Here is a 230,686-nt window from a genome sequence, read left to right on the forward strand (position 1 = left end):
ATTGCAAGCAGGATGGCGATGATGAGGCCTACGGTGGTGCGGGTAACCGGCGTTTCCGTCAGGCTCTTCATCTGATCGGCAACGATCTTTGCAGCGTCGGTCGGCAAGATCTGCATCAGAGTCTGCATATGGGTCGTGACGTCGCTAGGATCAGCGACGATGCCGTAGATCAGAACGATAGCGGCAAGCATCGGCACGAACGCCAGGAAGCTGTAAAAGGCGACGCCGGCTGCGAGCAGGCTGATATTGTCCTCGCCAGTCTCGGACCAGGTCCGCTTGGCAATGTCCCACCAGCCCGCACGCGGAATTTGCCAGAATTCCCGAGCCGAACGGCCATGAGCGCCTCCGGCAGCTGGTGCCGCTTTGCGATTTTCGGACCCGGTCTGTGCAGAGGTCATGCGACGTTACTGCCTGACAGCCTTGGCGCGCTGGTCAAAGACAGACGCTCGCTTGTCCGCTTCATCACGCAGTTGCTTTGCCTGTGCCTCGAGCTTGTCCGCCTTCTGGTCGGCTTCCTCTCGAATAGCGTCACCCTGCTGTTTGATCGCGTCGGCCTGCGCGTCGCGCGCTTTGTTGGCCGCGCTGGTCGCCCGATCTTGCGCTTCGCCGGCCTTCTCGTTTGGACCGTCGCTGGAATACGGCCGCCCGGCAGCAGCGGCGTCCGCCTTGTCTTTGGCTTCTCCAGCCTTCTCGCCCGGTCCCTGACATGCCGCCAAGGCCAAACATGCGGCAAGCGTGATGATCGACGCCCTCATCATTTCATCCTTACTAAGGTGGGAAACGGCGATGCCGCTCCTCACTGGTATCAGTTGGAGCCGTGAAGGCTGTGCTTAAGATCGCGCATCTGGTCATGACCGGCACGGACCGAGCCATAAGCTTCGTCGATGGCTGAGCGCACCTGCGGGGACAGCGCATTGTCCTTCATCGCATCTTCAAACTTGGCTTTGATGTGGTCCTCGCCACGCTCGACCTCATCGACGATATTCGTATCACCGCCGCTGATGCTGTTACGCAGGTTGGTGAACATGCGGTGCGCCTTGCCGAGAATAGTACCGTCATCCTCCGGTTCACCACCGAGGCCCACGACGTGAGCCTGCAGCGTCTTGGCGACTTGCTGGCGCTCGGTAGCGCGAGCGGTAAACATCGCGCCGTAACGGCTGTTGCCGATATCCTTGGCGGCTTCGGCGTATCCGTCTGCACTATCGAGCGTTGTCTCGATCAAGCCATTGAGGACGCTGACATCATGGTCATGGTCGGCCATTTGAATTCTCCTGTCGGGCTACGCCTGCGGCACCATTATGGTTGGCAGCCGTAGCTGCTGCCTTCTCGGCGCCACCCTCGGCTGCCGTGGCATCGTCACCCATCAGTTTCGCGATGGCCTCTTTGATAGAGGCACGAGACTGGCGAGCTTCATTCGCGGGACGGTCGGTCATGGGCGACTCCTTTTAGGGAAGCGTCTGACAAGCGGACACCTCAACGGATGACAGTTAGCCGCGCCTCAATCTGCTCGAAAGAGACGCCTGCGTCAGCGCCACAGGCGTAATTGTATCAACACTGCAAAAAAGGTGTCAGCCCACCTTCGGCGGTTTCACAGGCGTCTTCGCCAGCCCGCGTTCACGCGCCCAGACAATCGCGGCACCGCGCTTGTTGACGCCGATTTTACCGTAAATGCGGCCGATATGATTGCGAACCGTAGTCCGCGACATGCCCAGCGCCAATGCGATTGCGGCATCGTCCTCGCCCTGGCATGCCAGCCCCAGAACCTCCTTTTCCCGGGACGTCAGCTCGGTAATGTCTTTGGTCGGCTCTCCCGACTGCTGCGCACGCAGATTGGCGAGCTTCTCGACGACGTTGCGGCTGAACCAGCTCGCGTCGCTCATGACGGTTTCGATAGCCGTCACCAGTTCCATCTCGGAGTGACGCCGTTCGGTGATGTCCTGAATGACCCACAGCACACACGGATCACCCGCCATGTCGATCGTTGCAGCAGACACGAAACAGTCGAGCATGCCACCCTTGCGGGTTCGTACTTTGGCATCTGCACCCTGTAACCCGCCGGTCCGTTCTACTGCGTCCTCCAACCGCCTCCGCGTAACTGAATTGTCCCACAAAGTTAGCTCTCCGGGACTGCGGCCGAGCGTGCCGCCCGCCTCATGTCCTGTCATTGCGTAAAAGGCGCGGTTCGCATTTAACAGGCTATGATTCCTAAGTGACGCGATGACCATCGCGACGGGTGCCAGATCGAACGCTTTTTGAAACCGTTCCTCGCTTGATCGCAGTGCTGTCTCTGCTTTTCGCCGCGGTTCTAGATCGGCGAAGGTAAAGAGCATGCAGCACTCATCGCCAATGTCGATCGGCTGGCCCGCGACGAGGACCAGCTTGTCGGTGCCGTCAGGCAGTGCAAGCTCGGTTTCCATCTGGGGCACGGATTTACCGTCGGCGAGTCTTGCGTGCGCGGTTTCACGATCCGCAGCACGGGTAAAAAGATCGAGCTCGTAGACGGTCCGCCCAACGATCGCGTCGGACTTGAACCCCGTCATGTCGAGAAAGCCCTGGTTCACTTTGATAAGGCGAAGATCCGACAGACGTCCGATCATTGCAGGTGCGGGATTTGCGTTGAACGCCTGGCTAAAGCGCTCCTCGGCCTGCGCACGTTCGGTAATATCGAGCAGGACCAGGACCAGGCAATCCGGATCGCCCTTTTTGTCGACGAGCACGAGACTTCGGATCTGGTGTACCCAGCGCGGGTCTTCGTCTCCGGCAGGGGTCACCTCTACCGTGACTTCAGTGAAGGCCTCTCCCGACAAAACACGGTCAATCGGGTATTCGCCGATTTCGAGCCGATGATTGTTGCGATAGCGTAACGCAAAGCGCTGCCGATATTCGTCAACGGTTTCACCTAACGCGTCGAGCGTTCCGACGCCGTGCATGCGAAGCGCGGCATCGTTGGCCCATAGGATTGTCTGGTCGGGATGGATCAGCATGACGCCTTCGGTTAGTCCGGCGACGATCAGTCGGAGATTACCGAGATCAGCTGTATCCTTGATGCCCACGAGCCCTCGGACTTCCGCTTTGTCCCCCATAATCACTTCCCACCCTTCAAAGCTACAGCCAGACCCTATGATCGCTCGTCACAGGTAGCACCAGAATGGCTTGTATCAGAACGCCTGATGCAACCGCATCTTTTACGACATCGTGGCTAGTCGTATCTCGTTATTGGCGTCGCGAACGGCGATCGGGAGATTGGGCATGAACGAAGACAGGATCGTCGGAGCGGGCCGGGAACTGCTGGGAAAAGGTGAGCGCAAGCTCGGCGACGTGACCGGCAGCGAGAGCCTACAAGGCGACGGGGTTGTCGATCAGGTCGCCGGTGCCGTCCAGCATGGCTATGGTAAGGTCAGGGATGTGATTTCGGAGGTTGTCGATGACGCGCCGGGCACTGTTGCCGGCGTCATCGACCGTGGTCGCGAACTTGGCCGCAAAGGGGACGAGGCGATCCGCGATCGCATGGGCGATAATGGGCCGCTCTACCTGATCGGGGGTGCGATCGCGTTGTTCGCGATCGGTGCGTTCGTATTGGCGCGATCTTCGGCCGCCACGGCGCCCGAGCCCAAAATGCGTCGCGTTGCCGCTAAACGTACCTCGACGACCGCCAGATCCGACGGCTGACATTAGAATCAACAGGAGAATGACATGATCGGTATCCTCATCTGGCTCGTTATCGGCGGTGTTGTCGGTTGGCTAGCGGGCCTCATCATGCGCGATAACAACGGCATCGTCCTCAATGTGATCGTTGGCATCGTCGGTGCGTTCATTGGCGGGCTGATCATCAACGGCGGTTCAATCAACGAGGCGCCGCTGAACATCACGTCGTTCCTCGTGTCGCTGCTAGGCGCAGTACTCCTGCTTGCGATAGTCAACCTCATTCGCCGCGGTTCTGCGCGCTGAAATTTCTGCTTAGATTTCTGCTTAGATACGCTTTCAACCAAGGAGAAGAACGATGGGTGAATTCACCGACAAGCTGGACGCGGCCGGCAACAAGATCGCTGGCAACGTCAAGGAAGGCATTGGCAAGATGACCGGAAACGAAAAGCTTGAAGCTGAAGGCAAGGCGCAGGAGCTGAAGGGCTCTGCGCAGAACGTCAAGGGCAACGTCAAGGGCGCGCTCGGCGACGACATCTAAGACGCTAGGTCAAACTGCAGAGGCCGGCCAACGCTCGCGTTGGCCGGCCTTGTTCTGTCCGGCGTGAAGTCGGTTGCGCGGAGATAACGACGATGGAATTCCTTGGCATCAAGTGGGTTGGGGTCACCCCTGAGAACGGGCAGAAGCTGCTACTCTCGCTTGCCTTTGTCACGATCGTCGTTGTCGTAAGCCGGACGCTGCGCTGGTTAGTTGGCCTGGCGCTTCGAAAGACCGATCACTCGTCGATCCAAACCAAGTTCTGGACACGGCAAGGTATCAGCCTGCTCAGTGCGATCATCCTTATACTCGGCTTGCTGTCGATCTGGTTCAGCGATCCTACCCGCCTCGCTACCGCACTTGGCCTAGTGAGCGCCGGCCTTGCCTTTGCGCTGCAACAACCTGTGACTTCGATCGCAGGATATTTCGTCATCTTGCGCGGTGCCACTTTCAATGTTGGCGACCGCATCTCGATGGGGGGCGTCCGGGGCGATGTCATCCGCCTCGGCTTTATCCAGACCACGATTATGGAAATGGGACAACCGCCCAGCGTTCAGGGCGCAGACCCCGCGATGTGGGTCAAGAGCCGGCAGTTCACCGGACGCATCGTGACGGTCAGCAACGCCAAGATCTTCGCAGAGCCGGTTTATAACTATACGCGCGACTTCCCGTTTATCTGGGAGGAGATGGCGATCCCGATCACATACGAAGCCGACCGCGCGAAGGTCGAGGCCGTAATGCTCGACGCGGCGAATCGTTTTGCCGGCCGGGCAGAGGAGATTGCAGCCGAAGCCAAGACAGAGCTTCAGGCGCGGTTCGGGGTCGATCCAATCGACCTAGATCCAAAGGTGTTCTACCGGATCACGGACAATTGGCTCGAACTGACCGTGCGCTTTATTGTCACCACCCACGGCATCCGCGGCATCAAGGACGCTATGAGCCGCCACATTTTGGCGGGTCTCGACGAGGCAGGTATCGGAATCGCATCGGCAACGTACGACATTGTTGGTTTTCCACCCGTTGAGGTAAAGAGGCAAGAAGATGAATGAGTGCGGTGATATAGGGGCCGTCGGTCAGCCACCTCCAACTCCGAGTTAAAAAGTGCCAAGCTGATGGAAACCCGCCGCGCATGTCCCAATTCTCAAGGTATCGACTTATCGCTAGCTCAGCTGAACGAGGCGGGCATTCGGGCTGCGCTATGATGGCGTAAGACATAATGAACGCGAAGACATCGTCGATACTGAACCGCCTGCTGGGTTGGTCGCTGACGCAACGCCTGTCCCCCGGCAGCCGGTATATGATCGCAACGCTGATGATCGTGACGGTCGGGTTGATCCGTGCGCTGCTCATCACTGCGCTGGTACCGTGGCTACTCTTTATGCCCGCAGTGCTGATGATCGGCCTGTTGCTGGGACGCAACCCCGGCATCTACGGTGCTACTCTGGCCGCGATCGTCGCAGGCCTGTCGATTGGCAGCCTGTCCAACCCTGTTTGGCTAAGCGGTGCGCAGTGGATCGGCAGCGTCCTGTTCCTTGTCATAGCCAGCGGCATAGCTGCCCTGGGTGCGGAGCTTCGCGCCGCATTTGCGGACCGGGAAACGGCCTACGCCTCATTGGCTGCAAGAGAGGGGTTTCTTGCCAGCGTGTTGGCCAGCTCGACCGACTGCATCAAGGTTCTTGATCTGGAAGGCAAGATGACCTTCATGTCCGAAGGCGGCCAGAAGATCATGGAGGTGAGCGACTTCAGCACGATCGTCGGGTGCCCGTGGCCTGACTTCTGGCATGCGCAGGGCAACGCACAAGCTGTAGCCGCGATTGAGGGAGCCCGTGCCGGAAAGGCTAGCAGCTTCACGGGCAATGCAGAGACGATGGCGGGTAACATGCGGTGGTGGAACGTCGCCGTGAGCCCGATCCGTGACGCGACCGGCAGGCCCGAGCGCATCTTGTCGGTCTCCCGCGACATCACCGCAGGGCGTGAACAGGAAATTGAACGGGCGCAGCTCGCGCGCATCGTCGAGAACAGCGGCGACTTCATCAGCATGGCGGATCTTGGTGGCGACGTTTTCTTCCTGAACGACGCCGCCTGCCGCTTAGTGGGCCTGGCTCCGGCGGACTTAGAAAAGATCAGCATCGCCGACTTCTTTCCACCAGAGGAGGCGGCAATCGTCCGCGACGAAGTGCTGCCGGCCGTTTCGCAGTATGGTAGCTGGTCGGGGGAGCGGATGTTCCGACACTTCGCCACCGGGGAGCTGATCCCCGTCTTTCAAACCGTCTTCCCGGTGGTCGATTTTGACGGGAAGCTCGTCGGCTACGGGACGGTCACGCGCGATCTGCGCGAGCGCAAGAAGGCGGAGGAACAGCAGCTTCTTCTCAACAACGAGTTGAGCCACCGTCTCAAGAACGTGCTCGCCGTCGTCCAGTCTGTCGCATCGCAATCCTTGCGTCAGGCGGACGATCTCGCCTCCGCAGGCGACGCGCTTTCGTCACGGCTTGCTGCCCTTGGGCAGGCGACAGACATTCTGACGGCGCGATCCTGGTCTTCCGCCAACCTCTGCGATCTGGTTGCAAAGGCACTCGCTCCGCATGGCGGTATCGGTGACCGGATTACGGTCGAAGGACCGCCCATCATTTTAGTACCCGAAGTCACGTTAGCGTTTGCGCTGGCGCTGCACGAACTTGCGACAAACGCTGTAAAATACGGTGCGTTGTCGAACGAAACGGGCCGCGTCGGTCTGTGCTGGTCGGTCATACGCGGATCTAACGAATCGGCGCAGCGCTTCAGGATGGTATGGCAAGAGTTTGGGGGGCCCGAGGTTACTGCACCCATCCGCCGCGGGTTCGGTTCAATGATGATCGAGCGGTCGCTGAAATCCTATTTTAAGGGAACGGCTTTGCTCGAATATCCGGCAGATGGCTTGGTGTTTACCCTCGACGCTCCGCTGACAAACGCAGGGCGGATCAGCGAGTGAAATTATTACCCAAGCCAAGATACCAGCCATAAAAAAATACTTGTTTGTCGTGGTAAATCATCATTCTTTGCGGCAAAAGGTTTTTCTGGAAAAGCGCATTTTTTTTTGGTTGTCATAATTTTTAATACGACAATTGTCCCGATTTTGCCGAAATATATAAATTATGTAATTCGGCGCGCCTTACCGCATGTAATACTGAATACGCGATCGGTTCGTGGCCTTCCTCACTTTACCTGCCGCGTCCATTGTGAAACTACTTACATTCCGGGTTCACTTATTGGTTGCGTCACGGCCTAAATCCCTGAGAGGTGACGTTTTGCGCTGAAGAACCGTGCCGATCAGCACCGATATCTATCGGTTCAACAAAGTATTTGCGAATTCGTCAAATGCGTGATCGGCGTTGTCTCCAAAATGGTTCTTCATGCGTTCGTGGTGATGGACATGCCAGCCAGCGACGCACTTTAAAAAAACTAGGATATTTCGGCACATGCAAGATCGAGCGCCGGATGAATCGAACGGAGATCAGGACCACGCAGGGTCGATCGCTGGCGAGCGGCAGATCGCACGAGAACTAGAAGCAACAAGGGCAAGCTTGGAGGTCGCACTTTCCGCGGCCGATATGGGCGGTTGGGATATCGACCTCGCAACCGGCAGTGCACGGCGGACACCCCGTCATGATAGGATTTTCGGCTACAGCGAGATGCTGCCCGATTGGACCATTGATATCTTTTTATCGCATGTCGAGCAAAGCCACAGGCACCTAACAGCCAAGGCCTTCGAGAAAGCTTCGCGCACAGGCCTGCTGGATATCGAATGTCCGATCGATGCGGCTGATGGCACATCAAAGTGGATCGTGGCCAAGGGGCGTCTCATGCACGATGAGGCAGGTGCACCAACCCGTATGGCCGGTGTGATCTTTGATATCACGGTACGCAAGGAAACCGAGGCGCAACTTGCCCAGGCGCAAAAGATGGAAGCCGTGGGCCAGTTGACCGGAGGCGTCGCGCACGACTTCAACAATCTACTGACGGTGATCCGGGGATCGGTCGATCTGCTGCGTCGCCCGGAAATCGAGGATAGCCGCAAGACCCGGTATATCGATGCAATAGGCGAGAGTGCCGATCGGGCAGCCAAGCTGACCGCGCAATTACTAGCCTTCGCGCGGCGTCAGGCGTTAGCACCGGAGGTTTTCGACTGCGGTCAGAGCGTCGAAGAGGTCGGTACGATCGTCCGCACCCTGGTGGGACCGCGAATTAAACTTGTCACTAACGTGCCGGAAGATACCAGCTTTGTGTTGGCGGATCGTGGTCAATTCGACACCGCCATCGTAAATATGTGTATTAACGGCCGCGATGCCATGGATGGCGAGGGAGATCTGTCGATCGCCATTGGGCCAGTTTCTGGTATTCCCGCCATTCGGTCCCATGAACCCGTTGTTGGCGATTTCATCGCCGTTACGATCAGCGATACAGGAAGTGGCATCGATGCGGATACAGCCACGCGCGTCTTCGAGCCGTTTTTCACAACGAAGAGCCTGGGTCATGGAACGGGCCTAGGGCTGTCACAGGTGTTCGGCTTTGCTAAGCAATCCGAAGGCGACGTTCGGGTCGACAGCGTGATCGGCGAAGGCACGACATTCACCCTCTACCTACCGCGGGCCGGCCACGGAGGCGAGACAGCAGACGATGCGGATACGGCTGCAAAAGTTGATGGCGACGGCGCAAGCGTGCTTGTCGTGGAGGACAACGAGCAGGTCGGAGAGTTTGCGATCGAGGCGCTAAGAGAACTCGGCTACAAAACCGTGTTGGCGAACGATGCATCGGAAGCGCTGGCTCAGCTTCGTGCCGATCGCGACGTATTCGACATTGTGTTTTCCGATGTTGTCATGCCTGGAATGAACGGCCTCGAGATGGCCCAGGAGGTGCGGCGGCTTTACCCTGACTTGCCAGTCATTTTGACCAGCGGGTACAGCCATGTCCTCGCTAAAAATGGCCAGCACGGGTTCGAACTTTTGCATAAACCATATTCTGTACAGCAGCTATCGCGTGTATTACAGAAAGGTTTAACTTGGCGACTATAGTTATTCTGAATCATAAACTAGGCCACGTGGACAAAGGGCAGCCACAGCGTAACTGATGCGAGCGCGACGAAGCCGAGATATGACTCTGCTGTCTTGTCATAACGCGTTGCGACACGGCGCCAGTTCTTGAGCTTGCTGAACAAACGCTCGACGAGATTGCGCCAACGGTATTTCTCGCGATCATGCGGTATCGGTATGCGGCGGTTACTTCTGGTTGGAATGACCGCCTCGACATCCGCCCTGGCGAGTTCCTGGCGGATGGCATCAGCGTCATAGCCCTTATCGGCAAGCAGGGCCTCGATCCGGTCAGCCAGCATCCCGAACAAGGGCCCGAAGCCCTTCACGTCGTGGGCCTGGCCCGGCGTCAGGACGAAACATAGCGGTCGCCCCTGACCATCACAGCGGGCGTGCAGCTTGGTTGTGAAGCCGCCTCGCGAACGGCCGAGCCCTTCGAATTCTTGATCCCTTTTTTTAGCCCGACGGCGCAGTGGTGCGCCCGGACTACGGTGCTGTCGATCATGTCGGCGCTGACATCCCGCTCGACGACAGCGGCCAGGGTCTCCAGCATGGCTTCGAACACGCCCGTCACGACCCAGCGACGATACCGCCGGAACACGCTGTTCCACTTGCCATATTCATCCGGCAAATGCCGCCATTGCGCGCCTGTCCGCGCCATCCACACCATGCCTTCGAAATAGGGCCGGTTGTCTCCCGCGGGTCGGCAGCCACGTCCTCGCTCCGACGGCAGCAGGGGCCCGATCAGAGCCCACTCATCATCCGAAACCCCAATCCGCTCGCCCAACGCCGCCTCCAAAAGACAGCCTTGAATCAACCGATCAGACGCGCGTCAACCTTTGTCCACGTGGCCTAGTAGTTGGATATTATAGTCCGTCATGTGGTGATATGTGGAATCTATGTTAGCATAGATGGCTTTGATGTATCGTAGTTTTGTATTGATAAAGAATAATCCACTCAAGACACCTCGCCCCGTAGAAGCCGATCATTGATGATCATCGGGGGGGTGGCGCACTCGGCGTTCTGGAAGAACAACAGCTCCTGCGACCGAACTACCCAACTGAGCACCGCGCGCTTGGCGGATGCCTGCCGGTCCAACGGCCTAGATCAACCGGGAGTTACCGGACCTCTGGATGCCGGTAACTGTTGGTACCCTTCAAAACAAGGAAGCTGACATGAACCTCAATGACCTTCTCCCAGATGGCGGCATCGATGCACTTGCCGTCCAGCTAGGCATACCGCGTGACTAAGCCCAGCGCGGTGCAGAGGCGCTACTGCCGTCGGTTCTGGGCGGCATGGGAAGAAACACGGCGCAGGTGGACGCCCATGTGAACACGGTTGGCGGTGCAGACCTGGCCTCTAACGTCTTGGGCAACGAGCCGACGCAAATCGATCGCGGTAATCAGGTCCTCGGCGGTATCTTCGGGTCGAAGGACGGCAGTCGGGAGGTCGCCGACAACGCGGCGCAGAGCAGTGGCCTGGCGCCCGAGCTTCTGAAGCAGATGCTGCCGATCCTGGTTATGCTGGTGGCCGGCCGTCTGACAGGGCGCTCGGCCGGTCAGCAAGGTGGTCTTGGTGGGATCCTTGGATCTGTACTCGGCAGCCTGGATGGTGCCGGAGTCGCGGGCGCTGCGCCCGGGGGCGGTCTTGGCGGCGGACTCGGGGGTATTCTTGGTTCGGTCTTCGGCGAGCGGCGATAGAGCCGTCCGGACTTAAGATCGTCCTGCTCGATCAAATCGGCAGATTTGAGGTCCACGAACATCTCGGCGCCACGGGGCTACGGCACGGCGATACCACCGACGGCACGACTGGGGAACGCATGTGATGCGGAGACGAGGAAACAAGCGAGCCGGCCCTGTGGCGATCGTCATCTTCGTGATGATCGTGGCGCTCGTCGTCACGATCTGTTGGCTCGCCGCACATGGCTTTCACAAAGAGCCGAACGGACCACCGCGTGGTAGTCAGACGCTGCCAGCACAAGCAGCTCAGAGGACCGTCGGTGCAACGCCTCCGAAGGCCAATCATCCCCGATGAAGGTGAGGACGGTTCACCCAGTAGTTTGAGGCCGGAGGGGACCGCGTAGGGTGCGGTCCCCTCCGGATCAGCTGCGTTAGTTGCGCAGGCTGTCTGGAACGATACCGCCGTTATCGGCAAGCTTTTGCATCACAGCCTTATGAAGGGCGATGTTCTGCTCGGCTGAGCCGTCGGCTGCAGCATGGACATTCAGTTCGGCAGCAAGTTCCTTGCGAGCTGTCAGGCTGGAGTCCAAGTCCAACAGCTTCAGAAGATCGACGATCGAGCTCTGGTAGTTGCCCCCGCCATCTTTCATTGATGCCATCTCGCTGAGGACCGCACCGACGTCGACGGACTGCTGCGGGGCTGCGGGGGCGGGCTGGCCGGTAGCGGTCGGCGCGGTCTGTGGCGCAGCCTGCGGCGCCGCGGCAGGAGCCTGAGCCGGTGCAGCGGCTGGTGCGGCTTTGTGGTGAAAAACCTTGTTCATGATCGTGCTGAAGATGCTCATAGCCGTGTCCCGATAAGGCCGGCAGCTGTGCCGGCAGACCGCTAGAACGAACGCACCTCAGGATCGGTCCGGAGCTCGTTACTCGTGCGGAACGGTCCTCAGGAGGCACGCGTTGAGCAGGCAGCGGTAATATGCGAGCAGATGGAGAGTATGATGAACTTCAAGACCCTGGCACTAGTATCGGCAGCGACCCTGTCATTAGCCGCATGCGGTAAGAAGGCCGACGATACGACCGCCGTTGATAACAGCACCTACGCCAACACGACCGCCACGGGCGTGAATGCAGCCGGTTCCAATAATGCCATGGCAGCACCGGCCTCAGGTGGGCAGGCTTTCATCAACATGGCAGCTGCGAGCGATGCGTTCGAGATCGAGACCTCGAAGCTGGCCGTAACTAACGGCGCATCTGCTGCGGTAAAGAAGTTCGCTGGCCAGATGATCACCGTGCATGAGGGTTCGACTGCAAAGCTGAAGGCACTGACGGCAACGCTGTCGCCAGCTCTGACGCCCAACCCGGCGCTGAGTGCTGAGCAGCAGCAGAAGCTTGCTGATCTGAAGACCAAGCAGGGCGCTGATTTCGATACCGCATACGCAGCAGTGCAGGTCGCCGGGCATCAGCAGACGCTCGATACGCTTAGGGGATATGCAGCAACCGGCGACGTGCCCCAGCTGAAGACGTTCGCGGCAGGCTTGACGCCGACGGTTGCCGCGCATCTCAACATGGCGAAATCGTTGAAGTCCTAACGTCTCGTACGAACCGGGGGGGGCTTGGCTCCGAGTGCCCCTCGGATACGCCGATGCGACAGAGACTAAGCTGACTTCCGGCTGAGCGCGAAAGTAACCTCCAGCGACACCTCTCCCGGCCACAATCCGAGCAGATAACCTTGGCGCAATCTAACGCGACCTCTTTCAACGTTTTGAATTCTTTTTGCGGTCAAGATTTCGGCCAAAAGCCCCCAATATGATAGCTGTATATCTCGAACGAAGAATGGAAATCGGCTTCGAACCGGGACCCGGCGCAAATGAAGCAAATATCTGTAACGTTTGAAAAATACAGGGTTGGAAAGGTCATGGCCAGCGCAGATCTGGCCCCCCAGTGATGTGGGTCTTCGAGACAAGTTCTATAGCTTGGTGGAAATCTAATGGAGTTGCGTTTTCGGCACCGATCCAAAGCTTTCATTGATCACGCAACCGTAACAAAAAGCCGATCGCCGACTAGCCGTATCTAATTTGGGTAGATCACTGAAGCGTTAAATGGGTTTTTACCCGTTTCTGCACGAAGCAGTTCCATTTCTCGCATCATTACAAGAAGATTGCGTCCCGCGGCTTCTGACATTGTTCTCATGCCTTTTCTGGTCCTGCACTGAGGCGCGCCCTCCATAATAACCGCTAACGCGGTAATTAATGCGTCGCACGCTTCTGCGGAACGGATGTAAGCAGTTTTAGCGCCATCAATATCGATCAAGGACGTATCGGCAATTGCCTTCAACACCGCGGACGCTACCTTCGCCTGATACTCGTCATTAGAGCCCATTTGCCCATTCCATAAAAAAGCCCGCTAGCGTGCGATCTGCCAAGCCTCAAACACTCGTGTAGCCTATTGGGCAAAAAACGACCAGAAACTCACCCGCGCACACACGCTGCCGATTACGGCGATCTGTAGTCAACGTGTCGTAAAACACATGATTTTCGTCGGGCGGCAGGTCAGGCGACGTGGGCTGCTCTAACCTATTTCCGGCACATGCGACAAACCCTGTCGCTTTGTCCGATTGTGCGGAAACCAAGATCTAGAGGTTTTCCGTCACCTACCACAAAAGGGGCGGGACGTCCTGCTTAGCGTCAATCCGGGTATACCCGGAATGACGCTTTCAAATTGGGCTGTACAATCAGGGTCAATTTCGCGACTGAACAGGTGTCGTTTGCATACCCTGGCAGGACAGCCGGAGGGGCAGACGGGCGTCATTCGAAGAGGGGCAGGGGAAGAGTGTCTTCCCTTGCTACCGTGGTTTGCGTCGAGCGGGTATCCCCGATGTTCAGATTCCTCGAACCGCCTCGGGGCGTAGCCACCGCGCCGCCCTTCCCAGTGATCTTCTAATCGTAATTCACGGGAAAGTTCGCCGAGCGCCGCATAGATACCAGCTTGGTCGAAATGCGTGCGTCGCTTGTCTAGCGAATGGATAGTAACTAACGTTACCATAGGTAGTCATGCGTACTGCAAGGCTGGGAAATTTATTAATCTAGCCAATGCATTATGCCGGGATGATCGGTTCCTTGTCATCCGTGTTTGCGTGCATTCTTCACGCGCACGACGCCCGCCTTATGGTTGTTGCCGGCGTGGTCTGCGCTATCGGCATCTACGCTTCGTTCGCGCTCGCCTATCACGCGGCGCGGCACCAGGGGCGGGTGCGGACCTATTGGGGCTTGGTCAGCGTCACCGCCAGCGGTTGTACCGCGTGGGCAACGCACTTTATCGTACTGCTGGCCTTCAAGCCCGGCATGCCAGCGGCATTCGACCCGGTATTGACGTTCATATCGCTGTCGTGTGCGATCATCGGCATCGGAACGGGCGTATCTATTGCGATACGGGCGCGCGGAACTGTTAGACAGTTCATTGCCGGCTTGGTCGTCGGCATCGGCGTCGCAACGCTCCACTATGTCGGGCAAGCCGCCTATCTCGTCCAAGGTGGCGTCTCCTGGGACCTCGGCCTGGTACTACCCTCCATCGTTGCCAGCTTGCCGATCTCGGGGTTGGCTATGGTGGCAGCTGCCAGTCGCAACCGCCGTATCCGCGCTTGCGCCGCGCCGCTGCTGATCTTTTCGATCGCGCTCCTCCACTTCTGCGGCATGGCAGCCATGACGCTGCATTTCGATCCTGCTGCACGCTTCCCTGCCGATGCGGTGTCACCCCAGGCGATCACACCGGTGGTGGCCGGCGTATCGTTTGCGCTCATACTGCTGGCCGTTCTCGGATGGCGCTTCGATATCGCGGCCAAAGTGCGTCTTCGCCGCGATCGTCGCCGACTGCGCGAACTCGCCGACGTTGCCTTGGAAGGGCTGCTGATCTGCCAGGGCGATAGGATCGTGACCGCCAATACCAGTGTCGAGCGTCTTTCCGGGTATGAGCCAGGACTGTTGTCGGGCAGCTTCGTCAGCTCGCTTCTACCCGGACTGGATATAGCGAGCCTGCCCGAACGTGAGGAACGCGAAGTCCAACTCATCGACGCCACCGGGCATGCGGTGCCGGTCCGGGTATTGCGTCAAGAGGTTGCGCTGGGACATAAGATTCAAACAGTCATCGCCGTTCGCGATCAACGCGAGCGCCTCAGAACCGAGGCGCAGATCCGAACCCTGGCGTTTAGCGATGCCTTGACAGGGCTTCCCAACCGAACACGCTTTTTCGATCTCCTTGCAGTCCACGCAGCATCACGGCGCGAACGCGATCAAGTATTTGCCGTGCTCATGCTCGATCTCGACCGGTTCAAATCGATCAATGATACCCTGGGTCATGGCGCTGGCGATCTGATATTAGCGATGGTGGCTGACCGACTAAGTACGACACTGCGCGAGGGCGACGTGGTTGCACGTCTTGGTGGCGACGAATTCGCTATCCTGCAACTCGGCGCTGGTGACCTCGAGGCAGCAGCGACGCTCGCGACCCGCATCATCAGGGCGATTGAAGCGTCTCCGTTCATGCTCGATGGTCAGTTCCTCTATCTCGGGGCCAGCGTCGGCATCGCCATCGCGCCAAGTGACGGTGACGATCCGGCGGAACTCATGCGCAATGCGGATCTCGCATTGTATGCCGCCAAAGCGGACGGCAAGGGGGTGTGGCGCCGGTATGACGTGTCGCTTGACGACAAGGTTCAAGAGCGGCGGACGCTTGAAGCTGGCCTGCGATGCGCGTTAATCGAGGGGCAGCTTGAGCTCCACTACCAGCCCCTGATGGACGCACGGACGGGCCAGATAACGTCAGCGGAGGCTTTGGTTCGCTGGAACCATCCCGAACGCGGCATGATTCCACCGGTCGAGTTTATCGGGCTGGCGGAGGAAACGGGCCTGATCTTACCGCTTGGCGATTGGGTATTGCGCACAGCCTGCCTCGAAGCGGCAACTTGGCCGAATGGCATCAGCGTTGCCGTCAATCTCTCACCGGTTCAGTTCCGCGAACGCTCGCTTGTGGCCAATGTCTCTGCTGCACTGGCGGCTGCCGGCCTGTCTCCCCAGAGACTCGAGCTTGAGATTACCGAAGGTGTTCTCCTCACCGACGAGGACCGGACGCTTGCAACATTGAACGAACTCAAGGCATCGGGCGTGCGTATATCGATGGACGATTTCGGGACTGGCTATTCGTCGTTGAGTTACCTGCGAAAGTTTCCGTTCGACAAGATCAAGATCGATCAGTCATTTGTTCGTCAGATACCCCAGGATCCCGAAAGTGCCGCCATTGTGCGTGCCATCATTACGATGGGGACATGCCTGGGTATGTCCACCACCGTAGAGGGCGTCGAGACGTTGGAGCAATTCGATTTCTCGGTCGCGGAAGGATGTGCCACAATTCAAGGGTATCATATCAGCCGTCCGCTCGAACCGACTGCCCTTGCAACGATGCTGGCAGCCGAGGCGGGCAACATCGGCTTGGTTTCGGTTATGAATGAACAGGTACCAAGCGGGTTTGCGGATCGCGCAAAGGCGCTGGATCACTTCGTCTGACGAGCTGGATCGCACTCGGCAACACCGTGGGCGCTCCTACATCGGCCACAATGACAGAGGCCTTCGCGTTACGCTTTGCGGTATAAAGCAGTCCGTCGGCGTGTAGCAGCAGTGCATCGTAATCGAGGCGGTGACCTGGCGGGGCTATAACAGCGCCCATGCTGATCGTTGACAGCGCAGGCAGACTGATCAGTGCCTCACTGATGGTGCGATGGAAGTCGATCGCGAACTGCTCACCGCTACCTGCATCCGGGAGTGCTGCGATAAACGCGAACTCATCGCCCCCCATACGACCGACGAACCCATAGCTCTCGAGCCCGCGTACGGCAGCGCGCGAAGCTGTTCGTATCGTATCGTCGCCCACGGCATGGCCATGATGGTCATTGATGGACTTGAAATTGTCGAGATCCATAACACCGACCACTACCGGCATCGTCGTAGACGACAGCATTGTGACCATCGCGGCTTCGAAACTTGATCTGTTCAGCAAGCCTGTCATGCCATCGAGCCGTGCAGACGCACGTTCACGCTCGTAAGCGCGTCGTAAAGCCCACATCGTTGCCACAACGAACGCCAGCACTGCGCAGCGAAGGCCTACCCGAAGCAACGTTATCGTGGTCGTCGTTGGGATACCCGTTTGAATGGTAGCGCGCGTATTCAACACGATAGCGATTACCGCTGAAAAGACCGCTGCACGGCGACTTAACCGCCACGAGACCAAGCCTAGCAATAAAACATAGACCGGCCCCATGCCGATCGCGGGATAGATGATGTCAATGATTTGCAGAATGAGAGCTATTAGTAGGACGGAGGCTGTGACCGTTGTCGTCGACGCGGCTTCAAGGCGATCTGCCATCGTCATGCTCTTTAGTCCTGACATTTACGTACGGCTTTTTTCGTATCCGACACGTAAAAGCGGACTCGCCGCGTATGCCCTGGAATGGTTTACAGATTGATAATCAAGGACTTATTCGAAGCATCGGGGGTGTTGCTCATCGCCGTTACTGCCTCTGCGAGAGGCGCCGTCCCGAAAGGGGGGGCGCCTTGCCCTGGTGATGACCGTTCAACGAACGGTCGCGTAGCAAAATTCCTAGATTTCGGACGTTTCGAATGTCGTCATTTTCGCGACACTGGAATGTCGGCTCCGAGCAGGAAGAGGACCGGCTAGAGGATGTTTGGAATCGTACGCTAAGCTCGCCGAGCGTCCCGATTGGGATCGTGAACCCGGAAATTGGGATTGTGAAGCGAGCGTTCGTACGGTCTATTGAAAGTTGGCGCAGGTGATGCCGTTCATTCGGCATCACCTGCGCCGCTTCCACCTAGATTTCTAAGCGGGCATTGAAAAGGCTTGATTCCAAGACAACGTTTGGCAATTAGCCTTCCACTGCGTCCACGTTCACGGCGGACTCGGCCAGTTCCGTCATCATCTCGTCACCGCTGTACATGTCCTTGACCGCAGCATCGAGCTTGGCGACATCGTCATCAAGCTTCAACGCCTTCGCAAATGCGGAGACCGTGCCGAAGCCAGTTATGCCGTAGTGGGTCATACGCTGATACTGAGCAATGATCGCTGCGTCGAGTACGGGACCGGTCTTTGGCGCTTCCTCAACGGTATGCTTGAGAGCCTCGGCGACCAAGCCCTCCATACCCTTGCAATGCTCCTTCTTGAGCTTTTCGTCCTGGCCCTCGATCAGCGCCTTCAGAATGTCGGTGTGCTTGGCGATGCCGTCCTGCGACGAATGCAGCATGTCCTTGAGCTTCTTGTTCGTCGCCTGACCGACGATCTTCGTTAACGCCTTGGCCATCTGATCGTTTGCCGACCAAAGATCCTTCAACTCGTCAACGTAAAGCTCCTGAAGCGTTTCGATCTCAGCCATGTTCGTCTCCTGCGGATATGTAACGACGGCTGAACGATCAGCTACGCTTAATCGGTCCGGTAAATTTTGCAGGAGAGCGAGAACGGTGCAGGGCAACGGCATCACCCCGCTGGTTATTTTAGACCAGCGGACAGCATAATTGTGGATTGTTACGGACCATCCGGGATCATGCATCGTTAAGGAGCGTCGGCATTATCCGGCACCTCAAGAGAGGATATCTAATGGCCGTCAAATTTGCCGGAACGATGAACGCGATCAATCGCGGGCTGGACGCGACCAAGCCAGCCAAGGGCGCCGATATGGTGGAAGACTGGGAAGCAGCGCTGGCCGACCTTGATGTAGTGGGCGCCAAGGGCATCCTTCGCGATCTCGGATCACTGCGGAAGCAGCTCGAAAAGGATGAGCCCGACGCCGACCGTGTACATGCTCTGCTTCACCGGCTTGGTGCTGCGACGACTAAGATCGCTGACAAGGCGGACAAGTCGCAGGACAAGCTAAAGGCATTGGGCGAGGCCCTGACCGAGGCGGGCGAGGATCAGCCCGACGAGGAAGAGGATACTGAGGCCGCTGCCGCACCGAAGCGCGCGCGCAAGAAGAGCTGATTGATGCAGGGGCGGGCGTTCGTCCGCCCTTGTTTTATTGTGAGGCTAGGCTCCAACAGCGGCTGGTTCATCCTTGTGGAGATCGCGCCCATGCTGGCGATCCAGCAGCCGCATGATAGGCGTCACCGGTAGGCCATGCAGGACCACAGAGAAGAGCACGACCAGTCCCCATAGGCGGTCGGCGTCGGCGACATCGATGTGGTTGAGACCGTAAGCTAAATAGTAGAGCGTTGCCGCTGGATAAGCCGCGGATCTCGCCATGCTTGCGATCGTACGTACATGACCGATCAGGCGGCCGTGCGCTCCTCCTCTACCGCCAGATCCCGCAGGATCGAATGCAACTTATCGCCGCTGAAGCGAGACGGATCAAAGCTGCTCGCCTTTGCCACATCGGCAAAACGCGCCGCATTGTCGTCTGACATACCGACAAACCCCATTGCCCAGTTCGGGAAACTTCGTGCCTTGATCGGCTCCATTGCGAGGAGAGAGACTTCGCTATGGCGGTCGTCCTGTTGGATGCGCTCGAAAGCTAGCTCAACCACGTCAAGAGGGCCTTCGAGCACCTGAGCGAAACAACCGGCGTTAAACATCAGCGCGCCAGTGATGCCGTCCCGTTCATTGTTCGCGCGGCTCGTCGCGAGGATATCGTTCACTTCTACCGCGAAAGTGTCCGCGTCGCAGGTCGTTAGATTACGGCTGTAATACACCAAACGATAGGTCTCAGTGGACATCGCCATCTCCTTCAAATTTGCTGCCAAGGAAGGACTGCACGCTCGCCTGCGCCATCGGCCGTCCAGTGAGGTACCCTTGAACGTGGGTACAATTTTGATCGCGTATGCGCTTGAGCTGATCAGCGGTCTCGACGCCCTCGGCGGTAATCGCCATACCGAGGCTGGTGCCGAGGCTCGATACGGCTTTTAGTATCGCTTCACTATCCGGATCGTCGCCCGCAACGAACGAGCGATCAATCTTGATCTTATTAAACGGAAATTTCTGCAAGTAACTCAGCGACGAGTACCCAGTGCCAAAATCATCCATTGATATTTTGACGCCTAAGGCGCGCAGGGCGTGTAGCGTCGCCAGCACGTTGTCCGTATCAGCGAGAAGAGCGCTTTCGGTGATTTCGACCTCGAGGCGTTCCGGATTGAGCCCCGATCGTTCAAGCGCCAACGACACAGACGCGAGCAGCGTGTCCGCCTTGAACTGCAGCGGCGAGACATTCACCGCCACAACGAGGTCTTCTGGCCACGCCGCCGCCTCCATACATGCGGTCAGCAGTACCCACTCGCCTATCTTGACGATCAGTCCGTTTTCCTCGGCGACAGCAATGAAGTCGAGCGGAGGCACATTGCCGCGGACAGGATGCTGCCAACGCAACAGGGCCTCAAAGCCCATCACCGTATCACTCGAGAGATCGAGAAAGGGCTGGTAGTGGAGTTCGAACTGTTTGAGCGCCAGTGCTCGGCGGAGGTCGATCTCCAACTCGCGGCGCTCGTGCAGCAGCGTGTCCATACCGTGCTCGAAAAAGCGATAGCGTCCGCGGCCCGCACGCTTTGCTTCGTAAAGCGCCAGATCTGCATTGCGCAGAACATCGCGAGGCTGCATCGAGCCTGACCCCAGCGCCACGCCGACGCTGATGCCAATGTTCACCGTGTGCCCGCCTAGCACATAGGTCCGCCCGATCAGGTCGACTAGGCGTTCGGCTAGAAGCTCCGCATCGCGAGGCGAACGAATGCCGCGCTGGAGGATAACAAATTCGTCGCCTCCAAGCCTGGCAACGAGATCATCCTTGCGTGAAGCCTTACGCAGCCTGTCCGCCACTTTCTTGAGCAGCTGATCGCCGATGCCGTGCCCCAGCGTGTCGTTGATCATTTTGAAGCGATCGAGATCGAGGCAGAGCAACGCGACTGGCTCGCCACCCTCGACGGTGCCGGGCAGGGCGCGTTCAAGTGTGGCCATGAAGGTGTTGCGCAAGGCAAGCCCCGTCAGATCATCTGCCTGAGCCTGCGTCTTTTCGATGGCAATGGCGACCGGCCAGAGGCTGATGCAAATGTTACCGCCGCCAATTGGATTTAACAGCGCTTCATATGCTTCGGATTGCCGCGTCATGAGCCTCATGCTCGACGGGCCATCGCCGATCGACACCGGCCGCAGATAATCGGCGAAAATGTCGGGTAACGTCAGTCCGACGATCCAGCCACCAAAGCTGGCTGCGGCGGTCGCGTTGGCATAGGTTATTTCACTGTTGGCGTCGACGACTAGGACAGGATGCTGAAGCGATTCCAGTATCCGCGCGGAGGAGGCCGATGCAATCTCGGAGTTCTGCATTAGGTTTTGAAACATGGATCGAAATGCTCCGGGAACTGCCCGCGGCAGTACCGGCTACAAGCGAACAAGACGTTAAAGCCCAAGCCCTTTCTGCTTGATGCAGCCGACTTAACTAGCATTCCACGTCCATTAACACGTGGCGGAAAAACAGCGATTCACGTGCCTCACAAACGGGGGATAGCTAGCGGGCAAGGGGAAAGCGGCTGCCTTAGGCGTCAGCCACCTCAAGACTCCCGTTCGCAGTCTAAAAATTGCCTCACCCACGCTAGATGAGTTAGGAAAGGTTGTCGCACATCTCCTGACTTGTTGACGTCACATTTCCCCTCTTCTGCGACAGGGATGTACCCGAGCACCGCAGCTAAAACAGGAGCGGCCGCTCACCTCAGTCAGACCACGTGCTGGTCAAGCCTTCCTGCGCAGAAAGTACGCCGAACTGCGGGCACCCAAATGAGCCGCTCTAGCAACATTTCGGGCCGCCATTGCTTCTGCATGTCAGTCGGCGGAGAGCGTCGATTTTCAAGGGGGACGCGACGTTGGAAGATACCATCCTATTGCTTGTCGTGGGTGTCGCCGTCGCCGGCGTGTTTGGTCAATGGCTCGGATGGAAGCTCCAACTCCCGTCGATCATCCCACTGCTAGTGATCGGCGCGCTGTTGGGGCCAATTGGCGGCGTCGTACGGCCATCGGCGGCACTCGGCGATGTCATGCGGCCGGCGATCGGCATGGCGGTGGCGATCATCGTTTTCGAAGGCGGCCTGAACCTCAATTTGCGAGAGCTTCGTTCGGCTGGATCGGGCATTATGCGACTGGTTGCAGTCGCGCTGCCGCTCAATTGGCTCCTGGGCACGCTGGCGGGCCACTGGGTAGCCGGGCTGTCTTGGCCGGTGGCGATCCTAGTCGGCGCAATCCTCGTCGTGACAGGGCCAACCGTCATCATGCCGCTGCTGCGGCAGGCAAAGCTCGAGCCGCGCGCCGCGGCGTTCCTGCGCTGGGAAGCCATCGTCAACGATCCGATCGGTGCCACACTGACGCTGCTCGTCCTGAGCTATCTGACGTTGTCAACCACGATGAGCGGGAGCGCGGCGATCATTCATCTCGCCTGGCATACGCTGCTGGGCGCTGGCCTTGCGGCCGCTTTGGGTCTGGTGGTGCCGTTCGGCATCCGGACGTTGTTCGCGCGCGATCTCGCGCCCGAGTACCTCAAGACTCCGATCCTGCTAGCGAGCGCGCTCGGCATCTATGCGGCAGGGGAGGCGATCCAGCCCGAGACCGGACTAGTGGGAGCGACTCTGTTCGGCGTCGTGCTTGCCAATATCGATGTCACCGGCCTTCAGGAACTCCGCCGTTTCAAGGAGTCGCTGACGGTCTTCCTGGTATCAGGGTTATTCATTCTCCTCACAGCCAACATCGACCGCGGCACGGTCGAGATGCTGAGCTGGCCGATCGCGATGACGACGCTGATGATCCTGTTCGTCGTTCGGCCGCTGGCGATCTGGCTCGCGACGATCGGCGCGAAGGCGAGCTGGCGGGAACGGCTACTGGTTGGGTGGATCGGCCCGCGCGGCGTGGTGGCTGCAGCAATCGCAGGGGTTGCCGGCGAGCGTCTCGCCCACGCCGGCTATCCCGATGCACGTCTCGTCCTACCCCTCGTGTTCGCCGTCATCGCGTCCACGGTGCTGCTGCACGGACTGTCGCTGGCACCCCTCGCACGTCGCTTGAAGCTCGCGTCGGGTGGGCGGGGCGGCCTGCTAATCGTCGGTGCCTCGCGCTGGACGGTGAGGCTTGGCGAAGCGCTTCACGGCGCCGGCATTCCGGTAGTCGTGGTCGATCGATCGGCATTGGCGCTCAAGGCTGCCCGTCTCGCTGGATTGAAGACGCTACGGGTTGAGGTGCTCTCGGTAATCGGTGAGGAGGTGGTCGACCTGCGCGATGTCGAGCAGGTACTCGCAGCGACGCCGGACGACGCCTACAACGCCCTGGTCTGCACGCGTTTCGCCCCCGAGCTTGGCCGCGAGCGTGTCCACCAGCTTGCGACAAACGAGGTCGCTACGCGGTATGAAGCGTCGCGGGAATGGCGCGGCAAGATCGTAATTGGAGAGAAAATGACCTTCGAGCACCTGGCGGACCTTATGCAGGCTGGTGCATCGTTAGTGGTCGAGCCCTACATGGATGGCGACAAACCGCCTCTTCTGGCCACTGACGACGGATGGCCTGTCGCAGTTGTACGGCACAGTGGCGAGCTGGCGTTTCTTGGCGCAGAGCATACGGCTGTGCCGGCAAAGGGCGACCTGATCTTGCGGCTCTATAAAGCTTCCCTCGCACCGGTAACGGAGGCGAAACGGGCGCGTTGGCGTCGGCTGTTGAAACGTGACGCGATCGCTGCATGAACGCTACGCCTACACATCCACCTGTCAGGTAAAGGCACCCGCCGCTCGCGCTGCATAAAGGACGTACATGTTCAACGGACTTAGCTTACCCATCTTGCTAACGATCTTTGCCGCATGCGGCAGCGTCATCTGGATCGCTGGCGTAAAGCTCGCCGACACGACAGACATTTTATCGTCACGCTTGCATCTCGGCAAGGCGCTGGGCGGGATTATCGTGCTTGCGATCGCGACCAATCTGCCCGAACTCGCGATCACGGTCAGCGCGGCTCTGGCAGGCAACCTGGACGTAGCGGTCGGGAACATCCTTGGCGGCATCGCTATCCAGACGCTGGTGCTCGTGGCGATGGACATCGCTATGAAGGAAAGGGTCCCCCTGACCTATCGCGCCGCAAGCCTCACGCTCGTGATCGAAGCGTTGCTTGTCGTTGCCGTACTGATCGTCTCGATTATGGCGACGCAGCTTCCCGGCAGTCTGATCGCCGCCAGGCTTACACCCGGCGCGGTGATGATCGCCGTCCTGTGGGTGATCGGCCTGTGGCTCTCTAGCCGGGCCAGCAAGGGCTTGCCTTGGCAGGATGCGAGCGGCACCGCGCCCAATGGACAGGAAGAGACTAAAGGTCATTCGCAGGGCAAGAAAGATGATGCGTCCAGCAACCGTGGCGAAAGCACGATCCGCGTCGCGCTGGTATTCTTCGCGTCCGCGCTGGCGACCCTAGCTGCCGGCGTGCTCCTTGAACGGAGCGGTGACGCCATTGCCGACCACATCGGCCTAAGTGGCGTGTTGTTCGGCGCGACGGTGCTGGCTGCGGCCACGTCTCTGCCTGAACTCTCGACTGGTATCACGTCGGTGCGAATGAAGGATTATCAGCTCGCTGTGAGCGATATCTTCGGGGGCAACGCCTTCCTGCCCGTGCTCTTCCTCCTCGCCGTTATCATCTCAGGGAAAGCCGTGCTGCCCGACGCAAAGGCGAGCGACATCTACCTTGCTGGGTTGGGCGTGTTGCTGACGTGCGTCTATGCTGCAGGGCTAATTTTCCGGCCTAAACGCCAGATATTCCGGATGGGCCTCGACTCCCTCACCGTTCTCGTCCTGTACGCCTTGGGTGTGGGTGGACTGTTCGCCATCTCTAGCACAAATCCAGGTTAACCGTGCCCTCGTCGCTAATATCCTAAGTTTCGGACGTATCGAATATCGCCACTTTTGCGACATTGGCATAGCGCTAAGCGTTGGACTGCGAGGATTCTCTCGGGGCCCGCCGCCCGCTAGACGCCGTCCCAAAAATGATACTGACGTGAGGATGACTGGTTTGGCTCAGTTGGCGCCATAGAGGCGGCCCGACTGGATCAGCCGCTGCCGCGAGGTGTTGCCGGGAACCGCGATGTGGGTAGCTGGATCATATTCCTTCCCGACGCCGGGCGAGCCTTCGGGCGCCCAGATTTCCACGACCGTGTTCGAGTAGCTGTTGGGCAGGTACCGAATCCAATAGCCATCGGGATGGTGGCTCCAACGCGCGGCCGGCACCCCAATGCTACCTGGCCCGGCCGGTGCCATGCCGGCGAGTACGGCCACCCGTTCCAACTCACCGAAGCTTGTTCCTGGCGTAGTCAGCATGCGGCGCAAGTCTGCCTCGGCCTGCATGACGGACCGAACCTCCCGCGGCAGATTGTCCGCGATTGGGCCTGACGAAAGCACGTCCAGGACATTGCGGTTCAAGGCGGCGAGCTGACGCGGGGTCAGCAGCTGCGACGCCGCCATTCGCTGCTCGCCAGATAAGTCTTCGATTTTAGCGCGCGATAGGATTGCCCAGAGCAGCGCCTGAATAACATGTTGATCAATCTCTGGATGCTGGACAGAGCCCCGAACGATGGTGGTCACGGCATCTTTTGCCGCACCAATTGGAGGCGCATAGAGGTAACCATCGCCATCCCCCGGGCCATGGGTGCCGGCGTGTAAGCAGTAGCTTTGATCGCTGAACCGATAGTAGCCAGCCTGGAGGAGGAACCCTCCATTAGTGGTTCGCTGTAGCTGGGTGAGCTCACGTTTGGGCAACGGCGGAACGAAATTATCCTGGCTCGGATCACCCCAGTGAGCGTCGGGCAGACTGGTCGAAATTGGCTCCTTGCGGAGACTGGGCATAGATATCCCAGCTCGCTTAGCAAGGTCTCCCAGCTTCAATCCGCCAAACTGCGCGCCAGCTGGCGCCCCGCACCAGGAGAGGGCGACGGCGAGTGCCGCTGCCCGAAACACGTACTGCCTCATTCTTGCCCCCGGCTCGAAAGTTTATCCGACCGTAACGGGAGCGAATCGAACTGTGAAGCTGGATTAGCGAAACAGTCTACCGTGACCAGTACGCTCTAACTACGCAGGCGTCTCATCGTCGCGGTGCCCGGGTGCCTGAGCCCGGTGTCATGCTCGTCATCGAAGCGACTGCGCCAGAATGACTGATCTGTTCGACACGCCCGAAGGTTTCCGTTGAACAATCGCTAGTCGCGAGCACGTCACCACCATTCTGCACCTGGGCTAGCGACGGGATGTACCCGTCAAGCCTGTAGCTGATCGACCAGCTTGCTACCGAAGTGGCCGTCGGCGCACCGAGCATACAGGTCAAAAACGTCGTCGGCATCAGCAGCAGGAGCGTACCCGGTGGCAAATAGCGCTGACAGGGACGTGCCATTTAGCTCTGAGATTAAGTTCTCATCAAAGCAGAGGCAATGTCGGCTTCGGTAGCAACATGCTCTTCAATCACGCACCTAAAATTAAGACCTCCGATTCCGTGATCCGATAGAACCCGAGCTTGGCCAATGTTGAGCCCGTCTGTAGATCGGACGCTTGCCACCATGGCAGGGGATGCATACGGATGCTTGGCATGGTATGCGTACTTGCCGGTTGTGGCGACAACCAAATCGGCAGCGTCTATGATAGATGCAACCGCATTCGCTGCAGTCTTATTAATGACGCTCATTATGGCATCAGCTTGGCCCTCAAAATCGAACTCGAGATAGCAAGCGCCAAGGGTAAGTCCATCGACCCGAATGGGGGCGACGTAGATCAACACATTACGATCTTGAGACCAAGGATTTTTCCAAACCTCGTCGGTCATCCATGTGACAGAGGCGGGAGCCGACATGGCTCTTTGAAATTGACCGTATCCTGCGAAGTTCACCGACCGCACAGCAGCGTTTGCATGTGCGCAAACGGCTACCCTACCTTCGGCGTCCACAACAAAAGCGTTCAAGAAATAAGGCGAGTAATTCAGTAAAGATCGCAATCTTTTGAGCGCTCGCTCCTCAGCTCGGGGCGAGGCGTGATCAAGCAACAATGCCTCTGTAACAGAGTCATCCGTTGCCAACATTCTAACATCGATTGACCTGTCGTATAGTGTTCTTGCAAGAGTATCTGTTATCGATTGCGCTAGGTCTGCAAGGCGGCCGCCTTCCATATCGTTCGCCAGCTCGCTGGCGATTACTGCGCCATCGTGTAAGTATCGCATAACTTCATTTCTGAAACTGGCAGCGGAGGTCCGCGCGCTACCGGCCAAGTTCTTCACCTCCTGAGCGACGACAGTGAAACCTCGGCCTGCGTCGCCGGCCCTGGCAGCCTCGATCGTGGCGTTCAGCGCCAAAAGGTTTGTTTGGCCAGCGATCGCTTCGGCTTGGTCCGCATGCGCGGTTACCTTATCACTAAGCGCGTTCAGCAAGGAGCGTATGCGTCGGGGCATCTGATGCTTTCTGAGGAGAACATGCGCGGTTTACCGCGCGTTAGTTAAAGCCTCGTGCAACCACGCCGGAGCAAAAACGCTTACAAGGGTCGGCTGTCTGGATCTACGTTGCCTGCCATCTCGGTAATTTGAGATTGATCAACGATGACACAGTGGATTGAGGTGACGATCTTCGACGCCGATCAGACAGTGATCGACAAACCGACTCAAGACCCCGTCGCTAATATCCTGAGTTTCGGACGCTGCAAATGTCGGATTTTTGCGACAGATTCTCTCAAAGGGCGGCAAATCAACGCGCGTAGGGCAGATAAGTCAATCGGGTTTAACTCGGGAATAGTCGAGCATGCTCCCGCTCGGCGATGCCATACCCGTCACCTGCCAACCGCTGGAGAGCCGCTGGATCTCTAATCGTTACCAATCCGCGGGCAGCGTTGATCAAGCCTGCACCTTCAAGATCGTGTAGCGCTTCAGTCACGCCTGTTCGCTGCACTCCAACCATCATAGCCATAAACTCGTGGGTAACCTCAAGCCGGTCAGAACGCTGACGATCACGGTACATGAGCAGCCATCGTGCGAGGCGGGCGTCAAGTCGCTGCCAAGCCGCACTGACCAAACCCTCGGCGATCTGAACCATTTGGCTGTACACAGCATTCATGAGCAGGCGCTCAAGCGACCGACTATGCTCCAGCGCGGAGCGGGCCTTATCGATCGATATCCGAATAGTCTGAAGCTGATCAACCTGAACGAACGTCCGATAAGGCCAGCGCCCATCCCCGACAATGACCGGTGCACCGACGAACGATTCTGGCCCTATCAGCACAATTTCCGTCTTCTCAGCGCCGGGCCGCGGCTTGATTACGGAGGCCACACCGTACTCGATGAAATATAGCGCATCGGCAGGCTCGCCAGCATCGGTCAACACGACTCCACGGCTAAGCCGTTGCCGGCTGCACCAAGGAGCAAGCAATTCGAGATCATCCTTGGACATTCCGGCGAGCAGAGCGTTGCCGCCGTTTGCCAATGATACGGTATTCAAAACCATGTCTAGGCTTTCGCTACTGATCGTCATTCTACGCTGTACCTCGCTTGGCAGGTGGCCACGCCAAGCGAGGTATAGATCGTCAAGATTCTGTCGGAAAACCGACAAAGACTGGTGCGTCTTACAAGGCGCCCATCACTCTCCCCGTATGTATGGGGGAATTAACAGTGACCAAGACGCTCGATATGCCGGGCGGGCGTCCCCGCATACTAACGTCGACCACCACCACCAAAATGGCGCAGCGAATGCTGCATTCCTCGCGTGTTATCGCGGACATTCTTCCGGCCGGCTTCTACAGTTCTCCCGGACTGGACATTCTTCTGGCACTGCATCTCGCCGAGGAAAGTGCACAATATCCAAGCGCCAGCGAGATGTGCCCTCCTGGCAGCGCCTCGCCGGCTGTCACGCTGCGTTGGGTGAATGCACTCGTCAGCTATGGCCTCGTTGAGCAGCATGATGATCTGCTAGCTCTGTCCACCGACGGTCATGCGACAGTGATCAGACTGATGGAAGCTGTCTTTGCGGCTCAGCGAGCGCTGGACTGATCAATCAGATTTGAACGTTCGTCGAGCATCGCCAAGGCGGTCTCAACGTAGATCGCCACGACGGGATCACACCTTTCGGCCTCAGCCAATGCGCTTACCAACTGGGATCGGAGCTGAATGCGGTCGCAATTCTGGGGCTGTTCCGCGCTCATTGCGGCAGAGTAGACGGGTTTGGCCCTTCAACCAACCTTTGATCTCACCTCCGTTATGCGCGGGCTGGATGTCCATAATAGCAAACAGCAATCGCGCCGAATTGCCCGTGTTGCGAAGGTGCTGATTTTCGAACGTCTCGAATGTTCCCCGTTTTGCGACAGCGGGACTGAAACGGTCTCTGCCTGATCGTCATCTCTGCATCGCAGCGTCCACGATCGAATGACCGCACCGCCGCTCTATAGCGTTATTGGACGATGCGCTGGGTCTGCGAGCTTGGCCGTTGGAAACCAAGGCTTTAAGCTTCCACGTGATGACCATTCCGCTACAGCCGAACAACGTCGGAGCCGACGTTTCTGAATGCGATCGCGAGCCGATCCACATACCAGGCAGCATCCAGCCACACGGCTTGCTGCTGATCGCCACACAAAGCGATCTGCGCATCGTCGGCGGAGCAGGGCGGCTTGACCAGCAGTTCGGGCAAGACTGGCTCGGAAAGGATGTCACAACGCTTTTAGGAGAAGCAGCAAGCGACGCCCTGGCGGCCGCTACAAAGTCTTCCTGCTCGCTTGGTGCGATTCCGAATCTGGAAGGGCGAGGCACCGCCCGCCAGACTGGCGATCTCTGGCTGATCGAGCTTGAACCGGCAGAGCAAAAGTCCGCTGACGACGTGCTGAGCTGGATCGACGAGGTAGGGATCAGCTTCGAACGGGCCAGTGGGTTGATCGAGCTATGCGAACGCGCGGTCGAGAGCTTCAGAAGCCTTACCGGCTTCGACCGCGTTATGATCTACCGGTTCCTGGATGACGATTCCGGCGTCGTCATTGCCGAGGACGTCGCCGACGGGCTCACGACCTATCACAACCACCATTTCCCTGCGTCTGACATTCCCCAGCAGGCGCGAGCGCTTTACCTCCGCAACCGGGTCCGCGTCATTCCCGATGTAGGCTATCAGCCTGAGCTGATCCGGCCGGCAACGCTCGCAGGCGTGGACCTCAGCGACGTCGAGCTTCGCAGCGTCTCACCGATCCACATCCAGTATCTCAAGAACATGGGAGTCGCAGCCTCGGCTTCGATCTCCATCGTCAAGGACGGTATGTTCTGGGGGCTGGTCGCATGCCACCACATGAGCCCACGCAACCTTGGGCCAGCAACGCGGCGTGCGGCATCGCTGGTTGCAGCGGGTCTGGCCAGGCAGATCAATGCCAAGGAACAGGCGGAGGACTATCGCGAGCGGTTGCGGGTCCGCGCCGATGAAGATGCCATCGCCGCACGTCTGGCGGAAGAGGTTGATCCAGAACAGTTGTTCAGGACGGCGTCGGGTGATCTGCGCCGAATGTTCGAAGCCGATGCCTTTGCCATCCTCCATGGCGGGGCGCTCTACGAAGATGGAGCTTGCCCCGATCGGGATGATATCCGCGAGATCGCTAAATGGGTTCGTCAGCAAGGGCCGGCTCCCTTCCACAGTGACAGCCTTGCGGAAGATTTCCCCGCCGCCTCATCCTACAGGGAGCGAGCAAGCGGCCTCCTGGCTATTACTCTGTCATCGAAAGTGCCAACCGTTCTCCTCTGGTTCCGTGCGGAAAAGCGCAAAGTCGTGGAATGGGCAGGCAATCCGCACAAGGCGGTTAACCTGAGCCCAGGCGAAAAGCTGACGCCGCGGGCTTCGTTCGAGGCGTGGAGCGAGGAGGTACGAGGGCGCGCGCGTCCTTGGTCACACGCAGAAACGGAAGCCGCGCGTCGTTTGATGGGGCGACTTTACGATGCTCGCCAGAACCGTCGCATTCGCGATCTCGCCGACGATCTCAACGTTGCTGTGGCAGACAAGGACCGGCTGATTGCCCAGCAGGAAACTCTGCTCAAAGAGGTGAACCACAGGGTCCAGAACAGCCTTCAACTCGTCATGGCGTTTCTGGCGCTTCAGGCCAGATCGAGCGAGGATCCCGCGCTAGGTGCTCACCTCGGCGAAGCGCAACGCCGTCTGTCAGCCGTCGCGCTGGTCCATCGCCGGTTATACAGCGACGACAACGTGCAGTCAGTCGACCTGTCGCGTTACCTTGCGGACCTAGTCGCGGACGTGAAGGCGTCGATGGGCCCCGAATGGGCCAACCAACTCACCCTCGATCTCGCTCCGATCACAATCGCGGCCGACGACGCCGTGCAGGTCGGTCTCGTTCTCGTGGAACTCGTCATCAATGCGCAGAAATATGCCTATGGCGGTCAATCTGGTCCAATCTTCATTAATCTTGAGCGCCATCGAACGCGCTTCCGGTTGATCGTCGCGGACAAGGGGCGTGGCAAGACCGGAACGCGCAAAGGATTTGGCACAAGAATGCTGGATGCGATGGTGAAGCGGCTGAACGGCGTTCTTGAGGAAGGCGACAACAATCCCGGCGTAAGGACTCTACTCACGGCACCGATCTCACTACCGCGTTCAGCCGTTAACGAGCAGGCCCGAGAAGATACGGCCTCATAGCAGCTGATTGAGCTACCTTGCGCTGGGTGAGTTGCACCACACCCTCGCTAAGGCGCTGACTTTCAAGTGTAAATGTAGCTGCTTTGCGTTTGCATACGGCCGGGTGTCCGATTCAACCAGGCAGAGCAAGATCGCTCGGGCCCGAACTGCCTCCCAGTACGTTAACTTAAATCACTGCGGAGTTAGACTGATCTGTCACGTGCTCATCATCGAAGACGACCCGTTCGTAGCTATGCACCTGTCGATGCTGGCCGAGGACGCGGGCGCCACGTCAATTGGCACTGCTGACACCGAGGCCGATGCTGTCCTGGCAGCCCAGGAACAGCGTCCTGATGTGATCCTGTCAGACGTTCGTCTGATTGAAGGAACCGGACCAAGGGCAGTCGCGCGCATCTACAGTGATTGCGGCCCCATACCAGTCATCTTCGTCACCGGAACACCCGAAGAATGCGAGCCATGCCACTATGCTGCGGCGGTACTGATCAAGCCTGTGAACGATCGGGCGCTGATTACGGCCTTCACGAAGATAGCTCCTTAGATCACAGCGCTAACAGGCACTGGCTACCAACGTTTGTCGACCGATACTGACAACGACTGAAAACAGGACTAGAGGTTTCCATGCGCATCGATCTCATACCAGTAGGTAAGACCCCGCCTGATGACCTCAACGTTGTTATTGAGGTGCCGACCGGTGGCGAACCGATAAAATATGAATTCGATAAAGCGTCCGGCGCGTTGTTCGTGGACCGCATCCTACACACGCCGATGCGTTACCCTGCTAATTACGGCTTCGTGCCGCACACGCTGTCGCCAGACGGTGATCCTCTCGACGCGCTCGTCATTGCTCGCTCGCCGTTTATCCCAGGCTGTGTCGTTCGCGCCAGGCCAATTGCGGTATTGAACTTAGAGGATGAAGCGGGCGGCGACGAGAAGCTCGTGTGCGTACCGGTGAATTCAGTGTTTCCTTATTATTCGAATGTTGCCAGTCGCGCTGACATGCCGGAAATCGTGTTTGAACAGATCGAGCATTTCTTTACCCACTATAAGGATCTCGAAAAGAAGAAGTGGGTTCGCGTCGGCAAGTGGGGCGACGCAGATGAGGCACGTCAAATTACGCTGGAAGCGATCGAACGTTATGAAAATGCCAAGCGCGCCGGCCTCGAACCAATGGACGCGGACGAGGTCGCTGGCCGAAAATGAGCAGACGATAAATCAGGTGCTGACATATTATTACAGTATTGCTTGCTTTTATGGCACGTGCCAAGATAGTTTCAGGTGCAAAGAAAACTATTAGATAGATACTCGATGACGAGAAATTCCGCCTTATAGTATTCCTTTCAGTGAACTAGCATTCTTAATAAATACGATTGCTAGCAATATTTAAGGCTTTGGTCAGAAGATATTACGGGTGATCGTTGCTACAGTGACGAAGGGCGACACGTGTTAAGCCTGTTCGATTCCGCGATATCCTGCTTGTCGTGCACTAGTGCTGGCAATCAAGATTTTCCACGTTCGCAGTGAGTTTCAGCAGATAGGCGAGGCGGGGCCAGTTTTCTGAAAAGGGATCGAGAAATAGACTTCCAGTTCGCCGGCAGAGAAAGGTAAGCTTTAATGCTTACGCCCCGTTGCGAAAGGGTCCTTTTTTTGCAAAGGTTCTAAGTGATCAATTTCGGCACGCCCAAAGCTTGTCATGGAACCGAGATCGGCCCCTGCACCGTGATGGGAAATTGCGAGATCACTGCATTCGCTAGTTTTACACTTATCGCCGCGATGGAGCCCGCCTCCGTCCCTGCGACTTGGGCGGTGAGAGCACTGCCTGACCAGACGAGTTGGTCGTCGCTACGGCGACGCACCTTGATGTCTAATCGTGTTATAATGAGGTTGTGAAGATTCATCTTTTTTGAAGGTAGCGTTAGCCGAACACCCCCGCCCCAGTTGCCGATGTTGCCAGCGGGCTTTGCCTCGACACCGTCGGCAGTAACAGACCCGCGTTGCTGCTGGCTAACCTCAACACTGGCAATGTAGCGACTGTGGGTGCCGCGGGGGAGAACAAGGAAGTTAGCATTCCCCAACGCATTTCCGGTCGCTCTGATAAACGGGTCATCATCAGCAGCCTCGCCGCGATCTTCCCAGGCGGGATCTTTACCGCTCAGGTCTACTGTGACTGTACCTGCTTTAGGTGGCTCAATGGCTCCGGGAGGCGCCTGCAAGATTGCGACGGCCGTCGCCAGTATCAACATATTCGTCCCTTTGTGGGTCCGTCATTGATTGCGGAACTTCGACGACAACAATTTAGCTAGCAAGAATATCCGCTATCAATGGACGCTGTCGATCTACAGTCCAAAAAATTTCGTGACCGATGAAAGAGTCATAATTTTTCATCAACAAAGAAGGGGCCGCTGACGGGCAGGAAGCGCGCCGCTTTTGCTAAACTCAGGTTAATGCCTGCCTGCCGTAATTTAGAGGGTTGGCCGACACCAAAAGCTATTCCGACGTCACACTGATATATTTGATGGGAACCCGACTCGGAGTCAAACACTTCCATCTTCAGAATATTTCTTAGGAGACGAGAAATGCGCATTCTGACTTCGATCGCTGCTATTTCCCTCATCATCCCAAGCGTAGCTATGGCTCAGACTGGCGGTACGTCCGGTGGCGCCGGGGGCACGACATCCGGCGGCACTATGGGAAGTTCTACTACCGGCGGCAGCATGGGCGGCGGCCAGATGGGGACGTCAGGTTCGATGGGCCAATCGGGAGCCTCGACAAGCGGTTCCAGCACAGCCAGCAAGAACACGACCCGTTCGTCACGCGGCAAGTCGTCGAAAAGCCGCACGCGCGGTACGTCGGGAGCCGGCAGCACAATGAGCGGCACCAGCACCATGGGTACCGATAGCACGGGCGGTAGCATGGGCGGCACGTCGACCACGGGTTCAATGGATGGTACCGGGACAGACACCTCCACAACTGGCGGCACAATGAGTGGATCCGGAACGACAGGCTCGCCCCCCAGCGGCGGTACGACGCCGAACTGACACAGCCTAACGACTGTCCAAGCAGGTCGGGCGAGCGATCGTCCGGCCTTTTTGTTTGCTCGACGCGTTGACGATATGTCAGGTTACGTGGCGTTGCATGTCATTGCCGAGCGGGGCGCAGCACGTCCCCATCTCGACAATGCAGAAATCACTAACTTTGTATCAGGTCCAAATGCCTGAAAACTATGCGTTTCGAGATGCACAATTCCGATACATTCATTATCGACAGTTTGGAGAACGGTTTGCTGCCAGTTTCGCGGTGCGTACTTGGGGTCTGCATTTCCGATTGTGATTTGGAACACAGCGCTGTTTTCTCGGTTCTATTCCTGCTTGCAGCGTCCCGTCCGTTCGGGGGGATTGGCGGTGAAAGCTCGCAATGCCCTGCCGGGCCGACGACCGGCAGGGCATTTAAACTCAAAGAGACCGGGAACCGAATTTTGCGTGCGAGGTTGTTACATTAGACCGGCGAGTTACCCCCCTACTTAGTCGGTCTTCAAAGCGCCCCGCTGCTTCCCGCAGCGGGGCATTTTGTTATTTAGCTGTTATGACGAGCCATTTCCTAAGTCTCGTTCTTATCCCACAATCAATCAAGCGTGGGGGGATAGCAGCAATATTGTCGTCTAATTAACCTCAATCAGGGCGGCAACGGTACGCTGCGTATCGCCAGCAGCAAACCGCCGCCTGCGAGTTGGAAACTCCCCTGAACAACAGACCGGCCGCTGGCTTCCAACTTTGAAGGCCAGCCCCGACATTATTCCGTTGCGTCGTCGGCTTTGCGCTTGCGCAACGCTGGCTTTGCAGCCTCTTGCGTAGCAGCGTCCGTCTGAGCAGGCTTACGGCCCAGGCCAATCTTTTTCGCCATAGCGCGTCGGCTTTCCGAATATGTCGCAGCGACCATCGGATAATCAGCCTTAAGGTTGTAGCGCTCGCGATATTCCGCGGGCGTCATGCCGTTGGTTGCAAGATGACGGCGCAGGGTCTTGTATGATTTGCCGTCGATCATGCTGATGATGTGATCTGGGCTCGCAAGGGACTTCCTGGCTGTAACCGCGCCGGCATATTCCTTCGCCTTTTCGGCAGGAGCTTCCGAAGCCTGCGAACCACCGACAAGCGACTGAACGCTGGCGTGCATCTGCGACAGGAATGCTGGAACGTTATCGGCAGACGTACGGGTGTTTGGGTTGCTGAGCCAAGCAATCGTCAACTCGGTGGCGAGTTCGACAGCGTTAGGCTGATAGGTATCGTCAATCATAAAAGGCTCCATGTGGCTGGCGAACCTGTATACTAAAGCCACCATGGCGGACGACGCAAAATTGTTCAGGGAGCGTGCGGAGGCGGAGCGCTTGGAGGCAAGCGCATCGGTATTACCTAATGTTCGAGATCGTGCGCTGCGCTCTGCTGAACGCTGGGACGAAATGGCTCGCCGTGCGGAGCGGACTCAAGCGTTGTCTGTGGGACGAAAGGGATGATCCGTAACCTCATGCAAATGTGAGCTCACAATCATACTGCTCAATCGACTTTCAACTTGGGTAGATCACCACGGCGTTAAATGCGGTCACACCTGTTTCGGCACGAAGCTTTTCCATCTCGCGCATCATCGTTAAAAGGTTACGGCCTGCAGCCTCCGACATTGCCCTCATGCCTTCTCCGGTTCGGCACTGGGGAGCGCCTTCCATTATAACCGCCAAAGCGGTGATTAGCGCGTCACATACTTCTGCCGAACGGATGTAAGCGGTTGTCGTACCGTCAATCTCGACCAGCGAGGTCTCGGCAATCGCCTTCAATACCGCCGACGCTACCCTGCCCTGATACTCGTCATTCGATTCCATTGGGCCATTCCGTAAAAGCTCGCCAACGTGCGATCTGCCGGCCTCCCATGCACAGGTAGCTGCGGTGATGATCTAGGGCCAAGTGCGCCAAGTCGAGCAAGTGCTATGCGCGCGCGTTGCCCCAGCCAGTAGGGCTTGTTGCATCAAACCAACGGCTCAAATCGGAATCTCAGTCCGGCGATGACTGACTCGTCTTTTCTGACCGGTCCTCCACAACAACGCCGACATGGAGGTCGTCGGCCCTTGGGGAGCCAACGGAGCTGGTAACCTCCTGCCCGTCCATCGAGACCTCAAGCTGGCCGGTCACGCCGATCTCATCGAGTGCTGACTGGATAACAGCCGCTACGTCTTTGGCATTTGCCATGGGATTGTCTCTTGTGATCGGCGGATCTGATGTTCACCCCACCATGTACGCCACGAGATAGCATGATCCATTAGGAATCGCGATCGCAGCTTGCGCTGAAAAATCGGCTTGCCGATGTCGGGGCTAGTTGGCCATGTTCTATCACCGGTAACGTCACAGCGCGGTGCGGCACAGAATCCCGCAAACGAAGCGTGGCCGGAAGGCCCGAATGGCTGCAACTGGCGCTAGCAGTCCAAGGGCCGGGCAAGCAGCGGCGCGTACAGCAGCTCGCCAGGCTGAGGGTACCCTAATTGCATGCTCGTGCGTTCCTGTAAGGCAGTAAAGGAAAGAAGCATGAGTCCAACACGCATTCCTGGCAACGAACCAGACCCCGGCGATATGTCCACGGAGCCAGGCTTCGGAACGCCGAGCGATAACCCGGCGGAACATGACCTGCCTGACGATGATGCCGACAAGCTTGGGGACTTCGCCTAGCGCACGCGTGACGGTTTGTGGGCGACTGCGAAAGGTTAGCTTGAGGAAGCCTCGCGGCGCTGCTGCCGTTTCCTCAAAGGAGCGCGGAGTAAGAAGTCAGGGAGGGCAGGGGCCTTGAACTAAACGAACAGGCCTTTCCCGGAAACTCGTAGCCTGACATGGAGAAATGGGACCGCACGGCAGCCCCATTCCCGCGCGACGATCGCGGCCTTCACACCGTAAATCGTTCGCTCGTTAGTCGGTTTCGCTTGTACCGCTACCGTCGTTGGTCGACTTCCATTTGCCCTCTGCGACCTCGTCATTATCGGTGTCGGTGTCGGTGTCGATCGCATTTTCGTAGGCAGAGCTCTCATCTGCAACGCCTGCATCAAGGCTCTTTTCAGCTGTTTCCTGGAAACCCTCCAGGCTTGGATCGGACGGTTTGTTGTCAGTCATGGCCTGCTCCCTGCGGTGGTTAGGTTTTTGATCAGCGGCTATTCGGCGCCTTCATCGGTATCCATGTCATTGCGACCCGCCTTCGCGAGATCCTCAACCTTATGGTCGCCGCTAGTCTTACCGGTCCGGTCTGGTCGCCGGTCGTCGTTCCAGTAGGGTTCTGCTTCTTCACGTCGTCGGCGGGGCTCGCGCCCTCGTCGGAGTTCGGTTCGCTGTCGCTCATGATCCGCTCCTTTGTGCAAGACCAATAACGCGCGGCGGGGGCGGGCAGGGCCCAATCCATTGTCCTATCCCACATCAACTTCTGGGCACTCCGCTGATGGTTGCCTTAGGGCAACTGGCTAAACGGCATGACCCGTGACGTGGCGCTCGCGTCAGCGGGCAAGCTTGTCGCTAATATTCTGGATTTCGCGACAGTTGAGGTAACCGCCGGCTTCCAGATGCTTGATCGTCGCATAACTCGGTTGCAGAACGAACCAGTTCCAAAACACATTTGCGACGCTTAGTTTGGGGTTAAATACCGCTGGGCACGGCGAGGCAGGATAGGCGGTTAGCGGATATGCTCCACCTTAAGCCCTTTGACCTTTACCTTTTTCCATTCCCGGTCGGCGGTAAGCGCGGGAACACCAAGCTGCATCGCGAGCGCTAGACAGGAACGATCGCCGAGGCCGCGCCCAAACTCCTTCGTCTGTGTGTGCAGGCCAGCGGCCACATACGCCGCCTCCACGTCGTGGGAACGTACATCGAGACGAAGCTCGTCCAAGATTTCGCGGACGGTAGCCGCGTCCAAACCACTAAGCAGGAGCTCCTTGATGACCTCCTGTATATTCACGGCCGAGATCGCTGCTCGCCCGATGTGCGGCGTGACCTTGTCAGCGCCTGGCTCATCCCGAACCAGCGCCAGCACCGCAGAAGCATCCGTTACAACAGATGTCATGCTAGATTTCCCTGCGGCTCCGGATGGGCGGCTCGCCTGCCTCCGCGATAGCCTCCGCCTTACGGTCAGACAGAAAGTCGTCGATTGTTCGGGTCTGCTTGGCATGCTCTCGATAAAGCGCTTGCGCCCGAGAAACCCCGTGACCGATCGGCGACAGGCGGACCTGATCGTCCTCAACCGTCAAGATGACCTTCGCATCTCCATGGATGCCCATCGCTTTGCGAACCGATGCAGGCAGAATCATACGACCATTACTGGCCACTTTAACGTCTATGGATTGCGTAGCCATGGCGGCGCCTCCCCCTTGCTGCTTAATTAGATCGTATGTCACTTCACCCAACATGACACAACGCCTGTTTTTGGCAGCAGGTCACACCTATCAGGTCGGCTACGTTATTCTGGGTATACCCTAAGTGGGCATGGGCTTTGGTACACAAAACCTGTTCAATCAGGGTCGGTAGCAGCTAAAATGGACACCTCATTATGAGGGTCTAGAGTCTGCCTGAACACATTAGCGATGCGCTACTGACTCAGCCGCCCGGATCGCTGCATCAGCCTCTGCCTGTAGACGGCGATCACGAGCAATCTTGGCGAGCAGCGTTCGACTGCACCCAGTCGCATCCATTATATCGCGCCAGCTTCGGCCATCGCGGAGAAGGCTCGAGATCGCCGCGTTGCGGGTCTTGTTCTCGGGGCGTCCCTTATAAAGGCCCGCTGCCTTGGCTTTCGCAGTGCCTTCGGCCTGTCGACGACGGCGATCCTCATAGTCCTTGCGGGCAACCGCGGCGAGTACGTCCAGCATCATGGCGTTGACCGCTGCGAACATTCGGCCGGTGAACTCATCGGTCGGTGCCGTCAGGATCCAGGACGTCGGCAGGTCGAGCGCGACGATCCGGACCTGCTTGGTGTCGAGCAGATTGCGCAGCTTGATCCAGTCCGGTGAGGTCAGGCGAGAAAGCCGATCAACCTGCTCGACCAGGAGCACGTCTCCCGGCTCGCAATCCGATAGCAGGCGGAACAGCTCGGGCCGATGAAGCTTGGCACCACTTTCGTTTTCGACATAGCGGGCCGCAATCCTAAGCCCGTGCTCCGTCGCAAACACGTCGAGGGCACTTTTGGCGCGCGACGCATCCTGTTCGGAGGTAGATGCGCGAAGATAGGCTCGGATGAACATGCCGCAGTCTGCTATATGTGGTACTTATTAGTCCAGTCCTTTTTACGCAGTCAGGACGGTAATAAAGTACCAGTGTTTGGGGGGTCTGCGAAAGGCATACCTAAACCGCACCATGCTAGTATCAGTGGAATAGCCCGTGAGAGGGCGAGACGGTCGAAACTGGAATATGCACTATATCAGACGACATGGTCACCGCGCCCACGCATCAATCCGGCAGGACAACGTCTGGGCCACATCACGCGACGATTGGCGGTTCGGTCGAACGGGTGACGTTTCATAACGCGGACACAGGGTTTTGCGTCCTGCGGGTAAAGGTGAGGGGGCAGCGCGATCTGGTGACACTGGTCGGCCACGCTGCGGCGATCGGTGCCGGCGAATATGTCGAAGCAACCGGGGTCTGGCTCAACGATCGCAATCATGGCTTGCAGTTCAAGGCAGACCAGGTCGAGGCAACGGTACCGACTACGCTGAAGGGGCTGGAGAAGTATCTCGGCTCGGGCATGATTAAGGGGATCGGTCCGGTCTATGCCGCCAAGCTCGTGGCGGCGTTCGAGCATGACGTGTTCGAGGTCATCGAGCATGCACCCGAACGGCTGCGGGAGGTGACCGGCATCGGGCCAGTGCGGGAAGCCAAGATCATTCGCGGCTGGAGCGACCAGCGAGTGATCCGGGAGATCATCGTCTGGCTCTACGGCCACGGGGTAAGCTCGGCACGCGCCGTCAGGATCTTCAAGACCTATGGCGATCAGGCGATCGCTGTCATCAAAGCCGACCCGTATCAGCTGGCACGCGACATCACTGGGATCGGCTTCAAAACCGCCGACGCGATCGCCTTCAGCATCGGCTACGGCAAGGAGGATCCCAGACGCGTCCGTGCTGGTGTCAGCCATGCGCTGACCAGCGCCATGGACGATGGCCATTGCGGGCTGCCGCGTGACGATCTGCTGCGGTCAGGCGCAAAGCTCCTTGAAGTTGCCGAACCATTGATCGCACGTGCCCTCGAGGGAGAGCTTGCAGCCGGTGAGGTCATCGCTGGCAAGACCGAGGGTCGTGAGGTTATGTTCCTGGCTGGGCTCTACCGCGCCGAACAGGTGATCGCCGATCGTCTGCTGCGATTGCGCCAAGGCCTGCTGCCCTGGCCTGCGATCGATGCCGAACGCTCCATCCCCTGGGTGGAGGGCAAGACCGGCCTGAACCTGTCCGCAAGCCAGCGCGATGCGGTACGTCTGGCCCTCCTGTCCAAGACCTGCGTGATCACCGGCGGGCCGGGTGTTGGCAAGACGACGCTGGTTAATTCGATCCTGAAGATCCTGGCGGCAAAGCAGGTGACGATGGCACTTGCCGCACCAACGGGTCGGGCAGCCAAGCGACTTGCCGAGTCCAGCGGCATGGAGGCTATGACCTTGCACCGCCTGCTCGAGACAGACCCCGCAGAGGGCGGTTTCAAGCGCAACGATGATAACCCCCTCGACTGCCAGCTGCTGGTCATCGACGAGGCCAGCATGGTCGATGTCATGCTTATGCATGCCACGCTAAAGGCGCTACCGGCAGGCGCAGCGCTGCTTTTGGTCGGTGACGTTGATCAATTGCCATCGGTCGGTGCCGGGCAGGTGCTTAAAGACGTCATCGGCAGTGCAGCCGTGCCCGTCGTACGGCTGACCGAGGTGTTTCGTCAGGCGGCAACCAGCCGCATCATTATCAATGCCCACCGCATCAATGCCGGCGAGATGCCGGACCTCACTGCGCGTCGGGAAGGCGACTTCTTCTTCATCGAGGCTGAGGAACCTGGTGACGTCGCCGACAAGGTGGTCGATCTCGTGTCCCGACATATTCCACGCCGTCTCGGGTTTGAACCTGCCCGCGACATCCAGGTGCTGGGACCGATGCAGCGGGGAGGGGCGGGGGCGCGGGCATTGAACACGCTACTTCAGCAGCGCATCAATCCGCCGACTGATCAGTTCGTCGAGCGGTTCGGCCACCGCTATGGGGTCGGCGATAAGGTCATGCATATCGTCAACGATCGCGAGCGTGACATCTATAACGGTGATCTCGGCGTGGTGACCGGTGTCGACCACTCCGAGGCTGAATTGACGGCGCTATTCGGCCACACAGAGGCGACCTTCGACTTTGGTGAACTCGATGCACTCCAGCTCGCCTATGCCACCACGATCCACAAGTCGCAGGGATCGGAATATCCTGTCGTCGTTCTGCCCCTGACCATGCAAGCGTACACCATGTTGGGGCGCGAGCTGATTTACACCGCCGTCACGCGTGCGAGAAAGCTGTTGGTGATCGTTGGCTCACGCAAGGCGCTTTCGATTGCCGTCAAACGACGCCAGCCGAGGCGATGGTCGCTGTTGAGAGAGCGGCTGGCGAAGCTTATCTGACAAGCATCGTTAGGCCACGCTGATCGGTCAACGTCAAAGCAGACCTTCTGCTTTCAAAAGTGATGGAGAGCGGCCTGTCCGCTATCGGACGAGCGTCGCAAGAAAGCGGACGTTCGTTCAGGCGACAAAGTTGGAGGCTTGGATGCCCGCCGGTGGTGGAAAGCGGGCCGTTCGCTTCAGGTCACCGGTCGCAAGAAGCAGACATTTGTTCAGTCGGCGGGGTAGGGATCTAAAACATCCGCGTACGGCAACATCTGCTTCTCGACTACCTTCCTAAAATAGTCGCCTTAGGCGGGATCGGTCGTGATCGGTATTGCGATCGCCTCGCCCACCTCAAGCTGTCCGATCGCTTCCATGGCGCGATCGAGTGCCGAAGCTTTCGAGTCGGAGGCGCGTGACGACTGGCGGTACGGCCCGACGATCTCGGCGTAGCGCTTGGATGCCGCTGATCGCAGACGTTCAGCCATCACGATCAGCCGCTTCAAGTCCGTCTCCTCGATCTTGTTGATCGGCTCGCCGATGACGGTGGTTTCGAAATCATCCACCTTCCACGGCTTCACGGTGAATCTGTCGAGCGAAGAATGAGCATAAACTGCATTGCGCATTTCGAGTAGCCGGTGATGCAGAGCCCATTCGCTGTCGTCATACTGTATCAGCTTTTCGGGAAACCTGCGGCCGTTCCTTCCAGAAGCGAACACGCGGCCATAGGCCATCACGATTGACGTGATGTAGGCCGATTGATGGCTGTAGGTCTGCCCGCGGCTCCACGGCCCCCTGTACCACTTCTTCTTCATGACGTGCTGTGCCCAAGTCACCGCCTTGCTCAGGTCGCTGATCGAAGCGTGAAGCTTGGTCATATCAAGGCGGTCGCGCTCGCTGATCTCTAGGAAGGCCATGCCGCGAACATGGGGTCTACCTCCATTTCTTAAAATACCGGATCGCCCTTGGCCGTGACGTGCCCCCAAAGCTGTACCAGTCATAACTGGAGTCCGAGGTTGGTATTGACGGTCCCCCGGTTTCTCATCCGGGCATGATGCGAGTTTCTGGCCTGCATCCGCCGGGATTAACCCCGGTGGACGCAGCATATTCGGCTGGCGTCAGCCAGCCAAGCGCCGTGTGAAGACGGCTCTCGTTATAGTCCCGCCGCCAGGCCTCGATCTTGGCGCGAGCATCCGCCAGCGACAGGAACCAGTAGCTGTTCACCGGCGGGCCCGTCTCCGCCTGCTTCAGCGCGAACGCGATATGCTCTTCCGTATACCTCGACTTCTTCATGTCTCAGCTCCTTGCTTATGGGCTCCAAAGGGCCGGAAAACTCTCACTCAGCCTGGATGAAAAAATAGGAAGGACGTCAAGGCGTGTCCGAAACCGATCGATTTCGCACACCGAAGGCCCAAGCGCCGACCCAGCATTCCAGCCAGAATGGCTGCTTGATGCCAATGACGATGCCGTCATATATCTTGAGTGTCCCAGCATATTTGATATGCTCTACAGATGGATATTGCAAAACCTCTCCGCGTCCTGACTATAGACGGAGGGGGCATGCGGGGAATCTACTCCGCGGCGTTCCTACATGAACTGTCGTCGCTCTTCGCAAAGAAGAGGGGCTGTAACGCGTTAGACGTTGGAAAGGGCTTCGACTTAATCGTTGGCACCAGCACCGGCGCTATCGTAGGCTGTGCACTTGCGGCTGGCGAGCCACTCTCGAAGGTGGTGAAACTATACCGGGAAAATGGACCAAAGATTTTCCCGGAGCGAGTGCCGTCGTCGACGGTGGGGGTATTGAAACAGATGCCGCGTCGTGGATCGATCAATCGACGCGGTGCGGAAGCTTTGAGAGATGCACTGACCGCGGTGTTAGGCGCCAAGACATTTAAAGAGGTTGAAACATCGCGCGGCATCGCCTTGGCGATACCGGCGGTCGAGATGAGTCAGCAACGATCATGGGTCTTCAAAACTGGCCACTGGGGCGGGACGCGCGACGATGATACGAAACTGGTCGACGCCTGCATGGCAACCAGCGCCGCGCCCATCTTTCGCTCCCTGGCTGCGGTCGATGCGGGCGGCGAATTGGGTGGTTACCGGGTTTTTGCAGACGGCGGCTTATGGGCCAACAATCCTGTACTGGTTGGTTTGCTCGACGCCATAAAGATGAACCGGACACGCCCAATCGAGATTTACACCCTCGGCAGTTATCCTAAGCCTGATGGGGAGCGCATTGCGAAGGACGACCTAGATCGCGGTTATGTCGACTGGCAGTTCGGAGCCAAAGCAGCCTCCCTCAGCATCGCAGCGCAAGAATTTGCCTTCGATAATATGGCAAGTATGTTCGCGCGGGAGTTTACCGATCTCGGCCGCTCTATAAGCGTCGTGCGATTCCCCAAAGGTGATCTCCGGCCTGATATAGTACCGCACTTGGAGTTAGACAATTCGTCTGACGAGGCGATGACGGCATTGATTGATCAGGCGCGCGCTGACGTCAACTTGGCAAAAAGCGCCTGCGACAACAGCGCAGATGCAAATGGCCGGCTCATCAAAGGCCTATTTGAGGCTATGCCGTGCAGGGGGGAAGACGCAACCAATGTTTAACACATCGAAGCAAGTTCGTGGATATCATGATGAAAAGGTTGCCATCGTCGGAGATGAGCGCACCAATATGCGCACTCGTCGGAATAGCAACCGGACCCGCCTGAAGGCCGGCCTAATCAGAGACGGGAAGCCAAAGCCACTCGGCTCGCATACGCAGGGATCGTATGCGATGCACACGATGGTTCGGGATGACAACCTCGACTACGATATCGATGACGGCCTCTATTTCAAGGCTGCCGATCTTGTCGGCGCTCAGGGGGCCGCCATGTCTGCACTTGAGGTGCGCAAGATGGTTTGCGCGGCGGTTCAAGACGATAAATTTAAAACCCCCCCTGACGTTAGGACTAATTGCGTCCGTGTTTATTATGATGCGGGCTATCATGTTGATATACCAACATATCGTCGCTTCGAGACGACCAACATCTGGACCAACAAAATTGAATATAGCTATGAACTGGCCGGAGCTAGTTGGCAGAAATCAGATGCTAAGAAGGTCACGACATGGTTTACCGAGACGAATAAGGATTTAAGCCCAGAGGTGGTCGGGGAGGGTCAATTTCGCCGCGTCGTCCGATATTTAAAGATGTTCAGCAAGAGCCGACCTTCGTGGAAGGGGAAAAATCCGAGTGGGTTCGCACTTACCAAGTTAGCGTCGGAGTGTTTTGTCAGCAGGCTCAACCGCGACGATGACGCGCTTCGCAGTACAATGAAGTCTATTGCAGACCGCCTTGTGTATAACAAGGCAGTGCAGCATCCGGTAGTTGATGAAGACCTCATTTCTGATGGGGATCCTCGGCCTACATACTTTATGGACCGCTTGAATGAAAATCTCGGTCACTTGGACGTCCTCGATCAGGTCGATTGTACGCATGAAAAGGCAATGAAGGCCTGGGACAAAGTTTTTTGTACGAGCTGGTTTTCCGAGCAGCCGCCGGAAGATGGTGATGATGATGGGGAACCGAAGTCCCCGGTAAACAAGAGCGGAGGCGGGACCTACGCTTCCAGTTAGGTGGCAGTCATGGTTACCCGTGCTGATGCCGTCAAGATCGTAGATGATTGGCTTCGGATCGCCTTCCCGGAGGCGGCCCGAGCTAATTCTTGGCAGCTTGCTAGGAGCGGCCTCAGCCCGACTTTCGCAGGCTGGCGCCTACGGCTGCGGAAGGACGTATCACTGCTCGTAGCAGTGGATCAGCTGTTCCCTTACACAAAGCCGATTGCTGCTTTCTTTGGGCCCGGTGCGCCCGAAGACGGGCCACATATCGAGGACGGTGGCCGCCTGTGTCTGGTTACATCCGAAACGACAACTGATAGTCTCGATCCAGCAGGGGTAGTGTCACACTTCATAACGCAAGCGTCTAATTTGTTAGAGGCGTTAGATCGTGGTGAGCTACGAGAGGACTATGTCGTTGATTTCGAGGCCTATTGGTCTCGTGGCAGCACGACTACTCGATCCGTCCAGATCCTTTTTGATATTGCACCGCCGACACGATCGCTGTTCCTCGGGATCTATGGCAGCCAGCGGATCGTCTCGGACGATGGAGAACGGCTGCGTCGCTGGATTCAGCACAGGGTAGGAGAGGACTACAAGGGGGACTTCGAACGTTCGCTTTTTTTGTGGATGGAGAGGCTTCCTGAGCCAACCGCTTATCCACGATCGTGTTCTGATCTGCGCACTTTGTTCGAGGAGACCGGCCAAACCTCGACCTTCGACGAGGCCCAACCGTTCAATGGTTCAGGCGGTGTCGTGGTGCTGGGTGGTCCTTCATCTCCAGGACAGACTGCTGGTGGGGCCATCATCCTGTCCTCTGGCCCAGGGCGCCGCGAGAACAAGGGTTTCCGGCCTGGGAAGACTCCTGCCGCGATGCTCCCATTTAAGCTGAAGTTTGATCGAGCATCGGTCAGGCGAGTGGACGCGGCCACTTCTAGAATTCCGGTGCCGCAACTAATCGACGCAGACACCATACATGTTGCGATAATCGGATGTGGCTCTTTAGGCGCAGGAGCAGCAAGGCTGTTGGCGCAGCAGGGTATCAAGAGGTTTAGCTTATTTGATCCTGATACCCTTGGTTGGGAGAATATCGGTCGGCACGAGCTTGGGGCAAGACTCGTCGGCGCCAACAAGGCCGATGCTCTCAAGGCTAAGCTACTCGCGGACTTACCCGACATCGCGGATATATTTAGCTACGGTACGGATTGGCGACACGCTATCGCGAACGATCGATCGATATTTGACGGTGTCTCGTTGATCATAAATGCAACCGGCGATTGGGGAGCCAGTGCTGCATTAAGCGACCTGCAGGTGGCTAGGGTCTTGGTAATTCCGGTAATTTACACTTGGCTCGAACGCAATGCGATTGCAGCCCACGTTGTCGCATTGCAAGGACCACAGGTATGCCTTCGCAACGGTTTCGATAACACCGGTAGGCCGCTGACAGCGGCCGCGTCGTGGTGGTCGGAGGATAAAGATCCTCGTTGCGGCGGATCTGCATCACCCTACGGCGCCATTGATCTTGCCGCGGGGCAAAATCTTGTTGCTCGGGCGGCACTGGATATCGCATCTGGCCGTGCTGTTGCGCCGGTATGGCGAATATGGGTGGGGCTTTCCTCTGACCTTGAACAAGCTGGCGGCTTCTGGTCAGCTGCTTTTAAGTCTGTCGTCGGCGATCCCGCTGAGGGTGGGAAGATGATGGCTGCTCAATGGCCAACGGAGTGAGACGGTGAAGGCCATCGCGCAGGTAGCTATCTACGAAGGTCCAAACGGCCTTATCCTGCATATTGAGCACGACGTGCTCGCGCATCTTTGTGGCAATGCGCAACGTAAATGCTGGTCTCGCGAAGCCGGCGGCCAGCTTTTCGCTTCCATCAAGAATAATCGCTGGATCGTCACGAAGGCGACTGGCCCTCGCGCTACTGACTCTCGCTCACGATTTTCTTTCCGTCCCGACCGGAAGGCAGAAAAGTCCGAGATTTTAGCGCTTTTTCGAGAAGGTCTACATTACGTCGGCGATTGGCATACCCACCCTCAAGACGTTCCATCGCCGTCTCATACGGATATCCGTAACATCACTGAGACCGTTCAGTCCTCTGAGCATTCACTACCAGGATTCTTGATGGCTATAGTTGGGCGCTTGCCGGCACCCGACGGCCTGTGGCTTTCTTTTCACGATATACGTGGCGGCTATGCCCAATGCCCCTTGCACCGTGACCGATCAATCAGAGGCTAAAGCGGTTGTCAGCGGACTGTATTAATAGATTGCAGAATAGATATCTTATTTCGCTGTCGCTCCGCCGCCGATGAATGAACATGGGGTAATCGCGGGAAGCAGCTACTTCGGCCAGCAATGGTTTCGAGGGTGGCTGTTCCCCGGTAGATGAAGGTGCGGGCTCACGACTTGCAGCCGGGCCCATACATCGGACGGAGAACAGCCATGTGTGAGTATATTGGACTCGACGTATCGTTGAAAGAGACAGCCGTTTCGATCCGACGCGGCGGTAAGCGCGTGTGGCGTGGCAAATGCCTGTCAGACCCAGCGGCTATTGCCGCTCTGATCCGCAAGCATGCCCCTGCGGCGGAGCGGGTTGTGTTCGAGACGGGACCGCTCTCAGTGTGGTTCTATCACGCCCTGAGCGCGGAAGGATTGCCGGCAATTTGCATCGATGCGCGGCACGCGAAGGCGGCACTCGACATGGCAGCCAACAAGACGGACGCCAATGATGCGGATGGCTTGGCGCACTTGGCAGAGGTCGGCTTCTTTCGCGAGGTGCGGGTGAAGGGCTTCGACAGCATGCTTTCGCGTACGCTGATCGCGGCGCGCACGAAGCTGGTTCGGGCAACACTCGATATAGCAGGCCAGATCCGTGGGTTGATGAAGACGTTCGGGCTCATCGTGCCGCGCGGTATAGGCGCCAAGTTCGAGGCGAACGTTCGCGCGCTTCTGGCCGATCATGCTGAACTCGCCCGGATCATCCTGTCGCTACTGGAGGCGTGGCGGAGCCTTCGCATCCAGGCGACCGAGCTGGGTCGCCAGCTTCTTGCCGAGGCACGTAAAAGTCAGCCGTGTCAGCTACTGATGTCGATCCCCGGCGTTGGTGCAATCACCGCTACAGCTTATCTGACCGCGGTGGAGGACCCCGCTAACTTCAGCCGATCGCGCTCTGTTGGTGCTTGGCTCGGGTTAACCACCAGGCGATATCAGTCGGGCGAAGTTGACTATGATGGCCACATCTCCCGACGTGGCGACACCCACGTTCGCTCTCTGCTGTACGAGGCAGCTGTCGTGATCCTGACCCGCAGCCACGCCGATAGTGATCTGCGCAGCTGGGGCATGAAGCTTCGCGAGAAGGTCGGCTTCAAGCGCGCCGCCGTCGCCGTCGCCCGCAAACTCGCGGTCATCATGCATGCGATGCTGCGTTCCGGCGAACTATTCACCAGGACGGCTGCTGCCGCCTGATCCACAAGCTCGACAGCGCCAGATGGCGTGACGAGGCGTCCCTGCCGGGACGTAGGCTGGTCCATTCCGCTTCGGCCGTTGCACCGCGAACCTGGTTCGAGGCGTGCGTAATGAACATTGGAAGGACCGACCCGCGAAGCCCCATGATGCGGCGGCACATGCCGACCGCGAAGACGACCGTGCCCCGGCAAACATCGTCCCGTTACGCAAAGCGCTTGCAAACACCGCTATTAGACGACGGCCGGAGTCGACGAGCCGGCCAGAGGCGGGGAATGACCGCAATTGGGTCCTGTTCGCAATTCTCTATGATCTGAGCAGGTTGACGTTCTCAAAGTAGCGGTCCGAAGAGATAGTGGACCAAAATGCCGGCCTGAGCCTTCCCCGGCTATTCTCGTTGCGGAACCTGCCTTGATGACCTCGCTGCCGACCCGACGTTAAGCGAGATAATCCGACCTCCAGTCGCTCATTTTGACTTGAATGCGCGCGTTAAGCCTCGTTCGCTTGCGGGAACCATGGCCGCATCCTAACCCTCGCACCGTCGCAACCAAGGAGCCGCATATTGTCCGTCAAACTGATGCTAGCGGCTCTACTGTCCACCACGCTGGCGACTGCCGCGACGAGGGGGCAGGCGGTACCCGCGCCGGTCGTGCAGCCGGGTGAGAGCGCAGACGACGCGCGTTTGAAGCAGCTGTTCTACAACAGCGATGAGTCGAGCTTGAAGCGTCATCCCATCGAGGCGGTTTTCCGTGGCGACCTGCGCTACGCCGACCAGTTTGGCGACTATCTGACCGATGCGTATCTCGCGGCCGAGCGCGCGGCAGTGGAGCATGACCTCGCGACCCTGAACACAATCGATCGTACCAAGCTGACCCCGACAGATCAGATCGCCTATGACGTCTTCAAGACGCGAAACGAGACTGATCTCGCCGGTTTTGCGCCCGCGCTCTTGAAGGTGCAGCGCGACCTGCCGATCGACCATATGAACGGGTTTCAGACCTTCTATCCTGATTTCGCGTCGGGCAACGGCGCCGCGCCGTTCAAGACGCTCGCCGACTATGAGAACAATCTGAAGCGCAACGCGAAATATGCCGTTGTCCTCGACCGCGCGATCGGACTGTTCCGGCAGGGGATGAAGGACAAGATCGTCCAGCCCAAGCTGGTCGTTACCAACATGATCCAGGAGTTCGACAACCTCATCGCGGAAGGGGTCGAGGGCTCGACCTTCTACGGCCCAGTGAAGACGTTTCCGGCAACGATCCCCGCAGCGGACCAGGCGCGTCTGAAGGCGGCCTATGGCGCGCAGATTCGCGACGTGATCATACCTGCGCATCGGCAGATGCGCGATTTCCTCGTTAACGTCTATCTGCCTGCCGCGCGCGACACGGTAGGTCTTTCCTCCCTGCCCGGCGGCGACGCCTATTACACTTTTCTGATCCGGCAAAACACGACGCTGCCAATGACCGCGGAGCAGGTTCATCAGCTCGGCCTAACCGAGGTCGCGCGAATCCTGAAGGGCATGGAAGCGCAGAAACAGGCGGTCGGGTTCAAGGGCGACCTGCCGACGTTCTTCGCCTTCCTGCGTACCGACAAGCAATTCCAGCCGAGCTCGGTGGACCAGTTGCGCGACGGTTACCGGGCAATCGAGGCGCGTATCTCCAAACTAATCCCCGAGCAATTCTCGCTGACGCCGAAGACGACACTGGATATCCGCCCGGTCCCGGCGTTCAAGGAAAAGACCGAGGCGGCCGGATCGTACAACGGGGGCACGCCCGACGGGTCGCGACCGGGCGTGTTCTACTACAACACCTACGACCTGCCCTCGCGGTACACGTGGGAAATGGAAACGCTGTTCCTCCACGAGGGCGTACCGGGGCATCATTTCCAGATCAGCCTTGCGCAGGAAAACACCGCGCTGCCCGCGTTCATGCGGTTCGGTGGCAACACCGCCTATGTCGAGGGTTGGGCGCTCTATGCCGAAAGCCTGTGGAAGGAGCTCGGCATGGAGACCGATCCGTATGAGCGGATGGGCGGGCTGAACGACGAAATGCTGCGCGCGATGCGGCTGGTGGTCGACAGCGGGATCCACGCCAAGGGTTGGACGCGCGACCAGGCGATCGACTACATGCTCGCCAACTCGCCGATGGCGCGCACCGATGCGACTGCTGAGGTCGAGCGCTACATCGCTATTCCGGGACAGGCGCTCGCCTACAAGATCGGCCAGCTGACGATCGCGGGGACCAAGGCAAAGGCGCGGGCGATGCTTGGCCCGAAGTTCGATCCGCGCGATTTTCATGCGCAGGTGCTTGATACCGGAGCGCTGCCGATGCCGGTGCTAGAGGCTAAGATCGACAAGTGGATCGCTGCTGGCGGCGGTGCGGCGAAGCGAGCGGCCGCCCGATAGCCAAGCGGGCTCGACGTGCCCTGACGGCTAAACAGGCTTGCCCGTATTGAATCCGCAGGGACGGCGGCACGGTCTCGAAGCGTAAGTTCTATGCAGTCAGCTCCTTGGTAAACCAGTCGACACCGTTGAGGTTTTGTCCCGTCCGAATCCGGAATTTGGATCAGGGCACAGTGACTGGTGGCCGTTGAGCTGAGCGGGACGAAGATGAATGAGCGATCGTCTGGGGGAGCGGCGGGCGCGGCTTGAATGTCGCTTCCATCCGACTGTTGGCCCCTAAAGCCACCCTTTGGATCTCTGAGAAGACGAAGTTAAGATCACGCGACGGGCGGACTTTCCTTTTTCGCGTTTTAGCCGCAAGTAACGGCTAGATGGCTCTCTCACCCGACTATTATTCTGTCCTAGGGGTGCCCTCGACGGCAAGTCGAGAAACTATCCACGCCGCGTGGAAAGCGCTGCTCCGTCAATATCACCCCGATGCCAATCATGGTGCGGATGTTTCTGCTCGTGCGAAAGCGATCAACGAGGCGTATTCCGTTTTGGGAAAGAAGGAATCACGCGCCGCCTACGATCGCTCGCAGATCAGGCCGTCTGCCCACCGAGCGACTGGGGACCGTCCGTTTCACCCCAGGAAAGCCGGCAGGCGCCCGATGCGACCTAGCCCGTCGATGCAGCCCAGCGGTAGCTTCTCGCAGCCGCTAGAGACCAACGAATGGCTGATGGGCCTTTTCCTGCTGATCCTCACCGCCGCACCCATCGCTACAATCCTAGTTCTGTGGAATGAGGAATCTGGATTGGCACCTACGGTCCGACGTAGCGTCGCCGCTCATCCCGTGCCTGAACCTCCTGCAAATGGCGTCCAAAGCTCATCGGGCACAAAACCCGGACTCGGACAGCCTGCACCCTAAACTATCGCCCAACCGCGACATTCGAATTCGCAGGGTTAGCCGCCAAAAGCAGTCGTAACGCGGAGATGAACGAGCGGCGGTAGTTGGGAAGCTGGGCAGGGGGCGGGGACGTCTGCTTCTGGGTCCTAGCATCCTGTAAACTCAGCCTCAGGTTTGGTCGGCAGACATCGCCACCTCGCGCTGCTGCTCTATCTTCTCAAGCCGATCCGCCAGGGCGGTGGTAATCGAAGCGTAGGCGGTGCTGCCCAGCGCAAGCCGGAGCGCTGGCCGTTCGGCATCGGCGGCGGCGATCATGGCGTCGGCGCATTTTGCAGCATCGCCCTTGATCGCGAAGCTACCGTTGGAAACGCCGCGCCGGACCGCGCCAGCGGGCGTATCGTCATAGATCTGCATCGGCACGGCATCATCCATGGTGCTGGCGAAGCTCGTAGCAGTGGGGCCAGGCTCGACCAAAATGAAGTCGATCCCGAACGGCGCCACCTCCTGGGCCACCGCTTCGACGAAGCCCTCGATACCCATTTGGTCGCGTGATAGACGCTGAAATTGGGATAGGCGATTTGTCCGCCTTCCGACGAAACCTGCATGATGCGGCCCCCGCCCTGTTCGCGCAGGTGAGGCAGGCTCGCGCGGATCACCTGGATCGATCCGGTAAGATTGGTGGCAATTTGCCGGTCGACCTGCGCGTCGCTGACCTCCTCCGCTGCTCCAAACAAGCCATAACCGGCATTGCTGACAATGATGTCGATCCGTCCCATCGTACGGAACGCATCTCCGATCGTGGCCCGCACCGCACTGGTGTCGGTCACGTCAAGTGTCACGATCTGCAAATGATCGCCGTAGCGCTCTGCGAGATCATCGAGTGCCCCGGCGCGGCGCAGCGTGCCGACCACAGTGTCGCCCCGCTCAAGCAATTTCTCCGTCATCAAACGACCGAGACCGGCCGAGGCGCCAGTAATGAACCATGTCTTCTGCATCTGCGTAACTCCTGAGCAACTGCGGACAGAGATAGGCCGGCGCAATTGATTGCAGTAGAGGGTCCAATCGGCATGACCTAGTGAAAGATCCGCACCAATGCCTAAGCCAAGCCTTGCCGATCTCACGGCCTTCGCCAGTATCGCCGAGCACCGCAGCTTTCGCCGCGCAGCCGATGCGCTGGGCGTGTCGCGATCATCGCTCAGCCACGTGATGCGCGCGCTCGAGGGGACCCTTGGTGTACGGCTGCTTCATCGCACGACCCGCAGCGTTTCGCCGACCGAAGCGGGGGAGCGTCTGTTGGAACGCCTGGCGCCGGTTCTTCGGGACCTCGACGAGGCGCTGGATGGCGTGTCTGACGACAGCGGTCAGCCGGGCGGAACGCTCCGCATCAATGGCAACGAGGCCGCAGCGCGTCTGCTGCTCGGAACGGTTGTTCCGCTCTTTCTCGCGCGATTTGGTAAGCGAAGGGCGCTTGATCGATATCGTCGAGCAAAAGTTCGATGCGGGCATACGGCTCGCGGAATCGGTGCCGCAGGACATGATCGCAGTGCGTATCGGTGGCGACATGCGCTTTGTCGCGGTGGCGTCGCCTGCCTATCTCGCGGCTAACTCGACGCCGGTCCATCCTGACGATCTTCGTCAGCACCGCTGCATCCGGCAGCGGTTACCTAGCGGCAAGCTCTATCGTTGGGAGTTCGCCAGACATGGCCAAGAGATCGCAATCGACGTGCCGGGGGTGCTGACGCTCGATCACAGCGGTCTGATGGTGGAGGCGGCGATCGACGGCCTCGGCATCGCGTTTGTCCCTGAGCACGTTGCGCGTGCGGGGCTGGACAGGAAAAAGTTGACGCTCGTGCTGGAGGACTGGTCCCCCGCGATCCCCGGTCTGTGCCTCTATTATCCGGGCAACCGGCATGTTCCGGCTGGTCTTCGCGCATTCATCGACATGTTAAAGACCTTCGTTTTTTGATCCAGGCGCCGCTGGTATGCGATCAAGCAGCGAGAGCTAGGCAGCTAGCGGCCAGTGATACTCGTTTGGCGGCGCGATGTGGACACGATCGAACGTCGGCTCTCATTATAAGCTGCCGTTCGACCCGTATGATGAAGGGCCGCAAAGTCCCACTTCTTGCCGTTTCCTGCTTCGCCGCCTGTCCTTCCGACCTCGATAAACCGACGTGAACGAACGTCCGCAGTTGGGCAGCGCCGGCGGAGCGCTGAATGGCGACTTGTGGGTCGCGGTAACCGTCCGAACTCCGATTGAGTTTCAATCCAAAACTGGTCGCTGGCTACATCAGCTTAATGACTCGACGGTCGCGCGGCCTTGTTGGGTCGCACCATCGAAGGCCGCAGCGTCCGCGCATTTAACTGAAGAGCAAAGCAGTAGGCGGCGACCAGTTCGCCACTTGAGCGTTTAGCGGTCGAGCAAGCTTTTTGTTAGGAACGAGACCAACCTTATGAAGACCGTCGTAGTAACGGGAGCGAGCGCCGGCATCGGCCTCGCGACTGCGGATCGCTTTGCACGTAGCGGATGGCAGGTTGCAATCATCGCAAGGGACCCGACACGTCTTGATGAGGCTCGGGCGATGCTCGAACAGCATGGTGGTCGAGTCCTGGCGATCCCGGCAGACGTTGCCGATGCGAAAGCCGTCGACGAGGCCGCCGATAAGGTGGTCGCCGAATTTGGCGCGATCGACGCCTGGATCAACAACGCCATGTCGACGGTGGTTGCTCGCGCGCACGACATTACGCCGGATGAATATGCCCGCGTCACCGCCACAACCTATCTGTCGCAGGTCTACGGAACGCTTGCCGCGCTGCGTCACATGCGTACGCGGGATCAGGGGGCAATCATCCAGGTGTCGTCCGGCCTCGCGATCCGGGCCGCTCCCTTGCAGGCCGCGTATTGTGGCGCGAAGGCTGCGGTGGGCGGGTTTACGGACTCGCTGCGCTCGGAGCTGATCTCGGACAAATCAAAGATCACGCTCAGCGTCGTGTATCTGCCCGGCTTCAACACGCCGCAGACGAGCTGGGCACGCACCCACACGGGACGTGAGCAAATCATTCCCGATCCACTTTTCGACCCGCGCCTCTGTGCCGAAGCGATTTGGACCGCAGCGCGCGATCCTCAACGTGAGTTCTGGGTTGGGCGTTCGACACTGATGATGGCGCTCGGGCAGTCGGTCGCACCAGGCTTCTCCGATCGTGAGGCAGCCGAAATGCTCGACAAGCAGCAGGGCGATCCGATGCCCGATCGCATTGGCAATCTCGACGAGGCGGTTCCAGGACCGGCGCAGATCGACGGCGACGGCAAGGACCGGGTAAAAGGAAGCCGCCGCGAGTTCTTTACGAGCCGTCAGCGCGATATGCTAAAGCTAGGCGTGGTAGGTGGTCTGCTGGGTGCGGGTGCTTTGATGGGTGTCGGTGCGTCACGCGCGCTGCCGCGTCAGCTTCGTTGACCGGGATGCTGGAGCGGCTGCTGCCACAGCATCATGAACGTATCGAACTCGGCGTTCGCAAGGACGGCTATCTGCCGCTTGAGCAATATGGCGCGCTTGGGGATGGCCGATCCGTCGCATTGTCCGGTGCCGATGGATCGATCGACTGGTGGTGCGTACCCAACATGGACTCGCCTCCACTGTTCGACCGATTACTCGATGGCGAGAATGGTGGGTGCTTTACGCTACAGCCCGATCACCCCTTCACGGTTGAGCGCCAGTATCGCCCGGGCAGTAATGTACTCGAGACGATCTTTACGACGCCGAGTGGGCGAGCAAAACTGACCGAGTCTCTCAACAGTGGCACGGCGGGGCGTCTGCCATGGGCCGAGCTGGCGCGGCGGGTCGATGGGCTGGATGGCACTGTTCGCTTTAGGCTGACGATGAAGCCTGGTCGGCGAGGCGATACGGTCAGTCCGTACCACTCGAAGATTGGGGGCCACACAGTTTTCCATGTCGAGCGCGTCCTTGGTCTATTCGTTCACAGCGACACGGTACATTGTGACTGGGCCGACGAAGGCATCACGGGCGAAGTGACGGTGGCTGCCGGCGAGCGTCAGACCGTCGCAGTCGTGGCTGGTCGTGACGAGCCGCTGGTGGCCCCAACGATTGAACAGATTGATGCACGCATCGACATATCGGACCGGGAATGGCGAGACTGGTGCGAGCATGTCTCCTACTTCGGTGAAGACCGCGAGGCATTCCTACGCAGTGCACTGGCGCTGAAGCTGCTACTCTACTCGCCGTCTGGCGCCATCGCGGCCGCAGCAACAACGTCGATCCCGGAAGGTATCGGCGGAGCAAAGAATTATGACTATCGCTACGCCTGGATCAGGGATGCCGGCTACACGATCAAGGCGTTCCTGACGGCAGGCCTTGAAGCCGAGGCGAAGGCTGCGTTCAGCTGGCTGCTCGACCAGCTTCGCAGCGTGGGCACGCGCGTGGTCTATACCCTCGACGGCAAGGTCGTGCCCGGCGTGTCCGAATGGGCAATGCCAGGGTATCGCGGTTCGACCCCGGTCCGTACCGGCAATCAGGCTACCGACCAAAGTCAGCACGGCGTCTACGGTGACATCTCGAGACGGCCGCCTGCTTCGTCGGCTGCGGCAACATCCTCGACCCCGCGAGCGCGGAGTTGCTTTCACACCTCGCCGACGAATGTGCTGACCGTTGGCGTATGCCCGATGCAGGTATGTGGGAGCTGGAGGAGGCGCAGCACTACACGATGTCCAAGGTCAGCTGCTGGCAGGCTCTGGCCCGCGCCGTGGAACTCGCGGACCAAGGTCAGCTGCCGACCACCTGCCGGGAACGCTGGTCACGCGAGCGTGACCGGATCAAGGACTGGATCGAGGCTGAGTGCTGGTCAGAGAAGATGCAGGCTTTCGTCATGTACCCGGGCACCGACAAACTCGATGCCTCATTGGCGCTCGCCGTCCGCTTCGGCTTTGATGGTCATGATCGCCTGCTGGCGACGATGGATGCGATCGATCGTGAGCTCGGTAGCGGTGCTTTTCACTACCGCTATACCGGCATGGACAAGGAAGAAGGGTGCTTCCTCGCCTGTTCCTTCTGGATGGTGGAGGCCCGGGCGGAACTTGGTCAACGGCCTGAAGCGCGCCAGCGGTTCGATAGGTTGAACGAAGCATTGTCTCACGGACACGGCATCCTCGCCGAGATGATCGATCCGGCGAGTGGCGCGTTTCTCGGCAACCTTCCTCAAGGTCTCAGCCATTTAGCGCACATCATGGCGCTGTCCGTCCTCGACGAGGCAGCGGCCTGCAACTGACTCTGATCCTATCGCAACGGAGATAAGCATGACCGACCGTCTGACTATGCAGGATCCTCGCTCGCAGTACCCGCAGCCGCCTTTCCCGCGACAGCCGCAGCCCGTCCCCGGCGAAGCGTCGAAGATGGATCCCGTGCCCGACCATGGCGAAACGAGCTACAAGGGCTCAGGCAAGCTTGCCGGGCGTAAGGCGCTGATCACAGGCGCCGACAGCGGCATCGGTCGCGCGGCCGCTATCGCGTTCGCACGTGAGGGCGCCGACGTTGCCCTGTCGTATCTCGAGTCCGAGAAGAACGACGCGGCCGAGGTCATCCAGCTGGTCGAGGCAGAGGGGCGCACCGCCGTCGACCTTGCCGGTGACATCACCGACGAGGAGTGGTGCAAGACACTCGTCGCGCAAGCTGTCGAGAAGCTTGGCGGGCTCGACATCCTCGTCATCAACGCCGGACGGCAGCAGAACCGTGAGGACGTCTCGAAGGTCACGTCGGAGGATTTCGACAAGACCATGAAGACCAACCTCTATGCTATGCACTGGATCGCGCAGGCGGCTGTGCCGCACCTGCCGGCAGGCGGCTCCGTCATCACCACCGCCTCGGTGCAGGCCTATGAGCCGTCCGCGATCTTGCTCGACTACGCCACGACCAAGGCTGGGATCGTCGCCTACACCAAGGCGCTCGCCAAGCAGCTACTGGAGAAGGGCATCCGCGCCAACGTCGTGGCACCTGGCCCCTTCTGGACGCCGCTCCAGGCATCCGGCGGTCAGCCGCCTGAGGCGGTGATGAAGTTCGGTTCGGAAAGCCAGTATGGCCGTCCGGGTCAGCCTGTCGAAATCGCCCCTGTCTATGTGCTGCTGGCGAGCCAGGAAGGCAGCTATATCAGCGGCGAGGTGTACGGCGTCACTGGTGGTGCTGGCGTCGCCTGACAGTACAGAGCCCCGGTCAGTCCATACTGATCGGGGCATATATGATATGGCATCTTTTACCTCAAAGAGGAGGGCTCGCTTAAGTCATCTGCAGCGTCCCGATCGTTGCGCCAACTCATTGCTTCATCGAAGATCATTTTGAACGCATGTCTGAAGAGGGGAAGCGGGCAGGGAGCTTGAAATAAACGCATCTGGATCACGCGACTTTAGCAGGGTTAATCGGAACGGCCCCAGATGTTCGTGGCGCATCGTAGGCAAGATCGCGGTGGTTCGGGCTGGGGTTGAGGACCTTAGATGGCCTTCCTTCCGTTCTCATCCGACGGTCCGCCTCCATCCAATCGGGCGCGATAGCATGAGCCTGTGTCCAATGAACGATACTGGCTTCGTCGCACCAGACAAGCAGCTTGGGCATGGCCTTCAAGTGCGCCCCGCTGGTGATGTATGCCCGCATGGCGGCTTGATCACGCCAGAGGCTGGCGGTCCAGAATGTGCGTTTACGATCAGCAAGTAGAAAGCCATCGATAAATCCATCCGCCCGCTTTATCTGCCTCCCGGTCCACATCGTATGAACGAGAAATTGCGGCATAAATCGAAGCGAGCGGATGCGTAGCCGGGTGATGCTGACAAAAGTCATCATTCTGGCATCGGCTAAAATCGCATTTCGCTCAAGTCAGAAGCTGAATGAACGGCCATTTGTCAGAAGCAGTCCTTAGGGGCTAGGCGTCGGCCGTTGGGTGGATGAGCTTTGAGACTATTGCGCAACAAGTGAACGCTTGACGTCGTTCACGGGCCGAACGGGGCGACTCATGCGCATGGCGCTGACACGCCAGGCGAGCGAACGTGGCGGACGATGCGCAACGAGGCGGTGTGCTTAGTGATGCAGTTGACCGACCAGCTGATCATACCGAATGGGGCGTGATTGGATTTTATGCGGCCCGTTGCCCCGCTCAAGGATAATGGTGTCGCGATGTTGATCTTCACAACTGGACGATCTTAAACCGGTACGTCGGCTGATGCCGTGGGTTCCAATAGCCGACTTCGGCTACGTGACCGACAATTGATCGACCCGCGCAATGAAGAAAATCAGCTTTTTTATTGCATCCGGATACATCACCGTGCGTTGGGACCTCGCATTACCAAGAGGGAAATCTGCATGTTTGAGAAGCTGCGCATCAAGGAGCATATGGAAATCGCCGGTTCGGACGGCGAACATGTCGGCACCGTCGACAAGGTCGAGGGCGAACAGATCAAACTGACGAAGACCGACGCCGCAGATCATCAGCATCATTACATCGCGCTCGATCAGATCGACCGGATTTAGGACAATCGTATCTATCTGAAGGTCACCAAGGCCGAGGCGAAGACCATCGTCGCCTGACCTTCAGCTACAGATCAGCGAAACGCCGCGGTGCCTTCGGTACCGCGGCGTTTTCGTTCATCCGGCGATGGTGAAGACCGAACCGGAATCGACGCGGATACCGGCGCCGTTTATGAAGCTCGCCCGTTCCGAACACAGGAAGGCGACGGCCGCGGCGACCTCCTCGGCACGGCCGCGCCGCTTGAGCACCATCCCCGGCCGCTCCTCCGCAAGGAAGCTCTCGATCGCCGCGTCGAAGCTCTCGCCGCGTTCCTCGGCGCGCTTGCGCATCATCTTGTCGGTCATCGGCGTGGCGATGAAGGCCGGCGACACGGTGTTCACCAGCACGTTGTCGCAGCCATAGGCCTTGGACAGACCCTTCGCGAGCGCGAGGATGCCCGCCTTCGACGCGCAATAGGCGAGTTCGTCGACATAGGGCTGCACCGCATCCTCCGACGCGAACAGCACGATCCGGCCCCAGCCGCTCTCGCGCATCGCGGGAATTGCCTCGCGGCACATCCGCACCGCGCCCATCAGGTTGATGTCGAGCGTCTGCTGCCAGCCGGCGTCGTCGACGTCGAGGAAGTCCCCCGTCGCCCCCGTCACGCCCGCGGCATTGACGTAGATGTCCGGGTTGCCGAACCGCTCGCGTACCTCCGCCCAGATCGACTTTACGTCGTCGGGGCGGGTCACGTCGCCGGTAACCGCGATGACTTCGCCCAGCGGCGCCAGGTCCGCGACCGCCTCGTCCAGCGTGCCGCCGGGCTGGTCGGTTATGGCGACGCGCACGCCCGCCTCGAGCAGCAGCCGCGCCGTCTCCTTGCCCATGCCCGAGTCCGCGCCGCTGATCAGCGCGATACGATTCCTGATGCCTAGATCCATGATGAACTCCTCAACGGTGGGATGTGAGAAAACGGTCGGCGGTACGCAGAGACAGCGCCATGATCGTCAGCGCGGGGTTCGCCGCCAGCGCGCTGGGAAAGATGGAATTGTCGCAGATCAGCAGATTGGGAACGTCGAAACTGCGGCCGTTGGGATCGACCACCGCGGCGTCGCCGTCTGTTCCCATCCGGCACGTACCGATCGTATGGGCGGAGCGGTCGACGGCAAAGATGTCACTGGCCCCCGCCGCGGCCCAGATCTCGGTGAGCGTGCGCCGGGCGTGGCGGTCGATCGCGCGTTCGTTGGCCCGATAGCTGAAGTCGATGCGCGCCTTGCGGTGGCCGAAGGCGTCGACCTCGTCAGCAAGCGTCAGGCGATTATCGGGATGCGGCAGGCATTCGCCGTTGATCCCGATCCCCGCCATCCGATTGTAGCCCCGCAGGACGCTCTGGAGCCGCTCGCCCCACATGCCAGCGCCGCGCGCCAGCCCGGTGGCGAGGGTGACGGGCAGTACGCCAAGACTCTGAATCAGATAGCCACCTGCGCAGTCCGCATCGCCGGGCCGCATCATGTCTTCGCTGATGAGTGACGAAGGATAGCCGCGGTTCATTCGCATGTCGGCATTAAATCGACCCCAGACCTGCGTCGCGACATGCGCCATGAAGTTGCGTCCGATCTGGCCGCTCGCATTGGCGATGCCAAGGTTGAGGAGCAGCCGCGGCGTCTCCACCCCGCCGGCGCACAGGAAGACGGCCGCGCAGCGCTGGCGATGATCCTCGTCACCCTGTCGATAGACGACCGCGCTGATCCGGCCGCTGCCGTCGAACTCGAACGACACCACGCGCGCCTCCGCGCGAATCTCGGCACCGTGCGCGACTGCAAGGGGCAGATAGGTGGTATCCATGCTGGTCTTGGCGGCGGTGCGACAGCCTTGGTGACAGGTACCGCAATTGATGCAGGCCTGCCGCTGTCCCCAATGCGGCTGATCGCGATCGCGCGAGACCAGTGCTGCCGGCGCGTCGGTGGCGGTGATGCCAACTGCCGCACAGCCCCGTGCCATCGCATCGGCCGCAGCGTTGCGGGCGACCGGCGGATAGGCGTAGCGGCGCGCGGCGTCCCACGGATAGTCGGCCGGGCCGGATACGCCTGTGAAATGCTCGACCTCGCCGATGTAGCGGATCAGTTCGGCGTGATCGATCGGCCAGTCCGCACCCTCGCCGGTCAGCGTCTTGAGTTGCAGGTCGCGCGGATCGGGGCGGGGGCAGAAGGCGCCCCAGTGCAGTGTCGATCCGCCGACGCCCATACCCGAATTGTTTGAGCCGAACGCGGTCGGCGTCGCTCCGCCGCTCAGCCGTTCCTCCATCCAGTATATGTCGGCCGCAACTTCGTCGGCGACGTGATCGTCGGGCCGGAAAGCGCGGCCCGCCTCCAGCGCCACGACTGACAAACCAGCCTGTGCGAGCCGCGCGGTGAGCGGCGCGCCGCCGGCGCCCGTCCCGATCACCACGGCACCGACGACGTCGGTTTGGGCGTAGTGTTTCGCCCTCACGACAGGCGCTCCCGCGCCTGCTGCCATGCTTCCGGATCGTCAGCGCCGGTGCGGATATAGCCTTGTTTGCGGCGGCCATCGCCACCCACGGCAAAGCCGTCATAGCCGATCGCCGCCATCGTGGCTGGCAGTGACATCCAGACGCGCACTGTCTCGGCACGCACGTCCTCGAACCACAAGACCATCTGCTCAGGCGAGAGCTGTGTGATGTCGCCGGTGCTGCCGACCTCGCCGCCGTTGAAGCGTTCGAGCAACCGGGTTTGCGCATCAGGATGGAGTGCGGCGAAACCACCCGCCGCCTTCGTCAATGTCGCGAGTCCGCGCCGCCATGCCTCGCGATCGGGTGGCAATGTCGCGAAGCGCCAGCCGTCGCCCGCGCCGTCGGCGATGCCAGCGAGGATACGATCCGCCAGGACGGCCTCGCCGTCGCAATCGGGCAGGATTTGCGCGACCAGCGCGGCGACGGTCGCCTGCTCCTCCGTCGTCCAGACCGAACCGGACGCCGGCGCGCGCATTCTGTCCAGCAGCGTTGCGCGCGTCCTGTGGCTGACGCGATCGGAGGCGAGCAGGGTCGCGAAATGCGCAGGGAGGGCGGCTAACGCGACGTTCGTCGCGTGACCGTTTATCAGCGCGGCGAGCGCCTGCGGCTGTTCGTACGGGATAAGGTGCGCCGCGCCGCGCACGACCTGCATATCCGCGGTGATGTAATGTGGCAGGTTGAGCCTGCGCTGAGCATCTTCGCCGAGATCGCCGTCCTCGGCGCCGGCGAGGATCAACGCCGGGATTGCGATGCGTCCAGCCTCGGCGCTCCAATCCTCGCGACTGCCACGTTCCAGCCAGCCGAGCCACGCCTCTCGGCTTGACCGTCGCACGTCGTCGATCGCGGTGTCCCGCAGTGGTTTGGCCAGTGTTGTGGCGGTACTGGCATCGACGAAGGTCGCGGCATCGACGCCTGCGATCTGGCCGTTGGCGAACCAGTCAATCATCTGGTTACGGCGCTCTTCGTCCATCGGTTCGGGCGACGGGGGCGATGCCGCGACCAGCACGACCCCAAGTACTCCTGACAGGCCGATTTCGCCGGCTGCGGCGCGGGCCGCGACGAGCGTGACGATCTTGCCGCCCATGCTGTGACCGACGAGTACGCATGAAATCAGCGCACGGGAGCGGATCTCGTCCGCCAGCCAGTCCGCCATCACTTCGACATCGCAATGCCCCGCCCCCGCCGCGGCGCCGAATCCGGGCAGGTCTAGCGCTACGCACGCTTGGTTTGGCAGGTGATCAAGAACTTGCTTCCACTCTCCCGCGCTGGCGCCGAGGGCATGAAGAAATACCAACGTCGGTCCGGTCATGCATCCTCGCTAAATCAACTGCATGCCCGACGTTGCAACGGTCAGTCCGTTCCGGTGTAATGCGTATTTCGTTGATTTATCTCACGATAAGGCGGCGACCATGATCGCTTCCCGGCGTCAAACCGACTGAAAGGGTTTTCCGTCAAGCCGCTAGAGCCCAACGAATAACTGATGGGCCTTTTCCTGCTGATCCTCACCGCCGCACCGATCGCTACAATCCAGGTGCTGTATAAGGAGGAACCCGGATTGGCATCTACAGTCCGCCGCAGCGTCCCCGCTAATCCCGTACCTAAGCTTCCTGCAAAAGCCGTCTGCAGCTCATAGGGTGTAAAACCTACACTTGGACAGCCTTCCTCCCAAACTATCGCCCAGCTGCGACATTCGAGTTCGCAGGTCAGGCGCCAAAGCGGGCGTTACGCGGAGATGAACCAATGTCTGGAGTTGGGGAGAGGGGAAGGGCGCGCGAATGACCGGATGTGGGTCGTTGCGACTAGCCCGCGCCCCAGAGGGGCTTATCGATCTCTTTTAGCTCTAAAGGGTGCTCTAGGGTTGCGGTGATAACAATCAAATGCTCAACGCCAACGTTAGCGGCCCAAGCGAGACCCGCGGCTTCAGCCTTCTCAGCACTATCGAATGTTGGTCCGCCGACGATTGACACTGACTCTCCGTCATCTGCGCCAACGCACAGTGCGGACCCACTTAAGTTAAATATCTTATCAGCGGATTGTTCGATCCGAATACAGTCGGTATCGACTGGTGATTGTTTGCCTACGGGCAACCTTACGACTTTCATCAAAGATCCTTTTCAACTTTGATGGTCAACGCGGAGGTTGGTCGTCGGGTTCATGCCAAACCACAGTATCGTGAACGACAGGGGGGACGCGACTGCAGTCCGGTTGCGCCACCAGCTCGGTGTACCCACCGCCCTTCAGTGGCGGACGCGGCTCTTTTCGTAGGCTACTTTGCCGGCATGTCGGCGGATCGCAATCGCTGCGACGGCACGCTTCGCAGCGAGCTCGTCAATGTCGTGCGGGTCGAAGGTGCCACCATGCCATTGGCGTAGCTGTTGATGTTCCTGGTGAGCCGGATCACTCATGGCCGCGAGAAAGAGCTCGAAGCCAGGGTGGCCGCCGACATCCTCGGGCGGGCAGCGTTGTTCGCCGGCAACGAAGCGCGGATATTTGGTCTCATGCTCACCTAGTCCGATCTCCTTGACAACGACGGTGTGCCGCCAGTCGTCGCCCATGTCGTAGGTATAAATAAGCTGGCGTACCTCGCGATCGATCAGCGCGCTAAGCTTTACGTTCCGGGCTGCGGCGAGGTTGTGGTCCGGCCATTTCGGGTCCGGCATGCCGTAGCGGCGGTCACCCGCCTCGAAGTGCCAGAGATGATAATCCTGCCACCCCATGGCGGCCTGTATCACGTCGTGAAGCATCTTGAGGCTTCCAGTGACCGGCATCTCGACTACGCGCCAGATCACGGGCTCGATGTCGTTGAGGCTGATGCGCACTCGCGCGATGGTCTCTTGCGTCATGTCGCAGTTTTGGATGTTAGAGCGCTTGTTGCCAAGAGGCCGTCTGTTATCGGCGTAGCGGCCGAACGGAAATCGCGTCGCGTAGCGTCTGAATGAGAGGCAGGCGTTGGGTAGCGCCGAACGGCATCGGAAAGGCGGGTAATGGGTCGTCTGGCGGGTAGTAGCAATGCAAAGGCTTGGCCCTTGCAGTTTAAGGCGGGCTACTGGCTGTCTCTCGCCTCGTCGAACGCCGACCGGTTGCTCTCAATTTCCGCAATGTTCGTGCCGGCCCAAAATCCGAGTTCGCGGATCGGATCGGCTAATGATCGGCCAAGGGCGGTGAGGGCGTACTCCACCTGAGGCGGCACGGTTGGGTGGACGGTGCGGGCCACCATGCCATCGCGTTCGAGCGCACGCAGCGTGCGGGCGAGCATCTGTTGGCTAATGCCGCCAATGGTGCGCTTAATGTCGTTAAAACGGCGCGGCCGCTCAGTGAGCGTAAGCACGATCATGACGGTCCACTTGTCGCCAATCAGGCTGAGAACACTGCTGAACCGTTTGCATTCGACGTGAATTGGTTCGGAGGTGGTCAGCTCCATGTGACTAGGTCCTGCAAAAATGCCTTCTTGGCGGGGCGCTTGAGGTCACATAGCTGGTCCAGGTCACTTTTCCAGACCGGAGCCACCCTATGAATATCCTGCACATTGATTCAAGTGCGAGCGACAGCGCTGTCTCTCATACGCGCCGCCTCTCCAGTGAACTCGTCGAGCGGCTCAAAACCGCCAATCCCCGCGCAACAATCGTGTACCGCGATCTCGTCGCCAACCAGCTTCCCCACGTGGACATGACGATCCGGCATGCCTGGACGGCCGAGAACACCGGCGACACCAAGCTGGCCGAAACGATGAGCCGATCAAAGGCGCTGGTTGACGAGCTCAAGGCGGCGGACGTGGTGGTGGTCGGCTCGCCGATGTACAACTTTACGGTGCCCTCGACGTTAAAGGCGTGGGTCGACCATGTAGCGATCGCCGGGCAAACCTTCAGCTATACGGCCAAGGGGCCACGCGGCTTGCTGAGCGGCAAGGTCTATCTCGTCCTCTCATCGGGCGGAATTTATTCCGAAGGACCGTTCGCCGCATACGATCATCTGTCGACTTACCTCGAGGCGATCTTTAACTTTTTTGGCATCCTGGACGTCGAGGTGATCCGAGCGGAAGGCATCGCGTACGGACCGGAGCAGGATCAAGCGGCGATGGCGAACGCCGCTCAGGGAATAGAAGCGATCGTCGCCTGAACAGGTCGGCAGGGAGGTCAGCCTCGGAAATCAAGCCGCGGCTGGCCACCTAATTAGAACTTGGAGTAGACTTGACAGAACGGTCGGGTTTGGAACGCGGCGGGTTCAGTCCGAACGATCGGTATTGGGTCATTCGATGTTTGCCAGTGCGTGAACGCCCTCTAAAGTCGACCTTCCTTTGATATTTCAGCAATGCGCTCACGGACCGTCTGAAGGCATTCGTCTGCTCTAATACCGATCATAGGCTCATTGCATCGATCAGCAATATCCATGGCTTGCTGAGCTGCTTGCTCTATCAAAGCAAGCTGTTGCAAACGTACTTTTACTTCTGGCATCCTTGTATCTCCGGCACTTTAGCGGATTTCAAAATGTCTTGTGGCATATGCGATCTTTGTCTTCGCGTTTGAGCCTGGTTTTCTAACCACATTCGGGTCTCTGCTCGAAACTCGCTAGGAACTCGTTTGGCGGCCTGATCAGCCATGTCACGAAGTGTTTTCGCTTTCAGAACATCTTTCATTCGCGCGTCGGCTTCCAACATCACGGCATGGATCCCGCATACGCCTGAGGTCGCCCAAGCGGGGGGCGATTGACCGTATAGGGGACAGGCATGTCTGACGTTGCGGCAGTCGAAAAGTGCCTTTTGACCATCGACTGCGACCACCACGTCGTAAAACGATATGTCTTCCGCCGGGCGGGCAAGGCGAATGCCGCCTCGCATGCCTTCGGTTGCAACGATAATCCCCGCCTTGTTCAGCTTGGTCATGACGCCTGCCATGAACTTCACCGGCAGCGCGCGCAGGGTAGCCAGATCCTTGGAGCTTGGCGCCGCTGCCTCTTCCGGCAAGTCTATGATGTAAAGCAGGGTATGAAGCGCATACTCAACCGCAGTACTTATATGGCTCAATTGAAACTCCGACTACCGCGGTGGCAGTTATAGCCGCTCGCTAGCTCACGACAACCGTTCAATTTTCCGCGCCTCGAGAAGTCGTCTGATGCTTCGCGCACGCTCGGCGCGAAGCGCTAGGAGATGGACGCGTCCGATCGTCACCGCTCCAAATCACAGAATTGCTGTGCATTTTGGATGGTTTTTAAAATGTGCTAGAAGGAGTGTGTGTCCGCGGCTAACAGAATTATACGAACTGATCGAGCTAGTTCGAGCTCGCGTAAGGGCGGCAGGACCACAGCATATTCATTTGGAAGGCGCTAAATGCCCGTCGCTCATTGTGTATCTAGTATGACAGGTATCATTTTGGACTTTGACGAGGGATTTTGTCAGCTAGTTCGACGGCGACCAGATCAGCTCGTTGGATTGTCGTACAAAGCCATCACTGCACCTGACGATCTGTTAAAGAGTAGTGAGATGCTTATAAGTTTGATTAAAAAGGCCTCGCCAACGCACATACGCAAGGGATATGTACGTCCGGATGGAAGCGTGATCAAAACGGATTTGCTGGTGTCAAAGTTCGGTAACGAGGGGCGCTTGATAGCGACACTGTCTTGGACAGAGGGACAGCAAGAATCGTCTCCGTCAAAGCTTTGGAAAGCCGCGTTGCGGGTCAAGCATATTTATGATGCGCGCATAATAGAGCTTGGAAAGGACCTGTTTAGCGATCATGTCGGACTGATCCTATTGCATATGTATTTGGCAGAAGCAGAAGGTCGAGTGGTCACGGCATCCCAGGTTGCCAAACTCATAAGCCTTCCCACCCAGTCCATGGACCGTTGGGTAAAGGCACTGACGCAGCGTGGATTGCTGGAGGTCATTGACGATGCTTCCGGGTATATTCAACTTAGCCAAGATGGTATTTTGAGGTTGGAACGCTTGTTCGCGGCGACATTAGCACCTGAAGCGCTTGCAGTCGGAGAGGCGTAAACAACGTTGGGATGTTCCTGAGCAACTAAGTTGTCGCGTTTCCCTTTTCTACCGTTAGATCCCCACGAGTAAAATATAAAGACGGCTTTGTCGCAATTCTGGCCTTCCATACGGCCCTGTCGGCGAAGATTTGCCTACATGAACAAACGGCTGGAGTTGAAGAGCGACAGATAGCGTGGTCGATGCGTCACGCCGCATGCGCGAGGTGATCGTCGACATCTTCAACCCAACGACACAGGCCCGCGCGTTCTCCCGTACGATCCAGGTCGGCTCCGGTTCGGCCGGGCCTATGCGCTTCGTTATGCCCGTGGATACCGCGGATACGTGGCAGTGGCGCATCCGTCCGGTTGGAGCGATTAGCGGCGCGGCGAACCAGATCATCGCCGGCCGCGTGTTCGTCTCGACTGGCGACGGCCCTGTTAACAGCCGTCACCTGCTGACTGCGGGTTCTCGCTGGAACGAGCCGCACATCGTCACCGGTCCGTATCAGGAATGGTACGACGCGCAGAACTTCAAACGGCGCAAGGGTGGCGTGCCGACCTCAGACACGGACGGCGATGCGTTTGCGCTGCGGGCTGCGGCACAGGCGGACAGCGCGGCTACCACGATCGCGGCGCTCAAGGACGACTTCAACGCGCTGCTGGCGAAGCTTCGTGCTTCGGGCTGGATCTCCGTTTGAGCCGTCTCGTGAAGCCGGCGGTCAAAGTCAGCCGCAGGCGAGCTGGAGCGACTTAGAGGCTACCCACCTTTCGAGAACGCATCGGCTTCCGCCTTGGTAGCTGGCCTGGAAACCTTTGGTTGTGGCGCCTCCTTGTGAACGGGCACCGGCTTAACGTAATCGGCCGTTGGTTTCGAAGGGGTCACCTTCTTGGGATCCGCAACATTCGCGTTTGTCCGATCAGTGCGGGGCTCATAAACCGCTAGTTCAACCGCTTCGAGCCGTTGCTTCAGCAATGAAATTTCGACGGTCTGCGGATTGACCTTTAGCGCTTCCACCTGGGCTTCCAGCTCGTCGATACGCTTGTTCGCAGCTGCCAAACGGACGCCGGCCTCGATCCCTGAAACGTCCTTCTCGATCGCTATGTCCTGCGTTGTCGTGCTGCCCGCCTTGGTTCGCGGGAGGACATCGCCATCGCACCCGGCGAGGCAGAGCAGCGTGGCGGATGCAAAACGAAGAGCGGACTTGGTCATCCCGATGTGGTGCCGCAAGTTGCGTCGCGCAGCAAGGCAGAGCCGCCTGTGGAGCCCGCGTGCCTTGGCCATGCGTAATCGGCGCTATTTCCTTGATCGAGTGCTGCGTCGGGCACAATCCTGCGGGCGAGACGTTCACTGGAGGAGGAGGCCGTTATACACAGACCAGGACACAAGCGAGTAGGTCCCGCTGCGAAGACCATCTTCGTCCTGATCGTGGTGATGGTGATCATCTTCGCATGGCTGAGCGTCCGCGGCTTGCAGAAGGAATCAAACGGGCCGCCTCGCGGCAGTCAGTCTTTACCGGCTCAGGCTGCGCAAGGGGCAGTGCAAGCGGCGCCTCCGGAAACGAAGCCAGCTAGCTAGGCCACGTGGACAAAGGTTGACGCGCGTCTGATCGGTTGATTCAAGGCTGTCTTTTGGAGGCGGCGTTGGGCGAGCGGATTGGGGTTTCGGATGATGAGTGGGCTCTGATCGGGCCCCTGCTGCCGTCGGAGCGAGGACGTGGCTGCCGACCCGCGGGAGACAACCGGCCCTATTTCGAAGGCATGGTGTGGATGGCGCGGACAGGCGCGCAATGGCGGCATTTGCCGGATGAATATGGCAAGTGGAACAGCGTGTTCCGGCGGTATCGTCGCTGGGTCGTGACGGGCGTGTTCGAAGCCATGCTGGAGACCCTGGCCGCTGTCGTCGAGCGGGATGTCAGCGCCGACATGATCGACAGCACCGTAGTCCGGGCGCACCACTGCGCCGTCGGGCTAAAAAAAGGGATCAAGAATTCGAAGGGCTCGGCCGTTCGCGAGGCGGCTTCACAACCAAGCTGCACGCCCGCTGTGATGGTCAGGGGCGACCGCTATGTTTCGTCCTGACGCCGGGCCAGGCCCACGACGTGAAGGGCTTCGGGCCCTTGTTCGGGATGCTGGCTGACCGGATCGAGGCCCTGCTTGCCGATAAGGGCTATGACGCTGATGCCATCCGCCAGGAACTCGCCAGGGCGGATGTCGAGGCGGTCATTCCAACCAGAAGTAACCGCCGCATACCGATACCGCATGATCGCGAGAAATACCGTTGGCGCAATCTCGTCGAGCGTTTGTTCAGCAAGCTCAAGAACTGGCGCCGTGTCGCAACGCGTTATGACAAGACAGCAGAGTCATATCTCGGCTTCGTCGCGCTCGCATCAGTTACGCTGTGGCTGCCCTTTGTCCACGTGGCCTAGTTAGCCAGGGTCATCTCCCTATATTAGAAGTGGGTTGCACCCGGAGCAGCGTTCAGGCGTTGTGTTTCTGGTCGCGGCGGGCTCCCTCTTTCGTGCTCGTCACACGCGCTCGTCGCGACATCGTCTCATAGTGAGACTGGTTAATTATTGATTACCGTAATCGTCAATGGCATTACGTCGCCATCGCAGCGGGTTGAGCATTCCCAAGACGCCTCCCCGCTGCGGTGCTTATCAAGCCATGACATTAGCGCGACTTTTAAGTCTTTCGCCAACTCGGCTCGAAACCAAAATCCGTTGTGCCGGCGATCCCTTTTTGAGACAAATGTAAGGAAGCGACGCTCGCTCGGTTTGTCCGGATATTATAGGTTCCAGCTTACTGCATTTTTTCGGAGCGCGATGTGGCCGACCTCTTTGTAATTCTTCCCGCGGCGGCCGCGGTGTCAATCGGCGCACGCTCAATTCTAAAATCTCGCGCACGTCGACGAAGGTTGGAACATCGCCAGCGGCGCCATAAGCGACAAGCGGGGATTTGGTGGGCAACGATGTGGCTGTCGAAGGACAACCGACAGAAAAAGCTTACGTACCGGCAGGACTAAAGACCGAGGCGCTAACGCACGGAGATACTGCGCTCGCTTATTGGGCGTCATCGGCGGAAGAGGAAGATCTGACACGATACAGCGGATTGGCGATCCGAGTGCCCAATTGCAGTCGAAAGTCGATCTCGACAATGGAGGTGGTGAGTTCGCCCATGCCTACTCGGCGCGCCTGCGAATTTCGTCGATGGTCGGGTAGTCCGCGATGCGGCGAATGAACGTGCCGTAGACGCGGTGCGGATCGGCCCCGTCCGGCAACTCGTATGTAGCATTCGCGGTCAGGTGATCGGGGTCGCCGTCGCGACCTGAGCTTTGCAACACGATCGTCACCCTGGATGGCCCCGCCCGCGCCCGAGCAGGGTTGCAGCAACATTTTCCTTTAATCGATGGATCCGCACCAATTGCCAGCCGTGGCACAGATTGGTCCAATTTGGTGAAGTTCGACTTGTATCAAATCGGACATCCCAATAGCCGAGCTGGAATGACCGAAGCGGGGCGCTTACCGGTCGATAAACGGGGATGACATGCATCGAATTTTACTAACTACTGCCGCACTTACGCTGGCCTCATGCGGCTCGGACGGTGATGGTTCCAGCACCACTCCGGTCCAAGTCGTGCCTGCTCCTACGCCCACTCCAGTCCCCACTCCTACGCCGGCACCGACACCGACACCTGAGCCCACCCCTACGCCAGCCGCAACGGCAGTAACGCCGTTTGATCAATTATCCGCTGCCGTGACTCTTCAAACGGTAACCGGAGGCTTCCTGACCGGCTACAATCCGCCGCAGGAGTTTGGGATCAGCGAGTTTGGGGAGGGCTGGCAGTATCAGTACGACCCACAGGCAAAATCGTTTTCTGTCGTCACCGGGCCGTCATCGTCTGCCATATCATTTACCGCCAACGAGATCGTTACGACTGCGCCTGCAGGGACTGTTCGGTACCTCAAGGCAACAGGACAACAGCTCAATATGACGCAACCGGCCGCGGGGGGAGTCGGCCTACGTTGGACGCGCTTCATTGATCACACGAACACCGTATCAGGAAACCCGAACCGCTTCATTGCGGTGACAGGCGTTCCGACGCCAGGCGCCCAAGTTCCTACGTCGGGTACAGTGACATTCTCACGTACCGTGGTGGCCGGTGATGCGTACATCAAAAGTAATGGTCAGGTAACCGCGTTGGATCTCAGCCCTAGCACGCTGACGGCGTCCATCGATTACGCAAAACAGTTGATCAGTTTCAAGCTGACCTTAATTGGTCGGTCCAGCGCTTCCAACACCACCCCTCTGGTAACCATTACGGGCACGACGGACTTCGCTGGGAAGGCGCTTAAGTTCGACAACTCGTCCGCGACGTACACCAATTTCTCGTCATTTGTGATCTCCGCAGCGCTGTTTGGCACTGCTGGAGCGGAAGCCGGTGGCGTCTTCCAATATCGCGGAACGAATGCAAACGGAGGCGATGTCCTTAACCTAGTTGGCCGTTTGGCGGCGGCTAACTGAATTACGTGCCGGGAGCGATTGTTACAGGGCAGCAATCGATCCGGACAGCGATCCCCGGCGGCCTCGGCTGCCGGGGTTTCAGTATGTTATTTAACCCTCACTGACAATGAGGTATGGTAAGTTCGTTTCTGCTTACTCCACGCGCCCGCGCAAGTCGTCAGCGCTCAAGAAGTCAGCAATGCGACGAACGAACGATCCGTGAACTTGGTGAGGATCCGCGCCATCTGGCATCGTATAAACCGTGTTGGCATTAAGCCAGTCACTATGGTCGACATCGTCCCCCTCTGAGCTTTGAAGCGTAATTGTGACGGTGAACGGGATTGTCCGCGCGAAAGTTACCACCGCGATACCATCCTCGATGACGTATCGACCAATAATCTCGCATGACGCGTTCCACCTAACGTCACCGCGGTGTAGGGCATAATATTTGGCGTTAATCCGATCGAGAGGTTCATCTCCCTCGAGGTAGAACCATTCGCCTTGCAGTAGGTCTTCGGTCATGGCTGGCATGGACATTCGTCTCCTAGCTTCAATCTACGATCTTGCCACCCGGAGCGGAAGACCTCGGTTGCAGGCACGGCGCTGTCGAAACAGCGGGCGACTCGCTGCAAAGAATTTGTTCGGAGACGCCAGCCTGTGCGCAGGTCGGACAGAAGTGGTTGCCGGCTTCTACGCCGTCGCCACATATATTCGTTCCGACGTGAGGCGATATTGCCGGCGAGCGGTTCTGCCCTCGCCGGGGTTTCCTCCAACGTGCTCCGGCCGGCTCGCCTCGCGTTCACACGGCGCTTGAGGCGAGCCGTTATTATGGTGAAACCTTAGTTACTGTGAGTTCGTATCTTGATCGCCGGAATGTATCCTCCCAAATGCGCGTTCCGGCCGGCTCGCCCTTTTTGACCTTTGGGCGGGCCGTTTTTTAACTGAACGACGGCGCGCACCGCGCGCGATCTGAGCGGTTGTCCTCTCAAGTCACTCTGTCTTGAAGGTACCATCATGAACCTGACTGCGAAGTTCGATACCCGGCGCGAAGCGGACATGACCGTCGAGAGGCTGGTTCAGCAATTCGAGATCGATCGCGCGAAGGTCGTTGTCACGGCAGACGGTGACGACAACACAGCGGGCATCGCGGAGGACGGTTCGGACAACAAGGCAGGCGAACCGAGCCCCGAAGCGCGCGACGACGCGGAACTGAATGGCAAGGTGGTCGTGACCGTCGAGGTGGCTGACGACGTTGCGGCAGGCGAAGTGAAAGAGGCGTTCGCTGAGTTTGATGCTTCCGATCAGGCGGTGAAATAGTGGCGTCCGACACCGCAACCCAGACCCGACAGCGCGAGATCGCCACCGAGCACCTGCTGTTCAAGCTCATGGAGTTTGTTGAGGCACGGCACGCGGGGCTTCTCGACTTCATGGAGCAAAGCCTCGACCATCTTGGCGATCCCGCGATGGATGAGACCAAAGATGACGAGGCAGTCCGAGCAATAGCGCGGGCATGATCGTCGGAGCGCGCAAGCAGCGGTTGGGCTAAACACGCCCGACAGCACTTGGGGAATGTCGGTCGTCCAGACTGGCGACCGAATCCTCCAATCTCGCTAAGCCGGCAATGTCGTACCGCGCTCTGGCTCTAAAACTTGCGGGCGGGAAAGCCTGTGAACGGAGCTGCCTCACACTTGCCCGTATTCATGACGATGAAGGTGCCGATCCCCCTGGTGCGATCGATGATCGAGCCGTCTTCCCGGTTCAGCGAGATGAAGCTCTCCGAGCCAATCTTTTCATCCTGCTCAAGCTTCAGCATGATCATAGTCGGACTGACGCGGTAAATGTGGGCGGTCGTCTCACACTTACCGTAGCACCAGCGTTCCGCATTCAGATCGATACGAAAGGTCTCGGCGTACGGGGTCTGGTTCTGCTTCTTGACGGCGTCCAGACCTACGCCAATGAACGTGGTGCCGGTGCAGACGAGGTTGAATACTGCAGCTGCGGCAGAGGCGAGGGGGATCATCGTGGGCTTTCCATCGGCTGCGGCGTGTCCCTTCAGTCGGATCGAGGAACGGGTTCTATACCGCCGCCCCGATACTGACCATTATTGTCGACCCTACCGGTTCGACGTCCCAAGCCGCCTCCTAGCTGCGGGCGTCGCACACCGGGCATAGGCTGAGGTCTGGGGTCACCATACCGTCACGCCCGACAAATGGGCTACTACAGTGCGAGCAGATCGCATCCGGCTTCTGGGGCGGTATCGGCGAGCCCCACGGCTGAAGCACAGGAAACGGCTTGGGGGCGGGTTTGCGGTCCATATGCTGAATATACAGACGACGCCCTAATGGTTTCCTAACCGCGGTGGAGCAGATCGCAGGAGAATTTTGACACCTACACGCGCGTCTAGACGACCTTGCCCATCAGCCTTTCTGTATCAACGCATGCCTGCCGCAGTTTCGCATCCGACTTTATATTTACTGATTTGGGCATCACTTTTTTACAAGACGATCGGATCACGATCAGGGCTGGTAGTTAAGTTCATAATGGATGTTCTAAATCATTGACGGCGGGCGTCTTTCTTCTCAGTCTTCCTAATCGACCTGGGGAGGTCGACTCAGGAGGGGTTTATTCTATGAAGTTGACACTTGGCGTGCTCGCATGCGCGCTTACTTTTGCCGTGCCCGCAGTTCAGGCGCAGACTGGTCCAGTCGCGACCGCCGCCACCACGTCGGGCACGCTGCGTGCTGGCACCTCGGTTCCGTTAAAGATGGCAGAGGGCCTTACGACGAAGGGCAAGAAGCTCAAGGTTGGGCAACGCTTCCAGATGGAGACGGCGGAGGCTGTCACGATTGACGGCAACGTCGTGATCCCGGCAGGCAGCCCCGCGACGGGCGAGATCACCGAGGTGCGCAATAAGGGCATGTGGGGCAAGTCCGGCCGTATCAACGGACGCGTCCTCTACGTGCGTGCGAATGGTCGGCAGATCCGCATGAGCGGGTCGATCGACGATAAGGGGAAGACCGGGACAGCCGGCGTCGTCGGTGCCGCGGTGCTGATCCCGGTTGCGGGATTCTTCATGACCGGGACGAGTGCTGACATCCCGCTTGGTTCTCCCGTGACCGCCTTCATCGACGAGGACGTCTCGGTTGCCGTCGTTCCGGCAAGTGCGCCGATGGTCGTCACCGCGCCGGCGAAAAACTGATGTAGCGAGCGCGGGTCTGATCGCCCGCCCTCGTCTCGCTTCAAACTGGCTTGGCGCCAGCCGTGCCGCATTTTGCGAACTTGCCATTCGCGCTCTTGCATCGAACCGTCTTAACGGGCGCCTTCGGGCATTTGGTGAAGCGCCCCTTGGCGTCCTTGCACGGCGCCGCCATCGAGGGCGCCCCAACCAGCAAGGACAGCGAAGCGGCAGCAAACAGAGACTTACGCATCTGACATTTCCCTGCCCGAGGACCGGGCCGCTTGAAACTGTGCCACGCTGCGCAGGGTGTTAATAACCCAACAGGGCCTAAGTCAGCGCCGACTTTCGCTTCGGCGCGTCCTGCCCCTCGGTGCTCGGCGTACCTTTGTTGAGCGTATCGCTCGGGCGACGTGCATCGCCTTCGTTCTGATGCTCGGTTATTCGGTGCGATCGCCGACGTGCCTGAATAAGGCAGCCAGCCTACCTTTTCCCAACGGACACCGGTCGATTACGCAATCTCTGCCCGCTCGAGTGGTTCGGGCAAAACGTGAGCAGGCAACGTTTTGAAACCCGGACGGGCCAGTAGATAGCCCTGCATGTATCGCACGCCCATCCCGCGTAAGACCTCGTACTCGCCGATTGTCTCGATACCTTCTGCGACTACGGTGATGTTCATGCGATTGAACATGGCGACCAAGCCCTCGACGATTACGCGTCGTGGTAGACTAGTGTCGATCCCCCGGACCAACTCCATGTCCAACTTGATGACATCGGTTTGAAGTCGGGCGAGTAGCGCTAGGCCGGCGTGTCCTGCACCGAAGTCATCGAGTGCTGTAGAAAAGCCCATTCGACGATAGGTTTCGATTATGTTCGCGACATGAGCCACGTCCGCCATCTCTTCATTCTCGGTAAACTCGAATACGAGACGGTCGGTCGGAAAATTAACAGCCGCGGCCGTCTTGAGCGTTAGTTGAATGCAGGCGAGTGGTGAGTAGACCGCATTTGGCAGGAAGTTTATCGACAATCGAGCGCCGGTTTCAATGATACCCGCAGCAACCGCTTGAGTGATCGCGGCGACGCGGCACTGCTGGTCGAAAGCGTAGCGGTTGTCATCGGTAATAGCGCCGAGCACCTCACTGGCGCTCTGACCGTCCGGCCCTCGCACAAGCGCCTCATACGCCCATGCACAACCGGTTTCCACGTCAACGATAGGCTGGAACGCCATCGCCAAGTCGAAACGCATGTTCTCGCTTCGGCAACCGTTGCACCCGCTCATACCATCTTGCTCATGTGAGTAGCATGGAGACAAAATGCTAATTTACAGTGTCTTCGCTACGCAAAAATTGGGCACATGAGCGGACGGGCCGCTCTCCTCGTCAAATCGGCCATCCGTTTACGCCCGGTTGCGGACTTTGGTAGGTACTTTAGGATGGCGCAGTGAGCATGTACCTCCGCCTGCGCCGGTTCGTCGATCGTGACCTTTGCCGCCGATCTTCGCATGGAAGATCGGCTAACCTTTCGATCTTGGCCGGCATGGTTCCGCTGGCTCCGTACGCATTTCTAAAATCGCCGTACGATGTTACGGGGTGGGCGATTGCAGCCCTGTCGGCATCTGCCGGCGTGTCGTGGGCGGCCTTCGTAATTTGGAGAGCTTCTCGTTTACTCCGCGCCTCGGGTGCGAGGGGCGATCGTGAGTTCGATCGTCATTCAAAGCGCCTGCTTGCTTCAGAGTATCAATCGACAGAAAGCGCGACGCTTGCGCGCATACGTCGAAGACGTGCAAGGTATCGCTAAGCGCCACGTTCAGCTTTCATTGCCGATCAGGCCGAATGTGCGGTCGTCGCCCGCATTGCCTCCCCGATGTAGTTACTCGTAGCTGTCGCTGTCATCTAGACAATCCTCGTTTGGGACAGATGTAAGGAAGCAACACTCGCCGGACGTGGTGCTGAGTTATAGGAGGCAGCGCTCCGCCAATTTCGGAGCGTGAAGTGGTCGAGCTAATTCTGGTCGTTCCGGCAGTTGCAGCCGGGTTTATGGGCACGCATTCGGTCGTGAAGGCTCGTGCGCATCGGCAGCGGCGCGAACGGCGACGTCAGCGCCACAGACGAGAAGCGGGCGTCTGGTGGGCATCGATGTGGTTGGGCCGCGATCGCCGTCAGAAGAAGCTCCCGCACCACAAGGACTGAAGTATGCTCTCGCGGGCATGATTCACCCATTCCCGAAACTTGCGCCGCGAAGTTGCTCTACCCCATAATTGAGACATTGGTTCGCAGATCATCGGTTGATAGAACCGAAGCGGCTGTTATTGGCTTGCCCTGCTTGAGGGGCGAACGTCATGGGACTGCTATGTTTTTTTATTGGCCATCGTAGGCGAGGCAATAAAATCTGGCATGATACCGTAGATTGGCGGTCAACCTGCAGCAGGTGCGCCCACCCATTAATTAGAGACCACGCTATCGACAGATGGCGACCGTTCACGATGTTTGACGAGTCTGACCATCGCAAGGAACGGGACCGCTCCTAGGAACGGCGATCAAACCTTTCGCGACCGTAGGCGTCGCGATGGTGCTGGTGATCGGCGATTTGGGCGGACAAGATTCTCCTGCCGTTTGAGGGGGCCGTTATGGCTTGCAACTCGCTGCTCGTTCCGGCGTAATGGCGCCACTGGCTAACCGGGGGGGTATGGCCGGTCGGCCCGCTCCATGAGGCTCCACATGAAGCTGGCCGTTACGGCGAAACCGGATCGAGTTTCCTGCTCTGACGCGACGCCAGATGCCCGAAAAGTGACTGGCCGGCTCGCCCTCTCTCCCTTGTCAGGGCGGAGCGTTACCGGCGGCCTGGCGAATGGCGGTTTCAAAGTACGTGACCGGAGACAATCGCCAATCTGGAGGCTACCCTTTGCCGAATGATCAAATCCGGCGGAGGTAGGAGCGATTCATGAAGCGGCAGGTGTCGGTCCATGGGCAACGCACAGAAGTGTATGTCGAGGAAATTGAACCGGGACGGTGGAAGGCGACGGGCGAGTATGCTGAAAAGATCTGGAGTGTGACCAGCACGTCGGCGAACCGGGCGGCATCGAACTGGGGCGTTGCCGTGAACAAAAGAGATTTTACCTGACTTTTGAGAGCGAGCGCCTGTTCCGGTGATTGAGGAACGCCCTTCGTATGGAGCCGTCATGAACCACCCCCGAGAATGGTTTCAGCCCAAGGTCGTGGGCATCGGCTGGTCTCCCCGAACCTGGGAGGGTTGGGCTATCATTATATCCCTGATCGCGATCGGCGCGCTTGTCGGTCGGGTGAACCTTTAATGTGCAATCGAGCAAGGTTCGACGGCGAACCGGAAACCATCACCGAACGCTTCGGTGCAGAATGGCTTGCCGACAAGCCGATGGACAACCGGTTCGACCCTAAGGAACTGCGCCCGTTCGGTCGGGCATACGTTGTGCGGAACGAAGCCGACCGTCGCGGGCTCGACGTGATGGAATGGGACGTCCTGGCGGGGCAGGCGAAGCAGGCCGGTCGCAAGGTTGCGCAAACCAACGTCCGCACCCTGCATCTTCCGCAATGGCGGTCGCTGGTCACTGATCCGGCCAACCGCTGCCTGATCCCGCTGACGGAGTTTTGCGAGTGGGCGCGCGAGCCTGCCAACCTTGGCGACGGCAAGAAGCCGATCAAGGGGGAGATGTGGTTCGGGGTGACCGACCAGCCCGTGTTTGCGATCGCCGGTTTCTGGCGGCAGGTCGGCGAACAGCGTTACTTCGCGATGGTCACTTGCGATGCGAACGAACTGGTGGCGCCGATCCACCCCAAGGCGATGATCACGATCCTGCGACCGGACGATCACGAGCGGTGGCTGACCGGTAGCTATGACGACGTACTAGCGTTGCAGCGGCCGTATCCGGCCGATCGGATGACGGTGCGTGGGCCCGTGTTTCCGACGCGTCGTGCTACACGCTAACCCGCATGTTACGCGATTCATGAAGGCATTTATGACCGAGTTGGCAGGGCTTCAGTATTCGGTAGAAGTGGAGGACCCGCACACCAACCGTGGCTGGCGATCACTCGCTTTCCGGCTCACGTTGGAAGGGGCGGAATACGAAGCTCGGATCAGGCGTCGTGACAATCCGTCGCAGACTTTCAGGATACTCCACTGCCCAACCGATACGGTACGCGGCTAAAGACGGGAGGCCTTAGTGCAAATATCAGTCTGGAATGATACTTTTGAGTGATCGACTCGCTCACGTAACAAGCGCAGGATCACTGGATGACTATCGCGCATCAAGAAGAGACGATCGAATACCTGAAGGCCCAGCTCGACGAACTGCTCGACCTTGCGGACCGGCTCGAGCTTCCCTTGGTTGCTGTGCGCCTGTCCTCTGCGATCGATGCGATAACCGAGGGGCGGTAAGCCACGGCAGGGTACGGTAGGCTCGGCGAGTATAGTCCGGGGTGGCCTCTTGGTCGTCTGACAGGCGCTCTAGGGCGCTCGCGGTATCCAACAAGGCTTGCCGCATGACTTCGTCGACAACGCTTTCTGCAAGAGCGGGGTATTTGTTAGTCTCGGACCGTTTTCAAGCCCGAACCGTCGGCACCTCGGAGATGTGGACTGCCTGAGCGCCGTAGCCGATGCGAGCCGGGCGAAGCACTGACGCCCGCGGCCGATACCCACAGGTATTTTACAGCGATTGTGGAGGCATGCGTTGCGCCGTGCGTTCAGCTGGCCCGAGCCGTGAGGACATACATTGCCTAAATTTCTAGTGTAAGCGTGGCCGGCAGGCCGCAGATTACGCGGCTTGCGCCACTCGCTCTGCGGTTTGCGCGGACCAGTTCCAGGGCATGAGTTCGTCCCATCGCGCGGCCGGCCAATCCGCTGCGATCTTCCCAGTGACGTCGGCGATGTAGGCCTGCGGGTCGACGCCGTTGGCCTTGCAGGTCTGTATAACGGTGTAGATCGCCGCGGCGCGCTCGCCGCCCGTTTTCGAATCAGCGAACAGCCAGTTTCGCCGTCCGACGGCAACGCCGCGCAACGCGCGTTCGGCGATGTTGTTGTCGATCTCCAGGCGCCCGTCATCGAGGAAGCGACACAGTGCGAGCCATCGCTTCGTGCCATAGGCGATAGCCTTGGCCATGTCGGACTTTGGCGACAGGCGGCGCAGTGCTGCGTCCAGTGCCTCGCGCAGCGCATCGACTAGCGGCTTCGTCCGGTTCTTCCGCGCCGCCAGCCGCACGTCAGGCGGCCTGCCGCGGACCTCGGCCTCTATGCTGTACAAGGCACCGATGCGTTCAAGAATCTCGGTGGTCAGCGGCGTGGCAACCCGCTCGTGCAGGTCGAACACCTTGCGCCTGAAATGGGCCCAGCACGCGACTTCTGTGACGCCGCTTCGATAGAGCCCGTCGTAACCGGCATAGGCGTCGGCCTGGAGGAAGCCTCGAAATCCGGCGAGATGGGCTTGCGGATGTGCACCGGTACGGTCGGTCGTGAAGCGATACCATGTCGCTGGCGGAGCCGTGTTACCGGAGGCGCGGTCATCGACTGCATAGACCCATAGTCGCCCGGTCGCGGTGCGTCCGCGGCCTGGGTCGAGCACCGGGACTGGCGTGTCGTCCGCGTGGATCTTGTCGCCTTTCAGCACTTCCTCGCGGATGCGACTGACGATGGGGTCAAGCAGCGCGGCTGCATGACCGACCCAGCCCGCCAGCGTCGAGCGGTCGATGTCCAAGCCTTGGGCCGCCATCATCTCGGACTGCCGATAAAGCGGCAGGTGATGTTCGAACTTCGAGACGACGACATGGGCCAGCGTTGCGAATGTCGCCTTTCCGCGTGCGACTGCCTTCACCGGGGCAGCTGCCTGGACGATCTTCTCACACGTCCGGCAGCTGTATTTCGGTCGGACGTTACGCACCACGCGCCAGTGCACCGGCAGGACGTCGAGCATCTCATGGGCGTCCTGCCCGAGACGGCGTAGCGCACCGCCACAGTCCGGGCATGTGCAGGCGCCGGAGGCGGGTTCGTGGACGACCTCCGCGCGTGGCAGGTGGTCGGGCAACGCACGGACTGGTGCCGGCCGCACGGGCGTGTCTGACAAGACCGCGCCGGTCTCCGGGACTGCGCTCTCGGTTTCCAGTTCCTCAAGTGCGAGTTCGAGCTGGGCGATCTCGCGCGTCAACTTCTCGGAGGATGCGCCAAACTGCATCCGCCGCAGCCGAGCGATCTGTCCACGCAGTGTCTCGATGAGCAGGTCGCGGGCGGCAAGTGCTGCATTGGCTCGGGCGAGCGAGGCCTCCAGCACGGCGATCCGCGCCTCGGCATCAGATGGGGCAAGAGATGCTTGCGACACCTCATTTTCATAGCAGTTCGCGCACTCTCACACGAGCAGAAATGGCGAAAAAGCTATGTTTTCAGCCGGCCAATGTTGGTGCCCATGTCCGCTCTGGGCGGCGCCAGTCGATACCCTCCAGAAGCATCGACACCTGCGCCGATGTCAGCGCCACTGTGCCGGTCGCGGTCACCGGCCAGACGAAACGCCCCCGGTCCATCCGCTTCGAAAACAGGCAGAGTCCCTGACCGTCGAACCACAGCAATTTGATCAGGTCGCCGCGCTTGCCACGGAACGCGAACAGCGCACCGGAATGAGGTTTCTCCCGGAGCACCTGCTGCACCAATACCGCCAGGCCATCGAAGCCCTTGCGCATGTCGGTGACGCCGCACGCCAGGAATATCCGCGTCGATGTCGGCTGCGGGATCATCGGGTCAGCACGCCGATCACGCGCGACAGCGCCTCGGCGTCGACCGTGCCGTCGACGGTCAGTCGCACACCCGAAGGCAGCTCGATGCCGATCTGCCCCGCGGTCCGGGCGTCCGCTGGCGCCTCGACGGGCGGCGCCGGCAGCATCATGGGCGGCTCGCTGATTTGGACTTCGGCAAATGCGGTCTGAGGCCGGACCGGCACTCCGCTCAGTGCACCCGACATCGCCTGGCGCCGCCAGGTGTAGATCGCGCCGCTGCCGACCTCGTGACGCTCGACCGCCGCCCGGACCGACCCATCCGGCCCAAACGCATCGCGCAGGATCGCCAGCTTCTCCTCGACCGTCCAGCGGCGCCGGCCCGACACCCGCCCGACAATCTCGATACGACCACTCATACGACCGGTCGTATGACTACTCGCTACATCTGCAGCTGGTTCGATAGTCTCGTCCGACATCACGGCCCCGTTCAAAGAGCTGCCATCAACCCGTTGAACGCTCCGCCTACAAGGCGGCCCTCAGACCGCGCTTACGAGCGACAAGCCGGCTGCGGGTGTCCGATTATGATGACGTGGACGGCTCTCCAACCCTCAAACAGGATGTCCTGCGGAGAGTCGAAGGAGAGTCACGATGGGAAACGTCACAACGATCGGTCTGGATATCGCGAAGAACGTGTTTCAGGTGCACGGAGTGGATGCTGATGGCGCAGCTGTTGTTCGCCAGCGTCTGACGCGTGGGCGGATGTTGAAGTTCTTCGCCAAGCTGCCCCGGTGTCTGATCGGCATTGAGGCGTGTGCGACATCGCACTTCTGGGCGCGCGAGCTGGTCGCGCTCGGGCATGACGTGAAGCTGATGCCAGCGCAGTACGTGAAGCCGTACGTCAAGCGAGGTAAGAACGACGCGGCTGATGCCGAGGCGATCTGCGAGGCAGTGACCCGGCCGACCATGCGCTTCGTCGGGATCAAGTCGCCCGAGCAGCAGAGCGCGATGATGCTTCATCGTGTCCGCCTGATCCTAAACCGCCAGCGCACGCAGCTGTCGAACGCGATGCGGGCGCACTTGGCCGAGTTCGGGATTGCGGCGCCGATTGGTAGAAACGGCATCGAGCAGCTCCTCGACGTGATCGCTGATCCTACCGATGAGCGCGTACCGGCCGATGCGCGGTTCTGCCTGGAGATGCTGGCAGCGCAGCTGCGCATCGTAAAGGAGCAGATTCTCGAGAACGATCGTCGCATCCTGGCGAGCGCACGCGAGACCGAGCTCGGTCGCCGGCTGATGGAGATACCCGGCGTGGGTCCACTGCTCGCCAGCGCCATCGTCGCCACGGTTCCTGACCCCGCGATCTTCCGCTCGGGCCGCAACCTTGCTGCCTGGATCGGCCTGGTGCCACGGCAGAACTCGAGCGGTGGAAAGGAGCGGCTTGGCAGCATCACGAAGGCGGGCCACCAATACCTGCGTCAGATGCTGATCGTCGGCGCCATGGCAGTCGTGCGCTATGCCGAGCGGAACGGGGCCAAGCGGCCCTGGCTCGTGCAACTGCTTGCCAGGCGGAAGGCCAAGGTCGCCGCGGTCGCGCTAGCCAACAAGAACGCCCGCATGATCTGGGCGATGATGGCCAGTGGCGAACGGTATCGCGAGCCGCAGATCGTGTAACAGGATACGGGGCGGGCGACCGCACCGGACGAGGTTGGAAAGGGCGGATAGGAGCTAATGCAACAAGCCGGTTGAACCGCCGGATCGGGAAAACCCACAAAGACCCAAGCACCTCGAGTGCGCGGTTATGATCGGGACCCGAGACGCGCGAATGGCATTATGGCCAGCGGCGCTATGAACCGCACTAACAGGTCGGACACATGGCCGCACCAACCAGCATTGCAACGCGACTGTTCAACCTTGCCAACGGAGGGCCGTCCACACATGGGTCAACCGCTACGTACAACGAGCAGCCTGATACTAGTCCTCTACGGCGGGACGTGGCCGTTTTTCAGATAGATGCAAAATGTCTTCTAGGAGCGCAGCGGTAAGGGTTTCCCCTTGTGCCCCGGCGAGATGAAGCGCCCATCGTATCGCCGAATGCAAGGAGATCAGATTTTGGCTCTCCGGAGGCGGTTCGACATCGGGCCCCTCTGTTAACTGCGGTTGTGACGCTGATTCGCTCTTCGTCAAGACTGAGGGGCCGACATGCAATTCGAACACCTTCGCACGCGATTGTGGACGAACGAACCGACCGCCGATCGATGCCATCAGGCGAGCCGATATTTCCATTCCCAGGCCTCCCCTTTTGGGGTTGTGTGGGTCTGGAAAAGGAAGGCCGTCGTCATCCACCAGAACGACGACATTTCCCTCAGCGTCTGCCTTCTGCGTGACGAGAATGTAGCCGTTCTTGCCATCCTCAAACGCGTGTTTGATCGCGTTCGTGGCAAGCTCATTCACGACCAGCGCAATCGTCGTGATTTGCGTTGGGGACAGTGCAACGGCGTCCTGTTCGACCTTTAGCGCTACGAGGATCGATCGAGGCTCAGCCTGTGACTGCAGCGCCGTGCACACCTGCTGTAGGGCAAGGGCCAGCGTTGGCTGGTTATTACGAAACAGCTCGCTTCGGGCTTGCGCCAGAATGGATACGCGCTGCGTAGCATCTGTGAGTATCTGTCGGGCCTCTTGTGATGACGCACGCCGACTTTGTAGTGCCAGCAAGCCAATCACCATCTGGAGATCATTGCTACCGCGATGAATCGTTTCTTGAAGGAGTAGGCCAAGCTGCGCGTCGGCGGGACCGCCGGTCGATTGTTCGGTCTCCATAGTATTCGTCCTTGCCCCGGCCCTGATACGGCTTGGGACATACCGACTTTATGAAGCTGAAACATCCGCCCTGCTGTCACTGTGCGATAGACAACAAAGCGCTGATTATTTTGCGAATTTATTCATAGGCAAGAATCTTTGGTAATATGGTTCGCTACGCATTTCAGACCAAATTACTGAAGCGACCCGGGAGAAGTGTGGTCTATCCCACACTTCTCATATGTAAAGTTTCTACCCCGTGAAAACGTGTAGGGGCTCATGATCGCTTGCCACTCTCAGGGCGCAGGCGGCTGAAAGAGTCGACGCACTTTCGCCCCAAAAAGAGGGGCGATCATGTCGCATCCAGATGCCGTTTATACCAAAAACATTCTGCTAAGCGCGCTGTCGGCGGATGATCTCGCATTATTGCAGCCACATTTCACGTGGCATGACATTCAGCGCGAAGACGTGCTCGTGAAGGCAAATGCGCCGATTGAACATGTCTATTTTCTTGAAGCTGGCGTCGCTTCGATCGTTGCTACGATGTCCCCCAGTCGCCCGACAGAGGTGGGAATATTCGGTCGCGACGGGGTTTCTGCGACATGCCTGTTATTAGGTAGCGATCGAAGCCCGCATCAGACCTTCATTCAGGTAGGTGGCGGTACCGCCTTACGGATCGACGCCGAGCTTTATCTAGCGGCGGTTCGTCGGAGCGAAACGCTTCGAACAACCCTTTTGCGCTACGTACAGTCTATGCTCGTTCAAGCGGCGCAGAGTACCGCTACAAATGCCTATCACCGCATCGAGTCCCGTCTGGCTCGTTGGTTGCTCATGTGCCATGACCGCGTCGACGGCGATGAAATCGCGCTCACGCATGACTTTATTGGGATGATGATTGCAGCGGAACGAAGTGGAGTGACCGTTAGCCTCCATATACTCGAAGGTGCCGGCATGATTTACTCGAAGCGAGGTCGCGTAATAATTCGTGACCGCGAGACGCTGGAAGAGTTGGCTGGTGATAGCTATGGGGTTCCAGAGGCTGAATACCGTCACCTGATCGGACCCCTAGGCCGATCCTATGCTGATACGAACACCCGAAATATCGTGAACCCTGATAGGGATCCCAAATAATGTCACGACTTGATTATAGTGGTCTGAATAATACGACTGCTACTAGTTAGGGCGAAAACCGCCGCCCATTTTCGGCTAGTCGTCAGTCTTGGGACAGTTCGCAATTTCGAAGGTATGTGCGAGCAGCGCAGCTACCAAGCTATCGCCTCGTGCATCGGCGAGTTGCAGGGCATGCGCGATTGCAAGGCAAAGTGTCTCGTCCGACGTATCAGATGCATTGGAGGGCATAATCGACTCCGGACAATGGCGACCGCACACAGGCCTATTAAACTCGCATTCGTCGACGGATTTTTAGGCTGCTTCATCGCCGACATCAATTTCGGCTATAGAGGGCTTGGACAGATAGCGTCGCAGCCGGTCGACCGCTTCGCCTGTCAGCACCACGTCATCACCGTCTGACCTAGCCTCGATTTGTTTATCTTTGACGAGATGAGCAATCCAACGTCGACCGGCAGCTGGGCCTGCGTGGGACAGTTCGCACAATCGCACTTCCGACATTGTTTCGTTTTTTGCTAGCGCGACGAACAAGTGGAGGAGCATATTCCACGCAAACTCGTCGAATATCTCACTTGGAAACAGGTCGTATCTACGGTCTCGTTCGGATAGCAGGCGCTCTGCCTCAAGGGCGCGAGTATTGTCGCCTTTCATACCGGGTCCTCAATCATAGCGGGTCTATAGACGTTAACATCGTGAGCGATTGAGACAGCGTGGTGTTGAATGCTGACCGTCGTTCCAGCAATCTGTTAGCTATCGTGCCTTCATCCGCAACATTCCATCATTGCTCTGTGTGATACCGGACATTGTACCCGCGACCGGAAATAGCGGTTGACGTCGTTGCCTGGCGCTTACCTATGTTATGCAAGCTCCCGCCAGCAATAGGCTAAATGAGCGCCTGACGTCGGGGCGTGGGGGGCGGGTGCGCGATCCACGGGTATGTCTTTTATCAAAGCATCGTCACCACACAGCAGGCATCAGCAACCGCGTGCCCGCTCGGATCGTTACATGCGCTGAAGGAGAGTAATTATGGCCGCCTCACAGGACGAAGAACCGGGTTTCGAAACCGACGTCAACGAACTGCCGGATAGCAATAACGGTCCGGAAGATAGCCTTGAGGATAAGCCATCGCCCGACGCACAAAACTCAGGCGATCTCGAAGAGGCCCAGAAGGAAGGCGCCGAGGAGAGAGAAGAGGGCGGGCTATATTGAAATGGGAGAGGGGCGTTTGAAGCGTTTTCGATCCAAACGTGTTCTGAATGTCCGCCCCCCCCCCCCCCCCCCCCCCTTTTAAGCATATGCTCGTAGACGGAGCGTTCTACGTCACAGCTACACTTTAATCGAACCGCTATTGTCAACGCGGCTGGCGTATTATTTGCTTTGACATCGGTGGCTTGTTCATCTTTTGCCAGACGATCAGATCTTAGATTTTGATGACGGCCATGCGCCATTTATGTAAAACTTGTAACGCAGATGAACGTGTTGGAGGACGAGATCCTTAATTAGCTGCGGCCTCCTTCTTGAGCATCGCGTCCTTGAGCGTATTGCCTGCGATTCCCCCGGCAGCGACCGCAACAACCACATTGCCGACGAAGAATTCGACGATACCGACGACGCTGCCGAACGCGATCAGTGCCGATGTCGTCACCGGCAGCGCGGCCGTTGCCTTACCGATCGCGACCTTAGCCTCCTGACGGACAAGCCGGAGGCGTTCGAACATCGGCTCGAGCGATCGACCTTGATCGACTGCCGCGATCAGATCGCCCAGCGCACGATGCAGCGCCTTCAGCTGCTGCAGCGCCACCGACCGATCGGCATCGACCGGTCCACCATTGTCACAGGCGAGCTCTTCATCATCGATCAACCGCTGCACGGCTTCCAGGGCAACAGGCGCTAGTGCCTGAATGACAGCGGCATGCTCGCGTAGGGAAGGGCGCCCGGTCCACGTTGCCGAACTGACGGCATCCGGTCCGCGAACCTCGTCCCAGAGCGCCTTGAACTGTTCACGGACCATTTCACGCCGCAGGGTGCGATCCTTGGTCTCTCGCGCATGACGTACGAATGCCTCAAGGCTCGGCTGCGCCGCGACGAAGGCTGGCGCCAACGGTCGCAGGTCGGTCCGGCCAAGCAACGCCCGGCGCAACGCCTTGTAGCGCGTGTCGTCCGCCAGATCCTGGATACCATCGCAAGCGCCGAGGCACAGCGTTTGCAGACGCTGTAGCGCCTCTTCGTCGTTCAGCCCTTCCGGCCAGTGTGTTCCTGAATAGCCCATCGTATTCGATCCATTTCGACTCAGCTGACGGTCGGATGCACGAATGCTTGCCTGTAGGACATAGCAAGAACATCAAAGGTCCAGAACGTCGCTAGACATACGCGTAGCGATGATGTTGGTGGACGGCACCGATGCCGATCCGCCCCGAACATGTCTTCCTGTACCCGATCGATTGGCCCCAGCTATCGCATCGGGTCCGCTTCGTGCGGGCAGGCGGACGCTGCGAACATTGCGGGCGCCCCCACGGGCAACGGATCTTCCACCTCGGCGACGGACGCTGGTGGGACAAAGGCCGGTCGTATTGGCGTAACGGCGACGGTCGACGTGTTCGCCGACCGACCGAGAACATTCTCCACATAGGCAAATGGACACCGGTGGTGCTGGCCTGCGCGCATCTCAATCATGACCCCAGTGATAGCGCGCTTCACCAGCTGGCAGCGCTCTGCCAGCGCTGCCACATGATTTACGATGGTCCTGAGCATCGCCGGCGACGTTGGATGAACGCGCATTACCGGCGTGCGCTCGGCGATCTGTTCTACGGCCCATATCCGATGCGGGGGGCGGACTGGATCACGCCGACACCCATCAGCATGCTCGACGACAGCCGTTCGCTATACGCGAACCTCCGATAGCTCGGCGCGCCGGCTACGCTGTGCCGACCGCCTTCAGACAAAAAAAGGGGCCGCCAAAAGCGACCCTGGAAGTTTTAGGAGAGGATGCCTGAAAGGCGTCACCTTGGTATCCCGCGGGTTGGGCAATGGCGAATGCAAATCTGTCTATTCTAGATTGCATTTCATGCACTTGGCGGAAGGTTGGAGCCAAACTCGTTCCCTGGTTAGCTCGATGACAGGGACACTATTTACTAGGCTCGACAGCGCCGGAGGCGGACTGGGTCGGGAATGCCGATCAGCATATCGAACGACAGTCGTTCGATACGCAGGCACCCGGTAGCCTGGCCCCGCGACGCATAGTCAAACGCGCTTTGCGGCGTTCGTAGCCGGAACCTTATCCACATAAGTCTCGAGTCTGACGCTTGACCAAACGTTCTTGGTAACGGAACATAAAGGGAACAGGTAGAGTCTAGACATCATGATCACCGCCCTCGAGTCCCTGCCGACAACCATCGCCCACCTGCGGACAATCGCAACGCCGGTGGTGGATCACCGCATCATGCCGTTCGGTATCCCTGCGCTCGACGATCGCCTCGCAAGCAGGGGCCTTCGCGCTGGAGCACTGCACGAGGTCGCCGCACAAAGCTGTTCGATGGTCGACGATGCCGCAGCAACGCTGTTCCTGGCCGGCATCGCCGCGCGAGAAGCGGCGCATACAGGCGGACCGGTGCTGTGGGTGAGCTGCCGCACCGATCTCTATGCACCGGGCCTCGAGCAGGCGGGGTTGTCGTCTGCCGACCTGATCCATGCGCAACCCCGAGACGATGCGGCGTTACTGGCCGTCGTCGAGGACGCGGTGCGCGATGGAACGCCGTCGGCGGTGATCGCCGAGGTTAGCCGGATGTCGATGGTGGCGACCCGGCGCCTGCAACTGGTGGCGGCCGACGCCGACATTCCCGTTCTTATCCTGCGACGCAGACGTAATCGCGACCAGGATCCGCTCGCCGAGCCGTCTGCGGCCTGGACGCGCTGGCGGATCGCCAGTGCGTCGTCCGAGCGCCTGGGCGTCGCCGGCGTCGACCGATCGCGGTGGCAGGTCGAGGTCGCACGGCAGCGTGGCGGCGAAGCATTTTCGATGATTTTGGAGGGCTGCGATGAGACGGGTTGTCTCGCTGTTCCTGCCGCACTTGGCCATCGAGCGGCTGAGACGGCTGGACCGGCACGCTACGCGGCCGCCTGAGCGGCCAGCCCTTCCGCTTCCCGTCGACGACGATCCCGGTGCGTGTTCGGTACCGCGGGGCGGCGGGTGGCGGCCGGGTGCGCGGTGGGCTCGTGCCGACATGCCAACCAGGCAGGATGTGGAAGGTGAGATCGCAGCGCTGCCCGCGCATGCGAAACCACCCATGCGTGAACTTGGCCGACGATCGGAGGCGGCGAACCATCCGTTTCATGGGTTTGCGCAAGCCGACAGTCACGACAGGGTCGCGGCGACCGTTGCCGCGTTCCACAGGGCGCCGCTCGCGCTGGTGGGCAAGGTCGGCCGGCGCGAAGAGGTGGTGGCCGCCTGCGAAGGCGCAGCCGCGTTAGGGATCACGATCGGGATGGCCGCGACCCATGCGCGTGCGCTGGTGTCCGATCTCGACATCCGACCTTCCGAGACCGAGGCGGATGCCGCGATGCTGGATCAGCTCGTGCTACGCGCGGCGCGCCGCTGGTCGCCGATCGCAGCCGCCACACCGCCCGACGGGCTGTGGCTCGACCTGACCGGCTGTGCGCATCTCCATGGCGGGGAAGAACGGTTCTGCCGGCGTCTGCGCGCGTTTTGCCAGCGTGCCGGGTTCACGGCACGCGTGGCGGTTGCAGACACACCGGGTGCGGCACACGCTATTGCCCGGTTCGGGCCTGCCGACATCGCGATCGTGCCCACAGGGCGGACGGTCGACGCGCTCAGCGGCCTACCGGTCGCTGCCTTACGCCTAGCAGGCACCGCGCTCGTTGCCGCCCGCAAGTTCGGCTTCGAACGCGTCGCCGATCTTCTACCGGTCGCGCGCGGGCCTTTGGCACGCCGGCTCGGGCTGGCAGCAATCACGCGGCTCGATCAGGCACTCGGCGCGCTCGCCGAACCGATCACGCCGCGGACCGACGAGGTCATGCCGATCGTCGAGCGTCGGCTGCTTGAACCGATCGTCACCGCAGACGCGATCGCGCAGGTCATGGAGGATCTGCTCGGCGACATGGCCGAGCTGCTGCGCGCGAAGGGGCTCGGCGTACGATCGCTGCGTCTCGGTGGCTTACGCGTCGATGGCACCGAGCAGATCGTGGCCGTCGGCACCTCGCGCCCGACGCGCGAGGTGCCGCACCTGTTGCGGCTCATGAAGCTCAGGATCGAACGGATCGATCCGGGCCTGGGGCTCGAGCAATTCTATCTGGCAGCACCACACACCGAACCACTCGACGCGGTCGATCTCGGCGCGGTTCTCGCCGGTGAGGTCCTTGTGCGTGATCCGGCCCGTCTCGTCGACGTCGTTGCCGGCCGCATTGGCGCTGACGCCGTGTTCCGGATCGCGCCTGTTGAAAGCCACGTGCCCGAGCGCGCCGTCATGCGCGCCGACCCGGTGGTAGCGCCTACGGGCTGGCCGAAATGGCGACGGCCGACGCGCCTGCTGGCCAGACCCGAACCGCTGTGGGGCGTGATCGCGCTGATGCCCGATCAGCCGCCTCGGCGGTTCGAGTGGCGCGGTCGGCCGCACAAGGTGGTTGCCGGCGACGGCCCCGAGCGGATCCACGGTGAGTGGTGGCGCCGTGACGCGGAAGTCTGGGCGGTGCGCGACTATTACCGCGTCGAGGACGAGACTGGCGGTCGCTACTGGGTGTTCCGGCGTGGCGACGGGTTCGTCGAGGACACCGGCGATCTCAGCTGGTGGATGCACGGCGTGTTCGCATGACCGACTATGTCGAACTCCAGATCCTGACGCATTTCTCGCTGCTACGCGGCGCCTCGAGCCCCGAGGAGCTGTTCGCGGCTGCCGCGCTGCTCGGCTATCCGTCGATCGGGGTCAGCGACATCGGCACCGTCGCGGGCGTGGTGCGCGCATGGGAAGCGCAGAAGGCGACGGGTGTTCGCTCGATCGCCGGCACGCGCGTCAATCTATCCTGTGGCCGGCAGTTGCTGCTCTACCCGACCAACCGCCCCGCCTGGTCGCGCCTGACGCGCCTGCTGACAGTGGGCAAAAAGCGGGCGGGGAAGGGGGGATGCCTCCTCCACTGGCATGACCTCGAACCCTGGTCGGAGGGCATGATCGCCATCCTGCTGCCGGTTGAGCCGGACGAGGATAATCTGGCAGCGCTCGCCGACCTGAAGACGCTCTATGGCCGACGCGGGTATATGGCATTGTTCCAGCGGCGCCGGCCGGACGATGCCGTGCGGATCGACGCGCTGGCGCGGCAGGCGGGCGGCGCTGGCGTTCGTGCGGTGGTGACGGGGGATGTCCTGTACCACGCGCCTGAAGCACGGTTGCTGCAGGACGTGGTGACGGCGGTACGCGAGAAATGCACCGTCGACGAACTCGGTTACCGGCGCGAGGTCAATGCCGACCGTGCGCTCAAATCCCCCGACGAGATGGTCCGGCGGTTCAAGGCGTATCCCGATGCGCTGCGGGCGAGCGTCGATATCGCGCGTCTGTGCACCTTCGATCTGGGTGAACTGGCCTATCAATACCCGCATGAGCGGCTGATCGACGGGCTGACCGCGCAAGAGGCGCTGCAGAAGCTCGCGGAAGACGCCGTCGACACGATGTTTAACGGCGCGGTGCCGGCTGCCTATACCGAGCAGATCGCCCACGAGATGCGCCTGATCGGCGAGCTTGGCTATGCGCCATATTTCCTGACCGTCTACGCGATCGTCCGCGAGGCGCGCCGGCGCGGCATCCTGTGCCAGGGCCGCGGTTCAGCTGCCAATTCCTGCGTTTGCTTCGTGCTGGGTGTCACCTCGATCGACCCGATTAAGCATGAGCTGCTGTTCGAGCGCTTCGTCAGCGGTGAGCGCCGCGAGCCGCCCGATATCGACGTCGATTTCGAGCATGAACGCCGCGAGGAGATCATCCAGTGGATCTACGAAACCTATGGCCGCAACCACTCGGCATTGACCGCGGTCGTCACACGCTACCGGGCGCGCGGCGCCGTGCGCGACGTTGGCAAGGCACTCGGCTTGCCCGAGGACCTGACCTCGTCATTGGCCGGGCAGGTGTGGGGTTGGTCGGCCGAAGGCGTGGGCGAAAAGCAGGTCAACGAGTTGAACCTCGACATCGGCGATCGTCGCCTGCGTTTGACGCTCGAGCTTGCCCGCAAGCTCATCGGCGTGCCGCGCCATATGTCTCAGCATCCAGGTGGCTTCGTCCTCACCCATGACCGTCTCGACGATCTGGTCCCGATCGAGCCCGCCGCGATGGAAGATCGCCAGATCATCGAATGGGACAAGGACGACATCGATGCGCTGAAGTTCATGAAGGTCGACGTGCTGGGACTCGGCATGCTCGGCTGCATGAACCGCGCCTTCGACATGCTCGAGGCGGACAAGGGGCTGCGGGTCGGTTTGGCCGATCTGCAGGACGATGATCCCGACGTCTATGCGATGATCTCGAAGGCCGATACGCTCGGCACCTTCCAGATCGAGAGCCGTGCGCAGATGTCGATGCTGCCGCGCATGAAACCGCGGCGCTTCTACGACCTCGTTATCCAGGTCGCGATCGTACGACCGGGACCGATCCAGGGCGACATGGTCCATCCGTATCTGCGTCGGCGTGAAGGGCTGGAGAAGCCGGAATACCCGCGGCCCGAGCTGCGTGCGGTGCTGGAAAAGACGCTTGGCGTGCCACTGTTCCAGGAACAGGCCATGAAGGTCGCGATCGTCGGCGCCGGGTTTACGCCGGCCGAAGCCGACCAGCTGCGCCGCGCCATGGCGACGTTCAAGTTTACAGGCGGCGTGTCGCACTTCAGCGAAAAGCTGATCGGGGGCATGGTCGAGCGCGGTTATCCGCGTGAGTTTGCCGAGCGCACCTTCCGCCAGCTCGAGGGCTTCGGGTCTTACGGCTTCCCCGAGAGCCACGCGGCCTCGTTCGCCAAGATCTCCTACGCATCCTCGTGGATGAAGCATCATCACCCGGACGTGTTCTGCGCGAGCCTCATGAACGCGCAGCCGATGGGGTTCTACGCACCCGCCCAGATCGTCCGCGATGCGCGCGAGCACGGCGTCGTGGTTCGCCCCCCTTGCGTCAACACGAGCCGCTGGGATTGCACGCTGGAGCCGTATGGCGGGCGGTACCTCGCCGTACGATTGGGGCTCCGGCAGATCCGCGGGCTGTCGAACGCGGACGGCGCCAAGATCGTCGGCGCGCGCGAGCTGACCGCGTTCGAGAGCGTGGAAGACGTATGGCGGCGATCGGGCGTGCAGCGCGCCGCGATCGAAAAGCTCGCCGACGGCGATGCCTTTCATAGCTTTGGTGCCGATCGTCGGCAGGGCTTGTGGAAGGTGAGGGGGCTCGGCGAAGCGCCGTTGCCGCTGTTCGCCGCAGCCGACCGCGCCGACCAGGCGGTCAGCGCCGAAGGGATCGAGCCGGATGTCGAACTGCGTCCGCTAACCGATGGCCGCGAAGTCATTGAGGACTACCGGGCGCTGCAACTCTCGCTCCGCGCGCATCCGCTGACCTTCGTCCGTGATGAATTGGCGCGGCGTGGTGTGACCAAATGCGCGGACCTGGCGACGATCCGCGACGGACGCCATGTCGAGGTCGCCGGCATCATCCTTGTCCGCCAGAAGCCGGGTTCTGCCAAGGGCGTGCTGTTCATCACGATCGAAGACGAGACCGGCATCGCTAACGGCATCCTGTGGCCCGATCGGTTCGAGCGGCAGCGCCGCACCGTCATGTCCGCGTCGATGATCGGCATGAAGGGCAGGGTGCAGAAAGAAGGCGAGGTCATCCACGTCATCTGCGACCGGATCATCGACCACGGCGATCTGCTGCACCGGGTCGGCGAGATGTCGTTCCCGTACCGGACCGGCCGTGGCGATGGCGCGAAACATGCCGGCTCCCCTGACCGCGGGGACAAGGGCTGGAGCCCGAACCCTCGCAACTCCTACTGGCCGCCCCATGCGGACGGCATGGATCCCGAAGCCGTCGTGAAGTTCAAATCCCATGACTTTCATTGATGGCCAAGCTCGTCCGCCATCAACGCGTTGTCATCGCACTGTCAGTGCATATCTTGCGGGGCGGCGTTGTGCGCTGCTCCGACGCCCGCGTCGACGTCGTCAAGATCCGGTTAGCACTGCGCTGCCTGCTCCCGCACTGCCCGGAACGCTGGCCGCTCGAACTTTACTGGGATGCAGCCAGGCAGGAGAACGAGATCGGCAGGGCACAGGGCGTGACTGCGGCGTTCAACGGGATCGTCCGCCAGCTGCGCCGCGCCGGCTGTTATGAAGAGGTGTCCGAACCGTGAGTATGAGACTACCGCGAGCAGCCATTGCTCGCGTTCCCGAAGGCACGCGGATCGTCAGCGTTGAGCGAATGTCGCGGGCTTTTACCAAATACCATCTGGATGACGGACGCGCACTGCACCGGTTCAAGATAGAAGAGCCGCATGCGACCCCGCATGATCACCCCTGGAGCTTCGACACCGAGATCCTTGATGGCGGCTATGTCGAAGAGGTGTTCCACCTGGATCCAAACGGCGGTTGGCACAGCGAACTGGTTCACCGACTCCCTGGCGAAACCTACCATGTCGACGCTACGCACATTCACCGCATCGTGGAGCTGCCGACGGGTGAGTGCTGGACGCTCGTCCGCGCAGGTCCCCACACACGCGAGACCCGGTTCTGGCGTTTCGGAGACGCGGTTCAGTCCCGGGCCTGGCATGAGCGCCGATGGACGCGCTTAGGATAAGGCATCACGGCAAGGGTCGATCCACCGCAATATTCATGACGGCGTTGGCCGGGGAAGGGCATCGAGCGCTGCGGATACCTGCAGGCGCAGATCTTCGTCCCGGGTAATTTCCAGCATTGCGCTAAGACTGCTGCGGGCGCCGGCCACATCGCCTGCGACCAGCTGAAGTCTGGCGCGCTCCCACCAACCATGGGCATGCGTAGGCGCCACGATCGTCATACGGTCGTACAGGACCAGCGCGCGTGCGGGATCCCCGGCCTGCTCGGCACGGGTCGCCTGGTTGAGCAGCAGGCGGACGAGCGCCGATCGGTTCGACAGGGGCAGCATCCCGTCGGAAAACCGGGCCTGGCCCGTCATCTGCTCCAACAACGCTTGCACCTGCTCCGGGGCGACGATGCGACCATCGTTGAAGGGGTCGATGATTAGCGGATCCAATGCATGGCCAAGGCGCACCAGGACGTGGCCGGGGGTATTGAGTGGCATTGCCGACCATCCCAGGCGGCGAGCCATCGCCACATAGAGGATCGAGAGACTGATCGGCAGGCCGAGCCGTCGATCGACGACAGCAATCAGGTCCGCATTCTGGGGATCGTCGTAGTGCGCGCGGTCGCCGGAGAACCCGAACTCTTCAACCATCACGCTGCTCAAGGGCTGGGCCTGAGCGGCACTGCTTACTGCGTCGCCGTCAGCAGCGCGTAGGGCTATTTCTACGTCCGTGAGCTCGTCGAGATATTCGTCGAGATCGACGCCGGGGTGATCGAGCGCTGCGAGTTCGAGGGCGGCCAGATCGAGTTCGATCTCGCCGTCTTCCATCAGCCCGAGATGAAGAATGCTATTGGTCATGCACGCTAGATGGGGGCTCTTCCGATCGTTTCTATAATAGCGCGGATTACGACGAATCGGCGGTCGCACAGGTTCTCAGAGCAAGGCACGGTGTCCCATTAGGCACGGGTTCGAAGCCAAAATAAGGACCGAATTTTGAGTGGGCCACGCAGGGGCCACGGATCTAGCGGTAGGCCGAAATCCAAGCAATTCTGCGGCTTACAGCGTTAAATGTGAGTCCTGTAAGCGCACCACCCTTCTTTATGGCACTCCCGCAACGGGACGGCGGGGGCTTTGCTGGAACGGTCTTTCACCAGGGTACGCGTTTGGGTCCTGCTTGGGGCACCCTGGATAGAGAAAAATGGCTCACCCGCGGTATACTCCTCCATTAAGTTGAGCTCTGTCCGCAATTCAGCAACTGGCTTAGCCCGAACCTCGTCAGCTGCCGCGGTCGCTCTATGGGCGACAGTTGTCCGCTTCTAGCTGCGACAGAATTGTGCGGTAGATGTGCGAGCCTGATCGCTCCGCGCTTTTCCGCTATGGCGGCTTGGGCAACGCAAGGGAGGCGAGAGTTGAAGAGGTGGTTCGGGAAATCTAAACGGTGGGGATAAGTGGATTGCCGATCTGACAGAGGCCAGCCCGGATCTCGACGCCGAGCATTGTGCCGAACTGCTCGATCACTGCATCGTCAATGCCTGCCTGCCGGTGTCATGCTGACCCTGGAGGCTGCGCTCGGTCCCGGCGAGTGCCGAGACCGGTTCCTGGGATGGAAGATCTGACCAATAAAGCGAGTTACTTGGTTCAAATTGTCTGTCCGGGTCCTGTGTGGGCCCGGGCAGCATAAACATTGTTGCGCTCGGGATTCAGGGCGGCTGGATAAGTTACTTGAGAAGCTTCAGAACGTCCTGCTGGCTTTGGTTGGCCTGCGCCAACATTGCCGTAGACGCCTGGCTGAGGATCTGGGCCTTGGCGAGATTCACTGTCTCCGCTGAAAAGTCCGTGTCCTCGATCCGCGAGCGAGCATCAGTAAGATTGGTGGCTGCGGTCGTCATGCTGTTCACACCTGCCTGAATGGCATTTTGCGACGCTCCCATGCTGGCTCTGACACTGCCGATGTTGGCAATCAGATCGTCGACCCGGGTCAACGTATTGCTCGTTCGGTACGGGTTCGTGACGTTCATCTCTTCCGTCAAAGTGAATGATTTCGATTTGGCATTGTGATAGTAAACCGTACGATACCAGCTGTCGCCGGGCCGCTGCGAAGCGGTGGTGCCAATATCTTCGAGCGTTACCGGCAACCCGGCAATTTTGGCGTCGGCGGTATAATCATCGAACGTGATCAGATGAGTTGCGCTTCCGTAATATGTCTCCGGCCCCGATAGTGAGATGTCGTAAACCGTTCGATAGTAATTCGTCGTCACTGGCGGAATGGATATACTGAACCTATCCGTTGCATTCGAGCCGATCTGCAAAGGGATAATCGTTCCCAGGTTGAGATTGCCGCGGGTCGGATCGGTATTGGCTGGCTGAGTGTTGAAGAGGGTTTTGCCATTGAAGGAAGTGTTCTTCAATGTTGCCTCGATCTGGGTCGCGAGTGCGGTGACCTCGGTCTGCATATTTTCGCGGTCGCTTGCCGTGTAAGTGTCCGAAGCCGACTGAATGGTCAGTTCGCGAATTCGTTGAGCCATATTCGTCACTTCGCCGAGCGCGGCATCGGCTGTCTCGATCAGGCTGATCCCGTCCACGGCGTTGCGAACGCCTTGGTTCATGCCTCTAATCTGCGACGTCATCGACGTGGAGATTGCCAACCCAGCAGAGTCATCAGCCGCGGAATTTATTCGCTTGCCCGTCGAAAGGTGGGTCATGGATTTGTCGAGCGCGGTCTGTGCGAGGCGCGAGGCACCCTGGGCACGAAGCGCTGCGCCATTGGTGTAAATGCCGGTCATCGAAATCCTCCCGAATACGCCGCCTACGCGCTCGTTCGATCAGCAGCCTATCGGGAGGGGTTCATGGTCGGACATCCGGTAAAATCCCGGATACTTAATTCGCCATTAGGCACGGGTAGGTGCGGTCGTTGTTCAGGAACTCGCTGTGATTTCGTCCAGGCGGGACCCTGCAGTGGAGCGCGTAAAACCAGAAATCCCGTATAGAACGCCTACCCACGGCCATGTCCGGCAGCGGCTTCGGCTCGATCCCAAGCGGGGCCGCCGGTCGTCCCACCCGCTTGCGCAGAAGGGTGCTGCGTCCCGGATCGCTTGCACAGCCGCGTTTCATACCCTCATTGAGCACGAGCCGCTCCCGGCCAAAGACCCTTCGGCCTGCGATGATGGTGCATGTTCGCGCCGAGAAGTTGCACCATCCGTACGTGGGTGTGCCCCCTTGCAGGCTGGACGACACCTGCCGAAGTGTTTCGCTCTCCGATCGATATCGCCGGCAAGAATGTCTAGTTCACCGAAGAGACCACAGAAGTCGTCGGTAAATCGATCGTTTGGTACAGAACCGTTCGGCGACTGAGACACCGACTGTCGCCAACCCCTACCCAACTTCCACAAATCCCGTCAGCCGACTCCGGGCGGCATATCTCTAGGGTGCCACGCGCGCGTCCTCTTCGAACACGAGCGCCAAGTATAGGTTTGCCAACGCGTAATGGCTCGAGCAGGCGTTCGGGTCTTCCGTGGCTGCGGCCATCTCGAGTTCCATCTCGGCACGACGCTCGTAATAGCGTCGATCGTCGTCCGTCACCGCGACCCTCCTCCTGCGTACCTATAATGTGTCGATAAACCCTCGGTGCGATCACTCGCATCGAGTCGTGTTCTAAGCCCCAGCGCGTACCATCACAAGAACTGTGTTCGCTTAATGTTCTCATGCTGACATCCGCCATGTGGAGGAGAAGACGCAGCCTTGTTGCCTCTTCGGCACCGCTGCCCCGTCAGCCACTGTCAGCTGGTCGCGTTACCGAGCACGGTCGCGGCGGCGTCTAACGGCACCGCCAATGCTCGGTAGCAGGAAATCGCGGCAAAGTAGGCGAGGCCCAGTCCGATCAGGGTCAGACAGACGAACTGGAATACCGACGAGCGGCGCCGGTTGCGGTCCGCCTGTTCGACGACGCGGCGGGCTGCGTCTTCGTCGCGCGTGGCGCGGCGGCGCTCGGCGATTGCCGGACGGCTCCTCAGCACGGGTTCGTTGACGAGGGCGGCAACGCTGATCGGATCCTGTGTCCGTACGCCAAACCGACTGCCGCCGATCCAGACGACGCGACCGATGATAACGAGCGTCCCGCGCCGGATGTCGACATAGGTGCCGATCGGCGGTGGGCTCGCGCTCGAGACGAGCAGGCCTTTGTCGGATACGTCGTGGATGCAGCCATTCGACCATTGGCCGCCGACGTTCATGCGGCATGGCACTGATAGCTCTCTGCAATGCGGCACTGTGTATCCGATCCGATCTATCGTCGCCGCGATCGGTATCCGCGTATGTCGTGGTGCCCTATCAGGGTAATATACCGGGCTGCGTCGGTACGGCCTCGACCGGCTGCGGCTTTGGAAGAAAAACGCGGCTCGGATGCTGCGAGTTCGCCATTCACAATGACGGCCGGCGTGCGTCCCGCCGTCCCGACTGCGGGCAACGCTGCGCTCGCGTAGGGAAAGGCGATGTCGCCCAAGATGTCGGATCGATACCGAGCGACACTAGCGCCGGTCCGCCGGGGAGTTATAGGATCTCCCCATGGCGACGAAAATTGACCAGCGGGCAAACCGACGCGTCGTCAGCGATGCCCGCGGGACGACGCTGCAGGCGCGTCGGCGGGCAATCGTCGCAAGCTTCACCTTTGCGATCTTCCTGTGGCTCGTGTTCATCGGCACGGCGCCGTTCCAGGAATGGACGCTTCAAACCGACTCCGCCAAGAGCGACGTCATCAACCAGCTGCTGTATGTCTGCATCACGTTGATACTGGTGTTCGGCACCGGTATTCCGACCAGGTCCAGCCTGTTCTGCATACCGCTCGGCATCGGCATATTGCTGGGCTATTGTTTCTTCAGCGTATCGTGGGCGATCGCGCCATTCGTGTCGCTGCGCCGGATCATCCAGACGACGATGGTGGTCTGGTTGGTATTCCGGTGCCTGAACGACATGGGCCCGACGCGGATGCTGCGGTTCGTCCGCTGGACGCTGATCGTGTTGCTGGTCGTCAATTATCTGACGGTGTACTTCACGCCGTTCGGTATCCACGCGGACATTCCGGGGGAGTATTCGTCGCTGGTCGGCGATTGGCGCGGTATCATTCCGCACAAGAACGTCGCGGGCGCGATGTGCAGCCTGACCATATTGCTGTTCCTGTTCGACAACCGGGAATTCTCCAGGCCCCTGTCCGCGCTGGTTATGCTCGGTGCGCTGATATTCCTCTATTTCACGCATTCGCGAACGTCCGAGGTCGCGCTCGCGCCGGCGATCATTCTGGGGATCGCGATCCGCCCCTACACCGCCAGCATTCGTACCGTGGCGGTGGTGCTCATGCTGTTGACCGCCGTATTCGCGATATTGTTGTTTTCGGGCAGCACGTCGTTCCTGGCGAACATCCTCAACGACCCCTACGCGTTGACCGGCCGCGGCGCGATCTGGCCATTGCTCCTGGAATATGCCGGCGAGCATCCGTGGACCGGGGCCGGTTTCGGATCGTTCTGGCTGATCGGCGATGCGAGTCCGATCTGGTCGCTGACGAGCGGATGGGTGGCGATCTATGCGGCGCACGGTCATAACGGCTTCCTCGATCTGCTGGTGACGATCGGCTTGCCCGGATTGGCGCTGGCGGTATTCGCGCTGGGTATCTGGCCGATGCTGCGGTTGCTGCTCAGCCCCGCGATCGACAAGTCGCATCGCTCGCTGCTGCTTGCGATGATCGTCTTCTGTCTGGGGCACAATCTGACCGAGTCCACGCTGCTGAGTGCGACCGCAGTCGTTGAGGTGTTCCTGATCATGGCGGTCGCGCTCGCGTACCGTGAAACCGATGCCGTCGCCGGGGGGCAGCGATCACTGCGGCACCGGATCACGCGGTGGATGCCGCGGGTTACTTGGCGCGACGACCAGCATGTCCGTCGGGGCCGCTGATCGGCCAGGACGGATGACCGTCGGACGTCACGTAATCCGGCGCGTCACCGGCAGATAGCGGCGCGCGGCCCACACCGATCCCAGCGCGAGCAGGAAGGTGACGGTGATCCCGCCATAGCCGACCGGGGAAGAGACGCGGCCCACGCACAACAGCCAGAAGATGTGCGACAGATAGACGCCCATCATGCACCGCGAGACACTCTCCACGGTCCAGCGACGCGGCAGGCGCCGCCCCATGATATCCGCGATCACGACCAGGCCCGCGCCCAGGGCATAGGGCAGGCTGACCCCCTCCAGGCCGAGCGACGCAACATATGCCAGAGCCACCCCCAGTGGCAGCAGCCACAGGAGGTGGGTACGGAGCGACCGGGACACCCCATAAGCGATCCCGACGAGCACCATCGGCGTGACGTGGATAAATTGGGTGAACGGAGAATCGATCGCGATCGACCATGGTCGCCACCAGGAAACCGTCAGCAACAGCGCGGTCGCACCGGCAAGCGTAACGAAAAACACGGTCCGTGGCGCGACCCGTCGCTTCACGGCATTCAGCGTCACGAGCACGACCCAGAGGTAGGGCAGGAACCAGAGGTGCCCCGCCGTACCCATCAACACGCCGCGCACCACGCCATGCTCCATGCCGACGATCGGCTGGTGCCGCGGGACGCTCAGCAGCCCGTAGAACAGCATCCAGAACGCCCAAGGCAACAACAGTGCCTTGGCGAGCATCGCCGCCGATCGAGAGCGGTACCAGTTTACGCCGGCATCCAGCATCGGCGACAGGATCGCGAAGACCACCAGGCCGGTGTAGAAGACGTTATGGCCGGAATAGTTGGAGTGATACCCTATGATGGCATAGGCAGACACGATCCTCAGCAGCTCGATCGCTTGGTTGCGCGTCACTATCGCTTCGTGATCGAGGGACCCGCCAGGCCGTTGGTCTTGCAATTCAATCGCACCTGCGCCGCTGTCCGGTGGTCACCCGTACCGTGAACCCGGCCCGGGCGCCATCGACGATCCAGACCCGCATCTCAGGTCAGCGCGATCGGCCAGTCCTGTGCATCCCAAGTCAGTTCGGCCAGCCGCAACGTCGGCCGCGCAGCATGCGCAACGTCATACGCATGATAGGCGATCAGGTCGCGCCCTGCGTCGCGGTACACGCCGCAATGGCCGGGGCCACGCCAGTTGGTCGATCCCCATGGCCGCTCGATGACGACCGCGCTGCCATAGCCGTCCATCATCTTGCGACCATCCTTGCCGACATAAGGGCCGGTTATCATGCGCGATCGGCCGACCGCGACGTAATAGTTGCTCTGTTCCTTTTTGCAGCAATAGTCATAGCTGGCGAACAGGTAGTACCAGCCGTCGCGGGGCAGGATGAAAGCGCCTTCGACCGGATTGTCGCCGCCGCCGGGGGCCGGGCGATAGGCGATCGAATGGAGTGTGGCGCCGGGTGTCGGCTTGCCAGTGCTGCGGTCTAGCGCGACGAGCTTCAGGCCGCTCCAATAGCTTCCGAACGCAAGCCAGTGGCCGCCGTCGTGATCGACGACGAAGTTCGCGTCGATGACGTTGTAGATCCCTCCGGCGAATGATTCGATCACCAGTCCATGGTCGGTCCAGCCATAATCGGGACTTGCACGATCGAGCGTCGGGCTGGTGGCAAAGCCCGTGACCGATCGCATCGCACCGCCGGTCGATACCGAGTAATATAAGCGGAACAGTCCATCGACATGGTGGATGTCCGGTGCCCACACCGCGGTCGCGCCGGGGATGGCTTTGGCGGCCCAAGCGGGAACGCCGAACGGCGATCCGTTGTCCCGCCAGGCGTGCAGGTCGGTCGATACGCGCCAGCTGGGGCCGGGCTGGCCCGACCAGCCACCCGATCCGAATACGTGATAGACACCGCCTTCGCGGATGATTGCCGGATCGTGGAGCCCGTCGAGATAGCCGGACAGTCCATCGTTGAGCGTCGCCGTCGCGCCGGACGCGGGTACGGTAAAAGCCGCCCCCGTGGCCAGCAAGCCCAGCGACAACACTGCGCGGCGGTCCATCATCACGCTACCCTTCGCACGCTGTCATTATGCACGCCGTCATCACGGCCGGGCGCCTGGAGGCAGCGTCGGCGCGGCGTCGCCGTCGGTCATCACGATCGGCAGGATGTTGCCGTCGGCGCCGTAGCGAACGCGGTCGATCGCAACCTGGCGCTCGCCCTTCAACGGCGCTGCCGCTGCTGGCTGATCCCAGCGATGATACACGATCAGCCATTCGCCCTGCGGCGTGCGGACGAAGCTGTGGTGCCCCGGCCCCTGGTGGCGGGCGTCGCTGGTCAGGATCGCGCCACGGTAGCGCCACGGGCCGACCGGGGAGGGGGCGGTCGCGTAATGGACCGAATAATCGGGGCCGTTCCAGTGGCCGTGGCTGTACGACAGGTAATAGACGCCGTTCCGTTCGTGCAGGAACGCCCCTTCGGTAAATTCAGGCGGCTGGTCGACCGGCACCTCGCGCACCAGGCTGATCATGTCGCGGCCGAGTTCCCATACGCGAAGCTTCGCGCCCGCGCTGCCGCCGGCATAAAGATAGGCCTTGCCCGAGCGCGGATCGACGAACGCCATCGGATCGATCGCCTCGAACTGGCCGTTAGCGCTTCGTCCGCCAGTGACGAGCGGACGACCGCTGTCGCGGTACGGTCCCTGCGGCGCATCGGCCACCGCGACACCGATCCGGCTCGGCGTCGGATTCTGCGGTCCGACCGAGTAATAGAGATACCATTTGCCGTCGCGCGTCGCGACGCCGGGTGCCCAGAGGAAATGCGCTTTCGCACCGTCGTCGCCGATCCAGCGAATCTGATCGTGGCGGAGGATTTCGCCGCGGCTGGCCCAGGTGTTCAGGTCGCGCGACGAGAAGGCGCCGAACCGGTCCGCGGCCCAGCTTCCTCCGGGGCCACCGGTCGGGAAGATCCACATCTCGCCATCGACCATCATCGCGTGAGGATCCGCGCCCTGGAACACCGGGTTACGGGCGATCGCCGCAGTGGCGACGACGAGCGCGATGCCGACTGCGCTGCCGATCCAGCGCTTTCCCGACGAGCGCGTCACTGTGCCGGCTGCCCGTAATCGAGCACGAACACCGGCCCGAGATCGAGCACCTGCTTCGCGGAATCGAGGTGCAGCGCGGCGTTCAACTGGCGCGGACCGTAATCCTGATCCGCGACGCCCTTCAGCTGGTACATCTTCCATTCCGGGCTGACTTCGAACGGTTGCTCGAAGATCGCGCGGACGACGGGTGTCGCCTCCAGCTGGACGCGACCGATCTTGCCGGGTGCGCCGTTCTCCGTCTCCTCGGCGCGCGCCCAGAAGGCGATGACGATCCGGTCGCCCTTCTTGACCGGCTTCAGCACCGGCGTGGTCACGCCCACTCGCCAGAAATCGGCATGCCCCTTCAAAGGTACGCGTAAGGCCTTGCCGAACTGAACGCCCTTGTCGGCGCGGATCGCGGGCGGAAGCCGCAACCCGTATGGGCTGAGCGCATCTACCCGCGGATCGTTTACCAACCGGTCGGCCATGCTCGGGGTATCGGCAGCCGCCACGACCGGGGCCGTCATCAGCGCCGTCAGCCCCAGCGCCGCAAGGAAAGTCATCCGCATGATCGTATCTCCTATGCTCGCTGTGTCAGGTCAGAACCGAAACCGTACGCCGAGCGAATAGGTACGCTCGAGGTAGATGATCTGCCGTGCATAGGTGTCGCCGGCATCGTCATATTGGCGCTCGCGTTGCAGCGGATTGCCGAGGAGGTTGACGATGTCGAATGCCAGCGTGACGCTCGGGATCGGGGTGACGGTGGTCGAAAAATCGAGCTGTCCGCGGCCCTTTTCATACGTGCCACGGACGCGGCGATCCGCGGTGTTGGCGGGATCTACATCCAGATTCTCCTGGCTGTAGAAGCTGACGAACCGCGAGCGGTAGTTATAGGCCAATCGCGCCGAGAAGAACGGCCGTTCGTACAGCGCGACCACGTTGTAGGTCCACTTCGACACGCCGTTGAACGGTACCCGTCGATTGCCAAGCAGGCGGTTGAAGTCCGGCGACAGATCACCCTTCGAATCGACGTACGTGCCATTGGCCTGGAGGCCGAAGCCCTTCGCCCAATCGGGCAGCCCGTCGATGTCGAGGAAGCTGGAGAACGCCACTTCGGCGCCCTGGAAGCGCGTATCGCCCGAATTCACCGGCTGGTTGATCTGCAACAGGCCGTAGACCGGATCGTTCACCAGCGTCAGGCTGTTGAAGATGAACCCCTGCGCGTCCCGGCGGAAGATGGCGCCGGTCAGCGATCCACTGCGCGAGAAGTAATATTCCAGGCTCGCATCATAGTTGTTGGAGGTTAGCGGCACGAGGTTCGGATTGCCGCCGCTGGCGGTGCGGTAGGTCTGCGTGATCGTGCCGTTGTTGTTGACGATCGGCGTGTTGTCGCTGCGCAACGGATCGATGGTGAGCGTCGGATTGAGCGAGAGGAAATTGGGCCGGGTCCGCGTCTGGGTGTAGGCCAGGCGCAACTGGAGTTCGTCGCTCAGCCCAACGCGGGCGCTGACGTTCGGTAGATAGTCGGTATAGTCCTTCGACTGCGTCGTCGGCACGAACGTCTCCGTATTGTCGGTCAGGACACGGTTGAAGCCGGCGATCCGCGTCTTGGTCTTGACCGCACGGATGCCAACCAGCCCGTCGACCGTGATGCTACCGAGATCGAAGCCGTATTTGACCTGGCCATAGGCGGCATAGGCCTTCTCGTTCGCGACGAAATTCTCGGTCGGGTTGAACAGGGGGGGCCCCGCCGGTGCGCCATAGAAGGTACGCAACTGCGCGAGGTTCTCGCGGATGCTGTCCGACGAGGCGGCAACGAAGGTCCGCACCGGGAATACGCCGTTATAGTCGAAGCCCGCATTGGTCGATTCCAGTCCGACCGGTATGCCGGACAAGGGTATCCCGGCAGGGAGATTGAACCGATAGTCCGTCCCGCGATCGCGCGTGGCATCACGGTCATTATACCGCACGCCGAACTGGATCCGTCGCAGCAGTCCCTCTCCCACATCATATTGGAGATCGGCACGGGTCTGGACGTCCTTGCCGGTGACCACCAGCAGCTCCTGGTAGAAACCACGGCTTAGGAAATTGGCGGGATTGGTGACGTCGAAATTGACGAAGTCGAAGCTTGGGCCGCCATCCTTGCCGGCATCGAAACTCACGTTGCGGACCGGCGAACTGGCGAACGTGTTGTCGATGTTGACCAGATCGGCGGTGTATTTGCTGTCCGTATAGGCGACGTCGGCGGATATCTGCAGTCTGTCGTGCTTCCAGATGGCGCCGCCACCAGCCTGATACGTATCGGTCTTGCCGTGGAACGAGCCCGAATAGCCATCGGGCGCGACCGCGTTGCTGACGGTGAAGCTTTGCGCCTGGCTGGGATTGTCGCGGTTCGTGACGAGGTTGCTCAGGCGGATGTCGCCGAAGATCGGGACGAACATGTAGCGGTTGGTGTCTTCGCTGCGGAACCCCTGGAACAGGCCGTCGGCGTAGATTTCCAGCTCGGGCGTCGGCTTCCACTGGAACGCAGCGTTGGCCGACGGCCGCCAGCGATGGCCACCACCATAGAACAGCGCCTGCGCATCGGGATACCGGACGTTGGGCGTCGTGCCCTGCGCGGCACTGGTAGTGCCGATCACGAGCGACTGTTCGCGCGTCGAATCGAGAAAATCGATGCCCACGAACGAGCCATTCACGAGCAAGCCCATCTCGCCGATCCCGGTGTCCCAGCGGTCGCTAATCAGCAGGTTGCCGTTCCACGACGTTTTGCCCGATTGTTCCCAGGCAACGCCGTTGGCGGACCCGGACAGTTCGAAACCGTTGAAGTCGAACGGGCGGCGACCGCGGACGTTGACCTGGCCGCCGATGCCGCCCTCGATCAGATTGGCGGTGCCTGATTTATAGACTTCGAGCGCGGCGACCGTGCCGGCCGGAAAATCCTGGATCTGGACGAAGCGGCCTTCGGCGGTGAAAATCTCGCGTCCGTTGTATGTCGTGCTGAGATCGGGCAGCCCGCGAACGGTAACGCCCGCCGATTCGCCGCCGCCACGCGATACCTGCACGCCCGATACGCGTGCCAGCGCCGATGAGGCGAAGGTGTCGGGCAGCTTGCCGATGTCCTCGGCGACGATCGCATCGACGATGCCGTCCGAGTTGCGCTTGATCGCCTGCGCCGACTCCAGGCTGCGACGAAGCCCCGTAACGACGATATCGCCGTCTCCTTCTGCCGGGCTTTCCTGCAACGCGGGCTGCGGCGCAGCGGGGTTCGCATTCTGATCGGAGGCGGTGGTCGGCTTGGGCAAGTCCTGGCCGCCAGCCTTGATCTTCGCTGTCGAATTATCCGATGTCTGTGCGGTAGCTGGCGTCACGGAAGCCAGCGCCAAGGCGGCCACGGATACGCACAGAAGTGCCCTTGCTTTCATGTCTCTCTCCCCTTTGGTGTCGATGGTTTTCCACGCGACTTGGGGAACACGCTAAAACGATCCAGCGAGACTGGCAAACTGTTTGTAGGACAAGATGGCAGGAATCTTCGATCGCTTCCTAGCGGTTCGAGGTTTCGGCCGCTAGGATGACGGCAGGCGCGGAAACAGCGCCGCGGTCATGCCGTCGTATCGTCAAGCGGACGAACGGGGAGCCGCTAACAGGAGAGGAAAGCCCGTGAACCTAGGCACTTCGGCGCGAACGTCCGATTGGACGGGAAAAGCAGTTTACTCAGGCAAAGCGCATAGCGGGATCGTTGCCGTCGGCAGAGCGCGTGTGTCTAGGCCGCTCTACCTTGCCCTTCTTGCCACCGCCGTGTTCTCCGCCAGCCCCGCCGAAGCGCGCGGTCGCTGGACCGAGGCGCAGGCGAAAACCTGGTATGCTGCGCAGCCCTGGCTGGTCGGCTCGAACTACGCGCCGGCCACCGCGATCAACCAGCTCGAAATGTGGCAGGCGGCGACCTGGGATCCCAAGCGGATCGATTACGAACTGGGCCTCGCGCAGGGTATCGGCATGAACACGATGCGCGTGTTCCTCCACGACCAGCTCTGGCAGCAGGATCCCGAAGGCTTCCAGCAGCGGATCGAGGCGTTCCTAGCGATCGCCAAGGCCCACGGGATCAAGCCGCTGTTCGTGTTGTTCGACAGCTGCTGGGATCCCGATCCGAAGCTCGGGCCGCAGCATCCGCCGATCCCCGGGGTGCATAATTCGGGGTGGGTGCAGGGGCCGGGGATGCCGGGCCTCCGTGATCGCACGCGCTATCCCGGCTACAAGGCGTATGTGCAGGGCGTGATCGGTGCGTTCGCGAAGGACGACCGGATCCTCGGCTGGGACGTGTGGAACGAACCGGACAACGGCGCCGACCAGTATAAGGGGCAGGAGGGCAAGGAACCGTTGGTCCGCGCGATGCTCGCGCAGGTATTCGACTGGGCGCGCGATGCCGACCCGTCGCAACCGCTCACCTCGGGCGTGTGGCTCGGCGACGACTGGGCACCGGGCGGCAAGGCGTCGGCGATGGAGAAGCTGCAACTCGCGCAGTCGGACGTCGTGACGTTCCACGACTATAGTTGGCCTGAGACGTTCGAGCGGCGGATCAAGCAGTTGCTGCCGTATAATCGCCCGGTGATCTGCACCGAATATATGGCGCGCGGCAATGGATCGACGTTCGACGGGTCGCTGCCGATCGGCAAGCGCTACAATGTCGGGATGATGAACTGGGGCTTCGTCGACGGCAAGACGCAGACGCGGCTACCGTGGGACAGCTGGCAGAAGCCGTACGTTCTGGCCGAGCCGACGATCTGGTTTCACGAGGTGTTCCGGAACGACGGCACACCGTATCGTCAGGCCGAGACCGATCTGATCCGGCGGATGAGTGCCGCCCAGAAGGGCGTCGTACCGGCGTCCCCGTCCGAGGCGCCGACGGGACGTCGCCAACGGTAGAATACGCAGCAGCATCGCCCCCCCGACTGGAAGGCGATGCTGCGTGCGTGTCAGTGGTTGTCGCGCGGCAGGCCCATGGTCTGGGCGATGCGCTGGTATTTCTCGGCGCCTTCGAGGATCGCGCCGGTTTCCATCTGGCCCACGGTGGCCCGCTGGATTTCCTGCCACGGGGTCTGCGACCGCGGGAAGGCATAGCCACCCGCCTCGGTCAGCGCACGACGGCGCTCGGCGAGCTCTTCGTCGGAGATCAGGACGTTGGCCGAACCCTTGGCGAGATCGATGCGGACGCGGTCGCCGGTGCGGATCAGCGCGAGACCGCCCATTGCTGCCGCTTCGGGCGATGCGTTGAGGATCGAAGGCGAGCCCGAGGTGCCGGACTGACGACCGTCGCCGATGCAGGGGAGGGCGTGGACGCCTTCGCGGATCAGATACGCCGGCGGCCGCATGTTCACGACCTCGGCCGCGCCTGGATAGCCGATCGGTCCCGCGCCGCGCATGAACAGCAACGTGTCGGTGGTGATGCCGAGCGACGGATCGTCGATCCGGTGGTGATAGTCTTCGGGACCGTCGAACACGACCGCGGGGCCCTCGAACGCCTCGAGATCGTCCGGATTGCTGAGATAGCGCTCACGGAATTCCGGCGAGATCACGCTGGTCTTCATGATCGCCGAGTCGAACAGGTTGCCGCGCAACACGATGAAGCCGGCATCCTCCAGCAACGGTGTCGCGAACGGACGGATGACGCGCTCGTCCTCGATCGTCGCGGTCCGGCAGTTATCGCCGATCGACTTGCCGTTGGCGGTCATCGCGTCCTCGTGGATCAGGCCCTGCTTCATCAGTTCGGCCACCACCGCAGGCACGCCGCCGGCATGATAATAATCCTCGCCGAGATACTCGCCGGCGGGCTGCAGGTTGACCATCAGCGGCACCTTGTGGCCGTGCGTCTGCCAGTCGTCGATCGGCAGGTCGACGCCGATGTGGCGCGCGATCGCCGCCAGATGGATCGGTGCGTTGGTCGATCCGCCGATCGCGGAATTGACGACGATCGCGTTGTGGAACGCGTCCTTGGTCAGGATGTCCGATGGCTTCAAATCTTCCGAAACCATGTCGACGATGCGCTTGCCGGTGCGATACGCGACCTCCTGGCGATCACGATAGGGCGCGGGGATGGCGGCCGAGCCGGGCAGCTGCATGCCGAGCGCCTCGGCGAGCGAATTCATCGTCGTCGCGGTGCCCATCGTGTTGCAATAACCCGTGGAGGGCGCCGACGACGCGACGAGCTTGATGAAGCCCTCGTCGTCGATCGCGCCGGTCGCGAGCAGTTCGCGCGCCTTCCACACGATCGTGCCCGAGCCGGTCCGCTCGCCCTTGTGCCAGCCGTTGAGCATCGGCCCGACGGATAGCGCAATCGCCGGGATGTTGACGGTCGCCGCCGCCATCAGGCAGGCCGGCGTGGTCTTGTCGCAACCGATCGTCAGCACGACGCCGTCGAGCGGATAGCCGTAGAGCACTTCGACCAGCGCGAGGTACGCGAGGTTGCGGTCGAGCCCGGCGGTCGGACGCTTGCCGGTTTCCTGGATCGGGTGAACCGGGAATTCGAGCGCGATGCCGCCAGCTTCACGAATGCCTTCGCGCAGGCGTTCGGCCAGAACCAGGTGGTGGCGATTGCAGGGGCTCAGGTCGCTGCCGGTCTGGGCGATGCCGATGATCGGCTTGCCCGAGCGCAGTTCCTCCAGGCTCAGCCCGAAGTTCAGATAGCGCTCCAGATAGAGCGCGGTCATGTCGATGTTCTCGGGGTTGTCGAACCACGCGCGGCTGCGAAGTTTGGGCGTGTCGGGGATCGGGTCGGTCATGGGGCGCTTTCTGGAGATCGGGCTGGAGTTCGGTGTCGGTATCAGCGGGCGACCGACACGCGGTAGATCATGCGGTGATGATAGGGCTTGCCGGGATCGACTCGCGCCGACCCGAACGCGGGCTGGTTGGGCGTGTCCGGAAATTTCTGCGGTTCGAGCGCGAGTCCGTCGCCCATCCGGTACACATGGCCCGACTTGCCGACCAGCGTGCCGTCGAGGAAATTACCCGAATAGAACTGCACGCCGGGCTCGGTGGTCAGTACTTCGAGGACGCGGCCCGATGCCGGATCCTCGACGCGAGCCGCAAGGCCGGGCTCGGGCGTCGCGCCCTTGTCGAGCACGAAATTGTGATCCCAGCCGCGGCCGATCACGATCTGCGGATCGTGGCCGTCGCGGATGCCGTCGGAAAGCGCGCGTCCCTTCGTGAAGTCGAACACGGTGCCGGCGACGGGCTTCATCTCGCCGGTCGGGATCAGCGTCGCATTGACCGGCGTGTAGCGGCGCGCGGGGATCGTCAGGCGTTGGCCGTAGATCCCGGTCGCCGAGCCTTCGCCGGCGAGATCGAACAGTGCGTGGTTGGTGAGGTTGACGATCGTCGGCGCATCGCTGGTCGCGTCGAAGTCGATCGTCAGCGCGCCCTTGTCGTCGAGCGCATACGTGACCTTGACCGCCAGCGTGCCCGGATAGCCCTGGTCGCCCGCCGGGCTGGTCAGCGTCATCACGACCTTGGCCTGTGTGCCAGCCCCCGTACCACTGGTGACCGAGACGATCTTCCAGACGTGCTTGTCGAACCCGACCGTACCGCCATGCAGCGTGTTGGTCTTGTCGTTGAGCGTGATCTGATACGGCTTGCCGTCGAGCGTGAAGCGGCCCCCGGCGATGCGGTTGGCATAGCGACCGATCGTCTGACCCCAGAAATTGGGTGCGCTGATGTAGCTTGCGGCATCGTCGTACCCGAGCGTGATATCGGCCGTCTTGCCATTGCGATCGGGCGCGTTGAACGACTGGAGCGTCGCGCCGAGCGTCATGATCCGCGCGCTGACGCCGTTGCTGCCGGTCAGCGTCACCGCCTCGATCGCGGTGCCGTCGGGAAGCGCGCCGAACGCCGCGCGCTTCGCCGTGGCGGCGTTTGCCGCCTGTGCCGAAAGCGCCGTGAGTACGGTCGCCACGATGATCCCCGACTTTGTCATTGCGCGCATTCCGGTTCCCGTCCTTAATAGTGCGGCGCCGTTGACGCGCCTTGCGTGGCTATATAGTCCGACAATATATTTTTGAGCAAGCCATGCGGGAAAAGACTGTCGATACAGTCGCCGACACGGCACGGAGGATGAACGATTATGGCGATGCCAATACAGACGCAACGGCCAAGTGAGGGCGCCGCGACCCATACCGCGTTGGGCCCCGCGTCGGGCTCCACGTCTGGCGCCGCGCCGAGCTATCGCTCCGCGCTGACCCTGCTGGCCAGCCTGTTTTTCATGTGGGGCTTCATCACGGTCATCAACAACACGTTGCTGCCGCACCTGCGCAGCGTGTTCGACCTCAGTTACACGCAGACCACGCTGATCGAGAGCGTCTGGTTCATCGCCTATTTCTTCGCCTCGATCCCGTCGGCCAAGCTGATCGAGCGGGTCGGCTATCAGCGCGCGATGGTGTTCGGGCTCGGCTTGATGGCGGTCGGTGCGCTGATGATGGTGCCCGCCGCGCGGCTTCCGAGTTACGGCGTGACGCTGTTCGCGCTGTTCGTGATCGCGAGCGGCATCACGCTGCTCCAGGTTGCGGCCAACCCCTATGTCGCGGTGGTCGGCCCGCCCGAGACCGCGTCGTCGCGGCTCAACCTCGTGCAGGCGTTCAACTCGGCCGGCGCGACGCTGGCGCCGTTGTTCGGTGGCTATCTGATCCTCGGTCGCTCGACCTCGGGCACTGCAGTTGCCGGGTCGACCGCGGTGCTGACGCCCGCTGAGCGGCTTGCTGACGCGCAGTCGGTGGTGTTGCCGTATCTGATCGTCGCGGGCGTGCTGGTGGTGCTGGCGATCGTGATCGCGCGCTTCCCGTTGCCGGCGATGGGCTCGTCTACGCAACGCTCGGCCAAGGCGGACCGCAAGGGGCTGTCGCTCTGGTCGCACCGCAACCTCGTGCTCGGCATCCCGGCGATCTTCATCTACCTGATCGCCGAGATCGGCGTCGCCAACCTGTTCATCAACTTCGTCAGCCAGCCGCAGATCGGCAATTTGACGCATGAACAGGCGTCGCATTACCTGTTCATCCTGTGGGGCGGAATGATGGTCGGCCGGCTGATCGGCAGCGTCGTGATGCGGACGATCCCCGCCGAGCGCGTGCTGGCACTGGCGAGCATCGGCGCGTTCATCGTCATGCTGATCGCGACGTTCACGACGGGGCATGTCGCGATGTGGGCGTTGATCTCGGTCGGGCTATTTCACTCGATCATGTTCCCGACGATCTTTACGCTCGGGATCAAGGGCCTCGGCCCGCTCACCGAAGAGGGCTCGGGTCTGCTGATCATGGCGATCGCCGGCGGCGCGCTGGTGATCGTGCAGGGCTGGCTCGCCGACACCTACGGGTTGCAGACGTCGTTCCTGCTGACCGCGGCGTGCGAACTCTACATCCTGTTCTATGCGCTCTGGGGCTCGAAGGTCACCGATCCGCTGCCCGACCAGCGCGCCGCTTGAACGCCTGCTATGGATGGAGCCTCGGTGCTCCATCCATGACGGCATATTCTTCGCGCTCGGCCCCTCGGCGCGCAACGCTGCGCTGAGGGCGGCTTGATCGCCCGGCGCGGTCGCATTGCGACTGAGGTGGTCGCCGCGGCCAGGCTTACCCTTGTCAGCTTGCAGCGTGCCCGCACACCCTTCGCCGAACGAGATTGCCAAAGCGCGACGCCGCTTATATGTCCGAGTATAGGGAGTAGGCACCAATGTCCGATGTGAAAGAATCCAACGTGGCCGATCGTACGAGCTTTCGCTCGGTCGAGGCTGCAACCGGCACCGCTGTCGGTGAGGCGTTCGCGGTCCATGGCCCGGCCGAGGTCGATGCCGCCTGCGCCGCCGCGGATGCTGCCTTCGATGCGTACCGCGCCACCAGCAATGACGCGCGCGCCGACTTTCTCGAGCGGATCGGCGAAGAGATCGTCGCGCTCGGCGACGACCTGATCGTCACCGCGATGCGCGAAAGCGGCTTGCCGCGCGCACGGCTGGAAGGGGAGCGCGGGCGTACCGTTGGTCAGCTTAATCTGTTCGCCGGCGTCGTCCGTCGTGGCGGCTGGATGGGGCTGCGGATCGATCCCGCGCTCCCCGATCGTGCGCCGCTGCCGCGTCCCGACCTGCGGCTGCGGATGATCCCGCTCGGCCCGGTCGCGGTGTTTGGCGCGAGCAATTTCCCGTTGGCGTTCTCGACCGCCGGTGGCGACACCGCATCGGCGCTAGCGGCCGGTTGCGCCGTGGTGGTCAAGGGTCACCCCGCGCATCCCGCTACCGGCGCGATGGTCGCGGGCGCGATCGACGCTGCGATTGCGGCCTGTGGGTTGCCCAAGGGCGTGTTCGCGCATCTGGTCGGTCCCGGTAACGATCTCGGTAGCGCGCTGGTACAGGATCCGCGCATTGCCGCGGTCGGGTTCACCGGATCGCGCGCGGGCGGCTTGGCGCTCGTGAAACTGGCGCAGGCCCGCGAAGTTCCGATCCCGGTCTATGCCGAGATGTCGAGCATCAACCCGGTCGTGCTGCTGCCCGAGGCCTTGAAGGCTCGTGGCGCTGCGCTCGGGACGGCGTTCGTCGGGTCGCTGACGATGGGCGCGGGGCAGTTCTGCACCAACCCCGGTCTCGTGCTCGCGATCGAGGGCGAGGGGCTTGATGCGTTCGTGTCGGCCGCGGCCACCGCGCTGCCTGAAGCGCCTGCCGCGACGATGCTCACCGGCGGTATCCACGCCGCATACGAGCAGGGCATCGCCGCACTCGCCAGCCACGACGCGGTGAACGAGATCGCGCGCGGCAAGGTCGGCGAAGGCGTCGCGCAGGGGCAGGCGGCGTTCTTCGAGACTACCGCCGCGCAGTTCCTGTCCGACAAGGCGCTGGGCCACGAAGTGTTCGGTGCGTCGTCGCTGCTGGTCCGCTGCACGAGCGAGGACGAACTCCACGCCGTACTGCGCGCCGCCGAGGGTCAGCTTACCGCGACGATCCAGATGGACAACGCTGATGCCGACATGGCGTCGCGACTGATCCCGCTGCTCGAGCGAAAGGCCGGGCGTATCCTCGCGAACGGCTGGCCTACCGGTGTCGAGGTCGCGCATGCGATGGTGCATGGCGGTCCGTTCCCGGCGACGTCGGACGGCCGCACGACCTCGGTCGGCAGCCTTGCGATCGATCGGTTCCTGCGGCCGGTGTCGTATCAGAACCTGCTGCCCGAACTGCTGCCGGAGGTGCTGCGTGACGGCACGACCGCGCCGCGGCTGATCGACGGCGTTCCCGCCAACTAAACCGACATATCTGGGGCGAACCGTAAGAGCGGCGTCCCGACTAGGAGAGAGACTGATGACTTTGCGCCTGTTGCAGCATGTTGGCGTCGACGGCACGCGATCGGTGATCGCCGCCACCAATGAGGGGGCGGCGTTCGTCACCGGCGTCGACAGCGTCCGTGCGCTGGCCGAGAAGGCGATCGCCGCCGGTACAGATCTCGCCGCCGCGGTTGCAGCCTGCGGGACGGGTGCGAGTGTCGATATCGTCGCTGAACTCGCTGCTGGTCGCCTGACTTCGCCGATCGATCATGTCGATCCCGCGCACCTGATCATGACCGGCACCGGCCTGACGCATCTCGGCTCGGCCGAGGGTCGCGACAAGATGCACCGCGCCGCCGCGGACGCCGAGAAGCAGACCGATTCGATGCGGATGTTCCTCGAAGGTGTCGAGGGCGGCAAGCCGGCAGCGGGCACGCGCGGCCAGCAGCCCGAGTGGTTTTACAAGGGCGATGGCTCGGGGCTGGTCGCACCGGGCGCGCCGCTCGCGATGCCCGACTTCGCCGAGGATGGCGGCGAGGAGCCCGAGCTTGCCGGGATCTACCTGATCGGTCCCGACGGCACGCCGTTCCGTCTCGGCCTGTGCCTCGCCAACGAGTTCAGCGATCACGTCACCGAGCGCCATAACTACCTCTGGCTCGCGCATTCGAAACTGCGCCAGGCCTCGCTCGGGCCCGAGCTGCTGGTCGGGACGCCGCCCCAGCATATCGAGGGGGCGAGCCGCATTCACCGCGACGGGGCGGTGTTGTGGGAAAAGCCGTTCCTGTCGGGCGAGGCGAACATGTCGCACAGCATCGCCAACCTCGAGGCACATCATTTCAAATATGATCTGTTCCGCCGTCCGGGCGACGTGCACGTCCATTTCTTCGGCACCGCCACGCTGTCGTTCGCCGACGGCGTGACGACGCGCGAAGGCGACGTGTTCGAGATCGAGGCCGCACCGTTCACGCTCCCGTTGCGCAACACACTGACCAAGGCCGCACCGCAGCCTGTCGCCGTGAAGGCGCTCTGAGCATGGCCGCTATCAAGATCGCGGTCGTCGGTATGGGCAAGATTGCCCGCGACCAGCATCTTCCGTCGATCGCGGGTAACCCTGAGTTCGAGTTCGTGGCCAGCGTCAGTCCCCGCGATCCGGGCGTCGAGGGCATCGCCAACTTCACGTCGCTGGAAGCGCTGCTCGCCGACGGTCCGGCGATCGACGCGATCGCCCTCTGCACCCCGCCACAGGTGCGCTACGAGCTAGCCTCGATGGCGCTCGCCAAGCGCGTGCACGTCTTCCTCGAAAAGCCGCCCGGCGCGACGCTTGCCGAGGTCGATGCGCTCGAAGCGCAGGCCGCCGAAACGGGAACGACGCTGTTCGCCGGTTGGCATTCGCGGTTCGCAGCGGGTGTCGCGCCGGCCAAGGCCTGGCTCGCCGAGCGTAAGATCGAGCGCGTGTCCATCGTCTGGCGCGAGGACGTTCGCGTCTGGCATCCGGGGCAGGCGTGGATCTGGGAGCCGGGTGGGCTCGGCGTCTTCGATCCCGGTATCAACGCACTGTCGATCGCGACCGAGATCCTGCCGCAGCCGTTCTTCCTCACCGCCGCGACGCTGTCGACGCCCGCCAATCGCGCCGCGCCGATCGCCGCCGACCTGACCTTCCGCAGCGCCTCGGGCACGCCGATCAGCATGGATCTCGACTGGCGCCAGACCGGCCCGCAAAGCTGGGACATCGTCGTCGAGACCGACGCCGGCACGCTCAGCCTCGCCAAGGGTGGCGCGGTACTCACCCTGCCGAGCGGCACCGTGCATAACGACGATGAGGAATATCCCGGCCTATACACCCGCTTCGCCTCGCTGATCCGCGGTGGCCGCAGCGAAGTCGACACGACCCCATTCACCCTCGTCGCCGACGCGTTCCTGCGCGGCACCCGCAATTCCGTGGAGGCTTTCGATGATTGAGGCAAAAATGACCCGCACGCTGAAGGGCATCGCCGCCGCGCTCCTGCTCTCGACCGCCGGCATCGGCACCGCGCAGACCGACGCGCCCGCCACCGCGCCCAGTTCGACCGGGGCAACCGTTACGGTCCACGCCGACACGCCCGGCCCGACCTATGATCGCCGCATCTTCACGCAGTTCGCGGAGCATCTCGGCACCGGCATCTATGGCGGGCTCTGGGTTGGCGAAAAGTCGAAGATCCCCAACGTCCGCGGTTTCCGCACCGATGTCGTCACCGCGCTGCGCGGGATCGGCGTGCCGGTCGTGCGCTGGCCGGGCGGCTGCTTCGCCGACGAATATCACTGGCGCGAGGGCATCGGGCCGAAGGCCAAGCGCCCGGTCAAGATCAACACGCATTGGGGCGGCGTGACCGAGCCCAACACGGTCGGTACGCACGAGTTCATGGACCTCGCCGGACAGCTCGGCGCCGAGCCGTATATCGCCGGCAACGTCGGCAACGGCACGCCGCAGGAAATGGCGGAGTGGGTCGAATACATGACCTCGCCCGCCGGCACGCTGGCGGACGAACGCGCCAAGAACGGCCACAAGGCGCCGTGGGCGGTGCCGTATTTCGGCGTCGGTAACGAGCTGTGGGGCTGTGGCGGCAACATGCGCGCGGAATATGCCGCCGACGTCACGCGGCGCTATGCCACCTTCATCAAGGCGCCCAAGGATACGCGCGTGATGAAGATCGCGAGCGGCGCCAACGTCGACGACTATCACTGGACCGAGACGATGGCGCGCGAGCTGGTCGGCAAGGTCGATGCGCTGTCGCTGCATTACTACACCGTCCCCGGTGGCTGGCCGCCGCGTGCGTCCGCGACCGTGTTCGACGAGCGCGGCTGGGCCGAGACGCTGTCCGAGACGCTCAAGATGGACGAGCTGATCACCAAGCATTCGGCGATCATGGACAAGGTCGATCCGAAGAAGACGATGTGGCTCGCGGTCGACGAGTGGGGCACCTGGTATGCGGGCGATCCGGGCACCAACCCCGGTTTCCTGCGCCAGCAGAACACGCTGCGTGACGCACTGGTCACCGCGATCAACCTGAACATCTTTGCCAAGCATGCCGACCGCGTGAAGATGACTGCGATCGCGCAGATGGTGAACGTGCTGCAGGCGATGATCCTGACCGACGGCAGCAAGATGGTGCTGACGCCGACCTATCACGTGTTCGCGATGTACAAGCCATACATGGACGGCACCGTCCTGCCGATCGACATCAAGTCGCCTTGGTACAACAAGGACCAGTGGACGATGCCGTCGGTCAGCGCGTCGGCCGTGCGCGGCAAGGACGGCGTGGTGCGGATCGCGCTCTCGAACCTCGATCCGAACAAGCCGACCAGCGTCTCGGCCGCGCTGCCGGGCGTGACGGCGCAGACCGTCACCGGGCAGGTGCTGACCGCGCCGACGATGACTGCGCTCAACACCTTCGAGGCGCCCAACGCGGTTGCACCGACGGCGTTCAACGGCGCACGACTGAGCGGTGGCACCCTGTCGGTGACGTTGCCGCCGATGTCGGTGGTGATGCTCGAACTGAAGTGATCGTGACGCCCGCCGGAGCAACCGGCGGGCGCACCTACGGGAGAGAGACGATGGCCGCACCGAAATGGGCGACCGGACTGATCGCGCTGACGCTCGCGAGTAGCGTGCTGGCGCAAACCGCCGATGCGCCATCGCGTGGCGCACTCAACGCCAGCCTGACCGGCGACATCGCGCCGGTCCACGATCCGGTGATGATCCGCGCGGGCGACACCTATTACGTCTACGGCACCGGGCTCGACGGCCAGATGCTGAGCGCGCGGACGTCCCCCGATCTGGTTCACTGGACCGCGGGCACGCCGCCGCTGTCGCGCCTGCCCGATTGGGCGACCAAGGCGGTGCCGGGTACCAAGGGCATGTGGGCGCCCGACATTTCACGCAGCGCAGACGGGCGGTACCGGCTCTATTATTCGGTCTCGACGTTCGGCTCGAACCGCTCGGCGATCGGGCTGGCGACCAGCCCGACGCTCGACCCCAAGGCGCCCGGCTATGGCTGGCGCGACGAGGGGCTGGTGGTGATGTCGACGCCCAAGGACGATTTCAACGCGATCGACCCCAACCACGTCGTCGATGCGCAGGGCCGCGAGTGGCTGTCGCTTGGCAGCTTCTGGACCGGCATCAAGCTGTTCGCGCTGAATACCAAGACCGGCAAGCTGCTCGATCCCGCGGAGAGACCCCACGCGATCGCGCGCCGCCCCGCACCCGCCGGCGGACCTGCCCCGGTCGAGGCGCCGTTCATCATCGGCCATGGCGGCTATTACTGGCTGCTCGCGAGCTACGACTATTGCTGCAAAGGCGTGAACAGCACCTATTACACCGTCGTCGGGCGATCGAAGGCGATCACCGGGCCGTATCTCGGCAAGGACGGCAGCGCGATGATGCAGGGCGGGGGGACGATCTTCCTGCGCGCTGACCTCCAGGAACAGCAACGCTTTCGCGGCCCCGGCCATCCCGGCGTAATGCACGACACCGATGGCAAGGATTACGTCGTCTACCACGCGTACGACCGTACGAAGAATGGTGCGCCCACGCTACGGATCGCCCCGATAAACTGGGGCGCCGATGGCTGGCCCGTAGCGGAGTATTGACGATGACCGACCTAAACCGCCGCCTGTTCCTGGCCGGCGCCACTGCGGCATCGGCCAGCGGTGCGATCGCGCGACTGCCCGGCGCTGCATCCACCGCCGTCCCCGTGCCCAGCAATCCCGTCGTTCGCCAACGCGCGGATGCACAGGTGTTCCGCCACACCGATGGCTATTATTACCTGACAGGATCGGTGCCCGAATATGACCGGCTGGTGCTGCGCCGTTCACGTACGCTCGCCGGGCTGACCACCGCGCGCGAACAGATCCTGTGGCGCCACCTCGCGAGCGGCCCGCTGTCGGGGTTCATCTGGGCGCCCGAACTGCACCTGATCGACGGTCGCTGGGTAATGTATTTCGCGGCGGGCCCGAGCGGCGGTGGCGAGGACGTGTTCCGGATTCGCACCTATGCGGTGGTCGCGGACGGCCCCGATCCGATGACCGCGCGCTGGTCGCTGTTGGGTCAGCTCAAGACGCCGTGGGACAGCTTCACGCTCGATTCGACCTCGTTCGTGCACCGCGGCACGCGTTACCTGTGCTGGGCGCAACGCGAGCCGGGGATCGACACTAACAGCAACCTGTATCTGGCCCCGCTTGCCACGCCGCTCACGCTCGCCAAGCCGCCGGTCCGGCTTGCGGTGCCGATGCTCGACTGGGAAGTGCAGGGCTACAAGGTCGCCGAGGCACCGGCGTTCCTCGAACGCAACGGCAAGCTCTTCATCACCTATTCGGCGAGCGCGACCGACGCGCGATACTGCCTTGGACTGCTTACCGCGGATGCGAACGCGGACATCATGAAGGCGGACTGCTGGACGAAGTCGCCGAAGCCCGTGTTCGTCTCGTCATCGGTGACCGGTGTCTATGGCCCCGGGCACAACAGCTTCACGGTCGACGAACAGGGGCGTGACGTACTCGTTTATCACGGGCGCGATTATGCCGCGATCAAGGGCGATCCGCTGTTCGATCCGAACCGCCATACGCGGGTGCAGCGGCTGTATTACAAGGCGGATGGCACACCCGATTTCGGGATCCCGGTCGGCAACGGACCGGTGCCCGATCGGTTTTCGCCGGCCGGCGACAAGACTGCATTCCTCCGACATGACGGCGATACCGTATCGGTCGGGCGCGGGGACATCCCGTCCAGCCAGTTCCGGCAGATGCCAGGACTAGCGGGCAGGGGGAGCGTCTCGCTCGTGCCGATCGACGCACCCGATCGCTATCTGGTCGCGCAGGCGGACGGACGGATTGGTCTCGCCGCGAAGGACGCCAGCCGCGCCTTCGCCGAACGCGCGAGCTTCTTGGTGCAGCCGGGCCTGAGCAACGCAAAGGGCGTGACCTTCGCCGCGCTTGGCAAGCCCGGTAGTGTCTTGCGTCACTCCGGCGCTGGCTTGGCGTTTGGAACTGCGCCGCGACCCGCCGACCGCGCCTCTGCCACGTTCCTGGTGAGTTGAGGGTGGCGCTATCCGTCGACCGCCGCACGCTGCTCACCGGCACATTGGCGGCGACCGCACTCGGAGCGTCGGGGGCGGCACGCGCCAAGACCAGCCCGTCGTTATTGGCGCCGACCCCGCCGATGGGCTGGAACAGCTGGAATAGTTTCGCGACGACGATCACCGAGGCGCAGGCGATCGAGACCGCGACGATCATGGCCGAGAAGCTGCTGCCGTCGGGCTATGATATCTTCACCGTCGATATCCAGTGGTACGAGCCGGGGGCGACCAGTTACACCTACGCGGCCAAGCCCAGGCCGGTCATGGACGATTACGGCCGGTTGCTACCCGCGCCGAACCGGTTTCCGTCGAGCGTCGGCGGCAAGGGCTTCCGCCCGCTCGCCGACCGGGTCCACGCGCTCGGCCTGCGGTTCGGCATCCACCTGATGCGCGGCATTCCGCGATTGGCCGTGGAGCGCAACCTGCCGGTGCTCGGCACGAAATACCGCGCGCGCGACATCGCCGACACCACCAGCATCTGTCCATGGAACCCGGACATGTACGGCGTCGACATGCGCAAGCCCGGCGCACAGGCCTATTACGACAGCGTCTTCGCGCTCTACGCCTCGTGGGGCGTCGACCTGGTCAAGATGGACGACATGAGCCGTCCCTATGACGCGCATGCCCCCGAGATCGAGGGCGCGCACGCCGCGATCGTCGCGACCGGGCGCCCGATCGTCCTCAGCCTCTCGCCCGGGGAAACGCCGGTCGCCCGCGCCGATCACGTCCGCCGCTTCGCACAGATGTGGCGGATCAGCGACGATTTCTGGGACGAATGGCCGCTGCTCGAAGCGCAGTTCACCCGGCTGGAAAACTGGAACGCGCACCGCGTGCCCGGCGGCTGGCCCGACGCGGACATGCTCCCGCTCGGGCGCCTCGCACTCGGCGCGCGCGACACCAAGTTCACGCCCGACGAACAGCGCACGCTGATGACCCTGTGGTCGATCGCGCGTTCGCCGCTGATCATGGGCGGCGACCTGCGTCATCTAGACCGCCAGACACTCGACCTGCTGACCAACCCCGAAGTCATCGCGGTCAACCAGGCGAGCTACGACAACCAGCCGCACTTCGTCGAAGACGGCGCGCGCGTCTGGTCGGCGCGCATACCCGGATCGGGTGATCGCTATCTCGCGCTGTTCAATACCGACAATGTGACGAAGTCCGTCGGGCTCGATTTGAGCCTGTTCGGTCTCGCTGACGAGGTTCGCGTGCGCGATCTCTGGTCAGGGCGCGTGCTCACAGTAGCACGTGGTCGGTTAGCGCAGGCCCTGCCGTCGCATGGAGCAGGACTGTACCGGCTCGGTACCTGACTCACTAAGTCGTTCGGATTACAAACTAGTCCGACTTATCACGTACCGCTTTGGCGAAAGTACATCAGCTCCGGCACGCTCTACAGAACTCAGCAATGCCCGATGTTCAAAAATATAGCTTGCTGCATGTGCGCTCGAGACATATGCGTTGTCCGAGTAATAACGGTGCCAATGACGCCGTGTTAGCGTGCAGGAGAGGATTATGGCGTTGAAGCCAGTAGTTTTGTCGTCGGTATCCATCGTTGCGCTCATGCTGTGTGCACCGGCGTACGGCCAGGAGGCATCCGCGGAGCAGGCGCAGTCGACCACCGCTCAGGACGCACCCGCTCCCGCCGCTGGCACGCGAGATACCGCCACGCCAGATTCGACGATACCAGCGACTGGCGAAGACATCGTCGTCACTGGTGTACGGGCCAGCCTTTCCTCCGCGCAGCAGCGCAAGCAGCGGTCGGTACAGATCGTCGATTCGATCGTCGCCGAAGATATCGGCAAGCTGCCTGACAACACGGTGTCCGACGCGCTCCAGCGCGTGACCGGCGTGCAGGTCACGCGCGGTGCCGGTGAAGCGGGTACGGTGCTGATCCGCGGCCTGCCGAACACGGCGACATTGCTGAACGGGCGAGAAGCCTTCACAGGCACCGGCCGTGGCGTGTCGTTGCAGGATATCCCGGCCGAACTGCTTGCCGGCGTCGACGTCTACAAATCGAGCACGCCCGATCTGGTCGAAGGTGGAGTCGCGGGTGTCATCGACGTTCGACTGCGGCGTCCGTTCGACTTCAAGGGCCTCGAAGTCGCCGGCAGCGGTCGTGCGGTCTACAGCGACCAATCGAAAAAGTGGGGCTATATTGGCAGCGGGCTCATAGCCGACCGATGGGATACGTCGATCGGTGAAATCGGCGCGATGGTCGGCGCGTCATATAACCGTCGCAAATATCAGGACGATATCGGGTTCAACTTCATTTCGAACCCCGGTGGCGCGAACGCCATCGGCATCCCCGACACGGTCGGCGGGCAGTATCAGAACGGCGATCGCCAGCGCACTGCGTATAATGCGTCGCTGCAATGGAAGCCGTCGGCGAATCTCGAGTTTTACGCGGATGCACTCTACACCGAGTATAAGAACACCTTCGATACGAGCTTCTTCATCGGCCTGCCGAAAGCGGGTGATGTAACCGCCACGCCGAGCACGGACGCGCCCGGACTGGCGGGAAGCGCGGTCACGCGGAATGCGTACACGCTGACCAGCAAGCAGGCGTACAAGAACAAGACGCAGACGTGGCAAGCCGATATCGGCACTAAATGGACCACCGGCAATGCGGTGCTGTCGACCGAACTGACCTATAATCACAGCCGACTGACGGGTCGCAACGTGATCGTCGACACGTCGTTCAACGCACCTGTGCTCAATATCGATTTCGACAACAACGGCACGCCGTTGATCGCCATTCCCGGCGTCGACCTGACCGATCCGTCGATCTACACGCTGCGGACGTTGTTCGACAATCACTCAGTCGCGACCAGCCGGCAATGGGCTTGGCGCAACGATCTGGTCTACAATATCGATGGCGGCGTGTTGTCGAATTTGAAGATCGGCACGCGCTACACCAATCGACATGCCGAGTCGGAGGCGACGGCATCGATCCCGCTCGCCATCACCAATCCGGTCCTGCTCAGCAGCATTGCCGGGCTCGCCACGCTGTCGCCCGACGGACTCGTCAACGGCAAGGCAGGGATCGATCGGTTCGCGCTGGCCGACACCGGGTTCCTACTCGGCAATACCGATCAGATCCGCGGCCTTTTCGGCCAGCCCGCCGGCGAGCGTGCCTATGATCCCAGCCTCGCCTTCTTCGACGACGAGAAGACCTACGCGTTCTACGGACAGGTCGGCTATGCCTTTGATCTGGGGTCGGTGCATGTCGACGGTGTCGGCGGTGCCCGCGTCGTCAACACCGTCGAGACGCTGGTTGGCAGCGGCGTATCGAGCCGCAACAATTACCTGAACGTGCTGCCGAGCATCAACGCCCGCATCGCGTTGACCGAGAAGGTCCAGGTCCGTCTCGCCGCCGGCAAGACGATCACGCGGCCAGACTTCGCGCAGCTTAACCCGCTCGTCAGCTATGCGTCGAACGGCGATACCGGGGGATCGGGCACGGCTTTCACGGGCGGCGGCGGCAATCCGGATCTCCAGCCGATCAAGTCGACCGCTTATGACGTGTCGATCGAATGGTATCCCTCGCGGACGACGTCGATCACCGCGGCAGGATTTTATCGCGACCTGAACGGCTACATCCAAACCTATTCCGAGATCGAGCCGTATCTCGGCGAGACCGCGCTGGTCAGCCGTCCGCGCAATACGGGGTCGGGCACGCTCAAGGGTATCGAACTCGCCTATCAGCAGTTCTTCGATTTCCTACCGGGGCCGCTCAATGGTTTCGGCGCGCAGCTGAACGGGACGTACATCGACGGCAAGACCGAGGATCCGATCAACGGTGGCCAGCAGCGGATCGTCAACGTTTCCAAATATTCGTACAATGTCATCGCGATCTACGAAAAATACGGCCTTTCTGCGCGGTTGGCGTATAACTGGCGCTCGAGCTTCGTCGACAGCTACAATGCCGGCGGCGTTCAGGCGCATACGGTGGTGGCGGCGCCGACTGGTCAGCTGGATTTTTCGGGCAATTATGCGCTGACCGACTGGCTAACGCTCACGGCCGACGCGACCAACCTGACCAATCGCACGTACAAGGATCGGTTCGAGGGCCTGAATGGCGATGGCGTGTATTCGAGCACGCCGCGCGATACCCGCACCTATGATCGGACGTTCCAGGTTGGTGCACGGTTCAAGTTCTGACGTGAAGACCGGACGGTCGGCAGCTGTCGGGGCGGTGCGCGGTTCCTTCTGCGCATCACTGCAGCGCCTGATGACGATCGGGGGAATGGCGGCGGTCCTGATTGCCGCCGTTCCTGCAGCTTCAAAGAAGCCGGTTCCGCTCGACACGGCCGCCATCGCCCGCGCGCGGTTCGGCAACGATGCGCCTTGGTATGAGGACCGGATCCCGTTCTTCGAATCCGGCGATCCGAAGCTGGATGCGGTCTATTATTACCGCTGGTCGCTGTTCCGCGCGCATCAGCGCGATCTGGGCGCGGACGGATTTATCTCGACCGAGTTCCTCGACGACGTCGGCTGGCAGCTCGAACCCTATGCCAGCCTGAACGACGCCACCGGCTTTCATCTGGCCGAAGGGCGCTGGCTGCGCGACCGGCGCTATGCCGACGACTATATCGATTTCATGTACCGGCGTGGCAATGACCGGCACTTCACCGATTACATGGCGGACTCGGTCTATGGTCGGTTCCTCGTCGATGGCGATCGTGCCGCCGCCACCCATCATCTCGCGGCGATGCGGCGGCTGTATGATGCATGGAACGACCATTTCGATGCGGCAAAGGGGCTGTACTGGGTCGAGCCGCTGCTCGATGCCACCGAATACACCATCTCGTCGATCGACGCGTCGGGCGGCAAGGACGGGTTCCGCGGCGGAGACTCGTTCCGCCCGTCGATCAACGCCTATATGTACGCCAACGCCCGCGCGATCGCGCGGCTGTCGACGATGGCCGGCAACGCCAAGGGCGCGAAAGACTTTGCGGCGCGTGCCGATGCGATCAAGCTGCGGGTGCAACGCGATCTGTGGAGCCCTGCGCTCGGCCACTTCATCGATCGCTACAAGGTCGACAACGCATTCGTGAAATACTGGACACCGATCCGCGGGCGCGAACTCGTCGGTTATCTGCCCTGGACCTTCGACCTCGCCGACGACGAGGCGAAGTTCGCCGGAGCCTGGACGCATCTGCTTGCCAAGGATGGGTTGGGCGGTCCCGCCGGCATGCGGACGGTCGAGCCGAGCTACGAACATTATATGCGGCAATATCGCTACGAGGGCACCGCACCCGAATGCCAATGGAACGGCCCGATCTGGCCGTTCCAGACCACGCAGGTGCTGACCGGCATGGCGAACCTGCTCGATCATTATCGCCAGTCCCAGGTGACGCGCAGCGATTACATGCGGTTGCTCCGCCAATATGCGACGCTGCATTATCAGGGCGACAGGCTCGATATCGAGGAGGATTATCATCCCGATACCGGCCGTCCGATCGTCGGGCTGGCGCGCAGCCATCATTATTTCCACTCGGGGTTCGCCGACCTGATCCTGACCGGCCTGGTCGGGATCCGCCCGCGGGCCGACGACATCCTCGAGGTCAATCCGCTGCTACCGGGCGCCAATGATCCACAGGCGCTGCGCTGGTTCAGGATGCAGGACGTGCCCTATCACGGCCACAGCGTCGCGGTGACGTGGGATGTCGATGGCCGGCATTATGGCGTCGCGGCGGGGCTGACGATCGAGATCGACGGCCAGCGCGTCGCACACCGCAGTAAATTGGGGCGGATCACTGTGCCTATCACGCGCCGCGCAGATCCACCGATCACCCGCCCGATCGACCAGGCCGTGCAACTCGTCCGCGGAGACTTCCCCAGGGGCAGCGCGTCGAGCAATATCGACGCGGAGAACGTCCATGATGCGATCGATGGTCGGATCTGGTTCTTTCCCGAATTGCCCAACGGATGGTCGTCTGCGGTGTCGCCGGCAAAACAATGGTATGCGATCGACTTCGGCAAACGGGTGGACGTGTCGCGCGCGGAACTCGCATTCTTCGCCGACGGGAAAAACTTCGTGGCACCGCAGTCGTTGCAGTTCGAGGCCTGGGATGGCGGCCGCTGGATTCCGGTTCCCACCGGCGGCGTGACCCCCGTCGCGAACGGGATCACGCAGGCCCGGTGGTCGCCGATCTCGGCGGAAAAGGTCAGGATCGTCTTCTCGCAACCCGCCGCGAAGCGCACCCGTCTGGTTGAACTGAAAATCTTTTAGCCGACCCGTCATTCCAGGCGGTCATGCTGCGGCAAGTTATTGCAATATCTCCGCATCCACGGTTATCGGCGCGCATGACGATAGCGAGCGACTGGCACCAGCCCCGGCCCGGGCTGAACCTCATCCTGCGCGGCGACGTGCCGCTCGAGCGGATCCAGATCTATGGCCAGCGGTGCAGCGGCACCAACGTCGTCACGCAGACCATCGTCTCGAACTTGACCGATATTCGCGTCACCGACGATTTCGGCTTCAAGCACTGGTTCGTGCCGCCGCAGACGTTGTTCACCAAGGACAGCCTGGTCGTCGTCGTCGCGCGCAATGCGTTCGACTGGACGCGCAGCCTGCACCGCCAGCCCTGGCACGCGCACCCGGCGCTGAAGGCGCAGCCGTTCGGCACGTTCATCCGCAGCGAATGGCACAGCTATTGGGACGAGCATGTCGGTCATATCGAGCCGGGCCACCCCATGCTGGGGGCGGAGATGCTGCACGAGCGCGATCCGGTTACCGGCGAGAGGTTCGCCAATTGTATCGCCAAGCGTACCGCCAAGCTGCGCCATTGGACCGACCTGCCGACCCGCGCGCACAACGTCGCGCTGATCAGCTATGATGCGTTCGCGCGGGCACCGGACGCGTTCGTCGCCGACCTGGCGGACGCGGTCGGACTCGCCCGACCGGCGGCGTTCGCGGCGGTCACCAGCTACAAGGGGCAGGGGCATTTCCCGTATGCCGCCACCGCCTATGACGCGCTCACCGCGGACGACGTCGCGCATATCCAGCAATGGCTCGACCCCGTAGTCGAGGCGAAGTTCGGGCTCTCGGCCGAGTACGGCCTCCGCGGCTAGTCGGCCGACACCTTCGGCAGATAGCGCGGGGCGACGCGCGCCTTGGCGCGCTGCTCATAGGCATAGCCCGCGCGCAGCACCGTCTCGTCGGCGTTCTTCGTAGCGATGAACGACAGCCCGACCGGCAGGCCGCGCACCAGACCCATCGGCACGGTGAGGTGCGGGTAGCCGGCGACCGCGGGCAGGGTGGCCGCCGACGGCCCGTCATAGCTGTCGCCGTAGACCGGATCGCTGAGCCATGCCGCGCCGTAGGTCGGCTCGACCAGGACCTGCGCGTTCGCCGTCTTCAGTATCGCATCGATCCCGTCTGCGCCCGCCAGCCGCAGCGACGTCGCCCGCGCGGCGACATAAGCGGGATCGTCCAGCCCCTTGGTCTTGTCGGCATCCTCGAACAGTTCCTGCGCGAAGAACGGCATCTCGGCGGCCGCATTCGCCCGGTCGAACGCGATCACCGCGCTGAGCGTCCGCGTTGTCACAGCCGGCGGCGTAGTGGCCAGATACGCGTTGAGGTCAGCCTTCAACTCGGTCTTCAGCACTGCCAGTTCGGCCTCGCCCAGTCCGTCGAGCTTCGGACTCTTCGCCTCGACCAGCACCGCCCCCGCCGCGCGCAGCACATCCAGCGCCGCCGCATAACGCTGCGTGAGATCCGCCGACATGCCTTCCGGCCGGAGTACCGCGACGCGCACGCCGGACAAGGCGCTCGTCGATAGCCCGGCGGCATAATCCTTCGTCACCGCGCCCGCCCCCGCGCCCATGGTCGTCGTGTCGGCCGGATCCGCGCCAACCATCCCCGACAGCAGCATGGCGACGTCGGTCACGCTGCGCGCCATCGGCCCCGGGGTATCCTGGCTATGGCTGATCGGTACGACATGCGTACGGCTGACCAGCCCGATCGACGGCTTGAACCCGACCAGCCCGTTGATCGAGGATGGGCAGACCACCGACCCGTCGGTCTCCGTGCCGATCGCGGCGGCGGCAAAGCTCGCCGCGACCGCCGCGCCCGAGCCGGACGAGGATCCGCACGCGGTCCGGTCCAGCGCATAGGGGTTGCGGACCAGCCCGCCGACCGCACTCCACCCGCTCATCGCGTGCGTCGAGCGGATGTTCGCCCATTCGGACAAGTTGGTCTTGCCGAGGATCACCGCGCCTGCCCGCCGCAGATACGCGACCATCGGCGCATCGCGCCGGGTCATGTTGTCGCGCAACGCCAGGCTGCCGGCGGTGGTCGGCATCGGATCGGCGGTCTCGATATTGTCCTTGATCAGGATCGGGATACCGTGAAGCGGTCCGCGGACATGCCCAGCCTTGCGCTCGACATCCAGCGCGGCGGCCTGCGCCAGCGCGTCGGGATTGACCGCGATGACGCTGTGCAGCGCCGGTCCTGCATGGTCCATCGCTGCTATCCGGGCGAGATAGGCGCGCGTGATCTCGACGCTGCTCGCCCGCCCGTCGCGCATCAGCGTCGCCAGTTGCGCGAGCGAGACCTCCTCGACCGCCTGCGTCCGGGCGATCGCCGGTGTCGCCACGAATGCGAGCAGCACGGCTAGGACGATTCGACGCATGACACCCCCGGACTATGAATGCCGCAGGATGGTCCGCCCGGGCAGCCCGATGCAAGCGCCAACTCGCGGCGATGCTACCAGGCGTAGATCCTCCTTCACCAGCGCGGTCGGACCTTGCACCGCCTATGTCCTCGGGCCTGGGCCGGGGTGATCGCGAGACCCGAATCCATCGTGAAGGCCAGCCCGTCGCGGTTCTCCTCGCGCGCGAGCCCTGCCGGAGTTGCCTGTCGCCGCCGCCGAATCTTTGGGTAATCGGTATCGCGCTGGCGGCGATGTGGCTGCTGGTCGGCGCGAAGACGTTGGCGGGCGGCTGGCGCGGGACGCTGTTCGTCTCCCCCTGCATCGCCATGACCAACCGACCGCGACGCCCAGCGCGTCGGTTCGAGAGAAGGGCCGAGTTTGGATGCGTCTCCATTTGCGTGTGCTGCGACCGGAGCGGTAGCTTGGCGATGCTGCCTGACGCGATACGCGGAGGCGGACAGGGGAGGTCGCGTGTTCGCCTATGTCGTCTCCGGCCTGACCGTTTCCAGCGACCTGGCTCTGCCCGGGCTGATCGCCGCGCCGGCCGATGTGGCGGCGAGCGGGGGCAGTGAATCGGACGTCGTGATCGCTGCAGGCGCGGTGCCCGCCGCACTCGACGATGCGGTGGCGAAGGGCCCCAACTGGCAGATCGCGGAGGGACGCTTTCTGATCGTCATACCGGGCATCATCCGCATGCTGCTGATCGGCGGCGACACCGTTCGCTATGCGCTGGAGGGCGATACGGCGGTCGAGGATGCGGTGGTCTTCGTGTCGGGCACCGGCTTCGGCATCCTGCTCCACCAACGCGGCCGGATCGTGCTGCACGCCAGCGCGGTGCGGATCGATACCGGAGGAGGGGCGTCCGCCGCTGTACTTTTCTGCGGTCCGTCGGGGGCGGGGAAGTCGACGCTCGCGGCGGCCCTGGGTGCGGCGGGTCATGACCTGCTGGCGGACGATTTCTGCGGTATTTCGATCGACGCGGCGGGGGTGCCGATGGTGTATCCCGACGGCCGCCAGTTGAAGCTGTGGCAGAACGCGATCGACCGATTGTCACTCGCGGATCGGCGGGCGGGGCCGGTACGATCGCGCCTGCGCAAATATTATGTCGAGCCGCATGCCGCGATCGCCGATCCGCTGCCGATCGCCGCGGTATATGTATTGCGCGAGGCGCGGCCACCGCTGGTCGAGGGTATCGTCCGCGCCAACCTGGTCGACGGCGCGCTGATGATCCAGCGCAATGCGTATCGCCCTGCGATGATCGCTCGGATGGGCCAGGCGGCGCTCTATTTCGCAGCGGCGGCGGCGATCGCGCGCTATGCCGGCGTCTTCACCCTTACGCGCGCAATGGATTTTGCCGCGCAGGCGACGGTCACCGCATGGCTCGAGGCGCACTGGCTCGAGCTGGAGAGGGGGCGGTGCGCTCCCGCCATCCCTCACGGCCTTCCCCACGACTCTCGGCATCTGCACGACGCGCTGGGGCGAGCGGCGTGACGCGGACGATCTGGCTCGCCTCCTATCCCAAATCGGGCAACACCTGGTTCCGGATGCTGCTCGCCAATCTCGGCCGCGAGGTGCCGGTCGACATCAACGACCTGTCCGGTCGCGGCGGTATCGCCAGCGCGCGGCGTTGGTTCGACGAGGCGATGCTATTTCCGTCGGGACTGCTGACGCACGACGAATGCGACCGGTTGCGACCACGCGTGCACGAGGTCCGGCGCGGTCATGAAGCCGACGACTTCGGCGATCGCGATGCAGCAGCGGACAATTGCGGTGACGTCCGCTTCGTGAAGACGCATGATGCCTGGACGATCACCGCGGACGGCGAGCCGTTGCTCGGCGGACCCGCCGCTGCCGATGCCGCGATCCTGATCGTGCGCGACCCGCGTGACGTCGCGTCGTCGCTCGCAGGACATAACGGACAGACCATCGACGACGCGATCGGCTTCATGATGCGCTCCGATTCGGCATTCTGCGGCCGAGACGATCGCCAGCCCAACCAGTTGCGCCAGCAACTGCGAGGCTGGAGTGGCTATCACCGCAGCTGGATCGAACAGACGATGCTGCCGGTCCACCGCGTGCGGTACGAGGATCTCCAGGCGGATGTCGTCGGCACGTTCTCGCGCGCGCTCGGCTTTGCCGGCAGCGTTGTCGCGGTCGCGCAACTCGAACGCGCCGCGCGCTTCGCCGACTTCGCCCAACTCCAGGCGCAGGAACGCCGCCATGGCTTCCGCGAGGCACCGCGGCGGCGCCAGGGCGCACCGCCCCACGCGTTCTTCCGAAACGGCAAGGCGGGCGGCTGGCGCAGCGAACTGACCGCGGATCAATGCGCGACGATCGAACTGGCGCATGCCGAAGTGATGGCGGAACTCGGCTATGCATCGGATCGGGCGGCATGATCCCGGCAAGGATCCGCACGGCGCTGACGATGGGACTCGACTGCCAGATCCTGGTAATCGAGGCGGCGGCGCGGTTGCTCGCGGCACGACTGATTCTTGGTATCGTGCCCTTTCCCCGGCTCGCGGCGGGATGGGGAAACTTGATACCTCCGGCCGACCGAAGCGCGTTGCCGGGCCCCGCCACTTCCCAGCACCGCCGAACCGCGCGGCGAGTGCGCTGGGCGATAGCGACGATGGCGCCGCTAATGCCATTTCGCGCGGCCTGCGTGCAGCAGGCGGTGGCGGCGCGCGGCATGCTTGCGCATCGTGGCATCGATGGCGTCGTCCATTTCGGGATCGGCAGCGGGGCGCTCGCCGCGGGGCATGCCTGGCTCGAAGCGGACGGCGTACCGGTCACCGGCTTCCCGCTCGATCCCGCGCTCATCGAGCTAGGCCGGTTCGTGCGATGCCCGTAACAGCGCGATCAGCCACGCATCGGCAGTACAGTCGATGACCATATGCACCCGGTCGGTCATCCCGCGATTGACGACCGCATGGGTATCGGCGAGGCGCAGGTACCACGCGCTGCCGGGCGTCATGATCACCGGCGTGCCGTTCAACAGGAATTCGACCTGCGGGTTGGTGGTGATCGGCACGTGGATGCGTGCGGCACCGGTCTCTGCGGCGAGGTCATGATCATGGTGCGGCTTGATCGTCGATCCGGGCGTCAGCCGCATGAGCCGCACGGTCTGCAAGGGACACGCGAACTGCGCCAGCACCGCGCGGAAATACGGCGCTTCGGCCAGCAACGGACCGTCCTCATACGCCGTCGCGGTCGGATCGGCGTAGATCATCGCCACCGGATGCGTCGCGCCGGCAACGATCCGCAACGGCAGCGCGGCCCAGCCCCCCTCGTAATGCTGCGGGACGAAATGATCGACCCACGCCTCCGATGCTTTCGCCACCCGCTCCAGATCGGCGCAGAGACGATCGACATCGAACGCGAACGGCAATCGGATCCGGTCGGGAAGCGCAGGCGGCTGGATCGCGAGCATCGGCGTTCCCTGATCGGACCCGCACGCAGCGGGTCGCATTTGGCGCAGCGTATCCGTCCACGGCCGAGAAACAAGTGCGCGCGCACCATCGTCGGACCGGGATGGTGACCGCTACACTCGATCGTTTCCGGCTTCACCTCCTCGCCGATGCGCGCCTGCAACAGCGACTGGCGGCGATCGCGGATCATGCGCCGTTCGTCACTGCGGTGCGGGAAAGCGCAGCGGCATTGGGCATCCCGCTCACCCAGGCCATAGTCGAGGGCGCGCTACGGCCCGATCCGCTCGGCCTGGACCGGTTCGACGATGCCCCCGTCACGGCACGGGACTGGCCTTGCACGGGCTGGCGGCCGTCCGCGGTGATAACGGCGAACGGCACGCCCGCGGTCGATTGGCTGCACTTCGGCGGGATACGTCTCGACGCGCCGTTCTACGAAGAGTCGGTCCGTATCGCGCGCCGGCGGCCGTTTAATCGGCTGGTCCGCTGGCGCACGCCATTGTCGACGCTTCCGGATCACACGCCACTCGCCAAGCCGGATGGGTTCATCTTCCATATGTCGCGGTGCGGATCGACTTTGGTTGCGCAGATGCTGGCCTCGATCACCCGCAGCATCATCGTATCGGAACCGGCGCCACTCAATGCCGTCCTGCAGATCATCCAGTCTCGCACGGATCAATCCTGGTCAGAGCGTAGGCAGTTGCTGCAAGCGATGATTGGTGCGCTCGGCCGCGATACCAGCGCGTCCGGGGGGCGCTTTTTCATCAAGCTCGACAGCTGGCACACCGCCGCCCTGCCGCTGTTCCGGGCTGCATTTCCGGATACGCCGTGGGTGTTCATCTACCGCGATCCGATCGAGGTAATGGTTTCGCACATGCGGATGCGGGGTTTGCAGACGGTACCGGGTGCGATCGGCAGTATGCTGGCGGTCGCCAACGAACTGGCCCCCGAGGCGCAGGTCGCCGCCGCACTCGCGCAGATCGTCGAACCGGTGCTCGCACATGCGGATCACGGACTGCTCATCGACTACTCGCATCTTCCCGGCGCCGTGACGACGCGGATCCTCCCGCATTTTGGCGTGTCCCCGACTCCGGACGACTGCACGGCGATGACCGCGAAGGCACGGTATGACGCCAAACGACCATCGTCCGTCTTCACGGCCGACGGCGTATCCAAACGGGCGACAGCAAGCGCCGCGGTGCGTGCCGCGGCGGCAATCTATCTGGCCACGCCGTATCGCCACCTCGTCGCGTCGGAACGGGCACAGTTCTCGAAAGGAAACCACGCTCGTGCGCAAGCAAGATGACTGGCTCGCCGCCAAGGTCGGCGACGAGATCCTGATGATGAGCGCCACGCAAGGTCTGTATCTCGGCCTGAACGCGGTCGGGGCGCGGATCTGGGATCTCATCGACGCGAATACGACATGCGAAGCGATCTGCACCCGCCTTCTCGAGGAGTTCGAGGTTCTACCCGAGACCTGTCGGGTCGAAGTCGACGCCTTCCTCGCGCAACTGGCCAGGCATCGTGCGATCTCGCTGGCTCCGCAGGTCGGGCCATGACCCATTCCGCCACCGAAGGCTAATTCGATGAGCGCGATCTTCGGAATTATACGGTTCGACGGCGCGGATGTCGCGCCGCGGACGATCGACCGGATGGCGAACACATTGCGGCATCGGGGACCTGATGGTCACAAGACCATCGTGATGCGCGGCGCCGGACTCGGGCACTGCCTGATGCGCGTTCATCATCAGGATATCGCGGACGCGCAACCATTGCGTGCCGGCAGCGTGGTCGTTGTTGCCGATCTTCGGCTCGACAACCGCGAATGGCTCGTCGGCGAACTCGCAATTGCACCCGCCGAGCTGCTCGATCTGCCCGACAGCGCCTTGGTGCTGGCGGCATATCGGCACTGGGGCGCGGACTGCATCGATCGACTGATCGGCGATTTCGCCGTCGCGATATGGGATGCAGACGCCGGAACCTTGCTCCTCGGCCGAGACGCGATGGGGCAACGCGGCCTTTATTATCATCTCGGTGACGGCTTCCTGGCGTTTGCAAGCGAGGTGAAGGCGCTATGGGCGATCGAGGATGTGCCGCGACGCCTGTCGGAGACGGCGATCGGAGCGCGGCTTCTGTTTCCGATCGACACCAGATCGGAGGCAACTCTGTTCGAGGAGATCGCTGCGTTGCCTGGCGGGTCGGTGTTGTGCCTTGATGCTGCGGGCGACGTCACGACCCGGCGCTATTGGACGCCGCACGCCGCGCCGGAGCATATCGGGCGCGATGAAGCATATTATGTCGCCACCTATGCGGCCCTGCTCGAGGAGGCGATCGCGTGCCGCGTGCGCAGATTGATCCGCGCACCTGCACTGTTGTTCAGCGGCGGTTTCGACAGCGGCAGTATCGCCGTCCTCGCAGGGCCGATCGTCGCGGCGGCAGGGCGTCGCATCGTGGCGGTCGTCTCGGTTCTGGCAATCGGTGAGCGCCGTCGGGTGCGGGACGCGCGTGTTGCAGTCGAGGCGTTCGCGGATCGACGCTTCCTCGACATTCGGTATTTCGTACGGCGTGACGAAAGCCCGTTCGACGATCTCGAACGCGGATTTGCCGAGACCGACGATCCGGGTGGTGGATCAACTGTCCGACGCGGCCTGTACCGGCTCGCGGCCGATGCGCGTGTCCGCTCGATACTCGACGGGCATGGCGGCGATTATACCGTGAACGTGCGTGCACAGGCTATGCTCGGGCGAATATTGCTGCGCGGTAACATCGTGCGTTTCTGTCGCGAAGTCGGAGCCCGTAAACGCGCCACCGGGCGATCGATCGGGGCTATCCTGCACGGCGACATCCTACCCGCGATCATCCCGTTGCGGATCGTGATGGCAGTCTATGCGATGCGCCGGGGGTTCGCGCCGCTCTGGCGAAGCCGGGCGATCGACGACGGATTTGCGCGGCAGGTGTTTGCTGCAGGAACGATCGATCCGATGCGGCTTCGACAGGCTACGCCGGTCCACAACCGATGGCGTGAGCGCTGGATGCATCTGTTGCGTCGCGCTGCGGACATGCCCCCCGCACCGCAGACGCTCGCCGCGATTCACGGCCTCGAACTGACCCGCCCGTTTCATGACCGACGGATCGTCGAATTTGCGCTCGCCATTCCCGAGAGTTTACAGTTCAAGGACGGACTTGAACGGCATCTGGCGCGGACGAGTTTGGCTGATCGCCTGCCGGCATCGTTGCTGGCTCGCGGCCCCGGAAACGATGCGGAAGAGCCCGATCTATTCCGCACCGCCAGTGAAGGCGCGATGACGGCGTTGATTGAAACACAGGCGATGGATCGTCATGGACGCCTGTCGCGCTATGTCGATTTTCCGAAGATCGATAAGATGATACGATCCGTCGACGAGGCACGATTAAGCGATCACCGACGACTGATCGTTGCCACGCTCGCCATCACCACCGCGCGGTTCGTGGCGTGGTTCGACGGCACGAACCGCTAGACGTGGATCGTTCTTTCACCTCGTGATCCAGATCGGCGCCTGATCAGGATCCGTACTGATAACCGTAAAGAGGGCTCGTACCGTCCGAACCGACTCCGACTTGCGCGCCGGCGTTGCGGAGTTCGGAAACGATGACCTGGGGTGTGATCCATGGTTTTCGCGGTCGTGAGTCATTCGGTCGGATTGCACCGGAATCATAGGCGCCGAGATGTCGGTCGGTGCTGGTATCGTTCGACGTGCAGGTCACGTGCTATCCTCTCCGGTCCATCTTTGCCGATAACTATAGGTGACACGTTTTTCGATGGCGTACAACAAGATCATCTTTCAAGATTTATCGATCGAGATAGCAAGACGGCGATACTGCAAGCTGAAAACGTCCTGTGAAAAGATAGCGTGTATCCATAACTAATAGATCCAAGATAGATCAATCTTTACCTGATCACCCCATTGCCTGTGGAAAGCTAAGGAGTAAAAATGAATCCTGTCAGATCCGGGGCGGAATAGTAGCGAATCGGGCTGAGTTAGGGGGATGGCATGGCGCAACCTTTTATCGGTGAGATAAAGGCGTTCGGATTTGGGTTTGCACCGCGGTATTATGCCGCATGCAACGGTCAGTTGATGGCCATCGCGCAAAATCAGGCGCTGTTTTCGCTGCTGGGAACGCAATATGGGGGCGATGGGAAAACCACGTTCGCCTTGCCCAACCTACAGGGGCGGACGCCGGTTCATGCCACCGCTACGCTGCCGCAGGGCAGCGTGACCGGAGTGGAATCGGTCACGCTGACGGCTGGCGAGATGCCCGCGCATGCCCATGCCTTGAACGGGACATCGACCGTCGCGAACCGTCGGCCAAGTCGCGCAAACACCTTTGCCAACGATACCTCACCGGTAACGCAGTTCTACGCGCCCGCGGCCGCCCTGGTGCCACTTGCCGCCGCGACCATGACGGCCACCGGCGGGAATCAGCCGCATCCGAATATGCAGCCTTTCCTTGTCACAAATTACTGCATCGCAATCAGCGGCATCTTTCCCTCGCGTAATTGACCGCGACGATCAGGTGCGAAAGCGGTCCACCCAAACGAGAGGGGCCGTCCGAACAGGAGGGGATTTATGAGCAATCAATTCATTGGTGAAATCCGCATGTTCGGAGGTGATTTCGCTCCGTCGGGCTGGGCGATCTGCGATGGACGGCTCCTGTCGATCGCTGACGACTCCGCTCTCTATGCCTTGGTGGGTACAACCTATGGCGGCGATGGGGTGCAGACGTTCGGTGTTCCCGACCTGAGGGGGCGACTTCCCATCCACCAGGGAACCGGTCAGGGCCTGACGCCGCGCGTTCTGGGCGGCGTGGGTGGAAACGAGACCGCTACGGTGACCCTGGCAATGCTCCCTACGCACGCGCATGCGGTGTTCGCCTCCACCAATGCAGGGACGCTCGATGGTCCCGCTGCCAACGCGGTTCCGGCAACCCCAACCAATGGCGTGACTCCGTTTCTTTATGTCGTACCGGGCACGAGCCCGTTCGCGACCGGACCGATGGGGGCGGGCAGTATCGGCAGCGCAGGCGGTAACGGTGCGCACGCCAATCTGATGCCGTCGCAATGCCTGTCGTTCATCATCGCACGGAACGGTATCTACCCAAGTCAGACGTAGCCGGGCCTTGGGGTATTTGGACGCAGTCGCCATCGACGAACGCACATCGTCGCATCTCTCATCCGGAGCATCATCATGACCGATCCCTATGTAGGCGAGATCAAGGTCGTCGGGTTTTCATTCGCACCGCAAGGATTCGCGGTGTGCAACGGGCAATTGCTATCGATCTCGCAGAATACCGCGTTGTTCGCGGTTCTCGGTGTGAATTTCGGCGGCAACGGCACATCGAATTTTGCGCTCCCCAATCTTCAAGCTTCGGCCCCGATGGGCACGGGCAGCGGACCCGGATTGTCGCCGCGCACGATCGGCGAAACCACCGGGACCGCAACCGTCGCGCTCGCGGTCGCGGAGATGCATGGGCACGGCCATGGTCTTGTCGCCGCCGGCCTGAACCCGCCAAATCCCGCCCAGAACGTCGCATCGCCGACCAACCAGGCGATGATCGGTCCTTCGAATCCAAACATGGCGTTCAGCGATGTCGCGACACCCGTGGTGGCATTGTCGCCGCAGGCGATCGGTGTGGCAGGTGGGTCTCAACCGCACGAAAACCATCAGCCGCTACTTGCGCTAACGTTCGTCATCGCACTGCAGGGGATTTTTCCGTCGCGAAATTAAACCCACGGGGATCCGGTCCTGTGCTGTCTGGGCGCGTGGCGACCTTCGCACTTCCCGCCGGATTAGTACGCAACGGATATGCCCTGCGTGACGAAAACGACCGCGACGTACCATTTCTACAGATCCTGTATGCCACTACCCGGCAGACAGAGATGGCGGCGATATCTGGTTGGGGCATGGCGCAGAAGCAACTATTTCTCGCGCAACAATTTGCCGCTCAGCGCTCTCATTTTCGGACGCGGATTGCCGGTTGTCGGTTCATGGTAATCGAACGTCACGGCTTGCCGATCGGCCGCTTGTACCTCCAGCCATGCAAGTCCCGGATCCACGTCGTCGACATTGCCTTGTTGCCGGAGGCCCGCGGCAATGGTCTCGGTACCGCCATCCTGCAAGCCGTGATCGATTGGGCAACATTGGACGAGCACCGCGTCAGTCTCGTCGTCGAACGCGGTAATCCGGCATTCAACTTATACCGCCGCCTAGGCTTCGTTATGGTCCGGGAGACTGAAATGTACATGGAGCTGGAATGCCATCCACCCGGCAAACACCCATAAATTGTTGGTCCGGTAGGAATGACTCTGGCGATGGCGCTATTAGGAGATCGTCGTCGTCATGACATCAAAGGTCTGCGCCGGGTTTGGTTATAGTGTCGTCTCGACCATCGCTGCCGCTATTGATACCGATGCCGATACCGATGCCGATGCTATCGGGCATGACGGTCACGACATCTTCACGCTGTTACCCATGGGATGCAAGACAACCCGAGAAATCGCCGGGAGGCAACATTCTCAAACTCTCCTGCAGAGTGAACCATATGTCGACATGTACCTCTTACCAATTTTTGCACGATATGCTTCGTATAGCTGCCAGTCGAGCGCTGCCAGCCGGGCGTCGACAGTCGACAGTCGAGCATCGAGTGCTGATCTTGTGGTGGACATTTTGCGTGGCAGGATATCAGCACTGCAAGATCGTCGGGCATGATCCGGCGTCCGATAGCAATCATGTCCGAGACCGCGGAATATCGGTTTGCTGCGACCTGCGCCGTCCGGCCTGTTCACGTCGAACGCATCAGGCAGGCATCGCGTGCGATCGGCGATTGGAACCTGCTGTTTCGGATCGCCAAGCGGCACGGGCTCGTCGGGCTCGTCGTCGATGCGATGCGGACTGCCGGGGTCGGGGTCCCCGAGCCGTTCGAACGGGCGGCGCGCCGACGTGGGCGCGCGGCGCTCCGCCAGGCCGGTGAGGCGCTGCGGCTCCGCGCGCTGCTCACGGATGCAGGCATTGCCAGCCTGTCGCTGAAGGGAACGTCGCTCGCCCGGCGACTCTATGGGGCGCTGGGCATTCGAGATTCGGTGGACATCGATATCGCCGTTTCGCCGGAGATGGTTGCGCGCGCATGGGACGTTCTGGCTGGCGCCGGATACATCACGATAATCCCAGAGCGTCGCCTGTCCGGCACGACATTACGGACCTTTCTGATCGTCGCCAAAGACAGTTTCCATAGACATCCGAAGGGGATGATCGTCGAACTCCACTGGCGCTTGTCCGACGACCTGGCCGATCCCAGCGTGCCGCTACCCGCGACCTGGCGCCAGATCGAGGTGGCCCCGAACCAGAGTTTGGCGATGCTCGATGACGAGGCCCTGTTCGTATACCTGTGCGTGCATGGCGCTGCCCATGGTTGGGCGCGGCTGAAGTGGTTGGCCGATATCGGTACGATGCTAGCGAGCAGCGACGACGACGGAAATGCCTATTGGCGGGCGGCTCGACGCCTGCAGGCGTGCCGAGCGGCCGCCTCGGGGATCATATTGGCGCATCGCCTGTTCGCTACCGCCCTTCCATCCGACTTTCCAGATCCACGCTCGCTTCGGCTATCGCTACTTTTGAAACTGGCGGTTCGAACGATCGCAGCGGGCGGCGGCACACGCGATCTTTCAACGACCCGCTATCGGGGCTGGGTCGAGTTCACGGCGAAACTGCTGATCGCACCGACCCGCCGGAGCATATTCGCGACGCTCCGGCGGCTTGTGATATCCGGCGATGATATAGGGCGCCTGGCGCTACCAAGAGGATACGGCTGGCTGTACCCGATCCTGCGCATACCCATGCTCGTTCGTCGCCGGATGCTGCGATCGAAACTCCGCCTCGTACGAGATGCGCTCAGCGCGAACCGAACCCGGTAAGCAACGTCTTGATCGTGCGGACGACGATCAGCATGTCGATCCAGAACGTGAAACGGCTGATGTAGAAGAAGTCGTAGCTGAGTTTCTTCAGAACGTCGCCAATCCCCGTGACATGGCCCTGATTGACCTGGGCCCAGCCCGAAACGCCGGGCCGGACCACGTGGCGGTAACGATAGAACGGAATTTCCGCCTCGTACCAAAGCGACAAGATTTCGGCTTCGGGACGTGGGCCGATCCAGCTCATTTCACCGCGCATGACGTTCAGCCATTGCGGCAGTTCGTCGATCCGCGTGCGACGCAAGACATGGCCGATCCGCGTGATACGGCAATCGCTCTCCCTGGTCATTGCCGCGATCCGTATGACGTCCGATGCGGACGTGTGCCGCAGCGGCGGGGCGCCGACCATCGTGCGGAATTTCCACACGGCGAAAGGCCGTCCACGATAGCCGATCCGACGTTGGCGGAAGAAGACGGGGCCATTCGAGTCGAGCTTCACCAATATTGCCACGCACAGGACAATCGGTGCGATGAACGGACCGATCATCAGGGCAACCGCGAGATCCGCCACGTATTTAACGGTTAGGTAGATCGGGTTCGGCACCAACGATCCGAATGCGTTCTCCGAAAGCCGTTCCAACTGAACCTGTCCGGTCAGCGATTGGCGAAGCTGCTTGTAATGGACGACCGATACGCCGGTGAGCGCGCACTCCGCGAGGAAACGTTCCCATTCGGACGGCAGGTCATGATCGAAGTCCGCGGCGAGCAGGGCGCAATGGCGTGGGAACGCGGGCGTGGCGAGATGCGTCCAGACAACGCTATCGATCGCGTAGAGGCTGTCGACGGCGCCGAACGGGACCACCGCGATATTCAACTGACGACGGCGCTGGATCATGAAATATACGGTGTAATACCAGATCAACGACAAGAGAAACGCAGTGGCAAGAAGCGGTCGGCTGTAGTTCAGACGGAGCAGGAACAGCATCACGAAAGTCGCCGCGAAGGTCGAGGAGAAGACCGGGAGCACGTAATAGCTCGCCCGAATACCGGGAAAGGCGATGAGGTTGCGAAACAGCCAGAAACCGATCGTGATCGCGGTAGCGGTGGCCAAGCCCGAAACCGCGAATAGCGGCAGGCGCAGCAGATAGGGTTCGATCATCGCGGCGATGCAGAGCGGAAGAATCGTGGCGATCAGGACCGCACCGCCAAGCTGAACCGCGCCGCGCGACCAGAAACGTGCATGCAAAGCGTGACGTTCCTGCGCGGTCGCGGTCAGAACGTCCATCGACGGATCCCCGCAAACGACGGCGACGGTGCGACGACGTTCCTGAGATCACCGAACACCCCGCCCGGCATCACCATCGCGGCCAGCACGGCCGGGGCAAGCGCGCGATATTCGGCGTGCGCGACTGCGAGCAGGACGATGCCGTAGCGCCCGCGCGGCAACGCATCGAGCAGCGTCAGCCCGTATTCGGCCAGCGCCTCACCCGGATTCGCGCGTGGATCGTGGACGTCGACCCGGTGACCGCGCGCGACCAGCCCCGCCACGACCTCCGCCACCTTGCTGTTGCGCAGGTCGGGCACGTCCTCCTTAAAGGTCAACCCAAGCACCAGTGCGTCGACCGGTGCCTCGACACCGTCGCAGAGCCGATCCGTGACCCATTCCGCCATCGCGTCGTTGGTCTCGCGTCCGGCCAGCACGATCGCCGGATCATGGCCGAGCGCCGTCGCGCAGTGGCTGAGATAATAGGGATCGACGCCGATGCAGTGGCCTCCGACGAGACCCGGCTGGAACCGCAGGAAGTTCCACTTCGTCCCAGCAGCGGCGAGCACGTCCCATACCGAGATGCCGAGCTTTGCGGCAATCTGCGCGACCTCGTTCACGAAGGCGATATTGACGTCGCGTTGCGCGTTCTCGATCACCTTGGCGGCTTCGGCCACGCGGATCGAGGCGGCGGCAAAAGTGCCGCCTGTGGTTATCCGGTCGTAGAGTGCACACAAGGTCGCGGTGACGGCAGCGTTCTCGCCCGCCACGACCTTGACGATGCGATCGACGGTGTGTTCCCGGTCGCCTGGATTGATCCGTTCGGGAGAGTAACCGAGGAAGAAATCACGTCCGCGGACCAGCCCGGAGACGGCTTCGATGATCGGGCCGCAAATGTCTTCGGTAACGCCGGGATACACCGTGCTTTCGTACACGACGATCGGTTTGCGCGCACCGTCGAGCATGCGCGCGACCATCGCGCTGGCCTCGCGCACCAGGCGCAGATCGGGTTGATGTGCGGCATCGACCGGAGTCGGGACGGTGACGATATACACGTCTGCGCCGACGCATGCGGCAATGTCGCCGGTCAGCGACAAGGGGGAACTGGCGAGCGTTGCGGGGTCGATCTCACCGGTGCGATCATGGCCAAGGCGGAGTTCGGCGATGCGGCGCGCGCCGATGTCCAGCCCGATCGTCGGATACCAGGCGGCAAGATGGACCGCGAGCGGCAGGCCGACATAGCCCAGGCCGATCACGACGATACGGTGTCGGGTTGCCGTCGCCAGGGTGATGGACACGCCGTTCGCGGCTTCGATCGTGTTCGGCAGGAGATCCGGTGTGCCTGCCGGGTAAGCAAACGCCTCCAGTATAGGTGCGACGACGTCCGTCATGCAGACACCGCGTCAGCGATCGCGCGCCGATATCGATCGATCACCAGGGTTTCAGAGAAGCGCCTGGTCACGTCAGAGCGTGCCGCGTCACCCATCGCCGTCCGCGCCAGCGCAGACATCGCAAGCATCGCTTCCATCTTGGCCGCGAGATCGTCGATGTCGCGGACTCTGCACAACAGGCCCGTGAGGCCGTCGACGACGACGTCGCGGCAGCCCGGCACGTCGGTGGCGATCGTCGGGCGTGCCATCGCCGCGGCTTCGAGCAGGACGTGCGAAATGCCTTCGCGGTACGAGGGCAGGACGATGCAGTCCGCGAACGCGATCGCCGGCCGGACGTCGTCGGTGGCCCCCAGATAGGTGATGCTACCGTCGTCGACCCAGCCTTGCAGCGTCACCGTGTCGATCGCGGTGCGGTTGTCGGCGTCGAGCGGACCGAGGATATCGAACCGGACGTTCGGATGATGCGCGGCGACGATCCGTGCCGCCGCGACATATTCGCAGACGCCCTTGTCGCGCAGCAGCCTCGCGACCAGCAGGAAGCGGAACAGGGTCGCGCGGGGCGGTGGATAGGCGCCGGGATCATAGGCTGCGACGTCTATGCCGGAGCCCGGCAGTAATGCGGTATGATCGGTAGGGACCAGGCGGGCATCGATGAACAGCGCGCGATCGTCGGCATTCTGGAAGAACACGGTCGCCGCGTGGCGCAGGCCGATGCTGTAGAGCCGCTTGGCGACCGCGGTGAGCCAGGTCGACCGGATGAACGCGGTCCCGAGGCCCGAGATGTTGGCGATCGCCGGAATGCCCAAGAGCCCGGCGGCAAACGCGCCATAGACGTTGGGCTTGATCGTCCAGCCGAGAAACACGTCGGGTCGCTCGCGTCGCATCAGCGCGACGAAGTGGATCACGAGCATCACGTCCGCGAGGATCGACACGCCGCCCCGCGCCATCGGCACGACGATCGTACGAACGCCGAGCGCTGTGACGAGCGCATCGTCCTCGGGCAGGGCTGCGATCACCTCATGGCCGTCGGCGATCAGCGCGCGGACCAGGCCGCTGCGGAAATTGACGACGTTCCACGCGGCGTTGGTGGAGATCAGCACGCGAGACACGGGCCGTCCTCGAAGAAATAGAAGCGGTAGGGCAGCCAATATTCGACGTTTACCGCATAGTTCAGCCAGATGAAAAACGCTCCTGCGTAGAGCAGCAGGATGGCGACGGTCAGCAGGCGCTCCCCGCGCACGTCGTTGGCGAACGCAGCCGGGACGCGCGCGTAGACGAAGCATTGGACCGGAAGCAGATAGAGGCCGAGACGGTCGACCACGGTCGACGAGCGGAACGCGAACAGCAGTGCAAAGGCCGCGAGTGCTGCAAGGCTGAGCGCGGTCCAGACGCGGCGTTCCGGCCCCTCCAGGCCAAAGCGATCGCGGAAGGCGAGGAAGATCGCGGCAGGCAGCGCGGTCATGAACAGGCGGACCGCCGCCCCCGACGAGGTCATCGCGGAATCGATGTAGTTGGCGACGTAGCCGCCATGCGCGTTGACGATCGCATAGCCCATCATCCCCAGCCCGAGCAGCGCGAACCCGGAGCGGACGACGATGTTGCGATTGGTGGCCATCACGCCGAGCGGGAGCAGGATGAACGCGGTGGAGTGGAACAGCGCACCGGCCACGATCCAGCCCGAATAGCGCAGGATATGCCCGCGCTTCAGCGACATCAGCCCCATCAGCAGGAACGAGATCGCCATCCCCTGTCGGATATAGCCCATCCCCATGACCACCACGAGATACGGCATCGCCACCGCCATGCAGAGCCAGGGGCGCGGCTGATCGCGACAGAACAGCGTCAGGGCGACACCCATGACGAGGCCGCTGACCGCGGTGACGAGCAGCAGTCCGATATGCGATTCCGCGGCATAGGACAGCAGCAGGCCGAAGCCCGGATCGTCGAGCGGCGCGAACAGCACGGGATTCCAGCCGGCCTGCTCGACCATCCGATCGTAATTGCCCCAGTCGCCGCCAGTCTCCCACCGGAAGCCGATCAGCGCGATCGTGGCGAGGGTCGCAAAGCTCCAGGCGAACCCGAAGCGACGCTGGCGATCGCGCTCGACCAACGCCATGCTGGAGGGGAAGCCGAACATCAGCCAATAGATCAGCATGCGGATGCCCAGGCGCGGTACATCAACACGCCCCATAGCGACGCGGTCCAGTCATGCGTGCCGGACTGGTGCTGCGTCCAGCGCGCGCGGATCGGCGGCATGTCGAGCAGCGCGTCGTCCGGGGCGAGCAGGGCGTCCGCCCACGCGTTCAACGGCCCGCGCAGCCACGCGCCGAGCGGGATCGCGAACCCTGCCTTGGGGCGTTCGATCAGCGCGGGCGGTACGTAGCGGTGGAGGATCTGGCGCAGGACCCATTTGCCCTGATGGTCGCGTGTCTTGAACGCCAGCGGGATGCGCCACGCCTGCTCGACAACGCGGTGATCGAGGAAAGGCATGCGCGTTTCGAGGCTCGCGGCCATGCCTGCGCGATCGACCTTGGTGAGGATGTCGTCGGGCAGATAGCCGAGCGTGTCCCACCGCATCATGCGCTCCTCCGGCGATACGGGCAGGTCCGCAGCATCGGCGCGCGGTGGATCCAGGTCGCGGTGGCCGAGGACGGGAATGCCGTCCTGCCAGTGTTCGCTCGATCCGCGGTAGATGTCGTGCGGCGCGAGTGGCGTGTGCAGCATCCGGGCGAGCTTATGGACCTTGTCGCCGAGCATCGCATGTTTGGGAAAGCCCGGCAGTGTCGCGATACCGTCCCAGGTCGCAGGTGCGACGGCTTCGAGCGCAGTGCCGATGCCGCGGCGCAACGGTGCGGGAAGGTGTGCGGCGGCAGCCCAGAAGCGTCGCGAGACGAGATAGCGGTTATAGCCGCAGAAGAGCTCGTCGCCGCCGTCGCCGGACAGCGCGACCGTGACGCTGCCACGCGTGAGGCGGCTGAGCAACAGCGTCGGGAGCTGCGACGAATCCGCAAACGGCTCGTCATAGATATGGGGGAGATCGGGAATGACCGACCGCACGGTGTCGGCGTCGACTCGGAGCTCGCTATGCTCGGTGCCGAGATGCCGCGCCACGGCGCGCGCGAACGGTGCTTCGTCGAATGCGGTCTCGGCGAAGCCGATCGTGAAGGTCTTGACGGAGCCGCGCGCAACCTCGCGCATCAGTGCCACGATCGTCGAGGAATCGATGCCGCCCGACAGGAACGCGCCGAGCGACGTATCGGCGACCATCTGTGCCGAGACCGCGTCGCGCAGGCGGGCGTGAAGGCCGTGGACCGCGGCGTCGGCGGTCATCGTCGGATCGACGCCGTTCGCAATCACAGCGTCGAGCGACCAATAGCGCGCGCATCGTAGGCCGATCGCCTCGGTCTCGTCGGGGTGCGGGGCGGAGGACGGCGGGCGCGACAAAGCGCGCGCATCGATCGTGACGATGCTGCCCGGCTCGACCTTGTAGATGCCGGCGTAGATTGACCAGGGGGCGGGAACGCAATTGTGGCGAAGGTAGAGCGCCAGGACGTCGCGGTCGACGGTGGCGTCGAAGCTGGGGGCGGCGCGCAAAGCCTTTAGTTCGGAGCCGAACAGGATGCGGCCATGCGACCAGCCATAATAGAGCGGCTTCTCGCCGATCCTGTCGCGGGCGAGCGCGAGCGTGCGATCGAGCCGATCCCAGAGCGCGATCGCGAACATCCCGACGGCGCGGCGCAACGTGTCGCGCAGGCCCCAGCGTGCGATCGCGCAGACCAGCGTTTCGGTATCGGAATGGCCGTGCCAGTTGATCGCGCCGACCGCTTCGAGCTCCGCGCGCAGGGCCAGGTGATTGTAGACCTCGCCATTGTAGGACAGGATGTAACGGCCACAATGCGATGGCATGGGCTGATGCCCGGCGGGGGACGGATCGATGATCGACAGTCTGCGATGCGCGATCGCGATACCCGCGTTGTGATCGGCCCATGCACCGGCGTCGTCCGGGCCGCGATGCGCCAGGGTTTCCGCCATTTTTCGTGCTGTGAAGGTCGCTTCGGATCCCGCTTCGGCGATGGTGGCGACGTTGGTCATCGCGACGGCATCGGACCGGGCGACCGCGCCTTGCGTCCAGATGCCTGCGATGCCGCACATCGGATCAGCCCCCCCCTTGCCCCGACATTGCGTCTGGCGCCGGACGCCCTCCCGTTGGCGTCGACCACGAGAAGGCGGCATAAGCGGGCCGAAGTCCACCGTTCGACGGCAACGACATGGTTCGTTTTCGATGCTCTTTGGACGGACGAGATCTCCGCACGGTCGCGGCTGTGAGCGGCGCGCTTTCGCGGATCAAGATGACGGTCCGCGATGCGATACCGGCGGCATGGCGGGTGCCCGCGAAATACTGGCACGCACGGGCGACGGGGACGCTGGAACCCGAGATGGCGTTGCTGGCGACGGTGATCGAGCGTGGCGACCGGGCGATCGACATCGGCGGGAATTTCGGAGCGTATGCCTATGCGCTGGCGCGGTTGGGCGTGCGCGTCGAGGTGTTCGAACCAAACCCGGTATGCCTGCGCGCGCTGACGGCCTGGGCGCGGGTGCAGACTGGTGTCGCGGTCCATCCGTTTGCGATCTCTGCGGCGGAAGGCCGGGCGGCGCTGTCGATCCCGGTCGCGGCGGACGGCACCGAGCATGATGCGGCGGGGTCGATCGAACCGGGGTCGATCGAGCCGGGGTTCGCCGGCACGGCGCGATCGGAGATGGTCGCGATGCGGACCCTCGACAGCTTCGGGTTCGACGATGCCGCGCTGATCAAGATCGACGTCGAGGGGCATGAGGCGGCCGTGATCGAGGGCGCGCTGGCGACGCTCGCCGCCTCCGCCCCAGCGCTGCTGATCGAGATCGAGCAGCGCCATCGGGCGTTGCCGGTCGGTGAGACGTTCGATCGCCTGGCGGGGCTCGGCTATCGCGGATATTTCCTGCGCGGCGGCGTGCTGGTCGACGTGGCGGCGTTCGATGCCGGGCTGGATCAGTCTTCTTCGGTGGTCGGGGGAGCGGGGTATATCAACAACTTCCTGTTCCTCGCCGATGCGCGGGTACGGCGGGGCGCATACGATGCGGTGCTCGGCACGTGAGGCGACGGTTGCGGATCGCGGTGATGACGCCGCGCTATGCGATCTCGGGTGTGCCGCTGGCGCAGTGGCGGTTCGCCGCCGCGCTCGCCGCCGACGGGCATGCGGTGGAGCTGATCGTCGGCCGCTGTGATCCCGACCTGGACATTCCGCCGGCACCGGGCGTGATCGTGCGGGTCATCGGCGCGCGGCGGGTGCGGGGCCTGGCACTGCCGATCTGGCGGTATCTGCGCGATGCGAAGCCCGACGTGGTATTCGCCGCGGAGGATCATCTGACGACGATCGTCCTGATCGCGGCGATCCTGTCGGGATCACGCGCGAAGATCAGCGGTTCGTCGCGCGTGACGCCGTTCGACACCTATTCGAGCGTGCCGTTCACCAAGCGCTGGGTGCTGAAATGGGCGGCGCGGGCGGTCGCGTACCGTGCCGACGCGCTGACCTGCGTGTCGCAGGACATGGTCGCGCAATATCGCCAGGTGTTCCGCCGCGCCCGGCACGTCTGCGTCTACAACATCGTCGACCAGCCGGGCACGCGTGCGAAGCGGGACGAACCGGTCGACGACCCTTGGTTCGCGGCCAGGGACGTGGCCCTGATCGTCGCGGCAGGGACGCTGGCGCCGTGGAAGGGGTTCGACGACCTGATCCGCGCGGTCGGCATCCTCAACCGGACCCGCGCGGCGCGCCTCGTGATCCTCGGCGAGGGCGGGGCGCGGCGCGACCTTGAGGCCTTGATTGCGGCGGAGGGACTGGCCGATCGTATCCGCCTGCCCGGACGCGTCGACAACCCGCTAAAATATTTCGCGCGCGCCGACGTGTTCGCGCTGTCGTCGCATGTCGAGGGGCTGCCCAACGTGCTGGTCGAGGCGATGCTGTGCGGGTGCACGCCGGTCGCGACCGACTGTCCGACGGGGCCACGCGAGGTGTTGCAGGACGGGCGGTACGGCTATCTGGTCGCGGTGCGCGATCCGGACGCGCTGGCCCAAGCGCTCGCGCAGGCGCTCGATCGACCGATGCCCGCGGCAATGCTGGCGGAGGGCGTCAGACCGTTCGAGGAGCGGCGCGTGCTCGACCGGCATTTCGCGCTGCTGGGCCTCTGACCGGTGCGGATCGGGTTGAACGCGACGTGTTTCGACGACCGTCCTTCGGGAGCCAATCAACGCTTCCGATCGCTGTACGGCGCGGTGATCCGTCGCAATCCGCAGCATGAGTTCGTCGTCTACGAACCTGCCGACCACCGGATCGCGGACTGGTTCGCCGGCAGCCCCAACGTCACCGCGCGGCGGACGCCACTGCGCAGCGCCGGCCGGGTCGGACGTCTGCTGGCGGGACTGCGCTATTGGCGGCATGCCTGGAACGTCGATGCGCTCGACCTGTTCGAGAGCTTCAGCCTGCCCCTGTTCGCGGCGCCGTGCCGCACGTTGTTGACGATCCACGACCTGCGCCACCTGCAGGCTGCCGGCCCGATCGAGCGCGCGACCGCGGCGGTCATCCTGCGCCATGCGTTGCGTCAAGTTGATCGGGTGATCGCGGTATCGGGCGTCGTCGGTGACGAGATTGCGGCGTTCCATCCCGGCGTGCGCGTGTCGGTCGTCCATAACGGCGTCGACCCGCGGCGGTTCGCGTCGGACGGCGCGCCCGACAGCGACGCGTTCGCCTTGGTGGTGGGGCATATCGAGGCGCGCAAGAACCTGCCGGTGCTGATCGCCGCGATCGCCCGGCTGCGCGACCGGGGAATGCGGTGTCGGCTCGTGATTGCCGGTCGCGACGGCGGGATGCTCGGGAGCATCCGCGCGCAGATCGCCGCGCTCGATCTTGGTGCGCTCGTCCGCATCGTCACGGACGCCGACGACGCCGCGGTCCGTGCGCTCTACGCCGCCTGTACGCTGGTCGTGGTGCCGTCCGCCTATGAGGGATTCGGCATTGCCTTGATCGAGGCGATGGCGGCGCGGCGACCGCTGGTGACGAGCGACATCGCGGTATTCCGCGACGTCACGCAAGCGCAGGGGCGGTATTTCGCGGTGGATGATCCCGCGGATGCGGCCGCGGCGATCGAGCGCGTCTGGACCGACCCTGCCGAACGCGCGCGGCTGGTTGCCTATGGCGACGCCCGGCTGCGCGATTTCGATTTCGACCGGCTCGCGGACCAGGTCGCAGCGCTCTATGCGTCGAGTGCCTGAGCCAAACGTGCGCGTGCCGCGGCGTAGCTGTGGTCGCGGTCGTACAGCGCGCGCATCGCCGGATCGAATGCGCGCCATCCGTGCGCGCAGACCGCTTCGATTGCGGCGACGAAACCGTCCGCGTCGTGCACCAGCGATCCTGCCGCGATGACGTCGTCCGCATAGCCCGAGAACGCCTCCGCCGTGCCGACGATATGCTTGCCGTACAGCAAGGCCTCGGCGACCTTGGTCTTCATCCCCGAGCCGTCGAAGATCGGGGCGACGACGACCGCCGCATCGCGGTACCAGGGCGCCAGGTCTTCGACCGCGCCGACGAACTTGATCGAGGCATCGCCGGCAAATTCCTCCGCCAGATTGTCGAGCCCGCGCCCGACGACGCAGGTCGCGATCGACAGGTGCGGTGCGACGGCGCGCGCAAACCACCGGATGCCATCGCGATTGGCGTAAAAGCCTCCGCCGACGAATAGCGCATAAGAAGGGCACTCGGTCGGCGCTGCCGCCGCCAGGGGCTGGTCTCGCACGGCGATCGGCAGAACGCTGTCCGCCCCGCGTCCGTACAGCCGCCGCAACGTCGTACCGTCGCGATCGCTCAGGCACAGCAGCCGATCGCTTGCCGCTACTGCTGCGCGTTCGGCACGATAGTTCGCGATCAGAACCGCGAGCGCCTTTGCCCGCGGTTTGTCGCGGAGCGCGCCGAGGAAAAAGCGTGCCTCGACGTTGTGGAAGATCGTGAAGATCCGAACGTGTGGGAAACGCCGCTCGATCGCGCGTGCCGCGGCGCCGCGGTTCGAACCGTCGAGAATGACGCGGGTCACGCCGTGGTTGACGATGTGCGCGAGCAGCGCGACGATCGAAGGGCCATCGATCCCGTCGATATGGCCTTTCAGCACCGCCGGTATCATCCGCGTTCGCCCCGACGGCACGAACAGCGACAGTCGAGGGCCGAACAGATCCAGCAGGATCGCGTGGTTCAGCGCGGAGAGCATCGCGCGACCGCCCCGTGGCATGATCGAGGGCGCCGCCGTCACCAACAGGACATTGCCGCGATCGCGTGTGTGATCGATGTGCGGCATGCATCGGTATCGCCGATCATGGCCTGCGCGGCAATCGATGGTCATCGGTGCGGGCTTGCGACATGATCCGCGGATGCCCGTCGATTTCTCCGTGGTCATTCCGCTGTTCGACAAGCGCGCCTTTGTCAGCGCAACGCTGGCGTCGGTGTTGGCGCAGAGCGTGGCGCCGCGCGAGATCATCGTGGTCGACGACGGATCGCGCGATGGCGGCGACCGTCTCGTCGAGCAGTTTGGCGATGCCCGCGTAAGGCTGATCCGACAGGCGAATGCGGGGCCGGGCGCGGCGCGCAATACCGGGTTTGCTGCGGCAACGGGCGCGTGGGTGGCGCTGGTCGATGCGGACGATCTGTGGCGACGCGATCACCTGGCCAATCTTGCCGCGGTCGTGACGGCCTATCCCGACGTCGATGCAGCGGGCGCGGCGTCGGTGTCTTTCAACGGGGACGCGGTGCCACTCGATACGCTGGCGGCGAACGCGAGCGACATGCGCGAAATCGAGTTTTTCGCAGAGCATCACAGCGCGGTATTCAATGCGTCCAGCATCGCGTTTCGTCGGTCCGCGTTTGCACGCACGGCGGGGTTCGGCTCCCATGCGGCTGGCGAGGACGTCGAGTTCTGGATCCGCTTTGCCCTGGACCACCGGATGGCCGTGAGCAGCGCGCCGACCGTGCTGTATCGCCGAGAGAATGGCGGGATCATGGATGTTCGTCAGGCCGCGATGGCGGGGCGACAGGCCGCAATGGGGGGGCGCGAGCGCGTTCCGGTTTCGCCGGTTTTCGCGACGCTCGATGCCGCGCTCCGGAGCCCCGTCTATGTCGCGCGTCATGCCGCGATCCGGGGCTATGCCGATCGCACGCGGCTCGGTTATGCGCGCAGCCTGCTGTATCATGGGCGGACGCAGGCGGCACGGACGCTGCTGTCCGGCGTCGGGGGGTGGAGCATGCGCCGCATGGGGCTGGTCGCGATGGCGATGCTGCCGGGCGCGATACTTTGGCGCGCGGCAAACGCGTATTCGGCGATCAAGCGCAGACGCTAGCGAGCGACCTGCCAGACCCGCTCGCCAAGCTGCGTTCGCTGCCCGATCAGCCGCGATCCGGTCCGGCTGAAATGGCCGGTGTCGCGGTAGAGTGGCGTGCCGCCGATTGCCGTGGCGCACGTGCCCCGATGGCAGAGTGCGGCGTCGAGCCGGATGACCGGGGTGCCGCCGGTCGCGAAGTCGGCGAGCAACCGGTTTGCCCATCCCTCCTGGGGATGCAGCGTGGTCGCGGTGATTCCGCACTGCGCAGCCTTGGTCACGCGCGGCAGGTGGGCAAGCGTGCGCTCCCAGCACTGGCCGACGTCGAAACCCGCCTGTGCGGGACCCGAGACGATCACGACGCGCTTGCCCAGCGCGCGGATCGCGGCGCTGGTGCGGCGCTGGGCCGCGATCAGCGTAGCGGGATCGGGCATCGCGATCGTCGTGTATCCGTCCGGATCGACGTGCAGCGCGCGCGTTCCGGGCATGGCGTAGCGGAGATAGCGGCCGGACAGGACGACGACGTCGATGCTGGGCGTGTGGGCGAGATAGGCGAGGACGCTCGCGTTGAAGGCGATACAGCGCCGCGCGATCGCCTGCGATGCGTTCAGGTCGACCGGTGCATAGCCGGGAAGCGGCGCGCATCCGCCCTCGCTCGCCTGCGCAATCGGTCGCCCGGCCGTCGCGACGATCGCCGGGACCAGGGCCTGCGAGAAGGAATCGCCCCAGACGAGGATTTGGGGGGTCGGCGACTGCGTGCAGCGGCCGTCGAACGACGCGGCATCGGCGGTGCATCCGGGCAGGTCGAGCCCGGTGACGCCGGCGAGGTCGAGCCCGGTCGCCATGCCGCGTTTGGCGTGCAGGACATAGGCTCCCGCCGCCGCGATCAGCATCGTCGCCGCGACGAAGGCCGCCCAGGTCAGGATCGGCGGACCGCGTTCGCGGCGTAGCGGCGTCTCCACGACGCGGAACAGCAGTTCGCCGCTCGCAAACGTCAGCACGACGAGGCCCAGCGACAGCGTTACAGGCAGTGGTGCGCCGAGATGCACGGTGTTGGCGAATGCGAAGATCGGCCAATGAACCAGATACAGCGCATAGGATCGGTCGCCGATCGCGGTACCGAACCGCCAGCCGCGACCGGCAAGGATCGGCGCGCGCGTGGCGACGAGCAGGGCGGTCGCGAGACAGGCGGGGAGGGCCAGCCAATGGACGTGCGCGAAGGGGGGCACGAACGGCACCGCCGCGATGGTGAGCAGCGCGGTGGCCCGCACGCGTACGAGGCCCGCCTGGATCGCCGGCGGCATGCGCCATCCTGCGGCGAGCACGCCGAAACCGATCTCCCAGGCCCGCGTCGGGAGCAGGTAGAATGCGGCGCCGGGCGATCGCGGATAGAGGATCAGATAGGCGGCGAGGCTCGCCGTGGTGGCGATGCCGATGGCGGGCATCCACCAGCGTCTGGGACAGACGTACAGTGCGATCGGAAAGACGAGATAGAATTGCTCCTCCACCGCCAGCGACCAGATGTGCAGCAGCGGCTCGGTCTGTGCGAGATCGTTGAAGTAATTGATCTGGCGCCACAACATGACGTTGGTGGAGAAAGTGAGCGCGCCGAGCAGCTGCGGCCAGAACCGCTCATAGGCGCTGGTCGTCAGCAGCACGCGTGCGGCTGCGACGGTCGCCGTGAGCGTGACGAACCCCGCGGGTGCGAGCCGCCTGATCCGCCGTCGATAGAAGGGGCCGAACGCGAACCGGTCGGCCGCCATATCGCGCAGGACGATCCCGCCGATCAGATAGCCCGAGACGACGAAGAAGATGTCGACGCCAAGATAGCCCGACGGGGCGATGCCGAGCCCGGCATGGAAGACGATCACCGCGCAGACCGCGAACCCGCGGAGCACCTGGACGTCGGCGCGCCAGCGCGTCGCGTGCGGGTCGGTCTCGCTCAACCGCGCATGCGCCAGTCGGTGACGATCTCCTCGTAAGAACCGATCGCGACGATCCGCCCTTCGTCGAGCCGGATGATCGTGTCGCACAGCCGCAACGTCGACACGCGGTGGGCGATCGAGAGGATGGTCAGGTCACGCGACAGGCGCGCGATCGCGGCCATTACCGAATCCTCGGTCGCGTCGTCGAGCGCGCTGGTCGCCTCGTCGAGGACGAGGATCGAGGCGCGCTTGTACAGCGCGCGGGCGATGCCGATCCGTTGTCGCTGGCCGCCCGACAGTCGCACGCCGCGCTCGCCGACCGCCGTCTCGTAGCCGTTCGGGAGGCTCTCGATGAAGCCGTGCAGATCGGCACCGCGGGCGGCGTCGCGGATCAGCGCGTGGTCGATCGTCGCGGCGTCGCGTCCGAACGCGATGTTGGCGGCGATGCTGGTGTCGGCCAGGAAGATCGCCTGGGGAACGTGCGCGATCTGGGCCTGCCACGACGGCTTCGCGGCGGGATCGAGGATGCGACCGTCGATACGGATGCGCCCCTCGGTCGGATCGAGCAGGCCCATGACGAGATCGGCGAGCGTGCTCTTGCCGCTGCCCGACTTGCCGACCAGGCCGATCCGCATGCCCTTGGGAATCGTCAGAGAGATATTGTCGAGCGCTGGCCGTCCGCCGCTCGGGTAGACATAGCGGACGCGGTCGATCTGGAGCGTGTCCGCGAACGGCGGCATTGGGATGCGCGCCGGTACCGGAGGTTCGGGCATGTCGAGCAGCGCCGCCACGTCGGTGAGCGCCGCGCGGTTGCCGTGGATCTGCGACCAGCTGAAATAGACCTGCTGGACCAGCGGCAACAGGCGTTGCGCGCCGAGCGCCAGCGCGCCGAGCATCGGCAGCGCGCCGACGACCCCGCCGGGCCGACCGCCGACATACAGCGCGAGCACCGCGATCAGGACGATCCCGCCCGCCTCGACCAGATAGCGGGGCGCGGCGCCGATGAACTGGTTCGCCGCCTGGGCATGGCGGAACTGGCTGTCGAGCCGCTCGAACTTGGCGACGAAAATGGCTTGCGTGCGATCGAGCAGCACGTCGCGTATCCCTCCCAGCCCTTCCTGCAGCGTCTGCACGCGCGCTTGTAGCGACGCGGATATGATGTCGGCGTTGCGGTACAGCCGCCGGCGGGTTGCCAGACTGACCAAGGCGTAGAGCGCGACGAAGCTGCCTGCGGCGACCAGCGACGTGGCCGGATCGACCGCGACCAGCGCGGCAAGGATGAAGACCGCGACGACCGCCGCGGTGGTGCCCGCCATCGCCGGGAGCAGGACGTTGCCGAGGACATACTGGACCTTGTCGATGCCGGCGATCGTCCGGCTCGAATTGCGCATCACGTGGAAGCTGTAGGGCTGGTGCAGCGTGCGGCGGTAGATGTGCGTCGCGAAATCATGCGCGACCGCGAACACCAGGGTCTGGCTCGACCAGATCAGCACGAGCCGCAGGATCGCGGACAGGACCGCGACAAGAACGAGTAACGCGGCCGATACCGCGAGCGTGCCGAGGCCGACCAGCGCGCCGAGCGTGGAGACGACCGACACGATGCCGGCGTACCGCGCGTTGGCCTCGTTCCCGCCGGTCACCAGCGCGAGGAAGGGCAGCACCGCGCCGATCGTCGCAAGCTCGGCGAACGCACCCGCGATCATGAGCATGATTGTGCCGGCGAGCTGACGTCGGCGCCGGGGCGACAGATGCCTGTAGATGCGCCGGGCAGCAGGCCATGCGTACTGCGTGGGCTCCGGCGCGGGTGTCGGCGCGGGTGCCGGCGCAGGTGCCGGGGTTGGTTTGGACGCGGGTTCGCGCGCGGGTTTGGGCGCCGGTTTGGGCGCCGGTTTGGGCGGGGATGTCACTGGCGAGGATCGAGATGGATGGCGGTGACCTCGGCGCGCGCGAAGCCCACCCGCTCGCCGGGTTCGCCGACGATCTGGAGGCGCAGCGCCGCACAGTCTTGCGGTACGGCGACGGGCGCGCTGGCGGTGACCGGAGCAGTCTGCAATGCGATCGGGAGTTGGGCCAGCAACGCGTCATCGCTGGCGCAACGGACGCGGGCGAACAGGCGTGCATTGACGGAGTTGGCGACGGGGCTGGCGACGGCGCGGCTGTGCAGCGAGAGCGTGTAAGCACCAGGTTTCGCCACGATATATTGCTCGGCGACCACGGCCGAAACGGTGCCGTTAAAGGTGATCGCCAGCGCGGTTCGGTCGAGCCCATGGGAATACATGACCATCGCCGCCGTTGCGCCCTCGCCCGGTTGCAGGCTCCAGTTGAACGGCGGCGCGCCGGGCAACCCGGCGAAATCGGGATCGTAGACCGTCGAACCCACGGCAGGGGGTATTCCCAACCCAGACGGCGTTCGTAACGTCGCGCGCCAGACATCGTAGGCCAGGGCAAACCGGCCGCGGTTGATCGCCGCATACAGCACGGCGCGTTGCTCCAGCGCGGTCGCGCCCGGGCGTCGCGGTGGCGGCAATGCGAGCAGCAACTCGGCCAGGCGCGCCGGGTTGGTCCCGGCGGTCGCCTGCGTCTGGAAGAACCCGGTGCGCCAGTCGGGATCGGTCGCGAGGATCGCGCGCACCGCCGGGGCGGCTGCGGGGATGTCGAGCAACCCTGCAACCAGCGCGAGGATCGGTCCGCGCGTTCCCTCTCGCAGCCGCAACGCCGGGCCGACCTGGGCCAGACCGGCGGCATAATCTCCGGTCCGGATCTCATGGTCGAACAGCCAGTAGCGTGCCACGTCGTCGCGCGGATTGCGTGCCACCGCCGCCATCATCAGCGCGCTCGCCCGGCGCAGATCGCCGTCGCCGCTAGCCGCCAATGCGTGCAATACCAGCGGTGCATCTGACGCAGGAGATCGGATCAACGCCGCGCGGGCCAGCGTGCGGACCTGCGACCCCGCGACGCCGCCTGCGGCCAGTACGCGTGCGCGTGCATCGGCGGCAAGCGCGGTGCCGCTTGCCGGCCAGAACGCTTCCGCAAGCGTCGGCTTGGTCGTCGCGAACAGCAGGATCGCGGCGTTGCGGATGCTGAGCCAGCCGAGCAATGCCGAGGTCGCGAGCAGACACGCGGCCCGCAGGCTTGGCCGCGCAACGGTCACGACGTGATGTTCAGCATCGGTGTCGCGGACGGATCGCTGCCATAGGGCTGGCCATATCCATAACCATAGCCATAGCCCGCGACCTTGGGGTTGTACTTGGTCATCACCACGCCGGCGACGCGGGCGTGCGCGCCGAACAGCCGGGCCAGCGCGCTGAGCACGACCGTGCGCCGCACCGATCCCGATTCGACGACCATCAGCGTCGCCTCGCAGATCGAACCCAGCACCGGCGCATCGGCGAGCCCGAGTACGGGTGGCGCATCGACCACGACGATCTCGAAATGCCGGGCGGCTTCCTCGAGGATCGCATGGATGCGGATCGTCGCGAGCAGTTCGGCGGGGTTGGGCGGCACCGGCCCGCTCGGCAGCAGCGACAGCCCGGGCGTGTTCGTCGCGATGACGTGCGCGGTGACGGGATCGCTGCTGACGAGCAGTTTCGAAAGGCCAATCTCGCGCTGATCGCCTGCCTTGAACGATGGCTTGCGCAGGTCGCCGTCGATCAGCAGCACAGTGGCACCGATCCGCGCGAAATTCTGCGCCAGCGCGAGCGACGTGCTCGACTTGCCCTCGCCCGACCGTGAACTCGTGATCAGCAGGGATTTCGGATAGCCGCTGGTGGTCGTGAACTGCAGCGCGGTCATCACCGAATAATAGGCCTCCGCCACCTCGGACCGCGGCGTGGCGAGCTCCTCGATCATCGATCGCGCCTTGGCCATGCGCGGGATCACGCCGAGGATCGGGAGTTTCAACTTGGTCGAGGCGTCCTCCGCGGACTTGATCGTATCGTCGACGAACTCGATTCCGAACGCGATCGCCAGCCCGATGGCGAGCCCACCGATCAGCCCGACGATCAGGTTGCGGATCGGTCGCGGCTTGAACGGACCGCCGGGCTGCAACGCGGTATCGACGACCATCGCCTGACTTTCGCCCAGTCCGCCCGCGACGCCGATCTCCTTGTAGCGTTGCAACAGCGCGTCGTAGAGCGTGCGATTGGTCTCCACCTCGCGCTGCAGGATGGTGTAGCCGATCCCGCGATTGCGCAGGTCGAGGACGTTCACCCGCAACGCGGCGACCTGGCCGCGCAGTTCGTTCTCGCGCCCCATCGCCGCGAGATATCCCGAGCGCAGCGACGACGACACGTCGCCCGCCTCGCGCGTCATCGCCGCGTCGATCTCGGTTATGCGGCCGCGCAGCGCCACCATTTCGGGATAGTCCGGTTTGAACGTCGACAGGCGCTCTCGGTAATCGGCGGAGAGCTTGGCCCGCTCGCCGCGCAACGCCTGCACGGTCGGGTTCTGCAGCACGTCGGGCGACGCGCGATTGGCAACGCCTTGGCGATACCGTTGTTCGGCGGCGATGCGTTCGCCGATCGCCAGCGACAATGCGCCGTTCAGCGCGGTCAGCGACTGCGTCGACAGCGAGTCGCCCGAACTGCCGGTCGGGCCATCGTCGCCGCCGGCATTGCCGCGCCCCGCGCCGCCGCCTCCACCACCGCCGCCGCCATGGTCGAGCTCGACGATGCCCTGGTGCTGCGCGTAATTGACGAGCTGGCGTTCGCTGGTTTCCAACCGTTCGCGGGTGGCGTTCAGGCGGGTTTCGAGGAACTGGCGAGCATAGGCGGTGGCGCCGTAGCGCTGCTCCGCGGTGGAGGCGATGAAGCCGGTCGCGAACGCGTTGGCGATCCGCGTCGCGCGCGCCGGATCGGCATCGGTATAGCCGAGCGTGACGAGGTTACTGCCGCGGACCGGTCGCACGTCGAGATTGGCCTCGAGCTTGAACGTCGCAGTGAGGTCGCGCCGCGCTTGATTGCGCGCAGCCCCGGCGTTCACGAAGCCGGGATCGTCGCCGAGCGCCAACGTCTTCCGCACGCGTTCGGCCAGCGACCGACTTTTCAACAGGCCATATTGGGTCTGGAGGAACTGGTCTTCGCTGCGCATCTTCGGCTGGACGCTGCGCGTGTTGCCCATGATTTCGACCGGGGTGGTGTTGATCTCGATCGTCGTGGTCGAGCGGTAGAGTCGCGGCGACAGCATCGTGACGACGACCGCGAGCCCCGCGCCGACGCAGATCGCGGCGAGGATCAGCCACTTCCATTTCAGCAGGATGCGGACGAGATCGTCGATGTCGATCTGCGGAAGGCTGCGGCCGTGTTCGTCGGGCTTGGCGAAGGTCGACAGACCGTGCTCGGTGGTCGCGATGGTGCCATGCCGGACGATCCCGAGACGGCGCGGCGGCGGACCGAGCGAGGCGGCGCCGGGATCCGTCATGCCGGTGTTCCCTGGCGAACCCGGATCGGCGAAGCGGCAGTGCGGGCCGCGATCGGCGACGCGAGCAGCGCGGCCGCAACCCCGGCGACGGCAGCGATCGCAGCGGTGCGCAGCGGATAATCGATCAGGCTGTGGGCCAGGATGGCAGCGAGAGCGATCGCGCCTGCGCGCGCCCGATCGGCGTCCGCACCCGCTACCCCCCAGATCGGCACGACCCGCATGCACCACGCGATTTCGGCGGCAATGACGAGCAACGCGCCCGGAATGCCCAACTCAAGCAGCATCTCGGCATAGTCGTCGTGCGCGTGATTGGTGTATTCGGGTGTGACCGCGGCGGGATCTTCATAGGCCGGATACACCGTTGCGAAGCTGCCGCCGCCCGATCCGATCGGCAGGGAATCAACCGCGGCCCGAAGCGTGGTTTCGCCGATGACGGCGCGGTGTTGCGATCGCGCCCGGTCTTCGCCGCCGCCGTGCGCGAGCAGCACGATCGCCGCGGCCGTCAGCAAGCCGACCCCGGCCACCAAACCGGGCCAGATGTTCGTGCGTGCGCCGCGATTGCCGCGCAGCATGATCGCCGCACTGCCCGCCAGGACGGGCGCGAGTAGGCCGATCGCCGCGCGCGAGCCGGTGAGGATCGCACCTGCAGCGATAACGAGGGCGACGGCTCCGGCGGCCATGCGCGCAGCCATGCGGGGGCGTTCATTCGCCAGCGCAGCGACGAACGGCAGCGTGCAGAGCATCAGCGTGGCAAGATGGTTGCGGTTCGCGAACAGGCCGACCGCGCTGCCGCGATTGGTGAAGGCATAGGCATAGAGCGGAGATTCGTCGCCGCCCGCGCGTTGCAGACCGCCGAGCAGGACGGACAGGATCGCGAACCCGAGCAGCGCGACGACCGCGTCGCGTTGCCCGGCCGGAGACGCGTTGGTCATGGCCAGGATCATCGCAAGCGCCGGCAACAGCGACAAAAGTGCTGCGATCGTTGCGTCGGGCGTCAGCGAGATCGGCAGCCAGGGTGTTCCGGCGCCAGCAAGGACGAACGCGTCGGTCACCGCGGCGCGGCCGGGCAGGATGCTCCAGATCGGATAGGGCAGGGGAACTAGCTGGAGCATGAGGATCCCGGCGAAGGCCGCGACCAGCAGCAGGAACGTCCGCAGGCTCGACGCGACCGGCAGCGTCCCGGGGACGATGATCGCACCGATCAGGCCGATGGCGGCCAGCTGGAGAACGGCGTTCGCCACGACACCGGCGGCGCTGGCCCCGCCAAGCACCAGGCACAGGATCAAATAGGACGATGCGCCATGACGCCGGATCCACATGGAAATCGCTTCTCTCCCCCAGTTCCGGATTGATCCTTTACGGATTTCAGTAGTGCGCGATGGTATTCGAGAAGCTCGCGAGTTTGTCGAATCCTAACGAAATATCGAATCTTGATCGATCAGAGGATGCAGCGTCGAAAAGGCGTAATCTGCGACAAACTTTAGTTGAGTTGCGGATATTGAATATTTTGTTTGACGGTAGGAATGCGGAGAAAATCAGTAAAAATGAGTAATTCCGACGTGTTCGGCGGCGCTGGTCTGTTCGCGCATTCCAAAGCCCGAGCATCATATGCAGCACTTCGCTCGTATCGCTCGTATCGCTCGTATCGCTCGTATCGCTCGTATCGCTCGTATCGCTCGTATCGCTCGACGACGCGGCGGCATCAGGTCGCCCGAACGATATCGAGCGCCCTGGATCCGACACCCGCTTGCGAAAGCGACGCGGGTTTGCACGGACGAGTTGCGGATCGATCGAGCGATCAAGCCCGCGTCAAATCGCCCGCGACACCTCGCTTCATGGCCAAGCGCACCGTATCGAGAGCCAAGCCGAAAACGTCCGCGTGCGCGGCGATCAGGGACTGTTGGCGGCGCTGCTCTGGCTCGCGGCAGCCGCTACGCCGAGCCCGATCGCCGCAATCGCAGCGAGCAGGATGAAAATGGAGCCACTCCCGCCGGCCAGTGCACTCGATCCGCCTGACGCAGCACAGGCGACGCGAACGCCATCGGTCGGCGTGCAGGGTGTTGCGGGCGCGATCGGCAGCCCGAGCGCGGCACGGTTGCTCGCGACGCCGTCGGGATCTTGCGCGACCGTTCGGGCCGGAGCCTGGTTTGCCGCTGCTGCCATGCTTGCCTGGTTCATCATCGCGAATGCCGCGACGGTGATCGCCATCGTCTTGCCGATCATCCCTGCCTCCTACCCGTTCCGTTCGAAATATTGCCGCGAACTTCGGCTCGATCCCGTCTGTATCGGCGGAGAACTTCTTCCGTCATCCGAACGCGGGAAACATCATTCCACCAAGCGTACTGCACGCCGCGAGTCGCGACAATTCCATGCATCCAGGAGAACAGTTCAGAATGGACGGAATATCGAGACGAACGGCAGCGACTGCAGCACCGACTTCATCGCCTGGCTCGTCGCCGAGCCGTCGACCACGATGATGTCGTCGGGATAGATTGGCGGATCGGGATCGAGGCCCTTGCGGATCGTCGTCAGATCGAACGCCGCCGCCATGCGCTGACCCGAGATCCGGCGAAACACCACGACCTGCTTGGGATTGGCGCCGTCGGCGGTGCCGCGCGCCATCGCGATCATCTGGATCAGCGACATGTTCGGCTGCACGGGATAGAGCCCGGGCTGCTGGACCGAGCCGTCGACCGTCACGGTCGGCGTGACCGCGGTCTTGAGCGTGACCGCGATCCTGGGGTCGGCGAGATACTGCGCACCGAACTGCGCGACCAGCTGGCGTTCCAGCTCGGCGGTCGTCGTGCCGGCGGCCTGGACATAGCCGACCAGCGGCAGGTTGATCCGGCCGCCGCTGTCGATCGTCTGGTCGCCCGACAGCGTATCGACCTTGAACACGCGGATCGTGACGATATCGCCCGCGCCGAGCCGGCGATCGGCCGCGACCACCGGGATCGCCGCACTGTCCGGCCTGCCGAAGTTGCTGGGATTATAGGCGATGTCGCCGCCACGTTGCGAACAGCCGGCCAAGGCCAGCAGTGCCGATAGCGCTATGCTGGCATGATAGGCGCCCACTCGCGCTAGTATAGAGTCGGTCACGCGCGATCCTCCACCCAGGACCGCGCAGACCGGCTGCGTTCTGCGTCCGTGCCACGACACTATAGCGCCGGTCGCGATCTAGCGAGGATTTCGCAAAACGATGGGTTCGTTTCCGATCGAGTTTGCACGCATCGGCACCAGGGGCGCTCCGGTTACGGGATCGGCGGCGCTTTGTTCGACGGACGGGTACGATCCGCAATCCGTGACGTCGGCCGTCGGCGGCTTTATAGCGCGGTGAGACGGTAGCGCGCGCGTGGCGCGAGGACGGAGATACACATGAAGCCACCCCTCGGGCGCGATACGCGTCTGTGCATGTCGCTGGCGGCACGGCCGGGTAATTTCGGCACGCGGTTCCACAACCGGCTCTACGAGCTGCTTGGGCTGGATTACGTCTACAAGGCGTTCACGACTACCGATCTGGCAGGCGCGGTCGGCGGGATCCGCGCGCTCGGGATCCGTGGCTGCGCGGTGTCGATGCCGTTCAAGGAGGCAGTGATCCCGATGCTCGACGCGCTCGATCCGTCGGCGCGCGCGATCGACAGCGTCAACACGATCGTCAACGACGGCGGTCCTGCCGGGGGCATGCTGACCGGGTTCAATACCGATTACACCGCGGTACGGATGCTGCTGGCGTCGCACGCGGTCGACACCGCCATGCCGTTCATCCTGCGCGGATCGGGCGGGATGGCGAAGGCGGTCGCGACGGCGCTGCGCGATGCGGGGTTCGCCGACGGGACGATCGTCGCGCGCAACGAGACGGCGGGGCGCGCGCTCGCCGACGCGCATGGCTATGGCTGGAGCGCGGAGCCCGATCCGGCAGGTGCGCCGTTGCTGGTGAACGTGACGCCGCTCGGCATGGCCGGGGCGGATGCCGATGTGCTTGCGTTTGCAGAACCGGTGATCGCGCGCTGCGAGGTCGCGTTCGACGTGGTGGCGCTCCCGGCCGAGACGCCGTTTCTGGCGGCGGCGCGGGCCGTGGGAAAGCATGTCGTCACCGGTGAAGAGGTCGCGACGTTGCAGGCGCTCGAGCAGTTCGTGCTCTATACCGGCGTCCGTCCCGATCGGTCCGATGTCGAGACGGCGGCGGCGTTTGCGCGGGGTTGAGGATCGGCCTTCCGCGCCCGGCGACGGCGCCAGAAGCGGAAACCCGCGATCGCTAGAGCGGCCACGAGGGCGAGGATCGCCACGCCGACCAGCTTCTGCTTGGGCATGACCTTGTCGACCAGCTCGATCAGCCCGTCGCCGAACACGTAACCCAGGATCGTGAACAGCACGCCCCAGACCGCCGCCGAGATCGCGTTGAGCACCATGAACGTGCGTGCGGGAACGTGCGAGGTGCCGATCGCGATCGGGCTGATCGTGCGCAGGCCGTAGAGGAAGCGAAAGCCGAGGATGAACACCGTCGGATGGCGCTCCAGCGTGTCGAGTGCCTTGGCGAAGGCGGGTTTCTCGGCGATCCGGCGGACCCGCTTGGTATCGCGGTAATGGCGGCCGGCGAAGAAGAAGAGCTGGTCGGCGGCGAACGAACCGGTCACGGCCGCCGCCGCGCTGCCCCATAGCGGCAGCAGATGCTGGTGCGCGAGCAGGCCGCCGGTGACGACGCTGGTCTCGCCCTCGAACGCCGCACCGAGAAAAATCGCGGCGAGGCCGTATTGGGCGATGAAGCTTTCGATCGACATCCGCCGCCCTTGCCGGACCGCGCCGGGTTTAGCCAGCCGTGGTTATCGACCGAGGTAATCGAGCTTGCCGATCGGCACGCCGCGCATCCGCAACAGCGCGTAGGCCGTTGTAATGTGGAAATAGAAATTGGGCAGGACGAAGCCGAGGACATAGCTGCTGCCGGTGAAGTCGTGGGTGCCGCCAGGCGTGACGAGCGTGACGACCGAGCCCTCCTTGCCGTCGATCGCGTCGCGCGGGACGCCGTCGAGGAAGGTCAGCGTCGCCGCGATGCGCTGCTGGAGCGCGGCGAAGCTCGTCTCGTCGTCCGCCATGGCGACGTTCGGGACGCCGCCGATCCGGACCATCGCGCCCTTGGCGGTGTCGCTCGCACGCTGCACTTGTGCGGTCAGCGGCGCCATGTCGGCGATCAGGCGGGTGTCGAGCATGTCGGCCTCGGCGATGCCGTGTTCGCGGGCGAACGCTTCGGCTGTGTGCAGGATCGCCGAGAGGCTGGCAAAACCGCGGCGGAAGGCGGGGGCGGTGAGGTCGTACAGGCTGGTCATGCGCCAGCCTAGGCGCGGGGTTCGGGGCGGTCGAGCAGGAACTCGGCGAGCCTGGTCCAGGCGGGTTGCTTGGCGGCGAGTCCGATGGTGTGGAGCGGACTGCTGGAGGGCAATGCGACGATCTGCGCGCCCGTGAAATCGCGACCGAGCAGCTTGAGCCCCTGCTTCAGCGCGGTGCCGCCGTTGAAGGCGATCGCCCGGAGGCGGGGGAGGGTGGCGATTAGCGTGACGATGTCGTTGCCTTCGATGTCGAGGATCGCGGCGTCGGTGCTGCCGGTGCGGCGCGCCGAGCCGATCACGTCCCAGAGCGCGACGCCGGCCGCCTGCAACGCGGCGATGCGGCCGTCATAGCCCAGCGCCACGAGGTCGCGCCCGACGACCGGCGACATGAGCTGCCAGAACTGGTTCTGCGGATGCGCGTAGTAGCGTTGTGCAGCCAGCGAGCGGTCACCCGGCAGACTACCGAGGACCAGCACGCGCGCGTGGGGTGCGGCGATCGGAGGGAAGGAGTGCTTGAGGGGCATGGCAGCGTCATAGCGCGGGCGGTGGTGCAATGCTCCCTTCCACCTTAACCTTGTTGCTTGACCTCGTTTTGCGCGCCCCATCCGTCACCCCGGACTTGTTCCGGGGTCCACGGTTCCGCAAAATCAACGATCCGTGAGAACGCGGCGCGGTGGACCCCGGAACAAGTCCGGGGTGACGGGGCTGTAAGCGCCCATTATCCGTGCGCGCGCAGTGAGGAAGACGTGGCGTACCCAGCACATCCAGTCCCCGGTGATTGCGTACGATCCCGCAACCATCCTATGCACATGCCCCATGAAGATCATGCTCTCCGCCAGCCTCGCCGTGCTCGCCTTTGCGAGTGCCCCCGCCGCCGCCCGGCAACTCACCATCGACGACGTGACGATGCTCAGCCGCGTCGGTGCGCCGACCGCGTCGCAGGACGGGCACTGGCTCGTCTGGGCGCAGCGCGAGACCGATCTCGATGCGGACAAGGGGCGGTACGACCTGTGGCGGCTCGATCTGAGCACGCCGGGTGCGGCGCCGGTCAAGCTGCTCGCCGATCCGCAGGTCAACGAGAACGACCCGCAGATCGTCGGCAGCATCGTGTATTTCACCTCCGACAAGGGGGGTGAAGACGCCATCTGGTCGGTGCCGGTGACGGGCGGCACGCCGCGCAAGCTGACGAACTTCAAGGGCGGGTTCGGCGGCTTCAAGGTCGCGCCGACCGGCGACAAGCTGCTTGTGTGGGCAGACCGCCGCCCCGGTGCGCCGAGCCTGGAGCCGGCGATGGTGAAGAAGGATCCGAACGCAGGCGCCGGCCGGACCTACGATCAGCTGTTCGTGCGGCACTGGGACACATGGGTGGACGGCACGCGATCGCAATTGTTCGTCCTGCCGCTGACCAGCTCGGGTGCGACCGGCAACGGCGTGCCGCTGGTCGGCGCGCTCGTGGGTGATACGCCATCGAAGCCTTACGGCGGCGGCGAGGAGGTGTCGTGGAGCCCCGATGGCCGCACCGTCTATTTCGCGATGCGCGAAGCCGGCCGGATCGAGTCGCTGTCGACCAATCTCGACATCTTCTCGGTGCCGGCGGACGGCTCCACCGCGCCGGTCAACCTGACCGCGGCGAACAAGGCGACCGACAACCTGCCGACGGTATCGCCCGATGGCCGCACGCTCGCCTATTTCGCGATGCGGCGGCCGGGGTTCGAGGCGGATCGCCAAGTGCTGACCGTGCGCGACATCGCGAGCGGCAAGACGGTGTCGCTGACTGAGCGCTGGGACCGGTCGGTCGGCTCGATCGCCTGGGCGTCCGACTCGAAATCGCTCTACGTGACGGCGGACGACACGCAGGAAACGCCGTTGTTCCGCGTCGACGCCGCGAACGGTGCCGTCACGCGGCTGACGCAGGAAGGGCATGTCGCCGCAGTCGCGATCACGCCGCGCGGGGCAATCGTAGCGTTGGATAGCCTGACCGCGCCGGATGATTTCTACCGCATCGCGGGCACCGGTGCGCCGCAGCGGCTGACCCAGGTCAACGCCGCCAGGCTCGCCGGGATCGACATGCCGGCGGTCACGCGGTTCAACTTCAAGGGCGCGAACGCCGACACCGTTTGGGGCTATGCGGTCAAGCCGTACGGCTCCACCGGGAAGGTACCGGTCGCGTACATGGTCCATGGCGGCCCGCAGGGATCGAGCAACAACAGCTGGTCGTATCGCTGGAATCCGGCGGTGTTCGCGGGCGCTGGCTACGGCCTAGTCGCGGTCGATTTCCACGGATCGACCGGGTACGGCCAGGGCTTCACCGATGCGATCAGCAACAACTGGGGCGGCTGGCCGCTCGAGGATCTGCAAAAGGGGCTGAAGGCCGCGACCGACAAGTTCGCGTGGCTCGATGCGGACAATGCGTGCGCGCTGGGTGCGTCGTACGGCGGCTATATGATGAACTGGATCGAGGGGCAGTGGCCCGATCGCTTCAAGTGCATCGTCCAGCATGACGGCGTGTTCGACGCGCGCGCGATGGCGTACGAGACCGAAGAGCTCTGGTTCGACGAATGGGAGCATGGCGGGAAGGCCTATTACGAGGACCCGCAGGCGTTCGAGAAATGGAACCCGGTCAATTACGTCGCCAAGTGGAAGACGCCGATGTTGGTGATCACCGGCGAGAAGGATTTTCGGATTCCGTATACGCAGGGGCTGGCGACGTTCACCGCGTTGCAGCGGCGCGGGATACCGTCGCGGTTGTTGGTGAACCCGAACGAGAACCATTGGGTGCTGAAGCCGAAGAACTCGCGCCAATGGTATCGTGAAGTGCTGGGCTGGATGGGGAAATGGACGGCTAAGTAGGGGGTAACCCTTTCCCCTCAACGCCCCTTCCGGCGAATGAGCACCACCCCGGCGAAGGCCGGGGCCCAATTGGGAAGGTCGAAGTAACGAGGGGCTGTCCGCCGTTACCCTCGTTCCCGAATTGGGCCCCGGCCTCCGCCGGGGTGGTGTTTGGTGATGTTGGCGCCGCATAACCAACCGGGACGTGTTTCCCCGCGAAGGCGGGGACCCAGACTGGGCTCCCGCCTTCTCGGGAGAACAAGGAAGGGCGGATGACGCTCTCCCGGTCAGTGCACCTTCGGCTTCTTCACCGCGTGCAACCCCAGCGCGATCGCGCCGCCCAGGATCAATCCGACGATCCCCGAGAAGAACGCGTTCATCACCCAGTTCACCGCGCCCTTAGCGAACGGCACTGCATGCGAGGCGCTCTCCGCAGTGTGATGGATCCAGTGAGGCAGCGTCGTGAAGCCGAACGTCTCCACCCCGTGGACGATGATCTGCCCGCCGACCCAGACCATCGCCGCCGTCCCGATCACCGACAGCGCCGACATCACCAGCGGCATGCCCTTCACTAGGCCACGCCCGATCGCCTGCACCGCCGCGCTGCTGCGCTGCGCCAGGTGCAGCCCGATATCGTCCATCTTCACGATCAATGCGACCACGCCGTAGACACCGATCGTAATGACGATGCCAACCAACGCGAGGACGATCGCCTGCTCCCAGATCGGCTTGCTCGCCACGTCCGACAGCGCGATCACCATGATCTCCGCCGACAGGATGAAGTCGGTGCGGATCGCGCCCGAGACCTTCTGCGCCTCGAGCGTCGCCGCGTCGACCGGCTCCGCGACGACTTCCTCGGCATGGCCGCCGCCGAACGCCTCGAGGATCTTCTCCGCGCCCTCGAAACACAGATACGTGCCGCCGATCATCAGCAACGGCGTCAGCAGCCATGGCGCGAACGCGCTCAACGCGAGCGCTGCGGGAAGGATGAAGACCAGCTTGTTGCGGAACGAACCGAGCGCGATCTTCCAGATCATCGGCAGTTCGCGCTTGGGCTCGAACCCGACCATGTAGCGCGGCGTGACGGCGGCATCGTCGACCACCACGCCGATCGCCTTGCTGCCCGCCTTGCCGGTGGTCGCGGCGATATCGTCGAGGCTGGCGGCGGCGAGCTTGGTGATCCCGGCGATGTCGTCGAGTAGTGCGACCAATCCTGTCGGCATCGATGGTGTCCTTCGCGTAAGTATCGGCGCTCGGTAACGTGACAGGATTGTCATGCAACGGCTTTCGCACTTGCGGTAGTGCGCGGCGCGCGGAATGGTTGCGGCCACGACGCCCAAAGACAGGACGGATCATGACAGACGACTTCATCACGAACCTGCCCAAAGCCGAACTGCACCTCCATATCGAGGGCAGCCTGGAGCCGGAGCTCATGTTCGCGCTGGCCGAGCGCAACAAGGTCGCAATCCCGTTCAAGAGCGTCGAGGACGTCCGCGCCGCGTACAGCTTCACCAATCTCCAGACCTTCCTCGACATCTATTACGCGGGCGCCGCGGTGCTCCAGACCGAGGAGGATTTCCGCGATCTCGCCGTCGCCTATTTCGACCGCGTCGCGCAGGACGGCGTGGTGCATGCCGAGATCTTCTTCGACCCGCAGACGCACACGCACCGCGGCATTCCGTTCGACGTCGTCGCACGCGGGCTGTTCGCGGGGATCGACGAGGCGCAGGACAAGCACGGCATGAGCGTCGGGCTGATCATGAGCTTCCTGCGCCATCTCGACGAGGAGGACGCGTTCAAGACGTTCGCGCAAGCCGAGCCGTGGCTCGACCAGTTCATCGGCGTCGGGCTCGATTCGTCCGAGGTCGGCCATCCGCCGTCGAAGTTCGCGCGCGTGTTCGCGGCGTCGGCCGATGCCGGGCTGATGCTGTGCGCCCACGCCGGCGAGGAGGGCCCGCCCGCCTACATCCACGAGGCGCTCGACATCCTGCAGGTCGACCGCATCGACCACGGCAACCGGGCGCTGGAGGATCCGGCACTCGTCGCCCGCCTCGCGCGCGATGCGATGACGCTGACGGTGTGCCCGCTGTCCAACGTCGCCTTGCGCAACGTAGACAGACTTGAGAACCATCCGATCGACCGGATGCTCGATCTCGGCCTGCGCGCGACGATCCATTCGGACGATCCGGCGTATTTCGGTGGCTATATCGGCGAGAATTTCCGGCAGACGGCGCGCGCGAAGAATTTGTCGCGCGAGCAGGTCGTGACGCTCGCACGCAACAGCTTCCTCGGCAGCTTCCTCGACGACGACGCGCTCAGCGGCCACCTCGCGACGCTGGATGCCTATGTGAAAGCGCACCCATGATCGGGCGTTTCCTGGCGATCTTCGAGCCGTTCATCCTTATGCTGCTCGGCACCGTCGTCCTGGCGAGTCTGCTGCCGGCCCGCGGCGAGATGGCGACGATCGTCGGCTATGCCGCGGACATCGGGATCGTCCTGCTGTTCTTCCTGCACGGCGCGAAACTGTCGCGCGATGCGATCCTGTTGGGGCTGCGCAACTGGAAGCTGCATCTGGCGGTGCTGGCGGTGACGTTCGTGGCGTTCCCGCTGTTCGGGCTGGGGCTCAGCGCGCTGCCGTTCGTGACCGGGCCGCTGGCTGCCGGCCTCCTGTTCCTCACGCTGCTGCCCTCGACCGTGCAGTCTTCCATCGCCTTCACCGCGATCGCGCGCGGCAACGTCGCGGCGGCGGTATGCAGCGCGTCGTTTTCGAACCTGCTCGGGATCGTGGTCACGCCGGCGCTGGTCGCGCTGCTGATGCAGACGTCGGGAAGCGCCGGGATATCGATCGAGAGCATCGAGGCGATCGTGCTGCAACTGCTCGTGCCATTCGTCGCGGGGCATCTGCTCCGGCCGTGGATCGGGGCATGGGTGACGCGTCGGAAAGCGATGCTGACGGTGGTCGATCGCGGCTCCATCCTGCTGGTGGTCTACAGCGCGTTCGGGGCTGCGGTGGTCGAAGGGCTGTGGACCAAATTGTCAGTGGGCGACCTGATCCTGATCGGGCTGCTCTGCGCCGCGCTGCTCGCGTTCGTGCTGGCGCTGACCTTCGCAGTCGCGCGCCTGATGAAGTTGCCGCGCGAGGATGCGATCGTGCTGCAATTCTGCGGCTCGAAGAAGAGCCTCGCGTCGGGCGTGCCGATGGCCGGCGTGCTGTTTCCGCCCGCGCAGGTCGGCGTGATCCTGCTCCCGGTAATGCTGTTCCACCAACTGCAACTGATCGCCTGTGCGGTGATCGCACGCCGGTATGCCGAGTCGGCACCGAGCGATATTGCTCCAGGTTAACACTGTAACGGGTTGCGGGTATTTGCTTTGTTCCGTTGAGGGCGGCATGATCGGGCTCGATAGGAGAGTTTCGGGTCCATGAGCGCCGCGAGCGATACTGCCAGTTCCACCGCGGACGTGGGGCTGGACCTAACCGTGTGCGATCGCGAGCCGATCCACATCCCCGGTGCGATCCAGCCGCATGGCCTGTTGCTGGTCGCCGATGCGGCGTCCGGACTGGTGGTAGCGGGGGCGGGCGATATCGAGACCCGACTGGCGACCGACTGGCTCGGCTGCGACCTATCGGACCTGATCACGCAGGACGTCGGTGCGTTGCTTGCCGAACAGGGCGGGCGTGGCGGACCGATCATCGCGGCGCCTGTGACGGGACTCGCCCAACGCCTCGATGTGACGATTCATCGCAGCGGCGATCGGTTGCTCGTCGAGCTCGAGCCCGTAGCCGCCGTGCCGACGACCGCGGCGCATATGCTCGGCCTGCTCAACGCGATGGCGACCGGGTTCGAGCGCGCGAGCAATCTCCAGGCGCTGTGCGAGCGTGCGGCGATCGCGTTCCGGCAGTTGACCGGCTTCGACCGCGTCATGGTGTACCGCTTCCTAGACGACGAGGCGGGCCGCGTGATGGCCGAGGATAAGGTGGCGGGGCTGGGTACGTTCCTGAACCATCATTTCCCCGCGTCCGACATCCCCAAACAGGCACGCGCGCTGTACGTGCGCAACCGGACCCGGACCATCCCGCGGATCGACTATGTCCCCGCGGTACTGCGGCCCGCCGGGTTCGAGACGCTCGATCTGAGCGACGTCGCGCTGCGCAGCGTGTCGCCGATCCATTTGCGCTATCTGTCCAACATGGGCGTCGGCGCCTCCGCCTCGATCTCGATCGTCAAGGACGGGCTGTTGTGGGGCATGATCGCCTGTCACCACGGCTCGCCCAAGGGGCTGACTCCCGACATTCGCGCCGCCTCGGCGACGCTCGCCAGCGGTCTCGCGCGCCAGATCCGTGCGAAGGAGGAGGCCGAGACCTACCGTGAACGCCTGCGGCTGCGCGCGGCTGAGGATGCGGTGATCCCCAAACTCGCCACCGATCCGGCGCCGCGCAGCATCGTCACCGCGCTGCGCGACGATCTCCGGCGGATGCTCCGTGGCGACGGGTTCGCCTATGTCGAAGGGAGTGTCGTCGATACCGACGGCCTGTGCCCTTCGGATGACGATATCGTCGCTCTGGCGGCATGGGCGCGGAAGCGGGGCGGCATCGAACCGTTCGCGACCCACGAACTGCCGTCGATCTTTCCGAATGCCGCCGCCTATTCCGCGACTGCAAGTGGGGTGCTCGCCCTGCCGCTGGTCGACGAGGGTGCGATGCTGCTGTGGTTCCGCGCCGAGCAGATCGAAGAAGTCGAATGGGCGGGTAATCCGCACAAGGCCGTCTCGGTCGATCCGAACGCGGTGCTGACGCCGCGCACCTCGTTCGAATCCTGGACACAGGCGGTCAGCGGTCGTTCGCGGCGCTGGACGCGCGAGGAGATCGAGGCCGCGCACCGCCTGCGTCGCGCGTTCCACGACGCGCACGTCAACCAGCGACTGCGGCTGCTGAACGGCGATCTGCAGCGCACGCTCGGTGACAAGGATGCGTTGATCGCGCAGAAGGACGTCCTGATGAAGGAGGTCAATCACCGCGTGCAGAACAGCCTTCAGCTGGTCGCCGCGTTCCTGTCGCTGCAGGCGAAATCGTCGGACGACGCGAAGGTGAAGGAGCATCTGGCCGAGGCGCAGGCGCGGCTCGCGGCCGTCGCCCTGGTCCACCGCCGGCTTTATCGTGACGACCAGGTCGAGTCGGTCGATCTGTCGCGGTATTTGGAGGAACTGGCCGGCGACATGAAGACGTCGCTCGGCGAAGACTGGGCGTCGCAGATAAGCCTCGATCTCGCACCCGTGCTGGTCGCCACCGACCGCGCGGTGAACATCGGGCTGGTGCTGACCGAACTGATCATCAACGCCAGCAAATATGCCTATGGCGGGCGACCGGGGCCGATCGCGATCGTCCTCGAACAGCATCGCAACCGGTTGCGGCTGATCGTCGCGGACAAGGGTGTCGGGAAGCCGGCCGAGGCGTCGGCACGCGCACCGGGCGGGCGCATCGGCTTCGGCAGCCGGATGATGAACGCGGTCGTCGCCGGGCTGTCCGGCACGATCGAGCAGGACGACAACATGCCCGGACTGCGCGTCATCATGACCGCACCGATCGAGGATGAACCGTGATGCGGTACTGGATAGGCCTGCTGGCGGCGGGTCTGCTCGCGACGCCGGCGCTCGCGCAGACCGTCGCGCTCACCGGCGTCCGGTTGATCGACGGGCGCGGCGGTCCCCCCGTCGAGAACGCGACGATCGTCGTGACGGACGGGCGGATCGTGGCCGCAGGCAAGGTCGCGGTGCCGCCGGGGGCGGAGCGCCGCGATTACCCCGGGCGCAGCGTGCTGCCGGGGCTCGTCTCCGACCATAGCCATGTCGGGCAGGTACGTGGCACCGAGACCGGCGCGCAGAACTACACGCGCGCCGACATCGTCGCGCAACTCGCGCAGTTCCGCCGCTACGGCGTCACCACCGTCACCGCGCTCGGTAACAACGCGCCGTCGTTCGCCGCCATCCGTGCCGACTCGCATGCCGGGCGGATCGATGGCGCCGACCTGTTCGGCGTGATCCAGGGCATCGGCGTTCCGAATGGCGCGCCGCCCCAGGCGATGCTCAAGGTCGGCCCCGACCAGCTCTTCCGCCCATCGACGCCGGACGAGGCGCGCAGGGCGGTGGCGACGATGGCTGCCGAGAAGACCGATCTGGTGAAGCTGTGGCTCGACGATTTCGGCGGCAGCGTACCGGTCAAGATGAGCCCGGCGATCTATACCGCCGTCATCGCCGAAGCGCACGCACGCGGGCTGCGGGTCGCGGCGCATATCCATGATCTCGCGGATGCCGAGGCGATCGTCGCGGCGGGTGCGGACATCATCGCGCACGGGGTTCGCGACAAGCCTGTGTCACCGGCGTTCGTCGCGGCGCTGAAGGCGAAGGGCATCTGGTACATCCCGACGCTGCAGCTCGACGAGGCGACGTTCGCCTGGGCCGATCGCGCGCCGTGGACGCTGACGCCGTTCGCGCGGGCTGCGCTGTCGCCGGCGCTCGCGCGGCAGGTCGACGATCCGGCCTGGCGCGCAAAGACCCTCGCCGATCCCAAGACCGGGGACGCGCGCGCGTCGCTGGCGATGAACCTGCGGAACCTGAAGACGCTGTACGATGCGGGCGTCAAGATCGGCTTCGGCACCGACAGCGGCGCGAGCCCGGTCCGCGTCCCCGGCATCGCCGAACACCGCGAACTTGCGCTGATGGTGGAGGCGGGGCTGACTGCCGCGCAGGCGTTGCAGGTGGCGACGGCGGGCGGCGCGGCGTTGCTCGAATTACGCGATCGAGGTGTGATCGCTCCGGGAATGCGGGCGGACCTGCTGGTGGTGGACGGCGATCCGTCGCGCTCGATCGGGGATGTCGACCAGATTGCGGAGACGTGGGTGGCGGGCCGACGGACTGGGTTCTGATGAAGAGGGCGGACTAGAATCTTGTTCCGCTCAGCTCTCCTTTTACCGTCACCCCAGCGAAAGCTGGGGTCTCCTGCTTGGCGGTCGATGGTGGCCTTCACCAGGATACCCCAGCTTTCGCTGGGGCGACAGTGTGGGAGGGCTGCGGCATCGAAGCGGCCGGTAACCTAAGCGGACGGGCCGAAGCGGCCGGCAATCGAAGCGGCCGGCAACCGGCGCAGGCCGGTCGCCACGGCGATCAACGAGGGAAACCCTAGTTCGGCCCCTCAGTCCTCCCGCCCGGACTGCGCCGCGACGGTTTTGGCCATGCCATCTGCCGACAGGATCTCCAGCCAATACCCGTCCGGATCGGTGATGAACGCGATGTCCTTCATCGTACCGTCGGTCGGCCGTTTCTTGAACGGCACGCCCAGCGTCTCGAACCGGGCACAGGCCGAGGCGACGTCGGGGACGCTGATGCCGAGATGGCCGAACCCGCGCGGATCGCCGTTGCCGCTGTGATAGCCCGCGAAATCGGGATCGCTTTCGGTGCCCCAGTTGTGCGTCAGTTCCAGCGTCGTCTCGCGTGAGAAGATGAACCGCGCTCGCTCGACCGGGTCCGCGGGGATCGTCTCGCCCTCGGCCAGATAGGCGAGGAAATAGAGCGAGAACCGCATCTCGGCGAAATCGAGGCGTTGGAGCAGCGCCATACCCAACACATCGACGTAGAACGCGGTCGACGCCTTTGGATCGCGGACGCGCAGCATCGTCTGGTTGAGGGCGAAGCCCTGCGTGCCATCGGCGCGGCTCATGCGGTGGCTCCAAGGATCGGGTCGAGGGATGGCATAGTCATGGCATACTCGGGATAAGCGGCCCGCCACCCGCGGTGACGGGCCGGTCGCGGGTCAGGCGATCGTCAGGCCGACGTCGAGATTGTTGCGCGTGGCGTTCGAATACGGGCACACTTCGTGCGCGGCCTGGGCCAGCTTCTCCGCGTCCGCCTTGTCGACGCCGGGCAGCGTGATGATAAGGTCTGCGGTAATGCCGAAACCGCCCTCGGAACGCGGGCCGAAGCCGACCTCCGCCTTGACGCTGGCGTCGCTCGGCACCTTGACGCCGACCTTGGCGGATACCGCCTTCATCGCGCCGAGGAAGCACGCCGAATAGCCCGCCGCGAACAGCTTTTCCGGGTTGGCGCCGTCACCGCCGGGGCCGCCCATTTCCTTCGGCACGACCAGATTGACGTCGACGCTGCCGTCTTCGCTGCGCGCATGGCCGTCGCGGCCACCGGTCGAGGTGGCGCTCGTCTTGTAGATCACGGTGACGGGCATAGTATTTCCTTCCGGGTGGTTGCGAATGGGCGGCAGTCTAGCCGACAAAATGGTCCCGGACGACGGCTTTGCGTTGGCTGGCGGCCGGCCGTGTCGGGCATCGTAACCGGCTGATACAAAGCAGTTCCCTGAACTTTTCACGGTATCGCAGGTTACCCTCTCCGTCACCACGGAGCCGACACCGATGCCAGAAATCCCCGTTGGCGATCTCATCGTCAGCTACGCCGATCACGGCGATCCGCACGCTCAACCGGTCCTGCTGATCCATGGCTGGCCCGACGACGCCTCGACCTGGGACGACGTCGTGCCGCAGTTGAACGCCGCTGGCCTGCGGACGATCGTGCCCAGCTTGCGCGGGTTCGGCGCGACGCGGTTCATCGACGACACTGCGTCGCGCACCGGCAACAGCGCGATGCTCGCGATCGACATGATCGGGCTGATGGATGCGCTCGGCATCGATCGGTTCATGGTCGCCGGCCATGACTGGGGCTCGAACACGGGTGAGGCGCTGGCGGTCGGTTGGCCCGAGCGGGTCGAGCGGATGGCGATGCTGGCGACGCCACCGCGGCTCGGTGGCATGCCGACACCGCCGTTCGAGCAGGCGCAGCGCCAATGGTATCACTGGTTCATGGCCACGGCGCGAGGTGCGCAGGCGGTCCGCGACGATCCCAAGGGGTTTGCGCATATCCATTGGGTGAACTGGTCGCCACCGGGCTGGTTCGACGAGGCGACCTTCGAGCGTGTCGCCAGGTCGTTCGAGAATCCGGACTGGGTCGACGTTACGCTCCACAGCTACCGCGCGCGCTGGGACGAGGCAGAGCCCGACCCGCGCAGCCAGTGGCTCGAGGACAAGATCAAGGCGACCGCCACGCTCTCGCTGCCGACGCTGTATTTCCAGGGCGCCGTCGACGGCGTGAACCCGCCTTCCGCGAGCGGGGACGTGCCGGCCAAGTTCACGGGCCCGTTCGCCTTCGTTCAGCTGTCCGGGGTCGGCCACTTCATTCAGCGCGAGAACCCCGACGTAGTCTCGCGCCACCTGATCCAGCTTTTCACCGGCAATCCTGCCGATCTGTCCGATAAAACCGACCGGAGCGTCCTCATGACCAAAACCATGCCCTTCCTCGCCGGCGCCGCCGCAATCGCCGTGGTCGCCGCCGCTGCGATCGGCGTTGCCAATGCCCAGACTGCGCGCCAGGCCGATGGACGCCAACTAACGCAGGTGGCGCAGTTCGATCATCAGGCGACCGGCGTCGCGGTCACTGCCGATGGCCGCCGCTTCGTCAATTTCCCGCGCTGGACCGACGATGCGCCGCTCTCGGTCGCCGAGGTGATGAAGGATGGCTCGCTAAAGGCGTATCCCGACGCGAAGTGGAACAGCTGGCGCAACGCCCGCGCCAACGAGATGCCGGTCGGCGACTATTTCGTGTGCGTGCAGTCGATCGTGCCCGACGGCCACGGCAATCTCTGGGTGCTCGATCCCGGCGCGCCGGGCAACGAGAAAATCCTCGAAGGCGCGCCCAAGCTGGTGAAGATCGATCTGGCCACCAACCGCGTGACCAAGGTGATTCTGGTGCCGCTCGACGTTGCGCTGCAGGGCACGTACCTCAACGACATCCGCTTCTCGCCCGACGGCGAGACCGGGTACATCACCGACAGCGGGACTCGCGGCGCGATCATCGTCATCGACCTGGAGAGCGGCAAGGGCTTCCGCGCGCTCGACGGACATGGCTCGACGCAGATCGACAAGGCCGTGACGGTGCGTACCGATGGCAAGCCGCTGGTCCGCCCCGATGGTCGCCAGCCGTCGTTCGCCGCGGATGGCATCGCGATTTCGAACGACGGCAAGACGCTGTATTACCAGGCGCTCACCGGCAAGACGCTGTATTCGATCGACACCGCGTTGCTGCGCGAGGGCGTCAGCGAAACGACACGCGCGGCAGGCGTCAAGACCGTGGCACAGACGCATGTCGCGGACGGGCTGTGGATGAGCAAGGCGGGCGTGCTCTACCTCACGTCGCCGACCGACAACGGCGTCACGCGACTGGTCGGCGATCACGTCGAACCGGTGCTGACCGACCCGCGCCTGCGCTGGCCGGATACGTTCTCCGAGGGGCCCGACGGGCGGATCTACGTCACCGCCAGCCACATCCAGGACACCAACTGGTTCAAGCCGGGCGCGCCCGCCTCGCTCAAGACCGAACTATTCTCGTTCGCGCCTGTAAAGTGAGCGGCGGAAAGGCCCCCCGGGGCTGATTACCGTCTCCGTCATGCCGGGCTTGTTCCGGCATCCACCGTTCCGCGCATTCACCTGCCGTTGAGTTCGCGGAACGGTGGACCCAGGAACTAGTCCGGGGTGACGAAAGCGCGGGCGAACGCAACCTGGGCCGGCCTATATGGTTGTTCTTCCCGCCCGCCCTTGAAGCATCATGCTGCACCTGCGAAATCAGGGGCATGACCGCTACTCCCCAAACCACCAATACCCGCCTGGCGCTGCTCGCCCTTGCCGTCGGCGGGTTCGCGATCGGCACGACCGAGTTCGCCGCGATGAGCCTGTTGCCGCAGTTCGCGCGCGGACTCGGGATCGACGAACCGACCGCAGGGCACGTCATCAGCGCCTATGCGCTCGGCGTGGTGGTCGGAGCGCCGACGATCGCGGTGCTGGCGGCGAAGATCGAGCGGCGGGTGTTGCTGATCGGGTTGATGACGTTTCTAGGGATCGCCAACGGCCTGTCCGCGCTGGCGCCGACCTATCGTCTGATGCTCTTGGCCCGCTTCTTAAGTGGATTGCCGCATGGCGCGTACTTCGGGGTGGGATCGCTGGTTGCAGCCTCCATGGTGCCGCGCGAGAAACGGTCGCGCGCGGTGTCGCGGATGATGCTGGGGCTGACCGTCGCGACGATTGCTGGCGTGCCGCTGGCGAATGCGATCGGACAGTGGGTCGGCTGGCGCTGGGGTTTCGGCGTCGTCGCGATCATCGCCGCCGCGACGGTGGCGATGCTGCTCAAGTTCGCGCCGGTCCTGCGACCGGCGAAGGATGCGAGCCCGCTCGGTGAACTGGCGGCGCTGCGTAATGGGCAGGTGTGGCTGACGCTGGCGATCGGCGCGGTCGGGTTCGGCGGGATCTTCTGCGTCTATACCTATCTCGCCTCGACGCTGACCGAGGTGACGGGCGTGTCGTCCGCGTTCACACCGGTCGCGTTCGCGCTGTTCGGCGTCGGCATGACGATCGGCACGCTGGTCTGCGCGAAGGCGGCTGACGTGGCGCTGATGCCGGCGGCGGGGATCACGCTGTTGTTCGGGGCAGGGGCGCTTGCGCTGTACGCGCCGGCGACGCCGCATCTGTGGGCGATCTTGCCGGTGGTGGTGCTGATCGGCTGCGGCGGGGGGCTGTCGACGATCCTTCAGACCCGGCTGATGGATGTCGCGGAGGACGCGCAGACCCTGGCGGCGGCGCTCAATCATTCCGCGTTCAATACCGCCAACGCGATAGGGCCTTGGCTTGGTGGGCTGGCGATTGCGGGTGGCTACGGCCTGCCGTCGACCGGGTGGGTCGGGACGGCGCTGGCGCTGGGTGGGTTCGCGATCTGGGCGCTGTCCTGGGCGATCGATCGGCGGCGAGTCTGAAAGGGGCGGCGGGACGGGCCTTGCCGCCCCGCCGGCGCCGCAACGCCCAGCCCGTCATCCCAGCGAAAGCTGGGATCTTTCCATTCGGGTCGCGGCGTTCGCCAACGGGGATACCCCAGCTTTCGCTGGGGTGACGGTCATTAGGAGAGGCGTATCACGTAGAGCGGCGGGAAGCCGTCAGCCTCCCTCAGCGCGCAATATCGCGCTTGGCGAGCTGCTTGTTCAACCCCAGCGCGATCAGCGTGAACACCGCGCCCGAGAACAGGTAGGCGCCGCTCGCCGCCAGGCCCAGCTTGCTCGACAACAACAGTGCCGCCAGCGGGGCAAAGCCTGCGCCGAACAGCCAGGCCAGATCGGTCGTCAGCGCCGAACCCGTATAACGATGCTGCGGGCTGAGGCTCGATGCGACCGCGCCGGACGACTGTCCGAACGACAGGCCGAACAGCAGGAAGCCGATCCCCATGAACAGGCGCTCGCCAATATCGCCACCGTTGAGCAACGATGGTGCGGCGATCGCGAACAGCGCGATCAGCACGGCGATCGTGCCGAGCATCGTCCGCCGGCCGAACCGGTCCGCGAGCAGGCCCGACACCAGCGTCGCGCCAAGGCCGATGACCGCACCGATCATCTCGACCACCAGGAACTCGCCCGGCGCCTCACGCGTGAACAGCACGATCCACGACAGCGGGAACACGGTGACCATGTGGAACAGCGCGAAGCTCGCGAGTGGTACGAACGAACCGAGCCAGATCGCCTTCCACTCGGATTGGATCGTATCCACGACCGGTGCCGGCTGAAGCTCGCGCTTCTCGTACATGTCCTCGAATTCCGGGGTCACGACGAGGCGGAGACGGGCGAACAGCGCAACGACGTTGATCGCGAACGCCACGAAGAACGGATAGCGCCAGCCCCACGCGAAGAAATCCTCGGTCGGCAGCGCGGCGACGAAGAACGCGAACAGGCCACTCGCGACCAGCAAGCCGAATGGCGCGCCGAGCTGTGGCAGCATCGCGTACCAGCCGCGATGCTTCTCGGGTGCGTTCAGCGACAGCAGCGAGGCCAGCCCGTCCCACGCGCCGCCGAGCGCAACGCCCTGGCCGATTCGCAGGATTGCCAGGATCACTACCGACCAGTTGCCGACTTCGGCATAGCCGGGGATGAACCCCATCGCGACGGTCGAGGTGCCGAGCAGGAACAGCGACATCGTCAGCTTGACGCTGCGGCCATAGGCGCGATCGACCGCGATGAAGATGATCGAGCCGATCGGGCGGGCGATGAACGCCAACGCGAACACGGCGAACGAATACAGCGTGCCCTGCAACCGGTCGACATACGGGAAGACCAGCGTCGGGAACACGAGCACCGAGGCGATCGCGTACACGAAGAAGTCGAAGAACTCCGAGGTCCGACCGATCACGACGCCGATCGCGATCACGCCCGGCGAGACATGCTCGCCATCGCTGTGGATATCGCGAGCATCGCTCTCGAAGCTCGTTTCGGGAACCGTGTTTGCAGTCATTCTTCAACTCGCTCTTGGAGGGCCCAGACCCGACGACATCCAGACGATACCCCGACGATACGCTGTTCCGACGGATGCGGGCAGGGGCAATCTATGCTACCCCGCGTAATGATAAAGCCATGCCGATGTTGCAGTGCAGCGCCCATTGGACAAATTGTCCACTGTAGTGCAGCGCAACCGAGGCGTAGGGGGAAACAATGACCGTCGTGAAATCGCTTTCCCGCCTGAAATTGTGGCTTACCGCCATGCCGTTGGCGCTGCTCACCAGCGGCTGCAACTGGGTCGTCATGTCGCCTTCGGGCGATATCGCGGTGCAGCAACGCGACCTCGTCCTGATCGCCACCGGGCTGATGCTGCTGATCATCGTGCCGGTGATCTGCGCGACATTGTTCTTCGCCTATCACTATCGCCAGTCGAACAAGGCGGCAAAGTACGAGCCCAAATGGGATCACTCGGTCGGGCTCGAGCTGATGATCTGGGGTGCGCCACTGCTGATCATCATCGCGCTCGGCGCGTTGACCTGGACCAGCACGCATCTGCTCGATCCGTACCGTCCGCTCGGCCGGATCAAGCCCGATACGCCGACGCTGGCGAACAACGTGCCGGTCGGCAATCTGGTCGACAACCAGCAGCAGGCGAACGGCGCCGGCAAGCCGCTCGAGGTGCAGGTCGTCGCGCTCGATTGGAAGTGGCTGTTCATCTATCCCGAATACGGCATCGCCACGGTCAACGAGCTGGCCGCGCCGGTCGATCGGCCGATTCGTTTCCAGCTGACCTCGTCGTCGGTGATGAATGCGTTCTACATCCCTGCGCTTGCCGGCATGATCTACACGATGCCCGGCATGCAGACGACGCTGAACGCGGTCATCAACAAGCCCGGCAATTACGAGGGCTTCTCGTCCAATTATAGCGGCGCTGGCTTCTCGGGCATGCGCTTCCGATTCCACGGTGTCGACAATGCGGGCTTCGATGCCTGGGTTGCCCAGGTCAAGCAGCGTGGCGGTGGTCTGAACCGTGCGAGCTATCTCCAGCTGGAGAAGCCGAGCGAGAAGGTCCCGGTTCGCTATTACAATGCGGTCCAGCCGGACATGTTCAAGCTGGTCGTCGAGCAGTGCGTCCAACCCGGCAAGGTCTGCATGTCGCAGATGATGCACGGCGGCAAAAGCGGCGGCGACTCGCATAGCGGCATGGCAATGCCCGGCGTCAACGGCGGCAAGGGCCCCCAGGACGTCAAGGAACGTCCCGAAGGCGCGCTGATGAAGGATGCCGACGAAAAGGGCAGCGGCAATCACTGGACCGCGCCGGCAGACATCAAACAGGACGGCGCCAACAGCGCGCCCGGCTCGCAGTCCAACCGCAATCACACGATGTTGACCCCCTCCACACAGCCGGGCACGCGCCCCGTCGCGAACGGCTAGAGAACCATCATGAACGACACCCTGTTGAAGACTATCTTCGGCCGTCTGACCCTGGAGTCGCTGCCGCTGCACGAACCGATCGTCGTCGCCACCTTCGCGATGGTGGCGATCGGCGGGCTCGGGCTCGTCGCCGCGCTGACCTATTTCAAGGTTTGGGGCTATCTGTGGAACCAGTGGTTCACCAGCGTCGATCACAAGAAGATCGGCATCATGTACATGATCCTGGCGATCGTCATGCTGCTGCGCGGGTTCTCCGACGCGATCATGATGCGCGCGCAGCAGGCGATGGCGTTCAACGGTTCCGAAGGATACCTGACTGCGCATCACTACGACCAGGTCTTTACCGCGCACGGCGTGATCATGATCTTCTTCGTGGCGATGCCGATGGTCACGGGCCTGATGAACTATGTCGTCCCGCTCCAGATCGGTGCGCGCGACGTGTCGTTCCCGTTTCTCAACAATTTTAGCTTCTGGATGACCACGGCCGGTGCCGTGATCGTCATGATGTCGCTGTTCATCGGCGAGTTCGCGCGCACCGGTTGGCTCGCGATGCCGCCCCTCTCGGGGCTGGCGTATTCGCCCGACGTCGGTGTCGACTATTATATCTGGGCCTTGCAGATCGCGGGCATCGGAACACTGCTGTCCGGCGTCAATCTGGTCGCGACCATCGTCAAGATGCGCGCGCCCGGCATGACCATGATGAAGATGCCGATTTTCACCTGGACGTCGCTCTGCACCAACATCCTGATCGTCGCCGCCTTCCCGGTGCTGACCGCGGTGCTCGCGATGCTGTCGCTCGATCGCTACATCGGCACCGCGTTCTTCACGAACGACGCCGGCGGCAACCCGATGATGTACGTCAACCTGATCTGGATCTGGGGTCACCCGGAGGTCTACATCCTGGTCCTGCCGGCGTTCGGCATCTTCTCGGAAGTCACCTCGACCTTCTCGGGCAAGCGCCTCTTCGGCTACAGCTCGATGGTCTATGCGACGCTCGTGATCACGATCCTCGCCTACCTCGTCTGGCTGCATCACTTCTTCACGATGGGCTCGGGCGCGAGCGTGAACTCGTTCTTTGGCATCACCACGATGATCATCTCGATCCCGACCGGGGCCAAGATCTTCAACTGGCTGTTCACGATGTACAAGGGCCGGATCCGGTTCGAACTGCCGATGATGTGGACGATCGCCTTCATGGTGACCTTCACGATCGGCGGCATGACCGGCGTTCTGCTCGCAGTGCCGCCAGCCGATTTCGTGCTGCACAACTCGCTGTTCCTGGTCGCGCATTTCCATAACGTGATCATCGGCGGCACGCTGTTCGGCATGTTCGCCGGGATCAACTACTGGTTCCCCAAGGCGTTCGGCTTCAAGCTCGACAAGAAATGGGGCACAATCTCGTTCTGGTGCTGGGTCGTCGGCTTCTACTTCGCGTTCATGCCGCTGTACGTGCTCGGCCTGATGGGCGTTACTCGCCGGATGCGCTATTTCGACGATCCGAACCTGCAGATCTGGTTCGTCATCGCCGCCTTTGGCGCAGCGATGATCGCAGCCGGCATCGGTGCGTTCCTGATGCAGATCTTCGTGAGCATCCGTAACCGCGAGGCGCTGGCCGATCACAGCGGCGATCCGTGGAACGGCCGTACACTTGAGTGGGCGACCTCGTCGCCGCCGCCGGAGTATAACTTCGCGTTCACGCCGATCGTCCACGACCTGGACGCCTGGTATGACATGAAGGATCGCAAGCACGAGCGGCCTGTGACCGGTTTCAAGTCGATCCACATGCCGAGCGGCACCGGTACGGGCGTCGTGCTTGCCGGCCTCAGCGTGGCGTTCGGGTTCGCGATGATCTGGTACATCTGGTGGCTCGCAGGGCTGGCACTCGCCGGCATCTTCGGCACCACCATTTTCCACACGTTCAACTACAAGCGCGACTTCCACATCCCGGTCGAGGACGTGATCGCCAGCGAGGACGCGCGCACCCGCCAGCTCGCGACCCAGGGAGCCTGACGCGATGTCCGCTACACCGATGACCAAAGAGGGCGAGCCGGTCTCGTTCTACGAACTGGACGAGCACGAGCATCCGGAAGGCAGCAGCACGATGCTGGGCTTCTGGATGTACCTGATGAGCGATTGCCTCATCTTCGCGGTGCTGTTCGCGGCCTATGCCGTGCTCGGCAACAGCTATGCCGGCGGCCCCAGCCCGAAGGAGATCTTCGAGCTGCCGCTGGTGGCGGTGAACACCGCGATGCTGCTGTTCTCGTCGATCACCTACGGCTTCGCGATGCTGTCGATGGAGGAAGGTCGCCAGCGCGTCATGCAGATGTGGCTGGTCTTCACCGGCCTGTTCGGCTTGGCGTTCCTGTCGATCGAAATGTACGAGTTCGCCACCCTCATCCACGAGGGTGCGGGCCCGACCCGCAGCGCCTTCCTGTCGTCGTTCTTCACGCTGGTCGGCACGCACGGCCTTCACGTCACGATGGGCTTGATCTGGCTCGTCACGCTGATGGTGCAGGTCCAGAAGCACGGCCTGATCGCCGCCAACAAGCGCCGCCTGATGTGCCTCAGCATGTTTTGGCATTTCCTCGACGTCATCTGGATCGGCGTCTTCACCTTCGTCTATCTGATGGGCACCCTACGATGAGCGACCCCCACGCCAACACGCACGACGCGCATGCGGACCATGACCACGCTGCTCACGGCACGCGTGGCAGTTATCTGAAGGGGTTTTTCCTCTCGGTCATCCTCACCGCGATCCCGTTCTGGGCGGTGATGACCGGCGCGTTCAAGGATCCATCGACTGCCGCGCTTGTCGTGATGGTGTTCGCGGTCGCGCAGATCGTCGTCCACATGATCTACTTCCTGCACATGAGCGGCAAGTCGGAGGGCGGCTGGACGATGATGGCGCTGATATTCACGATCATCCTCGTCGTCATCACGCTCAGCGGATCGATCTGGGTGATGTACCACATGAACACGAACATGATGCCGATGCAGGCCGCGGCAGACATGTGATGAGGACGCGACCGGGCCCTGCCGTCTATGTCGCAGGCCTGGTCGCGCTGCTGCTGTTCGTCGGGTTCATGGCGCTCGGCATCTGGCAGGTCGAGCGCCGCACCTGGAAGCTCAACCTGATCGAACAGGTCGCGGCGCGTGCACATGCCGCGCCGGTCGCCCCGCCAGGGCCAGCGTCCTGGGGCGCGATCATCGCCACCACAGACGCCTATCGCCGCATCCGCCTCGACGGCACGCTCGATAATTCGCGTGAGACGCTGGTCCGCGCAGCCACCGCTCTCGGCAGCGGTTATTGGGTCGTGACGCCGTTGCAGACCGATCGCGGTTTTATCGTCCTGGTCAACCGCGGCTATGTCTCACCCGAGCAACGCACGGCGCATACCAAGCCCAGTGGCCCGATCACGATCACCGGCTATCTGCGCATCACCGAGCCGGGCGGAGGCTTCCTGCGCCACAACGACCCCGCAACCGGCAAATGGTATTCACGCGACGTCGCCGCGATCGCCAAGGCCCGCGGCCTGTCGAACGTAGCGCCCTATTTCGTCGACGCGGACAAGTCCGGCACCGCCGCCCCGGTCGGCGGCCTGACGATCATCGCCTTCCCCAACAACCACCTCGTCTACATGCTGACCTGGTTCGCGCTCGCCGCGATGACGATCTTCGCGTTCGTCGTGTTCGTCCGCCAGGATGCGCGGAAGCGGCGGGGAGCGGAATGACCTCGGAGGCGGCACGCCAGGGCTGGCAGCGCTGGCTAGCGCTCGCGACCGCACGCACCGACGCGACCGGCAACGCCAATATGCGGCAGCTCGTGACGCTGCGCTGGATCGCGATCGCCGGCCAGTTCGTCACTATATTGTTCGCGCGTTTCGGCCTCGGCTTCGACCTCCCCCTCGTGCCGATGATGGCCGCGCTCGCCGCCGCGGTCGGGCTCAACCTCGCGAGCATGCCGCTCTATGGATGGCGCAAGGGCGCGAACATCCAGCTCCTGCTCGCGCTGCTATTCGACGTCGGCCTGCTCACCACGCAGCTCTATCTGGCGGGCGGCGCGACCAACCCGTTCATCTCGCTCTATCTGCTCCACGTCGTGCTCGGCGCGGTGCTGCTCGATCGCTGGTCGAGTTGGGCGATCGTCGTCGTCACCGCCGCCTGCTTCGGCCTGCTCACGCTCTATTACCGCCCTCTGATCCTCCCCCCCGATTACAGCGGCGAGTATTTCCTGCTCTACACGATCGGCTCGCTGCTCTGCTTCATGCTGATCGCGACGCTGCTGATGCTGTTCATGACCCGCATCACCGGAAACTTGCGCGCCCGCGACACGCGCCTCGCCGACCTTCGCCAGCAGGCCGCGGAGGAGGATCACATCGTCCGTATGGGCCTTTTGGCTTCGGGCGCCGCGCACGAGCTCGGCACGCCGCTCGCATCGATAGCGGTGATCCTCGCCGACTGGCGCCGCATGCCAACGCTTGCACAGGACGCCGACCTCCAGGCGGAGATTGTCGAGATGCAATCCGAGGTCCAGCGCTGCAAGGCGATCGTCACCGGCATATTGTTGTCCGCTGGCGAAGCGCGCGGCGAAGCACCCGAGATCATGCCGCTCCACCAGTTCCTCGACGCGATCGTCGACGAATGGCGCGCGGTCCACGCGGGTGTAGAGTTCGACTACACCACCCGAGTCGGTGACGATCCACAGGTCGTGTCCGACCCCGCGCTCAAACAGGTGATCGCCAACGTGCTCGACAACGCCGCCGAAGCCTCGCCGCACTGGGTCGCCTTCCGCGGCGAACGCAGCGACGGCGACCTCGCCCTGATCGTCCGCGATCGCGGGCCCGGCTTCAGCGACGAACGGCTCGCGAGCTTCGGCAAACCCTACCAGTCGAGCAAGCGCGAACCCGGCCACGGCCTCGGCCTGTTCCTGGCCGTCAACGTCATGCGCAAGCTTGGCGGCGGCGTGTCGGTCGTGAACTGCGAAGGCGGCGGCGCCGAAGTCACAATCAGAATGCCCCTCTCCGCGATCGCGCTGTCATGACGGACGCCATGACCGAACCCAAGCTGCTCGCCATCGTCGAGGACGACGAGACCTTCGCCCGCACGCTTCGCCGCTCGTTCGAACGCCGCGGCTACGAAGTGATGCAAGCCGCCAGCCACGAGGAGCTCGTCGAGCAATTGGCCGAGCGCACGCCCAGATACGCAGTCGTCGACCTCAAGCTGGGCGGCGCGTCCGGCCTCGTCTGCGTCCAGACGCTCCACGCACACGACCCCGAGATCCTCGTCGTCGTCCTCACCGGCTTCGCGAGCATCGCCACCGCAGTCGAGGCGATCAAGCTCGGCGCGTCGCACTATCTCGTCAAACCCTCGAACACCGACGACATCGAAGCCGCGTTCGATCGCACCGAGGGCAGCGTCGACACCGAGCTGTCCGAACGCCCGACCTCGATCAAGACGCTCGAATGGGAGCGTATCCACACCACGCTCGCCGAAACCGACTTTAATATCTCGGAGACTGCGCGCCGCCTCGGCATGCACCGCCGCACGCTTGCGCGAAAGCTCGAGAAACGCCCGGTAAAATAACCGCAACGCTTCGCCGAAGGCGCGCGTTGTCGTTCGATGCCAGCGCCAAAACCCTCACGACTCTGGCAGCCAAAGCGACTGCTCGCGACCCCGTCCGCGCTGACCTGGGATCACGGTGCCGAGATCGCCGCGCGTGCAGCAGCGCTGGGTGTGCCGGTCACGACGCTACCGAGCGACCGCCTCAAACTCGACTTCCCCGACGATTCCCGCCGCGCCTATGCCGAAGCCAAGGCGACACTCGCGCTAGTCGTCGCGCCCCCCTCGAAACGGAAACTCCAGCCGATCGCCCCCAGCGCCGACTGGCGGATCGACCTCGCCGAGGGCTGCCCCGCGCATTGCGGCTATTGCTACCTTGCCGGCTCGCTCAAGGGGCCGCCCATCACGCGCGTCTATGCGAACCTGCCTGAGATCCTCGCAGAACTCCCCGCGCATCTCGGCCAGGGCACCGTAACCTCGCGTTCCACCGCCCGCGCGCACGAGGGCACGACGTTCGAAGCCTCCTGCTACACCGACCCGCTCGGCATCGAGCACGTCACCGGATCGCTCTCCGCGCTGATCGCGTATTTCGGCGCATGGGAGGCGGACGTGCAGTTGCGCTTCACCACCAAGTTCGACGCGGTCGAGCCATTGTTGACGCTAGACCACCGTGGCCGCACCCGAATGCGCGCCTCGATCAACCCTGCCGCCTATGCGCGTTTCGAAGGCGGCACGAGCCCCGTCGAAGCCCGCCTGCTGGCGCTGCGCAAGATGGCGGACGCCGGCTACAAGATCGGCCTGACGGTTGCCCCGATCATCGCCGCGGAAGGCTGGCGCGAGGCATATGGCGACTTGCTGACGGAGGCGGGCAGGGTGCTCGCCGACGTACCCGACGTCACGATCGAGCTGATCACCCACCGCTACACCCCCGGCTCGAAGGCGGTGCTCGAAACCTGGTACCCCGGCTCGTCACTCGACCTCAGCATGGCCAACCGCACGGAGAAGCGCACAAAGTTCGGCTCGACCAAATACGTCTACGACGCCGACACGATGCGCGCGCTCCGCAGCTTCTTCCAGGACAAGATCGCCGCCAAGCTCCCGCAGGCGCGCATCCTCTACTGGACCTGAAGGACGCGCCAACCGGCAACGCAGCGTTGCCATTCGCAGCCTTCCGATCGCCGCCACCGCCGCCTACCTCGACACCATGACACACACCCGCCAGCCAACGCTCTTCATCCCGCACGGTGGCGGGCCCTGTTTCTTCATGGACGACCCCGCTGGCAACTGGACCGGCATGGCCGCGTACCTCCGGTCGATCGCGGCCACGCTGCCCGAAAAGCCCAAGGCGATCCTCGTCGTCTCAGGCCACTGGGAAACGCGCGGCTTCGCATTCACCGGCGCCGTAACGCCGCCGCTGATCTACGACTATGGCGGCTTCCCCGCCCACACCTACGAGTTGCGCTACGACGCGCCCGGTGACCCAGCCTTGGCCACCCGCGCCGCCGACCTGCTCCGCGGCGCCGGCCTGACCGCCAATGTCGACCCGACCCGCGGCCTCGATCACGGCGTCTTCATCCCGATGAAGGTCGCGTTCCCCGACGCCGACATCCCGGTCGTCGAGATGTCGGTCGACCGCGATCTCGACCCTACGTTGCACGCCGCCGCCGGCCGCGCACTCGCCCCCTTACGCGACGAAGGCGTCCTGATCATCGGCTCGGGCATGAGCTTCCACAACATGCGCGGCTACGGCGACCCGCGTTTCACCGCGCCGTCCGAAGCCTTCAACCAGTGGCTGACCGCCGCAGTCGAGTCCGAACCGACCGCCCGAGCAGAGGCGCTAGCCGGCTGGGCCGAAGCCCCCGCCGGCCGTCTTTCGCATCCCCGCGAAGAGCATCTCCTCCCGCTGATGGTCGCCGCCGGTGCTTCCGACCAAGCCGGCACGCAAGATTACAGCGAGCGCGTGCTGCAAACCGCGATTTCCGGCTACCGCTTCAACTAAAGGAATTTCCATGGCTCTTCCCGTCCTGCTCGCTATCTCCGGCAGCCTGCGCCGCGGCTCGTACAATACCGCGATCCTGACCACGCTTGGCGAAGCGATCACTAACAAGGTGGCGCTGACGGTCTTCGCGCTGAACGACGTCCCGCTTTACGACCAAGACGCCGACACTGACACGCCTCCCGCCGCCGTCGCAGCCCTGCGCGCGGCAATCGGCGCGGCCGATGGGATCGTCATTGCCTCCCCTGAATACAACCACGGCATCTCTGGCGTCCTGAAGAACGCGCTCGACTGGGCCTCACGCCCGCATGGCAAGGCGACGCTCACGGGCAAGCCGGTCTTCACGCTCACTTCGTCGCCCGGCGCAGTCGGCGGCGCACGCGCCCACGCGCAACTGAACGAGACGCTGGCCTCGATCGGCGCGCGCACCGTCCTGCGCCCACAAGCCGTCATCGGCGCGGTGCACGAGAAGATCGCCGACGGTCGCCTGACCGACCAGCGCACGCTCGACTTCCTCGTCGGCGGGGTAGACGACCTGCTCGCAGACATCGCCCGCCCCACCGCTGCCGACCGCGAGGCATCCTGACATCCGCCACGTCCTCAACCAGTATCCCGCCCAGCGCGACGACATCGCCGATCTCGTCACCCGCCGCCCGCTACCGGGTCCCGGCCTGCCGCAGGTCGATCCGTTCCTGTTCCTCAACCACCACGGCCCGCAGACCTATCGTGCCGGCAATAGCGGTCTGCCGTTCGGCCCGCACCCGCACCGCGGCTTCGAGACGGTCAGCTTCATCCTCGAGGGCGAGATGGCGCATCTCGACAGCGGCGGCCACGAAAGCGTCATTCGCGCGGGCGGCGTCCAGTGGATGACCGCCGGCTCGGGCCTGATCCATGCGGAGATCTCGCCCGCATCGTTCAAGCGCGACGGCGGCCCGCTGGAGATCCTGCAACTCTGGGTGAACCTCCCCAGCCGGCTCAAGATGACCAAGCCCGCCTATACCGGCCTCCAGCGCGAGGACATTCCCGCGATCCCGGTCGAGGGTGGCACCGTGAACCTGATCTCCGGCACGTTCGCCGGACGACAGGGCCCGTTCGAATCGCTGACCGACTTCGCGATGATGACGATCGAACTCGAAGCCGGCGCCAGGGTCGACCTGCCAGCCCCAACCGGCCGCGCGGTCTTCTTCTACGTCGTCGCTGGCGCCCCCACGGCGAACGACACGCCGATCAAGCCACACCACCTCGCCACATTCGACAACGAGGGCGACACCATCACCGTCACGACCGAGGCCCCCGCCACGATCCTCTACGGCCACGCCGACCCGATCGGCGAGCCCGTCGTCTCCCACGGTCCCTTCGTCATGAACACCCGCGAAGAGATCGTCCGCGCGATCGAGGACTATAACGCCGGCCTGTTCGGCAAGCCGCCCGTCATCCGCTAAGGCGCTTTACGCACCGGGGGCAGCGCGGCACAGATGTCGGCGCCCCCGGCAGGCACCGTAAAGAACGGCCCCGCGCGGTTCTCGCGCGAGGCGATCCACGCCACGAACCGCGGATTGTCCGCCGCGCGATATTCGAAATGCGGTCGCTCGGCGGCGGGCAGGTCGCTCGCGAGGCGTGCGGACACGATCGGGCTACGCTCCCCCTCGGTCTTGTAGAACCCCAGATCCCCCGTCCCGCGCGGCAACGACGACAGCCACTCGACGCCGTCGATCACGCGCCCGACCACCGCGATGTTCCGATCCAGCGCACGCGGCGAATGCCCGATCACGGTATACAGCTCGGCGCCACTCCCCGTGCTCGGCGCCAGATCGCGCGCGACGCCGACCATCCCGTAGCAATGCGGCACCCACTCGGTCGCGCCATTGCCGGCGAGCGGCCACCCGTCGCGGCTATACCCCGCCCATTCGGCATAGGGATCGCGCTGCGACAGCCGCGCCACGGTAGTCGGCCCGGCATGCGAATATTCGGCTGGCGGAGTCTCGACGACCCCCGCGACAAGCGGCTTCTTTTCGGTCGCATCGCCCCATTGCGCGACGTAATTGTCCTGCAACCGGTAGACGCTTGTCCCCAGATCCCACCAATGCGCCGCGGCCAGCTTGCGGATGTTGGTGACATGGGCGGGTGCATATTTGGCCGCAAGCCGGACCGTGAACTGATGCCCGTTGGCCAGCGTGAACACGAGCAGTTCATCGTCCGGTATCGCCATCCAGTCGGCCGGCAGCGGGTCTGAGGCGAGCGTCGTCACCGCTGGAACGGCAGCAGGCGCGGCTTGCGCGACCACGGCGGCGAGGAGAAGATTCAGCATCCCCGCAGACTGCCCGAGCGAGCCTCCGCACGCAATCGCTTGCACGCGCACGAAACCCGCACTAGCAGACCCCCTTCCAGAGCAATGCGGAGCGGTGGCCGAGTGGTCGAAGGCGCTCGCCTGGAAAGTGAGTATACGTCAAAAGCGTATCGAGGGTTCGAATCCCTCCCGCTCCGCCACCCCTTTCAGGTTCGACGCCCCCCGCCGTAAAGCGCCATCGTGGAGACACGCGCCTACTGCGCAGGAGCCATTTCGGACAGGGGCGCGGCGCCTGTTGCGGCAGGGCGAGAGACGGGGCAAACCGGCGGTTGAGATTTATTATATCAGCCTGAAGGTGAGCCGCATGATCGCAGTCCGTACCAAGACCATTTTCGGACGACTTCTGGCGAGTTCGATGCTTTTGTCCGTCGTGGCCCTGGCTCCGGCGGCGGCGCAGACCACCAACAATGCGCCGGGCGCTGCTGCGGCACGGACCGAGGCACCCAAGGCGCGCCCCTGGATGAACACCGGGCTGAGTGCGGATGCGCGCGTGGACCTGCTGCTGAAGGAGATGACTCTCGACGAGAAGCTGCAGCTGACCTTCGGGTATTTCGCGACCAACGCCGACTGGTTGAAGACGCCGACCAAGAACTTCGTCTACCCCAAGGACGGCCTGCCGGCGTCGGCGGGGATCGTGCCGGGGATCCCGCGGCTCGGCATCCCGAGCCAGTGGCAGACCGATGCCGGTGTCGGCGTCGCCAGCCAGCGCGGGCCGACGCCGCGCCTGCGCACCTCGCTGCCGTCGGGGATCGCGACCGCCTCGACCTGGAATCCCGAACTCGCGCAGGCCGGTGGCGCGATGATCGGCAACGAGGCGTTCCTGTCGGGCTTCAACGTGCAGCTCGCGGGCGGCATGAATCTCACGCGCGAGCCGCGCAACGGTCGCAACTTCGAATATGGCGGCGAGGATCCGTTGCTGGCGGGCGTAATTACCGGCCACGAGATCAAGGGCATCCAGTCGCAGCACGTCGTCTCGACGATGAAGCATTACGCCTTCAACGGGCAGGAGACGAACCGCTTCACGATCGATACCAAGATAGGCGAACAGGCCGCGCGCCAGTCCGACCTGCTCGCGTTCGAGATCGCCAACGAGGTCGGCCAGCCCGGCTCCGTCATGTGCTCGTACAACCGCGTGAACGGCCATTATGCGTGCGAGAACGACTGGCTTCTGAACACCGTGCTGAAGCGCGACTGGGGCTTCAAGGGCTATGTCATGTCCGACTGGGGCGCGACGCATTCGACCAGCGAGGCCGCCAATGCGGGGCTCGACCAGCAATCCGGCTGGGCGTTCGATCGCTCGCCCTATTTCGCGGACGCGCTGCGTGAGGCGGTCAACAATGGCCATGTGTCCGAGGCGCGCGCGACCGACATGGCGCGGCGCGTGCTGTGGGGGATGTTCTCCGTTGGTGCGTTCGATACCATCGTCGCCGGTGATCGTGCGACGACGATCGACTATGCCGGCCATGCAGCAGTGACGCGCGCCGATGCCGAAGAGGGCATCGTCCTCCTCAAGAACACCGCCGGTCTCCTGCCGCTCGCCAAGACGGCGAAGTCGATCCTGCTGGTCGGCGCGCATGCCGATATAGGCGTGCTGTCGGGCGGCGGCTCGAGCCAGGTCTATTCGCCGAACGCGCCGACCAACGGCCTGGTCGTGCCGGACGAATTCCCGAGCGGTTTCCCCGGTCCCAAGACCTATCACGCGTCATCGCCGATGAAGGCATTGCAGGCGCGGACCGGCGCGACCGTCACCTATCTCGACGGCAAGGACGTGAAGGCGGCGGCGACGGCGGCGCGCAAGGCGGACGTCGTCGTCGTGTTCGGCGAGCAGTGGACCGGCGAGTCGTTCGACGTCCCCGACCTGAACCTGCCTGACGGCCAGAACGCGCTGATCGATGCGGTCGCGCGGGCCAACACGAAGACCGTCGTGGTGCTCGAAACCGGTGGTCCGGTGGTGATGCCGTGGCTGGGCAAGGTCGGCGCGGTGCTGGAGGCATGGTATCCGGGCACGGCGGGCGGCGAGGCGATCGCGCGCGTGCTGACCGGCGAGGTCAATCCGTCGGGGCATCTGCCCGCGACGTTCCCGGCATCGCTTGCGCAGACTCCGCGGCCGGTGATCGAGGGCAATCCCAAACTTGACCGCGACGCACACCCGATGGGCAATTACGACATCGAAGGCGCGGCCGTCGGCTATAAATGGTTCGACAAGACCGGCGCCAAGCCGCTGTTCCCGTTTGGCTACGGGCTGTCCTATACGAACTTCGCGATGAGCGGCCTGACCGCGACGCCTGCGGGCAAGGGGATCAAGGCCGGCTTCTCAGTGAAGAACACCGGCGCGCTACAGGGTAAGGCGGTCGCGCAGGTTTATGTCTCGGGCGCAGGATGGGAAGCGCCCAAGCGGCTCGGCGCGTTCCGCAAGGTCGATCTCGCGCCAGGTGCGGACCAGGCGGTGTCGGTAACGATCGATCCACGCATGCTAGCGACGTTCGACGTGGCGAGCGGCGGGTGGAAGATCGCAGGCGGCGACTACAGGGTGATGCTGGCCGCGTCGGCGACCGATGTCGTCCAAACGGTCACGGTCCGCGTACCGGCGCAGACGCTCGACCATAGAGGCCGCTGATCATGCGGCGCAGATCGTCGTCGCGCTGCTAATGGTCTTGCGGTTATCTGCCGTCCTCCCGCGACAGCGGAAGCCCAGGGTAACCCAGACCATCGCCTATAATCCTGGACTTCCGCGTTCGCAGGGAAACGGAGAGTGGGGCGATTGCCTCAGACGCTGAATTTGAACGATTCTCCCCCCGCCAGGGGGAAACGGCGGGCACTTGCCAGACGGGGGCGGCGGGCGATGACTGCGATTTCGTATCCGCTCCTTCATCGCCTTCGGCCCCTCTTCGGAGGAAGATCACCGGCCCCGGCTTACCCCCGCATCTTGATCGCCGCGATCCGCTCATCCACCCGCCGCTCCAGGATCGTCAGGGGCATCGCGCCTTCCTTCAGGATGTCGTGAAACTGCTTCAGGTCGAACCGGTCGCCCAGCGCCGCCTTCGCCTTCAGCCGCGCGCGCGTCCACGCCATGTGCCCGACCTTGTAGCTGCAAGCCTGACCCGCCTGCGTGCAATAGCGCTCCACCTCGCGCTGCGTCCGCGGGCGCGCGAAGCCGGTCGTCGCGACCATGTAGTCGGTCGCTTTCTCGCGACTCCAGCGCTTCGCGTGGATACCCGTATCGACCACCAGACGCGTCGCGCGGAACAGGAACGACTGGAGATACCCGGCGCGCTCCAGCGGCGAGGCATAGGCCCCCAGTTCGTCGGCAAGCTGTTCGGCGTACAGCGCCCAGCCTTCCGAATAGGCCGAGAAGAAGCCGATCTTCCGCAGCGTCGGAATGTCCTTCGACTCCTGCGCCAGACTGATCTGGAGGTGATGGCCCGGCACGCCCTCGTGATAGGTGAGCGAGGGCAGCGTGTATTTCGGCCAGTCACCGACGTCCTTCAGATTGACGAAGTAGATCGCCGGGCGCGTGCCATCGAGCGACGCGCGATTATAATAACCGTTCGACGCGCCGTCCTGGATCTCGACCGGCACCGCACGGATTTCGAGCGGCTGCGTCGGGACCTCCGAAAACGCCTGGGGCAGCTTGGCGTACATCGCCTTGATGCCGTCGTTGAGCCCGGCGATCAGCTCGGTGCGGCCCTCCGCGGTGTTCGCGTAGAGCTGGTCGGGCGTCACGTTCAGCTTGGCGAGCCGCTCGCCCACCGTGCCGGTCGTGAAGCCTTGCGACTTCAGGATCGTGTCGAGCTGCGCGGTGATCTCGGCGACCTGGGCCAGGCCGATGCGATGAACCTCGTCGGGGCTCATCGTGGTCGTCGTCGCCTGGTTCAGCGCCATCGCATAGATCGCATCACCATTCGGCACGCGCCAGATACCGTCACCGGGCTTGGTGGTCGGCTTCAGCTTCTCGATCAGCGCGATCTGGCGGTCGAGCGCGGGATACACCTTCTCGTCGACTATCTTCGCCGCACGGGTCTGCCAGTCGCCGGCGATGCCCTTGACCGCGGCGCGCTTGGCGAGCGACTGGACGATGCTCGACGTCGCGGCGGGCTGGCTCCGCAGCTTGCGCATCTGGCCGAAGGTCAGGTCGAGCGACCAGCCGGGTGCGAGCAGGCCCCGCGTTGCCTCCGCCTGCTGCATCGCGCTTTCCTGATCGAGCACCGTGCCGAACTGGTCGAGTCGCGCCAGATACGCTTCGGCGTCCGGCGTCGCGGCAATCGTATGCGCGGTATTGAGGAAATCGGGCACCTGGAAATAGGCACCGCCCTGCTGGAATATCCGATAGGGCCGGATCGGGCTGTCCATGCCGAATTTCTCGGGCGCGGCGATCTGCGTGTTCAGCGAATAGCGTACGACTTCGAGGTTGAGTTTCGCCGCTGCCGACAGCCCGGCGCCATCATAGCGCGCAAGGCTCGCGATCGCCGCCTTGGTCTCGGCGACGTCGCGCGCGCGCTTCTCCGGCGTTCGCGGGGAAAGCTGGCTCTTCGACGTGGCCAACGGCCCCTTGTCGAGCCCAAGCGAGGTTGCAAGCTCGGGCGAACGCGCCACGCTGCGCTGGAAAATCCGTTCGAACTCGGCATTCAGCGCAGTATCGCTCGCCGATTGCGCAAAGGCGGTGGCAGGCAGCAAGCTTGTGGCGAGCGCGGCAACGCCCCCGGATGCGAGGAACTGGCGACGATCCATGACGAACTCTCCCGTAAGCTGTTGGCTGATAAGCCCAAGACTGTCTAAGCCATTCACTCCCGGATCGACCAGAGGCGCGGCGATACGAATTTGATCGAAATTTAACGAAGCGCCGGCGGAACCGCAGCGGCCATCGTCGGTTTGATTGGCGAGCCCGGCGGCGTCCTAATCCCCCCGAAGGATCCGCCGGGTTTCGTTTGCGTAAATCGAGGCCAGAGTGCGAGACGAGACATCGAAGCGCGCGTCCGCTGCGCGATTGCACACCGTCGGAGAAACGCTGCGCAATTCGTGGCAGGCGCCGACCGATACGATGATCACCGACGATATCCCGACACTTCTCACCAAGCTTTCGCAGGTGCCCAAGTCGCGTAAACGACCGTAGAGTTTCCTGCGTGGCCGCGAGGTCCGCTCCCCTGCACCGTGGAGAGCGGACCATAATTTCAGACCTTGTCGCGCGCTTTCATCGCCTCGATCAACTTCTTGACCTCCTGGCTGCGACCACGCGGCATGATCAACACATCGTTGCCGCTGGCGACCACGATCAGATCCTCGACCCCGACCAGCGAGACGCGGATGCCGTCGCTGCGCACGAAGCAGCTCTTGGTATCGATCGCGAGCACACCACCCTCGCCTTGGCTGCGGTGCGCGTTGCCGTCGCTGTCGGTATCGCTGATCGCATGCAACGCGTCCCAGCTGCCGACGTCGTTCCAGCCCATGTTCACCGGCACGACTGCGACACGGTCGGCCTTCTCCATGACCGCATAGTCGATCGAATCATCCGGCGAGGCGGCGAAGGCCACCGCGTCCGGGTAGATCCGCGTGCCCTCGGTCCGCGCCTTGTCCATCGCCTCCTGCGTGGCAGTCAGGATGCCGGGGTCGAACTGCGCGAGCGCCTCGAGATAGGCGTCGGCGAGGAACAGGAAGATTCCTCCGTTCCAGGCATGATCGCCGCTGGCCAGCATCGACTGCGCCTTGTCGAGGGGCGGCTTCTCGACGAACCGCGCGACGCGGTTTACGCCGGGCTGGAGCTCGTCGCCGATCTGGATCCAGCCATAGCCGGTCTCGGGTGCGTCGGGGGCGATCCCGAACGTGACGAGCCAGCCCTGGGTGACGAGCGGCATCGCCGCCTCGATCGCGGCATGGAACGCAGCGACGTCGCCGATCACGTGATCCGATGGCATCACCAGCAGCGCGTCGCCACCGCCGCCGGCGGCGATGGCGGCAAGCGCGATGGCCGGCGCGGTGTTGCGGCCCGTCGGTTCGAGGATCAAAGCCTGCGGTGCCGCGCCCGCATCGGCGAGTTGCTGCTCGACCAGATCGGCATGGCGCGCATTGGCAACGACGATCGGCGCCGCATAGCGTTCGCCGAGCGCGCGGCCTGCGGTAAGCTGGAGCATCGTCTCGTTCGCCGTCAGCGCGAGCATCTGTTTGGGCATCTCAGGCCGTGACATCGGCCAGAGGCGCGTGCCCGAACCGCCTGAAAGAATTACGGGAACGATCTTACGTGCGGTCATGCATCCTCCTGATGGCGCCGAGCTATAGCGGAGGGGCCACGCGTGCCAATCGCCGAATGATCCAATTGGATGCGGGCGTTCAGTGTTTTTTGGTGTTTTGCTGCGAAACGTGTCGTCAGGTGTCGGTAGCGTTTACAACTATGCGTCGGGATAGCGGACGATGATACGGCTCTTCAAGCATTACGTACCCCATGCCGTCCTCCTGCTCGGCTTTGTCGACGCGGTGCTTCTGATCGCGTCGGCCGAGATCGGCTGGGTCGTTCGTGCGCACCAGATCGGCATGATGGTCGAACCGATGCACACCCGGGTCGCGCAATTGCTGACGTTCGCGATCGCGCTGCAGGTGTCGCTGGTCGCGGTCGGTGCGTACGGGGTGGCATCGTTCCTGTCGCTGCGCTTTGCCGCCGCGCGGCTCGCCGTGGCTCTGTCGCTCGGCGTGATGTTCCTGTCGCTGATCTTCTTCCTGGTTCCGGCACTCACCTTCTGGCGGTCGAACCTGCTATACTCAACGGTGATCGCGACGATCCTGCTCGTCACGGTGCGCGCCGTGCTCGGCAAGACGCTGGGTGGCGAGACGTTCAAGCGGCGGATCGTCGTGCTGGGCGCCGGTGCGCGAGCGGCGCGTATCCTGGTCCTGTCGGAGCAACCCGGCGTCAATTTCGTCGTCGCCGGGTTCGTGAGGATGGGCGAGGTCGAACCGGTCGTTCAGGGTGCGATGCCGCGTGCGGACATCCCCAATCTCGCGGCGCATATCGTCGATCTGAACGCGAGCGAAGTCGTGCTGGCGCTAGACGAGCGCCGCAACGCCTTGCCGATGAAGGATCTGCTGCGCGTCCGCACCACCGGCGTGCAGGTCAGTGAGATATCGAGCTTCCTCGAACGCGAAACGGGTCGCATCGACCTGAAGAGCGTCAATCCGTCCTGGCTCATATTCTCCGATGGATTTGCCTCCAGCCGCATGCTCTCCAGCATCTTCAAGCGTGCGTTCGACATCGTTGCCAGCGGTCTGTTGCTGGCGATCACGCTCCCGGTGATTTTGATTACCGCGATCGCGATCAAGCTCGAATCGAAGGGCCCGGCCTTTTATCGCCAGCGCCGCGTCGGGCTCTACAATGAGGGGTTCGATATCCTGAAGCTGCGCTCGATGCGGCAGGATGCGGAGGTTGCGGGCAAGGCTGTCTGGGCGGCGGAGGACGATCCGAGGATCACCCGGATCGGGCGCTTCATCCGCAAGGTCCGGATCGACGAACTGCCGCAGACCTGGACCGTGCTGAAGGGCGAGATGAGCTTCGTCGGCCCGCGCCCGGAGCGTCCGCAGTTCGTCCAGCAACTCGAGGACCAGCTGCCGTTCTATGCCGAGAGGCACATGGTGAAGCCCGGCATCACCGGCTGGGCGCAGATCAACTATCCGTACGGCGCGTCGATCGAGGATGCCCGGCACAAGCTCGAATACGACCTGTATTACGCCAAGAACTATTCGCCGTTCCTCGACATGCTGATCCTGTTGCAGACGCTGCGGGTCGTGCTGTGGCCGGCAGGCGCGCGGTGATGGCTGCATGATCGCCACCCTGGTCCTCTGGAGCCATGCGCTGGCCGCGTTGCTGTTCGGTGCGCTGGCGCTGGCGCAGCTGCGACGGCCGAGCGGGCAATGGCCGCATGCGGCGTTCGTGATCGCGCTGGTGACGACCAGCCTGTGGGCGCTCGCGGTCGCCGGGATCGATTCGCGGGACGTCGCGACGCGGATCGCGGCCAGCGCACGCGACGTCGCGTGGCTCGCCTTCATGCTGGCGCTCGTCAGGCGCGATCGTGCGGGCAATTACGCGCTGAGTGCGGTGTACGTCCTCGTCATGGCGCTTGCCGGGACGGCGGCGTTGCTGGCGATCGTGCTGCGGATGGACCTCGATCAGGAGGCGCTTGGGGCAGTCGCTTCGGCGCGGACGGTGTTCCGGATGATGGAGGCGATCAGCGCCCTGGTGCTCGTCCACCACCTCTACCAGGCGGCGCCGGCGTCGCGGGGCGGCATCCGGCTGGTCGTTCTGGCGCTCGCCGCGATGTGGAGCATCGACCTGCTCGTATCGGCCTGGATCTATTTTCAGCTGAACGGCGTGATGGTGGCGATCGTCGCGCGCGGCGTGGTGATGACGGGCGTCGCGGCGATGCTGGTGGTTGGCGTGCATCGAAGCGGCGACTGGACGCTTGCTTTGTCTCGGCCGATCACGGTGCGCGCGCTGTCGGCGGTCGCGCTGATCCTGTACGCGGGTATCACCGCACTCGCGACCAACATCGCCGCGAGTTATGCCGGGCCGTACGCGCGGGTGGCGCAGACCGCGATCGTGTTCGGTGCGACCGCCGGCGTGCTGACCCTGCTCTCGACCCCGTGGTTGCGCGCCTGGACCAAGGTGAAGGTCGCCAAGCATCTGTTTCGCCACCGCTATGACTACCGGGCCGAGTGGCAACGCTTCACCGACACGTTGGGCAAGCCCGGCGTCGGCGCGGAGTCGCTAGACACGCGCGTGGTGAAATCGATTGCCGACCTGACCGATTCGCCTGGGGGGCTGTTGCTGGTCCCCGACGGTGCCACGCTCGGCGTCGGTGCGACATGGAACTGGGTCTGCGCCGCCGAGGGCTCGCAGGACGAGACGCTGGCGCGTTATCTCGCGAGTGACGCGAGGATCGTCGAACTCGACCGCGTCCGGACCGGTACGGCACCCCCCGAGGACGTCGTGGCCGTGCCCGAATGGCTTCGTGATTGCCCCGAGGCCTGGGCGATCGTCCCGCTGGTCCACAGCACCGCGCTGGTCGGAGCGATCGTGCTCGCCCGGCCGCCGGTCGACCGCGCGCTCGACTGGGAGGATTTCGATCTGCTCCGCGTCGCGGGACGGCAGGCAGCAAGTTATCTGGCCGAGGACCGCGCACATGCGGCGCTGGCCGATGCGGCGCGGTTCGACGAATTCAACCGCCGCTTCGCGTTCATCCTGCACGACATCAAGAATCTCGTCAGCCAGTTGACGCTCGTCGCGCGCAACGCCGAGCGCCATGCCGACAACCCCGATTTCCGCGTCGATATGGTCGCGACCCTGAAGGACTCCTCCGATCGCATGAACGCGCTCCTCGCCCGTCTCTCGCAGCATGGCCCCGTCCGTAACGAACCGCTCCAGCCGACCGACGTCGCCGCGATCGTCGAGCGCGTCGCGACCGCCCGTCGGTCGCAGCATCCGATCGTCACCCGCGGCGGCCCGGCCTGCGCGCTGGGGCATGCCGCCCGCCTCGAACAGGTGCTTGGTCAGCTCGTCCAGAACGCGGTCGAGGCCAGCGGCGAGGACGACCCGATCCTGCTGTCGGTGGAGACGATCGGCGAGCGGGTCGCGATCGACGTCATCGATCACGGTTGCGGGATGACACCCGGCTTCGTCCGCGACCAGCTCTTCCGCCCGTTCGTGTCGTCCAAGCCCGCCGGGTTCGGCATCGGCGCGTTCGAGGCGCGGCAATTGGTGCACGCGATGGGCGGCGCGCTCGACGTGGTCAGCCGCGAGGGCGAGGGCACGCGCTTCCGCATCCTGCTCCCCGCCGCCGCTGCCGCTAACGTGGCCGGCACCGCCGTCTCGTTCGAGGTGGCGGCATGACCGACAAGGCCCGCCCCGTCCTGCTGATCGTCGAGGATGATCTTGGGCTTCAGCGTCAGCTTCGCTGGGCGTATGAGGGGTATGAGATCGTCGTCGCGAGCGACCGGGCGCAGGCGCTCGATGCGGTGCGCGCGCATGAACCCGCGGTCGTCACGCTCGATCTCGGCCTGCCGCCGGACCCGGACGGCGTCACCGAAGGGTTCGCCACACTGCGCGATATCCTTGCGATGAAGCCCGATACCAAGGTGATCGTCGCCTCTGGACACGGTGCCCGTGAGAGCGCGTTGCAGGCGATCGCCGATGGCGCCTGGGATTTCTACGCCAAGCCGATCGACATCGATGCGCTCGGCATGATCGTCGGTCGCGCCTTCCACGTCCATGCGCTGGAAGCCGAAAACCGCCGCCTCGCCGCGCGAATCGATGCCGGTGGGTTCGGCGGGCTGATCAGCGCGTCGCCCGAGATGGCCGCCGTCACGCGTACGCTGGAGCGGGTCGCGCCCGCCAACGTCTCGGTGATGCTGCTCGGCGCGAGCGGCACCGGCAAGGAATTGCTCGCGCGCGGGCTCCACGATGCCTCGCCGCGATCGCGCGGCAATTTCGTCGCGATCAACTGCGCGGCAATCCCTGAGACGCTGCTCGAAAGCGAGTTGTTCGGCCACGAAAAGGGTGCGTTCACGGGGGCGGTAAAGACCACCGAAGGCAAGATCGAACAGGCCGCCGGCGGCACGCTGTTTCTGGACGAGATCGGCGACGTGCCGCTCGCGCTGCAGGTCAAGCTGTTGCGGTTCCTTCAGGAGCGCGTGATCGAGCGCGTCGGCGGGCGGAAAGCGATCCCCGTCGATACGCGGATCGTGTGCGCGACCCACCAGAATGTCGACGCGATGGTCGCCGACGGGCGGTTCCGCGAGGATCTGTATTACCGGCTCGCCGAGATCGTCGTGCGGATTCCCGCGCTCGCCGATCGGACCGGCGACGCGGTATTGCTCGCGCGCCACTTCGTCACGCGCTACGCCGTGACCATGAACCCCGTCGTCACCGGCCTTGCTCCCGACGCGCGCGCTGCGATCGATGGCTGGGGGTGGCTGGGCAACGTCCGCGAGCTGGAAAACCGCATCAAGCGCGCGGTGATCATGGCCGACGGCAAGCTGGTGACGGCGGTCGATCTCGATCTCGACGGCAAGGCCGAGGAGGCGTCCGCGCTCAACCTGCGCGCCGCCCGCGAGCTTGCCGACCGCAAGGCGATCCGCCAGGCGCTGGCACGTTCCGACGGCAACATCTCGGGCGCATCGCGGTTGCTCGGAATCAGCCGGCCGACGTTGTACGATCTGCTGAAAAGCTACGATCTCCATGCCTGACCCGACCTATCCGCTGCTGCGGCGACGCCGGCGACGGCGGCGGTTCAAGCTGCCGGTGGCAATGGCGGGCAACCGTGCGCGTCTGCTCGCGATCTGCCTGTTGTGCCTGATGGTGGTCGGGATCGGCGTCGCGCTGGCAATGCGGTCGCCACGACCCGATGCGCGCCGCTCGCTCGCCGATAGCCTGACGACGCTGGGGGCGGGGAATTACAGCGCCGCACGAACCAATGCGCAGGCGGCGGTCGCCGCGGCACCCAAGCTCGCTGCAGCACATGTCGCGCTGGCACGGGCCTATCTCGAACTCGGCGATGGCCTGGCAGCGGAAGCCGAGCTTGCACGTGCGGTGGATGCGGGCGCGTCCACGGATGCGCTGCATCAGTTCCAGGCGCATGCGCGGTTGTTGCAGGGCGACCCCGAGGGCGCGATCGACGAAGCTGCGCAGGCGCCGCCGCGCTATACCGACTATGCCGCACGGATCCAGGCGCGGGCGCTCGCCGCGCAGGGCGAACTGGTCGCAGCACGCACGCTCCTTCAGGCAACGCTCGATCGTACCCCCGGCGATGCGGCGGCATGGACCGATCTCGGTCGAATTCGCCTGACTGCCGGCGACGTAGGCGGCGCTTCGGTCGCAGCCGCTCGCGCGGTGGCGTTGGCACCGCGCGAGCCCGCTGCGCTGACGCTGCAGGGCGAAGTCATCCGGAACCGCTACGGGCTGATCGCTGCGCTGCCATGGTTCGAGGCGGCGTTGCGCAGCGATGCCTATTACCATCCTGCGCTGATCGAATACGCCGCGACGCTTGGCGATGCCGGGCGCAATGTCGACATGCTGTCCGCGACTCGCCGCGCGTTGCAAGCGCGTCCGGGCAGCCCGCAGGCCTTGTATCTGCAGGCCGTACTCGCCGCTCGCGCGGGACGGATCGATCTCGCCCGATCGCTGCTTCGCGGCACCGGCGGCACGATCGATGGATTGCCCGGGACGTTGCTGCTGTCGGGAAGCCTCGATTATGCACAGGGCAAGTACGAGCAGGCGGCAACCATTTGGCGCCGGCTGGTCGCGGTGCAGCCGCTCAACGTCGTTGCACGGCGCCTGCTCGGAACAGCATTGTTGCGGTCTGGTGATCCGCGCGGAGCGCTCGATGTTCTGCGACCGGTCGGACTGCGGCGCGACGCCGACACCTATTCGCTGATGCTGATCGCGCGCGCGTTCGAGGCCATCGGTGACCGAACGCTGGCGGCACAGTTTCTCGATCGAGTCGCTGCCGGCCCGGCCGCGCCTGCCGCGGCGTTCGCGACCGACGATGCGGTCGGAGCGTTGATCGCCGGCGCTGCGACCGCTGCTGGCGATCCGACCTATGCGCTTGGCGTGATTCGGGGACAGATTTCCAGCGGGGATACCGCCGGCGCGATCGCGCGTGCGCGGACGCTCGTCGCGGCAGGTCCGGGCGCGCCTGCCGCACAGCTCGCGCTCGGCGATGTACTGATGACAGCAGGACGTTTCGGCGAAGCGGCGGACGTCTATGCCCGCGCTGCCAACCTTACGTTCGACGAGCCGACGATGCTGCGCCTGGTCGATGCACTGGGTCGAGCCGGTCGTCGGGAAGACGCGTCGGCATCACTTGCGTTGTATCTCTCGCAAAACCCGCAAAGTCTGGCGGGGCAGCGGTTGCTGGGGCATTGGCAGGTGGCTGCCGGACAGTGGGATGCGGGAATCGAGACGCTCGAAGGCGTACGTCGCCGGGTCGGCAACCGCGATGGCGGCGTGCTGATCGATCTCGCGCTCGGTTATGCGGGCGGCGACGACGGCGCGATCGCGGTCCGCTATGGCCGGGCGGCGTATCGTTTGTCGCCCACGAGCGCGGCTGCCGCCGACGCGTACGGCATCGCACTGGCGGCAAATGGCGATACCGCTGGGGCCCGGCGGGTGCTGGTCAAAGCAACACGACTGGCGCCGGGCGACACGGCGATCGCCGGACATCTCCGCCAACTCGGCTGAGCGCTTGTGTCGCCTCGATCGTGTCGCCAAGAGCGAGCAATGACCGATCCGCTGGACCGCATCGCCGCCGCACTCGAACGCCTGTCGCCGCCCCCCCCACCGCCGGCGGACCCGCTCGCGCATTCTGCTTATGTCTGGCGCGGCGGGGCGCTGGTCCCGGCCCGCGCATTCGCGCCGCTGCCGCTCGACATGCTGATCGGGCTCGATCGACAAAAGGCATCGCTGCTTGCCAATCTGCGTCATCTGGCCAAACGCCACGCCGCGCAGGACGTGCTGCTATGGGGCGCACGCGGCACCGGCAAGTCGGCACTGGTGAAGAGCGCGGTCGGCGCGGTCCAGGCGGAGGGCGGGGCGATCGCGCTGGTCGAGGTATCCGATCTGGGCGGTCTTCCGCGCCTGTTCGCGACGCTCGCGCCGGTCAACCGCGCATTCGCGCTGTTCGTCGACGATCTGGGGTTCGACGTGCCGGCGGAGGCACGCACGCTGCGATCGATGCTGGAAGGTGGGGCGGAACCGCGTCCTGCCAATGTCCGGCTGATGGTGACCGCGAATCGTCGGCATCTCGCGCCGCGCGACATCGCCGAGCAGGAAAGCGCGATCAATCCGCGCGATTCGGTGGATGATCATCTGGCGCTAGCGGACCGATTCGGTCTCAGCCTGGGCTTCCATGCGCTCGATCAGGATGGGTATCTGGCGATCGTCACGGCCTATGCGGCAGTATATGATCTGACGTTCGAACCGGGCGAGGCCATCGGTTGGGCGATACGACGCGGCAGCCGATCGGGGCGCGTGGCGTGGCAGTATATCGTCGATCTTGCGGGGCGGGCCGGAAAGGCTTTGTAACCGCGCACGGCCAACATCAAGTCAGGCCGCTATCGAATAGCCGGTATAAAACGGATGGGCCGGCGCCAAGGCGCCGGCCCGGCAACATCAGTTGCTGTCCGAATTGTCGTCCTTGACGATCGCAACGACGCCGATTGCAGCAACGCCGGCTGCGATCAGCACTGCGAAGATGCCAGCGCCGCCGCCGAGCTTGTTCTTGCTCGTGGTTGCCGTGCCGACGCGTGCGTTCGAAAGCGACAGGCTGTTGGCCGAGTTGGCGACAGGCGCTGCGCTTGCTGCAACGGTGGTCGAGAGCATTGCGATCGCGAGTGCGCCGCCGGTAAGAGCCTTGAACTTCATAACTATCTCCAGAATTGTCGCGCTTCCATGGGTTGCAACGCAACATTTGTCAACGCGTTCCTGGCTAAACTCATTCTGGTTCTGATGGCTTACACGTCGCCCTCGACCATCTCGGCAAGTTCGAGCCAGCGCAATTCCGCAGCTTCTTTCTCCGCGCGTGCCCGCTCGATCGCGATCGTCAGTTTTGCGAAGGTGGCATGGTCCCGCATATACAGGTCCGGCTTGGCAAGCTTGATCGCATCGGTTGCCATTTGCGCATCGAGTTCCTCGATTCGCTTGGGCAACAGTTCGTAATCGCGCTGATCCTTGTAGGTCAGTTTCGCGCGGGGGGCGGCTGCAACCGGCGCCGTTGCCGCGACTTTCTTTGACGCACGCTTGCCAGTGGTGGTCGACGCGCGCCGCTTTTCCCAATCCTCATACCCGCCGGCGACCACGTCGACCGTACCGGAGCCATCGAGTCCGAGCGTGATCGTGACAGTCCGGTCGAGGAAGTCGCGGTCATGGCTGACGATCAACACGGTGCCGTCGTAATCGCCGATCACTTCCTGCAACAGATCGAGTGTCTCGAGATCGAGATCGTTGGTCGGCTCGTCGAGCACCAGCAGGTTCGACGGCTTGGCGAACTCGCGCGCGAGCAACAGCCGCGAGCGCTCGCCACCCGACAGCGAGCCGATCTTCGCATCGACCATGTTCGGGTCGAACAGGAAGTCCTTCAGGTAACCGTGAATGTGCTTCCGCACGCCGAGCACGTCGATCCATTCGCCGCCATCGACGACGACTTCGCGTACCGTCTTCTCGGGCGCCATCAGGCTGCGCTGCTGGTCGATCACTACTGCATCGAGCGTCTGCGCCAGCTTGATCGAGCCACTGTCGGGCTGGATCTCGCCGGTCAACAGTTTGAGCAAGGTCGACTTGCCCGCGCCGTTGCGGCCGACGATGCCGATGCGGTCGCCGCGGGTCACCCTCAACGTCAAGTCATCGATGATCGTGCGGTCGCCGTAAGCCTTGGTGACGTTCTTGGCGTCGATCACGACCTTCGTCTTGGTGTCGTCGCTGCTGGTCGTCAGGTTCGCAGACCCCTGCGGCCCGATCATCGAGGCGCGTTCGGCACGCATCTCGTGCAGCTTGGTCAGGCGGCCCTGGTTGCGCTTGCGACGGCCGGTGACGCCGCGGAGCAGCCAATGCTCCTCCAGCTTGAGGCGTGCATCGAGCTTTTCCGCCTGGCGCTGTTCCTCGGCATAGACCTGCTCGGTCCATGCCTCGAACCCGCCGAAACCGACCTCCGCCCGCCGGATCGCGCCGCGATCGAGCCACAGCGTCTGCTTGGTCAGGCGGGTCAGGAACGTACGGTCATGGCTGATAACGACAAACGCGCCGCGGAAGCGCTTGAGCCACTCCTCGATCCACTCGATCGCGCCGATGTCGAGATGGTTGGTCGGCTCGTCGAGCAGCAGCACGTCGGGGTCCTGCGACAGCGCGCGGACGATCGCCGCACGGCGTCGCTCGCCCCCCGATGCCGAGGCGGCATCGCGCGACAGGTCGATGCCGAGCTGGTCGGCGATCGAATCCGCCTCGTAGTTCACCGGCGCATCGTCGCCTGCCATCACGTAATCACGCAACGTCGCGAAGCCGCGCAGGTCGGGCTCCTGCTCGAGGATCACGACGCGCGTGCCGGGGACGATCACCCTGCGGCCCTCGTCGGCGATCACGCTGCCGCCGAGCAGTTTGAGCAAGGTCGTCTTGCCGGCGCCGTTGCGGCCGATCAACGCGAGCCGGTCGCGCGGTCCGATGTGGATGTCGAGGTTGCGAAAGAGCCATCCCGAGCCCTGGACGAGTCCGAGGCCTTCGAATGCTAAGATTGGTGCTGCCATGTCCGCGCCACGTAGGGGGGCCGAGTGATGCAGGCAAGTTACACCTCGCGGGCTTCGTGATGTCGCGCGACTGACGCGACCATTCACAGGCTGTTCAATGCCCGGGGGCTATGCCACGGCCATGAAGATGTTGCTTATCCTTGCGACCCTGGCCGCGATGCCCGTGCTGAGCGGTGCTGCCCCGATGCTGGCCGGCGGCGGCGATCAGCGCCGCGGCGACCAGATGTCGGCGTTCGAGGCGCGCAAGACCGGTCGGCAATTGTCGCTGCGCGACATCGAGGGGCGCGTGATCCCGACGATGCGGGGCTCGCAATATCTCGGCTCCGACTATGATTCGGGCAGCGCCATTTACACGCTGAAATTCCTGCGCGATGGAACCGTCATCTGGGTCGACGTCGATGGCCGCACCGGCCAGATCGTCGGCCGCACCGGTCGCTGACCCCCTAAACGAGAGGATTATCATGCGCGTTCTGATCGTCGAGGACGAGCCGAATCTCGGCCAGCAGTTGAAGAACACCCTGGAGGGCGCCGGCTACGCGATCGATCTCGCGGTCGATGGCGAAGAGGGGCATTTCCTCGGCTCGACCGAGAATTACGACGCGGTCGTGCTCGATCTGGGCCTGCCCGAGATCGACGGGCTGACCGTGCTCGATCGCTGGCGCAAAGAGGGCAAGACGATGCCCGTGCTGGTGTTGACTGCGCGCGACAGCTGGTCGGACAAGGTTGCCGGGCTCGATGCAGGAGCGGACGATTACGTTGCCAAGCCGTTCCAGAGCGAGGAATTGATCGCGCGTTTGCGTGCCTTGATCCGGCGCGCGAGCGGCAACGCCTCGTCCGAGTTGAACGCGGGCGACATCCGCCTCGACACGCGCAGCGGCAAGGTGACGCGCGCTGGCGAGCCGGTGAAGCTGACCGCGCAGGAATACAAACTGCTCAGCTACCTGCTGCACCACAAGGGCAAGGTCGTCAGCCGCACCGAGCTGATCGAGCATATCTACGACCAGGACTTCGATCGCGATTCGAACACCATCGAGGTGTTCGTGACGCGGATCCGCAAGAAGCTCGGCCAGGACGTGATCACGACGATCCGCGGGCTCGGCTACAGCCTCGAAGATCCGGACGCCTGATCGGTCTGGTCATGGACACCGTCACGGCCCCCCCCACGGACAGCGGGCCGATACCAGAGCCACTGAAGACCGACGTGCCGATCCGCGTGCCGGCGGCCGTGAAGGGATCGCTGTCGCGGCGGATGATCCTGATCGCGGCGGTGTGGATCGTGGTGTTGCTCAGCGGCGGTGGGTTCGCGCTTGACCGCGTGCTGAGCCAGGCAGTGACGCGCAACTTCGACGACCAGCTCGAATATGTTCTGCGCTCGCTGCTCAATTCGTCCGAGATCGGTCCCGAGGGCGAAGTGATCTTCACGCGCGAGGCAGCGGCCGACCAGCGTTTCGTCGAGCCGTATTCGGGGCTGTACTGGCAGGTATCGGGCAAGGGGCGCGAGGATTTCCCGTCGCGCTCGCTATGGGACCGGCGGCTCGCCTTCGGCGGCCCGCACGACGATCGCAACGCCCATTTCTACGACAGTACGCAGTTCCCGGACGAGAAGCTGCGGATCGTGGAGCGCGATGCGGTCATCCCCGGCTCGAAGGTGCACTGGCGGTTTCAGGTCGCGCAAAGCCGCGACGGGCTCGACGCGCAGATCACGACGCTCCGCCGTACGCTTGTCCGCAGTTTCGCGCTGCTTGCGCTTGGGCTGATCGTGCTGGCCGCGCTCCAGACGTTCTACGGGCTCTGGCCACTGCGCCGCGTGCGCGAGGAGATCGCCCGGATGCGGGCAGGCCAGTCGAACCGCGTGTCGAGCGCGATGCCGGTCGAGGTGGCGCCGATGGTCGAGGAACTGAACGCGCTGATCGAGCATAACGAGCGGCAGGCGGAGGAGGCGCGGCGGCATGCCGGCAATCTAGCGCATGCGCTGAAGACGCCGCTGACGGTGATCATGAACGCCGCCACCGCGCAGTCCGACGATCTCGCCGATACCGTGATCCGCGAGGCGCGGACGATGCGGCGCCAGGTCGATCATCATCTTGCCCGAGCCCGTGCGGTCGGCCGACGCGGATCTGCGCACAGCCGCGCGGACGTCTGGCCGAGCCTGGAATCGGTCGAGCGCGCGGTTGGACGGTTGTATCGCCACATCCGTATCGACGTGACTGGACCACGCGGGCTGCAGGTGCATGTCGAGCGGCAGGATCTCGACGAGATGCTGGGCAATCTGATCGAGAACGCGGCCAAATACGGTGGCGGCAGCGTGTTCGTCACGGTCGGCGCGCAGTCTGGATACGTCGAGTTCCTGATCGAGGACGACGGCGTCGGCATTCCGGAAGAGGAACGCGTCCGCATCTTCGACCGCGGTGTGCGGCTGGATACGGGCAAGCCGGGAACCGGGCTCGGGCTCGCGATCGTCCGCGATGTGGCGGAGATCTACGAGGGCACGGTTGCGCTTGAGGAGAGCGAGGACTTGGGCGGGTTGCTCGTGCGGCTGAGGCTGCCCGCGGCGAACTAGGCTGCTCGTTTGAACGTCTAAACTTCCGTTCGTGCTGAGCGAAGTCGAAGCACCTTCGTGTCGGGCATGTCCTTCGACTTCGCTCAGGACGAACGGTAAAAGAGAGCGGAGCTGACTTTTACCGCCTACCCCCGCGACCGGGCCTGCGGATACGTGCCCAGCACGCGCAGCCACTTCGAATGGAACCCCAATTCCTCCAGCGCATGATCGAGGTTCGCGTCGCCCGGCTTGCCGACTACATCCGCATAGAATTCGGTCGCGGAGAAGCTGCCGTTACGCTGATAGCTCTCCAGCTTGGTGATGTTGACGCCGTTGGTCGCGAATCCGCCGACCGCCTTGTAGAGGGCGGCGGGGACGTTCTTCACCTCGAAGATCAGCGTCGTCATCCATTCGCCGCCGACCATTTCCTGCGCCGCGGGCGGCTTGCCGCCACGTGCCAGCACCACGAACCGCGTCATGTTGTGATCCGCATCGGCGATGTCGGTCGCGAGCAGCTCCAACCCGTACAGCCCGGCCGCAGCAGGCGGCGCCAGCGCAGCGATCGCAGGATCGGCGAGTTCGGCAACCTTTGCTGCCGCTCCCGCGGTATCCGGATAGCTGACCGGCTCGATTCCGTGCGCCTTCAGCCAATGGCGGCATTGTCCGAGCGCCTGCGGATGGCTCATCGCCTGGCGAATGCCGTCGCGGGGTCCTGCCCCCATAAGCGCATGGCGGATCGGCAGGAAATGCTCGCCGGTGATGACCAGCCCCGATTCGGGCAGCAGGAAATGAATGTCGGCAACGCGGCCATGCAGCGAGTTCTCGATCGGGATGATCGCGCAGTCGGCGCGGCCGTCCTTCACCGCATCGATCGCATCGGAAAAGTCGAAACAGGGGAGGGGCAGGCCGTCGGGAAACGCTTCGGTCGCCGCGACATGGCTGTTGGCGCCGGGTGCGCCCTGGAACGCGACCGCGCGCGCGGGGTCGGCGGCGGCGGCAGCGGTCATCCGCGCGACGATCGGGCGGGCGGGTACGGCGAAGTTTTCCATTCGCCGGGCGCGTAAAGAGCCCAGGCCCCATGTTCAAGCGCGGCTTGCGGTGCGCGCCGGGCTTTCCTATGGCTATCCCAAACAGAACAGGGCGGATGCGCAAGATGGACAATCGGACCAATACGATCGCCGGCTGGGTGCTCGCAGGCTGCGGCGCGGCGCTTGGATTGTCGATCGTCGGCGGCATGATGTTTCACGGTGAGCGCCCTGAAAAGATGGGTTACGCGATCGAGGGCGTCGTCGCCGAGGGCGGCGAGGGTGCCGTGGCCGAAGTGCCGATCGCCTCGCTGCTGCCGACCGCCGACGCCGCCAAGGGCGCCGAAGTGTTCAAGAAATGTGCCGCCTGCCACACCATCAACCAGGGCGGCGCGAACGGTGTCGGCCCGAATTTGTACGGCACGGTCGGCGAAGAGATCGCCAAGGGCAAGAACGGGTTCGCCTTCTCGTCGGCGCTGGCCGGTATCGGTGGCAAATGGGACTTCGACAAGATGAATGCGTGGCTGACGTCGCCGCGGAAGTTCGCACCGGGGACCAAGATGACATTCGCTGGCCTCGGCAACGCGCAGGACCGCGCGAACGTGATCCTGTATCTCAATCAGCAGGGTTCGAACGTGCCGTTGCCGGCGGCGCCTGCAACTGGCGCTGCTCCGGCGGCTGGTAAGGATGCTGCGGCTAAGGATCAGCCGGCGGCGGCGAATGCGGCGGAGGCTGCGGCTACGAAGGGCGCGCCAACTGCGGACATCGCGAACACCGGAACGCCCGCGTCGGGTGCGCCGTCGGTGGATCCGGAAGCAGCCCGCAAGGGCGCCCGCTCGGAGAAGTAGCCGCTTCTCCCTCTCCCCCTTCCGGGGAGAGGGTCGGGGTGAGGGGCTGCCAAGCAGTGCAGCGCCTGGAACAGCCCCTCACCCCAGCCCTCTCCCCGGAAGGGGGAGAGGGAGCAGAAGGGGCACTTCTCCCCCCGAGGAAAGCTCAGCCCTCGGCGGCTTCTTTCTCCGCCCGTTCACGATAGAACGCCTGCACCGCGTCCCAGGCCTCGTCCGCCGTCTCGACATAACGGAAGATCCCCAGATCCTTCTCGCTGACGACGCCTTCCTCGACTAGCGCCTCGAAATTCACGACCCGCTCCCAGAACTGACGTCCGAACAGCAGCACCGGAATCGGCTGGATCTTCCCCGTCTGGATCAGCGTCAGCAGTTCGAACAGCTCGTCGAACGTCCCGAACCCGCCCGGAAACGCGGCGAGCGCGCGGGCATGGAGCAGGAAGTGCATCTTGCGCAGCGCGAAATAGTGGAACTGGACCGACAGCGACGGCGTGACGTAGGGGTTCGGTGCCTGCTCGTGCGGCAGGACGATGTTCAGCCCGATCGACTCGGCGCCGACATCGTCCGCGCCGCGATTCGCCGCTTCCATGATCGACGGACCGCCGCCCGAACAGACTACGAACTGGCGCCAGCCACGCTCGTCGCGCGGCAAAACGCTGACCTTGGCGGCCAATTCACGCGCGACATCATAGTATTTCGACTTCTCGACCAGCCGCTCGGCGATCTTCTTCGACTTCTCGTCGCTCGCCAATTCCAGCAACGCTTGAGCCTTGGACGGCTCGGGGATGCGCGCCGATCCGTAGAACACGAACGTCGAGCCGATTTTCGCCTCTTCGAGGACGAGTTCGGTCTTCAGCAATTCGAGCTGGAAGCGCACCGGCCGCAGGTCTTCGCGCAACAGGAAATCCATGTCCTGAAAGGCGAGCTTGTAATGCGGGTGCTGCGTCTGCGGTGTGGAAACGGAGTCGCGGGCGGATTCGGCATCCTGGCTTGCGTTCGCGAAAACGCGCGAGGGAACTCGTGTATCTGTCATTCAGGCGGGATTAGAGGAAACGGGAGGGCAGGGCTAGCGGCAGAAATCGGCGCGATCGTCTTCAAGATGGAGATGGTTGTGGTGCGCGGCGTTGTAGTCGGGGCTGAGCACTGTGCCGAACCGCTTGCAGGCCGAAGCGCGGATCGTCTGGAGGAACTGCCGGACCTGCGGGTCGGGCGAGTTCCAGTCGTTCAGCACGGTGATCCGCCGCCCGTCCTTCAGCACGAACCCGCCGACGTCGATCGCGTTGGCGATCGCGTGCCCGGAGCGCCTGCTTGCATTGCGTGCGGAGCCGACGACGTTGCGGCAGGCATAGCTCCCCATGCTGTCGATCCGCGCGAGTTCGCTGCCGAGCATCTGGTACGCGGCGGGCGCGACCGCGTTGCGCGTCCAGCCGATGAACGCGCGCGCCGCGCCGCAGCGGACCGCGGTCAGGTTGGCGACCGGCACGCCGATGTCGACGAGCTTGATCGTGCCGTTGAGCCCACAGCCGGGGCCGGTCTCACGGTCGGGCAGAACCTGAAACGACACGTGCAACTGGCGCAGGTCGGCGAGACACTGCGCGGTCTCGCGGTTGCTCGGCACCGAGAGATTGGGCCGGGTCTGTTGCGGCGAACTCGGCCGATCGGCGCGGCCGCAAGCGGCAAGCGTCAGGGCCATCGCAACGACCGTCATCCACCCCGTCGGGCCTGGCCCGTGCCGCCGTCTATCTGTCATGAAACCCTCACGCCGAGGCTGATGCGGTACGAAGTGTTCGCAAACAAGGGCTTGGTGATCGCCTGGTGGTTATCGACGGCGGTCGGAGGCTTGGAAGGTTGACACCCCGGCGCATGCCGTTAGGGCCGGCGACGGGCCACGCGGTCCCAACGCCGCGCGTGCTCTCTGTGAGGAGAGACTATTTTGACGGATACCATTACCGCACCCGCATTGGGCGCGCTCGACCAGCCGACGACGAAGCCGGCACGTCCCTTTTTCAGCTCCGGTCCCTGCGCGAAACCTCCGGGTTGGTCCGCGGACAAGCTCGCCACCGCATCGCTCGGTCGGTCGCATCGCTCGAAGATCGGCAAGACCCGCCTTCAGTACAGCATCGACCTGATGCGCGAACTGCTGAAGCTTCCCGAGACTCACCGCATCGGCATCGTCCCCGGCTCCGACACCGGCGCGTACGAGATGGCGATGTGGACGATGCTGGGCGCCAAGCCCGTCACCGCGCTCGCCTGGGAAAGCTTCGGCGAGGGCTGGGTCACGGATGCCGTGAAGCAGCTCAAGATCGACCCCACTATCGTGCGCGCCGATTACGGCCAGCTGCCCAATCTGGGCGCGGTCGACTGGTCGAACGACGTGCTGTTCACCTGGAACGGCACCACCAGCGGCGTGCGCGTGCCGAACGCGGACTGGATCCCGGACGACCGCGAGGGTCTCTCGTTCGCCGATGCGACCAGCGGCGTGTTTGCGTACGATATCGACTGGGCGAAGATCGATGTGGCCACCTTCTCTTGGCAGAAGGTGCTCGGCGGGGAGGGCGCGCACGGCGTGCTGATCCTCGGGCCTCGCGCGGTCGAGCGGCTTGAGACGTACACGCCGGCATGGCCGTTGCCGAAGGTGTTCCGCCTCGTCTCGAAGGGCAAGCTCACCGAGGGCGTGTTCAAGGGTGAGACGATCAACACGCCGTCGATGCTGGCCGTCGAGGACGCGATCTTCAGCCTCGAATGGGCGAAGTCGCTGGGCGAGGACGGTCTGATCAAGCGCTCGGACGCGAATGCGGCGGCGCTCGACAAGATCGTGGCCGAGCGCGATTGGCTCGGCCATCTGGCGGTCGATCCGGCAACGCGGTCGAAGACCAGCGTGTGCCTGACGGTCGAGGGTGCGGACGAGGCGTTGATCAAGGCGATGGCCTCGGCGCTCGAAAAGGCTGGCGCGGCGTATGACGTGGCGGGTTACCGCGATGCGCCTCCGGGCTTGCGGATTTGGTGCGGCGCGACCGTCGACACCGCCGATATCGAGGCGCTCGGGCCGTGGCTCGACTGGGCCTACGCGACCGCCCGCGCTGCCTAACTAACTCACTGCCTCTCTTTCTCCCGCCCCCCTTCAAACAACCACCCCCTTCCCGTCATCCCGGCGGACGCCGGGACCCACGGATAGTGACCGCTTCGTAAGCGGCGCTCCGTGGCCATGGGTCCCGGCGTCCGCCGGGATGACGGATTAAAGGTGTGAGGGAGGGGAAGAGAGCGAGCGCGGCCCTCCAATTCCTCGAATTCCAGGAGCAATCCCATGCCTAAAGTCCTCATTTCCGACAAAATGGATCCCCGCGCCGCCCAAATCTTCCGCGAGCGCGGGGTGGAGGTCGACGAGATCACCGGCAAGACACCCGCCGAGCTGATGGCGATCATCGGCGAGTATGACGGCCTCGCGATTCGTAGCTCGACCAAGGTTACCAAGGAAATTCTCGAGCACGCCACCAACCTCAAGGTCGTCGGCCGCGCGGGCATCGGTGTCGACAACGTCGACATCCCCGCCGCGTCGGCAAAGGGCGTGGTCGTGATGAACACCCCGTTCGGCAACTCGATCACCACCGCCGAGCACGCGATCGCGCTGATGTTCGCGCTCGCTCGCCAGTTGCCCGAGGCCGACGCTTCCACGCAGGCCGGCAAGTGGGAGAAGAACCGCTTCATGGGCGTCGAGCTGACGTCGAAGACGCTCGGGCTGATCGGGGCGGGCAATATCGGCTCGATCGTCGCCGACCGTGCACGTGGCCTCAAGATGAAGGTCGTCGCGTTCGATCCGTTCCTGACGCCCGAGCGCGCAATCGAGATCGGTGTCGAGAAGGTCACGCTCGACGAACTGCTCGCCCGCGCCGACTTCATCACGCTGCACACGCCGCTGACCGACCAGACGCGCAACATCCTCTCGGCCGAGGCGCTGGCCAAGACCAAGAAGGGCGTGCGGATCATCAACTGCGCACGCGGCGGCCTGATCGACGAGGTCGCGCTGAAGGCCGCGCTCGATTCGGGGCAGGTCGGCGGCGCCGCGCTCGACGTGTTCGTGGAAGAACCCGCCAAGGCATCGCCGTTGTTCAACACGCCGAACTTCGTCAGCACGCCGCATCTCGGCGCGTCGACCACCGAGGCGCAGGTCAACGTCGCGATCCAGGTCGCCGAGCAGATGGCCGATTACCTGATGTCGGGCGGCGTCACGAATGCGCTCAACATGCCGTCGCTGTCGGCGGAGGAAGCACCGAAATTGAAGCCGTACATGGCGCTGGCGGAGAAGCTTGGCTCGCTGGTTGGGCAGCTGACCACCGGCGCGGTGTCGCGGATCTCCGTGCATACCGAGGGTGCGGCGGCAGAGCTGAACGCGAAGCCGATCGTAAGCGCGGTGCTCGCCGGCTATCTCCAGACGCAGACCGCGACCGTCAACATGGTCAACGCGCCGGTGCTGGCGCGCGAGCGTGGTCTCGAAGTTCGCGAAGTGCGTACCGAGCGCGAGGCGGATTATCACACGCTGCTGCGCGTCGCGGTGAAGACCGAGGATGGTGAGCGTTCTGTTGCTGGCACGCTGTTCGGCGATTCCGCGCCGCGCCTGGTCGAGCTGTTGGGGATCAAGATCGAGGCCGATCTTGCCGGGCCGATGCTGTATGTCGTCAACGAGGATGCGCCGGGCTTCATCGGTCGTCTCGGGACTGCGCTGGGCGAGGCCGGGGTGAACATCGGGACGTTCCATCTTGGGCGGCGTTCGGCAGGCGGCGAGGCGGTGCTGCTCCTCTCGGTCGACGAAGCGGTGACGCCGGAGCTCCTCACCAAGGTCCGCGCGCTCCCCGGCGTGAAGACCGCGATGGGCCTCAACTTCTGACAAGACTCCCTCTCTCCTTGGGGAGAGGGTAGGGGAGAGGGGTAGTACCGAGAGATGGCGTTTGGGGCGGCCCCTCTCCCCGGCCCTCTCCCCAAAGGGGAGAGGGAGTCGTGCCTAAGACCGACGACGTCATGCTGGGCCGCGCTAAGGTCATGCGGTCCGGACAGACCGGACCTGAAATGCGGTTGTGGCATCAGGTTCGCGCCAAGCGCTTCCAGGGCGTCAAGTTCACCCGCCAGGTCGTGATCGGCCCGTTCATCGCGGACTTCGTCGCGCGTTCGCACATGCTGGTCGTCGAGCTTGACGGCGATACGCACACCGACCAAGCACGCGACGCCCGCAGGACGGCGTGGCTGGAAGAGCAGGGATATCGGGTGATCCGTTTTGCCAATACCGATGTGATGACCAACCTCGAAGGCGTTTTGCAGGTGCTCGGCGATGCACTTGCTACACGCGTGGACCTGACACGATGACCGCACTCCTCCCCGAAGGTTTCCGAGATCGCCTCCCCCCGTTCGCCGATTCGGCGGCGGCACTCGAGGCGCGCGTACTCGAAGCCGCACGTCTCCACGGCTACGAACGCGTGGATCCGCCGTTGGCCGAATTCGCCGACGGTTTGGAGATGCGGCTGAAGGCCGGCGGCCTCCACGATGCGGTGCGCTTCGTCGATCCGGTGTCGCAGCGGACGCTCGCGATCCGACCCGACATCACCGCGCAGGTCGCGCGGATCGCCGCCACCCGCATGGGGCATCACCCGCGGCCGGTGCGGCTGAGTTACGCTGGTTCGGTGCTGAAACTCCGCGCGTCGCAGCTCGCGCCGGCGCGCGAGACTAGGCAGATCGGCTGCGAGCTTATCGGGCTCGACTCGGTCGCCGCCGCGCAGGAACTCGTCGCGGTTGCGGTCGACATGATCGCAGCGGCGGACGTCGCCGGTGCGTCGATCGACTTCACGCTGCCCGATCTGGTACCGACGTTGGCTGCCGGACCGCTCCCCGTCGCGGACGACCTAGTCGCCACCCTGCGCGACCGCCTCGACGCGAAGGACGCAGGCGCGGTCGCCGCACTCGCCCCTGCCTATCTCCCCCTGATCGAAGCCGCCGGCCCGTTCGCGCAAGCCATGGACCGTCTTCGCGCTTTCGACACCACCGGCGCGCTGGCCTCGCGCCTCGACGGTCTCGCCCGCATCGCCGAAGCGCTGGACGGCCGCGTCGCGCTGACGCTCGATCCCACCGAGCGGCACGGCTTCGAATACCAGACGTGGCTCGGCTTCTCGCTCTTCGCCGATGGCAGCGCGCGTGAAGTGGGCCGCGGCGGCACCTACACCGTCGTCCACGAGAACGGCGCCGAGGAAGCCGCCACCGGCTTCTCGCTGTTCACCGATGCGTTGGTGGAGCGTACTGCCACCGTCGACCGCCGCCGCCTGTTCCTGCCCTACGGTACCCCCGCCAGCGAAGGCGCGGCAATGCGCGCGCAAGGCTGGGTCACCGTCGCCGCTTTAGACGCCGGCGACACCCCCGAAGCACAAGTCTGCACACATCTTTGGGTGGCAGGCGAGCCCCGCGCGCTGTAGGCGCTGCGCGTAATCCTCAGGAGATAGAGTTTGGCCAACGTAGCAGTCATCGGCGCGCAATGGGGCGACGAAGGCAAGGGCAAGATCGTCGACTGGCTCGCCGAGCGTGCCGACATGGTCGTCCGGTTCCAGGGCGGTCACAATGCCGGCCACACGCTGGTCGTCGGCGAGAACGTCTATAAGTTGTCGCTGCTGCCGTCGGGCATCGTGCGCGGCACGCCGTCGTTCATCGGCAACGGCGTGGTGCTCGATCCGTGGGCGCTGAAGGACGAGATCGCACGGTTGGGCGCGCAGGGCGTCGTCGCGACGCCGGAGACACTGCGGATCGCCGATACCTGCGCGCTGATCCTGCCGTTCCACCGCGATCTCGATGGCCTGCGTGAAGATGCGAGCGGCGCCGGCAAGATTGGCACCACGCGTCGTGGGATCGGGCCTGCGTATGAGGACAAGGTCGGCCGCCGTGCAATCCGCGTCTGCGATCTTGCGCATCTCGACGATCTCGGCCCGCAGCTCGATCGCCTCACTGCGCACCACGACGCGCTGCGTGCCGGCTTCGGCGAGCCGCCGATCGATCGCGCACGCCTGATCGCGGAACTGCGCGAGATCGCTGGCTTCGTGCTACCGTTCGCCAAGCCCGTCTGGCGCGATCTCAACGCCGCGCGTTCGGCGGGCAAGCGCATCCTGTTCGAGGGCGCGCAGGGCGTGCTGCTCGACGTCGACCACGGCACCTATCCGTTCGTCACCTCGTCCAACACCATCGCAGGGGCCGCAGCCGGCGGGTCTGGCCTCGGGCCATCGGCGGTCGGCTTCGTACTCGGCATCGCCAAGGCGTACACGACCCGTGTTGGCTCGGGGCCGTTCCCGACCGAGCTCGAAAATGAGACGGGCGAGCGCCTGGGCGTCCGCGGGCATGAGTTTGGCACGGTCACCGGGCGCAAGCGGCGCTGCGGCTGGTTCGACGCGGTGCTCGTGCGGCAGGCGGCGGCTGTCGGTGGCATCACCGGGATCGCGCTGACCAAGATCGATGTGCTCGACGGGTTCGAGACCGTGTCAATCTGCATCGGCTACAGCTTGCGCGGCGAGACGCTCGATTATTTCCCGGCGCATGCGGCGGACCAAGCGCTGGTCGAGCCGATCTACGAGACGATGGAAGGCTGGCAGGAGACCACCGCCGGTGCGCGCAGCTGGGCCGACCTGCCGGCGCAGGCGATCAAGTATATCCGCCGCATCGAAGAACTGATCCGCTGCCCGGTGACGTTGGTCTCGACCAGCCCGCAGCGTGCCGACACGATCCTCGTCCGCGATCCGTTCTCGGACTGATACGAAAAAGCCGGGCGATCGCTCGCCCGGCTTTTTATGTATTCGAGTAGGGTTGGATCAACGCGGTGTGGTCGTGCCGGTCGTTCCGCCCGTGGTCGATCCCATCGTACCACCGGTGGTCGTGCCACCCATGGTGCCGGTCCCGGTCGTACCGGTCGTGCCACCCATCGTGTCGGCACCCATCGTGCTGCCAGTGGTGCCCGACATCGTGCTGCCAGTCGTACCGGTGCCCGTGGTGCCGCTCATCGTGCCCGACGTCGTGCCGCGCGTACGGCTACGTGCCTTGGTGCCACGCTGCGTCCGCGTCGTTGCGGTCGAGCCGGTGGTCGTCGAGGGGGTGGCCTGATCCATCGTACCCGTCGTGCTGCCGCTCGTGCCGCCCATAGTCGACCCGCCCATGGTGCCGCCGCTCATCGTGCCACCGGTGGTGCCGCCCATCGAGCCGCTCGTGCCAGTCTGGGCCATCGCCATGCCCGGGATAATCAGGGCTGCGGCTGCGATCGAAGTCAGAATACGCATTGTTCTCTCTCCTAAGTTATTGAAGAGCAAGCGCTTCACCGCAGCATAGGTTCCGTCCTCAGCCGCACTGGCCCCGATGCAGCAACGCCTGGTCGGCCAGCACGAGCGCCACCATCGCCTCGACGACGGGGACCCCGCGAATGCCGACGCACGGGTCATGACGCCCCTTGGTGGCGATCGTCGCAGCCTCGCCGGTCGGGCTGATCGTCTCGACCGGGGTGAGGATCGAACTCGTCGGCTTGAACGCAACGCGGAGGCGGATCGGCTGGCCGGTTGCGATGCCCCCAGCGATGCCTCCGGCATGGTTGGCGAGGAATTCGGGACCGTCGACGCCCGGGCGCATCGGGTCGGCGTTGGCCTCGCCCGACAACGCGGCGGCGGCGAACCCGTCGCCGATCTCAATGCCCTTGACCGCGTTGATGCTCATGCAGGCGGAGGCGAGTTCGGAATCGAGCTTGGCGTAGAGTGGCGCGCCCCAGCCGGCGGGCACGCCGGTCGCCTCGCATGCGATTATGGCGCCGAGCGACGAGCCCGACTTCCGCGCCGCGTCGACGAGGATTTCCCAGCGAAGCGCGGCGTCGGCATCGGGGCAGAAGAACGGATTCTGGTCGATCTGCGCATCGTCGAAGTTCGCGGGGTCGATCGCATCGCCACCGATCGCCTCGACCCAGGCACGGACGCGGACCTGCGGCACGACGCGCCGGGCGACCGCACCGGCGGCAACGCGCGCCGCCGTCTCGCGCGCCGACGAACGACCGCCGCCACGGAAATCGCGGAACCCGTATTTCGCGTCATAGGCATAGTCCGCATGGCCGGGGCGATAGGCCTTGGCGACGTCCGAATAATCCTTCGAGCGCTGGTCGACATTCTCGATCATCAGGCTGATCGGCGTTCCGGTGGTGCGGCCTTCGAATACGCCTGAGAGGATGCGTACCGTATCTGGCTCGCGCCGCTGCGTGGTGAAACGCGAGGTGCCGGGGCGGCGCTTGTCGAGCCAAGGCTGGATGTCCGCCTCCGTCAGCGGAATTCCAGGTGGGCAACCGTCGACGACTGCGCCGAGCGCAGGCCCATGGGACTCGCCCCAGGTGGTGAAGCGGAACAGCCGTCCAAACGTATTGAAGCTCATTCCGCTGCGACCGCGTCCCAGGCGGCGCCGAACCGCTCCGCCATATAGCGCGCTGTGCCGAAACGACCGGCCATCAGTCCGGCGACGGTAAAGTCGGCGTCGAGCGACTCCCAATGCAAACCAAATCCGACGCCTAGGACTTCGACTTCCGCGATCTGGTCGGCGGTCGCACGATCAAAGCCCTGCAACAGCGATGGTGGAAACGCGAACGTCGATCCATTGACTAGATCGACCACGATACGATCCTGGTCGCTATCGTAGCGTGCGCTCTTGGCGCGCGGGTTGGTCGCCATTGCGATGCGACCGCGTTCGTTCGCCGCCAGAATGTCTTCGTCAGTCAGCTCGGTCATGGATTTCGACCCATTTCATCAGTAGCGTTGTCTGGTTCCGAGCGACGGCGGTTAACGCGCGCCGCTGCATCGCTCCGCTCAGTCCTTCCGCATATATCATGCGCGGCGACCGCCCGTCGCCTCCGATCTCAATCTTCGCTTCGCCGTCTCCGAATACGTGAACATGCGCGGGTGCGTGATCGTCGAGGAAGATCATGAACCGCAGGCCATGTAGCCGGAGGACGATCGGCATCAAGCCAAGGCGATATCGGGGGCGTCTTCGGCCTTCATGCCGATCACGTTGTAGCCCGCGTCCACGTGGTGCGTCTCGCCCGTCACGCCCGAAGCGAGGTCGCTCAGCAAATACAGCCCCGCGCCGCCGACGTCATCGATCGTCACGTTGCGCTTCAGCGGCGAGTTCAGCTCGTTCCACTTCAGGATCAGGCGGAAATCGCCGATCCCGCTCGCCGCCAGCGTCTTGATCGGACCCGCCGAGATTGCATTCACGCGGATGTTGTCGCGACCGAGGTCGACCGCCAGATACTGCACGCTCGTCTCCAGCGCCGCCTTGGCCACGCCCATCACGTTGTAATGCGGAATGACCTTCTCCGCGCCGTAATAGCTGAGCGTCAGCATCGCGCCGCCCTCGGTCATCATCTTGGCCGCGCGCTGCGCCACCGCGACGAACGAATAGACCGAGACGTTCATCGTCATCAGGAAATTGTCGAGGCTGGTATCGACGAACCGCCCACGCAGCTCGTTCTTGTCCGAAAAGCCGATCGCATGGACGACGAAGTCGATCGTCGGCCATTCTTCCGCCAGCTTGTCGAAGGTCGCATCGAGCGCGCCCATGTCCGACACGTCGCAGTCGAACAGCCGCGCCACGCCCAGCTGCTCGGCGAGCGGGCGGACGCGCTTCTCCATCGTCTCGCCCTGATAGCTGAACGCGAGCTCCGCGCCTGCCTCGGACAGCTTCTTGGCGATCCCCCAGGCCAGCGACTTGTCGTTCGCCAGACCCATGATCAACCCACGCTTGCCCGCCATCAAACCGTTCACGCCGTCCCCGCCTCTGCCTGCATATCCGTAGCGGGTTGCTCTAGCGTTGTTTCGGGTGGTTCCGCCAGTGCCGCGTTGAGATGGGCACCGAATACCAGCCCGAGCCCGATGACGTAGAAAAACAACAGCATGATGACAACGCCCGCCAAACTGCCATAGGTCAGGTCGTACCCGCCGAGCCGCGACAGGATCACCGGCAGCAACGCGGTCGCGCTGACCCACCACGCGGTCGTAAACAACGCGCCGGGCCATTTGCGACACTTCGAATAGCGATAGCGCGACGGCGTCACCGAATAGAACAGCAAATACAACGCGCCGAACATAAGCAGGCCGGGGATAAGACGCGACAACCCGACCCACCCAGCGGCGTCCTGCGCGAACGGCACGAGGCGATAGATAAACTGCTCGGCCGCGGTCAGAATACCCTGAACCAGGAACGACAGCAGCGCGATCACCACCGACAGGATGATCACTGCGGACGACCCGAGCCGCGATTTCCAGAACGGCGCGGTCGCCTTGATCCCGTACGCGCGGTGGAAGATATCGCGGATTGTCTCGACGAAGCTGCCGACCGTCCACAGTCCGACGAGCGCGCCGAGCCACAGCAGCGATCCGGTCCGCGCGGCGAGCACGTCGGCGATCGGCTTGCGCAACAGGTCGCCGACGTTGGGCGGCAGGACGTTCAGGAACGACTCGACCGCGCGCACCGTCTCGACGCTCTGCCCGAAGATCGACAGGATCGCGGCGGCGACGATGAAAAACGGGAACACCGTCATCAACGCGAGATAGGCGAGATTCCCCGCGTGGATGAAGCCATCGTTGAACACGCCGACGGCTGCGCGTTTGAAAACCTCGAACGCGTAACTGCCTGGCCTGACCTTCGCCATGCCACGAGTGAGACGGGCGCGCGTCGCACCATGATCGTGCGCGCGCGCTTCGGGCGTTAGGGTATTATCATTCACAAGGCGTTCAGACGCCCATGGCCCCCCGAGGGTTCCCCGCCTCGCGTCCATCCCAGCTTTCGACGAACGCGGTCAGCGCCGCATCGCTGGCGGGAATGTCGATCATCAGCGTGACCAACTGGTCGCCCCGCGTACCGCCTTTCTTGTGGAAACCCTTGCCCTTGAGCCGCAGCGTCTTGCCCGACGTCGTGCCCTTGGGGATCGTCAGCATCACCGGCTTGTCGACCGTCGGCGCCTTGATCGAGCCGCCCAGCACCGCCTCTGCGAGCGTGATCGGCAGTTCCAGTCGAACGTCGTCGCCGTCACGGATGAAGAATTTGTGCGGCTGCACCTCGATCGTCAGGATCGCATCGCCCGCGCCGCCCGGACCCTGCTCACCCTTGCCGGCCAGCTTCATCTGCGTGCCGCTCTCGACGCCGGCGGGCAGCTTGAGGTCGAGCGTCTTGCCGTCGGACAGCGTCACGCGCTGCGGCTCCAGCGTCGCGGCTTCGACGAACGGGACCTGCAGGCGATACGCGACATTCTCGCCCTTTGGCTGCGGCCTGCGCCCGAAACCGCCGGAGAACCCGCCGCCGCCGCCACGCTGCGCGCCGCCGAACAGGCCCTCGAAGATATCGCTCATGTCGGCCCCGCCGGCGCCACTCTCATAGCCCTCGCTGCGGAAGCCGCCGCCGGGCTGGGGGCGCCCGCCGCCACCGCCGCCGAAGCCAAACGGTGACGCAGGGTTGCCGTCGCCGTCGATCTCGCCGCGATCGAACCGCGCGCGCTTGTCCTTGTCGTTCAGCAGGTCGTACGCGTTGGTGACCGTGCTGAACCGCTCCGACGCCTTCGGGTTGTCCTTGTTGCGATCGGGATGAAGCTCTTTCGCGAGCTTGCGGTACGCCTTCTTGATGTCGGCTTCGGTCGCGTCGCGCGCTACACCCAGAGTCTTGTACGGATCGGCCACTTACGTCCCCATTCTTACTTGCGCGTCTATGTGGGGGGAGCGCCCGCGCAACGCAATTGCGCGTGTGCGTATGGCTTGAGCCCGGGCGCTCAGATCGCGACGGCATCGTCCAACGGCGCCACGTCGACGCTGACATCCATATTCTGCGCACCCGACCCGAGAACGACCCCATCGACCGGCGCGATCTCGGCATAATCCCGGCCGACCGCCATCACGATATGATCGCTCGCCATCCAGATTCCGTTGGTCGGATCGACTCCGATCCAGCCGCGCGCCGGGCCGCACCACAGCAATACCCACGCATGCGTCGCATCCGCCCCGACGAGGCGGGGCTGACCTTGGGGCGGGATCGTCCGGATATAGCCTGACGCATAGGCTGCGGGGAGGCCCGCGGCGCGCAGGCCGGTGATCATGATCTGCGCGAAATCTTGGCACACGCCCTTGCGCTGGAGGAACGCCTCGTGCGGCGGCGTATCGACCAGCGTCGCGTCGGCATCGAACTCGAACTCTTCCTGGATCCGACGGGCGAGCGCGATCCCCGCCTCCAGCGCGCCTCGCCACGGATCGAGATCGACCGCGCAATAGTCCGCGATCGTCTGGTCGAGCGGGATCAGCGGGGAGGGGTAGATATAGTTCGCCGGGCTCGCCGCGGAGAGATCGGTGCTCGCGCGCGCCATCGCCGCGATCTCGCCCAGCGTCGGATCGCTGGCGTCGGGCACGGGCACGAGTCGGTCGACCGTCATCCGCGACCGGCTTTCGATCGTCAGATGCCGCACCGGACTGTCGACCACCAGCCGCGTGACGTTGGCGAGCCCTGCCTCCGCGCGCGCGGCACTGGTCCGCCCAGCCGGATGCACCGACAGCGCATAGCTATCGAGGTGCTGCCCCGGCCAGTCGATCGGCTTCAACCGCAGATTGCAGCGCGCAAACTTGACGCTCGCGCCGTAATCGAACGTGGTGACGTGGCGGATATCGTAGATCATGAAAATCCTCCCCGGTACGGGGAGGGGGACCGCCAGCTTGCTGGTGGTGGAGGGGGGGCGCCACGAACGGTGCGCTGGTGGAGAGCCCCCTCCACCATGCGCTGCATGGTCCCCCTCCCCGTACCGGGGAGGATTTGCACGGTCACGCCTCTCACGCCAAGGTCAGCCCGCTAGTCCGCAACGGCTCGGCCCCCTGCAGGAAATACCGTCGCGCCAGCGCATCCGACACCGCACCAAGCCGCCGCTCGATATCTCCCAGCGTCTCCGCATTCAACTCCGCGGCCGTCGCGGTCATCATGATCGCCTGCAACCCGGTCGCCTGCGCCTGTTGCGGCTCCGCCATCTCGTCGTCGCTGAGCACCGGCAATTCCGCCAACCGCGCCGCGATCCGCTCCGCCGAAAACGCCAGACTGCGCGGATTGCCCGGATCGAGCGCCACCAGATCCATCACCGGCACGCGTGCGATCCCGGTCGGATAACGCTGCCGATAACTGATCTGGCTATCGGCGAGGTCGAGCAGAACCGACAGGTCGTCCGGCGACGCGCCCGGCATCCCGAACAACCGGATCGCACGCGCCATCGCCATCGCCCGCTCCACGCGCCGCCCGAGATCGTGGAAGCGCCATGCCGCCGTCCGCCCCATATGCTCCGCCGACAGCCCCGCGATCGCCGCATAGCGCCGTTGCAGCGACCCCGCCCGCTCCAGCATCCCGCGATGCGTCGGGAAGGGCGCCTCGAGCAACCGCACCATGTCCGCCGACAACCGATCGCGGGAGCCTTCGCCGATTTCGCGGGCGTTGCGGTTTAGCGTCAGGATCGACTGCCACGCCTCGTCCTCCATCGCGGTGCGGGCGAGCGCGGTCAGGTCGGCGCGGCGCAGCGACGGCGGGTGCGGCGCGCTGCCCGCGCCGACGATCAGCCCGACCAGCTTGCCGACCGTGGTGGGCGACAGCACGGCGCCGCCGTCGACGTCG

The 230,686-nt window shown here is 63.1% G+C and carries 205 protein-coding genes, 1 tRNA gene and 8 pseudogenes (2 of these 214 only partly in view); 114 read left to right on the forward strand and 100 right to left on the reverse strand.

Features of this window, described 5'->3' with window-relative positions; all coding sequences use genetic code 11:
* The 5 genes from AC3D24_RS15440 to AC3D24_RS15460 form a co-directional block, all read right to left on the reverse strand.
* On the reverse strand, positions 1-398 hold the 5' portion of the coding sequence (locus AC3D24_RS15440) for a YihY/virulence factor BrkB family protein (protein ID WP_489031979.1). The gene continues 898 nt to the left of window position 1, outside the view; only the first 398 of its 1,296 coding nucleotides appear in the window; its start codon is at positions 396-398; its stop codon lies beyond the left edge, outside the window.
* Between the two features lie 6 nt (positions 399-404).
* Positions 405-755: a hypothetical protein gene (locus AC3D24_RS15445; RefSeq protein WP_489031981.1), complete on the reverse strand. Its 351-nt coding sequence runs from the start codon at positions 753-755 to the stop codon at positions 405-407.
* Positions 756-805: 50 nt separating this feature from the next.
* Entirely contained in the window at positions 806-1,261 is a 456-nt protein-coding gene (locus AC3D24_RS15450; RefSeq protein WP_489031983.1) for a PA2169 family four-helix-bundle protein, read from the reverse strand.
* Positions 1,248-1,433 (reverse strand): CsbD family protein, encoded by a 186-nt coding sequence (locus AC3D24_RS15455; protein WP_489031985.1) that lies wholly within the window; start codon positions 1,431-1,433, stop codon positions 1,248-1,250. The genes AC3D24_RS15450 and AC3D24_RS15455 overlap by 14 nt, the downstream gene beginning before the upstream one ends.
* Positions 1,434-1,568: 135 nt before the next feature.
* On the reverse strand, positions 1,569-3,083 hold the full coding sequence (locus tag AC3D24_RS15460) for a helix-turn-helix transcriptional regulator (RefSeq protein WP_489031987.1): 1,515 nt from the start codon (positions 3,081-3,083) through the stop codon (positions 1,569-1,571).
* Positions 3,084-3,249: 166 nt separating this feature from the next.
* On the opposite strand from AC3D24_RS15460, the gene AC3D24_RS15465 reads away from it, so the two are divergent.
* The 6 genes from AC3D24_RS15465 (at position 3,250) to AC3D24_RS15490 (ending at position 9,228) form a co-directional block, all read left to right on the forward strand.
* Positions 3,250-3,669, forward strand: coding sequence for a CsbD family protein (locus AC3D24_RS15465; RefSeq protein WP_489031989.1), 420 nt, complete (start codon positions 3,250-3,252; stop codon positions 3,667-3,669).
* 27 nt (positions 3,670-3,696) lie between these two features.
* On the forward strand, positions 3,697-3,948 hold the full coding sequence (locus tag AC3D24_RS15470; protein ID WP_489033176.1) for a GlsB/YeaQ/YmgE family stress response membrane protein: 252 nt from the start codon (positions 3,697-3,699) through the stop codon (positions 3,946-3,948).
* A 52-nt stretch (positions 3,949-4,000) separates the two neighbouring features.
* On the forward strand, positions 4,001-4,183 hold the full coding sequence (locus tag AC3D24_RS15475) for a CsbD family protein (RefSeq protein ID WP_489031991.1): 183 nt from the start codon (positions 4,001-4,003) through the stop codon (positions 4,181-4,183).
* Positions 4,184-4,275: 92 nt separating this feature from the next.
* Positions 4,276-5,229 (forward strand): mechanosensitive ion channel family protein, encoded by a 954-nt coding sequence (locus AC3D24_RS15480; RefSeq protein WP_489031993.1) that lies wholly within the window; start codon positions 4,276-4,278, stop codon positions 5,227-5,229.
* A 167-nt stretch (positions 5,230-5,396) separates the two neighbouring features.
* Positions 5,397-7,148, forward strand: coding sequence for a PAS domain S-box protein (locus AC3D24_RS15485; RefSeq protein ID WP_489031995.1), 1,752 nt, complete (start codon positions 5,397-5,399; stop codon positions 7,146-7,148).
* A gap of 487 nt (positions 7,149-7,635) precedes the next feature.
* Positions 7,636-9,228, forward strand: a complete 1,593-nt coding sequence (locus AC3D24_RS15490) for a response regulator (protein ID WP_489031997.1) — start codon at positions 7,636-7,638, stop codon at positions 9,226-9,228.
* A 17-nt stretch (positions 9,229-9,245) separates the two neighbouring features.
* On the opposite strand, the pseudogene AC3D24_RS15495 reads toward AC3D24_RS15490, so the two are convergent.
* A pseudogene (locus tag AC3D24_RS15495) lies at positions 9,246-10,060 on the reverse strand (IS5 family transposase).
* Positions 10,061-10,508: 448 nt separating this feature from the next.
* On the opposite strand from AC3D24_RS15495, the pseudogene AC3D24_RS15500 reads away from it, so the two are divergent.
* Positions 10,509-10,943: pseudogene (locus AC3D24_RS15500) on the forward strand (DUF937 domain-containing protein); the annotation flags it as partial.
* A gap of 410 nt (positions 10,944-11,353) precedes the next feature.
* On the opposite strand, the gene AC3D24_RS15505 reads toward AC3D24_RS15500, so the two are convergent.
* Positions 11,354-11,764: a DUF3597 domain-containing protein gene (locus AC3D24_RS15505; RefSeq protein ID WP_489031999.1), complete on the reverse strand. Its 411-nt coding sequence runs from the start codon at positions 11,762-11,764 to the stop codon at positions 11,354-11,356.
* A 153-nt stretch (positions 11,765-11,917) separates the two neighbouring features.
* Here AC3D24_RS15505 and AC3D24_RS15510 point away from each other — a divergent pair, with 153 nt between their 5' ends.
* Positions 11,918-12,508, forward strand: a complete 591-nt coding sequence (locus AC3D24_RS15510; protein WP_489032001.1) for a DUF4142 domain-containing protein — start codon at positions 11,918-11,920, stop codon at positions 12,506-12,508.
* Positions 12,509-12,989: 481 nt separating this feature from the next.
* Here the strand turns inward: AC3D24_RS15510 and AC3D24_RS15515 are convergent, their stop codons facing one another.
* Complete coding sequence (locus AC3D24_RS15515; RefSeq protein ID WP_489032003.1) at positions 12,990-13,298, reverse strand: hypothetical protein; 309 nt, start codon at positions 13,296-13,298, stop codon at positions 12,990-12,992.
* A gap of 725 nt (positions 13,299-14,023) precedes the next feature.
* Here AC3D24_RS15515 and AC3D24_RS15520 point away from each other — a divergent pair.
* Complete coding sequence (locus AC3D24_RS15520; RefSeq protein ID WP_489032005.1) at positions 14,024-16,474, forward strand: bifunctional diguanylate cyclase/phosphodiesterase; 2,451 nt, start codon at positions 14,024-14,026, stop codon at positions 16,472-16,474.
* On the opposite strand, the gene AC3D24_RS15525 is transcribed toward AC3D24_RS15520, so the two are convergent.
* Positions 16,410-17,330 carry a GGDEF domain-containing protein gene (locus tag AC3D24_RS15525; protein ID WP_489032007.1) on the reverse strand — a complete coding sequence of 307 codons (921 nt, stop codon included), beginning with the start codon at positions 17,328-17,330 and terminating at the stop codon, positions 16,410-16,412. The two genes, AC3D24_RS15520 and AC3D24_RS15525, sit on opposite strands and share 65 nt — an antisense overlap.
* A gap of 517 nt (positions 17,331-17,847) precedes the next feature.
* Positions 17,848-18,351 (reverse strand): YciE/YciF ferroxidase family protein, encoded by a 504-nt coding sequence (locus AC3D24_RS15530; RefSeq protein WP_489032008.1) that lies wholly within the window; start codon positions 18,349-18,351, stop codon positions 17,848-17,850.
* A 221-nt stretch (positions 18,352-18,572) separates the two neighbouring features.
* Here AC3D24_RS15530 and AC3D24_RS15535 point away from each other — a divergent pair, with 221 nt between their 5' ends.
* Positions 18,573-18,953: a hypothetical protein gene (locus tag AC3D24_RS15535; protein WP_489032009.1), complete on the forward strand. Its 381-nt coding sequence runs from the start codon at positions 18,573-18,575 to the stop codon at positions 18,951-18,953.
* Between the two features lie 287 nt (positions 18,954-19,240).
* Here the strand turns inward: AC3D24_RS15535 and AC3D24_RS15540 are convergent, their stop codons facing one another.
* Together AC3D24_RS15540 and AC3D24_RS15545 are read right to left on the reverse strand one after the other, a co-directional pair.
* Positions 19,241-19,684 (reverse strand): BLUF domain-containing protein, encoded by a 444-nt coding sequence (locus tag AC3D24_RS15540; protein ID WP_489032010.1) that lies wholly within the window; start codon positions 19,682-19,684, stop codon positions 19,241-19,243.
* On the reverse strand, positions 19,674-21,296 hold the full coding sequence (locus AC3D24_RS15545; protein WP_489032012.1) for a putative bifunctional diguanylate cyclase/phosphodiesterase: 1,623 nt from the start codon (positions 21,294-21,296) through the stop codon (positions 19,674-19,676). The genes AC3D24_RS15540 and AC3D24_RS15545 overlap by 11 nt, the downstream gene beginning before the upstream one ends.
* Positions 21,297-21,814: 518 nt before the next feature.
* On the opposite strand from AC3D24_RS15545, the gene AC3D24_RS15550 reads away from it, so the two are divergent.
* Entirely contained in the window at positions 21,815-23,668 is a 1,854-nt protein-coding gene (locus AC3D24_RS15550; RefSeq protein ID WP_489032014.1) for a cation:proton antiporter, read from the forward strand.
* Positions 23,669-23,735: 67 nt separating this feature from the next.
* On the forward strand, positions 23,736-24,815 hold the full coding sequence (locus tag AC3D24_RS15555) for a sodium:calcium antiporter (protein WP_489032016.1): 1,080 nt from the start codon (positions 23,736-23,738) through the stop codon (positions 24,813-24,815).
* A 165-nt stretch (positions 24,816-24,980) separates the two neighbouring features.
* On the opposite strand, the gene AC3D24_RS15560 is transcribed toward AC3D24_RS15555, so the two are convergent.
* The 3 genes and pseudogenes from AC3D24_RS15560 to AC3D24_RS15570 form a co-directional block, all read right to left on the reverse strand.
* The gene (locus AC3D24_RS15560) at positions 24,981-25,544 is read right to left on the reverse strand and encodes a hypothetical protein (RefSeq protein WP_489032018.1); all 564 of its coding nucleotides are present in this window, start codon (positions 25,542-25,544) and stop codon (positions 24,981-24,983) included.
* 1,656 nt (positions 25,545-27,200) lie between these two features.
* Positions 27,201-27,312: pseudogene (locus AC3D24_RS15565) on the reverse strand (methyl-accepting chemotaxis protein); the annotation flags it as partial.
* Positions 27,313-27,709: 397 nt separating this feature from the next.
* On the reverse strand, positions 27,710-28,456 hold the full coding sequence (locus tag AC3D24_RS15570; protein WP_489032020.1) for a Crp/Fnr family transcriptional regulator: 747 nt from the start codon (positions 28,454-28,456) through the stop codon (positions 27,710-27,712).
* Positions 28,457-28,593: 137 nt separating this feature from the next.
* Here AC3D24_RS15570 and AC3D24_RS15575 point away from each other — a divergent pair, with 137 nt between their 5' ends.
* From AC3D24_RS15575 to ppa, 4 genes are all read left to right on the forward strand, one after another.
* Entirely contained in the window at positions 28,594-28,971 is a 378-nt protein-coding gene (locus AC3D24_RS15575; RefSeq protein WP_489032022.1) for a hypothetical protein, read from the forward strand.
* A 400-nt stretch (positions 28,972-29,371) separates the two neighbouring features.
* A complete protein-coding gene (locus AC3D24_RS15580; protein WP_489032024.1) occupies positions 29,372-31,597 on the forward strand; it encodes a histidine kinase dimerization/phosphoacceptor domain -containing protein in 2,226 nt (741 codons plus the stop codon).
* A gap of 199 nt (positions 31,598-31,796) precedes the next feature.
* Positions 31,797-32,135, forward strand: a complete 339-nt coding sequence (locus AC3D24_RS15585) for a response regulator (RefSeq protein ID WP_489032026.1) — start codon at positions 31,797-31,799, stop codon at positions 32,133-32,135.
* A gap of 80 nt (positions 32,136-32,215) precedes the next feature.
* Complete coding sequence (gene ppa, locus AC3D24_RS15590) at positions 32,216-32,797, forward strand: inorganic diphosphatase (protein WP_489032028.1); 582 nt, start codon at positions 32,216-32,218, stop codon at positions 32,795-32,797.
* A 488-nt stretch (positions 32,798-33,285) separates the two neighbouring features.
* On the opposite strand, the gene AC3D24_RS15595 is transcribed toward ppa, so the two are convergent.
* The 10 genes from AC3D24_RS15595 to AC3D24_RS15640 all read right to left on the reverse strand — a co-directional run bounded on the left by AC3D24_RS15595 (position 33,286) and on the right by AC3D24_RS15640 (position 39,845).
* Positions 33,286-33,837 (reverse strand): hypothetical protein, encoded by a 552-nt coding sequence (locus AC3D24_RS15595; protein ID WP_489032030.1) that lies wholly within the window; start codon positions 33,835-33,837, stop codon positions 33,286-33,288.
* Positions 33,838-33,965: 128 nt separating this feature from the next.
* The gene (locus AC3D24_RS15600; RefSeq protein ID WP_489032032.1) at positions 33,966-34,208 is read right to left on the reverse strand and encodes a hypothetical protein; all 243 of its coding nucleotides are present in this window, start codon (positions 34,206-34,208) and stop codon (positions 33,966-33,968) included.
* A 1,175-nt stretch (positions 34,209-35,383) separates the two neighbouring features.
* On the reverse strand, positions 35,384-35,884 hold the full coding sequence (locus AC3D24_RS15605; RefSeq protein WP_489032033.1) for a Ros/MucR family transcriptional regulator: 501 nt from the start codon (positions 35,882-35,884) through the stop codon (positions 35,384-35,386).
* A 268-nt stretch (positions 35,885-36,152) separates the two neighbouring features.
* Complete coding sequence (locus AC3D24_RS15610) at positions 36,153-36,461, reverse strand: hypothetical protein (protein ID WP_489032035.1); 309 nt, start codon at positions 36,459-36,461, stop codon at positions 36,153-36,155.
* Positions 36,462-36,630: 169 nt separating this feature from the next.
* On the reverse strand, positions 36,631-36,825 hold the full coding sequence (locus tag AC3D24_RS15615; RefSeq protein ID WP_489032037.1) for a hypothetical protein: 195 nt from the start codon (positions 36,823-36,825) through the stop codon (positions 36,631-36,633).
* 708 nt (positions 36,826-37,533) lie between these two features.
* Positions 37,534-37,734 carry a hypothetical protein gene (locus AC3D24_RS15620; RefSeq protein WP_489032039.1) on the reverse strand — a complete coding sequence of 67 codons (201 nt, stop codon included), beginning with the start codon at positions 37,732-37,734 and terminating at the stop codon, positions 37,534-37,536.
* A gap of 31 nt (positions 37,735-37,765) precedes the next feature.
* Positions 37,766-37,957, reverse strand: coding sequence for a hypothetical protein (locus tag AC3D24_RS15625; RefSeq protein WP_489032041.1), 192 nt, complete (start codon positions 37,955-37,957; stop codon positions 37,766-37,768).
* 327 nt (positions 37,958-38,284) lie between these two features.
* Positions 38,285-38,671: a type II toxin-antitoxin system VapC family toxin gene (locus AC3D24_RS15630; protein WP_489032043.1), complete on the reverse strand. Its 387-nt coding sequence runs from the start codon at positions 38,669-38,671 to the stop codon at positions 38,285-38,287.
* A gap of 1 nt (position 38,672) precedes the next feature.
* Positions 38,673-39,014, reverse strand: a complete 342-nt coding sequence (locus tag AC3D24_RS15635) for an AbrB/MazE/SpoVT family DNA-binding domain-containing protein (RefSeq protein WP_489032045.1) — start codon at positions 39,012-39,014, stop codon at positions 38,673-38,675.
* 168 nt (positions 39,015-39,182) lie between these two features.
* Positions 39,183-39,845, reverse strand: coding sequence for a recombinase family protein (locus tag AC3D24_RS15640; RefSeq protein ID WP_056015377.1), 663 nt, complete (start codon positions 39,843-39,845; stop codon positions 39,183-39,185).
* A gap of 185 nt (positions 39,846-40,030) precedes the next feature.
* Between AC3D24_RS15640 and recD2 the strand changes: the two genes are divergently transcribed.
* Entirely contained in the window at positions 40,031-42,232 is a 2,202-nt protein-coding gene (gene recD2, locus AC3D24_RS15645; protein WP_489032047.1) for an SF1B family DNA helicase RecD2, read from the forward strand.
* 287 nt (positions 42,233-42,519) lie between these two features.
* On the opposite strand, the gene AC3D24_RS15650 is transcribed toward recD2, so the two are convergent.
* Both AC3D24_RS15650 and AC3D24_RS15655 read right to left on the reverse strand, forming a co-directional pair.
* Entirely contained in the window at positions 42,520-43,128 is a 609-nt protein-coding gene (locus tag AC3D24_RS15650; RefSeq protein WP_489032049.1) for a hypothetical protein, read from the reverse strand.
* Positions 43,129-43,252: 124 nt separating this feature from the next.
* Positions 43,253-43,435, reverse strand: a pseudogene (locus tag AC3D24_RS15655) (integrase core domain-containing protein); the annotation flags it as partial.
* A 288-nt stretch (positions 43,436-43,723) separates the two neighbouring features.
* On the opposite strand from AC3D24_RS15655, the gene AC3D24_RS15660 reads away from it, so the two are divergent.
* The 7 genes from AC3D24_RS15660 to AC3D24_RS15690 all read left to right on the forward strand — a co-directional run bounded on the left by AC3D24_RS15660 (position 43,724) and on the right by AC3D24_RS15690 (position 52,575).
* Positions 43,724-44,818, forward strand: a complete 1,095-nt coding sequence (locus tag AC3D24_RS15660) for a patatin-like phospholipase family protein (RefSeq protein ID WP_489032051.1) — start codon at positions 43,724-43,726, stop codon at positions 44,816-44,818.
* A complete protein-coding gene (locus AC3D24_RS15665; RefSeq protein WP_489032053.1) occupies positions 44,811-45,827 on the forward strand; it encodes a cyclic GMP-AMP synthase DncV-like nucleotidyltransferase in 1,017 nt (338 codons plus the stop codon). Before AC3D24_RS15660 ends, AC3D24_RS15665 begins: the two co-directional genes overlap by 8 nt.
* 9 nt (positions 45,828-45,836) lie before the next feature.
* On the forward strand, positions 45,837-47,531 hold the full coding sequence (locus AC3D24_RS15670; protein ID WP_489032055.1) for a ThiF family adenylyltransferase: 1,695 nt from the start codon (positions 45,837-45,839) through the stop codon (positions 47,529-47,531).
* 4 nt (positions 47,532-47,535) lie between these two features.
* Positions 47,536-48,042: a Mov34/MPN/PAD-1 family protein gene (locus tag AC3D24_RS15675; protein ID WP_489032057.1), complete on the forward strand. Its 507-nt coding sequence runs from the start codon at positions 47,536-47,538 to the stop codon at positions 48,040-48,042.
* Between the two features lie 204 nt (positions 48,043-48,246).
* Complete coding sequence (locus tag AC3D24_RS15680; protein ID WP_056483496.1) at positions 48,247-49,269, forward strand: IS110 family RNA-guided transposase; 1,023 nt, start codon at positions 48,247-48,249, stop codon at positions 49,267-49,269.
* Between the two features lie 574 nt (positions 49,270-49,843).
* Complete coding sequence (locus AC3D24_RS15685) at positions 49,844-51,670, forward strand: DUF885 domain-containing protein (RefSeq protein ID WP_489033178.1); 1,827 nt, start codon at positions 49,844-49,846, stop codon at positions 51,668-51,670.
* 368 nt (positions 51,671-52,038) lie between these two features.
* A complete protein-coding gene (locus AC3D24_RS15690; protein ID WP_489032059.1) occupies positions 52,039-52,575 on the forward strand; it encodes a J domain-containing protein in 537 nt (178 codons plus the stop codon).
* 147 nt (positions 52,576-52,722) lie between these two features.
* Here the strand turns inward: AC3D24_RS15690 and AC3D24_RS15695 are convergent, their stop codons facing one another.
* Positions 52,723-53,094: a Rossmann-fold NAD(P)-binding domain-containing protein gene (locus tag AC3D24_RS15695; RefSeq protein ID WP_489033270.1), complete on the reverse strand. Its 372-nt coding sequence runs from the start codon at positions 53,092-53,094 to the stop codon at positions 52,723-52,725.
* Positions 53,095-53,102: 8 nt separating this feature from the next.
* Positions 53,103-53,549 (reverse strand): annotated as a pseudogene (locus AC3D24_RS15700) (SDR family NAD(P)-dependent oxidoreductase); the annotation flags it as partial.
* A 97-nt stretch (positions 53,550-53,646) separates the two neighbouring features.
* Here AC3D24_RS15700 and AC3D24_RS15705 point away from each other — a divergent pair.
* The 5 genes and pseudogenes from AC3D24_RS15705 to AC3D24_RS15725 form a co-directional block, all read left to right on the forward strand.
* A pseudogene (locus AC3D24_RS15705) lies at positions 53,647-53,781 on the forward strand (helix-turn-helix domain-containing protein); the annotation flags it as partial.
* Positions 53,782-54,022: 241 nt separating this feature from the next.
* On the forward strand, positions 54,023-54,520 hold the full coding sequence (locus AC3D24_RS15710) for a LysR substrate-binding domain-containing protein (protein WP_489032061.1): 498 nt from the start codon (positions 54,023-54,025) through the stop codon (positions 54,518-54,520).
* Positions 54,521-55,004: 484 nt separating this feature from the next.
* Complete coding sequence (locus AC3D24_RS15715) at positions 55,005-56,006, forward strand: SDR family oxidoreductase (RefSeq protein WP_489032063.1); 1,002 nt, start codon at positions 55,005-55,007, stop codon at positions 56,004-56,006.
* A gap of 5 nt (positions 56,007-56,011) precedes the next feature.
* A pseudogene (locus tag AC3D24_RS15720) lies at positions 56,012-57,831 on the forward strand (glycoside hydrolase family 15 protein).
* Positions 57,832-57,859: 28 nt separating this feature from the next.
* The gene (locus tag AC3D24_RS15725; RefSeq protein ID WP_489032064.1) at positions 57,860-58,753 is read left to right on the forward strand and encodes an SDR family oxidoreductase; all 894 of its coding nucleotides are present in this window, start codon (positions 57,860-57,862) and stop codon (positions 58,751-58,753) included.
* 196 nt (positions 58,754-58,949) lie between these two features.
* Here the strand turns inward: AC3D24_RS15725 and AC3D24_RS15730 are convergent, their stop codons facing one another.
* Positions 58,950-59,390, reverse strand: a complete 441-nt coding sequence (locus AC3D24_RS15730; protein WP_489032066.1) for a hypothetical protein — start codon at positions 59,388-59,390, stop codon at positions 58,950-58,952.
* Between the two features lie 516 nt (positions 59,391-59,906).
* On the opposite strand from AC3D24_RS15730, the gene AC3D24_RS15735 reads away from it, so the two are divergent.
* Positions 59,907-60,074 carry a DUF2171 domain-containing protein gene (locus AC3D24_RS15735; protein WP_489032068.1) on the forward strand — a complete coding sequence of 56 codons (168 nt, stop codon included), beginning with the start codon at positions 59,907-59,909 and terminating at the stop codon, positions 60,072-60,074.
* A gap of 114 nt (positions 60,075-60,188) precedes the next feature.
* Here the strand turns inward: AC3D24_RS15735 and AC3D24_RS15740 are convergent, their stop codons facing one another.
* The 5 genes from AC3D24_RS15740 to AC3D24_RS15760 all read right to left on the reverse strand — a co-directional run bounded on the left by AC3D24_RS15740 (position 60,189) and on the right by AC3D24_RS15760 (position 66,002).
* Complete coding sequence (locus AC3D24_RS15740; protein WP_489032070.1) at positions 60,189-60,992, reverse strand: SDR family NAD(P)-dependent oxidoreductase; 804 nt, start codon at positions 60,990-60,992, stop codon at positions 60,189-60,191.
* A 10-nt stretch (positions 60,993-61,002) separates the two neighbouring features.
* Positions 61,003-62,541, reverse strand: coding sequence for a GMC family oxidoreductase (locus AC3D24_RS15745; RefSeq protein ID WP_489032072.1), 1,539 nt, complete (start codon positions 62,539-62,541; stop codon positions 61,003-61,005).
* Positions 62,538-63,890, reverse strand: coding sequence for an alpha/beta hydrolase (locus AC3D24_RS15750; RefSeq protein WP_489032074.1), 1,353 nt, complete (start codon positions 63,888-63,890; stop codon positions 62,538-62,540). The genes AC3D24_RS15745 and AC3D24_RS15750 overlap by 4 nt, the downstream gene beginning before the upstream one ends.
* A 928-nt stretch (positions 63,891-64,818) precedes the next feature.
* Positions 64,819-65,424, reverse strand: coding sequence for a plasmid pRiA4b ORF-3 family protein (locus AC3D24_RS15755; RefSeq protein ID WP_489032076.1), 606 nt, complete (start codon positions 65,422-65,424; stop codon positions 64,819-64,821).
* 200 nt (positions 65,425-65,624) lie between these two features.
* Positions 65,625-66,002, reverse strand: a complete 378-nt coding sequence (locus tag AC3D24_RS15760; protein WP_489032077.1) for a winged helix-turn-helix transcriptional regulator — start codon at positions 66,000-66,002, stop codon at positions 65,625-65,627.
* Between the two features lie 89 nt (positions 66,003-66,091).
* On the opposite strand from AC3D24_RS15760, the gene AC3D24_RS15765 reads away from it, so the two are divergent.
* Positions 66,092-66,697, forward strand: a complete 606-nt coding sequence (locus tag AC3D24_RS15765) for an FMN-dependent NADH-azoreductase (RefSeq protein WP_489032079.1) — start codon at positions 66,092-66,094, stop codon at positions 66,695-66,697.
* A 161-nt stretch (positions 66,698-66,858) separates the two neighbouring features.
* Here AC3D24_RS15765 and AC3D24_RS15770 read toward each other — a convergent pair whose 3' ends face one another.
* Both AC3D24_RS15770 and AC3D24_RS15775 read right to left on the reverse strand, forming a co-directional pair.
* On the reverse strand, positions 66,859-67,032 hold the full coding sequence (locus tag AC3D24_RS15770; protein ID WP_489032081.1) for a hypothetical protein: 174 nt from the start codon (positions 67,030-67,032) through the stop codon (positions 66,859-66,861).
* Positions 67,020-67,601: an RrF2 family transcriptional regulator gene (locus tag AC3D24_RS15775; protein WP_489032082.1), complete on the reverse strand. Its 582-nt coding sequence runs from the start codon at positions 67,599-67,601 to the stop codon at positions 67,020-67,022. Before AC3D24_RS15775 ends, AC3D24_RS15770 begins: the two co-directional genes overlap by 13 nt.
* A 330-nt stretch (positions 67,602-67,931) precedes the next feature.
* Between AC3D24_RS15775 and AC3D24_RS15780 the strand changes: the two genes are divergently transcribed.
* Both AC3D24_RS15780 and AC3D24_RS15785 read left to right on the forward strand, forming a co-directional pair.
* Complete coding sequence (locus AC3D24_RS15780) at positions 67,932-68,570, forward strand: PAS domain-containing protein (protein ID WP_489032084.1); 639 nt, start codon at positions 67,932-67,934, stop codon at positions 68,568-68,570.
* A 175-nt stretch (positions 68,571-68,745) separates the two neighbouring features.
* A complete protein-coding gene (locus AC3D24_RS15785) occupies positions 68,746-69,249 on the forward strand; it encodes a hypothetical protein (RefSeq protein ID WP_489032085.1) in 504 nt (167 codons plus the stop codon).
* A gap of 59 nt (positions 69,250-69,308) precedes the next feature.
* On the opposite strand, the gene AC3D24_RS15790 is transcribed toward AC3D24_RS15785, so the two are convergent.
* Entirely contained in the window at positions 69,309-69,833 is a 525-nt protein-coding gene (locus AC3D24_RS15790; RefSeq protein ID WP_489032086.1) for a hypothetical protein, read from the reverse strand.
* 359 nt (positions 69,834-70,192) lie between these two features.
* Here AC3D24_RS15790 and AC3D24_RS15795 point away from each other — a divergent pair.
* A pseudogene (locus AC3D24_RS15795) lies at positions 70,193-70,977 on the forward strand (IS5 family transposase).
* A gap of 752 nt (positions 70,978-71,729) precedes the next feature.
* Here AC3D24_RS15795 and AC3D24_RS15800 read toward each other — a convergent pair.
* A complete protein-coding gene (locus AC3D24_RS15800) occupies positions 71,730-71,900 on the reverse strand; it encodes a hypothetical protein (protein WP_489032087.1) in 171 nt (56 codons plus the stop codon).
* A 404-nt stretch (positions 71,901-72,304) separates the two neighbouring features.
* Between AC3D24_RS15800 and AC3D24_RS15805 the strand changes: the two genes are divergently transcribed.
* A complete protein-coding gene (locus AC3D24_RS15805) occupies positions 72,305-73,072 on the forward strand; it encodes a hypothetical protein (RefSeq protein ID WP_489032089.1) in 768 nt (255 codons plus the stop codon).
* A gap of 132 nt (positions 73,073-73,204) precedes the next feature.
* Here the strand turns inward: AC3D24_RS15805 and AC3D24_RS15810 are convergent, their stop codons facing one another.
* Positions 73,205-73,582, reverse strand: a complete 378-nt coding sequence (locus AC3D24_RS15810) for a hypothetical protein (protein ID WP_489032090.1) — start codon at positions 73,580-73,582, stop codon at positions 73,205-73,207.
* A 483-nt stretch (positions 73,583-74,065) separates the two neighbouring features.
* On the opposite strand from AC3D24_RS15810, the gene AC3D24_RS15815 reads away from it, so the two are divergent.
* Complete coding sequence (locus AC3D24_RS15815; protein ID WP_489032092.1) at positions 74,066-74,368, forward strand: hypothetical protein; 303 nt, start codon at positions 74,066-74,068, stop codon at positions 74,366-74,368.
* Complete coding sequence (locus AC3D24_RS15820; protein WP_489032094.1) at positions 74,368-74,565, forward strand: hypothetical protein; 198 nt, start codon at positions 74,368-74,370, stop codon at positions 74,563-74,565. Before AC3D24_RS15815 ends, AC3D24_RS15820 begins: the two co-directional genes overlap by 1 nt.
* A gap of 128 nt (positions 74,566-74,693) precedes the next feature.
* Here AC3D24_RS15820 and AC3D24_RS15825 read toward each other — a convergent pair whose 3' ends face one another.
* A complete protein-coding gene (locus AC3D24_RS15825) occupies positions 74,694-75,071 on the reverse strand; it encodes a hypothetical protein (protein ID WP_489032096.1) in 378 nt (125 codons plus the stop codon).
* A gap of 609 nt (positions 75,072-75,680) precedes the next feature.
* Between AC3D24_RS15825 and AC3D24_RS15830 the strand changes: the two genes are divergently transcribed.
* Entirely contained in the window at positions 75,681-76,250 is a 570-nt protein-coding gene (locus AC3D24_RS15830) for a hypothetical protein (RefSeq protein ID WP_489032098.1), read from the forward strand.
* A gap of 40 nt (positions 76,251-76,290) precedes the next feature.
* Here AC3D24_RS15830 and AC3D24_RS15835 read toward each other — a convergent pair whose 3' ends face one another.
* A complete protein-coding gene (locus tag AC3D24_RS15835) occupies positions 76,291-76,479 on the reverse strand; it encodes a hypothetical protein (protein ID WP_489032099.1) in 189 nt (62 codons plus the stop codon).
* Positions 76,480-76,737: 258 nt separating this feature from the next.
* On the reverse strand, positions 76,738-77,472 hold the full coding sequence (locus tag AC3D24_RS15840) for an EAL domain-containing protein (RefSeq protein ID WP_489032101.1): 735 nt from the start codon (positions 77,470-77,472) through the stop codon (positions 76,738-76,740).
* 1,694 nt (positions 77,473-79,166) lie between these two features.
* On the opposite strand from AC3D24_RS15840, the gene AC3D24_RS15845 reads away from it, so the two are divergent.
* The 3 genes from AC3D24_RS15845 to AC3D24_RS15855 all read left to right on the forward strand — a co-directional run bounded on the left by AC3D24_RS15845 (position 79,167) and on the right by AC3D24_RS15855 (position 80,636).
* Positions 79,167-79,346 (forward strand): hypothetical protein, encoded by a 180-nt coding sequence (locus AC3D24_RS15845; RefSeq protein ID WP_489032103.1) that lies wholly within the window; start codon positions 79,167-79,169, stop codon positions 79,344-79,346.
* A 189-nt stretch (positions 79,347-79,535) separates the two neighbouring features.
* Positions 79,536-80,186 carry an SOS response-associated peptidase family protein gene (locus AC3D24_RS15850; protein ID WP_489032104.1) on the forward strand — a complete coding sequence of 217 codons (651 nt, stop codon included), beginning with the start codon at positions 79,536-79,538 and terminating at the stop codon, positions 80,184-80,186.
* A 306-nt stretch (positions 80,187-80,492) separates the two neighbouring features.
* Positions 80,493-80,636, forward strand: a complete 144-nt coding sequence (locus AC3D24_RS15855; RefSeq protein WP_489032106.1) for a hypothetical protein — start codon at positions 80,493-80,495, stop codon at positions 80,634-80,636.
* A gap of 376 nt (positions 80,637-81,012) precedes the next feature.
* Here AC3D24_RS15855 and tnpC read toward each other — a convergent pair whose 3' ends face one another.
* From tnpC to tnpA, 3 genes are all read right to left on the reverse strand, one after another.
* A complete protein-coding gene (tnpC, locus tag AC3D24_RS15860) occupies positions 81,013-82,566 on the reverse strand; it encodes an IS66 family transposase (RefSeq protein ID WP_489032107.1) in 1,554 nt (517 codons plus the stop codon).
* 61 nt (positions 82,567-82,627) lie between these two features.
* A complete protein-coding gene (gene tnpB / locus AC3D24_RS15865) occupies positions 82,628-82,975 on the reverse strand; it encodes an IS66 family insertion sequence element accessory protein TnpB (protein WP_031439429.1) in 348 nt (115 codons plus the stop codon).
* The gene (gene tnpA / locus AC3D24_RS15870; protein WP_480954038.1) at positions 82,972-83,370 is read right to left on the reverse strand and encodes an IS66-like element accessory protein TnpA; all 399 of its coding nucleotides are present in this window, start codon (positions 83,368-83,370) and stop codon (positions 82,972-82,974) included. The genes tnpB and tnpA overlap by 4 nt, the downstream gene beginning before the upstream one ends.
* A gap of 232 nt (positions 83,371-83,602) precedes the next feature.
* Here tnpA and AC3D24_RS15875 point away from each other — a divergent pair, with 232 nt between their 5' ends.
* Positions 83,603-84,625 carry an IS110 family RNA-guided transposase gene (locus AC3D24_RS15875; protein ID WP_132737998.1) on the forward strand — a complete coding sequence of 341 codons (1,023 nt, stop codon included), beginning with the start codon at positions 83,603-83,605 and terminating at the stop codon, positions 84,623-84,625.
* A 300-nt stretch (positions 84,626-84,925) separates the two neighbouring features.
* On the opposite strand, the gene AC3D24_RS15880 is transcribed toward AC3D24_RS15875, so the two are convergent.
* Entirely contained in the window at positions 84,926-85,771 is an 846-nt protein-coding gene (locus AC3D24_RS15880; protein WP_489032110.1) for a sensor histidine kinase, read from the reverse strand.
* 333 nt (positions 85,772-86,104) lie between these two features.
* On the opposite strand from AC3D24_RS15880, the gene AC3D24_RS15885 reads away from it, so the two are divergent.
* The gene (locus tag AC3D24_RS15885) at positions 86,105-86,881 is read left to right on the forward strand and encodes a Crp/Fnr family transcriptional regulator (RefSeq protein ID WP_489032112.1); all 777 of its coding nucleotides are present in this window, start codon (positions 86,105-86,107) and stop codon (positions 86,879-86,881) included.
* 291 nt (positions 86,882-87,172) lie between these two features.
* Here AC3D24_RS15885 and AC3D24_RS15890 read toward each other — a convergent pair whose 3' ends face one another.
* Positions 87,173-87,529: a hypothetical protein gene (locus tag AC3D24_RS15890; RefSeq protein ID WP_489032114.1), complete on the reverse strand. Its 357-nt coding sequence runs from the start codon at positions 87,527-87,529 to the stop codon at positions 87,173-87,175.
* A 375-nt stretch (positions 87,530-87,904) separates the two neighbouring features.
* On the opposite strand from AC3D24_RS15890, the gene AC3D24_RS15895 reads away from it, so the two are divergent.
* Entirely contained in the window at positions 87,905-88,087 is a 183-nt protein-coding gene (locus AC3D24_RS15895) for a hypothetical protein (protein ID WP_489032116.1), read from the forward strand.
* 286 nt (positions 88,088-88,373) lie between these two features.
* Here AC3D24_RS15895 and AC3D24_RS15900 read toward each other — a convergent pair whose 3' ends face one another.
* A complete protein-coding gene (locus tag AC3D24_RS15900) occupies positions 88,374-89,147 on the reverse strand; it encodes a hypothetical protein (RefSeq protein WP_489032118.1) in 774 nt (257 codons plus the stop codon).
* A gap of 131 nt (positions 89,148-89,278) precedes the next feature.
* Between AC3D24_RS15900 and AC3D24_RS15905 the strand changes: the two genes are divergently transcribed.
* From AC3D24_RS15905 to AC3D24_RS15925, 5 genes are all read left to right on the forward strand, one after another.
* Entirely contained in the window at positions 89,279-89,779 is a 501-nt protein-coding gene (locus AC3D24_RS15905; protein ID WP_489032120.1) for a hypothetical protein, read from the forward strand.
* Between the two features lie 457 nt (positions 89,780-90,236).
* Positions 90,237-90,998 carry an ImuA family protein gene (locus AC3D24_RS15910; RefSeq protein WP_489032122.1) on the forward strand — a complete coding sequence of 254 codons (762 nt, stop codon included), beginning with the start codon at positions 90,237-90,239 and terminating at the stop codon, positions 90,996-90,998.
* Complete coding sequence (locus AC3D24_RS15915; RefSeq protein WP_489032123.1) at positions 90,913-92,703, forward strand: Y-family DNA polymerase; 1,791 nt, start codon at positions 90,913-90,915, stop codon at positions 92,701-92,703. Before AC3D24_RS15910 ends, AC3D24_RS15915 begins: the two co-directional genes overlap by 86 nt.
* Complete coding sequence (locus tag AC3D24_RS15920; protein WP_489032125.1) at positions 92,700-95,963, forward strand: error-prone DNA polymerase; 3,264 nt, start codon at positions 92,700-92,702, stop codon at positions 95,961-95,963. The genes AC3D24_RS15915 and AC3D24_RS15920 overlap by 4 nt, the downstream gene beginning before the upstream one ends.
* Positions 95,963-96,250, forward strand: coding sequence for a hypothetical protein (locus tag AC3D24_RS15925; RefSeq protein ID WP_489032126.1), 288 nt, complete (start codon positions 95,963-95,965; stop codon positions 96,248-96,250). The genes AC3D24_RS15920 and AC3D24_RS15925 overlap by 1 nt, the downstream gene beginning before the upstream one ends.
* An 8-nt stretch (positions 96,251-96,258) precedes the next feature.
* Here the strand turns inward: AC3D24_RS15925 and AC3D24_RS15930 are convergent, their stop codons facing one another.
* The 5 genes from AC3D24_RS15930 to AC3D24_RS15950 form a co-directional block, all read right to left on the reverse strand.
* On the reverse strand, positions 96,259-96,507 hold the full coding sequence (locus AC3D24_RS15930) for a hypothetical protein (protein ID WP_489032127.1): 249 nt from the start codon (positions 96,505-96,507) through the stop codon (positions 96,259-96,261).
* A 219-nt stretch (positions 96,508-96,726) separates the two neighbouring features.
* Positions 96,727-97,536, reverse strand: coding sequence for a SirB1 family protein (locus AC3D24_RS15935; protein ID WP_489032128.1), 810 nt, complete (start codon positions 97,534-97,536; stop codon positions 96,727-96,729).
* An 860-nt stretch (positions 97,537-98,396) separates the two neighbouring features.
* The gene (locus AC3D24_RS15940) at positions 98,397-99,461 is read right to left on the reverse strand and encodes a flagellin N-terminal helical domain-containing protein (protein ID WP_489032129.1); all 1,065 of its coding nucleotides are present in this window, start codon (positions 99,459-99,461) and stop codon (positions 98,397-98,399) included.
* 637 nt (positions 99,462-100,098) lie between these two features.
* The gene (locus AC3D24_RS15945) at positions 100,099-100,257 is read right to left on the reverse strand and encodes a hypothetical protein (RefSeq protein WP_489032130.1); all 159 of its coding nucleotides are present in this window, start codon (positions 100,255-100,257) and stop codon (positions 100,099-100,101) included.
* Between the two features lie 197 nt (positions 100,258-100,454).
* Positions 100,455-100,943, reverse strand: coding sequence for a PilZ domain-containing protein (locus tag AC3D24_RS15950; RefSeq protein WP_489032131.1), 489 nt, complete (start codon positions 100,941-100,943; stop codon positions 100,455-100,457).
* A gap of 295 nt (positions 100,944-101,238) precedes the next feature.
* Between AC3D24_RS15950 and AC3D24_RS15955 the strand changes: the two genes are divergently transcribed.
* Entirely contained in the window at positions 101,239-102,618 is a 1,380-nt protein-coding gene (locus AC3D24_RS15955) for an O-antigen ligase family protein (protein WP_489032132.1), read from the forward strand.
* A 27-nt stretch (positions 102,619-102,645) separates the two neighbouring features.
* On the opposite strand, the gene AC3D24_RS15960 is transcribed toward AC3D24_RS15955, so the two are convergent.
* The 5 genes from AC3D24_RS15960 to AC3D24_RS15980 form a co-directional block, all read right to left on the reverse strand.
* Positions 102,646-103,521 (reverse strand): acyltransferase family protein, encoded by an 876-nt coding sequence (locus AC3D24_RS15960; protein ID WP_489032133.1) that lies wholly within the window; start codon positions 103,519-103,521, stop codon positions 102,646-102,648.
* A gap of 128 nt (positions 103,522-103,649) precedes the next feature.
* Positions 103,650-104,672, reverse strand: coding sequence for an arabinan endo-1,5-alpha-L-arabinosidase (locus tag AC3D24_RS15965; RefSeq protein WP_489032134.1), 1,023 nt, complete (start codon positions 104,670-104,672; stop codon positions 103,650-103,652).
* Positions 104,673-104,711: 39 nt separating this feature from the next.
* Positions 104,712-105,713: a family 43 glycosylhydrolase gene (locus AC3D24_RS15970; RefSeq protein ID WP_489032135.1), complete on the reverse strand. Its 1,002-nt coding sequence runs from the start codon at positions 105,711-105,713 to the stop codon at positions 104,712-104,714.
* On the reverse strand, positions 105,710-106,261 hold the full coding sequence (locus AC3D24_RS15975; RefSeq protein ID WP_489032136.1) for a hypothetical protein: 552 nt from the start codon (positions 106,259-106,261) through the stop codon (positions 105,710-105,712). Before AC3D24_RS15975 ends, AC3D24_RS15970 begins: the two co-directional genes overlap by 4 nt.
* A gap of 30 nt (positions 106,262-106,291) precedes the next feature.
* Positions 106,292-109,114, reverse strand: coding sequence for a TonB-dependent receptor (locus tag AC3D24_RS15980; RefSeq protein WP_489032137.1), 2,823 nt, complete (start codon positions 109,112-109,114; stop codon positions 106,292-106,294).
* A 334-nt stretch (positions 109,115-109,448) separates the two neighbouring features.
* Here AC3D24_RS15980 and AC3D24_RS15985 point away from each other — a divergent pair, with 334 nt between their 5' ends.
* Positions 109,449-110,612 carry a cellulase family glycosylhydrolase gene (locus tag AC3D24_RS15985; protein WP_489032138.1) on the forward strand — a complete coding sequence of 388 codons (1,164 nt, stop codon included), beginning with the start codon at positions 109,449-109,451 and terminating at the stop codon, positions 110,610-110,612.
* Between the two features lie 50 nt (positions 110,613-110,662).
* On the opposite strand, the gene AC3D24_RS15990 is transcribed toward AC3D24_RS15985, so the two are convergent.
* Both AC3D24_RS15990 and AC3D24_RS15995 read right to left on the reverse strand, forming a co-directional pair.
* Positions 110,663-112,465: an IlvD/Edd family dehydratase gene (locus AC3D24_RS15990; protein ID WP_489032139.1), complete on the reverse strand. Its 1,803-nt coding sequence runs from the start codon at positions 112,463-112,465 to the stop codon at positions 110,663-110,665.
* 41 nt (positions 112,466-112,506) lie between these two features.
* Positions 112,507-113,655: an aldose epimerase family protein gene (locus AC3D24_RS15995; protein ID WP_489033179.1), complete on the reverse strand. Its 1,149-nt coding sequence runs from the start codon at positions 113,653-113,655 to the stop codon at positions 112,507-112,509.
* A gap of 153 nt (positions 113,656-113,808) precedes the next feature.
* Between AC3D24_RS15995 and AC3D24_RS16000 the strand changes: the two genes are divergently transcribed.
* The 11 genes from AC3D24_RS16000 (at position 113,809) to AC3D24_RS16050 (ending at position 130,156) form a co-directional block, all read left to right on the forward strand.
* Positions 113,809-115,152 carry a sugar MFS transporter gene (locus AC3D24_RS16000; RefSeq protein ID WP_489032140.1) on the forward strand — a complete coding sequence of 448 codons (1,344 nt, stop codon included), beginning with the start codon at positions 113,809-113,811 and terminating at the stop codon, positions 115,150-115,152.
* A 245-nt stretch (positions 115,153-115,397) separates the two neighbouring features.
* The gene (locus AC3D24_RS16005) at positions 115,398-116,951 is read left to right on the forward strand and encodes an aldehyde dehydrogenase (NADP(+)) (RefSeq protein WP_489032141.1); all 1,554 of its coding nucleotides are present in this window, start codon (positions 115,398-115,400) and stop codon (positions 116,949-116,951) included.
* A gap of 55 nt (positions 116,952-117,006) precedes the next feature.
* Positions 117,007-117,999 carry an AraD1 family protein gene (gene araD1, locus AC3D24_RS16010; protein WP_489032142.1) on the forward strand — a complete coding sequence of 331 codons (993 nt, stop codon included), beginning with the start codon at positions 117,007-117,009 and terminating at the stop codon, positions 117,997-117,999.
* A gap of 2 nt (positions 118,000-118,001) precedes the next feature.
* Positions 118,002-118,928: a Gfo/Idh/MocA family protein gene (locus AC3D24_RS16015; RefSeq protein WP_489032143.1), complete on the forward strand. Its 927-nt coding sequence runs from the start codon at positions 118,002-118,004 to the stop codon at positions 118,926-118,928.
* Positions 118,929-118,935: 7 nt separating this feature from the next.
* Positions 118,936-120,510: an alpha-N-arabinofuranosidase gene (locus tag AC3D24_RS16020; protein WP_489033180.1), complete on the forward strand. Its 1,575-nt coding sequence runs from the start codon at positions 118,936-118,938 to the stop codon at positions 120,508-120,510.
* Positions 120,511-120,560: 50 nt separating this feature from the next.
* Positions 120,561-121,595, forward strand: coding sequence for an arabinan endo-1,5-alpha-L-arabinosidase (locus AC3D24_RS16025; RefSeq protein ID WP_489032144.1), 1,035 nt, complete (start codon positions 120,561-120,563; stop codon positions 121,593-121,595).
* A gap of 2 nt (positions 121,596-121,597) precedes the next feature.
* Positions 121,598-123,040 carry a family 43 glycosylhydrolase gene (locus AC3D24_RS16030; RefSeq protein ID WP_489032145.1) on the forward strand — a complete coding sequence of 481 codons (1,443 nt, stop codon included), beginning with the start codon at positions 121,598-121,600 and terminating at the stop codon, positions 123,038-123,040.
* 2 nt (positions 123,041-123,042) lie between these two features.
* Positions 123,043-124,389: a glycoside hydrolase family 27 protein gene (locus AC3D24_RS16035; RefSeq protein WP_489032146.1), complete on the forward strand. Its 1,347-nt coding sequence runs from the start codon at positions 123,043-123,045 to the stop codon at positions 124,387-124,389.
* 208 nt (positions 124,390-124,597) lie between these two features.
* Entirely contained in the window at positions 124,598-127,240 is a 2,643-nt protein-coding gene (locus AC3D24_RS16040; protein ID WP_489032147.1) for a TonB-dependent receptor, read from the forward strand.
* A 70-nt stretch (positions 127,241-127,310) separates the two neighbouring features.
* A complete protein-coding gene (locus AC3D24_RS16045; RefSeq protein WP_489032148.1) occupies positions 127,311-129,314 on the forward strand; it encodes an MGH1-like glycoside hydrolase domain-containing protein in 2,004 nt (667 codons plus the stop codon).
* 74 nt (positions 129,315-129,388) lie between these two features.
* The gene (locus AC3D24_RS16050) at positions 129,389-130,156 is read left to right on the forward strand and encodes a hypothetical protein (RefSeq protein ID WP_489032149.1); all 768 of its coding nucleotides are present in this window, start codon (positions 129,389-129,391) and stop codon (positions 130,154-130,156) included.
* Here AC3D24_RS16050 and AC3D24_RS16055 read toward each other — a convergent pair.
* Entirely contained in the window at positions 130,153-131,718 is a 1,566-nt protein-coding gene (locus tag AC3D24_RS16055) for an amidase (RefSeq protein WP_489032150.1), read from the reverse strand. The genes AC3D24_RS16050 and AC3D24_RS16055 overlap by 4 nt on opposite strands.
* 492 nt (positions 131,719-132,210) lie before the next feature.
* On the opposite strand from AC3D24_RS16055, the gene AC3D24_RS16060 reads away from it, so the two are divergent.
* Genes AC3D24_RS16060 through AC3D24_RS16070 form a run of 3 tightly spaced genes read left to right on the forward strand, consistent with a single transcriptional unit; the run spans position 132,211 to position 134,590 of the window.
* Positions 132,211-133,230: a hypothetical protein gene (locus AC3D24_RS16060; RefSeq protein WP_489032151.1), complete on the forward strand. Its 1,020-nt coding sequence runs from the start codon at positions 132,211-132,213 to the stop codon at positions 133,228-133,230.
* Positions 133,227-134,135: a sulfotransferase domain-containing protein gene (locus tag AC3D24_RS16065; protein ID WP_489032152.1), complete on the forward strand. Its 909-nt coding sequence runs from the start codon at positions 133,227-133,229 to the stop codon at positions 134,133-134,135. Before AC3D24_RS16060 ends, AC3D24_RS16065 begins: the two co-directional genes overlap by 4 nt.
* On the forward strand, positions 134,132-134,590 hold the full coding sequence (locus tag AC3D24_RS16070) for a lasso peptide biosynthesis B2 protein (RefSeq protein ID WP_489032153.1): 459 nt from the start codon (positions 134,132-134,134) through the stop codon (positions 134,588-134,590). Before AC3D24_RS16065 ends, AC3D24_RS16070 begins: the two co-directional genes overlap by 4 nt.
* Here the strand turns inward: AC3D24_RS16070 and AC3D24_RS16075 are convergent.
* Positions 134,564-135,169 carry an aspartyl/asparaginyl beta-hydroxylase domain-containing protein gene (locus AC3D24_RS16075; protein WP_489032154.1) on the reverse strand — a complete coding sequence of 202 codons (606 nt, stop codon included), beginning with the start codon at positions 135,167-135,169 and terminating at the stop codon, positions 134,564-134,566. The two genes, AC3D24_RS16070 and AC3D24_RS16075, sit on opposite strands and share 27 nt — an antisense overlap.
* Positions 135,170-135,273: 104 nt before the next feature.
* On the opposite strand from AC3D24_RS16075, the gene AC3D24_RS16080 reads away from it, so the two are divergent.
* The 9 genes from AC3D24_RS16080 to AC3D24_RS16120 all read left to right on the forward strand — a co-directional run bounded on the left by AC3D24_RS16080 (position 135,274) and on the right by AC3D24_RS16120 (position 143,112).
* A complete protein-coding gene (locus AC3D24_RS16080) occupies positions 135,274-136,470 on the forward strand; it encodes a sulfotransferase (RefSeq protein ID WP_489032155.1) in 1,197 nt (398 codons plus the stop codon).
* Positions 136,454-136,723 (forward strand): PqqD family protein, encoded by a 270-nt coding sequence (locus AC3D24_RS16085; protein WP_489032156.1) that lies wholly within the window; start codon positions 136,454-136,456, stop codon positions 136,721-136,723. Before AC3D24_RS16080 ends, AC3D24_RS16085 begins: the two co-directional genes overlap by 17 nt.
* A gap of 27 nt (positions 136,724-136,750) precedes the next feature.
* Entirely contained in the window at positions 136,751-138,661 is a 1,911-nt protein-coding gene (locus tag AC3D24_RS16090; RefSeq protein WP_489032157.1) for an asparagine synthetase B family protein, read from the forward strand.
* A gap of 534 nt (positions 138,662-139,195) precedes the next feature.
* Entirely contained in the window at positions 139,196-139,705 is a 510-nt protein-coding gene (locus AC3D24_RS16095) for a phage tail protein (protein WP_489032158.1), read from the forward strand.
* A gap of 66 nt (positions 139,706-139,771) precedes the next feature.
* Complete coding sequence (locus AC3D24_RS16100) at positions 139,772-140,314, forward strand: phage tail protein (RefSeq protein ID WP_489032159.1); 543 nt, start codon at positions 139,772-139,774, stop codon at positions 140,312-140,314.
* A 75-nt stretch (positions 140,315-140,389) separates the two neighbouring features.
* Positions 140,390-140,929 carry a phage tail protein gene (locus AC3D24_RS16105; RefSeq protein ID WP_489032160.1) on the forward strand — a complete coding sequence of 180 codons (540 nt, stop codon included), beginning with the start codon at positions 140,390-140,392 and terminating at the stop codon, positions 140,927-140,929.
* A 35-nt stretch (positions 140,930-140,964) separates the two neighbouring features.
* Positions 140,965-141,483 (forward strand): GNAT family N-acetyltransferase, encoded by a 519-nt coding sequence (locus tag AC3D24_RS16110; RefSeq protein ID WP_489032161.1) that lies wholly within the window; start codon positions 140,965-140,967, stop codon positions 141,481-141,483.
* A gap of 58 nt (positions 141,484-141,541) precedes the next feature.
* Complete coding sequence (locus AC3D24_RS16115; RefSeq protein WP_489032162.1) at positions 141,542-141,910, forward strand: hypothetical protein; 369 nt, start codon at positions 141,542-141,544, stop codon at positions 141,908-141,910.
* 20 nt (positions 141,911-141,930) lie between these two features.
* Positions 141,931-143,112 (forward strand): nucleotidyltransferase domain-containing protein, encoded by a 1,182-nt coding sequence (locus AC3D24_RS16120; protein WP_489032163.1) that lies wholly within the window; start codon positions 141,931-141,933, stop codon positions 143,110-143,112.
* Here AC3D24_RS16120 and AC3D24_RS16125 read toward each other — a convergent pair.
* The 5 genes from AC3D24_RS16125 to asnB are packed head-to-tail and all read right to left on the reverse strand — an operon-like array spanning position 143,090 to position 149,916.
* Entirely contained in the window at positions 143,090-144,394 is a 1,305-nt protein-coding gene (locus AC3D24_RS16125) for a sugar transferase (protein WP_489032164.1), read from the reverse strand. The two genes, AC3D24_RS16120 and AC3D24_RS16125, sit on opposite strands and share 23 nt — an antisense overlap.
* A complete protein-coding gene (locus tag AC3D24_RS16130; protein WP_489032165.1) occupies positions 144,382-145,764 on the reverse strand; it encodes a nucleotide sugar dehydrogenase in 1,383 nt (460 codons plus the stop codon). The genes AC3D24_RS16125 and AC3D24_RS16130 overlap by 13 nt, the downstream gene beginning before the upstream one ends.
* On the reverse strand, positions 145,761-146,873 hold the full coding sequence (locus tag AC3D24_RS16135) for a glycosyltransferase family 4 protein (protein ID WP_489032166.1): 1,113 nt from the start codon (positions 146,871-146,873) through the stop codon (positions 145,761-145,763). Before AC3D24_RS16135 ends, AC3D24_RS16130 begins: the two co-directional genes overlap by 4 nt.
* Positions 146,858-147,919, reverse strand: coding sequence for an EpsG family protein (locus AC3D24_RS16140; protein WP_489032167.1), 1,062 nt, complete (start codon positions 147,917-147,919; stop codon positions 146,858-146,860). Before AC3D24_RS16140 ends, AC3D24_RS16135 begins: the two co-directional genes overlap by 16 nt.
* Positions 147,913-149,916, reverse strand: coding sequence for an asparagine synthase (glutamine-hydrolyzing) (gene asnB, locus AC3D24_RS16145; RefSeq protein ID WP_489032168.1), 2,004 nt, complete (start codon positions 149,914-149,916; stop codon positions 147,913-147,915). The genes AC3D24_RS16140 and asnB overlap by 7 nt, the downstream gene beginning before the upstream one ends.
* A gap of 170 nt (positions 149,917-150,086) precedes the next feature.
* Here asnB and AC3D24_RS16150 point away from each other — a divergent pair, with 170 nt between their 5' ends.
* The 3 genes from AC3D24_RS16150 to AC3D24_RS16160 are packed head-to-tail and all read left to right on the forward strand — an operon-like array spanning position 150,087 to position 153,070.
* Positions 150,087-150,896: an FkbM family methyltransferase gene (locus tag AC3D24_RS16150; protein ID WP_489032169.1), complete on the forward strand. Its 810-nt coding sequence runs from the start codon at positions 150,087-150,089 to the stop codon at positions 150,894-150,896.
* Positions 150,893-151,990: a glycosyltransferase gene (locus tag AC3D24_RS16155; RefSeq protein ID WP_489032170.1), complete on the forward strand. Its 1,098-nt coding sequence runs from the start codon at positions 150,893-150,895 to the stop codon at positions 151,988-151,990. Before AC3D24_RS16150 ends, AC3D24_RS16155 begins: the two co-directional genes overlap by 4 nt.
* 3 nt (positions 151,991-151,993) lie before the next feature.
* On the forward strand, positions 151,994-153,070 hold the full coding sequence (locus AC3D24_RS16160) for a glycosyltransferase family 4 protein (RefSeq protein ID WP_489032171.1): 1,077 nt from the start codon (positions 151,994-151,996) through the stop codon (positions 153,068-153,070).
* Here AC3D24_RS16160 and AC3D24_RS16165 read toward each other — a convergent pair.
* A complete protein-coding gene (locus tag AC3D24_RS16165) occupies positions 153,052-154,143 on the reverse strand; it encodes a glycosyltransferase (protein WP_489032172.1) in 1,092 nt (363 codons plus the stop codon). The two genes, AC3D24_RS16160 and AC3D24_RS16165, sit on opposite strands and share 19 nt — an antisense overlap.
* On the opposite strand from AC3D24_RS16165, the gene AC3D24_RS16170 reads away from it, so the two are divergent.
* Positions 154,142-155,179 carry a glycosyltransferase family 2 protein gene (locus tag AC3D24_RS16170; RefSeq protein ID WP_489032173.1) on the forward strand — a complete coding sequence of 346 codons (1,038 nt, stop codon included), beginning with the start codon at positions 154,142-154,144 and terminating at the stop codon, positions 155,177-155,179. The genes AC3D24_RS16165 and AC3D24_RS16170 overlap by 2 nt on opposite strands.
* Here the strand turns inward: AC3D24_RS16170 and AC3D24_RS16175 are convergent.
* From AC3D24_RS16175 to AC3D24_RS16205, 7 genes are all read right to left on the reverse strand, one after another.
* Complete coding sequence (locus AC3D24_RS16175; protein WP_489032174.1) at positions 155,176-157,104, reverse strand: acyltransferase family protein; 1,929 nt, start codon at positions 157,102-157,104, stop codon at positions 155,176-155,178. The genes AC3D24_RS16170 and AC3D24_RS16175 overlap by 4 nt on opposite strands.
* Entirely contained in the window at positions 157,101-158,792 is a 1,692-nt protein-coding gene (locus tag AC3D24_RS16180; protein WP_489032175.1) for an ABC transporter ATP-binding protein, read from the reverse strand. Before AC3D24_RS16180 ends, AC3D24_RS16175 begins: the two co-directional genes overlap by 4 nt.
* Before the next feature lie 194 nt (positions 158,793-158,986).
* Entirely contained in the window at positions 158,987-160,234 is a 1,248-nt protein-coding gene (locus AC3D24_RS16185; RefSeq protein WP_489032176.1) for a hypothetical protein, read from the reverse strand.
* Complete coding sequence (locus AC3D24_RS16190; protein WP_489032177.1) at positions 160,231-162,501, reverse strand: GumC family protein; 2,271 nt, start codon at positions 162,499-162,501, stop codon at positions 160,231-160,233. Before AC3D24_RS16190 ends, AC3D24_RS16185 begins: the two co-directional genes overlap by 4 nt.
* Positions 162,498-163,820: an O-antigen ligase family protein gene (locus AC3D24_RS16195; RefSeq protein ID WP_489032178.1), complete on the reverse strand. Its 1,323-nt coding sequence runs from the start codon at positions 163,818-163,820 to the stop codon at positions 162,498-162,500. The genes AC3D24_RS16190 and AC3D24_RS16195 overlap by 4 nt, the downstream gene beginning before the upstream one ends.
* Before the next feature lie 571 nt (positions 163,821-164,391).
* Positions 164,392-164,724 carry a hypothetical protein gene (locus tag AC3D24_RS16200; protein ID WP_489032179.1) on the reverse strand — a complete coding sequence of 111 codons (333 nt, stop codon included), beginning with the start codon at positions 164,722-164,724 and terminating at the stop codon, positions 164,392-164,394.
* Between the two features lie 165 nt (positions 164,725-164,889).
* A complete protein-coding gene (locus AC3D24_RS16205) occupies positions 164,890-165,600 on the reverse strand; it encodes a polysaccharide biosynthesis/export family protein (protein WP_489032180.1) in 711 nt (236 codons plus the stop codon).
* Positions 165,601-165,876: 276 nt separating this feature from the next.
* Between AC3D24_RS16205 and AC3D24_RS16210 the strand changes: the two genes are divergently transcribed.
* On the forward strand, positions 165,877-166,704 hold the full coding sequence (locus AC3D24_RS16210; protein WP_489032181.1) for a shikimate 5-dehydrogenase: 828 nt from the start codon (positions 165,877-165,879) through the stop codon (positions 166,702-166,704).
* Here the strand turns inward: AC3D24_RS16210 and AC3D24_RS16215 are convergent.
* The 3 genes from AC3D24_RS16215 to AC3D24_RS16225 are packed head-to-tail and all read right to left on the reverse strand — an operon-like array spanning position 166,641 to position 168,346.
* Positions 166,641-167,279, reverse strand: a complete 639-nt coding sequence (locus AC3D24_RS16215; RefSeq protein WP_489032182.1) for a DedA family protein — start codon at positions 167,277-167,279, stop codon at positions 166,641-166,643. The genes AC3D24_RS16210 and AC3D24_RS16215 overlap by 64 nt on opposite strands.
* Positions 167,280-167,321: 42 nt before the next feature.
* On the reverse strand, positions 167,322-167,822 hold the full coding sequence (locus AC3D24_RS16220; RefSeq protein ID WP_489032183.1) for a DUF1993 domain-containing protein: 501 nt from the start codon (positions 167,820-167,822) through the stop codon (positions 167,322-167,324).
* A gap of 8 nt (positions 167,823-167,830) precedes the next feature.
* Entirely contained in the window at positions 167,831-168,346 is a 516-nt protein-coding gene (locus tag AC3D24_RS16225) for a DNA-deoxyinosine glycosylase (RefSeq protein WP_489032184.1), read from the reverse strand.
* A gap of 292 nt (positions 168,347-168,638) precedes the next feature.
* Between AC3D24_RS16225 and AC3D24_RS16230 the strand changes: the two genes are divergently transcribed.
* The gene (locus AC3D24_RS16230) at positions 168,639-170,672 is read left to right on the forward strand and encodes a S9 family peptidase (protein ID WP_489032185.1); all 2,034 of its coding nucleotides are present in this window, start codon (positions 168,639-168,641) and stop codon (positions 170,670-170,672) included.
* Between the two features lie 266 nt (positions 170,673-170,938).
* Here the strand turns inward: AC3D24_RS16230 and AC3D24_RS16235 are convergent, their stop codons facing one another.
* A complete protein-coding gene (locus AC3D24_RS16235) occupies positions 170,939-171,874 on the reverse strand; it encodes a DUF808 domain-containing protein (protein ID WP_489032186.1) in 936 nt (311 codons plus the stop codon).
* A gap of 131 nt (positions 171,875-172,005) precedes the next feature.
* On the opposite strand from AC3D24_RS16235, the gene AC3D24_RS16240 reads away from it, so the two are divergent.
* The 4 genes from AC3D24_RS16240 to AC3D24_RS16255 all read left to right on the forward strand — a co-directional run bounded on the left by AC3D24_RS16240 (position 172,006) and on the right by AC3D24_RS16255 (position 177,571).
* The gene (locus AC3D24_RS16240) at positions 172,006-173,016 is read left to right on the forward strand and encodes an adenosine deaminase (RefSeq protein ID WP_489032187.1); all 1,011 of its coding nucleotides are present in this window, start codon (positions 172,006-172,008) and stop codon (positions 173,014-173,016) included.
* Positions 173,013-173,993 carry a bile acid:sodium symporter family protein gene (locus AC3D24_RS16245; protein ID WP_489032188.1) on the forward strand — a complete coding sequence of 327 codons (981 nt, stop codon included), beginning with the start codon at positions 173,013-173,015 and terminating at the stop codon, positions 173,991-173,993. The genes AC3D24_RS16240 and AC3D24_RS16245 overlap by 4 nt, the downstream gene beginning before the upstream one ends.
* 78 nt (positions 173,994-174,071) lie before the next feature.
* Positions 174,072-176,249 (forward strand): histidine kinase dimerization/phosphoacceptor domain -containing protein, encoded by a 2,178-nt coding sequence (locus AC3D24_RS16250; RefSeq protein ID WP_489032189.1) that lies wholly within the window; start codon positions 174,072-174,074, stop codon positions 176,247-176,249.
* Positions 176,249-177,571: an amidohydrolase family protein gene (locus AC3D24_RS16255; RefSeq protein ID WP_489032190.1), complete on the forward strand. Its 1,323-nt coding sequence runs from the start codon at positions 176,249-176,251 to the stop codon at positions 177,569-177,571. The genes AC3D24_RS16250 and AC3D24_RS16255 overlap by 1 nt, the downstream gene beginning before the upstream one ends.
* A 266-nt stretch (positions 177,572-177,837) precedes the next feature.
* On the opposite strand, the gene gloA is transcribed toward AC3D24_RS16255, so the two are convergent.
* Both gloA and AC3D24_RS16265 read right to left on the reverse strand, forming a co-directional pair.
* Positions 177,838-178,362, reverse strand: a complete 525-nt coding sequence (gene gloA / locus AC3D24_RS16260; RefSeq protein WP_489032191.1) for a lactoylglutathione lyase — start codon at positions 178,360-178,362, stop codon at positions 177,838-177,840.
* Between the two features lie 93 nt (positions 178,363-178,455).
* The gene (locus AC3D24_RS16265; RefSeq protein WP_489032192.1) at positions 178,456-178,881 is read right to left on the reverse strand and encodes an organic hydroperoxide resistance protein; all 426 of its coding nucleotides are present in this window, start codon (positions 178,879-178,881) and stop codon (positions 178,456-178,458) included.
* Between the two features lie 184 nt (positions 178,882-179,065).
* Between AC3D24_RS16265 and AC3D24_RS16270 the strand changes: the two genes are divergently transcribed.
* The gene (locus AC3D24_RS16270; RefSeq protein WP_489032193.1) at positions 179,066-181,108 is read left to right on the forward strand and encodes an L-dopachrome tautomerase-related protein; all 2,043 of its coding nucleotides are present in this window, start codon (positions 179,066-179,068) and stop codon (positions 181,106-181,108) included.
* Positions 181,109-181,332: 224 nt separating this feature from the next.
* On the forward strand, positions 181,333-182,505 hold the full coding sequence (locus tag AC3D24_RS16275; protein ID WP_489032194.1) for an MFS transporter: 1,173 nt from the start codon (positions 181,333-181,335) through the stop codon (positions 182,503-182,505).
* A 187-nt stretch (positions 182,506-182,692) separates the two neighbouring features.
* On the opposite strand, the gene AC3D24_RS16280 is transcribed toward AC3D24_RS16275, so the two are convergent.
* Positions 182,693-184,024, reverse strand: a complete 1,332-nt coding sequence (locus tag AC3D24_RS16280) for an MFS transporter (RefSeq protein WP_489032195.1) — start codon at positions 184,022-184,024, stop codon at positions 182,693-182,695.
* 197 nt (positions 184,025-184,221) lie between these two features.
* On the opposite strand from AC3D24_RS16280, the gene AC3D24_RS16285 reads away from it, so the two are divergent.
* From AC3D24_RS16285 to AC3D24_RS16335, 11 genes are all read left to right on the forward strand, one after another.
* Positions 184,222-185,442, forward strand: coding sequence for a ubiquinol oxidase subunit II (locus AC3D24_RS16285; RefSeq protein WP_489032196.1), 1,221 nt, complete (start codon positions 184,222-184,224; stop codon positions 185,440-185,442).
* 9 nt (positions 185,443-185,451) lie between these two features.
* Positions 185,452-187,452, forward strand: coding sequence for a cytochrome o ubiquinol oxidase subunit I (gene cyoB / locus AC3D24_RS16290; RefSeq protein WP_489032197.1), 2,001 nt, complete (start codon positions 185,452-185,454; stop codon positions 187,450-187,452).
* 4 nt (positions 187,453-187,456) lie between these two features.
* Positions 187,457-188,086 carry a cytochrome o ubiquinol oxidase subunit III gene (gene cyoC / locus AC3D24_RS16295; protein ID WP_489032198.1) on the forward strand — a complete coding sequence of 210 codons (630 nt, stop codon included), beginning with the start codon at positions 187,457-187,459 and terminating at the stop codon, positions 188,084-188,086.
* Positions 188,083-188,457 carry a cytochrome o ubiquinol oxidase subunit IV gene (gene cyoD, locus AC3D24_RS16300; RefSeq protein WP_332756165.1) on the forward strand — a complete coding sequence of 125 codons (375 nt, stop codon included), beginning with the start codon at positions 188,083-188,085 and terminating at the stop codon, positions 188,455-188,457. The genes cyoC and cyoD overlap by 4 nt, the downstream gene beginning before the upstream one ends.
* Positions 188,457-189,173, forward strand: a complete 717-nt coding sequence (locus AC3D24_RS16305; protein WP_489032199.1) for an SURF1 family protein — start codon at positions 188,457-188,459, stop codon at positions 189,171-189,173. Before cyoD ends, AC3D24_RS16305 begins: the two co-directional genes overlap by 1 nt.
* A complete protein-coding gene (locus AC3D24_RS16310) occupies positions 189,170-190,483 on the forward strand; it encodes an ATP-binding protein (RefSeq protein WP_489032200.1) in 1,314 nt (437 codons plus the stop codon). The genes AC3D24_RS16305 and AC3D24_RS16310 overlap by 4 nt, the downstream gene beginning before the upstream one ends.
* Before the next feature lie 8 nt (positions 190,484-190,491).
* Entirely contained in the window at positions 190,492-191,025 is a 534-nt protein-coding gene (locus AC3D24_RS16315; RefSeq protein ID WP_056490014.1) for a response regulator transcription factor, read from the forward strand.
* Positions 191,026-191,061: 36 nt separating this feature from the next.
* Positions 191,062-192,129, forward strand: a complete 1,068-nt coding sequence (locus AC3D24_RS16320; RefSeq protein WP_489032201.1) for a spore photoproduct lyase family protein — start codon at positions 191,062-191,064, stop codon at positions 192,127-192,129.
* 76 nt (positions 192,130-192,205) lie between these two features.
* Positions 192,206-193,000 (forward strand): DODA-type extradiol aromatic ring-opening family dioxygenase, encoded by a 795-nt coding sequence (locus AC3D24_RS16325; RefSeq protein ID WP_489032202.1) that lies wholly within the window; start codon positions 192,206-192,208, stop codon positions 192,998-193,000.
* A 10-nt stretch (positions 193,001-193,010) separates the two neighbouring features.
* Positions 193,011-193,583, forward strand: coding sequence for an NADPH-dependent FMN reductase (locus tag AC3D24_RS16330; RefSeq protein ID WP_489032203.1), 573 nt, complete (start codon positions 193,011-193,013; stop codon positions 193,581-193,583).
* Between the two features lie 106 nt (positions 193,584-193,689).
* Complete coding sequence (locus AC3D24_RS16335) at positions 193,690-194,439, forward strand: pirin family protein (RefSeq protein WP_489033182.1); 750 nt, start codon at positions 193,690-193,692, stop codon at positions 194,437-194,439.
* Here the strand turns inward: AC3D24_RS16335 and AC3D24_RS16340 are convergent.
* Positions 194,436-195,305 (reverse strand): peptidylprolyl isomerase, encoded by an 870-nt coding sequence (locus tag AC3D24_RS16340; RefSeq protein ID WP_489032204.1) that lies wholly within the window; start codon positions 195,303-195,305, stop codon positions 194,436-194,438. The two genes, AC3D24_RS16335 and AC3D24_RS16340, sit on opposite strands and share 4 nt — an antisense overlap.
* A gap of 88 nt (positions 195,306-195,393) precedes the next feature.
* On the opposite strand from AC3D24_RS16340, the gene AC3D24_RS16345 reads away from it, so the two are divergent.
* Positions 195,394-195,484: transfer RNA gene (locus AC3D24_RS16345), tRNA-Ser, on the forward strand.
* Between the two features lie 164 nt (positions 195,485-195,648).
* A complete protein-coding gene (locus AC3D24_RS16350; protein ID WP_489032205.1) occupies positions 195,649-197,961 on the forward strand; it encodes a glycoside hydrolase family 3 C-terminal domain-containing protein in 2,313 nt (770 codons plus the stop codon).
* A 296-nt stretch (positions 197,962-198,257) separates the two neighbouring features.
* Here AC3D24_RS16350 and AC3D24_RS16355 read toward each other — a convergent pair whose 3' ends face one another.
* Positions 198,258-200,072, reverse strand: coding sequence for a DUF885 domain-containing protein (locus tag AC3D24_RS16355; protein WP_489032206.1), 1,815 nt, complete (start codon positions 200,070-200,072; stop codon positions 198,258-198,260).
* Positions 200,073-200,289: 217 nt separating this feature from the next.
* Here AC3D24_RS16355 and AC3D24_RS16360 point away from each other — a divergent pair, with 217 nt between their 5' ends.
* Complete coding sequence (locus AC3D24_RS16360; protein WP_489032207.1) at positions 200,290-200,454, forward strand: hypothetical protein; 165 nt, start codon at positions 200,290-200,292, stop codon at positions 200,452-200,454.
* A 58-nt stretch (positions 200,455-200,512) separates the two neighbouring features.
* Here AC3D24_RS16360 and AC3D24_RS16365 read toward each other — a convergent pair whose 3' ends face one another.
* Complete coding sequence (locus tag AC3D24_RS16365; RefSeq protein ID WP_489032208.1) at positions 200,513-201,586, reverse strand: mannose-1-phosphate guanylyltransferase/mannose-6-phosphate isomerase; 1,074 nt, start codon at positions 201,584-201,586, stop codon at positions 200,513-200,515.
* A gap of 160 nt (positions 201,587-201,746) precedes the next feature.
* Here AC3D24_RS16365 and AC3D24_RS16370 point away from each other — a divergent pair, with 160 nt between their 5' ends.
* Genes AC3D24_RS16370 through AC3D24_RS16390 form a run of 5 tightly spaced genes read left to right on the forward strand, consistent with a single transcriptional unit; the run spans position 201,747 to position 209,400 of the window.
* Positions 201,747-203,135 carry a TIGR03013 family XrtA/PEP-CTERM system glycosyltransferase gene (locus AC3D24_RS16370; RefSeq protein ID WP_489032209.1) on the forward strand — a complete coding sequence of 463 codons (1,389 nt, stop codon included), beginning with the start codon at positions 201,747-201,749 and terminating at the stop codon, positions 203,133-203,135.
* A gap of 7 nt (positions 203,136-203,142) precedes the next feature.
* Positions 203,143-205,209, forward strand: coding sequence for an XrtA/PEP-CTERM system histidine kinase PrsK (prsK, locus tag AC3D24_RS16375; RefSeq protein WP_489032210.1), 2,067 nt, complete (start codon positions 203,143-203,145; stop codon positions 205,207-205,209).
* Positions 205,206-206,564, forward strand: coding sequence for a PEP-CTERM-box response regulator transcription factor (gene prsR, locus AC3D24_RS16380; protein WP_489032211.1), 1,359 nt, complete (start codon positions 205,206-205,208; stop codon positions 206,562-206,564). The genes prsK and prsR overlap by 4 nt, the downstream gene beginning before the upstream one ends.
* Positions 206,557-208,557 carry a tetratricopeptide repeat protein gene (locus AC3D24_RS16385; RefSeq protein WP_489032212.1) on the forward strand — a complete coding sequence of 667 codons (2,001 nt, stop codon included), beginning with the start codon at positions 206,557-206,559 and terminating at the stop codon, positions 208,555-208,557. The genes prsR and AC3D24_RS16385 overlap by 8 nt, the downstream gene beginning before the upstream one ends.
* Positions 208,558-208,596: 39 nt before the next feature.
* Entirely contained in the window at positions 208,597-209,400 is an 804-nt protein-coding gene (locus tag AC3D24_RS16390; protein ID WP_489032213.1) for an ATP-binding protein, read from the forward strand.
* An 87-nt stretch (positions 209,401-209,487) separates the two neighbouring features.
* Here the strand turns inward: AC3D24_RS16390 and AC3D24_RS16395 are convergent, their stop codons facing one another.
* Entirely contained in the window at positions 209,488-209,739 is a 252-nt protein-coding gene (locus tag AC3D24_RS16395) for a hypothetical protein (RefSeq protein ID WP_489032214.1), read from the reverse strand.
* Positions 209,740-209,828: 89 nt separating this feature from the next.
* Positions 209,829-211,610, reverse strand: a complete 1,782-nt coding sequence (locus AC3D24_RS16400) for an ABC-F family ATP-binding cassette domain-containing protein (protein ID WP_489032215.1) — start codon at positions 211,608-211,610, stop codon at positions 209,829-209,831.
* Positions 211,611-211,731: 121 nt separating this feature from the next.
* Here AC3D24_RS16400 and AC3D24_RS16405 point away from each other — a divergent pair, with 121 nt between their 5' ends.
* The 3 genes from AC3D24_RS16405 (at position 211,732) to AC3D24_RS16415 (ending at position 214,170) form a co-directional block, all read left to right on the forward strand.
* Entirely contained in the window at positions 211,732-212,049 is a 318-nt protein-coding gene (locus AC3D24_RS16405; RefSeq protein WP_489032216.1) for a hypothetical protein, read from the forward strand.
* 22 nt (positions 212,050-212,071) lie between these two features.
* Positions 212,072-212,737 (forward strand): response regulator transcription factor, encoded by a 666-nt coding sequence (locus AC3D24_RS16410; protein WP_489032217.1) that lies wholly within the window; start codon positions 212,072-212,074, stop codon positions 212,735-212,737.
* Positions 212,738-212,859: 122 nt separating this feature from the next.
* Positions 212,860-214,170 carry a sensor histidine kinase gene (locus AC3D24_RS16415; protein WP_489033184.1) on the forward strand — a complete coding sequence of 437 codons (1,311 nt, stop codon included), beginning with the start codon at positions 212,860-212,862 and terminating at the stop codon, positions 214,168-214,170.
* Between the two features lie 125 nt (positions 214,171-214,295).
* Here the strand turns inward: AC3D24_RS16415 and AC3D24_RS16420 are convergent, their stop codons facing one another.
* On the reverse strand, positions 214,296-215,198 hold the full coding sequence (locus tag AC3D24_RS16420; RefSeq protein WP_489032218.1) for a prephenate dehydratase: 903 nt from the start codon (positions 215,196-215,198) through the stop codon (positions 214,296-214,298).
* Positions 215,199-215,302: 104 nt separating this feature from the next.
* Between AC3D24_RS16420 and AC3D24_RS16425 the strand changes: the two genes are divergently transcribed.
* The gene (locus AC3D24_RS16425) at positions 215,303-216,022 is read left to right on the forward strand and encodes a c-type cytochrome (protein ID WP_489032219.1); all 720 of its coding nucleotides are present in this window, start codon (positions 215,303-215,305) and stop codon (positions 216,020-216,022) included.
* A 145-nt stretch (positions 216,023-216,167) separates the two neighbouring features.
* Here AC3D24_RS16425 and AC3D24_RS16430 read toward each other — a convergent pair whose 3' ends face one another.
* Both AC3D24_RS16430 and AC3D24_RS16435 read right to left on the reverse strand, forming a co-directional pair.
* Complete coding sequence (locus AC3D24_RS16430) at positions 216,168-217,052, reverse strand: LOG family protein (RefSeq protein WP_489032220.1); 885 nt, start codon at positions 217,050-217,052, stop codon at positions 216,168-216,170.
* A gap of 33 nt (positions 217,053-217,085) precedes the next feature.
* Positions 217,086-217,769: an extensin family protein gene (locus AC3D24_RS16435; RefSeq protein WP_489032221.1), complete on the reverse strand. Its 684-nt coding sequence runs from the start codon at positions 217,767-217,769 to the stop codon at positions 217,086-217,088.
* A 183-nt stretch (positions 217,770-217,952) separates the two neighbouring features.
* Between AC3D24_RS16435 and AC3D24_RS16440 the strand changes: the two genes are divergently transcribed.
* The 5 genes from AC3D24_RS16440 (at position 217,953) to AC3D24_RS16460 (ending at position 223,791) form a co-directional block, all read left to right on the forward strand.
* The gene (locus tag AC3D24_RS16440) at positions 217,953-219,107 is read left to right on the forward strand and encodes a phosphoserine transaminase (protein WP_489032222.1); all 1,155 of its coding nucleotides are present in this window, start codon (positions 217,953-217,955) and stop codon (positions 219,105-219,107) included.
* Positions 219,108-219,323: 216 nt separating this feature from the next.
* Positions 219,324-220,901: a phosphoglycerate dehydrogenase gene (gene serA / locus AC3D24_RS16445; RefSeq protein ID WP_489032223.1), complete on the forward strand. Its 1,578-nt coding sequence runs from the start codon at positions 219,324-219,326 to the stop codon at positions 220,899-220,901.
* Positions 220,902-221,053: 152 nt separating this feature from the next.
* Positions 221,054-221,374 (forward strand): endonuclease domain-containing protein, encoded by a 321-nt coding sequence (locus tag AC3D24_RS16450; RefSeq protein ID WP_489033186.1) that lies wholly within the window; start codon positions 221,054-221,056, stop codon positions 221,372-221,374.
* The gene (locus AC3D24_RS16455; protein WP_489032224.1) at positions 221,371-222,471 is read left to right on the forward strand and encodes an ATP phosphoribosyltransferase regulatory subunit; all 1,101 of its coding nucleotides are present in this window, start codon (positions 221,371-221,373) and stop codon (positions 222,469-222,471) included. The genes AC3D24_RS16450 and AC3D24_RS16455 overlap by 4 nt, the downstream gene beginning before the upstream one ends.
* Positions 222,472-222,501: 30 nt before the next feature.
* Positions 222,502-223,791, forward strand: coding sequence for an adenylosuccinate synthase (locus AC3D24_RS16460; protein ID WP_489032225.1), 1,290 nt, complete (start codon positions 222,502-222,504; stop codon positions 223,789-223,791).
* 57 nt (positions 223,792-223,848) lie between these two features.
* Here AC3D24_RS16460 and AC3D24_RS16465 read toward each other — a convergent pair whose 3' ends face one another.
* From AC3D24_RS16465 to AC3D24_RS16505, 9 genes are all read right to left on the reverse strand, one after another.
* Positions 223,849-224,310: a hypothetical protein gene (locus AC3D24_RS16465; RefSeq protein WP_489032226.1), complete on the reverse strand. Its 462-nt coding sequence runs from the start codon at positions 224,308-224,310 to the stop codon at positions 223,849-223,851.
* 58 nt (positions 224,311-224,368) lie between these two features.
* Entirely contained in the window at positions 224,369-225,436 is a 1,068-nt protein-coding gene (gene aroC, locus AC3D24_RS16470) for a chorismate synthase (RefSeq protein WP_489032227.1), read from the reverse strand.
* A complete protein-coding gene (locus AC3D24_RS16475; protein WP_489032228.1) occupies positions 225,433-225,786 on the reverse strand; it encodes a DUF2442 domain-containing protein in 354 nt (117 codons plus the stop codon). The genes aroC and AC3D24_RS16475 overlap by 4 nt, the downstream gene beginning before the upstream one ends.
* On the reverse strand, positions 225,770-225,982 hold the full coding sequence (locus AC3D24_RS16480) for a DUF4160 domain-containing protein (protein WP_489032229.1): 213 nt from the start codon (positions 225,980-225,982) through the stop codon (positions 225,770-225,772). The genes AC3D24_RS16475 and AC3D24_RS16480 overlap by 17 nt, the downstream gene beginning before the upstream one ends.
* Before the next feature lie 35 nt (positions 225,983-226,017).
* Positions 226,018-226,821, reverse strand: coding sequence for an enoyl-ACP reductase FabI (gene fabI, locus AC3D24_RS16485; RefSeq protein WP_489032230.1), 804 nt, complete (start codon positions 226,819-226,821; stop codon positions 226,018-226,020).
* A complete protein-coding gene (locus tag AC3D24_RS16490) occupies positions 226,818-227,708 on the reverse strand; it encodes a YihY/virulence factor BrkB family protein (protein WP_489033188.1) in 891 nt (296 codons plus the stop codon). The genes fabI and AC3D24_RS16490 overlap by 4 nt, the downstream gene beginning before the upstream one ends.
* Before the next feature lie 82 nt (positions 227,709-227,790).
* Complete coding sequence (locus AC3D24_RS16495; protein WP_489032231.1) at positions 227,791-228,729, reverse strand: DnaJ C-terminal domain-containing protein; 939 nt, start codon at positions 228,727-228,729, stop codon at positions 227,791-227,793.
* Between the two features lie 89 nt (positions 228,730-228,818).
* Positions 228,819-229,712 carry a transglutaminase family protein gene (locus AC3D24_RS16500; RefSeq protein WP_489032232.1) on the reverse strand — a complete coding sequence of 298 codons (894 nt, stop codon included), beginning with the start codon at positions 229,710-229,712 and terminating at the stop codon, positions 228,819-228,821.
* Between the two features lie 151 nt (positions 229,713-229,863).
* A protein-coding gene (locus AC3D24_RS16505; RefSeq protein WP_489033190.1) for a circularly permuted type 2 ATP-grasp protein crosses the window boundary here: on the reverse strand, positions 229,864-230,686 show its end. It continues 1,616 nt past the right edge of the window; the window shows 823 of its 2,439 coding nt (coding positions 1,617-2,439); the start codon falls outside the window, past its right edge; it ends in the stop codon at positions 229,864-229,866.

This window comes from Sphingomonas sp. SL1004, from assembly GCF_057815015.1.

Excerpts from the sequence above, each read along its gene's own strand:
- AC3D24_RS15445 (WP_489031981.1), bottom strand. The coding sequence starts at position 755 with ATGAGGGCGTCGATCATCACGCTTGCCGCATGTTTGGCCTTGGCGGCA.
- AC3D24_RS15450 (WP_489031983.1), bottom strand. The coding sequence starts at position 1,261 with ATGGCCGACCATGACCATGATGTCAGCGTCCTCAATGGCTTGATCGAG.
- AC3D24_RS15455 (WP_489031985.1), bottom strand. The coding sequence starts at position 1,433 with ATGACCGACCGTCCCGCGAATGAAGCTCGCCAGTCTCGTGCCTCTATC.
- AC3D24_RS15460 (WP_489031987.1), bottom strand. The coding sequence starts at position 3,083 with ATGGGGGACAAAGCGGAAGTCCGAGGGCTCGTGGGCATCAAGGATACA.
- AC3D24_RS15465 (WP_489031989.1), top strand. The coding sequence starts at position 3,250 with ATGAACGAAGACAGGATCGTCGGAGCGGGCCGGGAACTGCTGGGAAAA.
- AC3D24_RS15475 (WP_489031991.1), top strand. The coding sequence starts at position 4,001 with ATGGGTGAATTCACCGACAAGCTGGACGCGGCCGGCAACAAGATCGCT.
- AC3D24_RS15480 (WP_489031993.1), top strand. The coding sequence starts at position 4,276 with ATGGAATTCCTTGGCATCAAGTGGGTTGGGGTCACCCCTGAGAACGGG.
- AC3D24_RS15485 (WP_489031995.1), top strand. The coding sequence starts at position 5,397 with ATGAACGCGAAGACATCGTCGATACTGAACCGCCTGCTGGGTTGGTCG.
- AC3D24_RS15490 (WP_489031997.1), top strand. The coding sequence starts at position 7,636 with ATGCAAGATCGAGCGCCGGATGAATCGAACGGAGATCAGGACCACGCA.
- AC3D24_RS15505 (WP_489031999.1), bottom strand. The coding sequence starts at position 11,764 with ATGAGCATCTTCAGCACGATCATGAACAAGGTTTTTCACCACAAAGCC.
- AC3D24_RS15510 (WP_489032001.1), top strand. The coding sequence starts at position 11,918 with ATGAACTTCAAGACCCTGGCACTAGTATCGGCAGCGACCCTGTCATTA.
- AC3D24_RS15515 (WP_489032003.1), bottom strand. The coding sequence starts at position 13,298 with ATGGGCTCTAATGACGAGTATCAGGCGAAGGTAGCGTCCGCGGTGTTG.
- AC3D24_RS15520 (WP_489032005.1), top strand. The coding sequence starts at position 14,024 with ATGATCGGTTCCTTGTCATCCGTGTTTGCGTGCATTCTTCACGCGCAC.
- AC3D24_RS15525 (WP_489032007.1), bottom strand. The coding sequence starts at position 17,330 with ATGGCAGATCGCCTTGAAGCCGCGTCGACGACAACGGTCACAGCCTCC.
- AC3D24_RS15530 (WP_489032008.1), bottom strand. The coding sequence starts at position 18,351 with ATGGCTGAGATCGAAACGCTTCAGGAGCTTTACGTTGACGAGTTGAAG.
- AC3D24_RS15535 (WP_489032009.1), top strand. The coding sequence starts at position 18,573 with ATGGCCGTCAAATTTGCCGGAACGATGAACGCGATCAATCGCGGGCTG.
- AC3D24_RS15540 (WP_489032010.1), bottom strand. The coding sequence starts at position 19,684 with ATGTCCACTGAGACCTATCGTTTGGTGTATTACAGCCGTAATCTAACG.
- AC3D24_RS15545 (WP_489032012.1), bottom strand. The coding sequence starts at position 21,296 with ATGTTTCAAAACCTAATGCAGAACTCCGAGATTGCATCGGCCTCCTCC.
- AC3D24_RS15555 (WP_489032016.1), top strand. The coding sequence starts at position 23,736 with ATGTTCAACGGACTTAGCTTACCCATCTTGCTAACGATCTTTGCCGCA.
- AC3D24_RS15570 (WP_489032020.1), bottom strand. The coding sequence starts at position 28,456 with ATGACGATCAGTAGCGAAAGCCTAGACATGGTTTTGAATACCGTATCA.
- ppa (WP_489032028.1), top strand. The coding sequence starts at position 32,216 with ATGCGCATCGATCTCATACCAGTAGGTAAGACCCCGCCTGATGACCTC.
- AC3D24_RS15595 (WP_489032030.1), bottom strand. The coding sequence starts at position 33,837 with ATGTTGATACTGGCGACGGCCGTCGCAATCTTGCAGGCGCCTCCCGGA.
- AC3D24_RS15600 (WP_489032032.1), bottom strand. The coding sequence starts at position 34,208 with ATGAGGGAAATAGCAGCGATCGAAGTCAGAATGCGCATTTCTCGTCTC.
- AC3D24_RS15605 (WP_489032033.1), bottom strand. The coding sequence starts at position 35,884 with ATGATTGACGATACCTATCAGCCTAACGCTGTCGAACTCGCCACCGAG.
- AC3D24_RS15610 (WP_489032035.1), bottom strand. The coding sequence starts at position 36,461 with ATGGAATCGAATGACGAGTATCAGGGCAGGGTAGCGTCGGCGGTATTG.
- AC3D24_RS15615 (WP_489032037.1), bottom strand. The coding sequence starts at position 36,825 with ATGGCAAATGCCAAAGACGTAGCGGCTGTTATCCAGTCAGCACTCGAT.
- AC3D24_RS15620 (WP_489032039.1), bottom strand. The coding sequence starts at position 37,734 with ATGACTGACAACAAACCGTCCGATCCAAGCCTGGAGGGTTTCCAGGAA.
- AC3D24_RS15625 (WP_489032041.1), bottom strand. The coding sequence starts at position 37,957 with ATGAGCGACAGCGAACCGAACTCCGACGAGGGCGCGAGCCCCGCCGAC.
- AC3D24_RS15630 (WP_489032043.1), bottom strand. The coding sequence starts at position 38,671 with ATGACATCTGTTGTAACGGATGCTTCTGCGGTGCTGGCGCTGGTTCGG.
- AC3D24_RS15635 (WP_489032045.1), bottom strand. The coding sequence starts at position 39,014 with ATGTTGGGTGAAGTGACATACGATCTAATTAAGCAGCAAGGGGGAGGC.
- AC3D24_RS15640 (WP_056015377.1), bottom strand. The coding sequence starts at position 39,845 with ATGTTCATCCGAGCCTATCTTCGCGCATCTACCTCCGAACAGGATGCG.
- recD2 (WP_489032047.1), top strand. The coding sequence starts at position 40,031 with ATGGTCACCGCGCCCACGCATCAATCCGGCAGGACAACGTCTGGGCCA.
- AC3D24_RS15650 (WP_489032049.1), bottom strand. The coding sequence starts at position 43,128 with ATGGCCTTCCTAGAGATCAGCGAGCGCGACCGCCTTGATATGACCAAG.
- AC3D24_RS15660 (WP_489032051.1), top strand. The coding sequence starts at position 43,724 with ATGGATATTGCAAAACCTCTCCGCGTCCTGACTATAGACGGAGGGGGC.
- AC3D24_RS15665 (WP_489032053.1), top strand. The coding sequence starts at position 44,811 with ATGTTTAACACATCGAAGCAAGTTCGTGGATATCATGATGAAAAGGTT.
- AC3D24_RS15670 (WP_489032055.1), top strand. The coding sequence starts at position 45,837 with ATGGTTACCCGTGCTGATGCCGTCAAGATCGTAGATGATTGGCTTCGG.
- AC3D24_RS15680 (WP_056483496.1), top strand. The coding sequence starts at position 48,247 with ATGTGTGAGTATATTGGACTCGACGTATCGTTGAAAGAGACAGCCGTT.
- AC3D24_RS15685 (WP_489033178.1), top strand. The coding sequence starts at position 49,844 with ATGCTAGCGGCTCTACTGTCCACCACGCTGGCGACTGCCGCGACGAGG.
- AC3D24_RS15690 (WP_489032059.1), top strand. The coding sequence starts at position 52,039 with ATGGCTCTCTCACCCGACTATTATTCTGTCCTAGGGGTGCCCTCGACG.
- AC3D24_RS15695 (WP_489033270.1), bottom strand. The coding sequence starts at position 53,094 with ATGGGTATCGAGGGCTTCGTCGAAGCGGTGGCCCAGGAGGTGGCGCCG.
- AC3D24_RS15715 (WP_489032063.1), top strand. The coding sequence starts at position 55,005 with ATGAAGACCGTCGTAGTAACGGGAGCGAGCGCCGGCATCGGCCTCGCG.
- AC3D24_RS15725 (WP_489032064.1), top strand. The coding sequence starts at position 57,860 with ATGACCGACCGTCTGACTATGCAGGATCCTCGCTCGCAGTACCCGCAG.
- AC3D24_RS15730 (WP_489032066.1), bottom strand. The coding sequence starts at position 59,390 with ATGATGACTTTTGTCAGCATCACCCGGCTACGCATCCGCTCGCTTCGA.
- AC3D24_RS15735 (WP_489032068.1), top strand. The coding sequence starts at position 59,907 with ATGTTTGAGAAGCTGCGCATCAAGGAGCATATGGAAATCGCCGGTTCG.
- AC3D24_RS15740 (WP_489032070.1), bottom strand. The coding sequence starts at position 60,992 with ATGGATCTAGGCATCAGGAATCGTATCGCGCTGATCAGCGGCGCGGAC.
- AC3D24_RS15750 (WP_489032074.1), bottom strand. The coding sequence starts at position 63,890 with ATGACCGGACCGACGTTGGTATTTCTTCATGCCCTCGGCGCCAGCGCG.
- AC3D24_RS15755 (WP_489032076.1), bottom strand. The coding sequence starts at position 65,424 with ATGACGCAAGAGACCATCGCGCGAGTGCGCATCAGCCTCAACGACATC.
- AC3D24_RS15760 (WP_489032077.1), bottom strand. The coding sequence starts at position 66,002 with ATGGAGCTGACCACCTCCGAACCAATTCACGTCGAATGCAAACGGTTC.
- AC3D24_RS15765 (WP_489032079.1), top strand. The coding sequence starts at position 66,092 with ATGAATATCCTGCACATTGATTCAAGTGCGAGCGACAGCGCTGTCTCT.
- AC3D24_RS15770 (WP_489032081.1), bottom strand. The coding sequence starts at position 67,032 with ATGCCAGAAGTAAAAGTACGTTTGCAACAGCTTGCTTTGATAGAGCAA.
- AC3D24_RS15780 (WP_489032084.1), top strand. The coding sequence starts at position 67,932 with ATGACAGGTATCATTTTGGACTTTGACGAGGGATTTTGTCAGCTAGTT.
- AC3D24_RS15790 (WP_489032086.1), bottom strand. The coding sequence starts at position 69,833 with ATGGCCAAGGCACGCGGGCTCCACAGGCGGCTCTGCCTTGCTGCGCGA.
- AC3D24_RS15810 (WP_489032090.1), bottom strand. The coding sequence starts at position 73,582 with ATGCCAGCCATGACCGAAGACCTACTGCAAGGCGAATGGTTCTACCTC.
- AC3D24_RS15815 (WP_489032092.1), top strand. The coding sequence starts at position 74,066 with ATGAACCTGACTGCGAAGTTCGATACCCGGCGCGAAGCGGACATGACC.
- AC3D24_RS15825 (WP_489032096.1), bottom strand. The coding sequence starts at position 75,071 with ATGATCCCCCTCGCCTCTGCCGCAGCTGCAGTATTCAACCTCGTCTGC.
- AC3D24_RS15830 (WP_489032098.1), top strand. The coding sequence starts at position 75,681 with ATGAAGTTGACACTTGGCGTGCTCGCATGCGCGCTTACTTTTGCCGTG.
- AC3D24_RS15835 (WP_489032099.1), bottom strand. The coding sequence starts at position 76,479 with ATGCGTAAGTCTCTGTTTGCTGCCGCTTCGCTGTCCTTGCTGGTTGGG.
- AC3D24_RS15840 (WP_489032101.1), bottom strand. The coding sequence starts at position 77,472 with ATGCGTTTCGACTTGGCGATGGCGTTCCAGCCTATCGTTGACGTGGAA.
- AC3D24_RS15845 (WP_489032103.1), top strand. The coding sequence starts at position 79,167 with ATGAAGCGGCAGGTGTCGGTCCATGGGCAACGCACAGAAGTGTATGTC.
- AC3D24_RS15850 (WP_489032104.1), top strand. The coding sequence starts at position 79,536 with ATGTGCAATCGAGCAAGGTTCGACGGCGAACCGGAAACCATCACCGAA.
- AC3D24_RS15855 (WP_489032106.1), top strand. The coding sequence starts at position 80,493 with ATGACTATCGCGCATCAAGAAGAGACGATCGAATACCTGAAGGCCCAG.
- tnpB (WP_031439429.1), bottom strand. The coding sequence starts at position 82,975 with ATGATCCCGCAGCCGACATCGACGCGGATATTCCTGGCGTGCGGCGTC.
- tnpA (WP_480954038.1), bottom strand. The coding sequence starts at position 83,370 with ATGAGTGGTCGTATCGAGATTGTCGGGCGGGTGTCGGGCCGGCGCCGC.
- AC3D24_RS15875 (WP_132737998.1), top strand. The coding sequence starts at position 83,603 with ATGGGAAACGTCACAACGATCGGTCTGGATATCGCGAAGAACGTGTTT.
- AC3D24_RS15880 (WP_489032110.1), bottom strand. The coding sequence starts at position 85,771 with ATGGAGACCGAACAATCGACCGGCGGTCCCGCCGACGCGCAGCTTGGC.
- AC3D24_RS15885 (WP_489032112.1), top strand. The coding sequence starts at position 86,105 with ATGTCGCATCCAGATGCCGTTTATACCAAAAACATTCTGCTAAGCGCG.
- AC3D24_RS15890 (WP_489032114.1), bottom strand. The coding sequence starts at position 87,529 with ATGAAAGGCGACAATACTCGCGCCCTTGAGGCAGAGCGCCTGCTATCC.
- AC3D24_RS15895 (WP_489032116.1), top strand. The coding sequence starts at position 87,905 with ATGGCCGCCTCACAGGACGAAGAACCGGGTTTCGAAACCGACGTCAAC.
- AC3D24_RS15900 (WP_489032118.1), bottom strand. The coding sequence starts at position 89,147 with ATGGGCTATTCAGGAACACACTGGCCGGAAGGGCTGAACGACGAAGAG.
- AC3D24_RS15905 (WP_489032120.1), top strand. The coding sequence starts at position 89,279 with ATGCCGATCCGCCCCGAACATGTCTTCCTGTACCCGATCGATTGGCCC.
- AC3D24_RS15910 (WP_489032122.1), top strand. The coding sequence starts at position 90,237 with ATGATCACCGCCCTCGAGTCCCTGCCGACAACCATCGCCCACCTGCGG.
- AC3D24_RS15915 (WP_489032123.1), top strand. The coding sequence starts at position 90,913 with ATGAGACGGGTTGTCTCGCTGTTCCTGCCGCACTTGGCCATCGAGCGG.
- AC3D24_RS15920 (WP_489032125.1), top strand. The coding sequence starts at position 92,700 with ATGACCGACTATGTCGAACTCCAGATCCTGACGCATTTCTCGCTGCTA.
- AC3D24_RS15925 (WP_489032126.1), top strand. The coding sequence starts at position 95,963 with ATGGCCAAGCTCGTCCGCCATCAACGCGTTGTCATCGCACTGTCAGTG.
- AC3D24_RS15935 (WP_489032128.1), bottom strand. The coding sequence starts at position 97,536 with ATGACCAATAGCATTCTTCATCTCGGGCTGATGGAAGACGGCGAGATC.
- AC3D24_RS15940 (WP_489032129.1), bottom strand. The coding sequence starts at position 99,461 with ATGACCGGCATTTACACCAATGGCGCAGCGCTTCGTGCCCAGGGTGCC.
- AC3D24_RS15955 (WP_489032132.1), top strand. The coding sequence starts at position 101,239 with ATGGCGACGAAAATTGACCAGCGGGCAAACCGACGCGTCGTCAGCGAT.
- AC3D24_RS15965 (WP_489032134.1), bottom strand. The coding sequence starts at position 104,672 with ATGATGGACCGCCGCGCAGTGTTGTCGCTGGGCTTGCTGGCCACGGGG.
- AC3D24_RS15975 (WP_489032136.1), bottom strand. The coding sequence starts at position 106,261 with ATGCGGATGACTTTCCTTGCGGCGCTGGGGCTGACGGCGCTGATGACG.
- AC3D24_RS15980 (WP_489032137.1), bottom strand. The coding sequence starts at position 109,114 with ATGAAAGCAAGGGCACTTCTGTGCGTATCCGTGGCCGCCTTGGCGCTG.
- AC3D24_RS15990 (WP_489032139.1), bottom strand. The coding sequence starts at position 112,465 with ATGACCGACCCGATCCCCGACACGCCCAAACTTCGCAGCCGCGCGTGG.
- AC3D24_RS15995 (WP_489033179.1), bottom strand. The coding sequence starts at position 113,655 with ATGACAAAGTCGGGGATCATCGTGGCGACCGTACTCACGGCGCTTTCG.
- AC3D24_RS16000 (WP_489032140.1), top strand. The coding sequence starts at position 113,809 with ATGCCAATACAGACGCAACGGCCAAGTGAGGGCGCCGCGACCCATACC.
- AC3D24_RS16005 (WP_489032141.1), top strand. The coding sequence starts at position 115,398 with ATGTCCGATGTGAAAGAATCCAACGTGGCCGATCGTACGAGCTTTCGC.
- araD1 (WP_489032142.1), top strand. The coding sequence starts at position 117,007 with ATGACTTTGCGCCTGTTGCAGCATGTTGGCGTCGACGGCACGCGATCG.
- AC3D24_RS16015 (WP_489032143.1), top strand. The coding sequence starts at position 118,002 with ATGGCCGCTATCAAGATCGCGGTCGTCGGTATGGGCAAGATTGCCCGC.
- AC3D24_RS16020 (WP_489033180.1), top strand. The coding sequence starts at position 118,936 with ATGACCCGCACGCTGAAGGGCATCGCCGCCGCGCTCCTGCTCTCGACC.
- AC3D24_RS16025 (WP_489032144.1), top strand. The coding sequence starts at position 120,561 with ATGGCCGCACCGAAATGGGCGACCGGACTGATCGCGCTGACGCTCGCG.
- AC3D24_RS16030 (WP_489032145.1), top strand. The coding sequence starts at position 121,598 with ATGACCGACCTAAACCGCCGCCTGTTCCTGGCCGGCGCCACTGCGGCA.
- AC3D24_RS16045 (WP_489032148.1), top strand. The coding sequence starts at position 127,311 with ATGACGATCGGGGGAATGGCGGCGGTCCTGATTGCCGCCGTTCCTGCA.
- AC3D24_RS16050 (WP_489032149.1), top strand. The coding sequence starts at position 129,389 with ATGACGATAGCGAGCGACTGGCACCAGCCCCGGCCCGGGCTGAACCTC.
- AC3D24_RS16055 (WP_489032150.1), bottom strand. The coding sequence starts at position 131,718 with ATGCGTCGAATCGTCCTAGCCGTGCTGCTCGCATTCGTGGCGACACCG.
- AC3D24_RS16070 (WP_489032153.1), top strand. The coding sequence starts at position 134,132 with ATGATCCCGGCAAGGATCCGCACGGCGCTGACGATGGGACTCGACTGC.
- AC3D24_RS16075 (WP_489032154.1), bottom strand. The coding sequence starts at position 135,169 with ATGCTCGCGATCCAGCCGCCTGCGCTTCCCGACCGGATCCGATTGCCG.
- AC3D24_RS16090 (WP_489032157.1), top strand. The coding sequence starts at position 136,751 with ATGAGCGCGATCTTCGGAATTATACGGTTCGACGGCGCGGATGTCGCG.
- AC3D24_RS16095 (WP_489032158.1), top strand. The coding sequence starts at position 139,196 with ATGGCGCAACCTTTTATCGGTGAGATAAAGGCGTTCGGATTTGGGTTT.
- AC3D24_RS16100 (WP_489032159.1), top strand. The coding sequence starts at position 139,772 with ATGAGCAATCAATTCATTGGTGAAATCCGCATGTTCGGAGGTGATTTC.
- AC3D24_RS16105 (WP_489032160.1), top strand. The coding sequence starts at position 140,390 with ATGACCGATCCCTATGTAGGCGAGATCAAGGTCGTCGGGTTTTCATTC.
- AC3D24_RS16115 (WP_489032162.1), top strand. The coding sequence starts at position 141,542 with ATGACATCAAAGGTCTGCGCCGGGTTTGGTTATAGTGTCGTCTCGACC.
- AC3D24_RS16120 (WP_489032163.1), top strand. The coding sequence starts at position 141,931 with ATGTCCGAGACCGCGGAATATCGGTTTGCTGCGACCTGCGCCGTCCGG.
- AC3D24_RS16125 (WP_489032164.1), bottom strand. The coding sequence starts at position 144,394 with ATGGACGTTCTGACCGCGACCGCGCAGGAACGTCACGCTTTGCATGCA.
- AC3D24_RS16130 (WP_489032165.1), bottom strand. The coding sequence starts at position 145,764 with ATGACGGACGTCGTCGCACCTATACTGGAGGCGTTTGCTTACCCGGCA.
- AC3D24_RS16140 (WP_489032167.1), bottom strand. The coding sequence starts at position 147,919 with ATGCTGATCTATTGGCTGATGTTCGGCTTCCCCTCCAGCATGGCGTTG.
- asnB (WP_489032168.1), bottom strand. The coding sequence starts at position 149,916 with ATGTGCGGCATCGCAGGCATCTGGACGCAAGGCGCGGTCGCCCGGTCC.
- AC3D24_RS16170 (WP_489032173.1), top strand. The coding sequence starts at position 154,142 with ATGCATCGGTATCGCCGATCATGGCCTGCGCGGCAATCGATGGTCATC.
- AC3D24_RS16165 (WP_489032172.1), bottom strand. The coding sequence starts at position 154,143 with ATGCCGCACATCGATCACACACGCGATCGCGGCAATGTCCTGTTGGTG.
- AC3D24_RS16180 (WP_489032175.1), bottom strand. The coding sequence starts at position 158,792 with ATGCTCATGATCGCGGGTGCGTTCGCCGAGCTTGCGACGATCGGCGCG.
- AC3D24_RS16190 (WP_489032177.1), bottom strand. The coding sequence starts at position 162,501 with ATGACGGATCCCGGCGCCGCCTCGCTCGGTCCGCCGCCGCGCCGTCTC.
- AC3D24_RS16195 (WP_489032178.1), bottom strand. The coding sequence starts at position 163,820 with ATGTGGATCCGGCGTCATGGCGCATCGTCCTATTTGATCCTGTGCCTG.
- AC3D24_RS16200 (WP_489032179.1), bottom strand. The coding sequence starts at position 164,724 with ATGATCGGCAAGACGATGGCGATCACCGTCGCGGCATTCGCGATGATG.
- AC3D24_RS16210 (WP_489032181.1), top strand. The coding sequence starts at position 165,877 with ATGAAGCCACCCCTCGGGCGCGATACGCGTCTGTGCATGTCGCTGGCG.
- AC3D24_RS16215 (WP_489032182.1), bottom strand. The coding sequence starts at position 167,279 with ATGTCGATCGAAAGCTTCATCGCCCAATACGGCCTCGCCGCGATTTTT.
- AC3D24_RS16220 (WP_489032183.1), bottom strand. The coding sequence starts at position 167,822 with ATGACCAGCCTGTACGACCTCACCGCCCCCGCCTTCCGCCGCGGTTTT.
- AC3D24_RS16225 (WP_489032184.1), bottom strand. The coding sequence starts at position 168,346 with ATGCCCCTCAAGCACTCCTTCCCTCCGATCGCCGCACCCCACGCGCGC.
- AC3D24_RS16230 (WP_489032185.1), top strand. The coding sequence starts at position 168,639 with ATGAAGATCATGCTCTCCGCCAGCCTCGCCGTGCTCGCCTTTGCGAGT.
- AC3D24_RS16235 (WP_489032186.1), bottom strand. The coding sequence starts at position 171,874 with ATGCCGACAGGATTGGTCGCACTACTCGACGACATCGCCGGGATCACC.
- AC3D24_RS16240 (WP_489032187.1), top strand. The coding sequence starts at position 172,006 with ATGACAGACGACTTCATCACGAACCTGCCCAAAGCCGAACTGCACCTC.
- AC3D24_RS16245 (WP_489032188.1), top strand. The coding sequence starts at position 173,013 with ATGATCGGGCGTTTCCTGGCGATCTTCGAGCCGTTCATCCTTATGCTG.
- AC3D24_RS16250 (WP_489032189.1), top strand. The coding sequence starts at position 174,072 with ATGAGCGCCGCGAGCGATACTGCCAGTTCCACCGCGGACGTGGGGCTG.
- AC3D24_RS16255 (WP_489032190.1), top strand. The coding sequence starts at position 176,249 with ATGCGGTACTGGATAGGCCTGCTGGCGGCGGGTCTGCTCGCGACGCCG.
- gloA (WP_489032191.1), bottom strand. The coding sequence starts at position 178,362 with ATGAGCCGCGCCGATGGCACGCAGGGCTTCGCCCTCAACCAGACGATG.
- AC3D24_RS16265 (WP_489032192.1), bottom strand. The coding sequence starts at position 178,881 with ATGCCCGTCACCGTGATCTACAAGACGAGCGCCACCTCGACCGGTGGC.
- AC3D24_RS16270 (WP_489032193.1), top strand. The coding sequence starts at position 179,066 with ATGCCAGAAATCCCCGTTGGCGATCTCATCGTCAGCTACGCCGATCAC.
- AC3D24_RS16275 (WP_489032194.1), top strand. The coding sequence starts at position 181,333 with ATGACCGCTACTCCCCAAACCACCAATACCCGCCTGGCGCTGCTCGCC.
- AC3D24_RS16280 (WP_489032195.1), bottom strand. The coding sequence starts at position 184,024 with ATGACTGCAAACACGGTTCCCGAAACGAGCTTCGAGAGCGATGCTCGC.
- AC3D24_RS16285 (WP_489032196.1), top strand. The coding sequence starts at position 184,222 with ATGACCGTCGTGAAATCGCTTTCCCGCCTGAAATTGTGGCTTACCGCC.
- cyoB (WP_489032197.1), top strand. The coding sequence starts at position 185,452 with ATGAACGACACCCTGTTGAAGACTATCTTCGGCCGTCTGACCCTGGAG.
- cyoC (WP_489032198.1), top strand. The coding sequence starts at position 187,457 with ATGTCCGCTACACCGATGACCAAAGAGGGCGAGCCGGTCTCGTTCTAC.
- cyoD (WP_332756165.1), top strand. The coding sequence starts at position 188,083 with ATGAGCGACCCCCACGCCAACACGCACGACGCGCATGCGGACCATGAC.
- AC3D24_RS16305 (WP_489032199.1), top strand. The coding sequence starts at position 188,457 with ATGAGGACGCGACCGGGCCCTGCCGTCTATGTCGCAGGCCTGGTCGCG.
- AC3D24_RS16310 (WP_489032200.1), top strand. The coding sequence starts at position 189,170 with ATGACCTCGGAGGCGGCACGCCAGGGCTGGCAGCGCTGGCTAGCGCTC.
- AC3D24_RS16315 (WP_056490014.1), top strand. The coding sequence starts at position 190,492 with ATGACCGAACCCAAGCTGCTCGCCATCGTCGAGGACGACGAGACCTTC.
- AC3D24_RS16320 (WP_489032201.1), top strand. The coding sequence starts at position 191,062 with ATGCCAGCGCCAAAACCCTCACGACTCTGGCAGCCAAAGCGACTGCTC.
- AC3D24_RS16325 (WP_489032202.1), top strand. The coding sequence starts at position 192,206 with ATGACACACACCCGCCAGCCAACGCTCTTCATCCCGCACGGTGGCGGG.
- AC3D24_RS16330 (WP_489032203.1), top strand. The coding sequence starts at position 193,011 with ATGGCTCTTCCCGTCCTGCTCGCTATCTCCGGCAGCCTGCGCCGCGGC.
- AC3D24_RS16340 (WP_489032204.1), bottom strand. The coding sequence starts at position 195,305 with ATGCTGAATCTTCTCCTCGCCGCCGTGGTCGCGCAAGCCGCGCCTGCT.
- AC3D24_RS16350 (WP_489032205.1), top strand. The coding sequence starts at position 195,649 with ATGATCGCAGTCCGTACCAAGACCATTTTCGGACGACTTCTGGCGAGT.
- AC3D24_RS16355 (WP_489032206.1), bottom strand. The coding sequence starts at position 200,072 with ATGGATCGTCGCCAGTTCCTCGCATCCGGGGGCGTTGCCGCGCTCGCC.
- AC3D24_RS16365 (WP_489032208.1), bottom strand. The coding sequence starts at position 201,586 with ATGACCGCACGTAAGATCGTTCCCGTAATTCTTTCAGGCGGTTCGGGC.
- AC3D24_RS16370 (WP_489032209.1), top strand. The coding sequence starts at position 201,747 with ATGATACGGCTCTTCAAGCATTACGTACCCCATGCCGTCCTCCTGCTC.
- prsK (WP_489032210.1), top strand. The coding sequence starts at position 203,143 with ATGATCGCCACCCTGGTCCTCTGGAGCCATGCGCTGGCCGCGTTGCTG.
- prsR (WP_489032211.1), top strand. The coding sequence starts at position 205,206 with ATGACCGACAAGGCCCGCCCCGTCCTGCTGATCGTCGAGGATGATCTT.
- AC3D24_RS16385 (WP_489032212.1), top strand. The coding sequence starts at position 206,557 with ATGCCTGACCCGACCTATCCGCTGCTGCGGCGACGCCGGCGACGGCGG.
- AC3D24_RS16390 (WP_489032213.1), top strand. The coding sequence starts at position 208,597 with ATGACCGATCCGCTGGACCGCATCGCCGCCGCACTCGAACGCCTGTCG.
- AC3D24_RS16395 (WP_489032214.1), bottom strand. The coding sequence starts at position 209,739 with ATGAAGTTCAAGGCTCTTACCGGCGGCGCACTCGCGATCGCAATGCTC.
- AC3D24_RS16400 (WP_489032215.1), bottom strand. The coding sequence starts at position 211,610 with ATGGCAGCACCAATCTTAGCATTCGAAGGCCTCGGACTCGTCCAGGGC.
- AC3D24_RS16405 (WP_489032216.1), top strand. The coding sequence starts at position 211,732 with ATGAAGATGTTGCTTATCCTTGCGACCCTGGCCGCGATGCCCGTGCTG.
- AC3D24_RS16410 (WP_489032217.1), top strand. The coding sequence starts at position 212,072 with ATGCGCGTTCTGATCGTCGAGGACGAGCCGAATCTCGGCCAGCAGTTG.
- AC3D24_RS16415 (WP_489033184.1), top strand. The coding sequence starts at position 212,860 with ATGATCCTGATCGCGGCGGTGTGGATCGTGGTGTTGCTCAGCGGCGGT.
- AC3D24_RS16420 (WP_489032218.1), bottom strand. The coding sequence starts at position 215,198 with ATGGAAAACTTCGCCGTACCCGCCCGCCCGATCGTCGCGCGGATGACC.
- AC3D24_RS16425 (WP_489032219.1), top strand. The coding sequence starts at position 215,303 with ATGGACAATCGGACCAATACGATCGCCGGCTGGGTGCTCGCAGGCTGC.
- AC3D24_RS16430 (WP_489032220.1), bottom strand. The coding sequence starts at position 217,052 with ATGACAGATACACGAGTTCCCTCGCGCGTTTTCGCGAACGCAAGCCAG.
- AC3D24_RS16435 (WP_489032221.1), bottom strand. The coding sequence starts at position 217,769 with ATGACAGATAGACGGCGGCACGGGCCAGGCCCGACGGGGTGGATGACG.
- serA (WP_489032223.1), top strand. The coding sequence starts at position 219,324 with ATGCCTAAAGTCCTCATTTCCGACAAAATGGATCCCCGCGCCGCCCAA.
- AC3D24_RS16450 (WP_489033186.1), top strand. The coding sequence starts at position 221,054 with ATGCGGTCCGGACAGACCGGACCTGAAATGCGGTTGTGGCATCAGGTT.
- AC3D24_RS16455 (WP_489032224.1), top strand. The coding sequence starts at position 221,371 with ATGACCGCACTCCTCCCCGAAGGTTTCCGAGATCGCCTCCCCCCGTTC.
- AC3D24_RS16465 (WP_489032226.1), bottom strand. The coding sequence starts at position 224,310 with ATGCGTATTCTGACTTCGATCGCAGCCGCAGCCCTGATTATCCCGGGC.
- aroC (WP_489032227.1), bottom strand. The coding sequence starts at position 225,436 with ATGAGCTTCAATACGTTTGGACGGCTGTTCCGCTTCACCACCTGGGGC.
- AC3D24_RS16475 (WP_489032228.1), bottom strand. The coding sequence starts at position 225,786 with ATGACCGAGCTGACTGACGAAGACATTCTGGCGGCGAACGAACGCGGT.
- AC3D24_RS16480 (WP_489032229.1), bottom strand. The coding sequence starts at position 225,982 with ATGATCTTCCTCGACGATCACGCACCCGCGCATGTTCACGTATTCGGA.
- AC3D24_RS16490 (WP_489033188.1), bottom strand. The coding sequence starts at position 227,708 with ATGGCGAAGGTCAGGCCAGGCAGTTACGCGTTCGAGGTTTTCAAACGC.
- AC3D24_RS16500 (WP_489032232.1), bottom strand. The coding sequence starts at position 229,712 with ATGATCTACGATATCCGCCACGTCACCACGTTCGATTACGGCGCGAGC.